The 230,686-nt window shown below is 37.3% G+C and carries 234 protein-coding genes, 1 other RNA gene and 3 riboswitches (1 of these 238 cut by a window edge); of the genes, 56 read left to right on the forward strand and 179 right to left on the reverse strand.

Annotated elements, in window-relative coordinates; all coding sequences use genetic code 11:
* Nucleotides 1-52 precede the first annotated feature (52 nt).
* The 38 genes from AC1VNJ_RS16410 to AC1VNJ_RS16595 all read right to left on the reverse strand — a co-directional run bounded on the left by AC1VNJ_RS16410 (nucleotide 53) and on the right by AC1VNJ_RS16595 (nucleotide 39,564).
* The gene (locus tag AC1VNJ_RS16410) at nucleotides 53-979 is read right to left on the reverse strand and encodes a metallophosphoesterase (RefSeq protein ID WP_482641163.1); all 927 of its coding nucleotides are present in this window, start codon (nucleotides 977-979) and stop codon (nucleotides 53-55) included.
* Between the two features lie 87 nt (nucleotides 980-1,066).
* The gene (locus AC1VNJ_RS16415; protein WP_482641055.1) at nucleotides 1,067-2,170 is read right to left on the reverse strand and encodes a nucleotidyltransferase domain-containing protein; all 1,104 of its coding nucleotides are present in this window, start codon (nucleotides 2,168-2,170) and stop codon (nucleotides 1,067-1,069) included.
* Between the two features lie 18 nt (nucleotides 2,171-2,188).
* Nucleotides 2,189-4,000 (reverse strand): ABC transporter ATP-binding protein, encoded by a 1,812-nt coding sequence (locus tag AC1VNJ_RS16420; protein WP_482641056.1) that lies wholly within the window; start codon nucleotides 3,998-4,000, stop codon nucleotides 2,189-2,191.
* A gap of 15 nt (nucleotides 4,001-4,015) precedes the next feature.
* A complete protein-coding gene (locus AC1VNJ_RS16425; protein WP_482641057.1) occupies nucleotides 4,016-4,435 on the reverse strand; it encodes a signal peptidase I in 420 nt (139 codons plus the stop codon).
* A 28-nt stretch (nucleotides 4,436-4,463) separates the two neighbouring features.
* Entirely contained in the window at nucleotides 4,464-4,733 is a 270-nt protein-coding gene (locus AC1VNJ_RS16430) for a PqqD family protein (RefSeq protein ID WP_115653802.1), read from the reverse strand.
* Nucleotides 4,730-5,515, reverse strand: coding sequence for a hypothetical protein (locus tag AC1VNJ_RS16435; protein ID WP_482641058.1), 786 nt, complete (start codon nucleotides 5,513-5,515; stop codon nucleotides 4,730-4,732). The genes AC1VNJ_RS16430 and AC1VNJ_RS16435 overlap by 4 nt, the downstream gene beginning before the upstream one ends.
* 109 nt (nucleotides 5,516-5,624) lie before the next feature.
* The gene (locus tag AC1VNJ_RS16440) at nucleotides 5,625-5,828 is read right to left on the reverse strand and encodes a hypothetical protein (protein WP_221840487.1); all 204 of its coding nucleotides are present in this window, start codon (nucleotides 5,826-5,828) and stop codon (nucleotides 5,625-5,627) included.
* Between the two features lie 79 nt (nucleotides 5,829-5,907).
* Nucleotides 5,908-7,701 (reverse strand): ABC transporter ATP-binding protein, encoded by a 1,794-nt coding sequence (locus AC1VNJ_RS16445; RefSeq protein WP_482641059.1) that lies wholly within the window; start codon nucleotides 7,699-7,701, stop codon nucleotides 5,908-5,910.
* A complete protein-coding gene (locus tag AC1VNJ_RS16450) occupies nucleotides 7,701-8,900 on the reverse strand; it encodes a nucleotidyltransferase domain-containing protein (protein WP_482641060.1) in 1,200 nt (399 codons plus the stop codon). Before AC1VNJ_RS16450 ends, AC1VNJ_RS16445 begins: the two co-directional genes overlap by 1 nt.
* 25 nt (nucleotides 8,901-8,925) lie before the next feature.
* Nucleotides 8,926-9,375, reverse strand: a complete 450-nt coding sequence (locus AC1VNJ_RS16455) for a lasso peptide biosynthesis B2 protein (protein WP_098626847.1) — start codon at nucleotides 9,373-9,375, stop codon at nucleotides 8,926-8,928.
* Between the two features lie 28 nt (nucleotides 9,376-9,403).
* Nucleotides 9,404-9,703, reverse strand: a complete 300-nt coding sequence (locus tag AC1VNJ_RS16460) for a lasso peptide biosynthesis PqqD family chaperone (RefSeq protein ID WP_482641061.1) — start codon at nucleotides 9,701-9,703, stop codon at nucleotides 9,404-9,406.
* Nucleotides 9,696-10,634: an aldolase gene (locus tag AC1VNJ_RS16465; protein WP_482641062.1), complete on the reverse strand. Its 939-nt coding sequence runs from the start codon at nucleotides 10,632-10,634 to the stop codon at nucleotides 9,696-9,698. Before AC1VNJ_RS16465 ends, AC1VNJ_RS16460 begins: the two co-directional genes overlap by 8 nt.
* A 447-nt stretch (nucleotides 10,635-11,081) precedes the next feature.
* A complete protein-coding gene (locus tag AC1VNJ_RS16470) occupies nucleotides 11,082-11,213 on the reverse strand; it encodes a paeninodin family lasso peptide (protein WP_115653796.1) in 132 nt (43 codons plus the stop codon).
* Between the two features lie 14 nt (nucleotides 11,214-11,227).
* Nucleotides 11,228-13,168, reverse strand: coding sequence for a lasso peptide isopeptide bond-forming cyclase (locus AC1VNJ_RS16475; RefSeq protein WP_482641063.1), 1,941 nt, complete (start codon nucleotides 13,166-13,168; stop codon nucleotides 11,228-11,230).
* Between the two features lie 587 nt (nucleotides 13,169-13,755).
* Complete coding sequence (locus tag AC1VNJ_RS16480; RefSeq protein WP_482641064.1) at nucleotides 13,756-14,610, reverse strand: acyltransferase family protein; 855 nt, start codon at nucleotides 14,608-14,610, stop codon at nucleotides 13,756-13,758.
* A gap of 266 nt (nucleotides 14,611-14,876) precedes the next feature.
* Complete coding sequence (locus AC1VNJ_RS16485) at nucleotides 14,877-16,436, reverse strand: lipopolysaccharide biosynthesis protein (RefSeq protein WP_482641065.1); 1,560 nt, start codon at nucleotides 16,434-16,436, stop codon at nucleotides 14,877-14,879.
* A 4-nt stretch (nucleotides 16,437-16,440) separates the two neighbouring features.
* Complete coding sequence (locus tag AC1VNJ_RS16490) at nucleotides 16,441-17,466, reverse strand: glycosyltransferase (protein ID WP_430247736.1); 1,026 nt, start codon at nucleotides 17,464-17,466, stop codon at nucleotides 16,441-16,443.
* Nucleotides 17,467-17,661: 195 nt separating this feature from the next.
* Complete coding sequence (locus AC1VNJ_RS16495; protein WP_482641066.1) at nucleotides 17,662-18,849, reverse strand: glycosyltransferase; 1,188 nt, start codon at nucleotides 18,847-18,849, stop codon at nucleotides 17,662-17,664.
* A complete protein-coding gene (locus AC1VNJ_RS16500) occupies nucleotides 18,846-19,967 on the reverse strand; it encodes a polysaccharide pyruvyl transferase family protein (protein ID WP_482641067.1) in 1,122 nt (373 codons plus the stop codon). The genes AC1VNJ_RS16495 and AC1VNJ_RS16500 overlap by 4 nt, the downstream gene beginning before the upstream one ends.
* 17 nt (nucleotides 19,968-19,984) lie before the next feature.
* Nucleotides 19,985-21,169: a glycosyltransferase gene (locus AC1VNJ_RS16505; RefSeq protein ID WP_430247740.1), complete on the reverse strand. Its 1,185-nt coding sequence runs from the start codon at nucleotides 21,167-21,169 to the stop codon at nucleotides 19,985-19,987.
* An 8-nt stretch (nucleotides 21,170-21,177) separates the two neighbouring features.
* Nucleotides 21,178-22,203: a glycosyltransferase family 2 protein gene (locus AC1VNJ_RS16510; protein ID WP_430247741.1), complete on the reverse strand. Its 1,026-nt coding sequence runs from the start codon at nucleotides 22,201-22,203 to the stop codon at nucleotides 21,178-21,180.
* A gap of 54 nt (nucleotides 22,204-22,257) precedes the next feature.
* Complete coding sequence (locus AC1VNJ_RS16515) at nucleotides 22,258-23,451, reverse strand: glycosyltransferase (RefSeq protein ID WP_099330926.1); 1,194 nt, start codon at nucleotides 23,449-23,451, stop codon at nucleotides 22,258-22,260.
* Nucleotides 23,452-23,460: 9 nt separating this feature from the next.
* On the reverse strand, nucleotides 23,461-24,201 hold the full coding sequence (locus AC1VNJ_RS16520; RefSeq protein ID WP_099330925.1) for a glycosyltransferase family 32 protein: 741 nt from the start codon (nucleotides 24,199-24,201) through the stop codon (nucleotides 23,461-23,463).
* Between the two features lie 41 nt (nucleotides 24,202-24,242).
* The gene (locus tag AC1VNJ_RS16525) at nucleotides 24,243-24,587 is read right to left on the reverse strand and encodes a helix-turn-helix domain-containing protein (RefSeq protein WP_482641068.1); all 345 of its coding nucleotides are present in this window, start codon (nucleotides 24,585-24,587) and stop codon (nucleotides 24,243-24,245) included.
* 20 nt (nucleotides 24,588-24,607) lie between these two features.
* The gene (locus tag AC1VNJ_RS16530; RefSeq protein ID WP_430247743.1) at nucleotides 24,608-25,783 is read right to left on the reverse strand and encodes a DegT/DnrJ/EryC1/StrS family aminotransferase; all 1,176 of its coding nucleotides are present in this window, start codon (nucleotides 25,781-25,783) and stop codon (nucleotides 24,608-24,610) included.
* Between the two features lie 31 nt (nucleotides 25,784-25,814).
* Nucleotides 25,815-26,438, reverse strand: a complete 624-nt coding sequence (locus AC1VNJ_RS16535; protein ID WP_482641069.1) for an acetyltransferase — start codon at nucleotides 26,436-26,438, stop codon at nucleotides 25,815-25,817.
* Between the two features lies 1 nt (nucleotide 26,439).
* A complete protein-coding gene (locus tag AC1VNJ_RS16540) occupies nucleotides 26,440-27,039 on the reverse strand; it encodes a sugar transferase (protein WP_430248567.1) in 600 nt (199 codons plus the stop codon).
* 55 nt (nucleotides 27,040-27,094) lie between these two features.
* Nucleotides 27,095-27,244 carry a YwzD family small protein gene (locus AC1VNJ_RS16545; protein WP_482641070.1) on the reverse strand — a complete coding sequence of 50 codons (150 nt, stop codon included), beginning with the start codon at nucleotides 27,242-27,244 and terminating at the stop codon, nucleotides 27,095-27,097.
* A gap of 12 nt (nucleotides 27,245-27,256) precedes the next feature.
* Nucleotides 27,257-28,339, reverse strand: a complete 1,083-nt coding sequence (gene galE / locus AC1VNJ_RS16550; protein ID WP_430247746.1) for a UDP-glucose 4-epimerase GalE — start codon at nucleotides 28,337-28,339, stop codon at nucleotides 27,257-27,259.
* Nucleotides 28,340-28,358: 19 nt separating this feature from the next.
* Nucleotides 28,359-29,438, reverse strand: a complete 1,080-nt coding sequence (locus tag AC1VNJ_RS16555) for an EpsG family protein (protein WP_482641071.1) — start codon at nucleotides 29,436-29,438, stop codon at nucleotides 28,359-28,361.
* Between the two features lie 50 nt (nucleotides 29,439-29,488).
* On the reverse strand, nucleotides 29,489-30,373 hold the full coding sequence (locus AC1VNJ_RS16560; protein ID WP_430247748.1) for a glycosyltransferase family 2 protein: 885 nt from the start codon (nucleotides 30,371-30,373) through the stop codon (nucleotides 29,489-29,491).
* Nucleotides 30,370-31,449, reverse strand: a complete 1,080-nt coding sequence (locus AC1VNJ_RS16565; RefSeq protein ID WP_482641164.1) for a glycosyltransferase family 1 protein — start codon at nucleotides 31,447-31,449, stop codon at nucleotides 30,370-30,372. The genes AC1VNJ_RS16560 and AC1VNJ_RS16565 overlap by 4 nt, the downstream gene beginning before the upstream one ends.
* A 23-nt stretch (nucleotides 31,450-31,472) precedes the next feature.
* Entirely contained in the window at nucleotides 31,473-32,627 is a 1,155-nt protein-coding gene (locus tag AC1VNJ_RS16570) for a glycosyltransferase family 4 protein (protein ID WP_482641072.1), read from the reverse strand.
* A 34-nt stretch (nucleotides 32,628-32,661) separates the two neighbouring features.
* A complete protein-coding gene (locus AC1VNJ_RS16575) occupies nucleotides 32,662-34,494 on the reverse strand; it encodes a polysaccharide biosynthesis protein (RefSeq protein ID WP_430247751.1) in 1,833 nt (610 codons plus the stop codon).
* 16 nt (nucleotides 34,495-34,510) lie between these two features.
* On the reverse strand, nucleotides 34,511-34,675 hold the full coding sequence (locus tag AC1VNJ_RS16580) for a hypothetical protein (protein ID WP_430247752.1): 165 nt from the start codon (nucleotides 34,673-34,675) through the stop codon (nucleotides 34,511-34,513).
* 283 nt (nucleotides 34,676-34,958) lie between these two features.
* Nucleotides 34,959-35,618, reverse strand: a complete 660-nt coding sequence (locus AC1VNJ_RS16585; RefSeq protein WP_482641073.1) for a CpsD/CapB family tyrosine-protein kinase — start codon at nucleotides 35,616-35,618, stop codon at nucleotides 34,959-34,961.
* Entirely contained in the window at nucleotides 35,605-36,333 is a 729-nt protein-coding gene (locus AC1VNJ_RS16590; RefSeq protein WP_482641074.1) for a YveK family protein, read from the reverse strand. The genes AC1VNJ_RS16585 and AC1VNJ_RS16590 overlap by 14 nt, the downstream gene beginning before the upstream one ends.
* A gap of 591 nt (nucleotides 36,334-36,924) precedes the next feature.
* Nucleotides 36,925-39,564, reverse strand: coding sequence for a right-handed parallel beta-helix repeat-containing protein (locus AC1VNJ_RS16595; protein WP_482641075.1), 2,640 nt, complete (start codon nucleotides 39,562-39,564; stop codon nucleotides 36,925-36,927).
* 335 nt (nucleotides 39,565-39,899) lie between these two features.
* Nucleotides 39,900-39,999: riboswitch (cyclic di-GMP riboswitch) on the forward strand.
* A gap of 24 nt (nucleotides 40,000-40,023) precedes the next feature.
* On the opposite strand from AC1VNJ_RS16595, the gene AC1VNJ_RS16600 reads away from it, so the two are divergent.
* Nucleotides 40,024-40,170, forward strand: coding sequence for an anti-repressor SinI family protein (locus tag AC1VNJ_RS16600; RefSeq protein WP_482641076.1), 147 nt, complete (start codon nucleotides 40,024-40,026; stop codon nucleotides 40,168-40,170).
* Between the two features lie 338 nt (nucleotides 40,171-40,508).
* Here the strand turns inward: AC1VNJ_RS16600 and AC1VNJ_RS16605 are convergent, their stop codons facing one another.
* Nucleotides 40,509-40,841 carry a helix-turn-helix domain-containing protein gene (locus tag AC1VNJ_RS16605; RefSeq protein WP_098626821.1) on the reverse strand — a complete coding sequence of 111 codons (333 nt, stop codon included), beginning with the start codon at nucleotides 40,839-40,841 and terminating at the stop codon, nucleotides 40,509-40,511.
* Between the two features lie 324 nt (nucleotides 40,842-41,165).
* On the reverse strand, nucleotides 41,166-41,309 hold the full coding sequence (locus AC1VNJ_RS16610) for an anti-repressor SinI family protein (protein ID WP_221840638.1): 144 nt from the start codon (nucleotides 41,307-41,309) through the stop codon (nucleotides 41,166-41,168).
* Nucleotides 41,310-41,532: 223 nt separating this feature from the next.
* Here AC1VNJ_RS16610 and AC1VNJ_RS16615 point away from each other — a divergent pair, with 223 nt between their 5' ends.
* Both AC1VNJ_RS16615 and AC1VNJ_RS16620 read left to right on the forward strand, forming a co-directional pair.
* On the forward strand, nucleotides 41,533-43,086 hold the full coding sequence (locus tag AC1VNJ_RS16615) for an alpha/beta hydrolase (RefSeq protein ID WP_482641077.1): 1,554 nt from the start codon (nucleotides 41,533-41,535) through the stop codon (nucleotides 43,084-43,086).
* A gap of 15 nt (nucleotides 43,087-43,101) precedes the next feature.
* Nucleotides 43,102-43,323, forward strand: coding sequence for a hypothetical protein (locus AC1VNJ_RS16620; RefSeq protein ID WP_482641078.1), 222 nt, complete (start codon nucleotides 43,102-43,104; stop codon nucleotides 43,321-43,323).
* 545 nt (nucleotides 43,324-43,868) lie between these two features.
* Here the strand turns inward: AC1VNJ_RS16620 and AC1VNJ_RS16625 are convergent.
* The 4 genes from AC1VNJ_RS16625 to AC1VNJ_RS16640 form a co-directional block, all read right to left on the reverse strand.
* Nucleotides 43,869-44,711, reverse strand: coding sequence for a hypothetical protein (locus AC1VNJ_RS16625; protein ID WP_482641079.1), 843 nt, complete (start codon nucleotides 44,709-44,711; stop codon nucleotides 43,869-43,871).
* Nucleotides 44,712-45,087: 376 nt separating this feature from the next.
* On the reverse strand, nucleotides 45,088-45,285 hold the full coding sequence (locus AC1VNJ_RS16630; RefSeq protein ID WP_482641080.1) for a hypothetical protein: 198 nt from the start codon (nucleotides 45,283-45,285) through the stop codon (nucleotides 45,088-45,090).
* A gap of 115 nt (nucleotides 45,286-45,400) precedes the next feature.
* A complete protein-coding gene (fosB, locus tag AC1VNJ_RS16635) occupies nucleotides 45,401-45,829 on the reverse strand; it encodes a metallothiol transferase FosB (protein ID WP_482641081.1) in 429 nt (142 codons plus the stop codon).
* A gap of 58 nt (nucleotides 45,830-45,887) precedes the next feature.
* Entirely contained in the window at nucleotides 45,888-46,499 is a 612-nt protein-coding gene (locus tag AC1VNJ_RS16640) for a LysE/ArgO family amino acid transporter (protein WP_482641082.1), read from the reverse strand.
* A gap of 103 nt (nucleotides 46,500-46,602) precedes the next feature.
* On the opposite strand from AC1VNJ_RS16640, the gene AC1VNJ_RS16645 reads away from it, so the two are divergent.
* Nucleotides 46,603-48,045: an aminotransferase-like domain-containing protein gene (locus AC1VNJ_RS16645; RefSeq protein ID WP_482641083.1), complete on the forward strand. Its 1,443-nt coding sequence runs from the start codon at nucleotides 46,603-46,605 to the stop codon at nucleotides 48,043-48,045.
* Here the strand turns inward: AC1VNJ_RS16645 and AC1VNJ_RS16650 are convergent.
* The 5 genes from AC1VNJ_RS16650 to AC1VNJ_RS16670 form a co-directional block, all read right to left on the reverse strand.
* The gene (locus AC1VNJ_RS16650) at nucleotides 48,036-49,112 is read right to left on the reverse strand and encodes a HAMP domain-containing sensor histidine kinase (protein ID WP_482641084.1); all 1,077 of its coding nucleotides are present in this window, start codon (nucleotides 49,110-49,112) and stop codon (nucleotides 48,036-48,038) included. The genes AC1VNJ_RS16645 and AC1VNJ_RS16650 overlap by 10 nt on opposite strands.
* Nucleotides 49,109-49,789 carry a response regulator transcription factor gene (locus tag AC1VNJ_RS16655; protein ID WP_033578875.1) on the reverse strand — a complete coding sequence of 227 codons (681 nt, stop codon included), beginning with the start codon at nucleotides 49,787-49,789 and terminating at the stop codon, nucleotides 49,109-49,111. Before AC1VNJ_RS16655 ends, AC1VNJ_RS16650 begins: the two co-directional genes overlap by 4 nt.
* 11 nt (nucleotides 49,790-49,800) lie before the next feature.
* Complete coding sequence (locus AC1VNJ_RS16660; protein ID WP_033578874.1) at nucleotides 49,801-50,364, reverse strand: class I SAM-dependent methyltransferase; 564 nt, start codon at nucleotides 50,362-50,364, stop codon at nucleotides 49,801-49,803.
* Nucleotides 50,365-50,491: 127 nt separating this feature from the next.
* Nucleotides 50,492-50,671, reverse strand: a complete 180-nt coding sequence (locus AC1VNJ_RS16665; protein WP_482641085.1) for a hypothetical protein — start codon at nucleotides 50,669-50,671, stop codon at nucleotides 50,492-50,494.
* Between the two features lie 139 nt (nucleotides 50,672-50,810).
* Nucleotides 50,811-51,530, reverse strand: a complete 720-nt coding sequence (locus tag AC1VNJ_RS16670) for an SDR family NAD(P)-dependent oxidoreductase (RefSeq protein WP_482641086.1) — start codon at nucleotides 51,528-51,530, stop codon at nucleotides 50,811-50,813.
* A 198-nt stretch (nucleotides 51,531-51,728) separates the two neighbouring features.
* On the opposite strand from AC1VNJ_RS16670, the gene AC1VNJ_RS16675 reads away from it, so the two are divergent.
* The gene (locus tag AC1VNJ_RS16675) at nucleotides 51,729-52,355 is read left to right on the forward strand and encodes an FMN-dependent NADH-azoreductase (protein WP_013056890.1); all 627 of its coding nucleotides are present in this window, start codon (nucleotides 51,729-51,731) and stop codon (nucleotides 52,353-52,355) included.
* A gap of 66 nt (nucleotides 52,356-52,421) precedes the next feature.
* Nucleotides 52,422-52,634, forward strand: a complete 213-nt coding sequence (locus AC1VNJ_RS16680; RefSeq protein ID WP_482641087.1) for a hypothetical protein — start codon at nucleotides 52,422-52,424, stop codon at nucleotides 52,632-52,634.
* Between the two features lie 79 nt (nucleotides 52,635-52,713).
* Here AC1VNJ_RS16680 and AC1VNJ_RS16685 read toward each other — a convergent pair whose 3' ends face one another.
* Nucleotides 52,714-53,481: a TrmB family transcriptional regulator gene (locus tag AC1VNJ_RS16685; protein WP_482641088.1), complete on the reverse strand. Its 768-nt coding sequence runs from the start codon at nucleotides 53,479-53,481 to the stop codon at nucleotides 52,714-52,716.
* Nucleotides 53,482-53,607: 126 nt separating this feature from the next.
* Between AC1VNJ_RS16685 and AC1VNJ_RS16690 the strand changes: the two genes are divergently transcribed.
* Nucleotides 53,608-54,381 carry a sulfite exporter TauE/SafE family protein gene (locus AC1VNJ_RS16690; protein WP_013056888.1) on the forward strand — a complete coding sequence of 258 codons (774 nt, stop codon included), beginning with the start codon at nucleotides 53,608-53,610 and terminating at the stop codon, nucleotides 54,379-54,381.
* A gap of 163 nt (nucleotides 54,382-54,544) precedes the next feature.
* Nucleotides 54,545-55,210, forward strand: a complete 666-nt coding sequence (locus tag AC1VNJ_RS16695) for a hypothetical protein (RefSeq protein ID WP_223260154.1) — start codon at nucleotides 54,545-54,547, stop codon at nucleotides 55,208-55,210.
* A gap of 67 nt (nucleotides 55,211-55,277) precedes the next feature.
* On the opposite strand, the gene AC1VNJ_RS16700 is transcribed toward AC1VNJ_RS16695, so the two are convergent.
* The 3 genes from AC1VNJ_RS16700 to AC1VNJ_RS16710 all read right to left on the reverse strand — a co-directional run bounded on the left by AC1VNJ_RS16700 (nucleotide 55,278) and on the right by AC1VNJ_RS16710 (nucleotide 58,224).
* Nucleotides 55,278-55,556, reverse strand: coding sequence for a hypothetical protein (locus AC1VNJ_RS16700; protein WP_223260155.1), 279 nt, complete (start codon nucleotides 55,554-55,556; stop codon nucleotides 55,278-55,280).
* Between the two features lie 113 nt (nucleotides 55,557-55,669).
* Nucleotides 55,670-57,172 carry an NAD(P)H-hydrate dehydratase gene (locus AC1VNJ_RS16705; RefSeq protein WP_482641089.1) on the reverse strand — a complete coding sequence of 501 codons (1,503 nt, stop codon included), beginning with the start codon at nucleotides 57,170-57,172 and terminating at the stop codon, nucleotides 55,670-55,672.
* An 11-nt stretch (nucleotides 57,173-57,183) separates the two neighbouring features.
* Complete coding sequence (locus tag AC1VNJ_RS16710) at nucleotides 57,184-58,224, reverse strand: C45 family autoproteolytic acyltransferase/hydrolase (RefSeq protein ID WP_482641090.1); 1,041 nt, start codon at nucleotides 58,222-58,224, stop codon at nucleotides 57,184-57,186.
* A gap of 142 nt (nucleotides 58,225-58,366) precedes the next feature.
* Here AC1VNJ_RS16710 and AC1VNJ_RS16715 point away from each other — a divergent pair, with 142 nt between their 5' ends.
* The 3 genes from AC1VNJ_RS16715 to AC1VNJ_RS16725 all read left to right on the forward strand — a co-directional run bounded on the left by AC1VNJ_RS16715 (nucleotide 58,367) and on the right by AC1VNJ_RS16725 (nucleotide 61,430).
* Nucleotides 58,367-60,244, forward strand: a complete 1,878-nt coding sequence (locus AC1VNJ_RS16715) for a terpene cyclase/mutase family protein (RefSeq protein WP_482641091.1) — start codon at nucleotides 58,367-58,369, stop codon at nucleotides 60,242-60,244.
* Nucleotides 60,245-60,591: 347 nt separating this feature from the next.
* Entirely contained in the window at nucleotides 60,592-61,134 is a 543-nt protein-coding gene (locus AC1VNJ_RS16720; RefSeq protein WP_482641092.1) for a GNAT family N-acetyltransferase, read from the forward strand.
* A 101-nt stretch (nucleotides 61,135-61,235) separates the two neighbouring features.
* Nucleotides 61,236-61,430 carry a hypothetical protein gene (locus AC1VNJ_RS16725; RefSeq protein ID WP_013056879.1) on the forward strand — a complete coding sequence of 65 codons (195 nt, stop codon included), beginning with the start codon at nucleotides 61,236-61,238 and terminating at the stop codon, nucleotides 61,428-61,430.
* A 1-nt stretch (nucleotide 61,431) separates the two neighbouring features.
* Here AC1VNJ_RS16725 and AC1VNJ_RS16730 read toward each other — a convergent pair whose 3' ends face one another.
* The 4 genes from AC1VNJ_RS16730 to AC1VNJ_RS16745 all read right to left on the reverse strand — a co-directional run bounded on the left by AC1VNJ_RS16730 (nucleotide 61,432) and on the right by AC1VNJ_RS16745 (nucleotide 64,318).
* A complete protein-coding gene (locus AC1VNJ_RS16730; RefSeq protein ID WP_033578865.1) occupies nucleotides 61,432-62,217 on the reverse strand; it encodes an ABC transporter ATP-binding protein in 786 nt (261 codons plus the stop codon).
* 18 nt (nucleotides 62,218-62,235) lie between these two features.
* A complete protein-coding gene (locus AC1VNJ_RS16735) occupies nucleotides 62,236-62,718 on the reverse strand; it encodes a GNAT family N-acetyltransferase (RefSeq protein WP_482641093.1) in 483 nt (160 codons plus the stop codon).
* 157 nt (nucleotides 62,719-62,875) lie between these two features.
* Nucleotides 62,876-63,352 carry a site-2 protease family protein gene (locus tag AC1VNJ_RS16740; protein WP_028413498.1) on the reverse strand — a complete coding sequence of 159 codons (477 nt, stop codon included), beginning with the start codon at nucleotides 63,350-63,352 and terminating at the stop codon, nucleotides 62,876-62,878.
* Between the two features lie 147 nt (nucleotides 63,353-63,499).
* Entirely contained in the window at nucleotides 63,500-64,318 is an 819-nt protein-coding gene (locus AC1VNJ_RS16745) for an AraC family transcriptional regulator (RefSeq protein ID WP_224980575.1), read from the reverse strand.
* Nucleotides 64,319-64,456: 138 nt separating this feature from the next.
* Between AC1VNJ_RS16745 and lacZ the strand changes: the two genes are divergently transcribed.
* Nucleotides 64,457-67,561 (forward strand): beta-galactosidase, LacZ type, encoded by a 3,105-nt coding sequence (gene lacZ / locus AC1VNJ_RS16750; RefSeq protein WP_482641094.1) that lies wholly within the window; start codon nucleotides 64,457-64,459, stop codon nucleotides 67,559-67,561.
* A 36-nt stretch (nucleotides 67,562-67,597) separates the two neighbouring features.
* Here lacZ and AC1VNJ_RS16755 read toward each other — a convergent pair whose 3' ends face one another.
* The 4 genes from AC1VNJ_RS16755 to AC1VNJ_RS16770 all read right to left on the reverse strand — a co-directional run bounded on the left by AC1VNJ_RS16755 (nucleotide 67,598) and on the right by AC1VNJ_RS16770 (nucleotide 71,813).
* Nucleotides 67,598-68,509 carry an EamA family transporter gene (locus AC1VNJ_RS16755; protein WP_482641095.1) on the reverse strand — a complete coding sequence of 304 codons (912 nt, stop codon included), beginning with the start codon at nucleotides 68,507-68,509 and terminating at the stop codon, nucleotides 67,598-67,600.
* A 98-nt stretch (nucleotides 68,510-68,607) separates the two neighbouring features.
* Complete coding sequence (locus tag AC1VNJ_RS16760; RefSeq protein WP_034265743.1) at nucleotides 68,608-70,524, reverse strand: vWA domain-containing protein; 1,917 nt, start codon at nucleotides 70,522-70,524, stop codon at nucleotides 68,608-68,610.
* 11 nt (nucleotides 70,525-70,535) lie between these two features.
* A complete protein-coding gene (locus AC1VNJ_RS16765) occupies nucleotides 70,536-71,426 on the reverse strand; it encodes an ATP-binding protein (RefSeq protein WP_014460283.1) in 891 nt (296 codons plus the stop codon).
* 156 nt (nucleotides 71,427-71,582) lie between these two features.
* Complete coding sequence (locus tag AC1VNJ_RS16770; protein WP_013056869.1) at nucleotides 71,583-71,813, reverse strand: YkvS family protein; 231 nt, start codon at nucleotides 71,811-71,813, stop codon at nucleotides 71,583-71,585.
* Nucleotides 71,814-72,234: 421 nt separating this feature from the next.
* Between AC1VNJ_RS16770 and AC1VNJ_RS16775 the strand changes: the two genes are divergently transcribed.
* Nucleotides 72,235-72,729 carry an RNA polymerase sigma factor gene (locus AC1VNJ_RS16775; RefSeq protein ID WP_013056868.1) on the forward strand — a complete coding sequence of 165 codons (495 nt, stop codon included), beginning with the start codon at nucleotides 72,235-72,237 and terminating at the stop codon, nucleotides 72,727-72,729.
* On the forward strand, nucleotides 72,726-73,916 hold the full coding sequence (locus AC1VNJ_RS16780) for an anti-sigma factor (protein WP_165635974.1): 1,191 nt from the start codon (nucleotides 72,726-72,728) through the stop codon (nucleotides 73,914-73,916). The genes AC1VNJ_RS16775 and AC1VNJ_RS16780 overlap by 4 nt, the downstream gene beginning before the upstream one ends.
* 27 nt (nucleotides 73,917-73,943) lie before the next feature.
* On the opposite strand, the gene AC1VNJ_RS16785 is transcribed toward AC1VNJ_RS16780, so the two are convergent.
* On the reverse strand, nucleotides 73,944-74,396 hold the full coding sequence (locus tag AC1VNJ_RS16785) for a helix-turn-helix transcriptional regulator (protein WP_014460286.1): 453 nt from the start codon (nucleotides 74,394-74,396) through the stop codon (nucleotides 73,944-73,946).
* Nucleotides 74,397-74,549: 153 nt separating this feature from the next.
* Here AC1VNJ_RS16785 and AC1VNJ_RS16790 point away from each other — a divergent pair, with 153 nt between their 5' ends.
* The 3 genes from AC1VNJ_RS16790 to AC1VNJ_RS16800 all read left to right on the forward strand — a co-directional run bounded on the left by AC1VNJ_RS16790 (nucleotide 74,550) and on the right by AC1VNJ_RS16800 (nucleotide 76,032).
* Nucleotides 74,550-75,170, forward strand: coding sequence for a hypothetical protein (locus tag AC1VNJ_RS16790; RefSeq protein WP_182420651.1), 621 nt, complete (start codon nucleotides 74,550-74,552; stop codon nucleotides 75,168-75,170).
* A 109-nt stretch (nucleotides 75,171-75,279) separates the two neighbouring features.
* Nucleotides 75,280-75,457, forward strand: a non-coding RNA gene (gene ssrS, locus AC1VNJ_RS16795) — 6S RNA.
* 146 nt (nucleotides 75,458-75,603) lie between these two features.
* Nucleotides 75,604-76,032 (forward strand): pyridoxamine 5'-phosphate oxidase family protein, encoded by a 429-nt coding sequence (locus AC1VNJ_RS16800; RefSeq protein WP_013082985.1) that lies wholly within the window; start codon nucleotides 75,604-75,606, stop codon nucleotides 76,030-76,032.
* Between the two features lie 28 nt (nucleotides 76,033-76,060).
* Here AC1VNJ_RS16800 and thiE read toward each other — a convergent pair whose 3' ends face one another.
* The 5 genes from thiE to AC1VNJ_RS16825 all read right to left on the reverse strand — a co-directional run bounded on the left by thiE (nucleotide 76,061) and on the right by AC1VNJ_RS16825 (nucleotide 80,536).
* Complete coding sequence (gene thiE / locus AC1VNJ_RS16805) at nucleotides 76,061-76,705, reverse strand: thiamine phosphate synthase (RefSeq protein ID WP_482641096.1); 645 nt, start codon at nucleotides 76,703-76,705, stop codon at nucleotides 76,061-76,063.
* Nucleotides 76,706-76,718: 13 nt separating this feature from the next.
* Nucleotides 76,719-77,525 (reverse strand): hydroxyethylthiazole kinase, encoded by an 807-nt coding sequence (gene thiM, locus AC1VNJ_RS16810; RefSeq protein ID WP_014460290.1) that lies wholly within the window; start codon nucleotides 77,523-77,525, stop codon nucleotides 76,719-76,721.
* A gap of 74 nt (nucleotides 77,526-77,599) precedes the next feature.
* Nucleotides 77,600-77,708, reverse strand: a riboswitch (TPP riboswitch).
* Nucleotides 77,709-77,899: 191 nt separating this feature from the next.
* Nucleotides 77,900-79,117, reverse strand: coding sequence for an MFS transporter (locus AC1VNJ_RS16815; protein ID WP_028413509.1), 1,218 nt, complete (start codon nucleotides 79,115-79,117; stop codon nucleotides 77,900-77,902).
* 96 nt (nucleotides 79,118-79,213) lie between these two features.
* Nucleotides 79,214-79,813, reverse strand: coding sequence for a TetR/AcrR family transcriptional regulator (locus AC1VNJ_RS16820; RefSeq protein WP_028413510.1), 600 nt, complete (start codon nucleotides 79,811-79,813; stop codon nucleotides 79,214-79,216).
* Nucleotides 79,814-80,074: 261 nt separating this feature from the next.
* Nucleotides 80,075-80,536, reverse strand: a complete 462-nt coding sequence (locus AC1VNJ_RS16825; RefSeq protein ID WP_223546665.1) for a GNAT family N-acetyltransferase — start codon at nucleotides 80,534-80,536, stop codon at nucleotides 80,075-80,077.
* A 173-nt stretch (nucleotides 80,537-80,709) separates the two neighbouring features.
* Between AC1VNJ_RS16825 and AC1VNJ_RS16830 the strand changes: the two genes are divergently transcribed.
* Nucleotides 80,710-81,216: a hypothetical protein gene (locus AC1VNJ_RS16830; protein WP_013082979.1), complete on the forward strand. Its 507-nt coding sequence runs from the start codon at nucleotides 80,710-80,712 to the stop codon at nucleotides 81,214-81,216.
* A gap of 93 nt (nucleotides 81,217-81,309) precedes the next feature.
* On the opposite strand, the gene AC1VNJ_RS16835 is transcribed toward AC1VNJ_RS16830, so the two are convergent.
* On the reverse strand, nucleotides 81,310-82,809 hold the full coding sequence (locus AC1VNJ_RS16835) for a UDP-N-acetylmuramoyl-L-alanyl-D-glutamate--2,6-diaminopimelate ligase (RefSeq protein ID WP_482641097.1): 1,500 nt from the start codon (nucleotides 82,807-82,809) through the stop codon (nucleotides 81,310-81,312).
* Between the two features lie 463 nt (nucleotides 82,810-83,272).
* Here AC1VNJ_RS16835 and AC1VNJ_RS16840 point away from each other — a divergent pair, with 463 nt between their 5' ends.
* A complete protein-coding gene (locus tag AC1VNJ_RS16840) occupies nucleotides 83,273-83,881 on the forward strand; it encodes a DNA-3-methyladenine glycosylase (protein ID WP_115653758.1) in 609 nt (202 codons plus the stop codon).
* A 67-nt stretch (nucleotides 83,882-83,948) separates the two neighbouring features.
* Here the strand turns inward: AC1VNJ_RS16840 and AC1VNJ_RS16845 are convergent, their stop codons facing one another.
* The 5 genes from AC1VNJ_RS16845 to AC1VNJ_RS16865 form a co-directional block, all read right to left on the reverse strand.
* Nucleotides 83,949-84,917, reverse strand: coding sequence for a sugar phosphate isomerase/epimerase family protein (locus AC1VNJ_RS16845; RefSeq protein ID WP_165635971.1), 969 nt, complete (start codon nucleotides 84,915-84,917; stop codon nucleotides 83,949-83,951).
* Between the two features lies 1 nt (nucleotide 84,918).
* Nucleotides 84,919-85,923: a Gfo/Idh/MocA family protein gene (locus AC1VNJ_RS16850; RefSeq protein WP_165635970.1), complete on the reverse strand. Its 1,005-nt coding sequence runs from the start codon at nucleotides 85,921-85,923 to the stop codon at nucleotides 84,919-84,921.
* A 12-nt stretch (nucleotides 85,924-85,935) separates the two neighbouring features.
* Complete coding sequence (locus AC1VNJ_RS16855) at nucleotides 85,936-86,961, reverse strand: Gfo/Idh/MocA family protein (protein ID WP_033578851.1); 1,026 nt, start codon at nucleotides 86,959-86,961, stop codon at nucleotides 85,936-85,938.
* A 32-nt stretch (nucleotides 86,962-86,993) separates the two neighbouring features.
* Entirely contained in the window at nucleotides 86,994-87,719 is a 726-nt protein-coding gene (locus AC1VNJ_RS16860) for a ThuA domain-containing protein (RefSeq protein WP_028413517.1), read from the reverse strand.
* An 89-nt stretch (nucleotides 87,720-87,808) separates the two neighbouring features.
* Nucleotides 87,809-88,840, reverse strand: coding sequence for a LacI family DNA-binding transcriptional regulator (locus AC1VNJ_RS16865; protein WP_482641098.1), 1,032 nt, complete (start codon nucleotides 88,838-88,840; stop codon nucleotides 87,809-87,811).
* Nucleotides 88,841-89,090: 250 nt separating this feature from the next.
* Here AC1VNJ_RS16865 and AC1VNJ_RS16870 point away from each other — a divergent pair, with 250 nt between their 5' ends.
* Nucleotides 89,091-89,666 carry a cell wall hydrolase gene (locus AC1VNJ_RS16870; protein ID WP_028408694.1) on the forward strand — a complete coding sequence of 192 codons (576 nt, stop codon included), beginning with the start codon at nucleotides 89,091-89,093 and terminating at the stop codon, nucleotides 89,664-89,666.
* 29 nt (nucleotides 89,667-89,695) lie between these two features.
* Here AC1VNJ_RS16870 and AC1VNJ_RS16875 read toward each other — a convergent pair whose 3' ends face one another.
* The 3 genes from AC1VNJ_RS16875 to AC1VNJ_RS16885 all read right to left on the reverse strand — a co-directional run bounded on the left by AC1VNJ_RS16875 (nucleotide 89,696) and on the right by AC1VNJ_RS16885 (nucleotide 92,437).
* Nucleotides 89,696-91,030 (reverse strand): sodium-dependent transporter, encoded by a 1,335-nt coding sequence (locus tag AC1VNJ_RS16875; protein WP_028413519.1) that lies wholly within the window; start codon nucleotides 91,028-91,030, stop codon nucleotides 89,696-89,698.
* A gap of 176 nt (nucleotides 91,031-91,206) precedes the next feature.
* Nucleotides 91,207-91,389, reverse strand: a complete 183-nt coding sequence (locus tag AC1VNJ_RS16880; RefSeq protein WP_013056847.1) for a hypothetical protein — start codon at nucleotides 91,387-91,389, stop codon at nucleotides 91,207-91,209.
* 301 nt (nucleotides 91,390-91,690) lie between these two features.
* The gene (locus AC1VNJ_RS16885; protein WP_482641099.1) at nucleotides 91,691-92,437 is read right to left on the reverse strand and encodes a TspO/MBR family protein; all 747 of its coding nucleotides are present in this window, start codon (nucleotides 92,435-92,437) and stop codon (nucleotides 91,691-91,693) included.
* Nucleotides 92,438-92,663: 226 nt separating this feature from the next.
* Nucleotides 92,664-92,762: riboswitch (TPP riboswitch) on the forward strand.
* 95 nt (nucleotides 92,763-92,857) lie between these two features.
* Between AC1VNJ_RS16885 and tenA the strand changes: the two genes are divergently transcribed.
* Complete coding sequence (gene tenA, locus AC1VNJ_RS16890) at nucleotides 92,858-93,547, forward strand: thiaminase II (RefSeq protein ID WP_028413521.1); 690 nt, start codon at nucleotides 92,858-92,860, stop codon at nucleotides 93,545-93,547.
* Nucleotides 93,548-93,574: 27 nt separating this feature from the next.
* On the opposite strand, the gene AC1VNJ_RS16895 is transcribed toward tenA, so the two are convergent.
* Genes AC1VNJ_RS16895 through AC1VNJ_RS16905 form a run of 3 tightly spaced genes read right to left on the reverse strand, consistent with a single transcriptional unit; the run spans nucleotide 93,575 to nucleotide 96,083 of the window.
* Nucleotides 93,575-94,975 carry an aldehyde dehydrogenase gene (locus AC1VNJ_RS16895; RefSeq protein WP_048021156.1) on the reverse strand — a complete coding sequence of 467 codons (1,401 nt, stop codon included), beginning with the start codon at nucleotides 94,973-94,975 and terminating at the stop codon, nucleotides 93,575-93,577.
* A 13-nt stretch (nucleotides 94,976-94,988) separates the two neighbouring features.
* Nucleotides 94,989-95,291, reverse strand: coding sequence for an ArsR/SmtB family transcription factor (locus AC1VNJ_RS16900; protein ID WP_033578848.1), 303 nt, complete (start codon nucleotides 95,289-95,291; stop codon nucleotides 94,989-94,991).
* Between the two features lie 12 nt (nucleotides 95,292-95,303).
* Nucleotides 95,304-96,083, reverse strand: coding sequence for an SDR family NAD(P)-dependent oxidoreductase (locus AC1VNJ_RS16905; protein ID WP_482641100.1), 780 nt, complete (start codon nucleotides 96,081-96,083; stop codon nucleotides 95,304-95,306).
* A gap of 308 nt (nucleotides 96,084-96,391) precedes the next feature.
* On the opposite strand from AC1VNJ_RS16905, the gene AC1VNJ_RS16910 reads away from it, so the two are divergent.
* Complete coding sequence (locus AC1VNJ_RS16910) at nucleotides 96,392-97,624, forward strand: helix-turn-helix domain-containing protein (protein WP_028413525.1); 1,233 nt, start codon at nucleotides 96,392-96,394, stop codon at nucleotides 97,622-97,624.
* Between the two features lie 74 nt (nucleotides 97,625-97,698).
* On the opposite strand, the gene AC1VNJ_RS16915 is transcribed toward AC1VNJ_RS16910, so the two are convergent.
* The 9 genes from AC1VNJ_RS16915 to AC1VNJ_RS16955 all read right to left on the reverse strand — a co-directional run bounded on the left by AC1VNJ_RS16915 (nucleotide 97,699) and on the right by AC1VNJ_RS16955 (nucleotide 106,807).
* Nucleotides 97,699-99,186 carry an FAD-dependent oxidoreductase gene (locus AC1VNJ_RS16915; protein ID WP_328174262.1) on the reverse strand — a complete coding sequence of 496 codons (1,488 nt, stop codon included), beginning with the start codon at nucleotides 99,184-99,186 and terminating at the stop codon, nucleotides 97,699-97,701.
* Between the two features lie 116 nt (nucleotides 99,187-99,302).
* Nucleotides 99,303-99,893: a superoxide dismutase family protein gene (locus tag AC1VNJ_RS16920; RefSeq protein WP_028413527.1), complete on the reverse strand. Its 591-nt coding sequence runs from the start codon at nucleotides 99,891-99,893 to the stop codon at nucleotides 99,303-99,305.
* Between the two features lie 188 nt (nucleotides 99,894-100,081).
* Complete coding sequence (locus AC1VNJ_RS16925; RefSeq protein WP_028413528.1) at nucleotides 100,082-100,567, reverse strand: YusW family protein; 486 nt, start codon at nucleotides 100,565-100,567, stop codon at nucleotides 100,082-100,084.
* A gap of 116 nt (nucleotides 100,568-100,683) precedes the next feature.
* On the reverse strand, nucleotides 100,684-102,066 hold the full coding sequence (locus AC1VNJ_RS16930) for an aspartate kinase (RefSeq protein ID WP_028413529.1): 1,383 nt from the start codon (nucleotides 102,064-102,066) through the stop codon (nucleotides 100,684-100,686).
* Between the two features lie 195 nt (nucleotides 102,067-102,261).
* A complete protein-coding gene (locus tag AC1VNJ_RS16935; protein ID WP_482641101.1) occupies nucleotides 102,262-104,133 on the reverse strand; it encodes a PTS fructose transporter subunit IIABC in 1,872 nt (623 codons plus the stop codon).
* A gap of 12 nt (nucleotides 104,134-104,145) precedes the next feature.
* Entirely contained in the window at nucleotides 104,146-105,060 is a 915-nt protein-coding gene (pfkB, locus tag AC1VNJ_RS16940; protein WP_028413531.1) for a 1-phosphofructokinase, read from the reverse strand.
* A complete protein-coding gene (locus AC1VNJ_RS16945; RefSeq protein WP_243494581.1) occupies nucleotides 105,057-105,809 on the reverse strand; it encodes a DeoR/GlpR family DNA-binding transcription regulator in 753 nt (250 codons plus the stop codon). The genes pfkB and AC1VNJ_RS16945 overlap by 4 nt, the downstream gene beginning before the upstream one ends.
* Before the next feature lie 382 nt (nucleotides 105,810-106,191).
* The gene (locus tag AC1VNJ_RS16950; RefSeq protein ID WP_013056833.1) at nucleotides 106,192-106,332 is read right to left on the reverse strand and encodes a hypothetical protein; all 141 of its coding nucleotides are present in this window, start codon (nucleotides 106,330-106,332) and stop codon (nucleotides 106,192-106,194) included.
* Nucleotides 106,333-106,453: 121 nt separating this feature from the next.
* A complete protein-coding gene (locus AC1VNJ_RS16955) occupies nucleotides 106,454-106,807 on the reverse strand; it encodes a YolD-like family protein (protein WP_033578844.1) in 354 nt (117 codons plus the stop codon).
* 248 nt (nucleotides 106,808-107,055) lie between these two features.
* Between AC1VNJ_RS16955 and AC1VNJ_RS16960 the strand changes: the two genes are divergently transcribed.
* The gene (locus tag AC1VNJ_RS16960; protein WP_028413534.1) at nucleotides 107,056-107,895 is read left to right on the forward strand and encodes a YitT family protein; all 840 of its coding nucleotides are present in this window, start codon (nucleotides 107,056-107,058) and stop codon (nucleotides 107,893-107,895) included.
* 150 nt (nucleotides 107,896-108,045) lie between these two features.
* On the opposite strand, the gene AC1VNJ_RS16965 is transcribed toward AC1VNJ_RS16960, so the two are convergent.
* The 9 genes from AC1VNJ_RS16965 to AC1VNJ_RS17005 all read right to left on the reverse strand — a co-directional run bounded on the left by AC1VNJ_RS16965 (nucleotide 108,046) and on the right by AC1VNJ_RS17005 (nucleotide 116,898).
* On the reverse strand, nucleotides 108,046-109,041 hold the full coding sequence (locus AC1VNJ_RS16965; RefSeq protein WP_482641102.1) for a beta-ketoacyl-ACP synthase 3: 996 nt from the start codon (nucleotides 109,039-109,041) through the stop codon (nucleotides 108,046-108,048).
* A 132-nt stretch (nucleotides 109,042-109,173) separates the two neighbouring features.
* Nucleotides 109,174-109,326 (reverse strand): Fur-regulated basic protein FbpA, encoded by a 153-nt coding sequence (locus tag AC1VNJ_RS16970; protein WP_482641103.1) that lies wholly within the window; start codon nucleotides 109,324-109,326, stop codon nucleotides 109,174-109,176.
* A gap of 292 nt (nucleotides 109,327-109,618) precedes the next feature.
* Nucleotides 109,619-109,783 (reverse strand): YezD family protein, encoded by a 165-nt coding sequence (locus AC1VNJ_RS16975; RefSeq protein ID WP_013056824.1) that lies wholly within the window; start codon nucleotides 109,781-109,783, stop codon nucleotides 109,619-109,621.
* A 372-nt stretch (nucleotides 109,784-110,155) separates the two neighbouring features.
* Complete coding sequence (locus AC1VNJ_RS16980; protein WP_482641104.1) at nucleotides 110,156-111,535, reverse strand: sensor histidine kinase; 1,380 nt, start codon at nucleotides 111,533-111,535, stop codon at nucleotides 110,156-110,158.
* 1 nt (nucleotide 111,536) lies between these two features.
* A complete protein-coding gene (locus AC1VNJ_RS16985) occupies nucleotides 111,537-112,211 on the reverse strand; it encodes a response regulator transcription factor (RefSeq protein ID WP_013056822.1) in 675 nt (224 codons plus the stop codon).
* A 144-nt stretch (nucleotides 112,212-112,355) separates the two neighbouring features.
* Entirely contained in the window at nucleotides 112,356-113,243 is an 888-nt protein-coding gene (gene galU, locus AC1VNJ_RS16990) for a UTP--glucose-1-phosphate uridylyltransferase GalU (RefSeq protein WP_482641105.1), read from the reverse strand.
* Complete coding sequence (locus AC1VNJ_RS16995) at nucleotides 113,240-113,644, reverse strand: GtrA family protein (RefSeq protein WP_423145542.1); 405 nt, start codon at nucleotides 113,642-113,644, stop codon at nucleotides 113,240-113,242. The genes galU and AC1VNJ_RS16995 overlap by 4 nt, the downstream gene beginning before the upstream one ends.
* Complete coding sequence (locus AC1VNJ_RS17000) at nucleotides 113,637-114,602, reverse strand: glycosyltransferase family 2 protein (protein WP_028413548.1); 966 nt, start codon at nucleotides 114,600-114,602, stop codon at nucleotides 113,637-113,639. Before AC1VNJ_RS17000 ends, AC1VNJ_RS16995 begins: the two co-directional genes overlap by 8 nt.
* A 13-nt stretch (nucleotides 114,603-114,615) precedes the next feature.
* A complete protein-coding gene (locus AC1VNJ_RS17005) occupies nucleotides 114,616-116,898 on the reverse strand; it encodes an ArnT family glycosyltransferase (protein WP_049164300.1) in 2,283 nt (760 codons plus the stop codon).
* Between the two features lie 241 nt (nucleotides 116,899-117,139).
* Here AC1VNJ_RS17005 and AC1VNJ_RS17010 point away from each other — a divergent pair, with 241 nt between their 5' ends.
* A complete protein-coding gene (locus tag AC1VNJ_RS17010) occupies nucleotides 117,140-117,712 on the forward strand; it encodes a GNAT family N-acetyltransferase (protein WP_014460341.1) in 573 nt (190 codons plus the stop codon).
* 336 nt (nucleotides 117,713-118,048) lie between these two features.
* Here the strand turns inward: AC1VNJ_RS17010 and AC1VNJ_RS17015 are convergent, their stop codons facing one another.
* The 3 genes from AC1VNJ_RS17015 to AC1VNJ_RS17025 all read right to left on the reverse strand — a co-directional run bounded on the left by AC1VNJ_RS17015 (nucleotide 118,049) and on the right by AC1VNJ_RS17025 (nucleotide 120,381).
* The gene (locus AC1VNJ_RS17015) at nucleotides 118,049-118,921 is read right to left on the reverse strand and encodes an STAS domain-containing protein (protein ID WP_028413551.1); all 873 of its coding nucleotides are present in this window, start codon (nucleotides 118,919-118,921) and stop codon (nucleotides 118,049-118,051) included.
* Between the two features lie 393 nt (nucleotides 118,922-119,314).
* The gene (locus tag AC1VNJ_RS17020; RefSeq protein ID WP_028413552.1) at nucleotides 119,315-120,007 is read right to left on the reverse strand and encodes an LrgB family protein; all 693 of its coding nucleotides are present in this window, start codon (nucleotides 120,005-120,007) and stop codon (nucleotides 119,315-119,317) included.
* Nucleotides 119,977-120,381, reverse strand: coding sequence for a CidA/LrgA family protein (locus AC1VNJ_RS17025; protein WP_482641106.1), 405 nt, complete (start codon nucleotides 120,379-120,381; stop codon nucleotides 119,977-119,979). Before AC1VNJ_RS17025 ends, AC1VNJ_RS17020 begins: the two co-directional genes overlap by 31 nt.
* A gap of 190 nt (nucleotides 120,382-120,571) precedes the next feature.
* Between AC1VNJ_RS17025 and AC1VNJ_RS17030 the strand changes: the two genes are divergently transcribed.
* Entirely contained in the window at nucleotides 120,572-121,003 is a 432-nt protein-coding gene (locus AC1VNJ_RS17030; RefSeq protein ID WP_048021189.1) for a MarR family winged helix-turn-helix transcriptional regulator, read from the forward strand.
* 105 nt (nucleotides 121,004-121,108) lie between these two features.
* Nucleotides 121,109-121,390 carry a hypothetical protein gene (locus AC1VNJ_RS17035; RefSeq protein ID WP_080754416.1) on the forward strand — a complete coding sequence of 94 codons (282 nt, stop codon included), beginning with the start codon at nucleotides 121,109-121,111 and terminating at the stop codon, nucleotides 121,388-121,390.
* Between the two features lie 36 nt (nucleotides 121,391-121,426).
* On the opposite strand, the gene AC1VNJ_RS17040 is transcribed toward AC1VNJ_RS17035, so the two are convergent.
* Together AC1VNJ_RS17040 and AC1VNJ_RS17045 are read right to left on the reverse strand one after the other, a co-directional pair.
* A complete protein-coding gene (locus AC1VNJ_RS17040) occupies nucleotides 121,427-121,906 on the reverse strand; it encodes a GNAT family N-acetyltransferase (RefSeq protein ID WP_048021498.1) in 480 nt (159 codons plus the stop codon).
* A gap of 217 nt (nucleotides 121,907-122,123) precedes the next feature.
* On the reverse strand, nucleotides 122,124-123,548 hold the full coding sequence (locus AC1VNJ_RS17045) for a phospholipase D-like domain-containing protein (protein WP_482641107.1): 1,425 nt from the start codon (nucleotides 123,546-123,548) through the stop codon (nucleotides 122,124-122,126).
* A gap of 172 nt (nucleotides 123,549-123,720) precedes the next feature.
* Here AC1VNJ_RS17045 and AC1VNJ_RS17050 point away from each other — a divergent pair, with 172 nt between their 5' ends.
* A complete protein-coding gene (locus AC1VNJ_RS17050; RefSeq protein WP_028413557.1) occupies nucleotides 123,721-123,987 on the forward strand; it encodes a hypothetical protein in 267 nt (88 codons plus the stop codon).
* 2 nt (nucleotides 123,988-123,989) lie between these two features.
* Here AC1VNJ_RS17050 and AC1VNJ_RS17055 read toward each other — a convergent pair whose 3' ends face one another.
* The 3 genes from AC1VNJ_RS17055 to AC1VNJ_RS17065 all read right to left on the reverse strand — a co-directional run bounded on the left by AC1VNJ_RS17055 (nucleotide 123,990) and on the right by AC1VNJ_RS17065 (nucleotide 127,203).
* Nucleotides 123,990-124,589 carry a DUF3298 and DUF4163 domain-containing protein gene (locus tag AC1VNJ_RS17055; RefSeq protein WP_033578833.1) on the reverse strand — a complete coding sequence of 200 codons (600 nt, stop codon included), beginning with the start codon at nucleotides 124,587-124,589 and terminating at the stop codon, nucleotides 123,990-123,992.
* A gap of 110 nt (nucleotides 124,590-124,699) precedes the next feature.
* Nucleotides 124,700-125,554 (reverse strand): bifunctional methylenetetrahydrofolate dehydrogenase/methenyltetrahydrofolate cyclohydrolase FolD, encoded by an 855-nt coding sequence (gene folD / locus AC1VNJ_RS17060; RefSeq protein ID WP_028408722.1) that lies wholly within the window; start codon nucleotides 125,552-125,554, stop codon nucleotides 124,700-124,702.
* 248 nt (nucleotides 125,555-125,802) lie between these two features.
* Entirely contained in the window at nucleotides 125,803-127,203 is a 1,401-nt protein-coding gene (locus AC1VNJ_RS17065; protein WP_098112545.1) for a tannase/feruloyl esterase family alpha/beta hydrolase, read from the reverse strand.
* A 202-nt stretch (nucleotides 127,204-127,405) separates the two neighbouring features.
* Between AC1VNJ_RS17065 and AC1VNJ_RS17070 the strand changes: the two genes are divergently transcribed.
* Together AC1VNJ_RS17070 and AC1VNJ_RS17075 are read left to right on the forward strand one after the other, a co-directional pair.
* On the forward strand, nucleotides 127,406-127,876 hold the full coding sequence (locus AC1VNJ_RS17070) for a staygreen family protein (RefSeq protein ID WP_028413560.1): 471 nt from the start codon (nucleotides 127,406-127,408) through the stop codon (nucleotides 127,874-127,876).
* A 52-nt stretch (nucleotides 127,877-127,928) separates the two neighbouring features.
* On the forward strand, nucleotides 127,929-128,408 hold the full coding sequence (locus AC1VNJ_RS17075) for a hypothetical protein (protein ID WP_028413561.1): 480 nt from the start codon (nucleotides 127,929-127,931) through the stop codon (nucleotides 128,406-128,408).
* Between the two features lie 33 nt (nucleotides 128,409-128,441).
* Here the strand turns inward: AC1VNJ_RS17075 and gltD are convergent, their stop codons facing one another.
* Together gltD and gltB are read right to left on the reverse strand one after the other, a co-directional pair.
* On the reverse strand, nucleotides 128,442-129,923 hold the full coding sequence (gltD, locus tag AC1VNJ_RS17080; protein WP_013082931.1) for a glutamate synthase small subunit: 1,482 nt from the start codon (nucleotides 129,921-129,923) through the stop codon (nucleotides 128,442-128,444).
* A gap of 16 nt (nucleotides 129,924-129,939) precedes the next feature.
* Nucleotides 129,940-134,493: a glutamate synthase large subunit gene (gene gltB, locus AC1VNJ_RS17085; RefSeq protein WP_028413562.1), complete on the reverse strand. Its 4,554-nt coding sequence runs from the start codon at nucleotides 134,491-134,493 to the stop codon at nucleotides 129,940-129,942.
* A gap of 134 nt (nucleotides 134,494-134,627) precedes the next feature.
* Between gltB and gltC the strand changes: the two genes are divergently transcribed.
* Nucleotides 134,628-135,530, forward strand: coding sequence for a glutamate biosynthesis transcriptional regulator GltC (gene gltC, locus AC1VNJ_RS17090; RefSeq protein ID WP_013056801.1), 903 nt, complete (start codon nucleotides 134,628-134,630; stop codon nucleotides 135,528-135,530).
* Between the two features lie 160 nt (nucleotides 135,531-135,690).
* The gene (locus tag AC1VNJ_RS17095) at nucleotides 135,691-136,761 is read left to right on the forward strand and encodes a DUF3900 domain-containing protein (protein WP_033578829.1); all 1,071 of its coding nucleotides are present in this window, start codon (nucleotides 135,691-135,693) and stop codon (nucleotides 136,759-136,761) included.
* Between the two features lie 72 nt (nucleotides 136,762-136,833).
* Here the strand turns inward: AC1VNJ_RS17095 and AC1VNJ_RS17100 are convergent, their stop codons facing one another.
* Nucleotides 136,834-137,013, reverse strand: coding sequence for a small acid-soluble spore protein H (locus tag AC1VNJ_RS17100; RefSeq protein ID WP_028413564.1), 180 nt, complete (start codon nucleotides 137,011-137,013; stop codon nucleotides 136,834-136,836).
* Nucleotides 137,014-137,090: 77 nt separating this feature from the next.
* Entirely contained in the window at nucleotides 137,091-137,450 is a 360-nt protein-coding gene (locus tag AC1VNJ_RS17105) for a hypothetical protein (RefSeq protein ID WP_251440521.1), read from the reverse strand.
* Nucleotides 137,451-137,671: 221 nt separating this feature from the next.
* Here AC1VNJ_RS17105 and AC1VNJ_RS17110 point away from each other — a divergent pair, with 221 nt between their 5' ends.
* The 3 genes from AC1VNJ_RS17110 to AC1VNJ_RS17120 all read left to right on the forward strand — a co-directional run bounded on the left by AC1VNJ_RS17110 (nucleotide 137,672) and on the right by AC1VNJ_RS17120 (nucleotide 138,610).
* Nucleotides 137,672-137,980, forward strand: a complete 309-nt coding sequence (locus AC1VNJ_RS17110; protein ID WP_013056797.1) for a flagellar hook-associated protein FlgK — start codon at nucleotides 137,672-137,674, stop codon at nucleotides 137,978-137,980.
* 141 nt (nucleotides 137,981-138,121) lie between these two features.
* The gene (locus tag AC1VNJ_RS17115) at nucleotides 138,122-138,268 is read left to right on the forward strand and encodes a hypothetical protein (protein WP_098626789.1); all 147 of its coding nucleotides are present in this window, start codon (nucleotides 138,122-138,124) and stop codon (nucleotides 138,266-138,268) included.
* Nucleotides 138,269-138,397: 129 nt separating this feature from the next.
* Nucleotides 138,398-138,610, forward strand: coding sequence for a hypothetical protein (locus AC1VNJ_RS17120; RefSeq protein ID WP_028413567.1), 213 nt, complete (start codon nucleotides 138,398-138,400; stop codon nucleotides 138,608-138,610).
* A gap of 60 nt (nucleotides 138,611-138,670) precedes the next feature.
* Here the strand turns inward: AC1VNJ_RS17120 and AC1VNJ_RS17125 are convergent, their stop codons facing one another.
* The 4 genes from AC1VNJ_RS17125 to AC1VNJ_RS17140 all read right to left on the reverse strand — a co-directional run bounded on the left by AC1VNJ_RS17125 (nucleotide 138,671) and on the right by AC1VNJ_RS17140 (nucleotide 141,193).
* On the reverse strand, nucleotides 138,671-139,105 hold the full coding sequence (locus AC1VNJ_RS17125) for a MerR family transcriptional regulator (protein ID WP_033578828.1): 435 nt from the start codon (nucleotides 139,103-139,105) through the stop codon (nucleotides 138,671-138,673).
* Between the two features lie 524 nt (nucleotides 139,106-139,629).
* Entirely contained in the window at nucleotides 139,630-140,238 is a 609-nt protein-coding gene (locus AC1VNJ_RS17130; protein ID WP_028413569.1) for a methyltransferase, read from the reverse strand.
* A 68-nt stretch (nucleotides 140,239-140,306) separates the two neighbouring features.
* Entirely contained in the window at nucleotides 140,307-140,483 is a 177-nt protein-coding gene (locus AC1VNJ_RS17135; protein WP_165573411.1) for a hypothetical protein, read from the reverse strand.
* A 95-nt stretch (nucleotides 140,484-140,578) separates the two neighbouring features.
* Nucleotides 140,579-141,193 (reverse strand): poly-gamma-glutamate hydrolase family protein, encoded by a 615-nt coding sequence (locus AC1VNJ_RS17140; protein ID WP_223546553.1) that lies wholly within the window; start codon nucleotides 141,191-141,193, stop codon nucleotides 140,579-140,581.
* Between the two features lie 391 nt (nucleotides 141,194-141,584).
* Between AC1VNJ_RS17140 and cyoE the strand changes: the two genes are divergently transcribed.
* On the forward strand, nucleotides 141,585-142,502 hold the full coding sequence (gene cyoE / locus AC1VNJ_RS17145) for a heme o synthase (protein ID WP_013056789.1): 918 nt from the start codon (nucleotides 141,585-141,587) through the stop codon (nucleotides 142,500-142,502).
* 24 nt (nucleotides 142,503-142,526) lie between these two features.
* Here cyoE and AC1VNJ_RS17150 read toward each other — a convergent pair whose 3' ends face one another.
* Together AC1VNJ_RS17150 and AC1VNJ_RS17155 are read right to left on the reverse strand one after the other, a co-directional pair.
* Nucleotides 142,527-143,465, reverse strand: a complete 939-nt coding sequence (locus AC1VNJ_RS17150; RefSeq protein WP_328153065.1) for a carbohydrate kinase family protein — start codon at nucleotides 143,463-143,465, stop codon at nucleotides 142,527-142,529.
* Nucleotide 143,466: 1 nt separating this feature from the next.
* Nucleotides 143,467-143,676 (reverse strand): cysteine-rich CWC family protein, encoded by a 210-nt coding sequence (locus AC1VNJ_RS17155; protein ID WP_028413572.1) that lies wholly within the window; start codon nucleotides 143,674-143,676, stop codon nucleotides 143,467-143,469.
* Nucleotides 143,677-143,838: 162 nt separating this feature from the next.
* Here AC1VNJ_RS17155 and AC1VNJ_RS17160 point away from each other — a divergent pair, with 162 nt between their 5' ends.
* Nucleotides 143,839-145,197 carry a D-serine ammonia-lyase gene (locus AC1VNJ_RS17160; protein WP_051418572.1) on the forward strand — a complete coding sequence of 453 codons (1,359 nt, stop codon included), beginning with the start codon at nucleotides 143,839-143,841 and terminating at the stop codon, nucleotides 145,195-145,197.
* 31 nt (nucleotides 145,198-145,228) lie between these two features.
* On the opposite strand, the gene AC1VNJ_RS17165 is transcribed toward AC1VNJ_RS17160, so the two are convergent.
* The 3 genes from AC1VNJ_RS17165 to AC1VNJ_RS17175 form a co-directional block, all read right to left on the reverse strand.
* Entirely contained in the window at nucleotides 145,229-146,611 is a 1,383-nt protein-coding gene (locus AC1VNJ_RS17165; RefSeq protein ID WP_223546552.1) for a PH domain-containing protein, read from the reverse strand.
* Nucleotides 146,604-147,086, reverse strand: a complete 483-nt coding sequence (locus tag AC1VNJ_RS17170; protein ID WP_033578823.1) for a PH domain-containing protein — start codon at nucleotides 147,084-147,086, stop codon at nucleotides 146,604-146,606. The genes AC1VNJ_RS17165 and AC1VNJ_RS17170 overlap by 8 nt, the downstream gene beginning before the upstream one ends.
* A 142-nt stretch (nucleotides 147,087-147,228) precedes the next feature.
* Nucleotides 147,229-148,560, reverse strand: coding sequence for an NAD-dependent malic enzyme (locus tag AC1VNJ_RS17175; RefSeq protein ID WP_482641108.1), 1,332 nt, complete (start codon nucleotides 148,558-148,560; stop codon nucleotides 147,229-147,231).
* Between the two features lie 308 nt (nucleotides 148,561-148,868).
* Between AC1VNJ_RS17175 and AC1VNJ_RS17180 the strand changes: the two genes are divergently transcribed.
* Entirely contained in the window at nucleotides 148,869-149,447 is a 579-nt protein-coding gene (locus AC1VNJ_RS17180) for an LOG family protein (RefSeq protein ID WP_028413576.1), read from the forward strand.
* 29 nt (nucleotides 149,448-149,476) lie between these two features.
* Here the strand turns inward: AC1VNJ_RS17180 and AC1VNJ_RS17185 are convergent, their stop codons facing one another.
* Nucleotides 149,477-150,688 carry a cytochrome P450 gene (locus AC1VNJ_RS17185; protein WP_482641109.1) on the reverse strand — a complete coding sequence of 404 codons (1,212 nt, stop codon included), beginning with the start codon at nucleotides 150,686-150,688 and terminating at the stop codon, nucleotides 149,477-149,479.
* 285 nt (nucleotides 150,689-150,973) lie between these two features.
* Between AC1VNJ_RS17185 and AC1VNJ_RS17190 the strand changes: the two genes are divergently transcribed.
* A complete protein-coding gene (locus AC1VNJ_RS17190; RefSeq protein WP_028413578.1) occupies nucleotides 150,974-151,705 on the forward strand; it encodes a ZIP family metal transporter in 732 nt (243 codons plus the stop codon).
* 83 nt (nucleotides 151,706-151,788) lie between these two features.
* The gene (locus tag AC1VNJ_RS17195; RefSeq protein WP_033578820.1) at nucleotides 151,789-152,334 is read left to right on the forward strand and encodes a DUF4825 domain-containing protein; all 546 of its coding nucleotides are present in this window, start codon (nucleotides 151,789-151,791) and stop codon (nucleotides 152,332-152,334) included.
* A gap of 20 nt (nucleotides 152,335-152,354) precedes the next feature.
* Here the strand turns inward: AC1VNJ_RS17195 and AC1VNJ_RS17200 are convergent, their stop codons facing one another.
* From AC1VNJ_RS17200 to AC1VNJ_RS17250, 11 genes are all read right to left on the reverse strand, one after another.
* Nucleotides 152,355-153,257: a GNAT family N-acetyltransferase gene (locus AC1VNJ_RS17200; RefSeq protein WP_033578819.1), complete on the reverse strand. Its 903-nt coding sequence runs from the start codon at nucleotides 153,255-153,257 to the stop codon at nucleotides 152,355-152,357.
* A 148-nt stretch (nucleotides 153,258-153,405) separates the two neighbouring features.
* A complete protein-coding gene (gene fucP / locus AC1VNJ_RS17205; RefSeq protein ID WP_033578818.1) occupies nucleotides 153,406-154,755 on the reverse strand; it encodes an L-fucose:H+ symporter permease in 1,350 nt (449 codons plus the stop codon).
* Between the two features lie 88 nt (nucleotides 154,756-154,843).
* Complete coding sequence (gene nagB, locus AC1VNJ_RS17210; protein ID WP_033578817.1) at nucleotides 154,844-155,569, reverse strand: glucosamine-6-phosphate deaminase; 726 nt, start codon at nucleotides 155,567-155,569, stop codon at nucleotides 154,844-154,846.
* A gap of 107 nt (nucleotides 155,570-155,676) precedes the next feature.
* A complete protein-coding gene (locus AC1VNJ_RS17215) occupies nucleotides 155,677-156,636 on the reverse strand; it encodes a shikimate dehydrogenase family protein (protein WP_482641110.1) in 960 nt (319 codons plus the stop codon).
* 19 nt (nucleotides 156,637-156,655) lie between these two features.
* Entirely contained in the window at nucleotides 156,656-157,609 is a 954-nt protein-coding gene (locus tag AC1VNJ_RS17220) for a phosphotriesterase family protein (RefSeq protein ID WP_047751096.1), read from the reverse strand.
* Complete coding sequence (locus AC1VNJ_RS17225) at nucleotides 157,609-158,271, reverse strand: bifunctional 4-hydroxy-2-oxoglutarate aldolase/2-dehydro-3-deoxy-phosphogluconate aldolase (RefSeq protein ID WP_033578814.1); 663 nt, start codon at nucleotides 158,269-158,271, stop codon at nucleotides 157,609-157,611. The genes AC1VNJ_RS17220 and AC1VNJ_RS17225 overlap by 1 nt, the downstream gene beginning before the upstream one ends.
* Nucleotides 158,255-159,220 (reverse strand): phosphoglycerate dehydrogenase, encoded by a 966-nt coding sequence (locus AC1VNJ_RS17230; RefSeq protein WP_311265284.1) that lies wholly within the window; start codon nucleotides 159,218-159,220, stop codon nucleotides 158,255-158,257. The genes AC1VNJ_RS17225 and AC1VNJ_RS17230 overlap by 17 nt, the downstream gene beginning before the upstream one ends.
* Before the next feature lie 19 nt (nucleotides 159,221-159,239).
* Entirely contained in the window at nucleotides 159,240-159,824 is a 585-nt protein-coding gene (locus AC1VNJ_RS17235) for a glucose-6-phosphate isomerase family protein (RefSeq protein WP_033578812.1), read from the reverse strand.
* A 22-nt stretch (nucleotides 159,825-159,846) separates the two neighbouring features.
* On the reverse strand, nucleotides 159,847-161,355 hold the full coding sequence (gene xylB / locus AC1VNJ_RS17240) for a xylulokinase (protein WP_176344151.1): 1,509 nt from the start codon (nucleotides 161,353-161,355) through the stop codon (nucleotides 159,847-159,849).
* A gap of 107 nt (nucleotides 161,356-161,462) precedes the next feature.
* Nucleotides 161,463-162,221 carry a GntR family transcriptional regulator gene (locus AC1VNJ_RS17245; RefSeq protein WP_049164277.1) on the reverse strand — a complete coding sequence of 253 codons (759 nt, stop codon included), beginning with the start codon at nucleotides 162,219-162,221 and terminating at the stop codon, nucleotides 161,463-161,465.
* Between the two features lie 234 nt (nucleotides 162,222-162,455).
* Nucleotides 162,456-164,315: an N-acetylmuramoyl-L-alanine amidase gene (locus AC1VNJ_RS17250; RefSeq protein WP_165635951.1), complete on the reverse strand. Its 1,860-nt coding sequence runs from the start codon at nucleotides 164,313-164,315 to the stop codon at nucleotides 162,456-162,458.
* Between the two features lie 471 nt (nucleotides 164,316-164,786).
* Here AC1VNJ_RS17250 and AC1VNJ_RS17255 point away from each other — a divergent pair, with 471 nt between their 5' ends.
* Complete coding sequence (locus AC1VNJ_RS17255; RefSeq protein WP_028413582.1) at nucleotides 164,787-165,167, forward strand: plasmid mobilization protein; 381 nt, start codon at nucleotides 164,787-164,789, stop codon at nucleotides 165,165-165,167.
* A gap of 56 nt (nucleotides 165,168-165,223) precedes the next feature.
* Here the strand turns inward: AC1VNJ_RS17255 and AC1VNJ_RS17260 are convergent, their stop codons facing one another.
* The 12 genes from AC1VNJ_RS17260 to AC1VNJ_RS17315 all read right to left on the reverse strand — a co-directional run bounded on the left by AC1VNJ_RS17260 (nucleotide 165,224) and on the right by AC1VNJ_RS17315 (nucleotide 174,014).
* Nucleotides 165,224-165,403 (reverse strand): DUF8096 family protein, encoded by a 180-nt coding sequence (locus AC1VNJ_RS17260; protein WP_025752091.1) that lies wholly within the window; start codon nucleotides 165,401-165,403, stop codon nucleotides 165,224-165,226.
* 97 nt (nucleotides 165,404-165,500) lie between these two features.
* Nucleotides 165,501-166,502 carry an N-acetylmuramoyl-L-alanine amidase family protein gene (locus tag AC1VNJ_RS17265; RefSeq protein WP_165635950.1) on the reverse strand — a complete coding sequence of 334 codons (1,002 nt, stop codon included), beginning with the start codon at nucleotides 166,500-166,502 and terminating at the stop codon, nucleotides 165,501-165,503.
* Between the two features lie 96 nt (nucleotides 166,503-166,598).
* Nucleotides 166,599-167,102 (reverse strand): hypothetical protein, encoded by a 504-nt coding sequence (locus AC1VNJ_RS17270; RefSeq protein WP_482641111.1) that lies wholly within the window; start codon nucleotides 167,100-167,102, stop codon nucleotides 166,599-166,601.
* Nucleotides 167,103-167,271: 169 nt separating this feature from the next.
* Nucleotides 167,272-168,594 (reverse strand): LLM class flavin-dependent oxidoreductase, encoded by a 1,323-nt coding sequence (locus AC1VNJ_RS17275; protein WP_108674639.1) that lies wholly within the window; start codon nucleotides 168,592-168,594, stop codon nucleotides 167,272-167,274.
* Between the two features lies 1 nt (nucleotide 168,595).
* Entirely contained in the window at nucleotides 168,596-169,318 is a 723-nt protein-coding gene (locus tag AC1VNJ_RS17280; protein WP_034327933.1) for a riboflavin kinase, read from the reverse strand.
* Nucleotides 169,319-169,483: 165 nt separating this feature from the next.
* On the reverse strand, nucleotides 169,484-170,257 hold the full coding sequence (locus AC1VNJ_RS17285) for an amino acid ABC transporter ATP-binding protein (RefSeq protein ID WP_028413587.1): 774 nt from the start codon (nucleotides 170,255-170,257) through the stop codon (nucleotides 169,484-169,486).
* Nucleotides 170,254-170,964 carry an amino acid ABC transporter permease gene (locus tag AC1VNJ_RS17290; protein WP_014460395.1) on the reverse strand — a complete coding sequence of 237 codons (711 nt, stop codon included), beginning with the start codon at nucleotides 170,962-170,964 and terminating at the stop codon, nucleotides 170,254-170,256. The genes AC1VNJ_RS17285 and AC1VNJ_RS17290 overlap by 4 nt, the downstream gene beginning before the upstream one ends.
* Before the next feature lie 27 nt (nucleotides 170,965-170,991).
* Entirely contained in the window at nucleotides 170,992-171,690 is a 699-nt protein-coding gene (locus AC1VNJ_RS17295; protein ID WP_033578804.1) for an amino acid ABC transporter permease, read from the reverse strand.
* A 74-nt stretch (nucleotides 171,691-171,764) separates the two neighbouring features.
* Nucleotides 171,765-172,586 carry an amino acid ABC transporter substrate-binding protein gene (locus tag AC1VNJ_RS17300; protein WP_482641112.1) on the reverse strand — a complete coding sequence of 274 codons (822 nt, stop codon included), beginning with the start codon at nucleotides 172,584-172,586 and terminating at the stop codon, nucleotides 171,765-171,767.
* 69 nt (nucleotides 172,587-172,655) lie between these two features.
* The gene (locus AC1VNJ_RS17305) at nucleotides 172,656-172,922 is read right to left on the reverse strand and encodes a glutaredoxin family protein (RefSeq protein WP_028413591.1); all 267 of its coding nucleotides are present in this window, start codon (nucleotides 172,920-172,922) and stop codon (nucleotides 172,656-172,658) included.
* Between the two features lie 26 nt (nucleotides 172,923-172,948).
* Entirely contained in the window at nucleotides 172,949-173,473 is a 525-nt protein-coding gene (locus AC1VNJ_RS17310) for a GNAT family N-acetyltransferase (RefSeq protein ID WP_028413592.1), read from the reverse strand.
* Nucleotides 173,474-173,483: 10 nt separating this feature from the next.
* Nucleotides 173,484-174,014: a hypothetical protein gene (locus AC1VNJ_RS17315; protein ID WP_028413593.1), complete on the reverse strand. Its 531-nt coding sequence runs from the start codon at nucleotides 174,012-174,014 to the stop codon at nucleotides 173,484-173,486.
* Between the two features lie 327 nt (nucleotides 174,015-174,341).
* Between AC1VNJ_RS17315 and AC1VNJ_RS17320 the strand changes: the two genes are divergently transcribed.
* Both AC1VNJ_RS17320 and AC1VNJ_RS17325 read left to right on the forward strand, forming a co-directional pair.
* Nucleotides 174,342-175,367 (forward strand): LLM class flavin-dependent oxidoreductase, encoded by a 1,026-nt coding sequence (locus AC1VNJ_RS17320; RefSeq protein ID WP_482641113.1) that lies wholly within the window; start codon nucleotides 174,342-174,344, stop codon nucleotides 175,365-175,367.
* A 355-nt stretch (nucleotides 175,368-175,722) separates the two neighbouring features.
* Nucleotides 175,723-176,544, forward strand: coding sequence for a Cof-type HAD-IIB family hydrolase (locus AC1VNJ_RS17325; protein WP_013082899.1), 822 nt, complete (start codon nucleotides 175,723-175,725; stop codon nucleotides 176,542-176,544).
* Between the two features lie 48 nt (nucleotides 176,545-176,592).
* Here the strand turns inward: AC1VNJ_RS17325 and AC1VNJ_RS17330 are convergent, their stop codons facing one another.
* A complete protein-coding gene (locus AC1VNJ_RS17330) occupies nucleotides 176,593-177,936 on the reverse strand; it encodes a 2-hydroxycarboxylate transporter family protein (RefSeq protein WP_028413595.1) in 1,344 nt (447 codons plus the stop codon).
* A gap of 143 nt (nucleotides 177,937-178,079) precedes the next feature.
* Nucleotides 178,080-179,789, reverse strand: a complete 1,710-nt coding sequence (locus AC1VNJ_RS17335; RefSeq protein WP_482641114.1) for an NAD-dependent malic enzyme — start codon at nucleotides 179,787-179,789, stop codon at nucleotides 178,080-178,082.
* A gap of 498 nt (nucleotides 179,790-180,287) precedes the next feature.
* Between AC1VNJ_RS17335 and AC1VNJ_RS17340 the strand changes: the two genes are divergently transcribed.
* The gene (locus tag AC1VNJ_RS17340) at nucleotides 180,288-180,692 is read left to right on the forward strand and encodes a hypothetical protein (protein WP_028413597.1); all 405 of its coding nucleotides are present in this window, start codon (nucleotides 180,288-180,290) and stop codon (nucleotides 180,690-180,692) included.
* Between the two features lie 28 nt (nucleotides 180,693-180,720).
* Here AC1VNJ_RS17340 and AC1VNJ_RS17345 read toward each other — a convergent pair whose 3' ends face one another.
* The 8 genes from AC1VNJ_RS17345 to AC1VNJ_RS17380 all read right to left on the reverse strand — a co-directional run bounded on the left by AC1VNJ_RS17345 (nucleotide 180,721) and on the right by AC1VNJ_RS17380 (nucleotide 190,552).
* Nucleotides 180,721-182,211, reverse strand: coding sequence for a peptide MFS transporter (locus AC1VNJ_RS17345; RefSeq protein WP_221814937.1), 1,491 nt, complete (start codon nucleotides 182,209-182,211; stop codon nucleotides 180,721-180,723).
* 528 nt (nucleotides 182,212-182,739) lie between these two features.
* Complete coding sequence (locus tag AC1VNJ_RS17350; protein ID WP_063247284.1) at nucleotides 182,740-184,104, reverse strand: allantoinase; 1,365 nt, start codon at nucleotides 184,102-184,104, stop codon at nucleotides 182,740-182,742.
* A gap of 376 nt (nucleotides 184,105-184,480) precedes the next feature.
* Complete coding sequence (locus tag AC1VNJ_RS17355) at nucleotides 184,481-185,908, reverse strand: sensor histidine kinase (protein ID WP_028413600.1); 1,428 nt, start codon at nucleotides 185,906-185,908, stop codon at nucleotides 184,481-184,483.
* Nucleotides 185,898-186,572, reverse strand: coding sequence for a response regulator transcription factor (locus AC1VNJ_RS17360; protein ID WP_028413601.1), 675 nt, complete (start codon nucleotides 186,570-186,572; stop codon nucleotides 185,898-185,900). The genes AC1VNJ_RS17355 and AC1VNJ_RS17360 overlap by 11 nt, the downstream gene beginning before the upstream one ends.
* 178 nt (nucleotides 186,573-186,750) lie before the next feature.
* On the reverse strand, nucleotides 186,751-186,909 hold the full coding sequence (locus AC1VNJ_RS17365; protein WP_155017217.1) for a hypothetical protein: 159 nt from the start codon (nucleotides 186,907-186,909) through the stop codon (nucleotides 186,751-186,753).
* A 30-nt stretch (nucleotides 186,910-186,939) separates the two neighbouring features.
* Nucleotides 186,940-187,815, reverse strand: a complete 876-nt coding sequence (locus AC1VNJ_RS17370; RefSeq protein WP_033578796.1) for a peptidylprolyl isomerase — start codon at nucleotides 187,813-187,815, stop codon at nucleotides 186,940-186,942.
* 25 nt (nucleotides 187,816-187,840) lie between these two features.
* Complete coding sequence (locus AC1VNJ_RS17375) at nucleotides 187,841-188,842, reverse strand: acyltransferase family protein (RefSeq protein WP_033578795.1); 1,002 nt, start codon at nucleotides 188,840-188,842, stop codon at nucleotides 187,841-187,843.
* Between the two features lie 297 nt (nucleotides 188,843-189,139).
* Nucleotides 189,140-190,552 carry an amino acid permease gene (locus tag AC1VNJ_RS17380; protein WP_033578794.1) on the reverse strand — a complete coding sequence of 471 codons (1,413 nt, stop codon included), beginning with the start codon at nucleotides 190,550-190,552 and terminating at the stop codon, nucleotides 189,140-189,142.
* Between the two features lie 364 nt (nucleotides 190,553-190,916).
* Here AC1VNJ_RS17380 and AC1VNJ_RS17385 point away from each other — a divergent pair, with 364 nt between their 5' ends.
* On the forward strand, nucleotides 190,917-191,570 hold the full coding sequence (locus AC1VNJ_RS17385) for a GntR family transcriptional regulator (RefSeq protein ID WP_033578793.1): 654 nt from the start codon (nucleotides 190,917-190,919) through the stop codon (nucleotides 191,568-191,570).
* A gap of 179 nt (nucleotides 191,571-191,749) precedes the next feature.
* Here the strand turns inward: AC1VNJ_RS17385 and nhaC are convergent, their stop codons facing one another.
* Entirely contained in the window at nucleotides 191,750-193,156 is a 1,407-nt protein-coding gene (nhaC, locus tag AC1VNJ_RS17390) for a Na+/H+ antiporter NhaC (RefSeq protein WP_028413606.1), read from the reverse strand.
* 323 nt (nucleotides 193,157-193,479) lie between these two features.
* Between nhaC and msrA the strand changes: the two genes are divergently transcribed.
* Nucleotides 193,480-194,385 (forward strand): peptide-methionine (S)-S-oxide reductase MsrA, encoded by a 906-nt coding sequence (gene msrA / locus AC1VNJ_RS17395; protein ID WP_155008172.1) that lies wholly within the window; start codon nucleotides 193,480-193,482, stop codon nucleotides 194,383-194,385.
* Between the two features lie 3 nt (nucleotides 194,386-194,388).
* On the opposite strand, the gene AC1VNJ_RS17400 is transcribed toward msrA, so the two are convergent.
* Entirely contained in the window at nucleotides 194,389-195,084 is a 696-nt protein-coding gene (locus tag AC1VNJ_RS17400; RefSeq protein WP_155008173.1) for a YqjF family protein, read from the reverse strand.
* 19 nt (nucleotides 195,085-195,103) lie between these two features.
* Nucleotides 195,104-196,057 (reverse strand): NAD(P)/FAD-dependent oxidoreductase, encoded by a 954-nt coding sequence (locus AC1VNJ_RS17405; RefSeq protein WP_328174238.1) that lies wholly within the window; start codon nucleotides 196,055-196,057, stop codon nucleotides 195,104-195,106.
* Nucleotides 196,058-196,256: 199 nt separating this feature from the next.
* Between AC1VNJ_RS17405 and AC1VNJ_RS17410 the strand changes: the two genes are divergently transcribed.
* Complete coding sequence (locus AC1VNJ_RS17410; protein WP_043982072.1) at nucleotides 196,257-196,589, forward strand: hypothetical protein; 333 nt, start codon at nucleotides 196,257-196,259, stop codon at nucleotides 196,587-196,589.
* Nucleotides 196,590-196,624: 35 nt separating this feature from the next.
* Here AC1VNJ_RS17410 and motB read toward each other — a convergent pair whose 3' ends face one another.
* From motB to AC1VNJ_RS17425, 3 genes are all read right to left on the reverse strand, one after another.
* The gene (motB, locus tag AC1VNJ_RS17415; RefSeq protein ID WP_014460419.1) at nucleotides 196,625-197,458 is read right to left on the reverse strand and encodes a flagellar motor protein MotB; all 834 of its coding nucleotides are present in this window, start codon (nucleotides 197,456-197,458) and stop codon (nucleotides 196,625-196,627) included.
* Complete coding sequence (gene motA, locus AC1VNJ_RS17420; RefSeq protein WP_014460420.1) at nucleotides 197,451-198,245, reverse strand: flagellar motor stator protein MotA; 795 nt, start codon at nucleotides 198,243-198,245, stop codon at nucleotides 197,451-197,453. Before motA ends, motB begins: the two co-directional genes overlap by 8 nt.
* Before the next feature lie 129 nt (nucleotides 198,246-198,374).
* Entirely contained in the window at nucleotides 198,375-198,518 is a 144-nt protein-coding gene (locus tag AC1VNJ_RS17425) for a hypothetical protein (protein WP_014460421.1), read from the reverse strand.
* Between the two features lie 140 nt (nucleotides 198,519-198,658).
* Here AC1VNJ_RS17425 and AC1VNJ_RS17430 point away from each other — a divergent pair, with 140 nt between their 5' ends.
* On the forward strand, nucleotides 198,659-198,937 hold the full coding sequence (locus AC1VNJ_RS17430) for a hypothetical protein (RefSeq protein ID WP_014460422.1): 279 nt from the start codon (nucleotides 198,659-198,661) through the stop codon (nucleotides 198,935-198,937).
* A 13-nt stretch (nucleotides 198,938-198,950) separates the two neighbouring features.
* Here the strand turns inward: AC1VNJ_RS17430 and AC1VNJ_RS17435 are convergent, their stop codons facing one another.
* From AC1VNJ_RS17435 to AC1VNJ_RS17465, 7 genes are all read right to left on the reverse strand, one after another.
* Nucleotides 198,951-199,610 (reverse strand): serine/threonine protein kinase, encoded by a 660-nt coding sequence (locus AC1VNJ_RS17435; RefSeq protein ID WP_328174237.1) that lies wholly within the window; start codon nucleotides 199,608-199,610, stop codon nucleotides 198,951-198,953.
* Nucleotides 199,611-199,729: 119 nt separating this feature from the next.
* Nucleotides 199,730-201,016, reverse strand: coding sequence for a cytochrome P450 (locus tag AC1VNJ_RS17440; protein WP_080963438.1), 1,287 nt, complete (start codon nucleotides 201,014-201,016; stop codon nucleotides 199,730-199,732).
* Between the two features lie 107 nt (nucleotides 201,017-201,123).
* Nucleotides 201,124-202,617, reverse strand: coding sequence for an aldehyde dehydrogenase family protein (locus tag AC1VNJ_RS17445; protein ID WP_013082880.1), 1,494 nt, complete (start codon nucleotides 202,615-202,617; stop codon nucleotides 201,124-201,126).
* Between the two features lie 128 nt (nucleotides 202,618-202,745).
* Nucleotides 202,746-205,631: a type I pullulanase gene (gene pulA, locus AC1VNJ_RS17450; RefSeq protein WP_482641165.1), complete on the reverse strand. Its 2,886-nt coding sequence runs from the start codon at nucleotides 205,629-205,631 to the stop codon at nucleotides 202,746-202,748.
* Nucleotides 205,632-205,806: 175 nt separating this feature from the next.
* Nucleotides 205,807-207,201, reverse strand: coding sequence for an L-cystine transporter (locus AC1VNJ_RS17455; RefSeq protein WP_034269283.1), 1,395 nt, complete (start codon nucleotides 207,199-207,201; stop codon nucleotides 205,807-205,809).
* A gap of 251 nt (nucleotides 207,202-207,452) precedes the next feature.
* Complete coding sequence (locus AC1VNJ_RS17460; protein WP_013056739.1) at nucleotides 207,453-207,821, reverse strand: hypothetical protein; 369 nt, start codon at nucleotides 207,819-207,821, stop codon at nucleotides 207,453-207,455.
* Nucleotides 207,822-207,925: 104 nt separating this feature from the next.
* Nucleotides 207,926-209,209 (reverse strand): ATP-binding protein, encoded by a 1,284-nt coding sequence (locus tag AC1VNJ_RS17465; RefSeq protein WP_033578786.1) that lies wholly within the window; start codon nucleotides 209,207-209,209, stop codon nucleotides 207,926-207,928.
* A 325-nt stretch (nucleotides 209,210-209,534) separates the two neighbouring features.
* Between AC1VNJ_RS17465 and AC1VNJ_RS17470 the strand changes: the two genes are divergently transcribed.
* Together AC1VNJ_RS17470 and AC1VNJ_RS17475 are read left to right on the forward strand one after the other, a co-directional pair.
* Nucleotides 209,535-210,911 (forward strand): M28 family peptidase, encoded by a 1,377-nt coding sequence (locus tag AC1VNJ_RS17470; protein WP_033578785.1) that lies wholly within the window; start codon nucleotides 209,535-209,537, stop codon nucleotides 210,909-210,911.
* A 164-nt stretch (nucleotides 210,912-211,075) separates the two neighbouring features.
* Nucleotides 211,076-212,554 carry a potassium/proton antiporter gene (locus tag AC1VNJ_RS17475; protein WP_033578784.1) on the forward strand — a complete coding sequence of 493 codons (1,479 nt, stop codon included), beginning with the start codon at nucleotides 211,076-211,078 and terminating at the stop codon, nucleotides 212,552-212,554.
* A gap of 39 nt (nucleotides 212,555-212,593) precedes the next feature.
* On the opposite strand, the gene AC1VNJ_RS17480 is transcribed toward AC1VNJ_RS17475, so the two are convergent.
* Entirely contained in the window at nucleotides 212,594-213,361 is a 768-nt protein-coding gene (locus AC1VNJ_RS17480) for a polysaccharide deacetylase family protein (protein ID WP_033578783.1), read from the reverse strand.
* A complete protein-coding gene (locus tag AC1VNJ_RS17485) occupies nucleotides 213,362-213,505 on the reverse strand; it encodes a hypothetical protein (RefSeq protein WP_013056734.1) in 144 nt (47 codons plus the stop codon). It abuts the gene before it with no gap.
* Between the two features lie 139 nt (nucleotides 213,506-213,644).
* On the opposite strand from AC1VNJ_RS17485, the gene AC1VNJ_RS17490 reads away from it, so the two are divergent.
* Both AC1VNJ_RS17490 and AC1VNJ_RS17495 read left to right on the forward strand, forming a co-directional pair.
* On the forward strand, nucleotides 213,645-214,154 hold the full coding sequence (locus AC1VNJ_RS17490) for a hypothetical protein (protein WP_033578782.1): 510 nt from the start codon (nucleotides 213,645-213,647) through the stop codon (nucleotides 214,152-214,154).
* A 21-nt stretch (nucleotides 214,155-214,175) separates the two neighbouring features.
* Nucleotides 214,176-214,751, forward strand: coding sequence for a hypothetical protein (locus tag AC1VNJ_RS17495; protein ID WP_033578781.1), 576 nt, complete (start codon nucleotides 214,176-214,178; stop codon nucleotides 214,749-214,751).
* Between the two features lie 46 nt (nucleotides 214,752-214,797).
* Here AC1VNJ_RS17495 and AC1VNJ_RS17500 read toward each other — a convergent pair whose 3' ends face one another.
* The 3 genes from AC1VNJ_RS17500 to ltaS form a co-directional block, all read right to left on the reverse strand.
* Nucleotides 214,798-215,946, reverse strand: a complete 1,149-nt coding sequence (locus AC1VNJ_RS17500; protein ID WP_482641115.1) for a toxic anion resistance protein — start codon at nucleotides 215,944-215,946, stop codon at nucleotides 214,798-214,800.
* A 24-nt stretch (nucleotides 215,947-215,970) separates the two neighbouring features.
* Nucleotides 215,971-216,615, reverse strand: coding sequence for a 5-bromo-4-chloroindolyl phosphate hydrolysis family protein (locus AC1VNJ_RS17505; RefSeq protein WP_033578779.1), 645 nt, complete (start codon nucleotides 216,613-216,615; stop codon nucleotides 215,971-215,973).
* 165 nt (nucleotides 216,616-216,780) lie between these two features.
* Entirely contained in the window at nucleotides 216,781-218,718 is a 1,938-nt protein-coding gene (gene ltaS, locus AC1VNJ_RS17510) for a lipoteichoic acid synthase (protein WP_013056729.1), read from the reverse strand.
* Nucleotides 218,719-219,387: 669 nt separating this feature from the next.
* On the opposite strand from ltaS, the gene AC1VNJ_RS17515 reads away from it, so the two are divergent.
* Nucleotides 219,388-219,840: a hypothetical protein gene (locus AC1VNJ_RS17515; RefSeq protein WP_013056728.1), complete on the forward strand. Its 453-nt coding sequence runs from the start codon at nucleotides 219,388-219,390 to the stop codon at nucleotides 219,838-219,840.
* On the opposite strand, the gene AC1VNJ_RS17520 is transcribed toward AC1VNJ_RS17515, so the two are convergent.
* The gene (locus AC1VNJ_RS17520; protein WP_228307693.1) at nucleotides 219,837-220,355 is read right to left on the reverse strand and encodes a glycosyl-4,4'-diaponeurosporenoate acyltransferase CrtO family protein; all 519 of its coding nucleotides are present in this window, start codon (nucleotides 220,353-220,355) and stop codon (nucleotides 219,837-219,839) included. The genes AC1VNJ_RS17515 and AC1VNJ_RS17520 overlap by 4 nt on opposite strands.
* On the reverse strand, nucleotides 220,298-221,401 hold the full coding sequence (locus tag AC1VNJ_RS17525) for a glycosyltransferase family 2 protein (RefSeq protein WP_033578778.1): 1,104 nt from the start codon (nucleotides 221,399-221,401) through the stop codon (nucleotides 220,298-220,300). The genes AC1VNJ_RS17520 and AC1VNJ_RS17525 overlap by 58 nt, the downstream gene beginning before the upstream one ends.
* A 136-nt stretch (nucleotides 221,402-221,537) precedes the next feature.
* Between AC1VNJ_RS17525 and AC1VNJ_RS17530 the strand changes: the two genes are divergently transcribed.
* Complete coding sequence (locus AC1VNJ_RS17530; RefSeq protein WP_033578777.1) at nucleotides 221,538-223,049, forward strand: phytoene desaturase family protein; 1,512 nt, start codon at nucleotides 221,538-221,540, stop codon at nucleotides 223,047-223,049.
* A 31-nt stretch (nucleotides 223,050-223,080) separates the two neighbouring features.
* On the opposite strand, the gene AC1VNJ_RS17535 is transcribed toward AC1VNJ_RS17530, so the two are convergent.
* Nucleotides 223,081-223,833 carry an SDR family NAD(P)-dependent oxidoreductase gene (locus AC1VNJ_RS17535; RefSeq protein WP_033578776.1) on the reverse strand — a complete coding sequence of 251 codons (753 nt, stop codon included), beginning with the start codon at nucleotides 223,831-223,833 and terminating at the stop codon, nucleotides 223,081-223,083.
* Between the two features lie 219 nt (nucleotides 223,834-224,052).
* Between AC1VNJ_RS17535 and AC1VNJ_RS17540 the strand changes: the two genes are divergently transcribed.
* Nucleotides 224,053-225,426, forward strand: coding sequence for an MATE family efflux transporter (locus tag AC1VNJ_RS17540; protein ID WP_028413627.1), 1,374 nt, complete (start codon nucleotides 224,053-224,055; stop codon nucleotides 225,424-225,426).
* Nucleotides 225,427-225,512: 86 nt separating this feature from the next.
* Here AC1VNJ_RS17540 and AC1VNJ_RS17545 read toward each other — a convergent pair whose 3' ends face one another.
* Nucleotides 225,513-225,791 (reverse strand): AbrB/MazE/SpoVT family DNA-binding domain-containing protein, encoded by a 279-nt coding sequence (locus AC1VNJ_RS17545; protein WP_025752053.1) that lies wholly within the window; start codon nucleotides 225,789-225,791, stop codon nucleotides 225,513-225,515.
* Between the two features lie 374 nt (nucleotides 225,792-226,165).
* Complete coding sequence (locus AC1VNJ_RS17550; RefSeq protein ID WP_013056721.1) at nucleotides 226,166-226,546, reverse strand: replication termination protein; 381 nt, start codon at nucleotides 226,544-226,546, stop codon at nucleotides 226,166-226,168.
* 229 nt (nucleotides 226,547-226,775) lie between these two features.
* On the opposite strand from AC1VNJ_RS17550, the gene AC1VNJ_RS17555 reads away from it, so the two are divergent.
* Nucleotides 226,776-227,210, forward strand: coding sequence for an Hsp20/alpha crystallin family protein (locus tag AC1VNJ_RS17555; RefSeq protein ID WP_013082862.1), 435 nt, complete (start codon nucleotides 226,776-226,778; stop codon nucleotides 227,208-227,210).
* Between the two features lie 42 nt (nucleotides 227,211-227,252).
* Here the strand turns inward: AC1VNJ_RS17555 and AC1VNJ_RS17560 are convergent, their stop codons facing one another.
* Both AC1VNJ_RS17560 and AC1VNJ_RS17565 read right to left on the reverse strand, forming a co-directional pair.
* Nucleotides 227,253-228,014 (reverse strand): anti-sigma factor, encoded by a 762-nt coding sequence (locus AC1VNJ_RS17560; RefSeq protein WP_482641116.1) that lies wholly within the window; start codon nucleotides 228,012-228,014, stop codon nucleotides 227,253-227,255.
* Nucleotides 228,011-228,577, reverse strand: a complete 567-nt coding sequence (locus tag AC1VNJ_RS17565) for an RNA polymerase sigma factor (protein WP_482641117.1) — start codon at nucleotides 228,575-228,577, stop codon at nucleotides 228,011-228,013. Before AC1VNJ_RS17565 ends, AC1VNJ_RS17560 begins: the two co-directional genes overlap by 4 nt.
* 149 nt (nucleotides 228,578-228,726) lie before the next feature.
* Between AC1VNJ_RS17565 and AC1VNJ_RS17570 the strand changes: the two genes are divergently transcribed.
* Nucleotides 228,727-229,125, forward strand: a complete 399-nt coding sequence (locus AC1VNJ_RS17570; RefSeq protein ID WP_028413630.1) for a thiol-disulfide oxidoreductase DCC family protein — start codon at nucleotides 228,727-228,729, stop codon at nucleotides 229,123-229,125.
* A gap of 159 nt (nucleotides 229,126-229,284) precedes the next feature.
* On the opposite strand, the gene proC is transcribed toward AC1VNJ_RS17570, so the two are convergent.
* Together proC and bshB2 are read right to left on the reverse strand one after the other, a co-directional pair.
* On the reverse strand, nucleotides 229,285-230,088 hold the full coding sequence (gene proC / locus AC1VNJ_RS17575; protein ID WP_028413631.1) for a pyrroline-5-carboxylate reductase: 804 nt from the start codon (nucleotides 230,086-230,088) through the stop codon (nucleotides 229,285-229,287).
* Nucleotides 230,089-230,091: 3 nt separating this feature from the next.
* Nucleotides 230,092-230,686 carry the 3' portion of a bacillithiol biosynthesis deacetylase BshB2 gene (bshB2, locus tag AC1VNJ_RS17580; RefSeq protein ID WP_013056715.1) on the reverse strand. The gene runs 68 nt beyond the window's last position, so only the last 595 of its 663 coding nucleotides appear in the window; its start codon lies beyond the right edge, outside the window — the gene reads right to left on this strand; its stop codon occupies nucleotides 230,092-230,094.

A 230,686-nucleotide genomic window follows, 5' to 3' on the forward strand; every position in this document is an offset into this window, starting at 1 on the left:
TTGTCGAGCGTAGCTTTATTAATAAATCTTATCATATATAAGCAGATTTTTTTCATTCAGCTTTCCCACTTTTAAATGTTAGTACGTTAATTTCAGGTGAGTCAAAAAGCCGAAAATTCAAAAATGGGATGGGACCGTTGCTTCCTAATCCTGCACTAATATATTGCTTAATATGTTTGTATTCCCACAGTCCTTTAACTCGATCTTGAGGAGGAAACAGGCCACTCTTTTCATACCATGCTTCCGGGACAAAAAGTGCGCCGAAAAATGGAATACGAAATTGCCCTCCGTGATAATGCCCAGCCATAATTAAATCGTAATACCTAAAGGTAACGCTGGGATCTGCAAGAAGAGCATCGATGTGAGAATCAACTACTGGAAAGTGATTCAACCCAATAATAAGATTTGTGGTTTCCTTTTTCGGATAATCTTTGTTTTTCAACAAATTATTTCTGTTTTTTTCTAATTTATTCTCTGTCTTCAACGACCAGTCAAAGTTAACAAACTGAGCATAGGCATTTCCTCGCTCTACTGTATACGTGGAATCAAGAAGCTTAACGCCCTTTTTTTCCATATGCTTAACAAATTCACTTTTCTCAAGATGATTTGAAGAAGTACGATAGCTTTTAGGATCTGTATTTCCCGGTACAAATAAAGCATGTCGTTTATTTTCAATACCTTCTATTAACGTGTAAAACGGCACGGCGTTTGTGCTATTATTTTTCATCATGTCACCAGTAAAAACAATAGCATCATAATGAATTGAATTAATAGCATTTATTAGTCTTTCTTGATTTTCCCCAAATTCTTTTTCATGCAAATCTGTAATTTGAACAATAGAAAATCCTTCAAGCTCTTTAGGTAGGTGCTCAATTACAATGTCTTGCTTAGCTATAGTAATTCGTTGATTATCCCAAACTGTATATCCAACTACTACAGCTATTAAAAAGAAAGAGGCTGCTATCACTTTTCCTTTCATCTTTCTCACTAGCATCCCCTCCTATGTATGAAGATTAAAAAGTGGTACAGACTTCTTTATAAGTTAAACTCTCTATAAATTCGAATCCTAAGACCCTAGAACTTTCACCACACTATTACATCTCTGCTTATATAACATAAGTAAACTATAAAAATACGAACGTTGTTTTGACGTCTCTTTTAACTGAGAAGTTACTTCAAACCTATTCGGTAATAACCAGCTGCGCATTTCACTTAAACTATGCCAAACAGAATCATAGCTAAAAAATTGATAATCCATAAAGGCAAAATATTTTTTAATTCCTTTCTTTTCTTGTTCCAATGTTGAATACATACAACCCTTAAATTGATTTTCTATAGAACTTAATTTCTTTATTTCGTTCAATATGCTGTACTGACTGTACACGATGGACAATGTTCGAACCATCCTCTTATATGTTTGATGGCGTTTTGCATCCTTAAAGAGAGTTTCATAGCTTATCCTATCTTTTACAACATCAATTATTTGAATAATATCTAAAAAGTGCTTAGGCGAATCTAAATTGTGCCTCCAACCGTGAAGACATATCATATAAAACGTGTGATAGTCGGATAAAGTCTTTACAAACTGAAAGCCTTCTAACCTTACTGCTTCACCCCAAAACTCTTGGATATTGAAATTAGCAGTTTTTTCTTTCAATATATCCCAATGAATTTCAACTGTTAGCGGGATAGCCGATCCAGGAATTTCTCTACTAAAACTAATGTGAAAGTGAGAAGGAATAAATTCTTCTTCAATTTCAAAATTCATGGATTTTACTGCTTCTTTTGCTTTATTGATGTCTTTTCTCTTAACTAAGATATCGATATCTGAAGTCCCTCTGGCACCTATGTGACCAAAATATTTTTCAGCAAAGTAGACTCCTTTAAGAGGTATCACTTCTATCTGTTCTTCTTCAAATTTCTGAATAATACGATCCGTTTGATTTTTAATAAATAAATTTTGATATAGTGTTTCTTGATATTTTTGCTTGAGTCTTGTTTGAAAGAATAAAGGAGTATTGCCTAGCTTTCCTTTTTCTTTCAATAAGGAGTAGACTTGTGGGGAAATGAAATACAATTCAATCTCTTTTATTGCTTCATAATAAAATTCATCATTACTTGGTAGATTAGCGTTAGAATCGTAAAGGTATGTTATGAGTTTATCGAGCAAAGTACTTCTTCCCTCCTATTATTTAGCTTTCAGCATGATTGGATTCTGTTCACTGATTTCTTGTGCGTTATTTAATCTGCGGTACATTCCACTTTGTCTCATTAACTCTTCATGGGTGCCCTTTTGAACAACTTCTCCTTGATCCATTACCACAATGAGATCTGCATGTTGAATAGTAGACAATCGATGGGCAATCATGATAGTTGTACGATTGACCATTAAACGGTCCAATGCTTCTTTTACCAAATGTTCTGTTTCACTGTCTAGTGCTGAAGTTGCTTCGTCTAATAGAAGAATAGGCGCATCTTTTAAAATGGCTCTTGCGATGGCTAATCGCTGTCTTTGACCTCCTGACAGCTTAGCTCCTCGTTCCCCGACTTCTGTTTCATAGCCGTTAGGCAGTGTCATAATATGATCATGAATATTTGCATGAACAGCAGCGTTAATCATTTCTTCTTCCGTAGCCAAAGGTCTTGCTATCATTAGATTATCTTTTATTGTACCGCTAAAAAGAAATGTCTCTTGAGGAACGTATGCAATTGAACTTCTTAGTTCTGAAATGGTTAACTCATCAATTGAACGTCCATCGATCGAAATGGTGCCAAAGTGAGGTTCATAAAAATGTTGAATCAAATTAAAAAGCGTTGATTTTCCGGCACCGCTTGGACCAACTAGCGCTACTGCTTTACCAGCAGGAATGTATAAGTTGAAATCCTTAAACACAGTCGCGCTTTCATCATAGCTAAATGTAAGATTTCTAACGTGTATATCCTTTTGAACAAGCATTGCGGAAGTATAGTGAGGCAGCGCCTTCGCTTGAGTTGGATAATTAAGTAGTTTAGTAATTCTTTCTAACGCTGACACAGACCGCTGATAACCAGCCCACTGTCCAGCTAGTCCTGTCAAGGGAGAAATCAACTGGTTCACAAGGTTAATAAATGTTAATAATGCACCAATCGTAATAATATTGTCTGTTACAAAAAATGCACCTATAATTAAGCTAATAAGAAACGCAATGGCTCCAATTGCTTCGCTTCCAGCGTAAAACCAGCCTCTTAACTTTGCCTCTCTCATTTCCAATGAATAAAGCTGTTCATTCTTTTGTGCATACTCTTTATAAAACAGCTTTTCCAATGTAAAAGATCGAATTACAGTAAATCCGTGAAACGTATCATTCAGTTTTTTAATAATATTGCTAATTAATTCATTCATGATACGGCTATTATTTCGAAGTAAAATCCCAAATATAGCTCCACCAGCAATCGCAATAGGAGCTACGAGCACAATTGATAACGATAATTTCCAATTAATTTGAACTAAATAAATAAAGGAAGCTATAGAAATAATTGGAAATCTAACTAAATTAATTAAACCTCGTCCAATTACACCTTCAACATTATGTATATCGTTAGTGAAATGAGACAACAATTCACCAGAATGTAAATTTGAAACGTCTCGTTCTCGTAAAAGTAAAATATGTTTATATAAATCCAAATTCAAGTCTCGCTTGACGGCATTGACCGCAATTGTTTCAAGATATGTATCAATAAAATTAGCTGTAATACTTGTTACTGACAACCCTACACCAATAGCTACTAGCCACTTAAGCCGTTCAAAATTACCATGAACAGCAGCATCGGTAATGTTTCCGATAAACCATGCAGATACTAAAGTAAGGGTAATTTCAACAAACAACAAAATAAACAGTCCAATATAAGCACCTTTATGCTTCATTACGTATGGCCAGAGCCACTGAACCATGCTTTTTGTCTCTTTGATAGAAATATATTCGCGGATGTCGAATTGCTTTATCTTTTTAAAACTAATCATAACGACATCCTCCTTTCAATCTGCTTTTTTCCATTCTTGATAGTTTATATACCTTCGTAACAGCACTGACAGGAGAGGAAAAGCAAGAATGAGCTTTCCCCATAAAACAGCAGCTACATTTTTTTCTTGAATCGCCACTGATTTTTTTTGAATAACAACAAGTTTTCCGATAATCTTTTCTCGGGTAACCAGATCATCCACCCCGTAGTTCGTATCACCTTTAAAAATATAATATTCTTCTTCTTGAACGTAGGAACAGTTTAAAAGTCGATGAGCAATGAGTTTATTAGCTGGACTTTCAAATAAAACAATGTCTCCTCTTTTTAGCGGAGAATGCTTTATTGAAGTAAACCGGCAAATATCTCCTTGTTTAATAAGAGGATACATACTCGTTCCTTCAGCAGGAAGTTCAAGCAATCCATTCCGATCAATCAAAGCTTTTAATAGATGCCCCTGCTTATTATTAGCTTGCATACTTTTCAACAAGGCCGCAATCAATTAACTTATTTAAAAAATGCTGTATATCTCCTTCAACCATTTCAGCTTCAGTATTGTAATAAGCTGCAACAGCTTTAATAATTTCCGCAAGCGTTTTTTTGTTTTCTATTACCTTCCAACAGTAGCCTCCTACTTCGTTTAAAGTAGTCACTGTATAGGCATGCGAATTTAAAATCACCCACTCTGAGTCTACTTCCATTACTTCATAACCGCCTTTTTGAATATAACTTGTCACGATGACATCAACTCCCAAAATGTATTGTTTTTTTGAAAATGAAGCTCATACACAGGCACTTGTTTAACTAACAATTGTAACAGGCTCATGATTGTTTTCGTTTCTTCAGGTTTATAAGACCAGTAAAACACTTTATCTATCAGCTTCATCAACGCTTCTATTCTCCTTACCTCTATCCGTTGATTAGATAGTGACTGATGCAGTAGCTGAATACTTTCTAAAAGTGTTTTTTTTTCACTTCCCTTGGCTTTTAACTCACTTCTAAACGGTGAGTTAAAAACTGTTACACTCTTTTCTGTAATTTTTAAAATTGTAGCTTCATCAGAAAGAAGTTCCCTTGGCATTGATAACTTTGCTGCAGTCGACTTTCCGGCTCCTGAGTGCCCTGTAAAAATATGCGCCTTGCCGCTGTTAATAACACACGATGAATGGAGAAGAATCCCCCAGTTATGATGAACAATGAACGAACTGTATAAGTTCATAAGAGCATGTTTTAAAGCCAATTCATCGTGGATAGCTAAGTTAGCCAGTTTATACTCTGAATCTACTTCAATTAAATAGTCTGCTCTTTTAAAAGTAATTGTATTGAGTTTTTCTTCTATAGCGACTTCATAATCTTGAAACGAAACACCATAGCCATTTGTGATTGTAACCGTCATATCCGGCTGGTTTCCCGCTATACTAACACATAAAAAATATTGTTTGATTATTTTCCATACGTCATCAAATTCTGTTTTAATATCAATATAGTGATCCCCTATTTTTGTATGCAGCGTCTTCATTATTCGTCTCCTCAATCAATTTCTCTTAAAACAGCAGTCAATGGAACACCATTGACTTTCTGCTTTATATATTGCTGTATGAAGTAAATAAAATAGCTAAAACAATATTTTATTTATTTTTCCCTTTTCCTTTTCCTGGAGCACCTGCACCACCTGGAGTAGGATTTGGATTCGTAGACGGCCAGTTGGAACCATTGTTTCCTTTTCCAGGATGATCTAAGTTTCCTTTTCCAGGATTCCAGCTTTGAGCGGTTTCAAAACGGATTGGCTGATGATTTAACACTTCTGGAGCGCTATAGATCTTCTTTTGCATATGATCACCTCCTTTCAATTAGTTCTTTATTAAGAACGATTAATTTGAAAAATTTAACTCACTGCTGTTTAGTAAAGGTCTAATGAGCAGCTTCCATTTGTTTTCCTAGTAATTGACTAAATGTATTACTCTTTTCTTCGGCAAGTTGAGTAAAGCCACCTTGTTGAATAATTTCACCTTGCTCCAGCACGATAACCTGATCAGCATTGCGGATTGTAGACAGACGATGAGCAATAACAATAATCGTCATTTTCCCTTTTAATCGTTCCAATGCTTCTTGAATTTTCGCTTCATTTTCCGTGTCAAGCGCGCTCGTTGCTTCGTCCAAGACGAGAATAGATGGATTGCGTAAAATAGCGCGGGCGAGCACAAGCCGCTGCCTTTCTCCTCCTGAAAGCTTAATTCCTCGGTCTCCGATTAATGAATCAAGTCCTTGCGGAAGCCTTCTTACAAATTCTGCAGCCGATGAAAACTCAAGCGCTTTCCACATTTGCTTTTCGCTTGCGCTAGGTTCCACCAACAATAAATTTTCTCTTATACTCGCATTAAACAAAAAAGGATCTTGTGGAACATAGCTGATAGCTCGCCTTAACGATAATAAATTATCTTTTGATAACGGAATTCCATCGATTAAAACCTGACCTTTTTCAGGCTGATTAAGCCCCATCAACAAATCTATCAGCGTGCTTTTCCCAGCACCGGACCGACCTACAAAAGCAGTCATTTGGTTAGAAGGAATGCTTAAATTAATATGCTGCAAAGCGTAAGACGCACCTTGGTTATAGCGAAAATAAACATTTCTGCACTGAATGTCTTTTTTAAATTGAACTGGTTCGACACTTTGATTAGCTTCTTTTTCAAATTCTCTTGCATTTTTGCATTCATCTTGCAAGGCTTTCACAGCTTTAAATGCTGGTAGAGTTGTCGCAATCTGTTCCATAGAGGCTTGAATACCGGCAACCTTTGGCCATAATCTTGAAAAAATTAGAATAATAAGCATTAACTGACTTGCCTCAGCATGAAACAACTTCACTGCAGCATATATAAAGGCCGCAACTAATACAGCAGATGAGATTTTATAATAAGATTGTGACGTTGTTTTTAATTTAGTATATTCAACCTGCTCATTTTTCATTTCTTCTGTAATCGATCGGTACCAGCTCATTCTCGATTCTTCTAAAGTATTACTTTTAATATCTTTAATTCCGTTAATTTGATCTGTTATCCCTGCGAGGTAGCTTTTTCCCAGCTCAAAGTTTCTATTGCCCAATGCCAGCGATCGTTTGAGAAATTTACGGTTCAAAAAGATAATCACTACACCGCAAAGTAATACAAAAAGGGTTATTTTAGGTGAAAGCCAAAATGCCAGCCCAATTTGTATGCACGTAAATATAAGAGAAGCTATAAACTGTAAAAACGAGGTTGTGCCCGCACCAGCACGAGTAACCTCTGCTGTTAATAAATTTATTAAATCAGATTTTCTTTTCTTGATAAAAAAATTCCAATCTGCATGAAGTAGAACTCTGTAGGTTTCTAAACGCATATATCTTAGAAAACTAAGCTGAATAACGGTATTTTGAACAGTTACCTGCCTTTGTAATATATTTTGAACAGTAACTATTAACACATAACTACCCAAAATTAGAAGCAAGCTTATAGCATCAGGAAGATCTCGAAAAAATGAAAATGCCCTTAAAATTGATGATTCTCCTGTCCCAAAGTTCACGATACCACTTAGACTAACCATTGGAATTAATAGTAAAATTCCAACACCTTCAAGTAAACTCATAAATACCGTTGCTAAGAGGTTAATATAGAGCCTTTTGCCAGCAAACGAATGAATTTGCTTCAAGAAGTATACAAGCTGCTTCATTATGTTCTCCCCTTACGTAACTCATCTTTTCTAGTCTTCCTCCAAGCCCATAAAACAGGACGCAAAGGAAAATATAGAAAATGAAGTTTTTCTGGTAATGGCAATGTCTCTGCATCTTCAGGATAAGGATATAAAAAGCTCACAATAAAGGCTAATTTTTGTGGAGTAGACATTAATGAGAATAAATGACGGCTGTGATATTTAGCCACATTTTCAGGAACAGGTTCGTTATGTAAATTTATCATGTTTTCGAGATAAAACATTGCTTCTTGAGCTAACTCTCTTGGACGTTTATTTGCAACCAAAGAATGCATTTCTTCGGCTATTTTTGTATGAAATAACTGGGATGCTAGAATGATACTCTGTCCTCCTATAGGAAGATAATGATAACAATTCAGTAAGCCATAAACCTTTTGCCAGTCCACCTCTTGATTCATCATTTGATGAATGTCAAACAGCCACCGAAGACGAGACCATCCATGACGGGCTCCATGTGAGATAAGAAACATAAATAAGTCTTCTTTTCCAAGTAAATAGAGGGGATAACTAATCAGTTCACTTTTACTTTTCCTTTCCCATAATTCATTAAAGCTAGGCTCTTTTCCTGGACCTGGATTTAATCTCCAATGGATTTCAATTTTAATCAGTTTTCTAGGATGAATATACGTAACATGATGATGCCTCCATTTCCAGTCGTTTAAGACCGTTTGAATATAATCATCTTTTTCGTATCCTATGCTTGTGAGAATTTCATCTGCTTGTTCGAGTTTTTCAATAGGAATTAAGACATCTAAATCACCAGAGGTTCGAAGAGAGATATCACCATATAATTCATGAGCGAGTACCGGACCTTTTAAGCATAGAAGCTGTATTTGAGCTTCTGTAAATAATTTAGCCACTCTCTCCATTTCAGCACTTAAATGAAGCATGTGAAATGTGTTTCTTTTATATGCTTGACGTAAACTTTGAATAACGTAAGTAGGAATAATATGTTCATCCGTTGTTTTTAACTTTGAGTAGAGTATTGGATAAATACGATGGTGTTCCGCTTGATTAACAAAAAGATCCCAATCAATTCCTCTGCATACTTCCAATTTGTTAGTTAGCGTATCACCGGTAGCACTACTTTTTAGCAATTCAATGATTAAATTTAATTCATTAGGGATGCCAGATACATTCAGACAGAATTGATTATCCATTGAGTTCTCCTTCAATCGTTTAGTATCAGAGCTTTTTAGCAAACTTACTCACTACGGTGAACCTTTCCATTACTTCTGCTCCCGTAATATAAAAAGGGCCGCTTCGAAGCCACGCATGCGCTACTAACTCTCCATTTTCTTCTCTAGCAGTACCTAAATAAAGAGTACTTTCAATCTGGCGTTTCTCTAGCATTTTCATTGCAGCAATGGCTTTTACAAGACACTGACTTTCCCAAAATGTATAGCGACTCATAATATGAATAGCTTGCGCTACACTGGCTAATACCTCTTTATTTGATGAACTAAGAGTAAAAGATGTCTCTTCCATATGATTACCTAAAGTAGGCGCCACTTTTGAAAAAGGAACACTCTTTAAATAACGAGACCACCCTAAATAAAGGTAAGACTCCAATAACAAACTTTTTGTCTTCCAATCAAATAATAAGAAAGCTTTTAGTTTTTTTATAAGTGCCATATGACTATTCCTTTCAAAATAATAAAAACTACGATGCCTTTTCGCCTTCAACTTTTACTAGATCTTCATCAATTAGCAAGGTTAAAAACGAAATGACTTGCTCCTTGCACGTATCTAGTTCTACATCGTACTCAGCAACTAGTTCGTCTACTAAGTTTTGAATGGAAACGGGCTCTTTTATCTTCTCCCATATTTCACCTCCGAGCTCCCCGAGGTTATAGTACTTACCGTTGTGAATACTTAACATCACTTTTTCTCCATCCATATCACTTACAATGTTTCCTTCCCCTTGGCTAACAAATTGACTTATTGAAATACTTTTAATCATCTAATACCTCTCCTTTGTTTAATGTAGCTAAAATTAAATCTGGTAAATCATGAGCCGTAAAACGAGACGTAGGTCGACGAAGCTGATAAAGCTCAATTTTGTTAATAATTTTTGCTAAAGTACTAAAATGCCATTCCATCAAGCCTGCCTTTTGCACAAAAAAATTGCGGTAAGTATGAGTATACAGAGTATAAAACCGTTCTAGTTTTTGAATACAGTGTAGTTCTATTTCGTCCCCATCTGTTTTAACTAGTTCAAATACACCTGCAAGAGGCAGCGGTTGATTTGCAAATTGAGATTGAACAGGAATAACAAACTTTGTTTCTCTGTCAATAATAGGCCGGTAATTACTTGATTCCATCTTAAATTCATTTAAACTTTCCATCCATAATTTTTGCTGTGGATAAGCAGGTATGACTACAGGCATGTTCTCGTCAGTAACAGTTACCGCTATAACGTCGTCACTCAGAAGTTGATAGCCTCTTTTTAAAAAAGCTGAAGCAAGAGTTGATTTCCCAGCACCAGATTCTCCTACTATTGCATACACTTTGTTATCTATAGCAATCGCACTGCCATGCAAAGGGAGAATATTTCTTTGTAACAGCACAGTCCCCATACAAGTACCAAGAATATAGAGACGCAGTTCATCTTCATGAGCACCTTCCATTGGGGAGAAAAGAATTTCATTTCCGTTTTCGACCAAAAAGAAAGCTGTTTCGGGAATATGAAACATAACTGAATTTTCTTGAATAACAAAATCATCATCTGGAACAGATCTTTCAGACCATAATCCGAAAAGATCGGCCTCTTTAATCACAACATCTACTTCACCTTCATCTACGCCCGCTTGCAGCAGTTCTGGCAGAGAAAGCTCACTTGAAACGGTTAATCCAAACGCCTTGTAAGCAGTCCTATTTACAGTGTCTATCATTTAACACGTCCCCATTCCTCATGTACTTCTCCTTATATCCACTTAGCTATAAGAGCTAAATTCAGTGAGGAGGCAGTCACCTGTTTTAAAACCGATATAATCAAATAAGTTCTATATATAGAACAATTAAATCAAAAAAATAATTCTATATCAACGTATATTAATATTATTAAGAAAAACTCTATACTAGATAAATAGTTCTTAATTAAGAACAACTACTTAATATATAGCATTTTCCAATTGTCTTGTCAATAGAACAAAGAACTGTTTTATTTGTGAAATAATTTACTTTAAAAAAGAATAAGTGACTTTTTTAAATAGTTAAAAGCCCCTATATGTTTTTTTAAATATAAGGGCTTTTAACTTTTGAATCTTACAAACCTGCACTGCAAAATTTCATATGTACGAAATCCACGCAGATTTGGATGAATAGCTCTGTCCGATCATTTAGCTAAAAGTTAATTTACCTTTAGGTGTGTTTTGAGGAAAAGCAGCATCAGTATAATCTCCATCTTTTCCAAGCATTGTCATTTTCACATCAAGTACTTCTAATACGGGTGTTTGCCATTCTTTTTTCATGTTATCACCTCCTTTCAAGTAAATTTTTTAATATATCGATATATAATTAAACTGCGCATTAAAACCTTATAATCGGGATCAGTGGCATGTTCTGGCTGCGCTCCCTGTTTGACTTTTAACAGAGCCTTCTTAATTACTTGACCGTCTAAAAACCTTAAAACTCTTTCATCTGCACTAAGCTGCTCCACTTCATCCACAAATGCATCCCAATGGGGAATCATTCGATGAACCCAATCAGCTCCTTGAACTCCCCGAATACGTTGGTTTAACCTAACTTCATCAGGAAGGAAGTTCTCTGTTGCTCTTCGAATAAGAGAGCGATCTACTCCATTTTGAACGTATTGTTCTTCAGGAACCGATAAACAAAAACGCACTACACGCAAATCATTGGTTGGATCGCGCTTCCATACGGCATAGCGTAAAGACAGTTTGGCGGCAAGTGTATTACCCGCATTCCAATGGAAAACATCTTCAAAATGCCTTTTTCTTTCTTCAAATATATTTGCATCAGGAAACCATCCTGTTTGGTCTATGCCGTACCCTTTAAGTTTATTAAAAACACCTGTGCTCTCTGCAAATTCCTGATTAAGAAGTTTAGGAAGCTGATACGATATACCTTCTGGAAAAATTTTATCAATTATAGGAAAACCCACTCTAGCAACAACTGGGAGCATACGTAATCTAGCCCCGCCTGTGTTTTGACTATATTGATTCAATTCGTAGAACAGCTGAAGCCATTTTAACTTCTTTAAAAGAATTGCGTAATAATCTAGAGCAAACCCCCAAGATATCGAAAAATTACCTCTATCGCCACTTAATAATACTCCTACTCCTTCATGATGAGCTTTCTCAAACATCCCCTTCAACCAAAAAGAATTTTCAAAAAACTTATACGGCATCTCCATTGTTTCCAGTAAACTATCAATTTCTAAGTAAGAATTTCTATCAGCAAAATCTAAATAGTGATCTTGGATACCTCCTACATATTGTACAGTTGATTGGATAAAAGGTCTTTCATCAGGCAGCAATTGTTTAGGCGTAAAATCTACAAAGTCCTTTGGCGGAATATAACTAAATGTATGTAATTTTTTGTTATTCTCTTGGGTACCTTTTGCGGCAAAGCTAACCACTGCCCCTGAATCCAAACCTCCACTTAGCTGTGCTCCGACATTCAAGTGTGTACGCAACCTTGAAGTTACTGCCTTTTGAAACACCTCTTGAAATGCTTCTACATACTCTTCGTTTGACTTTAGGTTTAGTTTCTTTTCTGAAATCAAATGACAATACCTTGTAAGGTTTAGTTTCTTTTTAGTTATCGAGATACAGTGAGATGGAGGTACTTGTTGTATCTTTTTATAGGGTGTCATAGAAGCATCTGCCGCATCAATCATTCCAGCTATGGCCAAATATTCAGCTAGCCACTGTTCATTCAGCTGTTTTTCAATATAAGGTAAGGTAAGAAGTGGCTCTATTGTCGTACAAAAGGCAAGTTGCTGCTGCGTATGATAGTAATAGAGAGTTCGAGCCCCAGAGAAATCTCTTGCTCCAAATAGCTTACATTTTTTCTCATCCCAAATCATAAAAGCAAAATCACCTATTAAATACTTAGGTGTTTCTTCTCCCCATTTTTGATAAGCAAGTAAAATTAATTGGCTATCTGGCAGCATTTTTCTTCGCGATCGTTCAACTTGCAGCTGGTCAAATAGTTCATCCCGATTATCAATAATAGCATCTGCCGTAATGGCTAGCTGTCTTTCATAGTCGTAATAAGGCAGCTGCTCTCCAACTGATTCTGGTGTGATCCACTGCGCATGACATCCAAAAAAGATATTTTCCTTATGCCATACCTTAATATCGTTAGCAGGGTATTTTTGTAAGGACCCCATAATTCCTCCTACATGCTCTATAGGTACAGGTTCATTATTAGAATGATAGATGCCAGCGATTGCGCTCATTGTTTTTCTCTCCGATTCAAAAGATTTACGTTTATATTATTTAACACTAATCATAAATCTATTATTCTTTAAAACCACTCAATAAATTCTTAATAAAGAACAAAAAGATTTTATGAAGTGATAGAGCGAATTTTGACTAAATAAATTTCAAGTTTGTTAAAAAATAAGCTTTCATTCTAAATCACTACTTTTAAATTACATAGGATGGATAAATAATTACATCGTTCTTTATAAAGAACGATACTATATTTTTATTAATAATGCAATACTAAATTCCAATTTATAAATTTGTAATTTACCCCATAAAATTAAGTGCAAGATAATGTGCCACCCTGGCTTTATAGCAACCTACCCACTTATTTTACTTTCAGCAGTTTTGTCAGACTGTATGCCAACCATTAGAGTCTTTTTATCAATTATTTTTATAATTGGATAGTAAATAGCATTAATAACAAATGAGGATAAAAGACATAATAACACAAGCCATAGAAAGATTAGAATTGGATACCTAGGTGTGAAAGTTAGCTTTGGGAAAATTGACATATAGAAAAACATGTGAGTTAGCCACAAATTTGTTGAATGATTACCTAAAAAGTCAGTAATTTCTGCACGAAAACACTTTTATTCATCAGGTTGAAAAGACATATAAATGTAATTGCCGTAAAAGGAGCAATGATCATAGATTCATAAAAGGCATGCGTGACTACTAACATCAGTATACCGAGGAGACACAATATATTTTTAAATTTTATATTATGAAATTTATTATAAAGCTTAGAATAGATTCCTTCTTTTGCAAAAATAATTCCTACAACAAAAGCAAGTTGCGAGGTGCCAACTAACACTACAGCATTTACTAACATAACAACTACAGTATTATCGCCCAAATCAAGTACATGTTTTATACGTTCTACATAGCTAACTAAATAAATGATCCCTGAAATTACTAACATGATGATAGAATTATATTTCTTAATTAACTTGATTAGTAAAGGTGCTAAAAAGACAAGAATAACATAGGTTTGCAAGTACCACCATGCACCGTTATAAGAGTTAGACAACAAAAAGAAGTTAAGCAAACACTGGTCAAAACCACCTGAAAAGGCTTCAGGCTTTCCTGCTACAAAGGCAGTACTCATAAACATCAACAATATGATCCAAAAATTTATCAGTAGTTTTAGAATACGGAGAAAATTTTTCTTTACTGGTGGTGTAGCATTCTTTCCTAAACTAAAAAAAAGGCCATAACCGCTCGCAAACAAATAAATTGGAACACATGCGTCTCCAAATAACCCCAAGTAATAAACAAGTGGTACTTCATTTATAACTGGAAAAGTTTCATATAAACCATTAATTTCTTTTCTAGCAAACAGATGAAGGGATAGCATAAATAAAATAGCTACCCCTTGAAGAATTTTCATATCCTTTTTTGAAAACTCCATGGTTTCCTCCTTATAGAACTAAATTAATCTAATCTGTTGAAAACAAGAATCCCTGTACCTACTTATTAGTAACCTCTAACAATGTATTTTTTCACTCATATAAGGATTATTTTAAAAAAATCATAAACTAAGAACTTCAACAAAACTATCTTAATTAATAACTTTTTGATGATATATTTTATTATTACGTGAACTTTAACAAAAAGGTATTATATTCTAAAGAACATAATGCTTCTGCACAGCTTCGGGTAATAAAATAGATTATATTAAATGACTTTTCTATGACCTCTTTTTACTTTTCCTATTATACCTCCAAATAAATTACCTACAATTTTATTTATATACTGAAATTCCTGACTTCTATAAAATATCGTTAAGTATAACACATTCGGTATAAATATACATAAAATTCCTTTTGCCACTAAAGATAATAAGGTATCTCCAACTACAAGGAAGTTGCATGTACTTACTGTAATAAAACACGTGAAAATTGTTAATACCATATATAAAAGATATTTAATAAAATATGACCAAACTGAAACCTGAAATACATGTTTATAAACTAAACGAGGCACGTTCCAAAAGACTATACTAAGAGTGCTTATCGTGGTTCCAAGAAAAATTCCAGCCAACCCTATGTATTGAACCAAGATTAATGATACACCTAAATTAATAATTGCTTCTACTAGGGGAACGTACTGATCTTGAACAAAAATTCCAGCTTTTGTTTTAAAAGTTAAAATAGATCCTCTCATTCCTGTAATATAAAAATTAAACAATATCACTATAAATGTAAGAGAGTCTAATAAATATCCCTGACCAAGCCACCAATTAATGAAGGGCTCTAATAATACATACAAAAATATCACGCAAACAGAATATACCCAAAAGTTAATTAAATAAACAGTTTTAAAGATCGAGTAACTTTTAACCTTACTTTCTTTAGCAATCAAATTGCCTATACTAGATCCAATTCCATCCAAAACAGGGGATAAAAATGAACCTAATTGTCCGATTATCATTGTATAATTAGAATAAAATCCAACTGTTACGACACTTATAAAAGATGCTATCAAGATATTATCTGTCCCAAATACACAAAATGTGCCAATGTTATGAAAAAATAATGCCTTTACGTTTTTAATTAAACTCGTTTTTTCTTCTTCACTAATATTATATTTCTCTTTTGTTTTAATATAAGGATATCTTCTTTCCACAATCCATCCATTATAGATTGTTTGTATTAAAAATACCAAAAGCTCTATAATTAAATACAGAATAAAATTTGTAGTATAAATTAAGATTATTATTTTGGATAGAGTAGTAAACACTTGAAAACCAATATTTACCCTAGTTAAAATATATTGTTTTTGGTCAGCATTTATTAAAGATATCTTATAAGCGTTTAAGTAAGAAATCATGTTCTTGCACACAAATAGAAAATACGCTATTGTGAGAATATTATGTGATATACCACCATTATTTTCCAATATTTTGTTTAAAAAAGGGTATAGTAAAATACTAAGAATAAAAATTAATAGTGCTAAAATCCTATATGCTTTTTTATATAATTGTATGAAAGCAATGATTTTAGGTTTATCATTATCAGCTAATGGTTTGTAAAGGTGATATATGATGCTAGCTCCTATCCCACCTTCTATTAAAGCAATCATAGACAAGACATTAGTCAGTAAACCGTTAATCCCAAGATATTCAACACCTAAACTATCTAGAAAAACCTTTCTAGAAATAAATCCCAGTACCGTAATAACAAGAGCACTTAATATTCCGATAGACATATTTTTTATGGAATTTGTTGTTCTCATATTTTCACCTCGTTAATAAGATTTGAAAATTTTTCTTAAATCTTATTAGGTAGAAAAGTAATTTTTCATTTTTAGTAAAACATACATATTTTAAAAATTTATAATAAACGGTAGAGCTCTTGTATTCTAATATGTCTTCAATAAAGTCTTTATCATTGAGAATATTTGATATTATTTTGTATTTATTACGAGTTGATAGGTCCGCAAATACGACTTGCTGCATAAACCCTAATGTAACAGCAGTATAATGGTTCCTTACAGTATCTATATGTTTTTCTAAATTATATTTTTTGCAAAGTTCTATCATAAATTTTTTATTATCGACTGCGTATTCATATAAATTTTCTCTAAATATCTGTGTTAATGAATCTCTTTTTCTTACATAATAGTTATATAAAGGTTGCTCAATAAATACTATGTTTTCTATAAACGTTAGTAATACAAAATTTAGCCTTACATCTTCACTATGATGTTTTTGTTCATCAAACCTTATCTTTAGCTTGTCAAAAAGAGATTTCCTATATAGTTTGTTCACACTTGATACTAAACTATATGTTTCACCGCATATAATAGCTGGTATAATTTCATTCTGTATTACTTCTTTATTCACTATAACATTTATATCCTTCCAGACAGAAGAAACATAGGTATTTCCACTAATTAAATGAATAGTTTTAATTGGACAAACGACAATATCTGTTCTATAAGTTAAAGCAGCTTTTATAAGTATTTCATACATATTGGATTCAATTGTATCATCCGGATCAATAAATGCTAAATACTCTCCTTTTGCAACGTTAATGCCTGTATTACGAGCAGAAGATACCCCCTCATTTTTTTTATGAATTACTTTAATTCGTTTATCTTTTGCTGCATAATAATCGCAAATTTCGCCACATTTATCTGGTGAACCATCATTAATAAGTATTAGTTCGAAATCTTCAAATGTTTGTTCTAGTATTGAATTTATACAATCATGTAAATATTGCTCAACATTATATATTGGCATAATTATACTAATTAACGGCATAGATCAATCCTCCTTAATAAGCAAAAATTAGTGAATACTTTTTGTTTACAACTTTAATTCATGTCTTAAGAAAATGTATAAAAATTAGATTTAATATCACTGCTTTTTTAACTCCCTATTATTACTCTTTAATTAACATTTATATTTTTTGAAAAAACTTCTAATTTCTTAACCAAACCAATTATTAATATAAATTTAGAAAACATTAAATAATTTTTTCATTTCAATAGCAGAATTGAAATTTTCATTAGATAGGTTACTTGAAAACTTGTTTCTCAATTCCTTACTGTTTATTAATTTTTCAACTGCTTTGTAAATTTCATTTTCATCAATACCTACAATTAGTCCATTCTCTTCATTTACTATTTGTTCTCTTGCCCCATTAACGTCTGTTGTTACAATAGGTTTCTTTAAACATCTGGCCTCCATAATTGTTATGCAGTATCCTTCATACCTAGATGGTTGTACATATATATCACATTGATTAATATAGGGATACGGATTCGGATCTGCTCCTAAAAAAATAAAATGTTCATGGAGGTTGTACCTTTCAACTAGCTTTTCATATTTTCCTTTTGAATTCCCTTCACCTATACAGTACCATTTAACTTTATAACCATGCTTAATTAACTTTGATAGTGCCTGAATAGCTAGATCTTGTCCTTTTTCTATTGTTAACCTTCCAACAGTTAAGATTCTTAACCCATCAAAACTGTCCTTAAATCCTTTTCCTTCTTTTGATTGATTATGAATTATGTTTGGAGATACTATGTTTAAAAAAACTTCCGATTTCTCTTTTAATTGAGGAACCATTTTAACAAATTTACTCCTTGCTTCTTCTGACACCACAAATATCTTATCGAATTTATTATATATTTTAGATGCAAATTGTTTATTAAATCCGATTTTTGTTATATCAAAATGAACCCATTGAATTTTCTTTTTAGCTCTTATATTATTTACAATAAAATAACTTATAAAGTCCATTGGACCCGCATAAGCTACTGCCATATCATATTCACCTTTTAATACAGGATATTTTTTTAGTACATGCTGAAAGAAAATACTTCTATCTTTTGTAATTTTGGATAGTAGATGCACTATTGATAATTTAAATGCCTCGAGTACTTTACCTTTTTTAAACAAATTTAATGAGGTAATATGTGGAGGATTGTTAAGTACATCTTTTATTTTTTTGTACTCATTTAAATATTCAACATTAACTTCCCTAGGAATAGAGTTCAAAAATCCCCCATACTCTTCTAACATTAAAATAGTAATATCATACTTATCTTTTGGAATTTCCGATATCATATTTAACAACGCTTTTTCAGTTCCACCTACATTCATATTAATAATCATAAAGACAATTTTCTTTTTCATACTATCCCTCGATAAACATCTTTCATGTTAATAAACTCCCCCAATTTTTTAAACTGGTTAGCAGCACCTAAAGATATAGAGTCTAAATTTGTTTTATTATGAAACGATTTATTAATAATATTTTCATCATACTGTAAATGAAGGTTCTTCATATCTACAAGAATTTCATCGAGATTAATATCTTTAAGCATGTTTGTGGTTTTTGGACTATAAATGATAGGCATAATACCCACCTCAAGTAGTAACCCAATGATGTTTGCATGAAATCTTGCTGAAACAAACAATTTAAAAGAAGCTATTAATTTAATAGCTTCTTTTAAATTTCCTTTATAATCATACATTGATATTTTTTTGATTATATTGGGAGAAAGCTTTGACATTATTGTCTTGATTAAGTCTAAATCTCCTTCTTGTTCACAAAAAGACATTAGACAGCACTCATAGCCTTTACCTGCTAATAATTCTATTGATCTTACTGTACTATTTATATATTCATTGTAATAATTTAACAGTCCTTCCTTATGTCTAACGTCTATGATTGAAAATCCGACTTTATTTTCACTTGATACGGTTTTGTATTCATTTACATCCATTTGAAAAACTATATCTGGTGAATATCTAACTTGCGGCAGATTCTTAAATAGCCTATATGAATACAAGTCCCTAAAACAAACATCATCACATAATTTAAAGAACTGTTTATAATCGTTAATAAATTCTTCTGTCTCAAATGGTCCAAAGTTTGCACCCAATATAAAGATTGGTTTATCTCTTTTTTTAAACTCTCTAACCATTTTCATTCTACCTTGATACAACGAATGATGATAATCTTCTTCTCTAAAAATAGAACCCCCTATAAAAACCATTGCATCATGTTCTTCCGCTACCTTGTCATAGTTAGTGATAGTGTCTGCTATTTTAAGACGCTGTGCAATTTTGTTAAATGCTGTGTACTTTCTTCTATTAACATTGTTATATTGAGAGATAAATTTGTCATAATTTTTACTTATATGATTAACTGTAAACTTACAGCTAGGATATTTCTTTGCAAGAACGTCTAAAAATAAATCATCTCCTAGGTTGAATGCTAAATAAATATCTACAAAAATCTTCTTCACTAGATTATCACCTCACATTAATTTTCTACTAATTTATAAAATTTTTCTAACTGGTCTACCGAACTATAAGGTTCTATAGAGTTTAGCTCTTTAATAACCTTTTTTTTAAAGGAAATGTCATCTAGATATTTTTTTATTCCGTTATATATACTATCTATATTATGATCTACTATTAAGCCGTCTACTTCATTATTGATTATTTCTTTTGCTGTAGGAAAGCTGGTACATACAATAGGTCTTTGTAATATCTTAGCTTCACTTACAGTGAGGCCAAATCCTTCTTTTATAGACGTTTGTACATATATATCACAGTTTTTCATATAGGGATATGGGTTTATCTTCTTTCCAAGCATTATAAAATAATCATTTAAATCATATCTATCTATTAACTCTTGTAATTTTTTTCTTTCTGGACCATCTCCAACTCCGAACCATCTAAATTTATAACCTGACTCTTTTAACAATTTAGATACTTTAATAGCTCTGTCATAAGCTTTCTGTCCAGCTAGCCTACCTACTGTAACTATATTAGTTACGGAATTATCAAATTCGTTAACTTCGAATTCATCGGCCATCTTACGAATCATCTTTGGATTTACTATATCCAAAATCATATTAACTTTATGTGAATACTCATCTCTCATTTTGGATACTGATTTTTTGGTATACTCTGAAACTGTGACTATTTTGTCTATATTTTTATAAGACTCGTAGTCTAAATCCTTGTCATATAGTGTAGTTATATAGTCGATGTTAATCCATGCTAATTTTTTAGACGCTTTAACTTTATTTGCAACAAAATATGTAGGCATCCCTTGGCTATATGCTATAGCCACATCGTACTCTTTTTCAATGTAATCAAGTATTCTTTTTATACTATTAAAAACAACTTGTTCACTGTGTAAAGTATTTTTCTTATAATTATTAAGTCTTAAATTTAAAGAAGTTTTCAACCTATAATTTAGGTATTTAATATTTCTATTGATGAAAAAGTTTCTTTCATTTAAAAATAAGAAATATTTTGGTAGTGGTAAAACATTTACATATTCAGGAATATATCTTTCAAAGTCTCCTCCTTTCTTAAACATCATTAAATCTATTTCGTATTTTGTAGAATCGATCATATTCAACAAAGATACTAAGCTTTTTTCTGCCCCACCAATGGTTAGTGAATCAATAACAAATAATAGTTTTTTTCTCATGGATACACCTATTTTCTCCTTGTTAATATTTTTTTAAACGATCTTAATACATTTAAATATATTCCGTAAACAATGCTCATTTTTACAAATTTAATTTTCATAAAAAATATATAAGGCTTGTAAAGATAATTGTCAGTTGAAAAATTACCTTGATAGGCCTTAATATAAGGTATCTCTAAAATTTCTCCTACCTTGTAACTAGCATTTTTCATTCCTAGTTCCCTTATATTTCTACTTTGCTCCTCTATTAATGTTATCATCACTTCTTGAATTCTTTTTCCAATCAATTCACTCGTTTTTTGTCGATCTTTATTAACAGAAATAACTATCTTCTCTATGGCTTTCCAAACATGAATAAAGTTTTGTACGTAATCAATTGAAATATTAGAGCTAATACTGTTTTGATTAAGTCTATTATAATGGTATAAATAGTCATTGATTGCACTAAATGATTTACATTGGGAAACGTACTGTAGAACAAAAACTAGATCCTCACACATAAAAATTCGTTTATCCATTTTTAAACTGTGCTTAAGAATAATTTCCTTTTTAAATATTTTGCTCCAGAGAACTCCTCCTGTTCCTTGACAAACCATATCTGTAACAGACTGTAGTGACATACTATTTCCAATATTAAAATCTGTATAATCCACTATTCCGTATCCAGAAATATCCTTATATCCACAGCATACCAAGTCAGATTTTGAATTTACCATTTCATTTATTAAAAGTTCAACATACTTTTGATCAACTGTATCATCAGAGTCTATAAAAATTAAATATTCACTCGTTGAATTTAAAATGCCCTTATTTCGAGCTTCGGAAGGTCCCCTATTAGCTTGATAGTAATACATAATTCGATTATCTTTTTCTTTATAATTATTAATTATCTTTTCAGTATTATCAGTTGAACCATCATTTATTATTATTACCTCAATATTTCGATAAGTTTGATTTAGTACGCTTTCTAAACACTTACTAATATACTTTTCACAATTGTAAACCGGTATAACAATACTTACTTTTGGAGTCATTCTTGCCTCCCTTGTACTCTTTTATGTTTTATTCATTTTTGAGTACGTTGATTTCTAATTAATCACCTTATATAATTTTTCCAATTCATTACAATTACTGTAATCTGTGCTCTTACAATTATTAGTCAACTCGTTTCGTTGCTGTGGGTTCTTGAATAGCTTTTCTATTCCAATGGCTATACCTTCAATGGACATTTCACATATATATCCATCAATTCCGTTTTGAACTTGACTTTGTGCAGTAGTATAGTTAGTTACCAGGACCGGTTTAGAAAGAATTTGAGCTTCGCCTACTGTAACAGCTTTTCCCTCATATCTAGACGGCTGGACATAAAGGTCCGCCTCCTTTATAAATGGATACGGATTTGTTTGTTTACCCAGCAGAATAAAGCTATCTTCTAAATCATGCTTAGATATTAATTCTTTGATTATAGCTTCGTCTCCACCATATCCAACTACATACCAAGAAATATTATTGTACCCTCTATCTCTTAATAGCTTTAACGCTTTAACGGCATTATCAATTCCTTTTGCATGCGATAATCTTGCTACTGTTACAATTTTAAACCGATTATCCTTAATCATTGGATTTTCCAGTTCCTCATTTGCCATTTTTTCAGCAAAATCAGGAGAGGTAATATTTTCTATAACCAAAACTTTATTTTCTAATTCACTATATTTTTTTAAAAATGAGTTCTTGCATGCTTCTGAAACTGCGATTATATAATCGAATTGGTGCCACATTTTCAAATCCATCTTTTTATCGGGTTCAATTGTGGAGTAGTCTGTATGAATCCAAGCAATTTTTTTCTTGGCTTTTACTTTTTCAGCGATAAAGTAATGAGGCCATAGATAACTAATTGCTATATCATACTCTTTTTCCATTTTAGGAAGAAAGGGTAATGCATATTGCCACATGAGTTGCATTTGATAATAACCTGGTTCTGTAATTCCTTTCATTTTTCCTTTGAGATCAGCATTTATCTTAGAAAAAATTCTTGATATTCCAATGGAATAATGTCTATCTTTTATCGTTTCCCCTATAGATTTTCTGAATGTTGTATATTGAGGAACTTCCTCCAATAAGCTAATTTTATCTGACAGTAACCCCAAGAAATCACCTTGATGTTTATACAGCATCAGATCGACTGCATAATTTGTGTAATCAAAATTTTCAAGCATACTGATTAGACTTCTTTCGACTCCTCCAACTTCCATATCAAAAGAGGCTATTAATATGTTATTCATCTTAACCCCCTATGTTCTAGAAACTACCTTTCTGATTCTTGCTATATTATCTCCACCTATTATTTTAGCAGTTAAAGCTTTGAGGTTACTTTTAAACCTAACCTTGGGTGGCAACCAACTTTTATAAAAGTGGTGCATAGCATATGTGTCTTTCGTAATTAATTTCCTGCAATTTATATAGTCGTAAGGAGAAAAATATGTTTGAGGATAAAAAGTTCCTAGGTCATGGATTTCTTGATATTCTCCGTTCTTTTTAAGTCCAATATTCTCTAAAATATTGGTTACGATTGCTACATTCGTTAATTGATCAATTTTCCCATCCTTTTTCAGAAAGCTTTTTTCTTGATATGAATCCAAAAATACCTTTATTATTTCATTTTTTTTAGCTGCTCCAATTGTACTAGTAGCTATAAAATTCTCTTGTTCAAACCCCCAAAATGAGTCATGATATAATAGATTATTGAAAGACTTGAAAACTTCAACATCAGTATCTAAGTAAATGCCGCCAAGATTATATAAAGCATGTATCCTTGCGTAATCACTAACAAAAGCAAATTTTTTAGAGTCATACGCCTCTTTTACATAAGAATTACAATTTATATCAAAGTTCTTTTCATTCCACTCTATTATTTCGTAGTCTGATAAATGTTTCCCCCAGGTATCTATACATCTTTTTACTATGTCTGGCTTTTCTTTTCCTCCAAACCAGCAATAATGAATAATTTTTGGTATTTTAATATTCTTGCTCACCTTCTATGCCTCTTTTCAAAAGATATTAATTGCACTATTTTCTATCTTTTATTCTCTACCTTCTCATTCTGCCATTTTATAAATTCAATAATAGCTTTATACTCTGGGAGCTGTTCTTTTCGAATCCCTGATTTTTTTAATTCATTTACAAAATGAAGCCATTCATTCTCTAAAAAATGTGAAGGTTCATGTTTGATTTCAATAAGTGTATGTAAATCTACATTTAAAACAGCCGCAATTCTTTCGACTACTTGTATAGAAGGGTTATCATTTAGATTACGCTCGATATTACTTAAATAGGACTTGGACATATTGGCTCTTTCGGCCAGTTCAGATAATGTCAGTCCCTTTTTTTTGCGGATTTCATGGATTTTTTCTCCAATCATTCATCAATACCTCATATTTTCTAATATTGGACGATCCCTTCCTCATTTAAGACTCTATTTAACGCTTTTTTAAGACATTTAATCACTCTGTTTTGTTCATCTTCCGTCATATTTGAACCTGATGGGAGACAGATTCCTGTGTTAAACAACTGCTGAGCTACGTCTTTACTTTCATCATGGGAATAGTAACGTACTCCTTCAAAAAGAGGCTGCATATGGAGCGGTTTCCATACGGGACGTGCTTCAATGTTTTGCTCAGTGAACGCTTGTACTAACTCTGCTGCAGATATTCCCGCTTCTTTTTCATTAATAGTTAAAACGGTAAGCCAGCGATTTGTTTTTGTGTTTGATAGCTCCGGCATAAATGTAATACCTGTGAAGCCGGCCAACTCTTGATAATAACGTTCAAAAATCTGTCTTCTTGCCTCTACTCGGTTCTCTAATACTTGCAATTGCGCTCTTCCGACTCCCGCCAGAATATTACTCATTCGATAATTGTATCCAAGCTGGCTGTGCTGATAGTGAGGTGCTGAATCACGTGCTTGAGTTGCTAAAAAGCGGGCTTGTTGTAAAGCAGCCACATCATTCGAAACAAGCATCCCTCCACCGGATGTCGTAATAATTTTATTTCCATTAAAAGAATACACGCCGAACTTGCCAAAAGTACCGCTTGCTTTTCCTTTATAGGTAGACCCAAGTGATTCAGCTGCGTCTTCAATGACAGGGATATTATATTGATTACATAGCGAAAGAATCTCGTCCATTTTTGCGCTTTGACCATATAAATTTACGACAATCACTGCTTTGGGAAGCTTTCCTTGTATAAAAGCATCCTGTAACGCTCTTTTTAATGCCTCGGGTGACATATTCCATGTCTCTGGCTCTGAATCAATGAATACAGGATCCGCACCTTGGTAAATAACGGGATTTGCACTTGCTACAAAGGTCAGAGTCGAACAAAATACGATATCTCCTTTTGTCACTTCCAATAAAGAAAGAGCCAAATGAATCGCTGCAGTTCCTGAACTTACTGCAACCGCTTCACTAACCCCTACATAAGAAGCAAGTTCTTTTTCAAAAGCATCTACATTTGTCCCTAGTGGCGCAATCCAATTAGTTTCAAATGCTTCATCTATATATCTTTTCTCATCTCCGCTCATATGAGGAGGGGAAAGATATATTTTGGAATTAGTCATTAAAAGTCATCACCTTTTCTACTTATTCTGTTTAATCGCTATAAATAACTCTAGCTGGAGATCCTACCGCTTTGCAACTAGAAGAAATATGATGGATGACAGTTGAACCGGCTCCAATCACCGACCACTGACCAATTTCTATTCCTGGAATAACAGTAGCGGATGCTCCTATATGCACACCTTCACCTAGCGAAACATTTCCTGTTAAGGTAGCGTTAGGCGAGATGTGGACATAATTTGCAAGTTTATTTTCATGTTCAACAATGGCTCCGGTGTTAATAATGGAATGCTCTCCAATTTCCGCATCTGCATTAATCACCGCATTCGGCATTACAACAGTTCCATTTCCAATTATAGCTGTTGAACTTACAACTGCCGTTGAATGGATAACCGATAAATACTGGTCTGTTCGTAAATTTAATGTTTCCACTAGCCTTTTTCTTACTGTATTGCTGCCGATTGCAATCACAACTTTTACATCTGTATCAAGTAGCTTATTTAGAAACGAAAAAGGCGCATACGTAATTCCATTTCTTTCTTTTTTTTCTTTATATTTATCATCTAAGATAGCGATAATTTCGTAATTGCGTAAAGAAGAGATCATTTCTTGAATGACCTTACTATGTCCGCCATTACCTATTACGATAACTTTCAAGTTAGATCACGTCTTTCGTTCCTTTGAATTTTTCTATTGTTACATGTCCTTGCTGAGTAATACCTTCTTTTTTCACCACTTTAAGAACCGTTAGAATCAAGATCTTAAAATCGAGAAAGATGCTTTGGTTCCTTACGTACCAAGTATCCATATTGAATTTTTCTTCCCAAGTAATCGTATTTCTGCCGTTTACTTGAGCCCAACCGGTAATTCCTGGTCTCACATTATGTCTAAGCATTTGTTCTTCTGTATAAAGAGGCAAATATTCCATCAACAATGGTCTTGGCCCGACTAAACTCATGTCTCCTTTTACTACATTAATAAGCTGTGGAAGTTCGTCTAAGCTATACTTTCTAAGAAACTGTCCCGCTGTTGTTAAACGTGCTTGATCAGATAGCAGGTTTCCTTGCTTGTCTTTCAAATTAGCCATTGTACGAAATTTATAAAGGTGAAATGGATTACTACCTTTTCCAGGACGCTGCTGTTTAAACAAAACAGGCGCACCCATCTTTAATCTAACCAATATGGCAGTGAACAATATAACAGGAGACAATAATATTAATAGAGTCAATGAAATGACTAAATCCATTATTCGTTTCATCATGCATACCTTCTATTTCTTTTTTTACTTTTTATTTCTTGCTTTGCTTATTTAGCTAATCAGAAGAGTCAGCAGTTAAAATCATTTGTTTAATTTCATTTACAATATCGGTTGGTTTAATATCAAGAGATTGATTGCCTTTTTCATAAAAACTAACTAGAATTTCCTGCAACTTTTTTTCAGTAAGGATATTAGATATATTCATCGGGATTTCCCCTTAATTAGACACTAAAAAACCCGCTGCGGAAGTACGCACCGGAAAATTATGTTCAATTAAGTTGTCATGATCTTCAACATATCCACCTGGGTTATTTTTCTGCCACCTCCAGGTATCCTGGCACATTTCATTAATTCCTTTAGCGGCAACCCAGCCAAGCTCATTTTTTGCTTTTGAAACATCTGCAAAACAAATGGCTGCATCTCCTGAGCGTCGGTCCGTAAAGGTATAAGAAACTTTTTTCCCAGAAGCCGCTTCAAATGCTTTAACCATTTCCAATACACTATAGCCTTTACCTGTTCCAAGGTTGTAAGTATTCACACCTTTTGATGACCGCACTTTCTCTAAAGCTTTTAAGTGCCCTTTTGCTAAATCAATCACGTGAATGTAGTCTCTAACTCCTGTCCCATCTTTTGTTGAATAATCACTTCCAAATATATTAAGGCTCTGTAGTTTACCGACTGCTACTTGCGAAATATATGGCATTAAGTTGTTTGGAATGCCATTTGGATCTTCTCCAATCAACCCGCTTTCATGAGCCCCAATGGGATTAAAATATCGTAAAAGAGTAATACTCCATGCTTCATCGGATATATATAAATCTCTTAATATCTCTTCTATCATCTGCTTCGTTTTTCCGTATGGATTCACAGCTCCTATTGGAGCGTCTTCAGATATAGGAACTTGATCCGTTGATCCATATACGGTTGCTGAAGAACTAAATACTAGTTTTTTCACTCCGTATTTTTTCATCAGGTCACACAATACAAACGTACCCGTAAGGTTATTATGATAGTACCAAAGAGGAAAAGATACAGATTCCCCTACAGCCTTAAGCCCTGCAAAGTGAATAACTGACTCAATCGTATTTTCAGAAAATACTCTTTCAAGCCCTTCTTGATTGAGTAAATCCACGTTATACGTTTTAAATGTTTTTCCCGTTATGTCAGATACGCGTTTTAATGATTCAAGTTTGCTGTTGAAAAAGTTATCTACAACCACGACTTCATGACCTGCATTTAATAGCTCTACGCACGTATGACTTCCAATATAACCTGCTCCTCCTGTAACAAGAACCGCCATTCATTCATTCCTCCAATTTTTAGGGGATTAAATTCAAATAATCACTTTTATAAAATATTCCTAAGCTAATTACATTTTCGTAATAGTAATAGATAAAGTAAAGAACCAAGATGGCATAGTAGATAAGTTTTTCATCTTTTTCTCGAAATAGCTTTACAATCCATGAAATCACAATTAATTGATATAAATTAAAATAAATCCAAAACCTTGCAAAAATCCAATTTTGAGTAGAAATTAACATAAACACGCAGCCAATCAAAGCCATATTGATAATAGGATCGCTGTTAGGAAATATTCTTCTTAATTTATCTCGTCCTAAAAAAGCAATAAATAAAGGCCCTGCATTTACTGCTACTCTTATAATATTAGCCCCACCTTCTTTGAAATTTTGATATTCACTATATTGCGTATCTTGAATAGCGGAAAATAACAGTGTTGAAAATTGATTAAATTCTAAAACAATTATAATGGCTAAAGCTATGAGAGCAGCTGTAGCTTTAGACCATGCCTTACTTCTAACAATAAAGTAAATTGGAATTAATATAAGGGCACTTTGATGAAAAAAGGATGCTAAAATAACAACTAAGAAATACCTTTTCCAACTTCCTTCTATCAAAAATTTTGTTGCTGTAAATATAATCGCTGCCGCTAAAGTTTGTCTAATTCCGTTCATTGTAACTAAAAACAACCCACCGGTTATATAAACATAAACACTTAACTCAAAAATCCTTGAATACTTATACAAAACCAAAATAATAAATATGTTTGTAATCAAAGCAGTAGTAAATATCAGTATCTGAGGATCCTCTGATATTTTTTTTAATTGCCTCTGAAGAATTCCAAACCCAATATCTTTGTTGTTTAAAATATACTCCCATGTAAAATCATTGGAAGTATATATGTTTATATAGTTAAATGTATCACCTATATTGGATCTAAGACCTGCAACAGCTATCAACGTAGATGCTGCCCCAAACATTAAAATTTTATTAGGCTTTATTAAAATCGTAAAATCATTGCTAATGGAAGTGGTTGCAAAATATCTAGCAAAAAATGCTAAAATAAATGCTAAAATAAGATTAATCCAAAGAAAAGTCATACGATAAATCCTTTCAAATCAAAAACCGGGATCATCATAGTATTTTAACTTTAAACAATCCTTGTTCTTGTTATAATGTAAAAATATAAAGCTATTCCTAGAGGCATTGCCAATAAGGTCAAACCTTTACTAGGTGTATCTTGTAAAAAGCTCCTGTTTTTACCTATTAAACTACTTGATACATAGTGGATAGCTTGTCTGAACTTAAATGAACGACTTGCAAAAGGAAGCTTCATCATTTCTTTACGATAAAAAGCAAAACCTCTTGGATTTTTACGATACTGATTTAACATGTTTCGCGATGATCCGTCTTCTAGGTATTCTACACAACATATTATTTCATTCATTAGTAACATTTTGTATTGTTTATCAATCATATGATATTTATAAGCTAACCCAACATACCTTTCATTTTCAAATAAAGGATATGGATACTTTTTTGTTAATGACGTTCGATAAACCAGCTTTTTATCCCCTGTTACACTGTACTTGTTATATAAATCGAACAATGTGGAACATGTAATATGTTCTGGCAATCGTGTACCAATGATGTCATTGTTATGGTTAGCATCAAGACCGATGATTCCACCAATTTCATTACTTCCATACTTCTTCCACATGTCTATAATTTTTTCCACTGCATCATCTAGCATATAGTCATCAGAATCAATGCAAACGTTTAGCTCTGTATCAATAAGTTCATAAGCTGTGTTATGTGCACCATGCATTCCTTGGTTATTTTGCCAATGGTATTTTATTTTAATGATATTTTCATTAATCCAGCCATCAACAATCTCTTTTGTATTATCTGTTGAGCCGTCATCAATGATTAGCCATATAAAATCGGTGCAAGTTTGTCTTTTTAAGCTCTCGTAACATTGATGAATGCAGTATGCTCGATTATAGGTTGGAGTAAAAACTGTTAATGTTTTCAACTAACTGTTCCTCCCATCTCCATATACGATTTTTGAATAAATTCCGTTGTTTTACGTACGTTGTATCCTTTCTGACTTAAACGTTCTTCTGATACTTTCCTAGATGAACTGCTACTCGTTACCTTTAAAATAGTTTTAACCCACTCATTTTTATCATTTAAAGGCAGATATTGAACTAGCCCAACCCCCATATCTACTTCTTTTGTTATTACGTCAGAAATAATGCAAGGCAACCCTGCTCCTTGAGCCTCTATTAAAGTTACCGGAAGCCCTTCATGGAAAGATGGAAAAACAAATGCATCAAAAGCTTGAAGCAGTAAATGAATGTCTTCTCTTACCCCTAAAATACTTACTTTTTCTTCTAAGTGTAGCTCCTTTATTTTTTCTTCAATATTAGACTGTAATATACCGCCACCTGCTAGCAAAAGCTTAGCATTTGGAATAATTTTCGTTAGTTGAGAAAATACCTCTAGTAAAAACAAATGATTTTTTTGATGGTTGAATCTTCCTACGTGACCAATAATAAATGAATTATTATCAAGTTTCAATTCTTCGCGAATTTTGTTTCGAACATTTGATGAAAATTTAAATTTATTACATTCAATTCCATTTTTCAGAATGAATGTTTCATTGGATTGCTTTTTAAATAACCACTGGGCAGCAACTTTTGAACAGGCAAACAAGTGAGTAGCAGAGCTTTTAATATTGGTACCTACATACCATTTATAAACTTTCGATGCCAATCCTCCTTCACTTTGAGTATTATGACTATGGGCAATTCTTACTGAAATGTTTGCTTTTTCTGCTGCACGAAGAACTAACCCACTCATTTTATCCATGTGAGAATGAACAATCTTATAGTCGGCATTTTCTTGGAAAAATTGATTCAGCTGTTTCACGTAAGCAGCGTGACCTACTTCTGTTATATAAGGAATTCTATGAATTTGCCCTCCCATTTCCATTATTTCTGAGTCAAAAACCCCTTCTTTACATGTCAAAAAGTCAAATTGAACTTTAGAGCGATCGATATTCCGATATAGATTCATAATTAGTGTTTCAGCGCCGCCTCGATTCATATTGACTACAACATGTAATACCCTTAATGGACCTTCCACTTGATATCCTCCGTTTCTTGCATATAAGATCTATAAATCTTCTTTTTTTCTATTAGAACTTTATTAATACTATATTTCTTCAAAATAATATCCCTTCCATTTTTACCAAGTTTGCACTTTAAGGTTTTAATTCTAGCAAGCATTTCTATTTTATCTGCAAATACAGTAATGTGATCACTATCGTCAATAATCCAACCATTTTTATTGTTCTGAATAAGCTCTCTATGACCTCTATTATTGAGAGCTACTATCGGTAGTTCACAAGCCATGGCTTCCATGATATTCACAGGCAGCCCTTCACGAAAACTTGATGCCACTGCCACGTCACACATTGGAACAATTTGATGAAGATCGTTTCGATAACCTAAAAAGTCCACCATATGAGAAATTTCTAAGTTTGATGCTAGTTCTTGGCATTTTTCCAGCAAAGGACCTTTTCCTGCTAAAAGAAGTTTTGCCTGCGGAATTTTATCTTTTATAAGTGCTAGCGACTGAATAAGAAGCCGCTGGTTTTTATTTTTATTAAACTCCGCTGCGTAAAATAGTAAAAAGTCATTTGGCTGATACCCAAATGACTTTTTAAGCTGAATTTTTTCTTTTTCGTTTGCAGGCTTAAAATTGTCTGTGTTGATTCCCACTCCATGAACATGTTCAATATGTTTCGTTTTAAAACGCTTCGTTGCCAATTGGTAATCTTCTTGATTGATTGTAATTAAGCAGTCTGTATAACGAGCGAGTATTTTTTCTATCGGATAATAAAGAAGCCAATTCACAAAAGATGCCCCTTTGCAAAAGTGAAAACCGTGAGCAGTATAAATAACGGCCGTTCCTTTTTTTCTTGCTTGTCGTGCCGCTAAACGCGCTAGCGCTCCCCCCATTGGAGTATGACAATGAATAAGGTTGTATTTATTATGATTAATCACCGTTTTTAATTCTTTGTAAGCTTTCAAGTTGTCTTGGTGCAAGGGTGATCTTTGAATCGAAAGGTTATATTTTTTATCAACATAAGGAAGCTCCATATTTCCGCTTGCTGCTACGTGAACCTCCCATCCTTGTTCCTTAAACCATTCCATATAAGGCAGATGAAACGCTTTAAAATGAAAATCTACAGTTGCACAAAATAATACTTTTTTAGTCACTCATATCACCTATCTGCATAATGTTTCAACCTCTTCAGCTTGAAACAGAAACAATTTGTTTAGAAGCCGAAGTTAGATTATTATTTGCCAAATTTAATAACGTTTCCCTTAAAAATTCTTTATCCATCGTCTCATATGTTGCAATGATCTCATTAATTTCTTCTACATATAGTTTTGCCGTTTTGCCCACATAGATTTTTGGATATACTTGCTGTTCATGAATTTCATCTTCTTTCAACAATTCTTCAAAAAGCTTTTCACCTGGCCTCATACCTGTAAATTCTAAGCCAATTTCATCGATGGAATTTCCAGATAGCTTTATTAAGTTTTTAGCAAGATCTACTATTTTTACGGGTTCTCCCATATCTAAAACAAAAATTTCTCCTCCACCGGCTAACGCTCCAGCTTGAATAACAAGTCTTGATGCTTCTGGAATTGTCATAAAGTAGCGAACCATATCTGGGTGAGTTACGGTTACAGGTCCTCCTTTTTCAATTTGTTTTTTAAATAACGGAATAACACTTCCTCGACTTCCCAATACATTCCCAAATCGGACTGCAACAAATTTTGTAGCGCTATGTGCATCCATTCCTTGAATAATCATTTCTGCCATTCTTTTCGTTGCCCCCATCACACTTGTCGGATTCACTGCTTTATCACTAGAAATCATGACAAAAGTTCCTACGCCGTGCCAGCTCGCTGCCTTTGCCACATTCATCGTGCCAATTACGTTATTTTTAACAGCTTCTTCTGGATTACGCTCCATTAGCGGTACGTGCTTATGAGCTGCAGCGTGATATACAACGTCTGGACTATGTATATTCATTACCGACATCATTCTCTTAGCATCTTGTAAATCGGCAATCTCTGTTGTAAATTCAATGCTTGTCTCTTTAAACATATTTTTTAGTTCCATTTCAATTGAATGAATACTGTTTTCACCGTGACCAAGTAGAATAAGCTTTTTGGGACTGAACTTTGAGATTTGTCTGGAAATTTCAGAGCCAATTGACCCGCCGGCACCCGTCACTAAAACTACTTTATTCGTAACATAACCGGAGATACTTTCAACATCCATTTCAACAGGGTCTCTTCCTAAAAGGTCCTCTACTTGCACATCTCGAAACTGATTTACTGAAATTTTCCCTGTAACAAGATGCTCAAGCATGGGCAGTGTTTGCGTTCTCGCTTTTGTCTTCGCACATTCTTGAAAAATAGTATTTAATTCCTTTTTACTAAGAGAAGGAATTGCAATAATAATATTTTCAATGGTGAATCCTTTAACAGTTTCTTCTATTTTATTTGCTCCACCTAGTACAGGAAGACCTAAGATATCAAGATGATGCTTTTTTACGTTGTCATCGATAAAACCGATAGGAAGAAGGTTGCTTTCATTTTTCTTTAAAAGCTGCCTGGCTACCATAGCACCCGCAGATCCAGCGCCAATAATTAACGTTCTTTGTTTATTGCTTGATTTATTTATAATAGAATCCCGATACATTCTCCACACAAATCGTGACCCGCCCATTAATAACATATGAAGCAACCATGTCACAGTTAGCAGTCTGAAAAATGTTTCTTTAAAAATCAGTTGCTGAATGATGGCAGCACAGAGAATAGAATAAGAAACAACTTTAAAAATAATGACTAGTTCTCCAATACTTGCATATTCCCAAGATTTTTTATAAAGTTTAAACCTAATTGAGAAAAAATGATGACTAAACAAAAACGTAAGTGAACTTACAACGACAGGAAAAGTAATGACGTAAATACTTGCGTCTACAAGAAAACGGCTCATAAAAATAGCTAGCATCACAATACAAGAATCGACTACAATAAATAAAGACAACCTTTGGCGATAAGTCATACACGTTCTCCTTTCTTTAACTGATAATTTTTTGGTTGTCTAATTCAAGAGCCTTTATCCTTTTTTGAATCGTATTATTCAAAAACTTTCTAATTTCCATCAGCTGCTCTTTAGATGCGTCTTGTTTGATGTATCTAACAGCTTTTTTAATAGATTTTGGATGATTATCAAAACTCCCCATTTCACTTTACATCTCCTTCACTATAAAAATAATAAAGCTTTTATGTATACGTTTTTTTGTAAAACCGTATACATAAAAGCTTTATAAACATTAAAATGGGCATCTAACCCATCCTCACACCATACTTTCGACGACTTGCGTCTAAGGTTTCTTTCAACCCACAGCATGATCGAGTGCCTGCGTTGATAACGGCAAGTAGGCATCGCCAAACTATTTTATTGAACAACTTTTTAAAGAACTCAATTGTTCTTAATTAAGAACAACTGTACAAAAAATTATATCTTTATTTTTCATGCATAACCACACCTACTAATTTAGCTCCTGCAATATCCAACACTTTTTTTGTTTCCTCTATCTTCTTTACCGTTGTTTTGTCTCTCTTCAAAGTTAATATTACTCCGTCACAGTATGCTGATAATACTCGTGTTTCAGGAGATGTTAACAGAGAAGAAGAATCGATTAGTATAGCATCATAAAAAGCAGACAATTTAGTAAGTAAATTTTGCATCGTGTTAGTACCTAATAATTCTACAAAATGAGACAAAGAAGAACCGCTCGTTAAGATATCTAAATTCTCTATTCTCGTTTGATGTACAGCTCTTTCGAAAGATCCTTCAGTTTTTAGTATATCTATTAACCCTTCATTATTGGGAACGTTAAAAATATCTTGAATTGCTGGATCTCTTAAATTTGCATCAATTAATAGAATTTTACCTTCTTGCTGAGCCATGGAAACAGCTAGGTTAGCTGCCGTAGTTGATTTCCCTTCTCCCTTTTCAGGAGAAGTAATAAGAATAAGCTTGCACGTTTTTTCCTTTGTTAAAAAGTGAAGGTTTGCTCTAATCGCACGAAATTGATCAGAAATAACAGAATTAGGATGAGAGTAGGTAAAAAGCATTGGTGTGTTCAATGTTTTTACTTGAGAATTTTTACTTGCTGACAATGGTCTCACTCCTTAATTCTACATCTGTTTTAGCAGATGACTTTAATTTTTTTTTGTTCATGCTCGAAATCGTTCCTATTACCGGTACACCTAATAATTGTTCCACTTCACTGTCTTTTTTTACTCTGCCATCTAAAGAATCTAATAAAAAAGTAAGCCCAAGTCCTATTACAATTCCTGCAATCAAAGCAAGCATAATGGTACGGTTTTCATTTCCGTCAATAGGAGAAGAATTCTTTGCCGGAGATAATAATTGGACTTCTTTAATACCTAAAATATTCCCTACTTCTTCTTTGAATACTTTGGCTGTGGTATTGGCAATTTTAACAGCAGTTGTTGGATCCGCACTTGTTGCAGAAAGACTAATGATTTGTGATCCATCAAGGCTCGCCGCCTGCACTTGACCTGCTGTGGCTTCTGCGGGCTGATTCAAATTTAACTGTTTTGTTACTTTTCCCATCACTATAGGATCTTTAACCATTACTAGAAGCGTACTCATCTTCTGAGTATCTACATCTACAACTACTCTAGTGGAGGCTTGATAATATACTGTAGTATTATTCTGATGACTGTAAAAAAAGCCAGCCAGCGTAGTAAAGATAGTGATGACAATGATAAGCCAAATACGTTTTTTAATAACTTCATAGTATTCTTTTAAATTAATGTCTTTCCCCTTTGGTTGGTGGAGAAAATTTTTTTGTTCCATTGTGCTCATTAGAACCACCTTTACTTCAATTTTTAAGTATTCTTAATACTAACGATTATAATTCTTTATAACGAACAAAAAGACCCTTTCACTTGACCTCGTGCTTTCTTATGCGCTACAAGCTTTAGTTATTAGGTTCTACCTAATTTTAATTCTTTATAAAGAACAAGTCAATATTAATTTAGTTTTTGATATTCAAATGTATATCTATTTCACCTCTTATTTTCTATACAATTATAAAGAATTGTTATGACTATAAAGAATAATCTTATAATAATATATTGTTTTTTATAAAGAACATTTCTGTTATACATAACCAAATTATTTAGAAACATTTTATAATATATACATTTGAACAGTACAACAAAAATCCTTAGTATAGAACCTTTTAACTAATTTATTGGCAAGCGTATGAAGCCCTAACCATATTCACCAAATTCAATGCGTTACGGTTCAATTTTGCTCGAACATAGAATTTAGTACATTTATAACCACGAAAAATTATTTAAAGAAAGACCTGTATCCTATCAAATTAGCCTATATTTATTGTTTACAACAAATAAAAACTAGCTCCTTTGAGTCATGAGCTAGCCTTCTCAATTATTGCTGTATAGGCCCAAATTGTTTAAATGTCGCTAGTAAGCCAATTTCTTTCCACCCTATATTATTATCCAGAATTATTCCACCAGAGACTTTAGGAAAATTAGGAGCATCTGTGTTTGAAGTTCCATTGTTCTGAGCTTGATAAACATGTCCTTGGTAGTAAATAATAGTACCTTTAACATAATCAGTGGAAGGCGCCCATGGTCTGTTAGTAGCACGCCCTGCTGTTATACAGACCCACCCTAGATATCCTCCTGCTACAGGAGTTGAATTATATATTAACTCACCTAATTGATAAGTTCCAGAAGTTGGTTGAGATGATGCAAAGGACGCCAAAGGAGTATTTCCGCTCAATTTTTCCAATTGATTATTTAAGTTAGCAGTAAATAGAATATCGGAGTTAATTCCGGTATTATTTTGACTGATTATTGTTGTTTTAGGTCTAGATACAGATGTACCTGACCTATATGCATAATCAAGTGTAATGGTTCCGTTAGTATTGCTACCTGAAGTTTTAATCGTAACAATTGTGTTGTTAAGAAAAGTTAAATGGTTTTCCACAAATATGCGCATGTTATATAGAGATCCAAGAGAAACATTTTGATCAATTATTTCAAGTCTATTGTTTGATACTTCCACTCTTGGTATTAACCCTATTCCTATACCTGGTCCTGAAAGTTCATGTACGTAAGTAGTACTACTTCTCGTCCAAATAATTTTGTTGTTTTTAAAATAGTGAGTAATGTATCCTTTGTCTACTGCAAGTATATTATTAAAATAGTCTCCACCTACAATACGAAAAGAATGATCTTTAAAGGTGTTACGTTCAATTCTCATCTGCTCTGTTGCATAAACTCTAGTGTAGTTTACTTTAGCACCTGTATGAATAAATTCGCTATCTTTTATTATTACTTCTTTAAAAGAACCTAGTATACCGCCTGCCGTTTCTCCCGTAAAAAACTGAGAATTAGATATCAATAGATAATCATTAGGTGCTAAAAATCCTCCGTATGCATTTCCGCCTCTAATATCAAATAAACTACCATGTATCTCTACATTTTTTCCTGATAATGTCAAAGCTGATATGGTTGTACCTTCTTGTTCATACGTAAGCTTACAATTGATAACTTTTACTGTTTCTCCTGATAATTGCAACGCAGTTTTCGTAAATACACAGTTTTCAAGAGTAGTATTTCCTCCATCCAGGCCAACTTGTGTTCCAAAAACACTGTCGTTTTTAAATGTACAAAACGTACCGTCTTTTTCAATACCATTGGTTATAGACTTACCCCTAATCGGACCGTGATATAAGTTCCCTTGAGACAAGTAGTCATCACCTTGCCCATTAAAATAAACTAATTTTTCAAACTTATTATTTTCTAATGTTACCCCACGCGTACTAACACAGATAAAATCTCCTGCTCTATTATCATGAAAATTACAGCTTCTAACAAGAATCCTTTGATTATTCATATATCCATCTTCAACATCTATCCCATATCCAGGATTACACCCTTTAGAAACAATTAGCTTGTTACTATTATTGTGAATTTCACAATTCTCGTAAGTTATGAACCTTCCTCCCATAACAGAAGCACCTAGTCTTCTATTTTTGTGAGTGTTACATCCCCTGAAAGTAATATATTGAGGCGTCTTTGCACAAGAGATATAATGTAAATTACCATCCATTGCATCAAAATTACCTAAGAAAGAAAACCTTACAAATTTTGTACCTAGTGGCATAGCATCAGTATAGATGTATTCATAAGTTCTATAAGACCTGTTACCTAAATAAATTTGATTTGAATCATAGAAATGAACTTTTATAGGAACTTTATTTAAATTCAGGCCTGGTCCGTATCCACCATATCCATCTCCTGAGTAAAAAATGTATCCTACCTCTTTTGCTAAAGGCGTTGTGATGTCAAAAAATTTATTTACTGCAACATATGAAATCTTCGTATTATCAACATTTCCGTTAGCATCAATATCCCCTTTAGAAAAATGACCTCCATTTGTTTTATTATGTTGAGCACCACCCAGTGCGGAAAAATCTGCGCTAATGGCAAGTCCATCACCTGTACATTCAAAAGATTCGCAATTTATAATCGATATATTATAACATAAGTTTTTTATTAAAATTCCATATCCCCACTCATGAGTGCTATTTATGGAATAATCGTGAGTTTCTCTCTCTCCCTTTACAGTAGCTCCTTCTATAACCGTATTTTTAATACCGTTACATGTCAATATTTCATACCCTGTCAAGTTATTCGATTCTTTAATAAATAAACATCCGTATAGTTTATAATGGGTATTACTTAAAAATTTTATAGATGAGTTTTTATCTATAAGATAAGATCCTTCCGGCAAAATCACTTCCCTATAATTATTTTCCTTAGCCCATAGGAATGCATTATTTATTCCAACAGTAGTTTTTAAAGGCTCTGTTCCATCATTTTTAATTCCCCATCTATCTAACTCAATTACGTATGAGGATGCACAGCTAGGGTTGTCTGACTTTTCAAGACTTTTAGGTACCCATTTTGACAATGTACTATCATACGCTAGTACATCTTTATTAGCTGGAACGTTCGTTGTTAAATCTACGTCTCCTAAATTCTCAAGATTGCTCATTGTTTTACTCACCACTTCTCTAATAATACTTTATAATATTCAATAGAAAAATAAGTGAATAGGCGCATTAATTAAGTATGAAAAGTTTTCATTCACAAAATATATGTCATCAATATTTAACAAAAATTTATTTATACACAATTCGAAAAATATTTTATATAGATTCTATTCTTAAAATATCGCTTTTTCTAAATCTCTCCATGCTCACTCTAATAAATTGAACTTCATCCTCAGCTATAAAACTTAACCAAATTTTCATTCTACTTATTATAAAACCGACAAATTATGACACATTCAGGTATTTTCTTGTAGTAAAATGTTCGTAATACAAATGATTCAGAAAAGAGCAAACTGTTTGAAAGAGCAGGACGCAAAGCTACGGGTCTAAAGTCGTAAAATAAAATATAAAAGACTATGATAGCCGGGGTTACCTGAGAGAGAGAAGCTGGAGGTAGAATAATGCTGAATCGTACTAACGTTATGGAAGAAAACAAAAAGGAAGAGAACCTAGACGAAGAATGGGTAGAACTTATGCTCAGGGCATATAAAATGGGAATTTCTATTGAAGAAGTAAAAAGATTTATTGCTTATAACAAACCTAGTTAAAAATAAAAAGGAAGACGTAAAGAATTTAATTCACACAGGGGTTAGATTCTTTTTTTGGAACTAAGAGTCATTAAAGAGTAGATTTGTTTGTAGATATTACACTTTAAGGATTGTTTACAGCTATTGAAATAAAAAGATAAATTTGTGGCATACAGTTAGACTGAAAAGGAAGGGAAATCAATGAAGCTAAAAGAAGTTGCTCTTATTATATTCGGCTAAACGAAGGAATTAATTTAAAATTTCTTACTTATAACTTTCTTTACTGACCATGCCGGAACCTTTAGGGGCAGTTGCAAGTAATCAGTTTCTACTGCCCTTTAAACCAAATGCTTTTGAATTTACTGATTTGAACGCTGCCACTTTTGGAATTCAAGAAACTGTTTGAACTGCTCTTTGCTAATACCAGATTCAGCCGCTTCTTTTGCTAAATCTAACCATTCACTGTCTATTGAGATTGAACTATCACTCTCGGAAGAATCATGAATTAACTTATCCACACTAACATGTAAAGAAGTTGAAATCTTATTTAAAAATTGAATAGAGGGGTTTAATTGAATATCTCTTTCCACAGAGGAGATGTAAGACTTAGCTACTCCAGCACGGTTAGCAAGCTCAGTTAATGATATTCCTTGTTTCTTTCGAAGTTCTCGGATACGTTGACCAATTGTCATATTTATCACCCTTAATAAATGCTTATAAGGGTAATTGTACCACAGTTCCATGCTAAATCCTATAACAAATTAAATTATCGTCGAGCTATGAAAAACTGCTTAAACGGATTGAAATAACCTTATGATGCATTCGAAATAAGATATTACTTACCTGTTTTGTACAAGCAATCCGTTAAAGCCATTGTAATTATATAGTAGATTTTTTCACTCGTTGTACTTTTCAGAAAAAATAATCATTCATCACCTGCGCTCAAATAATAAAAAAGGGAGCTGTATTGAATTATCTTTCTTATACTAGCTTCTTTATTCTTTCACAAAAGTTTCTCATTTATCATATTCTTTTTTATTAAATTGGTTTGGGTTAGAGATAAATTCCTTGACGTCTTGTATGCTGATTCCTTGACCTTGGGCTTCTAGCATTAAATGAACCCACTCCAAATCAATAGTACTTTTATCATTCGCGCTCATCATTCCAGTCCCCTTCATCGTAAATTTGATAACGCTTCCTAAAAATATGATTAAATAAAAATACCTATTTTTCCCTGTTTTTTTACAGTATAATAGATATTACAAGATCATTAGACATTTTTCATTACTAAAAGCACTATTTTTTGAATTTTTTGTCTATTATTATCATAATAATTTCACCGTTACACAAACGCTACAGTTAGACACTAGGAGGATTGTTTTTATGCCTTTTCTGCATACGGCGACAGAAAAAATTTACTATGAAGTTCATTCGCCCGCGTTCACTGACCAGACAGACACCATTGTGATGATTCATTCTGTTATCACTGATCATACGCTTTTTGATTCTATTACTGCAGAATTAACCCAACATTATTGTGTTATTCAATACGATTTGAGAGAGACAGGAAACAGCGCCTCCGCTACAGGGGAAATATCGTTTGAGACTCATATTGAAGATCTTTTCCACTTATTACATACGTTGCATATAAAGAAATGTTACTTAGTTGGCGTGGGATTTGGAGGACAAATCGCTGTTAAATTTGCTGCTCGCTATGAATTTTTTATTGAGGGACTGATACTATTGTCTCTTCCTTTTTATTCCGATAGCACCCTTCAAAAGATTAAGAGATGTTACAACGAAGAAAGTAAAAACCAAATACCGGTAGATAAAATTTTCGAATTAGGCAAACTAGAGAGTTTGGAACCTACAAACATACAACAGATAATTGAAAGACTAAAAAAAATGGATCCCAGGGTATATTTCCGCTTTCTTAAACTATCCATTACAGACGATCTATTTCAAGAGTTGACTAGTATTTCACTTCCTGTACTCACTTTATCTGGCCAAAATGATTTGCTGTTTTCATCTCAGTATCTGATTTCAAAAACGATGTTTTTAAAAAACTACAGTCATATGACCATACCTAACGCACACTCTTTATTTCTAGTAAAAGAAAAAACAGCTTTAATCAGAGAAATCATCATAGATTTTATTAAAAGTAATACACAACAACTGCCTTATTTAAAGAACGATCCTATGAAAATACTTAAGAACTGGGAAAGTGACACAGCTATAGATATACAAAAAGATTTTCATGCACATACATCCTCTCTTAAAGTAGATTTTTTGTACTCTTTTTCCGTCTATGTAAATGGCCAGCTTATTACAGAAGGCTGGAATAAGCGCTTTGCTCAAGAAATCTTACTATATCTTATTTTTCATCATTCTATTAGCAGAGAACAGCTATGCGAAGCGCTGTGGCCTGACGTACCTTTAAGCAACGCCAAAAAGAATTTACGCGTCTATTTGTCTCATTTAAAAAAGCTATTGAACGCAGAAAAGGAAGAGCCGGTTTTACTTGTTAACAGGCAGCTCATTTCTTTAAACGCCGATGTGTCAAGCGATGGACTAGACTTACTAACTGACCTTCAGTGGATTACCGAACAGTCTGATCCGGCGTTGAAATTCAAGGAAGCTGAACAGAGACTGCACCAATTAGTTCCTCATTATTTAACAACGATTTATGACGATTGGTTCCTTGATATCCGAGTAAAAATAGAAATTATTCTTCTTGACTTATTAATCTGGATGAAAGAATGGCTTTGTGAGAATGGAAAAGTTTCAAAAGCCGTATTTTTACTCATTAAATTTATTGATTTAGTAGAAGAAAAGGAATTCATTTATGATGAAATTGTCGATTGCTATATCAAGCTCGATAACAATGAAAAATCAGAGTACTGGCTCGATCAAAAAATGCGGTATTTAGTTGAATAAAAAGGATGTGAATATATGAATTCGTACTGTGAGACGGTATTTAATCAAATAAACGTTAACATCCATTCCCTAACCGCAATTATTAATGACGTTACAGAAGAAGAGCTTGCTTATCGTCCCCTTCCTCACAAGCGGTCTATTCAAGAGCTGCTGCAGCATTTATGTCTCATTTGCAGTGCAGACTATTATATTTCCTTAGGCTACTCTGCAGATAAAATGAATGACTTTTATCTGTAGCATCCAGCTTATACAAAGCTTGAACTCAAAGCAGCTTTAGTAGAGGGCTTCAATCAGCTAAAAGCAGTTTACTCTTCTTTTGACGAACAACAGCTATTTTCACTGCAGACATCCTATTGGGGATGCACGTATACACGTTTTGAGTGGCTGCTTGAAATTCAGTCTCATTTATACCATCACTGTGCAGAACTGTATACGCTTCTAACCTGTTACCGCAGAAACGGATTGGATGTAGTGCTTTTTGAGTGATATAATTTTTTACTCTCTATATTTTCATTTTCGTATACTTTAGACGAAGTTTGGAACTAAGTATAAAACAAAAAGGCTTATCCCTAATGCAAGTAGCAGCGGATAGACCTTTTATTTATAATTTCTATTATAGATGACGATGCATTCTTATTTGCTACGCTATTGGCTCTAATTGCACTATTACTCTCTTTCTTCTTACGTACACCTAAGATTAATAGAGAAAAATAAAAAAGTCGTTTCTTTGTATAAGAAACGGCTTTTTATTCTAATAAACAATTGTATTTAAAGCATATATTTTACATTTGGATATCATATTTAGATTCAAATGCAGACACTTTTTCTTTAGCATCTAAAAATTGTGTTTCAGCAGCTTTTGTGTTTTCTTCTAAAGTTGATTTATCCTTGCCACTTTCTTTTTGTAGAACTTCTAGCATTTCAACTTGTTTATTTAATGACGAAGATATGCCAGTGACTGCGGAATACAATTGATCATATTCTTCAGTACTAAAACTAGCTTTATATTTCTCCAACTCTTCCTTAATAAGCTTTATTCTTTTCATAGGCATTCCTTGTATGGACTTAATAGCCTCAGTTGCGTCTGCATCAATTTTTTCATAATCATAGCTGTCTGCATTAAAATCTTTGTCTAACTCAATCGTGTTCACCGCATTAAAGTGCTGAGTAATATCGGCTTTAGTTAATACATAATGTAAGTGGGTACCTATTGCAGCCTCGTACACATCTACTGCTGAACCATAACGCTTTTGAGCTTTTATTGCTTGATCATTACTTAAATTGTCTATCTCAGTTTTTAAGTCTTTTAAGTGTTTTTCTATTTCACCATCATCGCCTTGAAGAATATTCTTGCTTTCAATTGACTTTGCAAGTATGTTAAAGTCTGCTTCAAAAACAAGATAATCATCAGATTCCATATATCCTTTTTCTTTTGTATAGTCTTTATACTCGCTCTCTAATTTAGAGATTTTTTGTTCAAGTTTTTTCTGCTCTTTCCCCATTTGTTTCTGCTCTTGCTTAGCAGATTCTTGTTTTTGTTCTTCTTTTGTTGACCCACAAGCTACTAAACTAATAGATAGCAGTGATGCTACAAGTCCTAGGCCGATTTTTCTTAAATTCTTCATTTCTTTCTCCTTTTTTTGGTATGTAGTTTTTTCACCCAACAATGATAGCATATATTATGTACTCCAAAAGAACGATTTTAGCAAAAATATCAAGTTTTTAACAAATAAACCATTAAGAGCAACAATATTTTATCTGTTAGTAGCAGCTTTAATAACCGTTTCACTGTTTAGAAAACGGTTATTTACTTTAATAATTCTATACTTAGAGTTAATTCGATATTTCAATCCCCTATTGCTGATTCAAAATAATAAATTCACAATTTTTTTAGCGCGTTAACTTGTTTTTCTAAAATAGAAATTAACTGTTTTTCTCACAAAAATAGTACTATTTTCAAAAGGAATCTTTTATTTCTCCTGAGAATAGTACTACACTATATTAGATAACCTTTATTTTTGTTTTAATTGTATAATATGTATCTGCTATGAGTCCTACTGCAAGTCCGCTAATCATCCCGTACGGTAATACACCTGGTACATTTTGATAAAAAGTGCCGATTAACATTGCAGCTAGGATGCCGAAAAGTAAGCCTATCACAATATGCGAACCAAACTTCACCTGTTTTGCGGTATACATTCTTCCTCCTCCTCACTTTTTTTCCATTATATCACAACAGAATCGTTTATTTAATGATAACTGAGCGAGGAATGCGAATGTAATAAAACTGTAACCTTATATAACTATTTTAGTACTACTCTTTTGGCGAATAAAATGTCATATGAGGCTTTTCTTCTTGGTAATACGCTAAACGGTCTTGGAGCGTACCAGTGTGAAATTCAAATTTATGACCGTCAGGATCCGTAAAATAAATAGATTTTTTGTCTCTCTCGTCGCGGTTTCTTCCAGATAAGATGGTTACATTATGCTGTTTTAACAGCTCTCTTGCTTCGTCAAAGTTTTCAATAGAAATAGAAAACGCTAAATGAGTATACGAATACTGAATGTCTGATCTAGGAATATTTTTTTCTTCATTTAACGCCAGCCACAGTCCCTTCAGACTAAAGTAAGCGGTGGACTTTCCTTTCACTAAAAGTTCCGCTCCTAGCACTTTCTGATAAAATGTGATAGATTGTTCTAAATTTGACACAGAAAAGCACATATGATTAATTCCTTGAATCACCTTTACCCCTCGCTTTCTAGAAAAAAAGTATTACATAACTTTCCTTTTAGCGCCTATTTTACTGAAAAAACATACTTTTTGCCATGTAAAGAGCTACTCCCCAAATCATACATGCAGAAGCCTTATTGATCCAAATCATTATTTTTCCATTTGAATCCATTTTCCCTACTGCTTTTCCTGCAAATGCTAAGGATAAAAACCATATCCACGAAACGCATATCGTAACCAGCGTAAAAACCCATTTTTCTTTTCCGCTGTACAGTAGAGAATTTGTTCCGATTACGCCCATAATATCCATCAGCGCGTGGGGATTTAGCAGAGATACAGAAGCAGCAAATAAAATTTGTGCTTTTACCGTCATCCCTTCCTTTACTGACGTTTTTGACGGTTCGCTCTTCCACATCACAAAGCCCATATACGCTAAAAAAAGAAAACCTATTCCAAAAATAAGCGCTTGAAAAAATGAAAAAGTAGCGGCTACTGCTGAAACTCCCAGCACTGCTACTAGAATTAAAATCGTATCACAAACAGAAGCCGTTACCACTACAGGAAGCGCCTGTTTGATGGTTCGTTGATTTGCTCCTTGGTTAAAAACAAACACATTTTGTACTCCTAAAGGTAAAATCAAACCGAATGCTAACAATAAAGCATGTATAACCACTGTAAACATGTTGTTCTCTCCTTTCTCTTTTATCCTACAATTGACATCCCTTGTTGTCTCCATCCAAATTTTGATTTATAATACCAACCAAATTATAAAAAGGTGGTCTCACATGAACTGGACTCCAAATCCGGCTGATAAAAAGCCAATGCACAAACAAATTCAAGAGTATATGAAAGAGAAAATCATAAATGGAGAGTGGCCTATTGGAACGAAAATTCCTTCTCAGCGCCATTTAGCTGCTAGCTTTTCTGTAAATAGAAGCACGGTGGTGACGGCAACCGAAAACTTAATTGCTGAAGGACTGCTCAGCGGAAACAAAGGAGGCGGCACCAAGGTCATCAACAATACGTGGAGCTTACTAGCATCAGGTTCTCACATGAACTGGAATTCGTATGTAGAAGCAGGAATATACCAACCAAATTCTCCGACTATCCGCCATATTAACGAAGCTGAATTTCAACCGGGCATTATTCGTTTAGGAACTGGAGAGTTAGCACCTGACCTGCTTCCTTCCCATCATCTTGCGGAACTATTTAGCGGAACTAACCATAGAAGCGTACACTTGGGCTACGAGCACCCAAGAGGAAATGATGAGCTCCGACAAGAGTTAGTGAAGCATGTAAAAAAACGCGGCATTGAAACGTCTCCTTCATCTATTTTAATTGTATCCGGTTCACTTCAAGCCCTTCAGTTAATTTCAATCGGCCTGCTGCCTCCAGGTGCCAATATATTAGCTGAAAAGCCTTCTTATCTTTATTCTCTACCGTTATTTCAGTCCGCACAAATGAAACTAACGGGCGTTTCATTAGACGAAGAAGGAATGCATTTAACTTCATTAAAAGACCAGCACGAAAAAGAAAAAGGCACAGCTTTATATACAATACCGAACTTTCATAACCCTACCAATGTAACGATGAGTGAACAAAGGCGCCAAGAGCTGCTTCGCCAGTGTGAAAGAATGAATTTGCCGATTATTGAAGATGATGCTTACGGAGAGCTTTGGTTCCATTCACCGCCTCCACTTTCATTAAAAGCTCGAGATAAAAATGGAGTGGTTCTTTATTTAGGAACGTTCTCTAAAACATTTAGTCCGGGATTTCGAATTGGATGGATTGTAGGGCCTGAACATGTAATTGAGCGATTGGCCGACCTTAAAATGCAAGTTGACTACGGAGCCAGTTCCTTATCTCAATGGGCCGCTGCTGAAGCTCTAAAAACCGGAATTTATGACAAGCACGTTGCCAGCGTACGCTATAAATTAAAAGAAAAATCTCAGCAAACGCAGGCTATTTTAGAGAAGTATTTAAAAAGTCTTGCTGCGTGGAATACTCCGAGCGGAGGTTTTTATTTTTGGCTGACGCTGCATAAGCCTGTTTCGATGCGGAAATTATTTAAGCACTGTCTCGACGAAGGAGTTCTTTTAAATCCAGGCGCATTGTATGACCATGAAACGTCACAGCATATCAGAATATCCTTTTCTTATGCGACGCTTGCAGAATTTGAATACGGCATTAAAATAGTCGCAAAAAGCCTTAAGAATCTTTACAAGTGATTCTTAAGGCTTTCTTGTGTTAACGGCAGCTTTATCAAAAAAGTGAGCTTATTATGCTGACGCTCTGCTCGTATCTTCCCTTGATGCAGCTGAATGATTTGTTTTGCAATAGCCAGTCCTAAACCTGAACCATTTGCGTCCGTTCTTGATTCATCACCTCGATAAAATCGATCAAATAACTTTTCCACCTCAATTTTTTCACTGATGTTAATGCTGTTCCTAAAGGAAATTACCAACGAATCCTCATCAATTTCCTGATTCACCTCTAATACGGAAGGCTTTTTGCTGTACTTCTTGGCATTTTCGAGCAAGTTTTGAAAGACTCTTACCATTTTTTCTACATCAATAAATGCATGCCACTCACAAGCAAAGTTAGTCTGAACGTCAATGCCTTCTCTTTTTAACATCGGCTCGTACTCTCCTATTACCTGCTGAAGCAAACGTTTCATGTCAATTTCATTTCGCTGAAGCTGAAAATCCGGACTCGTTAATTTTGTATAGTCAAACAACTCGTCTATTAAATCCGTTAAATAATTTGCTTTTGAATCAACAATATATAAATAGCTATCTAATGTTTCATCGTCCATATTTTCTCTTTTTTTGATTAAATCGAGGTACCCCACAATGGACGTTAAAGGCGTACGCAAATCGTGAGACACGCTGGATATTAGCTCATTTTTTGCTTGTTCGATTTCTCGTTCCCGATCAAACTTTGTACGAAGCTGTGCAGACATTTTGTTAATATTTTGACTCAATTCAGCCAGTTCATCTTTTCCTCGCACATGGATGGTTGCGCCTAAATCTCCATTTGATATTTTTTGAACCTGTTCGGAAATTTCTTTCAGGTAACGAATATGGGAACGAATAAGTACTAAAAAAACAAAAATAAAGACCACAACCGCCATAGAAATAAGCCCAAACGCCAATAGATTATATGCAGAAACATTCATTTTCTCTTCTTGTATATACCTGCTTAAAACAAGCCTAGCAATTAAAATAAAAGTTAAATTGGTGACCAAAAAGCTTATAATCACAGCGAAAAGAAGCTTTACACTTATTCTTCTCATATCCTGTATCCTACGCCCCATATGGTTTTAATATAAATAGGCTTTTTCGGATCATCCTCAATTTTTTCACGAATCTTTGTGATATGAACCATTACGGTACTATCCGATTTAAACGCGTCTGCTTGCCACACGGCTTCATATATTTTCCCCATGCTCATTACCGTTCCTTTGTTGCGTGCCAGCAGCTCTAAAATATCAAACTCTTTTGGTGTTAAACGAATCTCTTGACCGCGCACAAAGACAAGGCGAGTACTGCGGTTAATTTCCAAATCGCCAATTTGAATAACGTCACGCTCAGCGCGTTCATTGTATTTTTTATAGCGTCTAATTTGTGATTTCACTCGTGCGATGAGTTCGAGTGGGTTAAATGGTTTTGTTAAGTAATCATCTGCTCCTGCTGTTAGACCAGAAATTTTGTCCATATCTTCTGACTTAGCCGAAAGCATAATAATGGGCATATTTTTTTCTTCACGTATTTTAAAAGCAGCGTCGATTCCATTCATCTGCGGCATCATAATATCTAATATAATTAAATCTACTTCTTGTTCCTCTAAAAGCGCTAAGCCAGATACAGCATTAGAAACTTTCAGCGTTTCAAATCCTTCATTTTCTAAGTAAATAGCAATTAAATTACGAATTTGCTCATCGTCATCTATAATTAAAATTCTGTCTTTCATTTACAAACTCCTTATACCTCATTCTTTTCGCATGAAAAAATGTATGCGGGAGGCACGTTTCTCCACTCTTTTTCAACTTTAATGTGGGGGAAAAACGTGCGGATCAACTCTTTTTTTAAATTCGTATACTGAAACGTAATAAATTTCCCTTCATCAGCTAATACGCTTCGCGTGTTTTGCAAAATACAATCTGACACCTCAGCTGCTAAAGAAGCAAAAGGAAGACCTGATAGTACGTAATCTACTTTTGAAATATCATACTGTATCAAGTACTTTTGAACATGTTCAGCCGAGCCGTGTATCACATACACATTTTTTTCATCTCTTACTTGTTCCTTTACTTTTTCGTAAAAATGCCGATTGTATTCGATAAGAAGCAAAGTTGTACAAGCGCTTCGTCTTCTTATTAATTCACGGGTAAAAACTCCGGTTCCTGGCCCGTACTCTACTATACAGGCTGCATGTTCAAAATCAATCCCTTTCACCATTTTTTTCGCTAAGTGCGTAGAGCTTGGCAAAAGCGCTCCTACCGTTCGCGGCTGGTGAAAATATTGATACATAAAAGCTAAATTCATTTTCTATTCCTTCTTTCTACTCTTTCTTTCTAGAATAGAAAAAAAATCTAAAGAAACGTTAAGTAAATTTCTTAAGAATTCTTAAGAAAACAAAAAGGAGGATGGGACATAACGGAATTAACCCAATCTAAAGACGAGCAAATTGGATTAATAAACTCATATGGATTGCTCTTGACACCGCTGTTGATTTCCGTGCAAGACTTCGCTTTCCGCGGGCGGCCGATGAGCCTCCTCGTCGCTTACGCGCCTGTGGGGTCTCATCTGTTCCGCTTTTCCCGCAGGATTCTTCACCTTGCCCTCCAATCAACAGCTAGAAGCGGTGAAACCAACGTTTATAATAACAGTAAAAAATCCGAATGGTCAGTCAATAATACCGATTGATCATTCGAATTTATCCTTAACTAAAATATTTTTGTCCAGCCTCGATTACTCGTTTAAAAGATAATTTATCGTAAATAACATCCGCTATTTAAATCAAAGGTAGCTCCTGTATAATGTTTTGCTTGAGGACTCAGTAAAAAAAGAACGGTATCTGCCACGTCTTGAGGCGTAACAAAGCTTGGAATCAGCTGATGATCGATGTATTCATTTTTGCGCCACTCTGGAATATTTTTCATCATATCGGTATTTACCATTGTAGGTGCTACGGCATTCACACGGATATAAGGAGAAAAATTCATTGCACAGCTTTTGGTTAATCCTAATATCGCTGCTTTAGACATTCCATATATAGCATCGGAGCTTCCTTCCATTCCTGATACGGACGATATATTAATAATTGCTCCTTCTGTTTCCTTTTCCATTAATAATTCACCAAAGTATTTGGAGAAATAAATATATCCTTTAATATTAGTGTCCATCACAAAATCTATTTCCTTTTCTTCATAATCCAATAAATTTTTCCCTAAATACACGCCCGCATTATTAACTAATCCATATAAATTTTTATCTTTTATTTGATAAAAAAGATTTTTTACGGCCTTCCCTTCTTTAACATCTACTACATACGTTTCAATATGGCCCTTTGTATCTTCAGCTAGCTGTTTCAAAGCTCCTTCATTACTATCACAAGCAATAACTAAATAGCACTTCGACACACATTCTTTTACAATTTCTTTTCCAATTCCAGCACCTGCACCCGTGACGATTACCCATTTTTCTTTCATCTCGACACCTCTTATCTACTTTCTGTTACACATACTTGTTATGTAAATATTCAAACATTTATTATACCATTATTTTCTATATAGACGTCCATTTCTTGCGCTCTTTTTTAGCTTACCTGACAAAGCGCGTATAGTTTTTTATGGGAGTGATAACGATAAGACAGTACATTATTTCAAACAAGAAAGAGATGATAAGACGTGGCAAAAGTACTTTATATTACAGCTCATCCTCACGATGAGTCTCAATCATTCAGTATGGCAACTGGAAAAGCATTTATCGATGCTTACAAAGAGCACAATTCAAGTGACGAAGTTGTACATATTGACCTTTATAAAGAAAATATCCCTCATATTGATGCAGATGTATTTAGCGGCTGGGGCAAACTTCAGTCTGGCTCGGAACTCTCTTCTCATGAACAGGAAAAGGTCAATCGCCTTGCAGAATTGAGCGAACAGTTTGTAACAGCGGACAAATATGTTTTTGTAACTCCTATGTGGAACTTTTCGTTTCCACCGGTTATGAAAGCTTATTTAGACTCTGTAGCCGTAGCAGGTAAGTCATTTAAATACACGGCCGAAGGTCCGGTTGGACTGTTAACGGATAAAAAAGCGCTTCATATTCAAGCACGCGGAGGCATTTATTCTGAAGGTCCTGCAGCTGATATGGAAATGGGGCATCGCTATATTGGAATTATGATGAATTTCTTTGGAGTCCCTTCGTTAGACGGCATTTTTGTGGAAGGGCATAATGCAATGCCAGATAAAGCCCAAGAAATTAAAGAAAAAGGAATAGCAGAAGCAAAAAAACTTGCCCAAACTTTTTAATATAAAGAGGCTGTAACAAAAATATTTTGATTGAAGGAAGATCCGAACGAGGACTTGAGACTCTTAATGGAGCATCAACTTTGTTCGGATTTTTCTGTTGGTAAAGTGAACGTAGCTTTCATGCATGGTGGCTGCTTCCAGCAGTTAATTGGAGGGCAAGGCGCAGACTCCTGCGGGAAAGGCGGAACAGATGAGACCCCACAGGCGCGTAAGCGACGAGGAGGCTCGTCGTCCGCCCGCGGAAAGCGAAGCCTTGCACGGAAATTAACTGCGATGTAACAAGCCATTCATACTGGATCATTTATCCCGTTTGTTCGTCTTTCGATGGAAGTGATTTCGTTATGTCTAAGTCTCTTTTCTACGCAAAAAAGCTTTCTCTTTCCCTTTCGATCCACCTGTCCATTTCTCGATCACTTTTTTCTACAAGTCTGTTAACGAGGATATCATGCCAAATATAGTTTTCAAGTAAATTAATGTTAACTCCGTTATTGGTATAGTAAGCCATTTCTTTATGACCATAAATCATTTCACTGCTGTCAACAGATATAATAAACCAGTTTTGATTCCCAATATTTTCGGTATAGCTTGTATGGCGGTGCCGGTCAAATTCCTCCATCGCTTCATCTTGTTCAAACACAATTCCTTTTAGTGTGACACTCTCCCTTAGCTGTAATAAAAGAGGCTTCAACTCATTATAAATATCAGGCCAAAGCGAGATGACAACTTTATTTTTTGCTTTTAGCAGCAGCGACTCACAAAAAGCAAGAATGGCTGTTTCTCCTTTCATCGTCATAACCCGGCTTTCTTCTATAGACTCTGCAGCTTCAAGACGTTTAAGCGTTTCGCTAACGTCTTCATACGTTTCGTTCCATTTTTTCTGCAGCGAATGCAAAAAAGCATCGATGGGCAGCGACGTGTACTGGGTGCCATCATTACTCTCTTCTTTTAACACCATGCCTTTTTCCTCTAGTGTTTGTAAAATATCGTATACACGCGCTCTTGGCACACCTGAATGTTTACTAATGCTATAAGCAGTGGAAGATCCTTTTTTGACAAGCGTCACGTATACTTTTGATTCATACTGATTAAATCCAAGCGACTGCAGCTGCTGAATAATATTTTCCATAAAGGAAACCTCCCTGTTTTTTAAGTTATCTAAAATTTTCATCATTTACATATTTACAACTGCTTTTTATATAGTTACTATTTAAGTAGTCACTATATATATATTATGACATGAGGAAGGTGCTTTATGGAAGAATTAAGTTTACAGATTGTTCTTTTGCTTTTACTCTTTGGTTTTTTAGCTGCATTCATTGACTCCGTAGTGGGCGGAGGCGGTTTAATTTCTACACCCGCTCTTTTATTTTTAGGCCTGCCGCCCGCTGCTGCCTTAGCTACAAATAAATTAGCTGGAACGATGGGCGTATTAACGAGTACCATTCGATTTGTCAAATCCGGAAAAGTCGATTTTCGCGTTGTGGGTAAATGGTTTCCTTTTGTATTTATTGGCTCTTTGGGAGGTTCAATCACCGTTCATTTTCTATCCTCTGCTTTTTTGAAACCTGTTATTTTGATTCTCCTTGTTTTAGTTGCTATTTATACAATCTTCAAAAAAAACTGGGGCACCACGTCCACGTATAAGCCGCTGTCTATTAAGAAACTTATTTTCTTTACTGCACTTATTTTTATCATTGGCTTTTACGATGGATTTTTAGGAGCAGGCACAGGTTCATTTATTTTATTTGCTTTTTTATTTATGGGATTTGATTTCCTGCAGTCAGCAGGCAGCGCAAAATTTTTAAATTTCGGCAGTAATTTAGGTGCTTTGCTTGTATTTTTGTATTTTGATTCTGTTGTATTTTCTTACGGATTAATTATGGGGTTTGCGATGATCGTGGGTTCTTTCGTTGGATCAAACGTCGCTTTATCAAAAGGCGTGACGTACGTCCGAACGCTTTTTATTCTTGTCACTTTAAGCCTTATTAGCAAAAACATATTCGACTATGTAAATCAGTACAAATAGATCAATGGTTTCTTTCGAACTATAACAATGAACCTATATATCTATTAGATTAATAAAACCACCTCTTACTATTTTCTTATTTTTGGGTAAATGTGTAAAAAGACACTAAAATTGTTGTATACTGATCGATGTTGTTTTACATAATTAGAAATATTATACAGAGGTGAACGTTTTGTTTAAGAAATTTAGGTTTTTATGGTTTATTTTGCTGATCTTTGCACTTATTTTTGTCAAAAATACGTTCTTTTCTTCTTCAGAGAACGCCGCTGAGACGCTAGCAACGTCCGATGTTCCACAGGCCGCAGCTACTTTCAAAGAGGGAAACAATCAGCAGGACGGAGTCATTATTCAAAAATATCGCAAACAGCTAGATGCAGCACAGAAAAAAAATGACGAAAAAGCTACTAAAGAAATACAAGAAAAAATTTATGAAGACGGAAGACAGGCGGCACTAAACTTTTTACCGCGCAATAAATTTCAAAGAGCTTTTTCTCAGCCTTCAAAAAAATCGGCCGATGACATTTATAACTTTCTAATTGCCCAAGTAGGGTTTGGAGGATATGATTCTCTTTATCAAGAAGCAATAGCCGCAAAAAAAGAAGCAGCTTCTTCTACTGATGAATTAAATATGAGTGGCATTCAAGCTAAAACCGCTGCACTTACATACGGCACACTCGCACAAAGAGAGCAGCTGCTTGTTACAAGTCTTGCCTATGACTTAAGCAGCGTAGGCGTCATTTCTTCCGATACAGCTAAAGGTATTGATAAAAAAGCTACTCATATGCTAGAAGTTAGAAAAGAAGGAATAAATGCCGCGATGCAAGAATAAGCGAAACAGCTCTTTTCTTCTTCCTAATAAAAACGTGTCCGCCTGTTTGGCGAACACGTTTTTTTGTTTAATAAATAATAGCCTGTACGCTCATTATTGTAACGGTTAAAATAAGAATCACGTTCCCTATAATTAACCACGGCTTTGCGCTTCCTCTTCTACCTTTAATAGCCGTGATTAGTCCAGCAATGGGCAATAAAGCCATAATGATGACCCAAATTTTACGAAGAATGCTGGAATCCAAATAAAAACCAAACTGCATCATCGCAAATAACACGACTGTAATAAGGAAGAAAAGTGTAGGCACAGCTAAATGAATGCCTCTTGGTCTCATTGAGTAGTACACAACATCACTTTCTTTCTATGTAAAATCTTACGTAAAATAACGTTATCATTTACACAGAGTTTTGACAACTTTTTGAAGGATTTTGTCAACAAATTTTAATAATCCAGAAGAAATCACTTCTCATTCAGCTGCCCGAAGACTGCCGGAAGTGCAGAAATAACGTCACTTGCTAACATATCTATCATTGTATGCCCCTGATCGAGCAGCACATCCGCTGCTTTTCCATGAACATATACCGCATTGCTGATTGCTTCTTGAAGAGAATCATGCTGCATAATAAAAGCGAGGATGATTCCGGTTAACGTGTCACCCGTTCCACCTTTTGCGAGTCCTGCGTTTCCAGTGGTATTTACGTATTGTTTTCCATCCGGCGTTGTAACGATCGTGTTTGGGCCTTTTAATACAAGATACACACCATTTTCCACTGCGTATTGGCTAGATATCGAAAATCGATTTGCTTCTACTTCTGCGATTGTTGTATCCACGAGTCTAGCCATTTCTCCGGGATGAGGTGTTAAAATCGTTGCGTGTTCTCTTTCTTTTACTTCTTTCATCAAATCCGGCAGATGATAAAGAGCATCTGCGTCGATTACAACAGAAACGGGCTGTTGAAGTACTTGTTCGACAACTTTCTTCGTTTCTTCCGTTCTCCCAAGCCCTGGTCCAACTGCAATTGCATCGTACTTTGCTTCTTCTAAAGGAATCTCGCCTGCAAAAAAGCCATCTTTGCTTGGGCATGGCTTATACATCACTTCTAACATGTGAGCAGCTGCAATCGCATGAATATCATTCGGAAGCGCAAGCGTTAAAAGCCCTGCTCCGCTTGTGAGTGCTGCTTTTGACGTTAGCATCGGCGCTCCGGGTGTTTGAAGTGAACCTCCTATTACGATTCCTTTTCCATGTGTACCTTTATTGGACGAAGCATTCCGAATGGGAAAAGATTTCTTAATATGCTGAGTTGACCATACCTCTTTAAGAGATGAGCTTTTTTCAATTGCTAGCGGTGGGATACCGATATCTACTACAATCAATTCACCATAGCTTTCTTTGCTCGGGTATGTAAATGCCGTGATCTTTGGCTGCTGAAGCGTAATCGTAGCATCTGCACGTACCGTAAGCTCTTGCTTCTGTTCCATTACTCCACTTGGGACATCGATGCTGTATATGTAAGCCTTAGAGTCGTTTATTTTTTTTATAATGTTATCATAAGGAGATTTGATGCTGCCTTTTACGCCTATACCTAATAAACAATCAATAAGGACCGTATACTTTTTCACAGAGAAGTTGTCTCCCGCCGATTGCCACGCGAATCCAGCATTTTCATAGATGCTCATGGCTTTTTTAGCTGCGCCTTTTATTTTCTCCCGTGCAGGAACTACCCAGACGTCAACTTCATAGCCTTTTGACTTCAAAGCACGAGCAATAACAAAGCCGTCTCCTCCGTTGTTTCCCGTTCCTATAAGCAGCCCTATTTTTTCATATTTTTCGATTCGCTCACTCAGCGCGTTTGCAGCAGCCTGCCCGGCATTTTCCATAAGGGACTCTTCACTCATCCCAATTGTATTCATCATATAATCATCTACTTGATACATCTCTTGATTCGTTACAATTCTCATTATGCTGCTCCTTACTGAAACGGAAATGGTTCGTCTGTATTTACCGTTCCTTTTATTTTCGTTATAGTTAATTGTTCTCCTTTCACCCAATCCTCAAACGAGAAAGTAAGAGGTTTTGCTTTTCGTCCAATCCCCACAATGACTTGCAGCGTCTCCGGTACATATGCCACTGTATGAAGCGTTCCAGCAGAATTCCGGTAATCTTCTTTAAAAATACCGTATTCATCTTCATTAAATAAAGAAAAAGCTTCAAGAGGCGATAGCTTTTTTTCAATATGATCTCGAATATGATCGAGCCTTTCCTTTGACTCTACCAAATGATGACGATTTTCTTCGACCAGCTGATTAAAATGGTTCGTACACCCCATCATCGTTCCTCTTTGTACATGAACGCCTCGTCCAGATGCTTCGACTACTGCTCCCTGTCCGCTGCGGTCGTAAATGGAATAATTAAACGCATGACGGTGCGGTGCCCTTTCTAAAATAGCAACAGCCTCTTCTGTCGTTTCACATGTTTCTAAAATAAACCGAGCAAGCGTACAGCAAATAAATCCGTTCGTTTGACGGCGGCGATTAACAAAATGATAGCCAATTGCTAATCCTTTTTCGTTCATTCCATCCATTCGCCCAATCATTCTTGTTCCAAACCCGACGCTTGCATATCCTTCATTTGGCTGAAAAAGCAAAAATCGACCTTCGTACGTTTTCGGATGATAATCGTAGTTCCGCACATACACACCGTGCTGCATAAGAGCAGAACACCCCGTTTTCTTCCACTCTTGCTGATATCCGCTGTACTCATGTATAACGTCTTCAAGAGGCCAATCTAAGCCTTCTGCTAAGCCCAATAGCTCATCCCACAGTCCGGGAGCAAATAAGTCGTAATAATGACGAGCTTCTTTTGCTATCGTTTGATAGCTTCGTAATGAACGTTTTCTTCTTTTTTGATGATTTTCAAACAGCTTTGTTCCTTTATGTAATTCCCCTTGCATTTTACCAAGCTCTCGGTAAGAGCCTCGCCCTTGAATAACTTCTACCTGTATTTCTTTCACTTCTATCACTCCAATTTTCCAGTACCTTTATTGTGCAGCAAGCGCTCTATTCTTTGCAACTTTCTCCTCTCATAGAACGCTCTTCCTTTGAATACAGTTATAAAGAAACAGGTCGAAAGATTGAAAAGCATTATCATAAGAGGTGATCATATTGCTAAAGGAAGTTCAGCTAGAGATTCAGCGAAGAATCGCCTATCTGCGCCCAACACAAAAAAATGACGGGTCATTTCGCTACTGTTTTGAAACAGGCGTTATGCCTGATGCGTTTTTAATTATGCTTCTTCGCACCTTTGATTTAGATAAAGAAGTGTTGATTAAACAATTAACCGAACGGATCGTTTCCCTTCAAAATGAAGATGGTCTTTGGACGTTGTTTGACGATGAAGAACATAACTTATCCGCTACTATTCAAGCTTATACAGCTCTTTTATATTCAGGCTATTACCAAAAAGATGACCGGATTTTGCGAAAAGCAGAAAGATATATTATAGATTCAGGAGGCATTTCTCGCGCTCATTTTCTCACAAGATGGATGCTTTGTGTTAACGGCTTATACGAGTGGCCAAAGCTATTTTACCTCCCGCTTTCTCTTTTGCTCGTGCCTACCTATGTACCGCTTAACTTTTATGAACTAAGCACCTATGCCAGAATTCACTTCGTCCCGATGATGGTAGCTGGAAACAAAAAATTTTCACTTACTTCTAGACATACACCTTCTCTTTCTCATTTAGATGTAAGAGAGCAGAAACAGGAAGCGGATGAAGCTGCTCAAGAATCACGCGCTTCTATTTTTTTAGTCGACCATTTAAAACAGCTGGCTTCTTTACCTTCTTACATCCACAAGCTTGGTTATCAAGCAGCCGAGCGTTACATGCTAGAAAGACTTGAAAAAGATGGAACACTCTACAGCTACGCAACCTCTACTTTTTTTATGATTTACGGTCTTTTGGCTCTTGGCTATAAAAAAGATTCGTTTGTGGTTCAAAAAGCAATTGACGGTATTTGTTCACTACTTAGTACATGCAGCGGCCACGTGCACGTAGAAAACTCCACGTCAACCGTTTGGGATACCGCCCTGCTATCTTACGCTCTACAAGAAGCAGGTGTACCGCAGCAAGATCCCATGATTAAAGGCACAACTCGTTACTTAAAGAAAAGACAGCATACAAAGCTTGGAGACTGGCAGTTTCATAACCCCAATACAGCGCCTGGAGGCTGGGGATTTTCCGATATTAATACGAATAACCCTGACTTAGACGATACGTCTGCTGCTATTAGAGCTCTTTCTAGAAGAGCGCAAACCGATACAGATTATTTGGAGTCTTGGCAAAGGGGCATTAACTGGCTGTTGTCCATGCAAAACAAAGACGGGGGTTTTGCTGCATTTGAAAAAAATACCGATTCTATTTTATTTACTTATCTGCCGCTTGAAAACGCAAAAGACGCAGCAACGGATCCGGCTACTGCCGATTTAACCGGTCGAGTGCTTGAGTGCCTCGGAAACTTTGCCGGTATGAATAAATCCCACCCTTCGATTAAAGCTGCAGTAAAATGGCTGTTTGATCATCAATTGGATAACGGAAGCTGGTACGGCCGGTGGGGTGTTTGCTACATTTACGGAACGTGGGCCGCTATTACTGGACTCTGTGCTGTAGGAATTTCTGCTTCTGATCCGCGTATCATCAAAGCCATCAATTGGCTCAAAAGCATTCAACAAGAAGACGGCGGATTCGGAGAATCATGCTATAGCGCTTCTTTAAAAAAATATGTGCCTTTACCCTTTAGCACTCCTTCGCAAACGGCTTGGGCTCTCGATGCTTTAATGACAATATGTCCGTTAAAAGATCGAGCCGTTGAAAAAGGAATTAAATTTTTACTGAATCCAAATCTTACCGAGCAGCAAATTCATTATCCCACGGGAATTGGTCTTCCTGGACAATTTTATATTCAGTACCACAGCTATAATGATATTTTTCCTCTTCTTGCACTTGCCCACTACGCAAAAAAACATTCTTCATAAAGGGGTTGAGACATGACGAAATGAATCCAATCTAAAGACGAACATATAGGATACATGAGCTCCTATGGATCGCTTGTGAAACCGCAGTTGATTTCCGTGCAAGGCTTCGCTTTCCGCGGGAGTCTTCGCCTTGCCCTCCAATCAACTGCTAGAAAGACTTACACACATGAAACCTATGTTTACCCTAACAAAAAAAACGAACCACGAATCAAACATCTTGATCAATGGTTCGTTTTTCACTTTGTCTAAAATCCTTTTATTCCAGCCTCTTTTTGTACATAAAAGCAGGTTTTTTTAGGAGACAAGTGGAATACCTTTTTAATGTTGGGAAAGAAAGGATGCATCAAATGAATAATGTTTCACCACTTTTAAAAGGAAAAAACGTGATACTAAGAAAACCAAAAGACAGCGATGTACATGACTATCTAGCGTGCAAGCAAACAAAAGAGCTTATTCGTATGTACGGAGGCGATACCCGAAACTTAAAACCTCTTACATTACAAGATGCCAAGCAGCACGTCGAGTACATAAAGTCTCAAAAGCTGAATTGGTGTGTTGAATATCAGCAGCAGTTTGTTGGAGAAGCCCGGCTGACCGTTAACGAGTACGACCGGCGCGCACGGTATGCTATTGGTTTATTCGATTCTTCCGTTTGGAATCAAGGGCTCGGCACTGAAGTTACAAAATTGGTGCTGGCCTACGCATTTGAACACCTTCACTTGCACAGAGTCGATTTACGAGTGCTCGAATACAACCATAGAGCCATTGCTTGTTATGAAAAATGCGGTTTTGTAAAAGAAGGAATAGAGCGTGAAGGTGCTTTTATTGAAGAAGCATTTCAGACAGATATTATCATGAGTATACTCGAACAAGAGTATTATCAGCTTTAGAGGAGAGAATCAGCTGTCATCATCGTACTTCTTTAAAAGTTCGTATAGCCCAAGCCTTTTGTGAATAAAGTAACATAACGATATAACCAAAGGAGCCAACGATGACAGCTTATGATTCCTCTTCTTTTGTATTTGTAACCATTGATAAACATGACATTGCTGCTTTTTTACTCATTGATATTATTTGCAGCACCACTATTTATGTAGCATGTAAACATTATCTCCACAATGAGCTTGTTTCCATTGCAAGCAGCGCTCTTTTTCCCATGGTATGTAAGAAGGTTTCTCGACGCTAGCTCAGCTTTTTACCGGTTCTTTTAATGACAGCCAAGTGCGTTCCTTCTGCTGCTGAATCTCTACGGAGTGATTAAAAAATTTAGAAAGATGCGGCTCAGTGAGCTGGTCTTTCGTTTTTCCAGAAGAAAACACTTCTCCTTGGCGCATACAAAGCGTATGGGTAAAGCAAGGCAAAATTTCTTCTACATGGTGAGTAACATAAATAAGCGTAGGAGCATTTGGCTGCTCTGCCATTTTTGCAATCAGCTGAAGAAGCTGTTCTCGGGCCATTATATCTAGACCTGTACATGGCTCATCAAGTATTAAAAGCTTTGGTGAAGCCATAAGAGCTCGAGCAATTAGCACTCGCTGGCGCTCTCCTTGAGAAAGTGTTCCGTAGGCCTGATTTTGTAAATCTTCGCAATTTAGCAGCTTCATTAATTCTATGGCTTGGTTCATATCTTTTTGCTCCACTTGTTCATATAACCCAATAGATGCAAATTTTCCGCTTAAAATCATTTCTACAACCGTATCGTCATCTCGAAACCGCTGTTGAAGCGAAGAGCTTACCCATCCAATTTCTTTTCTGAGCTCAGACAGATTTGTTTCTCCAAATTTCCTTGAAAGAACTTCTACTTCCCCTTTTGTAGGCCAGATATATCCGTTGATGATATTTAAAAGCGTCGTTTTTCCGGAACCATTTAACCCAAGCAAACACCAATGTTCCCCTTTTTCCACTGACCACGACACGCTTTTTAAAATTTCTTTTTCTCCTCGTTTTACCGAAACGTTGTTAATGTTGATCATGCTAACACTCCTTTACTCTCATTTTTCATTATATATACTATAAAAGAATAATGATTTATCCCATTTGTTAACTTGCTTTTCTTTTTTCATGCCAATTCTTTCAGCCACTTTAATCGATGGATAATTGTGAGGATCTATCAATGATATAATCTTCTGAAATTTCAGCGTATGAAGGCCATAATCTAAACAAGCTTTTGCTGCTTCACTCGCATAGCCTTTTCTCCAGCGGCTGCGTAAAAATAAATAGCCAAGCTCCGGGTCTACCTTGCCGTCTACTTTTTGAAGAACCATGCCGCACTGCCCTAGAAACTCTCGATTCTGTTTATCTTCAGCGATCCACATGCTAATGCCATATGTTTGATAATGCTGCTTCATCCATTGAATCCAGCGATATGTGTCTTGTTCATTTTTAGTAGAAGAATAATACTTCATTGCTTCAGCATCTTCAAATATTTTCATTAAATTGCCTGCATCGCTTTCAGCCATAGCTCGCAGCGTCATTCGCTCTGTCTCAATAATCGTATAAATCCTCTCCTTTCTTCCATTCCAACATCTACTATCTTTATTATCCGCTACTATTTTCTTTTCGTAAAGTTTTCCTTTTTTTATTTAAATGAAACAGAAAAAGGCACCAAAAAAGGCTGCTACACACAGCCCTTTAATCTGGATCACACGTTTTCCCGTACCGTAATACGTTATATATAGCACGTCCATCACTTGCAGATGTTTCTGTATATTGAATTGGCAGCAGTGAAAAAATAACATAATAGACTGAAAAATAAACAAATTGATAGCAAAATATATCTTCAGGCAGAATATTAGCCATAATTAATCCATTTATTATAAAAATAGTAAGTAAATTAAACAGTACACCGCCCGCATACACCACTGCATGGGAAAAGCGACTGTCGTTCTTAAGATTTTCATATTTACAAAACGAGTCTAGAAAATAGACTGACTTAATTTTAAACTTCCCCATTTTAAGAATCGTTTTCCCCCGCCCAATAGTAAAATCGACCTTCCCTCCGAAAATAATTGCCATGACGGAATGCCCCAGCTGATGAACAAATGATACAAGTGGCAATACAAGACAGAATGACCACACAAACTTTGGAAGATCATTTAACCCAAACACGTTTATCCCTCCTTTTTGTTTCTTCTCTCTACTTTTCCTCCCCGTTTTTACTTAAAACTACATTTAAATTCTTTTTTTAAAACTCATACGAAATAACTAGCATCCACATCATTTCTTATAACCTAGATAAAACCCAATGTATGTAACTTATGAAAAATACATTTTCCGAAAAACAGTTGGAGTCACGTTTTCTTGTTCTTTGAAGCGCTTGATAAAATAGCTTGGATGTTCATACCCTACTTGTCTTGCTATATCTTGTACAGAGATTTGGTTGTTTTTAAGCAGCAGTTTCTTTGCTTTTTGAATTCGGACGCGCGTTACGTATTCAAACGGCCGGATACCAAGAGATTGTTGAAAAAGCAAACACGTATACTGCTCTGTTACGTTGAGCTGCTTCGCCAGTACTTCTAGCGTTAACGGCTGATGATAATATTCCTCAATATAGCGAAGGACTGGGTTTAGCTGAGTAATTTGCTGCAGGCGACTTTTGCTTTCTATATATACGCTGTCTTGGCGCAGTTTCAAAATGACGCTATATAGTAGTTCAGAGCACTTCATGGTGCTAGAGGTATGATTTTCTTCTAACAAATTCATTAGCTCTTGCAGCATCCTATAAAGGCTTTCAGCATGTGTAAGGACGATTTTTCCGGAATTAATAAATTGAAGAGAAAGCATGATATCATCAATTACACTTCCATTAAAAGAAACCCAGCATACTTGCCATTCGCTTGTAATGGGGTAGTATTCGTGCGGAACATGCGGCGTCAGAAACATCCCTTCATTTTCTTTTATAATATAAACCTCGTCGTTTACACGAAGCTCGCCTCTTCCTTTTATACATTGAATCCATTGATAATCAGGAAACTCTCCCTGACGTTTAATATGCGTTTGATGTCTCCAGCTTCCAGCGCTTGTAACATAGAATGGCAGTTTCATATCTTCATCTGAAAGAGCCGGAAAGTACATACGGTCCACATTACTTCCTCCTTTTTATGTGAATATAGTTATATTATCATGAAAATAATTAGATTGATAAGGTTTTCAGAAAACGTTATCATTTTCATATAAACTAATAACCTAGTAATCTAGAAATGAGGGATCGACATGTTAAAAACCGGCAAAAAATTTAATTATACAGCACCTGCAAACGGATACCCTGAATGGAATAACAACCCTGAAATTTTTCAATTGAACCGTTCGAAAGCACACGCTTTACTAATGCCTTATCAAACGGTCGAAGAGGCCTTAAAAAATGATAGAAAATCTTCTGTTTACTACCAAAGCTTAAATGGAAGCTGGTACTTTCATTTTGCTGAAAATGCGGATGGCCGCGTCAAAAACTTTTTCGCTCCTGAATTTTCATATAAGAAATGGGACTCTATTTCAGTTCCTTCACACTGGCAGCTGCAAGGATATGACTATCCTCAATATACAAACGTGACATACCCTTGGGTTGAAAACGAAAACCTCGAACCTCCTTTTGCACCGACTAAATATAACCCTGTCGGTCAGTACGTCCGTACTTTTACACCTAAATCAGAATGGGAAAATCAGCCGGTGTACGTCAGCTTCCAAGGCGTCGAATCTGCTTTTTACGTCTGGGTTAACGGTGAGTTTGTTGGATACAGCGAAGACAGCTTTACTCCAGCTGAATTTGATATAACTTCTTATCTTCAAGATGGTGAAAATACGATAGCAGTAGAAGTATATCGCTGGAGTGACGCAAGCTGGCTTGAAGACCAAGATTTTTGGCGAATGAGCGGCATCTTCCGAGATGTGTATCTGTACTCGACTCCACCGGTTCACATCTATGACTTTAGCGTTCGTTCGTCGCTTGATAACAACTACGAAGATGGTGAACTTAGCGTTTCAGCTGATATTTTAAACTACTTTGAGCACGATACTCAAGATCTAACATTTGAAGTCATGCTGTATGACGCGAATGGCCAAGAAGTACTACAAGCTCCGCTGCAAACAAATGTAAGTGTGAGCGATCAATATACAGCGTCCTTACGTACACACATTAAAAGCCCTGCAAAATGGAGCGCAGAAAGTCCTAATTTGTATACCCTTGTACTCAGCTTAAAGAATGCTGCTGGTTCTATTATCGAAACGGAAAGCTGTAAAGTCGGCTTCCGTACGTTTGAACTAAAGAATGGCCTTATGACAATCAACGGCAAGCGTATTGTACTTCGAGGAGTAAATCGCCACGAATTTGATTCAGTAAAAGGCCGTGCAGGCATCACACGCAAAGACATGATTCACGATATTTTGCTGATGAAACAGCATAATATTAACGCGGTGCGTACATCCCATTACCCTAACGATTCAGTATGGTATGAGCTGTGTGATGAATACGGACTGTACGTGATTGATGAAACCAATTTAGAAACGCACGGAACGTGGACTTATTTACAAGAAGGCGAACAAAAAGCCGTTCCAGGAAGCAAGCCAGAATGGAAAGAAAACGTACTAGATCGCTGTCGTTCGATGTACGAACGTGACAAAAACCACCCTTCTATTATTATTTGGTCGCTTGGCAATGAATCATTTGGCGGAGAAAACTTTCAGCATATGTATACTTTTTTTAAAGAGAAAGATTCCACGAGACTTGTTCATTATGAAGGAATCTTCCATCACCGCGACTATGATGCTTCTGATATAGAAAGCACGATGTACATTAAGCCAGCAGATGTAGAGCGCTATGCTTTAATGAATCCGAAAAAACCTTATATTCTGTGTGAATACAGTCATGCGATGGGTAATTCTTGCGGAAATCTATACAAATACTGGGAGCTGTTCGATCAATATCCAATCTTGCAAGGCGGTTTTATATGGGACTGGAAAGATCAAGCTCTTCAAACAACAGCAGTAGACGGTACTTCTTACTTAGCTTACGGCGGAGATTTTGGTGATACGCCTAACGACGGCAACTTCTGCGGAAACGGCTTAATCTTTGCTGATGGGACAGCTAGCCCGAAAATTGCAGAAGTAAAAAAATGCTATCAGCCTGTAAAGTGGACAGCAGTAGACGCTTCTAAAGGAAAATTTGCCGTTCAAAACAAACACCTGTTTACAAACTTGAACGCCTATGATTTTGCTTGGACTGTTGAAAAAAACGGTGAACTACTTGAAAAACATGCGTCTCTTTTAAATGTAGCTCCTGATAGTACAGACGAACTGACGCTTTCTTATCCTCTTTACGAGCAAGAAAACGAAACTGATGAATTTGTTTTAACTCTTTCTATCAGATTATCCAAAGATACAGCCTGGGCTTCAGCTGGATATGAAGTGGCGTACGAACAGTTTGTACTGCCTGCCAAAACCGCTGTACCTTCAGTAAAAGCTGTTTATCCTGCTTTATCAGTTGACCAAAACGAACAAACGCTGACGGTTACAGGAACTAACTTCACGGCTATTTTTGACAAGCAAAAAGGGCAGTTTGTCTCTTACAACTATGAGCATACCGAGCTGCTTGCATCGGGTTTCCGTCCGAACTTTTGGCGCGCAATCACCGATAATGACCTCGGCAATAAATTGCATGAAAGATGTCAAACGTGGCGTCAAGCAAGTTTAGAGCAGCACGTAAAAAAAGTAAGTGTTCAACCGCAAATTGACTTTGTTATCATTTCGGTTGAGCTAGCTTTAGACATCTCTCTTGCTTCTTGCTATGTAACGTATACGCTATATAACGATGGTGAAATGAAGATTGAACAATCTTTAGCACCTTCTCAGTCAATGCCTGAAATTCCTGAAATTGGGATGCTGTTTACGATGGATGCGGCTTTTGATTCTTTAACATGGTACGGCAGAGGCCCTCATGAAAATTATTGGGATCGTAAAACTGGCGCTAAGCTTGGCCTTCATAAAGGCAGTGTAAAAGAGCAAGTTACACCGTATTTACGCCCTCAAGAATGCGGAAACAAAACGGACGTTAGATGGGCAACTATTACAAACGATCAAGGACGCGGCTTTTTACTAAAAGGTTTGCCAACAGTCGAGCTGAATGCTTTACCTTACTCACCTTTTGAACTGGAGGCTTACGATCATTTTTACAAATTGCCGTTAAGCGATTCCGTAACCGTGCGGGTTAACTACAAGCAAATGGGCGTTGGCGGAGACGACAGCTGGGGAGCTAAAACACATCCTGATTACACACTATACGCCAACCGCTCGTATACAAACACGTTTACGCTAAAACCTCTATAAAAATAAAAAGGACTTTCAAATGAAAGTCCTTTTTACTTATGATGTCACCTCTGGCTTTCGCTGAGAAAGCAAAAATACCGTAGCGATAATAAGAATTGTACCTAGCCACTCCGTCCACCCAAAAGTCACATTGAGCCATAGAACAGAGAGCGCCGCTGCTGACAAAGGCTCTGCTGACGCAAGAACAATGGCTTCAGAAGCGCTAATGTGCTTCAAACTTTCCAAGTAGCAATAAAAGGCAATGAGCGTTCCAAAGATAATCACAAATAGCACCGCACACAGCGACAATAGCGACCACTCACCGGCTATATGCCACGGCGGATGAATAAATGAAAAACTTACGCCGCCTATTACCATTCCCCAGCCTACTACTTCAACTGAGCTCCATTTTGCAAGAAGACGTTTAGGCTGAAGCGTATAAAAAGCAGACGTCACAGCTGCTCCAATCCCCCAAAACAACCCCCATCCTGTAATAGACAGCTCGTTAAAGTTTCCGCTTGTTGCAAGAAAAAATGTCCCCGTTATGACGAGCGCAACAGAAATCATTTCTACTTTCACCGGCCACTTTCTTGCTTGCACGGCTAAATAGCCAATAATAAATATTGGCGACGTATATTGAAGCACTGTAGCTGTAGCAGCGTTTCCTGCTTCAATAGCTGCAAAGTATGTATACTGCACGCCGAGCATACCGATTACACCAAACAAAAGCAGCGAAGTCCTCTCTTCTTTTGTTTTCCAAATTGCAAAAATATTGCGCTGCTTAGAGGCTATTGCCAAAAGCAGCAATCCAGATACTAACATACGAACGACGACCAGCCACTCTGCGTTAAAACTCTTATGCTGAAATAAATATTGAGCTACCGTGCCAGACACTCCCCACATCGTGGCACCAATGATTACAAGCAGCAGCCCCCACGCTCTTTTAGATGAAGTTTGAACTCCTTCCACTTACCATTCCTTCTCTCTTTTTCATATATATTTAACTTACCTCCCTCCGCATTAACGGTCAATAGCAAAAAAAGTCGAAGCAATATGCTTCGACTTTTTTAAATGCTTTTATGAAGTAGTTTCTTGAGTAAAGGAAATAGCACATCGGGAAGTTCTTCGATGTTTGGTACTAGAATACTATATTTCCCGTACATATTTTGAATGGTTTTCTTCTGTCCTTCATCAATTTCCCCGTTGGATAAAAAGACGTTGATGACTTCAATTCCGTGCTTGCGTGCTTCTAATACCGCTTCGTGCGTATCTACAATACCATTTTGTTCATATCCCATAGCGGCTGGTTCACCGTCTGAAAACACAAGTAAAAACTTTTGCTGCTCAGAACGCTGAAGCAAGCGACGTGTCATATGACGAATGGCAAATCCATCACGGTTGTCTTCTTCAGGCTCAAGCTGCATAATTTCAGGACCGCTTTTACGCTTTAATGATGCTTGAAAGTCCATCACCGTCTGCAGGTAGTTAGGCTGGCTTGTTTCAGTAGCATCATTTGTATCTTCCCAAAATCCAACAATTTGATGAGGCACCATAACAGACTTTAACGCTTCATGAAATAGCGTAATCCCGAGCTTCGTTTCATCCATTTTGTCGTACATCGATGCCGAACAGTCAACTAGAAGAGAAAACACAGCATCAATTTGGGCAGAATCTTCATCTTTTTTATAAAACAAACGAGGATTATCATCCGTCCATAGTTTTAGAAGTTTTTTATTTAATCGGCCAAAGTGCAGCTCGCTTCTAGGGAGCGTTTTTTTATGTTCAAGCGTTTTTTCAATCATTTGCTTTAATTTTTTTTGATACGATGCAATGATTTTTTTATTCTCATCATACTGAACAACGTGATCGTCGCTTGGAAGTTTAGAATCTACAAACACAGCATAGGCATGCTTATTTTCTTTCCCATACTCATAATCCGCTTCCCCGTCTTTTTCCGGATGCGTTTGCTCCATGGCTTCGATTTGAGAATAATCGTTCCGTGATGTTTTTTGAGAAGATCCTTGCACCATGCCCATTGCTTGATCTCCATCGTCGCCTTCACGAACACCATCGCCTAACATATCTGTTTTTGAACCTTGATCCATATCAAACTGTAGAAAACTTTGCGTCGCTTCGCTTGTCTCTCGATGCCACATTTCCATTTTCTCTTCGTGAATGTCTTCATCTCCGTCTTTTTCATGCTCTAAAATATCATCGTTCACTAATGAATCTTTGCGTTTTAAATCTTCAAATGTTAACCCTTCTTCTAACTGATCATACTGAAGTTCAGCCAAGAAGAAATAAGTATTAAGCATATCTTTTTCGATAATATCATCAAAAACATCTACGAGTTCAAGGCAGATGCGCGATACGTCTTTTGTTGTTTTCGCTTCATATACATTTGTTAGCTGTCTGCGAATAAAAGGCATCGCTAAGTTAATCGATTCACTCATTGAAGGAATTTCTTCAAACGGATTTTCAGCCGTTAATAGCAAGTAAATGCCGTTAAAAAGTGCATCCGTGTACACGCTTTTTGTTAAATTTGCACTCATTTGTGTAGCAAAATATTTTCTATAGAGCTGCCTTCTGAGGGCGAAGGCTTTTTTCGTTCCAGGACGTTCGCGTTTGCATACTTCTTCTAAACGAATATCTTCAAACAGCATAAACAGCTGCTTAGCTAAGCTAGGTACCGACGTTTTATTTATTTTCTTTAAATATGCATTAATTTCTTTGAAGTTTGAATGCTTATAGCTTCCAATACTTCTTAAAAATACATCACTTTTTAAGCCGTACACTTTGTCTTCTTCTGGACGGTTATCCCAAAAGTGACTGAGATAAATAATGCCGTGTACAGGATCATAATAAGATGAAACGCGATACTCTACTTCAATTTCATCATTTTTTGTTAATGTTTTCGTTAAATCTGCCAGCTCCATATAGAGAAAGGAATCTACATTTTTGTCGTTAAATTTAATAAATCGCATAGCGCCACTCCTTACTCAAATAATGTTTCAGCAATATTTTGAATGGCGGCTTTTTCCCTTTCATCTTCTAGCTTTTCAATAATACCGCGTTTAATCGCGCGAAGAGGCGGCATATAAAGAGCTAAATCACACGTATCAATAAGCGCACGAATAGACGCAGCTTCTTCTGATACATGGCCGCTTTGAACTTGAGTAATTAAATCTGCAGAGAGCGTGACAAATTTATCAATTAATTTTTCGTCTTTTAACTGAGACTGAGACATTAAAACTTGCTTTAAGCTGCTCCCTTGAATATATGGCACTTCAATGACAACAAAACGATTTTTTAACGCTTCGTTTAATGGAACAGTCCCAACATACCCTTCGTTAATAGCCGCTACTACGCCGAATGTTTGCTGACCGCGCACTACATCTCCAGTGAATGGGTTTGTAATCATTTTCCGGTAGTCAAGTACCCCGTTTAAAATAGGAAGCGTTTCAGGTTTCGCCATGTTAATTTCATCAATATATAATAAATGGCCTTTTTTCATTGCCTGAATAACAGGTCCTTCTACAAACTCGATACCTGTTTTCCCTTCTTGTTCAGAAATTGTTTTAAAGCCAAGCAGCGCTTCTGCATCTAAATCCACCGAGCAGTTAACGCTATGCATCGGCTGAGAAAATAAATGCGACAGCGTTTCAGCAAGCTTTGTTTTACCTGAACCTGTTGGCCCTTTTAAAAGTACGTTTTTCCCTAGTGATAAGGCAATAATGGCATCTTCTAAAATATCTGCTTCTTCTGCTGTATAGCCGCCTTTTCCGATTAATAGCTGATCAGCATGAGACAGATTTTCATATTTACGATTCGCTAAAAGCGAAAGAACCTCTTTTGGTAATGATAATTGTGATAATTGAATTGACATAACAAAAAATCCTTTCTTTCTACATACTTTCTATAGTTTACTAAAAAACATTCTTCTTCTCAAAGAATTGCTTTACCAATGCGTTTCTCTAAAGTTTCCGGTAGAAAAATCGCCGTCTTTAAACATATATTCAGTAAAAAAAAGTAGGTTATTCACCTACTTTTTTACGATTTTATAGTTTTTATGATTAACGACTGTTTTCATGGATTCGCCTGTTTCAGCATCTTTTCCAAAATCTACGATAACCGAATTGTCTCGCACTACCATAACAATTCCTTTAAATCCTTTATAGTCGCCTTTTTTAGGCTGAATCGTATCGCCAACTTTAGCTGCCTTGACTTTAGGTGCTTGTTCTTCTGTACCTTGTGTATTTTCTACGTCCATCATGACCCCACCTTTTCCAATTTACCGTGTTTTTTATAAGTGAAAACACAATTTAATTTACTTTTTGTTGAAAATACTTAGTTTATTTTCCCACAAACATCCATGGTTAAACACCATATGTTTGTCCATTTTCATTCTGCAAACAAACGCTGTATTTTTTATTATGTATGTAGCTGTTTTTTGTAAGAGCACATCCTTGTTCTATCATAACATTTTCTGTTTCCTTCGAACACCAATTACCCTTTAGTTTTTTAAAAAAATGACAAATTACACGGAATTATGTCGAATTTCATATGATTTTCTTTTTAGTATGATAAGCTATATATCGTATTTTAAGCATGTTTTATCTATTACATACGATTTTTGATAAAAAAACCGAAACTTTTATCCACAAATTGCGTTGATTAAATGAAAGGGGGAGAAAATGGCACAACAGCATAACTTTGAACACATTTATAAACAGCACATGCATGATTTGCTGCGCTATCTTCTCTCTCTTACTCGCAGGAAAGAATCAGCGGAAGATTTAATGCAGGAGACCTTTTACCGGGCACTTTTACACTTAGAAACGTATAAAGGCGAGGAAGTAAAGCCTTGGCTGTTCAAAATTGCTTATCACGCCTTTATTGACTGGTATCGAAAAGAAAAAAAACGCCCTACTGTCGAAATAGAAGAATGGCACTTTACTCCTCAGCCAAGTGCTGAAGAACAAGTGATGATTCAAAGTGAAATCGACGGCTGGCTTTCTGATGTATCTGCTTTGCCTCCGGCTAAGCAGAATATTGTACTGTTACGAGATTATCATGGCTTCACATATGAAGAGATTGCAGAAATGACTGGCTTTACTCTGTCAAAAGTGAAAATGGACTTGTATCGTGGTCGTCAACAATTGAAAAAAAGAAAGGAAGAGGACGGATGAGCTGTCAAGATATGAAGCATCAATGGGAAAAATATAAAAACGGCACTTTGACAGACAAAGAAGCAGAAACACTTGAACAACATACAGAAAATTGTGAAGCATGCTCAGCTCATTTAGAGCACTTGCTAATCGAAGATGAACCGTTATCGCCCACTCCATCAACTACTTCACTAAGTGACGATACGATGTTGGATAATAAAAAAGTTAAAAAGTCCATTTATATCGCCAAATGGAAGCAGCGCCTTTCAAATGTGACAACTGTCATTAGCTCTGTGGTTCTGCTATGGATTATCGGCAGCTTTTTATCCATTGTATATTATCATCAATCAAAAACCGAATACATAAACAGCGTCAATCAAGCGGCTATCGAATCTGCTTTTCCGAACGTTCATATACGTGAAACCACTTCTGATACACAGTCCTTTTTCCGAATGCAGTCGCAAATGGAAGCTTATAAGCAAATTGGACGTGAAGAGCAGGCCATTGGGACGTTTACATTTCATCAGCTGTTTGATAAAACGAGCGGTGTAGAAAAAGAATTTTCCGGCGGTAAATACGATCTTAACCTTTCCTTTGTCTATCCTGATCCAAAAAAACTAAAGCTACATGCAAAAGAGTATAAGGAATGGACGAATGAAACATGGAATGCATTAGAAAACCTACCTAAAGGAACGGTAAGTGAAGTGGCTATTTCTTTTGATGATACGTATTCGCTAAAAGAAGTTCAGCAAAAAATGAACGCCATCGACAGCCGTGATTTTTCTACCTCTTGGTACGCGCTTAATACAGGGAACGAACAAAAAACAAGCACAAAAGATGAGCCATTAATTGACTTAACATCAACATTTGGCTTTCCAGAGTTTTTAGACTTGCCTTACGAGCACAAAGAAAATCAAACGCACTCTACTAGCAAGTCGAACGTTTTAGGTATGATGAAACTATTAGCCGATAATGAAGAAACGGTCCAAAAAGTTCGTCAGCTAGACCATTCCGATTTGTTGCTAAAGCAGCGATATTCTTATGTAAAAAAACATGGAGTCGGTGTGTACGGCGTTGTGATTACAGGACCTACCAAAAAGCTTCTGAAATTAAAAAATGATCCGTCTATCACCTATGCGTCACTTGGAGATGTAGAGCTATGGAATTGGTTCAACCGTCCTTCATCCGGCACGTTAATGAATCAGTAACAAGCACTTGAAAGCAAGTGCTTGTTTTTATTTCTTTGTTAATTCTTCAAATCTTTCTACAGCTTCGCTTTTATCAAATGAACTAAACCATCGATAGTCTTGGTCATCTAAAATACGATAGTGCTGACTAATCATATTTTGCTGCAGACGAAAAGAACCTTCTTTTTGAATCTCTTTCCACCATACTCTTCCTCCGAGCGTTTTATCTTTTGGAGAAGATACGCCGTTATGAGCAATGATTTCTACTACTTCTAAGGGGACGTCTCCTAAAACCGATTGAAGGATTTCACTGTCACCAAACAAACCGCATACTGCAACAGTAGTCGTCCACCCTGCTTCCGTGCGCCCTTTTTCAATTTGAACCAATGTTTTTTTGGAAATACCAATGACTTCAGCCATTCTATCTTGTGAATAGTTTCTTTCTAAACGAATTAATCGTATTTTATCCGATACTGATTTAATCACTTCTTGTTTATTCATTTTTACAGCCCTTTCTTTCTATACACGCACATGTCTTTAGTGTAATATTACACCTAATTAAAGAAGAGTTTCAAGCGTTTCCCTTCATCACAAGACGGGGAAATATACTAAAATTGTTTTTGTATACTAAAACAATTAAAAGGAGTTGAGAATATGTATATCATTGTATGGGCTATGCTTGTACTATACGCCTTGCTGCTAGCTCCGGGAGCAAGCGCCGCTAATGATTTGCTGTTTAAAAATCTTATCACAGGAAATTTTCAACAGGTAGATCCGCTCGTGGTTATGGTATTCTCTTTTTTAGGACTTTTCCCAATATTGTTCCTGGTAATGATTTGTAAAAAAGATACGTACAAACTGCCTGGATGGCCATTTTCTCTTCTATCATTTGGGCTTGGAGCTTTTTCTCTTTTGTTCTATTATCATTGGAAAGGACAAAAAGTTCGAACACGTTCGCGTATTTCTTCACGTTTCATTGCCATCATTTCTTCTCGTCTATGGATTGGACTATGCTTAGCGCTCACGATTGCAGGTTACGTATACGGACTATCCATAGGTTCAATAAGAGCTTATGGAGATGCTTTTATGCAGTCACAGCTTGTTAGCGTGATGACCGCTGATTTTTTTGTTTTAACGTGGCTTTCTTATTCCGTTATGACAAAAGAAAGGATAGCATCCCGACCTTACCTTCTCTTATGTTTCATTCCAGTTGCGGGCCCTTTTTTTATTTTGTTACTGCATAACCGCCAAAATATTAGAGAAGAAAAACTTTAAATAAAAGTCTTGCGTTCCATTCATTATTCCGTTATAATCATTTCTTGTACGATGAAAGTTGATTAATTAGAAAACATTTATATATCGGCATTTTATTTACATTTGTTATACATACCTGCGCTGTGCGTATACTCATGTTGTCTTAAACCTTTGAGTGTTAAAAGGGAGCTCAAAATTTAGCTGCAGATAGCACGCCCTTCTTGGGACGCTAAACCCGGCTATGAGGGCACCCACCTAGTAGATCTGGGTATTTAAGACACTTAGGGTTACGGCAGTGCGGGCTTATTTTTTAGTTAGCTGTAGCTAGCTTTTTTATTTTTTAATTTATTAGTTTACATAATTATTTTATTGTTAACTTATATTTTTTTTAGACATGTATGTTTTATTTATCTTCGATTGAGGAACATAAAAAGTAATAAAGGAGATGGATAAAATGAATGAACAAAAAATTGCTAAAAAAGTAAATGAAGTATTAGAAGGAAATCGTGTAGGAACATTAGCCACAGTTGTAAACAACAAACCCCACTCTCGCTATATGACATTTTTCAGCGATGAAGATGGTATCGCTCTTTACACACCAACAAATATCAATACACATAAGGCAGAAGAAATCGAAGCCAATCCGAACGTGCACGTACTATTGGGCTACAGTGGCGAAGGATATGGCGATCAATACTTAGAATTATCTGGGACAGCTGTTCTTCGTACCGGTGATCAACTAAAAGGACGTATATGGAACGATCACATGAAAGAATGGTTTGACGGTCCAAATGACCCTGAGTATGTTGTTCTTGAAATTACGCCAAACGAAATTCGCTTTATGAATGAAGGCGAAGAAACTCCCCAAACTGTTCAGCTATAATAAAAAAAGCGCACACTGTGCGCTTTTTTTATTTTCCTACCGCTTCTTTCAATTGAGCTGCTTTTTCTTTTGGAGACGCTGCTAAGCTAATCGCGGTAATAATAGAAACGCCATCTGCACCTGCTTCTACTACTTGTTTGGCATTTTCAGGCGTGATGCCACCGATTCCTACAATTGGAAAGTCAATATTCTGGTTTCGCACTTCTTCAATTAATTTTGTACCTTGCACTGCTTTTGCGTCTTTTTTTGTAGAAGTAGGAAAAACGGGTCCCATTCCTACATAATCCGCCCCGTCTTTTATCGCTTGCTGCAGCTCTTGTACATTATGAACAGAGACGCCCACAATTCCTTTTCCTATTTTTTCTCGAACAATATGAGCTTTTTCATCTTCTTGTCCAATATGAACGCCATCTGCTTGTAAGCGGATCGCTAAGTCAAGATCATCATTCACAACAAAAGGAACGCTGTGCTGCTGACAAATTTGCTGAAGTTCTTTCGCCAGCTGATATTTCGCTTCTCCTTTTAGGGCACCCTCGCCTTTTTCACGAAATTGAAACACGGTAACGCCGCCTTCAATTGCTTCTTTCAACACTTCTTTCGGATCTTTTGTACAGTTATTGCTGCCCATTATAAAATAAACTTTCAGCAGCTTTTTGATTTCTTCGTTTGTCATTTTCCGGCTCCTTTTAACGTTGATGTACTCTTGCATATGATTCAATATCCTGCCCAGATAAAAGATGAAGCTGGTTTAAGAGCTCAATTTGAAAGCTTCCCGGCCCTTCTTCACCTTTTTTCGCTGCGGCGATTTCACCTGCCACTCCGTAAAAACTTAAAGCAGCAACGCTTGCCTCGACATATTCTTTTTCTACAGCAGCGAAAGCTCCTATAATTGATGTCAACAGACATCCAGTCCCCGTCACTTTCGTAAATAACGGGTGACCGTTGTCTACTGTATACGTTGTGTTTCCATCGGTGATCACATCTTGTTTACCCGTAATAACAATCACTGTATCTAATTTGTTCGCCGCTTTCTCAGCAAGTTCAATGACGTCTCCTTGCCCTTCTAATGAATCAACGCCTTTAATGAGCCATGACTCGCCTACTACATTCGCAACTTCAGCAGCGTTACCACGAATAACTGCAATATTTAATTCTTCTACAAGCTGACGTGCTACTTCTGTACGAAACGGTGTCGCTCCGGCTCCTACAGGATCGAAAATAACCGGCACGCCGTTTTCATTTGCTGATTTTCCTGCTATTCTCATTGCTTCTACTTCTTGAGCCGTCAGTGTACCCATATTTAAGACAAGCGCTCCGGCGATTCGAGCCATATCAGCCACTTCTTCCTTCGCATAAGCCATAACAGGTGACGCTCCTAGGGCAAGCAGTCCATTTGCTGTAAAATTGGTTACCACAACATTCGTAATATTATGAATAAGCGGACTTAAGTCTCTTACTTTTTCTAATTGAGCTGAAATTTTACTAATATCCATGTTCTCTCACTCTTTTCATTTAGTTTTAACACTGCAAAAAAAGACAAAAAAGCACCTTGCATGCGCAAAGTGCTTTGGTATGTACTCACATTCCCTGCGCTGGCATTATCCAACAGGTTCAAATGGTCAACAGGCGCCCCTGTACTCTCAGCCTGCCCCGCGCAAGCTCCCATACTATTCTTGTTACGTTTAAAGTTTACTATTAACCCTTTTTATTTGCAACCATTTCACTGTTTTGCCGATAAAATAAAGCTTCGCTATAGGCTGAGTGGTGTTGTAAATCTTACAGCTTTACTAAAAGCATCATTAAAAGACCTCCAGTAAGCTACTGGAGGTCTTCTATCCCCTAAAAATTCTATCATTTTTCCTTCTCGTTATTTCTCTTGAATCGCTTGATTTCTCACAGCTGTTTTTCGATCCTTCCCTGCTCTTAAAGATAAAAGAAAACAAAGCAGCAGTACAAGTGCAGCTGATACGTACGGATAATTAATGTTTATATCAAAGAGAAAGCCTGCGACAACGGGTCCAATAATATTCCCAAGACTTGTATAAGCAGAATTTAGTCCGGCTACATACCCTTGGTCGTCTTGTGCCATCATCGACATTTGCGTGCTGATTGCCGGACGTAAAATATCTGTTGCTAAAAAGACGATAAATGTTACAACAATAATAAGCCAGTACGTGTGCACAAATAGCGTAAGTAAAATAAAAAGTCCCGTCATCATCAAGCAAAACGAAATCACTCTTTTTTCACCGAACTTATTTAAAATCCAGCCAAAAATCGTAACCTGCACAACAGCCCCTGCAATAGAGCCAAACGTAATAACAAACGCAATATCTTTTGGCGTAAAGCTAAATTTATGATCAACAAATAGTGAAAAGATCGTTTCATAATTGGATAATCCAAACGATGTCACAAAAACGATAATTAAACTTAAAAAATAAGGTTCTTTGTAGGAATTCATAAGCTGCAGCAGCAGCCGATCTTCTTTTGGATTCTCATTGTTTGAAACAGCATGACCTTGTACAGGACGAGACTCCGGCAAAACAAAAAGCGTAATCACTGCAGCCAAGCCTCCTGCTACTGCGGCCATGTAAAATGGCACGCGCATGCCGTATTCAGCTAAAAAGCCTCCAATACCGGGCCCGATAATAAATCCTGTTGTAATCGCTGCCGTCACATAGCCCATTCCTTTAGCGCGTTCTTTAGCAGACGTCACGTCCGCTGTATAGGCCATAACAGCAGGCATAATAAGCGCGGCTCCGACCCCACCTAGCATTCTGGATACAAATAATAAAAGAGGTGTACTCACTGAACCAAAGAACCATTCAGACAGGGCAAAAACAATCATTCCCGCTACAATAATTTTCTTTCTCCCTAACGAATCGGATAATCGCCCCGCTAAAGGCGAAAACAGAAATTGAGTTAGTGAAAACACGGCTACTAAAAGCCCCATCACGCTGCCGTTGATATGAAGCTCCGTCATATAGGTTGGCATAATTGGAATAACGAGACCGATTCCCGTAAAGATAATAAAAATATTTAGCATGAGCAGCAAAATCGCCGCCCGATTTCTTAACAATAATGACATATAAACCTCCTGATTACAAAAATACTGAACGTTCGGTCTATAAAAATACAAAATAATGAGGGATTACTCATTGCCGCAATAAGCATCCCCGCTTATTTAAGAAGACCTTGCTATAATTCCGTTTAAAAATACATCGATTGCTGAATGGTAAAGCTGCAGGGCATTTTCCGTACTCGTTTTTCGAGACATGCGGCTCATTCCAACAAACAACCCTTCTAAAATTACTGCAAGTTGCTCTGCATTTTTATGAGAAAACTCGCCTTCATCGATGCCCTGTTGCAAAAGTTCCCGGTTAAACTCCACGTGTCGTTTCACCATCTCATCAATTCGCTCTTCGATGTCGCTGCCCTTCTCCTCGTTGTTAAAAAACTCATCCGCAGCTTTCGTAAGAGGATGATTCAAATCATCTAAAATGATTTGCTCCGCTATTCCAAAAAGCTTATCTCTTGTTGTTTTGTAAAGAGACTCTCTTTCTTTCCAGTTTCGTTCCCACTCAAGATCCCATTCGTCTATTAAATAAAGAAAAAGCCCTTCTTTACTTTTAAAGTGATAATAAATATTCCCTTTACTGCTTCCCGTAGCTTCTACAATTTCCTCAATAGATGTAGCTTTATAGCCTTTTTGAGAAAACAATGCTTTAGCGGCATCTGCCACTTTTCTTTTGGTTTGTTCACTTTGAAGCTTTTTTTTATTCAAGCTATTTCCACCGCCCCGTACATTTATTATTTATACTGAACATTCGTTTTGTATTATCTGACACCTATACTACATAGGAAAAACCTTTTTGTCTAGTGAGAAAACCTAGTTTATACCTTTTTATATGAATCATGACCAAAACAAAGCCTCCTAAAAAGGCTTTGCCTAAAAAGCTTACTTGCTAACAGGATAAATGACAGCTGCTTGCGCGCACAGTTTGCATACAAATAAACAAATCATCTGCGCCTTCTTTCCTGTCTTTTACTCATTCAATTTCTTTGTCATAAACACACTGTATGGATCTTCTTTGTAGGTAGAAAACGGTTCGCACTCGTAAAATCCAAAACTGGCGTATAGCTTTCTAGCCGGTTCAAAAGCAGGTGCGGATCCTGTTTCTAAGCTTAAGCGTCGGTACCCTCGTTTTTGCGCTTCATTTATTATGTACTGCAGCAGCTCTCTAGCAATTCCTTTCCGCAAATGAGCGGTAGCTGTTCGCATCGATTTAATTTCTCCGTGGTGCTCATCTAACTCTTTTACAGCTCCGCACCCTGCTAGCTGACTTCCTTCCCACACGCTCCAAAACGTAATATGACGTTGTTTTAAACTTTCAATATCTAGAGCATGAATACTTTCAGGGGGGGAATGTAAGTTCATTCCTTGAAGGTGAGAACTTACTAGCTCAATAACTTCATTGTTCGTTAAGTGGTCTCTTTTTATTTTAATCATCTTCTCTTCCTTCCTGCTACTAAAGGGTGGTCAACTACAAACCAACTTATGAATACATTCACTGTCGACCTTTAAAAATCCTTTTATACACTCCCTTCTTTTTCTCCAGTTATTAAAACAGACTTTGCCAAGCAGATGTTTCATACATTGTTAAACGGAGGTGAAATTCGTTGAAGAAAGTTTTATTTTGTCTTGTCCCTCTTTTGTTTTTATTATCCGCCTGCTTTAGTGATCCTGTTCAAGATGATTTAATCGATTATAACAATCAAGATTTAAAGAAAGCGGCTCAGCTTGAAAAAGAGGCGATTGACGCATACGATTCCGTTACAGGCGCTAACTACACAAGTGACGCTGTTATGTACGATACGATGACGAGTGAAGTCATTCCTACCTATCGTAAATTTGTTGACGAACTGGAAAACATCGATGTAGAAACCGACGATCTTCGAAAGGTTCATGAAGGCTATATAAAGGCTGCCAATACCCAGTATAATGCTTTTATTAAAATTGTCAGTGCTTTGGAAAAGCAGGACCGCAACCTTATTGCTGAGGCAAACGCTATGCTTGATGAAGCACGAAAAGGTATACGCGATTACAATGCAGCTATTAAAAAGCTGGCTAAAGAACATGATGTAAAAATTGAAGAACCAAAAACACAGCGCGAAAACAGCCTATAGTTTTGATGCAAAAAGAAGGTCTCTAAAAATAGTAAGAGACCTTCTTTCGTATGGTGTTTCACTTTTTCTACGTTCAATAAATAAAGATGAGTGTTAAGAAATATTGCTTAAAGACGCATAATAAGAGGCAATAATTTCTTCGTCTGAATGCGGAATTTCCTTTCCTTTTACAAGCTGAGCGCCGTTAATACAGCCGCTTGTAAGTAAAATAATATCATTCGGCTTTCCTAAAGAAAGCGACTTTAATACGCCTTCCGTTCGAGTAGGGGCGCGGTGAATATTGCTTGCGCTCGGATTCGAAAAACCTGTCATCACTTGATCTACGATTACATTCGGATCATGATGACCTGGATGATCAACCGTTACGATAATTTCATCAGCTTTTCCTTCAATGGTGCGCGCCATTTTAGGCATTTTGTTAAAATCTCGAATGCCGATCCCTGCAATCATGACAATCAGCTGGTTGTACTCCATTTTTTTTACTTCTTCTACCAAACGAGTAAGAGCAACAGGCGTATGGGCATAGTCTAAGATCACTTTTTGGTTATTTGGACCTTCTATCACCTGAAATCGCCCTTCTGGACTTTCCAATTTAGGAAGTACGCTAATAATATCTTCAATGTGGTATTCAAAGTGAAGAGCTGTACCAATGGCCGCTAGCACGTTGGCAATGTTGTAATCGCCATATACAGGCACTGCTACTTTGTATGACTGTCCTTTATAAAGTAAATCAAAGAAAGAGCCTCCTTCTTTGACAATAATGTTTTTTGCTTGCAGAGTTGCTTCCGCATTATTTAATAAACTATACGTGACTTTAGGTCCTTCAAATACCCTGCTTAAGTCTTTACCCATGTCCTGATCATCTATATTAATAACGGCATGTTTGGCCTGTTGAAATAATTTCATCTTGCATTTTTTATAGTGCTCAAACGTTTTATGATACTCTAAATGCTCTTCCGATAAGTTTGTGTGAATGGCTACATCAAAATAAATATTTTCTACTCGCTGCTGATCTATCGCAATTGAAGATACTTCCATCACTGCCGCTTCATCGCCTCTTGTATACAAATCATAAAAAATTTTATGCAAGTCTACCGACTCCGGCGTTGTAGGCGTACTTTTTTTATAAACTAACTTTTGCTTTGATGACCAAATGCCGGTCGTTCCAATCGACCCTGTCGGCAATTTTAAAAGAGTTAAAAGCGACCTTACGTAAGCTGCTACGGTTGTTTTGCCATTTGTACCTGTAACGCCAATTGTCTCAATTTTTTCATCCGTATAATCAAAATACATTTTAGAAAAAGACGCCATTACTTTGCGAACGTCGTCAACAGCTAAAAACGTACAGTGAGCATACTGAGTGCTTAAAAGACGAAGCTGCTCAACGCTTGTCCCAAATACTGCTACGGCTCCTCTAGCTATAGCTTCTTTAATATATTGATGTCCATCTTCATTTTCACCTTTTATACTAAAAAATACGGATCCGTCGTGAACTTGTTTTGAATGATATGTGAGATGGGTGATTGTTTGAGATGCAGGCCCAAAAATATGTTTAATTGATAAATTCGTTAATGTATCAAAGTGGATGTTCATAGCTATTCCTCACAGTGTATAAATTTTATTTTTAATATGTTCTAAAATCCCTTAAATACTCTTTGAAGGATATTTTTTCTTTATCTCCATTTATAAAGAACTTTCTACAATTCAATCTTTTTATTTTGCTTTCATGTGTAGAACGAAAATAAAGAAAAGACGGATCACTATTTTTTAAAACTAAAAGCATGTAAAATATGGATGAAATGTGTATATCATACCAACAGCAAAAGCAAAGTATTGTAGTAAAATATTTCCCCTACACGCGCAAAACGAAACCATTCTTTAAAATAAAATGATTTCATAGAGTAAGTTGAATCATGATAAATACTTGAAAAGGGGGGAAGAAAGATTACTTGTATTAACCAGTCCCTCCCTTTGCAAAATCATAAAGAAAACATCATAATAAAAGATGCGCATAACAGCGTGAACAACTCTGCTTTGAAAGGATGGACTACAGCAAATGACGCGTTCTCTTTTAGCGATTGAACCACTTCCTCTTTCGGTTTATCAACAGCCTACGCTTGAACTAGCTCAGTCGCTGTTAGGGTGTCTTCTTATTCATGAAACGCCAGAAGGAACTGCATCTGGTTTTATTGTAGAAACCGAGGCTTATAAAGGACCTTTCGACCGAGCAGCTCATAGCTTTAATAACCGGCGCACAAAAAGAACAGAGGTAATGTTCGGTCCTCCTGGTCATGCCTATACGCATACAATGCATACACATTGTTTACTCAATGTTGTAAGCAGCGACATCGATTGTCCAGAAGGCGTCCTCATTCGAGCTATTGAGCCATTTAGCGGAAAAGATTTGATGAAAACTAGACGTCGAGGGATGGAAAATGAAATAAATTGGACAAACGGTCCTGGGAAACTAACAAAAGCACTAGGGGTTTCAATGGATTTGTACGGTCATGATTTAACCACCCCTCCTCTTTATATTGCTCGTGGCTTCACTCCTTCAGCGATTTCCGCCGGACCTCGCGTTGGCATTGATAATTCTGGTGAAGCGAAGGATTACCCTTGGCGCTTTTGGGTTACCAATCACCCGTTTGTATCGAAATTCAGGTGAACAAAAGGCAAATAATTTATCATCGAAAATAAAAGAAGCACCTCTTTTTAGAGATGCTTCTTTTTGCTTACGCCCACCACATTTGTGACGGAGTTTCTTCAATTAATACACTTTGTAAGTTTGTAACCGCGCGTTTAAATCCTTCTTCAATCGACATGATTGGATCTTCATGCTCAATGCTGACTACATAATCGTATCCGTATGTGCGAAGGGCACTCATCATATCAGACCACTCTTTTACATCATGTCCGCATCCTACGGATCTAAACGTCCATGCACGCGTTTGGACTTCTCCGTATGGCTGCATATCCGTCAGTCCATACATGTTAATATTATCCTGGTCCAAGTACGTATCCTTTGCATGGAAATGATGAATCGCATTTTCTTTTGCTAAAATTTTAATAGCTCCTACCGGATCAATTCCTTGCCACCATAAATGACTTGGATCAAGGTTAGCGCCAATCGCTGGACTTGTTTTTTCGCGAAGCTTTAGGAGCGTATACGGAGTATGAACTAAAAATCCACCGTGAAGTTCTAAACCAATTTTTACGTTATGCTCCTCCGCTAGTTCTCCAATTTCTTTCCAATAAGGAACAAGCTTATTTTCCCACTGCCAATTCAATACGTCTCCATACTCGTTAGGCCAAGGAGTAACAGGCCAGTTTGGGTACTTCGCTTCTTCGTGATCTCCTGCTGTTCCAGAAAAGCAGTTAACCACTGGAACATCTACTAATGATGCTAGTTGGATGGTCTTGCGAAGCGTTTCGTCAGATTCTTTTGCAAAACTTGCCTCAGGTGAAATAGGATTGCCGTGGCAGCTAAATGCGCTGATTGTAAGTCCGCGGTCTTTTATCTGCTTCATATATGCTTCTCTTTTTTCTTCATCTTCAAGCAGCTCATCTAGCGGACAATGGCTGTTTCCCGGATAACCTCCCGTTCCGATTTCAACAGCATGAAGACCTGCTGATTTTACTTTATCTAACATCTCTTCAAAAGAAAGATCCGCAAATAAGACCGTAAATACTCCAAGTTTCATTTTAATTTCCCCCTGTGCGATATATTTCATCAATAATAGCTGAGACTTGAAGCGCTTCTTGTGGCTTTACTACTAATTCAGCATTTCCTTTACACGCTTCAACGAAATTTTTAGCCTGACTTAAGCTGTAATCATCTTCTCCATCTATCCAAGATGAAGTACTGTTCATAAGCATACCGTTTTTGGACGTGTATAGTTCAAACGGAAACACGCTTAAACCGCCCTCTACCCCTGATATGCTTACGTGCTCTTCATCATCTTCGATATTAGCAGCCCAAGAAGTTTCTAAAAGAAGCGACGCTCCATTTTCAAATTTAATATAGGCCGTTACATGATCATCCACACCGAATGTTTCATGATCAAATGCTCCCCATTGATTTAATTGGTTAGGCGTTTTACTCAGGTCATTATATGTACTTCCCAGTACTTCAGTATGCTTTGGGTTTCCCATTAGCCAAAGCGTTAAATCAAGCAAATGGCAGCCGTAATCAATTAAGCTGCCTCCTCCTTGAAGATCTTTGTTCGTGAATACTCCCCAACCGGGAACCTTACGGCGACGCATTGCTCTGACACGTGCAACTAATGGACGCCCTACCTCTGTCATCATTTTTTTCGCAGCCTGCGCTTCTTTCATGAATCGGTAGTGATACGCAATCGCTAACTGCTTACCCGATTCTCTAGCAGCAGCAAGCATTTCTTCACCTTGCTCTTTAGACATCGCCATCGGCTTTTCACATAGAACGTGAACGCCTGCTTTTAGCGCTTCTACTGCAAACTCGGCGTGAAATTTATTCGGTGTACAAATACATACAGCATCCACTTCTTTAAACATATCTTTGTAATCAACAAATACGTGAGGGATATTATGTTCATTGGCTACCTCTGTGGCTCTTTCACTATTAATATCGCTAAGCCCCCAAATCACACATTCATCACCCAGTTGTTTGAATGCTGGGATATGCCTGCTTACAGCAATCCCTCCTGCTCCGATTATGCCAATTCTCACGTTTTTCACCTCTTACACGCGCGTAATTTGTTTCGTTTGACTTGATTTTAAAGCTGCTAAAATAACAGCAAGTGATTTTAATCCTTCTTCACCAGGAACCGGAGATTCTTTATCTTCTGCAACTGCATCTACAAATTGTTCAATGACGTGAGAATTACTTTGTCCGCCTTCATCGTTCGACTGGATTTTTCCTAATTCATAGTTCACCACTTCACCCGTTGCATATTGTGCAACTAATGAATACGTCGGATCGTCCTCTAAACGAAGAATCCCTTTCTCGCCGTAAACAATCGTGGAGTTATCTTCTTTTCCATTGTAAGCCCAGCTTGCCGCAAGCGTCCCGATAATCCCGCTTTCCGTTTTTAATACGCACACAGCATTGTCGTCTACATTTGCAAAGTCTTTTGCATTGCTTTCCACGAATGCACCGACTTCTACAATTTCTTCATTTAATATGTAGCGGAGCATATCGGTTTTATGAACGCCTAAATCCCCCATAGCACCAATAAACGCTTCGTCTTTTTTGAAGAACCAGCTTTCTTTTCCGTCCACGCTCCAGCCTTCAGGACCACCGTGGCCAAAAGCCGTACGGAAACTATAAATTTTACCGATTTCCCCTTTTTCAATAAGTTCACGAGCTTTTTGATGAGAAGCTACAAAGCGCTGATTATGTCCGATCATTAGTTTTTTACCGTTTGTTTTTGCTGCTTCAATCATCGCTTTCGCTTCTTCTTCTGATGTTGCCATCGGCTTTTCACACAGAACATGAACTCCGCTGTTTAACGCTGCAACCGAAATAGGCGCATGAAGATAATTGGGCGTACATACGCTCACTGCTTCCACTGTACCGCTTGCTAAAAGTTCTTCATAGTTTGTGTACGCTTTTACACCGTACTGCTGTGCTACGCTGTTTGCACGTTCTGTGTTTATATCGCAAACGGCTACTAATTCTACTTGTTCATTCATCTTATATTCTGGTAAGTGACGGTGTTGCGCAATGCTTCCGCACCCAATAACGCCAATTTTTACTTTTGCCATCTTTCCTATCCCCTTTGCTTAAGCATTATTCATTAGTTTTTAACAGCGATTGATTCAAGCGGTTGCGCATTGCCGTAAACAGGACGTTTTCTCTCTGCCGGCTTCGCCCATTTAATAGCATTCATAATGACACGCTGAATGTCTTTGTTATGGTATGTTGGATATGTTTCATGTCCAGGTCTGAAATAAAATACTTTTCCGTTTCCGCGTTTGTACGTGCAGCCGCTTCTGAAAATTTCTCCGCCTTCAAACCAGCTCGTGAAAATCAGTTCATCAGGTGCTGGAATATCAAAGTGCTCTCCGTACATTTCTTCGCGCTCAAGCTCGATAAATTCACCAATACCTTCCACAATCGGATGGCTCGGTTCTACTACCCACAAGCGCTCTTTTTCATCTGCTTCACGCCATTTTAAGTCGCAGCTTGTGCCCATTAACGTTTTAAAAATTTTAGAAAAGTGACCTGAGTGTAAAACAATAAGCCCCATACCGTCTAGCACGCGCTGCTTTACTTTCTCAACGATGTCATCTTTCACTTCGTCATGTGCTAAATGACCCCACCATACTAAAACATCCGTTTGATTTAATACTTCTTCAGTCAACCCGTGTTCTACTTCGTCTAATGTTGCGGTGTGTGTACGAAACCCTCCTTCTTCTAAAAAAGAAGCGATGGCACCGTGAATGCCTTCAGAGTAAATTTCTCTTACAACCGGATTTTTCTGTTCATGACGATTTTCGTTCCATACTGTAACATTAATCATTTTCATATCCCCTTTTTTTGTGAATGCTAACTTATATCCCCTTTTTTTATCAATGCTAAACTTTGGTTAACCGGTTAACTTACTGTGGTTCACTCGCGCTTAGCAGTCGAATCTCGAATAACAAGTTCAACCGATAATTTTACATGCTGCAGCGTGCTGAAACGGTGTTCGATTGCTTGAATAACAGACGTCGCGGCGACGACTCCTTTGTTAAATACATCTTGACGAATGGTTGTTAGACTTGGAGATGAATAGCTGCTAAACGTAATGTCGTCAAACCCTACGATTGAATAGTCTTGCGGAATTCTTTTCCCCTTTTCTTGCAGTGCTTTCATAATTCCAAGCGCCAGCGTATCAGAGGATGCAAAAACCGCCCGAATATCCTTATGCTCTTGCAGCAGCTTGCTCCCTAAATTGTAACCGTTATCAAAGGAACTTTCGTTCACTTCAAAAACAAACGTCTTTGATGGTGTAATGCCCGCTTCTTTTAATGCTTTCTCGTAGCCTATATACCTCTTTTTATCCACTGGACTATTGACGAGGTGATGAGCAACAAAGGCAATTTCTTTATGCCCCAAACTCACTAAATGTGTTGTAGCGAGATATCCTCCATACTCATCGTCTACCGAAATATGATGATAATCACGTTCGTACCTTTCGTATGTATCAACTAGCACAATCGGATTCGATAACGCTTTCATTTTCTCATACAATCGATGCGGGAAGGCTCCTAAAAACAGAAGACCATCAACATTTCTCGTTCGAATCCATTTTAGGCAATCAGCTGGGCTACTCACTCCAGATATGACTAGATCATAACCATGCTTACGGATTACATATTCAATTCCACTAATCATTTCACTGTAATAATGGTTATCTTTAAATATAGTAGAAAGTGAATCATCTGTAAGCGGGAACATCACGCCAATCATATTTGACTTTTGTTTCGAAAGACTAACGGCGGTTAAATTTGGTTCGTAGTTTAATTCTTTTACCGCTGTTAAAATTCGCTCTTTTGTTTCATCGGATACTTTGTTAATTCCGTTTAAGACGTAAGATACTGAAGCTGCAGACACCCCTGCATGCTTTGCTACATCACGAATCGTTATCTTTTCTCCCATAAAATCTCTCCAGTTAAACGGTTAACTATTTACTCGTTCATTATAATTCACTCCTTTATTATCAGTCAACGTATTTTTCAAATTATCTGTTAACTATTATAATATCTTCCTAGATTGGTATGTTTTAAGCAGTGACAAGATGTATTGACACCTGTTAATCTTTGAAACGTACATATAAAGTTCGGTGCACAGCACGCACCGATCCGTGATAAAAGGGGCGTTCAAAAGGATTTCAGGAGGTACTTACTTTATGTTTAAGAAACTAGCAATTATTGGAGCGCTAGCAGTTCCTATGTTCGGCATGAGTCACGGGGCAAATGCCGCTGAAACAACCCATCGCGTAAAAGCCGGAGAGACTCTTTACAAGATTGGCGCTGAATACGGCGTTACGGTTAAACAGTTAAAAGAAGCGAATCACAAATCTACCGACTCTATTAATGCAAATGAAACATTAACAATCCCTAACTCTATTAGCGAAAGCGATAAAGAATTGTTAGCTCGCCTTGTACAAGCTGAAGCAAAAGGTGAACCTTACGCTGGCAAAGTGGCTGTAGCAACAGTCGTTTTAAACCGCGTAGATAGCGATTCTTTCCCAAACTCTATTCATGATGTCATTTATCAAGGTACACAGTTTACACCTGTACAAAACGGTGAAATTAATAAAGCAGCGGATGCTGAAGCAAAAAAAGCTGTAAATGAAGCACTAGCGTTTAGAGGTCAAGGAAAAGGTTCGTTATTCTTCTTTAACCCAGATAAAACAAGCGATCAATGGCTTCGTCAAAAACAGGTTACGATTACAATCGGAAATCACGTTTTTGCAAAATAAACAAAAAAGCACTCAGATGAGTGCTTTTTTTAATATGCAACAAGTAAGCTTAACAGAACAGCTATAATAATAATAGGTAATACATATTTAACTAGAAAGAACCATGCGTTGAATAATTTAGCGCCTTTTGTACTTCCTGAAATAAACTCTTCATACACGGCTTCTTTTTTCATTTTAAATGTCACAAAAATTGCAATGGCTAAACTTCCAAGAGGCAGCATTAAATTGCTCACAAAAAAGTCAGCTACGTCAAATATACTTCTGCCAAAAAGTGAGACATGTTTTAGTACACCAAACGAAAGCGCTGATGGGATACCTACTACAAACACAAGAATCCCTGCTAAAGAAGCGTAGCGAGTTCGTTTTGTCTGATCGTCTTTGGTTAAAGCAGCTACGATAATTTCCAGCAGTGAAAAAGCAGACGTAAGCGTAGCAAATAGAAATAAAATTAAAAACAGTGCTAAAAAGACGGTGCCAAACGGCATTTTCTCAAATACTGTTGGCAAGACCACAAACAAAAGTCCAGGTCCTTCGGTTGGCTTTAATCCGAATGAAAAAACAGCTGGAAAAATAGCCAAGCCTGCAAGCAGCGAAACAAACAAGTTCAAAATAGCAATGGTGCCAGCTGAACGCGTCAAGCTTACTTTTTTCCCTAAATAAGAGCTATATGTCACCATGCAGGATAATCCTACGCAAAGCGAGAAAAACGACTGACCGAGCGCATAGAGAACAGATGACCCTGTAATGGCTGAAAAATCCGGTTTTAAAAAGAACTTTACTCCGTCCATAGCTCCGTCTAATGTTAAAGAGCGAACCACAATGATAATAAAACAGATAAATAACAGCGGCATCATGTATTTATTAGCACGCTCTATGCCTTTTTGTACGCCTTTTGAAATAACAAACACTGTAATTAATAAAAACAGCGCCTGTGCACCTAATACCACATAAGGTTGGCTAATGACGGCATTGAACAACGGACCGTACTCTTTTCCGCTTAGCATACCGGTTACGCTCATAATCGTATATAAAATCACCCAGCCGCCAACGACGCTGTAAAAGGAAAGCAAAACGACACAGCTGAGTACTCCCAGCCTGCCAATCCATACCCAAGCGGACTTTGGAGCAATTGCTTTATAAGCACTAATCGCTTCTTTTCCCGTATGTCTTCCAATGATAAATTCTGCCAACAGAAGCGGCAATCCAATAAAAATTGTAAATAAAATAAACAACGCAAAAAATGCTCCACCGCCACTGGTTCCGGTTACGTATGGAAATTTCCATATCGCTCCTAGACCAATTGCTGCCCCAGCAGATGCTAAAATAAAACCGAGGCGTGAAGACCACTGATTTCCTTTACTCATATAATGTTACTCTCTCCTCTTCTAAACTCAAAACTCACCTGATTAGTACTGTACCATAAATGCAGAAGAAAATCATTCCCGTTTTACTTTTTTCTATAAAACGATATCTATATAGAATAGAAAAAATGAAGAAGCAGCTGCCTCTTCATTTTGAGTTTGATGTTTCTATTCAAAAATTATTCTCTGTACGATGATTCGTCTCCACGGTAGGCTTCTTGATTTGATATTTCTTCAATATGCATATGCCCTTCTCTCTCTAAACGAAGAACTGTACGCTCTGCATCTTCATAACTCTCGCACGTCACTTGTTTATATTCCATATCGTCTTTATCTGTGTAAGCCACTAAATATGTTTCCATTTTAACTCCTCCTATATAAACTATATGTAACGTATGTTGCCTTTTTCGTTTATTTCTAAACATATAGGCTCCAAACATAATGCCTAGCATACTATAATAGCGGAACTTCAATTTAAAAAGTTGAATTTTTCATTATGCACCGATGCAACATGGAGGTTACGCTTATGACATTTATTTTATCATTCGTACCAATTGTTGTTCCTTTTGGTATTTTAATTAGCTTAATTGCTTTTACAGCTGCTTTTTTACAATCAAAAGAGCATCATAAAAAGCTCTAGCTTACAAAAGCTAGAGCTTCTTTTTAAAAACGTCTATAGCGTTTAATCAGTCCCACAATAATAGCAATTGCTAATAAAACAATCGAGATGATAACAGTAATGACAATTGGCTGATTTCCACTTTGTTTCACCGCAATGGCAATATAAGCCCAAATAAAAACAAGCGGATAAACAGCGTCTCGGTTTTTTAATGTAAACATAATGCCCAGCGCAGCCCCTACCAGCAGCATAATAATCGTCCATGCTAACTCATTTAGGCCAAGCAAGTGCGGTATTCCATTTGCTTGAAATACGACAAATACATTAACAATAGTCGCAACAGAAATCCATCCAAGATAAAGCGAAATCGGCAGACGCATAAACCATGTCGTCATCCGAGAATGCTGAATAATGGAATATACAATCATTAATGTGCCTAAAATAAAGAGCATAACTAAAAGGGATAACTTATAGTAATCGTTTTGGAAAATAAAGATCCACGCACTATTTAACAAACAGTTTAGAAAAAACCAAATGCCGATACGTGCATATATTTCCTTTTGATCTTCTCTTGCAAAAAATTGGCGTATAACCCAAATGGTTAATAACAAATAAATAACGCCCCAGATAGCAAAGGCATAACCGGCTGGTGTAAACAACGTAGGAACTTGCGCAGAAGCCTCTGCCGTTGTTTTGCCTCCTATTGGAATCGCATTTGCTAAATAATTCACAAGAAGTGTAATAGCCAAGCCTACTGTATTTAATACAGCATACAAACGAAATTTTGCCATTTTGTTCTCTCCTTTCTTCTATTTATATGGGAATGTTTCGGAGACGAAAACGGCTCTTCCCTTCATTAATACCTCTTCTTCCCTAAAAATATGCATTTTTAAACAAAAATGATTAAAAATAGCTTCAAGAAGCTACCTCTTTAAGAGATAAAAACCGTTAGGGAACAATTTTCCGTAACGCTTTCTATTTTTCAGAATATATGGTAAGTTAAACATAGACTAATAGGAAGTCCACTAGGGGTGCCGACCGGCTGAGACAAGTTTTCTTGATCCCTTTGAACCTGATCTGGCTCATACCAGCGTAGGAAAGTGGCAATGTTCAGTTTTGTACTGTCCTTTGCCACTCCGTTTATAAACGGAGTGTTTTTTATTTCCTTTATGTGCTTGTTTGTGACTTCCTCATATTAAAGGAGGATTTTGATGTCATTTTCATCTCAATTAAGACAAGAAGCAAACTATATTTACGAAGCCATTTTTAACCACCCTTTTATTAAAGGAATTGCTGAAGGAGACGTGCCAAAAGAAGCGCTTATTCACTACGTTTCTCAAGACTACGAATACTTAACAGCATTTGTCCGCATTTACGGCGCTGCTTTAACAAAATGCCGCACGCGTACCGAAATGGAAGCCTTTAATGCCGGCATTTCTACGGTATTACATAGTGAAGTACACCCTCATAATAATTTTTGTGAAGTAGCAGGCGTACGCTATGAAGACCTCCACACTGAGGCTCTTTCACCAACGGCCAGCCACTATATTAACCATATGACAAGCGTTGCGCATACAGGCAGCTTAGCGGAAATCATTGCTGTGCTTCTTCCATGTCCGTGGACGTACGTTGAAATTGGCCAGCGCATTACAGAACAAGTAAATCCATCTCCTTCTCATCCTTTTTATGAATGGATTCAGTTTTATAATAATGAAGAAATGAATGGCACAACACAATGGTTTTGTAACAAGCTTGATGAACTCGCCGAACAAGCGACTGAAGAAGAACGTAATCGTATGAAAGATCACTTTATCAAAAGCTGTGAGCTGGAGTATTTATTTTGGGAAATGGCGTATACACAAGAAAAATGGCCGCTTTCTCAGCTTTCACTTTCAAAATAACGAAAAAGCCTCCTATCAGGAGGCTTTTTATTTCAATAATTTTTTAATCATTTTCAAGTTTTGTTTCTCTGAAGGATAGCGGAATGACAAATCAAACTTGGTTGTTTGAGACAGCATGCTTTTAAAATGAGAAAATGTCTGAAAGCTGTCTTTTCCATGATATTGGCCCGTACCGCTTTCTCCAACTCCGCCAAAGGGTAAATATGGCGTAGCGATATGCATAAGCGTATCATTTATACAGCCTCCTCCAAATGAAAGACGCTCCGTTATGACATTTTGTACATTTGCACTTTCCGTAAACAAGTAAAGAGCTAACGGCTTAGCTTTTTCTTGAACTTTATGAATAACTTCGTCTAGCGTTTCGTATTCAATCATAGGAAGAATAGGCCCAAAAATTTCTTCTTGCATAACGTCTGATGTCCAGCTTACTTCACTTAACACCGTAGGTTCTATTGTGAGCGTACTTTTATTATACCCGCCTCCAACTATAGCGTTTCCGTCTTTTAAAAACTCAACTAGCCGAATAAAATGGCGCTCACTGACAATACGGCCGTAGCGCTCACTTTCAAGCGGATTACTACCGTAAAATTGATAAATCGCTTCGCGAAGTTTCTCCACTAGCTGCGCTTTTACCTTTTTATGCACGAGCAAATAATCGGGAGCAACGCACGTTTGGCCTGCATTCATTCCTTTGCCAAACATAATTCGCTTCGCTGCAAGATCTAGGTTTGCATCTTCATGTACAATGCACGGACTTTTTCCTCCTAGCTCCAGCGTGACGGGAATAAGCTGCTTTCCTGCTTCTTGCATAATAATTTTCCCTACATTTACACTTCCCGTAAAGAAAATATAATCGAGGGGCTGTTTTAAAAGCATGCTCGTCGTGTCTACAGCGCCTTCAATCACCGTCACAAATGCGGGATCAAAAGCCTCAGCTAGTAATTCTTGTATAACCCGAGATACGCTAGGCGTTAATTCAGAAGGCTTTATAATCGCCGTGTTTCCAGCGGCAATCGCTCCTACTAAAGGAGACAGCGCTAATTGAAACGGATAGTTCCACGGAGCAATAATTAACGCGACTCCATACGGTTCAGGCACAATTTTCCCTTTAGAGCCCACGTGTGTTAAAGCGGTTTTTACTTTTTTAGGCTTCATCCATTTTGCTAAATGCTTAAGCGTAAACCGAATTTCCTCTAGTAAAATCCCAATTTCCGACGTGTACGCCTCTACTTCAGATTTATTCAAGTCTTGTTTTAAAGCATCCATAATTCTCTGCTCGTTTTGTTTGACTGCGTCTCTGAGCTTATTCAGCGCTTGAATGCGGCTGCTGATGCTCTTTGTCTTTTGTGCATAGAAATACTGCTTTTGTGTAGAGACAATATGTTCAATGACCGTTTCATCTGTGATATAGAATTGCTCGTGGTTCATCTCTTTCATCTCCCTATAAACATTCAGCTTCAACTGTAGCAAGCAAGCTTTTTAATAGCTCAACTGCCTCGTTTAAAGCCAATGAATAATATCTCTGCGTTCCTTTTTGCTCAATTTGCACAAGCTTTTGATCACGTAAAATTTTTAAATGATGAGAAATTGCCGGTCGTGATAAAGTAGACTCGTTTGCAATTTCATTAACGGTTAAAGGCTCTTTTTCCGCGAGCAGCAAAATAATATCTTGTCTTGCTGAATCACTTAGAGCCTGAAAAATAGGAATGCTGGCACGAAATAACTCCACTGCTTTTTCACTCATAAATATTCTCCTTTATTTAATTTCTTGTGTTCTGCGGACAACGGATGAAAGCCACTTTCTTGGTACAAAGCGCGGGATGAAGGTGGCGAGACGAAACTGTACTCCTGGTACGATAACCGTCTGCCCTTTCATAAATTTTTTATAGCCCGCTTTAGCAACTGCTTCTACATCCATTGCACCGCTTTGAAAAAGCTTGGAATTGCTCAGCTGAGCCCGGTCGCTAAAACCCGTTTTAGTTGGACCCGGGCATAGAGCACTTACCGTTACATTGGTACCTCTTAATTCATTTTCAAGGGCCTCTGTGAAAGATAATACGTACGCTTTTGTTGCGTAATACACTGTCATAAGCGGACCCGGCATAAATGCAGCAACGGACGCAATGTTTAAAATTTCCCCGTGATTTCTTTTGACCATATCGGGTAAAAATAATTTTGTTAAATGAGTTAATGCTCGGATATTTAAGTCAATCATGTTTAACTCTTCATCTAAAGCTGTTTCAATAAATTTACCGTATAGTCCAAAACCTGCATTGTTCACTAAATAATCAACGTGCATTTCTTTATTTTTAAGTTCTTCATACAGTGACTGTATCTCTTCTTCTCTTGATAAATCCTTTACAACCGTTATCACGTCAATATTATAAGTAGATTTTAAATTCTCTCTAATCGCTGTTAGTTTATCAGCACTTCTGGCAACTAAAATTAAAGAATGGCCATCCTTTGCGAATTGATAAGCTAACTCTTTACCTATTCCTCCGGACGCACCGGTGATGAGCGCATAATGCTGTGACATAGTGTTCACTCCTTATGTTTATATGTTCAAGAACTTAAACATTTAAACTTATCTTATAGGATTCATTTTTTCCCGTCAACTGTTTTCTATACTCTCCTTTTCTTTTATGTTTTCCATTTTTGCCATTTGCGCATTTCTGTACATTTTTTTACAAAATATGCGTTTTCTTTACATAGAAGGCTAATGTCGTCTAGTTTTGACAACCTTTGTCACCTAGCAGGAAAACAAGTGAAGATATGGTGAATACAACATACAACAAATAATCCATTACATAGTTGGATGAAAATAGATAAGGGAGGAAATGAAAAATGATGGAGACGTATACAATTAAAAAAGTAAGTGATCAATTAGAGGTAGAAAAGAAAACGTTAAAACAATGGGAAAAATTATTGGGCAGCTATTTAACAATTGAACGAGTAGATGGGGCCCGTGTCTATACAGAGGAACAAATTGAATTATTTAATGATATTAAACAGCTGTTTGATGAACAATGTACGTTAGATGAAGTCAAAGAATACGTTCAGCTGCTAATAAAGGAACAAGAAGAGCAGGAGCATTTAGTGATGGAATCAGAGGCAGCGGTTTCAAAAGAAGAAGAACCAGCAAAGTTGAAAACTGCTAAAAAAGAAAACGTCATTGATTTTCAAGAACACTCCAATAAACAAATGAAGCAAGAAAAGAAAAAAGCTGCTGAAAAGCAGGAAAGCATTTCAGAGAATAAGCAAGAGAAGACCCCTCCTATACCTGAAGCACGATTAGCTACTGAAGAAGAAAAGCAGGCTATTTCTGCTTCTATTGAAGAACCAAAACCAAACGACCTTGTCGTGAATGAAAAAGAGCTGCTTCAAGGGGAACTAGTAGAAGCTGTTCGCCGCTATGAAGATGTGTTTGAAGTACTTGATACGTTTAAAGCTGATTTGTTAAAAGAAATGCGAGAAGGAATGCGAAATGAAGTTCGGGAAGAAATTGTCGGAGAAGTAAAAAAAGAGCTTGAAAAAAGTGCTACTCAAACTGTAGAAATGGTGGAGTCGGTCGGGGCATATATCTCTGAGTCTTCAGAACGCAGCGCAAGAGATGTAGAAAATATGTCTAAAAAAATTATCCGTTCTAACGAAAAATCGTTTGATGAAGTCACTTCTTTGATTGAAGATTATTCAACAATTGCGGAAGAAAAAACAGAGGATATGCGCCTGTTCATGAAAGATGTCATGGAGAATGCGGATGAATCCTCTAAAGAAATGCAGTATTTATTAGACCGATTCTCAAGCAATTCTACCGTTGCAATGAATCAAGTAAAATTTATGGTTGAAAAATTAAATAATTCTTCAACTAATACGACAGAAGAGCTTCGTGATTTAATTGATTCGATGAATGAAGAACGAGTCTATTATTTGAAAGAAATGGAGAAAGAGCGTAAGCTTCATCGTCAAAGCGTAGCTGAACGCGAAGAAATGTTTAGTGATTTTGTCCAAACCTTTAGACAAACCGCCGCTGCTGATATGAAGCGAAAACGGAAGTGGTGGAAGCTGTTTCTCTCCTGAAAACACCGGCCCTATGATAATAGGGCCGGTGTTTTTTGATGGTATAAGCACTAGTAGTTTGTCCGGACGAAACGTTAAGGTAACCTATGCTGATGAGACGTTATACTTTGAAAAGCATGATAGCCGCTTACCGATACGCCTATAGTTCCCGCTCCCGGAAACACTGTATCTCCGCATAACCACAGCCCTTGTAAGCCAGATCGATGCGAAATGCTGTTGAACAAAGCATGATCTAACGTTTGCGGAAAGCCACCCACTCCGCCGTTTGGGCGAGAAGTGAACCTTTCCCATGCTTTAGGAGCTCCTGAAATTTGATGCTCTGCTTCTTCAATGTTAGGAATGATGGTTTTAATTCCTGCTATCATTTTTTTCTCAAGAACTTGTTTTTGAACATCATAGGTTTCCTTGTTACTCCACTTGCTAAGCTCAATGTGAGTAGATGCTGTAATTGTACGTTTGCCTTCCGGCGCACGAAAACGATCGTCAGGATGAGACACGGAGATAAATAAATGATTTCCTTCCGTCATCTCGCCTTGTTCGGATTGAAGCACTTGCTGAAACAACTCTACCTTCTGCGGAAGATCTCTTTCATCAATCGCAACATACATCGAAAACGTTCCCCACTGCGGAAGCTCGCTTTTTTCTTTGGCCCTCTTATGGATATGTTGGTAATCTTCATCATGCAGTAAAGACTTTAAGCTTTGAATTGGCGCGTTGCATACAACGTCTGAAGCGCGGTAGCGGTTACCTCTATGATCATGCACGATCCACTCGTCGTTATCACGCTCTATCTTTACTACTTTCCTTCCTAGAGTCGTTTTTCCTCCGTTGGCTTTAATAGATTTTTGCAGGGCTTCTGCGACTTTGTATAAGCCACCGTTCACATAGAAAGCTCCTTCGTGATAAATATCCAACGCTAGACATCCGATAAGCATTGAACAGTTCTCACTCGTTGTCTGCATGCTGTCTATTAATTGACCATCAATAAAATGAATAAAGTCCGTTTCGTCTAGCAACCTGTGTTTTTTTAGTAAATGACTAAACGATCGATGAAAATAAGGTAATAACTTCACAGACCCAAGATTTAACGAACTTACCAGCCTACTCCACTCACCGATTGTGAGAGGAGGAAGAACCGGCAGCGGCCGCATGAGCTTGCGAATTTCTTTTGCAACTCTAAAAATACTTTCATAGAAGCTCCTAATATTCTTCGCTTTATGAGGAAATTGTTTTTGAAGATACGAAATATGCTGATACCGGTCTTGATAATAAATTAGTGTACGATGTGGAAGATGAACTTTCATGATTTTCTCAAGAGAAATATTTTCAATTTCTAGGCCCAGGTATGTGCTGATTCGCTCATGGATCCCTCCGCGCTCAAATCCCATTCCAAGCGTCGCTCCGACAGGAAATGTATAGAGATGGCGCTGGAATTTCCCGGCACAGCCTCCCCACTCTCGAGAAGCTTCTAAAACCGTCACTTCATAGCCATGTTTAGCTAAAAGCGCTCCCGCTGTTAACCCACCTATTCCTCCACCTATTACAACAACTTGCTTATGCATGTTTTCACCTTCTTTAACTCTTTCTTCTATTGTGCAAAAAAAAGAAGCTCACCGCAATTTAGAAGCGGCTCGTTACGGCAATAAAAAAGCTGTGAATGATCTCACAGCTTTTTGGCTTATTTCGTAATCACTCCACAAACAATTCGATCTCCTGAGTTTCCTGAAGGATCTGTTGTGTAATCGTCTACTTTATCATGTATCACTAATGCCGACCCATCCATATCTATAAGAGAATTCGGCTTTCCTTCTTGCAACGTCACAAGAGAAGCAAAAATTTCGGTATCTACTTTTCCATTTGGCGCAACTTCTAAGTTGGGCAAGTCACCCGCATGCGGGCCTTTTGTATTTTTAAAGCCGTGTTCACGTTTAAAAGGATTAAAATGGGCCCCTGCTGTTTTGAAATCCGGCACCTCACATTTTCCTATTTCATGAATATGAAATCCATGTCTCCCGGGTGAAAGACCTTGAGCAGTTAATTTAATTTGCACACCGTTCTTTGCTTCTGTCAGCGTAGCCTCTCCTACTTTTTTGCCTGACGTATTCGTTAAATCTACTTTAACAGGTCCTACCGATACCTCGCTCGTTTCTTTCGCTTCCTCGGTTTTCAGGTGGTTTTCATGAGCGTTATTTTGCTCTTTTACCATGCTGCATGCTCCTAACAATAACAGAACAAAGACTACGCATCCGTTCATTATCAACTTTTGCATCCGTGATTCCTCCTTTTGCTTATTTATCACCATCCTTTCACTATTTTCCTTTTTTTAGACATCAAAAATAAGATTGAGACATACGTTCACCTTACCAAAGAAAAAATCCGAACGAGTTGGATTCTTAATAAAGAACCTCAATTCATCGTTCGGATTTTCCTTCAACTAAAATACTTTGTTTTAACGTCTTACTTTTGTTTAAAGTTGTATTCTTTTTCCGTTCCGTTTGAAAAACGAACTTCTAATTCAAACGACTGAAAATCTTTTTTTAGGCCAAACGCATCGATTACTTCCTTTTTTACATCTTCATCGGGGGTGCGCTGATCAAAATTTAACTTTTTAAATGTTGAAGATAATTTATTAAACGCTTTGTCTCCGTTCAAGTGCTCATCGTTAATATTATCATCCACTTTGGCTTCTATCTCATCGTTTTCATTTTCATAGTCAGCTTCATAATCATTATTAAGTCCCTTGTAGTCTACTTCTAAATCAAATTTTGAAAAGTTAAAAGATGTGTTTTCACTTTGATTATCATAGCTCATCGGCGTTCCGCCATTTGTCACGCCTTGTTTATTTTGAGCTTCTCTCGCGGGTGCTGCATCATCATTGTGACATGCTGAAAGTACGCTCATACCTATAAGGGAAAAGAATATGAAAAAGGGTCTTTTCTTCACTGTATTTCCTCCTTCGACTTCACTCTTCTTTCCCTTTATGTCCACAAATTCAATTTATATACGCCTTCACTAGAAAACCCCGCTCTCTAAAAAGAAAGCGGGGTTTTTCGTCTTGTTTATTTTACATTAGAATAAGAAATACTGTACATGCTGTTAAAATACGTATTATAAAGAGCTTGAACAGCACGGTCTAAAGCGTCTGCTTTCACACCAAACATCATGCTTACCTCAGAAGAACCTTGGTTAATCATTTCAAGATTCACTTCAGCACGAGCAAAAGCTTCTGTAGCTTTCGCAGCAATTCCTACTGTGCTATTCATTCCCTCTCCTACTACCATAACCATAGCAAGATCACGTTCAATAAAGATTTCATCTACTTCAAGTTCTTTTTCAATTCGAGCAAATACGCGTTTTTCCACATCTGGCGTAAGCTGATGCTCGCGCATGATGACAGAGATATTATCAATTCCTGAAGGAGTATGTTCGTATGAAATACCTTCATCTTCTAAAATTTCAAGCAATCTTCTGCCAAAACCAATTTCACGGTTTAATAAGTATTTGCTCACATGAATATTGCAAAAACCTTTGTCACCAGCGATTCCAACTACTGGCGTATCGCCGTGAGGACGCTCAGCTACAATGAATGTACCTTTTGCTTCAGGATTATTTGTATTCTTAACACATACAGGAATGCCTAGTTTATAAACCGGCTCTAGCGCTTCATCATGGAAGACAGAAAAACCTGCATAGGATAGTTCACGCATTTCTCTGTATGTGACTTCTTTCATTTCATGAGGCTTTTCCACAAGTCTTGGATCTACGCTGTAAATAGCATCTACGTCAGTAAAGTTTTCATACAAGTCAGCTTTTACTCCTGCTGCTACAATTGAACCTGTAATATCTGACCCACCGCGCGAGAACGTAACCATGTTCCCTTCTTCAGAGTAGCCAAAAAATCCTGGAATCACCAAAATGCCCGAACGCTCTCTTAGCTGCGGCAGTTTTTCATAAGACAGTGGAAGCACTCTTGCTCTTCCTGGTTCATCAGAAACAAAAATACCTGCTTCTTTTGGATTTACATAATGAGCTTCAAACCCTAAATGGTTTAAATAAGCAGCCATTACCTTTGCGTTATTATCTTCTCCACTTGCTTTGAGACAATCTAATAAGCGAAACGGATCGTTTTTATGTAAATCAATAAGTGATTGTAAATTCGCAATAATATCAGTAATAATCGTTTCTGGCATAGACAAGTCAACCACGATTTCACGATAGCGATCGATTACTTGCCCAAACTCATCGACGTAATCTTCTCCAAGCTGTATTTTGGCAGAAAGTGCGATTAACAAATCTGTCATTTTTGTATCTTCTCCGTATCGCTTGCCCGGAGCTGATACAACTACCAGCTTTCTCTCTTTATCAGACGTTACAATATGCGCAACCTGTTTAAATTTCTCTGCGCTTGCAACTGAACTCCCGCCAAACTTCGCAACCTTCATGTTTGAGACACTTCCTTACTTTGTTTTTAATATTCGATTATTGTACCATATTTTATCAAGTAGAAAAGCTTATCTATCTAACTTTTCTAAAAATTAAAGGAATACTACCGTAATTGTACTCTCATAAAGAACAAATGTCTACCACAAAAACACAAAAAGACTGATTTTACATGATGTAAAATCAGTCTTTATTTGTTATTCTGCTTTTGGTTTTTTTAATACACCTACAAGGACCGCTGTCACAATGGCACCAATTAAAATTGCTAGTGCATATAAAAGAGGATTTCCTTGTACAATTCCGATAACGAATACACCGCCGTGTGGTGCTGGTAAACCGATGTGGAACATCATTGTTAAAGCACCTGCTACTGCAGCACCGATAACCGATGCGGGAATAACACGGCCTGGGTCAGCTGCTGCGAATGGAATCGCACCTTCTGTGATAAATGAAAGACCCATTACATAACACGTTTTACCTGTTTCACGCTCTTGGCGAGTAAATTTGTTTTTGAACAAAGTTGTCGCAATAGCCATACCTAGTGGCGGAACCATACCGCCTGCCATAATCGCTGCGTGTGGAGCATAGTTTCCAGCATCAATCATTGCGATACCAAATGTAAAGGCTGCCTTATTAATAGGACCACCCATATCAATAGCCATCATACCGCCTAAGATAATACCTAATAATACTAAGTTACCCGTGCCAAATCCACTTAACCAGTGCGTTAACCCTTTGTTAATTGCACTAACTGGCTCATTTACAACATAAAGCATAATCAATCCTGAGATAAAAATCCCAAATAGCGGATAAAGAAGAACTGGCTTAATTCCATCAAGAGCTTGCGGCAGGACGCTGAACAATTTCTTTAATCCCACTACTACATAACCCGCTAAGAAACCAGCGATTAAACCACCTAAGAAACCGCCTCCGCCAGAAGCTGCTAAAAGACCTGCAACCATACCAGGAGCTAAACCAGGACGATCAGCAATACTCATTGCAATGAACCCTGCTAGTACCGGTACTAGTAAAAAGAATGCATTATCTCCGCCAATTGTTTTTAGCGCCGCTGCAAACGCATTGTACGTTGGATCTTTCGGTTCTGCTGAGTGAATACCAAACATAAATGAAATGGCGATTAAGATCCCGCCCCCTACAACAAACGGAAGCATTGCTGATACACCGCTCATTAGGTGTTTGTAAAACCCTGTACGCTCTGATCCTTTACTTTCTCCGCCTTCTTTGCTGCCACCGCCGCCGCTGTATACAGGAGCGTCTCCTTTTAACGCGCGGTTAATTAATTCTTCGGGCTTACGAATTCCTTCAGCTACTGGAACTTGAATAACTTTTTTACCTGCAAAACGTTCCATTTCTACTTGCTTGTCCGCTGCAACAATAATAGCGGTAGCGTTTTCAATTTCTTCCTTCGTCAACGCGTTTTTAACACCGCTGGAACCATTCGTTTCAACTTTGAGCGTCACGTTCATGTCTTTCGCTTTTGCTTTTAGGCTATCCGCTGCCATATACGTGTGGGCAATTCCCGTTGGACAAGCCGTTACAGCAAGCACTAATTGATCTGAAGCTGTATCCACTTCTTCTTCCGGCGCTTCATTTTCAGTTTCTTTATCATCAATTGCTTTAATGACTTCATCAATTGATGATGCTGTTAGCAACGTTTTTCGGAACGATTCGTCCATTAATAACGTAGACAAACGAGATAATGTTTCTAAGTGAGCATTATTCGCGCCTTCACTCGCTGCAATCATGAAGAATAAATGTGCAGGCTGTCCGTCTAATGATTCATAATCAATACCTTCTGTTGTGCGTCCAAATGCAATGGCCGGTGTTTTTACCGAGCTTGTTTTTGCATGCGGAATGGCAATGCCTTCCCCAATTCCCGTTGTACTTTGAGATTCACGATTTAAAATTGCTTCTTTATAGCCAGCTCGGTCGCTTAAGCGACCAGCTTCGTCTAATTTTCCAACTAACTCATCAATAACATCAGCTTTTGACGTGCTTTTTAAATCAAGAATGATTGTATCTTTTTTTAATAGTTCTGTAATTCTCATTCTCGGTTCCCCCTACTCTACCTTTGTGATTGACACTTGTTCACGAAGCGTCTTTACATCTTCTGCTGTACATAATTCAAGTGAGAATGCTGTGGCACTTCCTGAAGCAACTCCTGTTTGAAAGGCTTCTAATAAATCCCCTTGCTTTACATAAGAAGCAATAAATCCAGCTACAAGTGAATCGCCAGCTCCAACAGAATTTTTCACTGTTCCTTTAGGGACTGTGGCACTGTAGACACCGCTTTCGTTAATAAGAAGTGCTCCATCGCCTGCCATGGATACAACGACGTTTTGCGCTCCTTGTTCCACAAGCTTTTTACCGTATACTAGCGCATCTTCTGCACTGTTTACTTCTACATCAAACAATTCTGCAAGTTCATGATGATTTGGTTTGATAAAAAACGGCTTGTGAGACACGACGTCTAGCAAGGTTTTTCCACTTGCATCTACTACTACTTTTACTCCGTTCGCTGCTGCTAGTTCCGTTAACGTTTCATACACAGAACTTGGAAGCGTTTTCGGTATACTTCCTGCTAATACGAAGATATCGCCTTCAGTCATTTGCTTTACTTGAGTCAATAAAGACTGAAGCGCTTCGTCTGTAATAGCAGGCCCTTGACCGTTAATTTCTGTTTCTTTTTCCGTTTTTAACTTTACGTTAATGCGGGTATCTCCATCAACTCTTGTAAAAGCTGTTTCAATATTCTCCGCTTTTAAGTAGTCTTCGATATAGGTTCCTGTAAAGCCGGCTACAAAACCGAGAGCTTTATTATCAACATCTAATCGCTTTAAAACGCGAGAGACGTTAATGCCTTTCCCTCCTGGAAACTTGGCTTCATTCGTTGTGCGGTTAAGTCCGCCTTCTTCGAATGCTGAAACATGTACTACGTAATCAACGGATGGGTTCAACGTACATGTATAAATCATGATTTCACAACCTTTATGTCTGTTTTGTTTGCATACTGTATAAGTACATCACTAGGTACGTCATTTGTTATAATTTTTGCTTCATGTAAATCGGCTATTTTCGCAAAACTTGTTTCAAAAAACTTAGTAGAATCTGATAAAATATAAGATTCTCTAGAAAGCTTGATTGCCGTTTGCTTGATCAATGCTTCTTCTGGATCAGGAGTTGTATATCCATATTGATGATGAATCCCATTCGCTCCCATAAAGCACTTATCAAAACGATACTGCTCAAGACTTAAAAGAGCTCCATTGCCAATTAAAGCGCCCGTTTTATGTTTAACAGATCCTCCAATCAAATAGAGGGTGATACCTTGTTCTAGCATCGGGTTTAAATGCATTAAACCATTTGTCACGACAACTACATCTTTTTGCTTCAAAAAAGGAATCATTTCATACGTTGTAGTTCCTGCATCTAAAAAAATACAGTCACCTTCATTTATAATGGAAGCCGCATACTCTGCAATGTTTCGTTTATCTTGAATATTTTTAGCAGATTTTTCGATAACGCTCAGTTCGATTCGTTTACTGCGAATAAGCGAAGCGCCACCGTGAACACGTTTGAGCATTTGCTCTTCTTCTAGTTGACTTAAGTCTCTTCTAATTGTGGATTCCGAAGCGCCTGTAACTTCGATAAACTCTTGCACTTTTACAAGTTCTTTCTCTTTTAAAAGTTTTAAGATTAGTTGATGTCTCTCCGGCGTTAACATGTTCTAGCTCCTTTTTCAAAAAAGCGTTTTCATTTATTTCATGTACTTACTTTATCACGGTTTACATTCAAAATCAATCATAAAAAATCAAAAACATTCATTTTTTTAATTACAAAATAAAGTTTTTTGAACGAACAATTAGATTTGCATTTGTTTTGATACTAGTTTATACAAAAGGAAATAAGCTGGTAATTCAAGAATTTGTCTACTTTTCTCATTATATGTAAAGGTTTTCTTACAACTAATTAGCTATGACTGTTTTTGACTATTTCTTGACCGATTTAATTTCTCTTGACTGAATTATGTTTAGCTTGTCCTGTTTTAATGAGAGCCTATACATCAAAAAAGTTGTCCACCTTTTTGGACAACTCAAAGTGACCCATCATTTAAATAAAAACAGAAGCATATATAATATAGAAGCAAGGGCAGAAGAAATAGCCAAACTTGAGATAAAACGAACGAGTCTTTTCTTAATGAACTGCGTTAATTCAATTTCTCTTACTTGAGTTTTTTCATTTTGCATACAATATCCCTTCTTTAATCAAAATTTCCTAGTAGCTAAAAGTGACTACTCGCAGAATATGCTTTTATGTATTGTATGCAAGCGTTAAAAAAAAGATACAAATTCAACAAAAAAGCTACTCTTAGCTAGAGTAGCTTTCATCTTTCCATACATCTGCTTCAATTACTGCATCCGCTCGAATCGAATATGTATAACAAGGCCCTGTCACCATCAGCGTATTCGACTGCAGAGAAACTTTATCGATTGTCACTCGTTCATATCTTTGAATATGTCCTGCTTCATAGACGTGAAGGGTTACTGGATGATGCTCCGAGTAACTGTTCATAATGACATTTTCAATATGCTCAATCTTTTCTTTTTTCAACCCTAAAGACTGCTTATGCGCCTCGGGACTGTACATTTTCTTCATTTTCTCTAAATGCTCAGGCATTACTAACTTCGCATACTGTTTTAATTCATCTTGATACACGTTCATTCTCCCCCTTGACTCTTGCTTCTATTTTACCGAACGAACATTCTCATTGCAAAACTTTTTAATCAAAATAAAAGCAAACAATTCATTTTTTCATACTCCATAAAAACTGTCAAAAGATTTTATGTTGATAGCAGAAATTGATTTTTTGAAAAATAATAATATCCCATCTTTAATTCAGCCTCTAGAGTTGGTATAATACATTGTCATGACTGTGTTTTCGGAGTTTTTGATGATTGGAGGTAACGTTCATGATCAATAAAATAAAAGAAATTATCCTCATTATTCTAGGAAGCCTCATTTTCGCACTGGCCATTAATTATTTTGCTATTCCAAATGAATTAGCAGAAGGCGGCGTAACCGGTGTAACAATGATTACCTATTATGTACTAGGCTGGTCTCCTGGTATCACAAACTTTATATTAAACGGTTTGCTGGTACTGATCGGATACAAATTGCTTCACAAACGTGTGATTGCTTACACAATTATATGTATTATTTTCACATCTCTATTCCTACATATAACTGAAGGACTGGGAAATCCTCTTGACGATACGCTACTGGGGGCTATTTTTGCTGGTATTTTAGCCGGTGTAGGACTCGGGCTTGTGTTTAGAGGTGGCGGAACTTCCGGAGGCTCGGCAGTTATCGCCCGCTTAGCTAATCAATATCTAGACTGGAATATTAGCAAAACGATGCTAGCAATTGATTTATTAGTTGTAGCAAGCGCCTATTTTGTCATCGGTGGAGAAAAGACGATGTACACGGTTATTTCTCTTTATATCGGAACAAAGGTGCTTGATTATATTATTGAAGGACTTAACCCCCGCAAAGCAATCACTATTATTTCACACCGTTCAGCTGAAGTAGCCGAACAAGTTAACAAAAAGATGCAGCGAGGCGTCACTGTCTTTTCTGCTCATGGAAGCTATACAAAAGAAGCAAAAGACGTATTGTACGTAGTTGTGAACAAACAAGAACTATTAGAGTTAAAGCGCATTATTCATAAAGTCGATGAACAGGCTTTTGTGGTTGTCCACGATGTGCGAGACGTCTTTGGAGTAGGTTTTACTATTCCAAAAGCCAGCTAAAAACCCGCTGTAAAAAAGCGGGTTTTTTCTATTATATATGTTTGCGCTGAAAATACAGTAAACCTGCTGTTATAAAAAGAAAAAACTTTCTTGTAACGATAATAAAAAAGCGCTTCAATGAAAGCCTAAAAAGCTAAAAGGCGATGCCTTTTAGCTTTTTTCTTTACACGTCCATTTAATTAACAAGCCGCAGTGCGTTAATCCTCCCCCAAACCCATAGAGAATAAGGAGGTCATTATCCTGTACTTTTCCTGTCATTATTCCTTCGTTTAAAGCAAGCGGAATAGAAGCTGAAGATGTATTTCCGCAGTATTGCACACTCGTTAACGTTTTATCCATTGAAACACCTGTTTTAGCACAAATAGCTTCAATCATCCGAAGGTTTGCACTGTGCGGAATAAACCAATTTACATCAGAAAGAGAAATGGAAGTACCCTTTAACAATGCTTCTACTCCTTTTGGAATCGTTCGGACAGCAAAGCGGTATACTTCACGCCCATTTTGAACTAAATTTCCACTGGAGTTAATTTCTTTTCCTAAAAGAGTGTCAGATAAATTGGAACGGTATAAATTTATACCTCCGCTCCCATCCGTTCCATAATGACATCCTAAGAAACTTGGGTTATGCTCGTCGTACTCTACAAGCATCGCTCCCGCTCCATCACCAAACAGTACACATGTTGCCCGGTCCGTATAATCTGTAATTTTTGACATGACTTCCGCACCAATAACTAAAATTTTTTTATGCAATCCCGACGTCACTAAGCCGTTCGCCATGTGAAGTCCATATGTAAAACCGGCGCATGCGGCACTTAAATCAAATGCAGCAGCTTGATTAATATGAAAGTAATCTTGAACCTGACATGCTACGCTAGGAAAAAAGTGATCCGGCGTTGTTGTCGAAACAATAATTGCATCTACATCTTCTATTTCTACAGCATATCGGTTGAGCAAATTTTCAACTGCTCGAATGGCAAGCGTAGACGTGTATTCGCCTTCACCAGCAATTCGTCGTTCTTTCATTCCCGTGCGCTGTACAATCCATTCGTCACTTGTATCAACCATTTCTTTTAAATGGTCGTTCGTTAATTTTTGCTTTGGTGTATATATCCCCATTCCTGTGATTCTAGCTTTTGATTGCATCATTTCTCCACCTCAAATCAGTTGATACTTAATTATAACACCTACTTTTAATATCTGGTACTAATTTATTAATAGATAAAAAGCGCAAAGGTATACCCTTCACGCTTTTTTATTGGATATAAATTTTTCTATGCCTTATCTAATGCGTGCCTGATACTCTTTTTCTAAGTCAGAGAGTGTGAGTTCAAAAAGATGATGATTTTCTTTTTTATAAATCCCTTTTTTCAGTAACTCTTCAATGAGGTATTGTTTTCTTTGGCGCACCGCTGCTCGTAATAAATTTTCCATCTTTTCTCCTCCTATTATATTAATTTAAGAATAAAAAAAAGACTCCTAACACAGGTCAGAAGCCTTCGGTAATCCGATCAGCACAGGAATGAAACTGTCAGATCTTCATAATTTTAAAACTTATAACTCAATTCTGATTCTAAAAATTCTAAATCTTCTAACGAAAAGAAAGTCAATTCTTCTTCGAATGCGCACGTTTTCTATATTTAATACAGTACTTGCTTGCCCCGCCGTCAAGCGTTCGCTATCTAGACAGGCCCTTCAGTTTCTCTAAATACGTATTGAAATAGGCTTATTTGTGGCTTGCTACTTTGCTTTTAGCTAAAAAGCGGTTTTTTTCCGTGCTGTCCACTTGAGTAATTTGTCCGTCGTGAAGAGTAATTAGTACAGATCCATAGTTGATTTCAGTTAGTAATTTAACAATATAATCTAATTTTTCTTGTGTAATTGAAGCCATTTTATCATTCTCCTATTCATAGATAAATTTATATTTTAGTTGCAGTTGAATAAACAAAGCGAACAACATCTATAAGTACTTGTATAATGTGCAGAAGATAAATACATCGTAATCCTCCCCATATGTTCAGTTGAAGATTGAGATTTTAATGACCACAACCAATGTACAGAAAAGGCCCACACCAGTAGCGAACAAGTATGAGCCTTCGGTTGACCGATCAGCTTCTTTAGCATCCCAATTTTTTCAAAAGATTTATACTATCTATATTATTTACACTTTACCTATATGTCAAGTAGGGATTAAAAAAATAAATAGATATTATTAATTTTTTTTATATCTTTGACCTAATAAAAAAGACTCATCTGCATGAGCTTACACAGACGAGTCTTTTTTATTCCTATTTTTTTGGATAGGCAAAGTTACCGTAAAGATGCTTCCTTGTTCTTTTTTGCTTTCAACACGTATTGCGCCCTCATGCAGTCGCACAATTTTTTTTGTAATAGCTAGACCGAGCCCGCTTCCTTTTAACGTTCTGGATTTATCTACTTTATAAAAGCTTTCAAAAATATATTTTTGATCTTCTTCGATAATACCAATTCCATTATCCTTTATTTTCACGTCTATTTCTTCGTTTTTTTGATGAATGGATATTTTCACAAATCCATTTTCAGGCGTATATTTAACAGCATTTGTTACTAAATTTAGCCAAACTTGCTCTAACAAATCTTTATCTGCTTCTATTTGAACATTGGATAAATCAAGGTCAATTTCTATATTCTTTTTTATCCACTGAGGTTCTAAAGCCATGACCACATGCCTGATTTGTTCATCTAACCGGTATTGCTGCAGCATTAGCGTTTGATGTTCAGAGTCAAGAGAAGCAAGCTTTAGCAAATTGGAACTAAGCTGAGATAGTCTTGTACTTTCTTTTTCGATAATCGTTAAATATTGTATCTTTTTATCTTCACTGACGATATCATCTTTAAGTGCCGCTGAAAAACCGCGAATAGAGGTCAGCGGTGATTGAATTTCATGCGAAACGCTAGCAATAAACTCTTGCCTCATCGTTTCTATTTTGTTTAATTCTTTAGTCATTTGATTAAAGTTTTTAGTTAACAGACCAATTTCATCATTCGCTGCGTGCTCGACTTGCACATTGTATTCGCCTTGTCCGACAACTTTCATCGCTGTACTGAGACGCTTAATCGGTTTAATAATAATCGTTGAAACATATGCAAACAATACAATACCTACTAATAAAATCGTAATAAGCTGGATATTTTGAACATCTTGAATAACTGAAAATTGCCGCTGTGGATGAGACTGAATAAATAGAGCATACGACCGTCCATTTTCTTTAAAAGGAAGACCCACTACGTTTGGCTGTGGACGATCACCTTTTTCCTCGTTTAAATTAGAATAACGCTTCCCATCTAATACTTGATCTACTTCTTTCGGTGTAATTGGAATAGGAGGTCCCGGCTGTCCTAATACTTTCTCTTTATACTGATCATCAATAATAACAAACGAAAAATGAATGAATGATGAATTAGATAAAAACCTTGCAGCTTTATCGGAGTCTTCTGCTCCGTACAAATCGATAAAATCTTCTCCCATCTTCACCATATCCTGACCTAATCGCATTTCGAGCTTCTGCTTGCTAAGAAATGTCGTGACGACAACGGTAATCACAACGCTCAATAAAATTGTAATGATGAACGACAGAACCAGCTTTACATAAATTGATTTCACGTTAACACCCTTCTGCTCTATAGCCTAGTCCACGAATTGTTTTGATTTCCATACCGACGTTTTTCATATGATTAAGCCTCTCTCGCAGACGTTTTATGTGAACGTCTACCGTGCGCTCATCACCTTCATAATCATATCCCCAAATTAATTGAATAAGCTGATCACGAGTAAAAATCTTTCCTGGAGAACTAACTAATGTGAACAGTAATTCAAACTCTTTTAACGGTAGCTGTTCGCTTGTTTCTCCTGCACTCATCTCTAATTTGGTACGGTCCAATTTTATATTCCCCATATAAATTACATTGTTAGCTTCTACTCGGTACCTGCGTAAAAGGGCCTTTACACGAGCAACCATTTCCTGAGGATCAAAAGGCTTCACGACATAGTCGTCTGTTCCGATATCAAATCCTTTTAGTTTATCATGCGATTCGCCTCTAGCTGTTACCATCAAAACCGGTATATCAAAATACTCCTTAATTTCCTTTGTTAGTTCCCATCCGTCTTTAAATGGCATCATGATATCAACGACCGCTAGATCAATTCGAAACTCTTCCATTTTCGCCCACGCTTCTTCACCATCTGCTGCTTTTATAATTTTAAATCCTTGATTTTCTAAATATAATGATATCAGCTCTCGAATGTGTTGATCATCATCTGCAACTAATATTTGAATCATACATGTCTCTCCCTATTCCTAAGTTTGTCCAGCTTTTACGCACAGTAAGCTCTCTGTTTATACAAAACAGAGAGCCACATAAGATCATATAATGATTTTATACTTCAAATATGAACTGAATATGAACAAACTGATTAACTCTTATTAGCTGAAGTTGTTTGCTCGTTCTTTTTCTACAATTCCTTCCAAATACGATAAAAACGTTTGACGTAAATCTTTACGCTTTAACCCCACTTCTACCATTGCTTTCATATAGCCTACCTTATCTCCAATGTCAAAGCGCTGCCCTTCAAGTTCAAGAGCAAACAGCCTCTCTTTTTCACATACTACACGCAGTGCATCTGTTAATTGTAATTCATTTCCTACCCCTCTTTCAATCGTTTTTAGATAAGAAAAAATAGAAGGGTTTAAAATGTAGCGGCCCATAACGGCAATAGTTGACGGAGCTTGTTCTATCGATGGTTTTTCAACCAAGTCATTCACTTCATGAAGGCTGCCGGATTTATTTTTTGGCTGAATGATGCCGTATTTCGATACCTCTTCAACATCCACTTTTTGAACTCCGATAACTGATTGATTAGTCGTTTCATACGCTTGGATCATCTGTTTAAGGGCAGGTTCTTCAGAAGTCATAATATCGTCTCCAAGAAGAACGGCAAACGGCTCATCTCCAATAAACTGCTCGGCGCAAAGAATAGCATGACCAAGTCCTAACGGCTCTTTTTGACGAATATAGTGAATGCTGGCCATTGATGAAATCGTTTGTACTTCTTTTAACATTTCGTACTTGTGCTTTTCTTCAAGCATTTGCTCTAATTCAATTGATTTATCAAAATGGTCTTCAATTGATTTTTTATTTCGGCCTGTAATAAAAATAATACTTTCAATACCTGATTTCACAGCTTCTTCTACAATATATTGTACAGCAGGCTTATCAACAATTGGCAGCATTTCTTTCGGCTGTGCTTTTGTCGCTGGCAAAAATCGAGTTCCTAAACCGCCTACTGGAATAACTGCTTTTTTTATCGTCATATATGAATCCCTCTTTCTTTTTTGGTAGTAAATACAAATAATTTGGTGCCAATAAAATTGATACCGACACTTACGATTGTAATTAAAAGTTTACTGATTAGCAGTGGTATACCCCATTTACTATATAGAACAGTCAACAGAAAAGATGTTAGGGATAAAGTGATTAAATTCACGACCACGAATGAAATCACTTCACGCTTACTGCTTTTTTCTTTTTTCTTAAACGTCCACTTACGATTCATGACATAACTGTTTAAAATCCCCGCGCTGTATGAAATCCACTGCGCTAGTATGTAGTTAACACCGATTGTTGTTAAAAGTGCGTATACTACAAAATCAATCAGTGTATTCACAACTCCTACTATCGCAAATTTAATCAAAGGTAGCCATTTGTTAGTCACGAAGAGATACTTCCTTGCGTGTTTCAAACTGATATTTTTCACGGACGATATAAAGCGGACGATTTTTTGTTTCATCGTAGATGCGTCCAATATATTCTCCGATCATACCAAGAATGATTAAAATGATGCCGCTAAAGAATAGCTGAATGACAATTAATGACGACCACCCTGTGATGGTGCTGTCTGTAAATAACTTCAAATACAGCACCACTAAAAGATAAATAAAACCAACACCTGATAGCGTTACACCAGCATAGCTAGCTAGCTTCAGCGGTTTATAGGAGAAAGACGTAATGCCATCCATTGAAAGCTTCAGCATCTTTTTCAAAGGATATTTTGACTCCCCGGCCAAACGCTCGTCTCGCTCATATTCTACTGCTATTTGCTTAAAGCCAACCCAGCTTACTAATCCGCGAACAAAGCGATTTTTTTCTTGAATGCTATTCATTTGATTGCACACTTTACGATCTAGCAAACGAAAATCCCCTGTATCGAGCGGAATATCAATATCGGTCATCGCACGTAAGAAACGATAAAACATAGCCGCTGTTTGCTTTTTAAAATATGTTTCTCCTTTTCGCTTTGTACGCTTAGCGTATACAACGTCAAATCCTTGCTTCCATTTTTCAATCATCTCTAAAATTAATTCGGGCGGGTCTTGCAAATCAGCATCAATCACAACGACCGCCTCTCCTCGTGCATAATCCATACCAGCTGTAATAGCAATTTGATGACCAAAGTTACGGGCAAAATCTAATAAAACAACCGCTGGGTCTTGCTCACTGTACTCTTTAATAATTTCTGCCGTTCGGTCTCTACTGCCGTCGTTCACGAAAAGAAGCTCGTAAGCTTCTTTCGTTGAACGCATCACTTCTGTTAGACGGCGATAGGTTTCATGAATCACTTCTTCTTCGTTGTAGACAGGAACAACAATAGAATATTTAATAATTGAACTCATGTTCATGTCCTCCTTATTTAAGCGTTATTTCGTATAATGTTCCGTTTCCGGATGGTCCTTGCTGAGAACTTGATGAAGTAGACTGCCATTTGGAAGAAGGGATCTCCTTACTATTTTCTTTAATCCACGTGATAACGTCAGATTGGCCTCCCTTACCCATTCCAGACAGGTAGAAATATTTCACTTCACCTTTTTTAATCATAGATTTTAATTTACTCACCGTTAGAATTGGATCTGAACCGCTAAATCCTCCCATTGCCATGACTGGCTTGCCCGTTTTGATAATGTAAGGCGCAGCTGAAGTTGAATCCGTTGTGGCAAATAAATATTTTTCGCCTGTATTATTTTTTGTTAAATAGTTTAGTAGCTTTGTGTTTACTTCTGCGTTCATCCCTCCACTTTTTCGTTTTGAAGATGATAATTTGCTTGAAGAGCTACTTGGCATTTGCATTTGACCATTATTTTTGGACGAGCCTCCTGGCATTTGAACGCTGTTTGACGATCCGCTTGGCGGCTGCATTTGACCATTATTGGACGAACCGCCCGGCATTTGCATTTGACCGCCGTTCGATGAACCGCTTGGCGGCTGCATTTGATTGTTTGAAGATGAATTGCTGCCAGAGCTTCCTGGAGGCTGCATGCCGTTAAAGCCAGACTGTTTGCTATTTGTAGCTGTGCTTGGAGGTCCTCCCATACCGCTTGAAGAATCAGGACCTGCTGCTGGAAGCATGCTATTTCCACCATAAATAATTGGTGTCATCGCCCAGTACGCCGGCATTGCAAGCAAGACAACCATTGCTGCTACTCCTAAATAATTCGTTACAGAATTTTTACGCTCTTTACGAATAGCTAAAACAAGAGCTAGAATGACGCCCAGTGCCCCTACACCTGCAATTGGCGCTACGCCGATTGAGCTGACATAAGGAGACATGATATATACTTGAAGCGCTGCTGTTGTTAAAATACCACTCGGCAGCAGCCATGATTTCCAGCCATTATGCTGTTTGTACATACTCCATAAAGCTACTGCTCCCGCTCCTGCAAATGCTGCGATTGGAGGTGCCAGCATAATTAAATAATACTGATGGAAAAATCCTGCGATACTAAAGAAAACAGCTACCGGCAGCAGCCAAGCTAACCAAAATAAACTTTCTTTTTGTTTTGCCGTGTAAGGCCCTTTAAATTTCACTCCAGCAAATAGACCCACGATTGAAAAGATTACAAATGGTAATAACCAGCTGATTTGATCTGATAACCCTTTTTGGAACAGTCGGAATGGACCAGGGTTCCCCGTGTTGAACATTCCGTTTTGATTTCCTCCATCTGGAGCCTGCATCTTTTGAGAAGAGCTGCTCTTGCTTTGATTTGAGCTTTGTGAAGACTCAGCATTTGAATTACTCGTTTGTTTTGTTTCACTGCTTGCTGTTTGCTGCTGAGCTTGAGCAGGCTGTTTATGACTGCTTCCCGTCACGCTTGTATTTCCAGTTAAACGATTGATACCGTTATATCCAAAAGCAAGCTCTAGAACTGAATTTGTTTGACTGCTTCCCATATAAGGACGCTTATCAGCCGAAGTTGAATCTACTACGACTGCCCATGAGACAGAAACAGCAAGCATCAGTGCAGTTGCTGTTGTTAAAAAAGCAATTTTCTTTTTCCACGTAATTTTGGTTGCCACTACATAGAAAACATAGAATGCTGGTAAAACCATGTATGCTTGAAGCATTTTCATGTTAAATGCAACACCAATCATCGCAAAAGCCGCTAACACCCAGCCAAATTTAGCTGTACGCACAGCACGAAACAACATCCACGTTGCTACTAATAATGTAAACACAAGCATACTATCAATATTATTTGTTCGGCTTACCGCGGGCACAATTGGCGTCAGAGCCATCGCAAGAGCAGCAAACCTCCCAGCCCATACGCCAAACGTACGTTTCACGAGTACGTATAGTAAAAGAACTGAACCGATGCCTGCTAATGCTTGCGGTAAAATGACGCTCCACCCGTGAAATCCAAATATTTTGGCGCTAATTGTCTGAATCCAAAACACAACCGGCGGCTTATCAATGGTTACATAGCCTCCTGGATCAAAAGATGCGTAAAAGAAATTATGAAAACTTTGAAGCATACTTTTGACAGCTGCCGTGTAATAAGCGTTGGCGTATTCATCTGTCCAAATTTTAAATAAGTTCAAAAACGCTGCAATTAAAACAATTGGAACTAAAAATAAGTCTATTCTTTTTTTGTTTGAAGTCCGTTCTTCTTTCACTTCACTGTTCATGTGTTTCATTTCACTCCTTCGTAATTTCTGACTTTAGTCTAACAAGCTTATGTGAACTGATTATGAACAGTGAAAATAATGTTTTTATTTTTTAAAAAGCTATTTGACCTCTTACGCTCAGCAATGAAATATTTTACAATTAAAGAATCAAGTACATGAAATGAAAAGGATCTTTCTTGGATGCTGCAGCTTCTATGAAACATTCTTATCAACACTTCATCCACTTCTTGCTGAGAAAGGAGACAACTTTATGATTCAAGTAAAAGATATATACGGAAATTTACCCACACTAGAAACAGAAAGACTCCGCTTGCGGAAAGTTACCAAAAAAGATGTGCGTGACATGTTTGAATATGCCTCAAATGAAAAGGTAAGCAGATATGTAAATTGGGAAAAGCACCGAAAGCTTCAAGATACAAAAGAGTTTGTTTCCTTCGTTTTAAAGCAGTACAGCAACCAATCCATTTCTCCTTGGGCTATGGAAATCAAAGCCCTGAAAAAATGTATTGGCACCATTGACTTTGTCACTTGGAACCCTACTCATCGCATTGCGGAAATTGGCTATGCGATTTCTGAAGCATATTGGAATAAGGGATTTGTTACGGAAGCAGCTGAAAAAGTAATTGCGTTTGGATTTGAAGAAATGGATTTAGTGCGCATTCAGGCGAGGTGCTTTGTTGAAAATGCCGCTTCTGAGAAAGTGATGAAAAAAATCGGTATGTCTTATGAAGGAACAATTCGAAAAGCCATGTTTATTAAAGGAGCTCATCAAGACTTAAAGTTATATTCAATCTTGCGAGAAGAATACACGCGTAACGCGTAGAAAATGTATAGAATACTTTCCATAACACAGGCTAACTTGAACACTAACTCTTCCTTTTGAGGTGAACAATGTTGGAGCAAGCAATTCAGCATTTAGACTTATCTGCACACGGTTTGTGGTTTCCGATTACCGTTAGTTTATGCTTATTTATTCTTGCCCTTGTTTTATTTAAACGGCTGGTTTTTTATCTATTCAATAGCGGTATACTTCCTCGTTTATGCTTTTGTGCTGCCATGGCATATCGCATTTATTAAGTAAAAAAGCGGATGTTGATTAACATCCGCTTTTTTACTATGCACTTACTTTCTACATGCTGAAATCCATATTTATGGCCGGTCATTTTATGCGCCGCGATGACACATGCGTGCGGCTATGCTCTTCAGGACGTGTAAACCCAATTTTTAAAAGCGCCGCTTCTAAATTTGCTTCTGTTTTAATTTGATTAAAATCAATTCCTAGTTTCACTACCGTTTGGGCAATTTCCGGTCGTATCCCCGTTATAATAGCTTCCACTCCCACCAATTTAAGCGATCGATGAATTTTAAAAAGATTGTCTGCTACCATTGTATCAATAATCACGACACCTGAAATATCTAAAATAAGATAAGATAATTGAAGGCTTGTCCCTTTTTTCAAGCAGGTTTCCATAATAACTTGTGAGCGGTGGGTATCAATTTCTCCAATAATCGGCATAATAGCAATCCCTTTTGTGACAGGTACGAGTGGAACTGAAAGTTCTTCTAGTGACGTATAAGCTAAATTCATCATATATCGATTATGCTCGTCATAAATTTGACCAAAAACACATGTTACCGTATCTAAAAGTGGATCAATTCGTTCACTGACATGCAGCATGGTAATTGCCGCAAACTGATGCTCCTCTAGTTCTCTTGTAAATACATCCCAAATAACGCTGCGATAGATTGGAAGGATACCTAGTGCTTTTTCTAAAGGAATATTTTTTTCCACTGCATATTTACCCGTATCAAGTGCCCATTCTTTAACAAGTTTAAGTACAGCCTCCTGTTCTTCAAATAGAGATCTCCCAAAGTATTCCATAATTGACACTCGCCACTTCAGAATTTTCTTTTCTTTCAATTCCTCTAGACTTAGTGTATGTGTAGCATCTAAACGTTCGGCTAATTTTTCTGACAAGCTATATTTATGTTCAAGAATCTTTTTTCCTATATACACGAGCTCCTCTTTCATAAAATACGTTCAGCTCCTCTTTTCTGCTATTTTTACTGCGTATATAACCTTGACTAAGCCTACTTATCCATCCGAAAATTGACTAGCCTTCCTAAAAATAACAAAAAAGCGGTTATTTTATGAATTTTCTTTCTTTTTATTATAGTACCAGAGTAAGAGCCGCACAACTTAAAATTTGCTTCGGAAAAAATTTATGCTTTTATATAAAAAGCGAGATGGGGGCATAACGAAATCAACAGTTAGAAGCCAGTACATACATTAAATCTACGTTTACGATGAGCATAAAAAAACACGAACTATCCATCACCTTTCAATAGATCGTTCGTGTTCAACTTTAACTAACATACTTTTGTCTCAGCCTCGTTTTTTATATTCACTTTCTTTTATCTCGCCTTACACTTGGAATAGCCAGACAACAATTGGCCCAAAAACGGATCCTAATACAGCGCTTAACGTCATTGATACTGAACTCATCGATACCGTTAGCTCACCGTATTCAAATGCTTTAGAAGTTCCTAGCGCATGAGAAGCACTGCCTAATGCAATTCCTTTTCCTAAAGAACTCTTGATCCGAATCCATTTTAAAAGTAGCGGTCCAAGGATTACTCCAGAAAAACCTGCGATCATAACAAATACCACGGTCATCGATGGAACGCCCCCTAGCCCTGTGGCGATCTGAATCGCTACAGGAGTAGTAATAGACTTAGGAATAATGGATAAAATCAGGCTTCGATCAACGCCAAATACTTCAGCAAACACAAGTCCGCTGATCATGCCTGCGAATAATCCTACAAATACCCCTCCAATAATAGGAACGCTGTATTTTACTAGCATCTCACGCTGTTTATAGAGTGGATACGCTAATGCAACAACCGCTGGTCCTAGAAGTGAATTAATCCATTTGCCTCCAATCATATACTCATCATAGGAAACATGAAAAGCAAGCAAAAGAAGAATAACGAATATGGTTGTAGTTAAAACAGGAATAAGAATCGGATAGGAGAACCGCACGTATACTTTTGCCATGACTAGATACAAAGCAACTGTAGCTACGATTATAAAGACCGCGATAAAGAATTCTTGCACTGTTGTTTCTCCTTTCGTTTGCTCGCTTTCTTTTCCAAAAGTTGGCTGGCAGTCCCTGCAGCGGCCATCGTAACAATCGTACTAAGCACAATAATTAAAAATAAAACCGCTCCGCTGCTTGAAAGAAGCGAAGGATAATTCATCACACCTGCCATAGCTGGTATGAATAATAGCGGTAAAAAAGATAACAAGAAACCTGCTCCGTCTTCAATTATTTTGATGGGAACAACTTTGCACGTTAAGCAAATGAGCATTAAAATTAAGCCTATAATACTGCCTGGAATAGGTAGATGAAGCATATGGTGAACAGCTTCGCCAATCATAGAAAAAGCATAAAGAATCGCAATTTGTAAAATGATTCGTATCACTTTCATTATAGGTCACTGTCCTATAAATAAAGAACAGCTGCCCTCCTCTCTTTATTTTGTCATGTTGTCTAACATTTAACTATATAAACACCTTTACTTTACCTACTTTTACTTGTACTATACAACTATATATACATTTGTATTATACAAGTATATATTTCTTTGTCAATGAATGATTTTGTAAGGGGCGATTATAATGCAAGAAAAGAATTCAATTGAATTGATTGAATATGAACTTACTACCTTTATTAGACGAGCGGTCTATCTTGATAATTCCGAAAATAAAATAGGAAACCTAGAAAGATCAGCTTATTTATTGCTGCGGCAATTAGATGAATTTGGACCAGCTCGTGTAAAAGAACTGGCAGAAGCATTTAAACTCGACATTTCAACTCTTTCTAGACAGGCTGCTGCTTTAGAAAATAAAAAGCTTATTTCTCGCTCCTCTGATCCTTCGGATGGACGAGTCAGCCTATTTGACATCACAACACACGGGAAACAAATGCTGCAAACTGATAAGCAAATGCGCCTTGAACGCTATCATAGTATGTTAAAAAAATGGTCAAGTGAAGAAAAGGAGCTATTTGGCAAACTATTAATGCGGATGAATGACGCATTTATCGATTAAATAGAAATTCATGAAAATTAGGCTACTGCTGCAAGGTGTTTGTCCCTTTCTCTTTTCTCTTTTTTGCATTTAATGTAAAGAGACTATTGAAAAGGATGTATGATTATGTCTGTTCCGAATAAACGGAAAGCCACGCCCTGCCTCTTCCCCGGCTATAAATGGTGTGGCCCCGGATGCAGTGGTCCGGGATGTCCTGTAAATGATGTAGACTGCTGCTGTAAATACCATGATTTATGCTATGAAGATTACGGATCATGCCGCTCATGTGATGAGCAATTTCTTGAGTGTCTTTGCTCCAAAGCAAATCCTTACAGTTTAAAAGGAAGACAGGCATACGCTATGTATACCTATATGCGGCTGAAGTTAGCTTTAAAACAATATGACTAAGCAGAAAAGAGGTGAATTAAAAAATTCATCTCTTTTTTATGCCATTTTATCCGTATGAATCCAAAAGCGTTGAACAATAGCCCCGTCCTCTTCTATATAATCCTCGTCTTGTATACCACCGTTTGCCAGAATAGTTCGACGAGAAGCAGTGTTCCAATCATCACACACAACTAATGCCCGTTGAACTCCCAGCTTTTTAATCTCTTGAAGAGATAACCTCAGTAGCAGCTTGGCATATCCTTTTTGTCTTTCACTTGGCCGAATACCATACCCTATATGTCCTCCGCTGTTTCGAAGTATTTCACTTAGCTCATGGCGGATATTAACTACGCCTATTACTCTTTCGTGATGCATTAGCCAGTAGGTGGAATCGGGTACAAATCCTTTTTTTAATCCGATCCCTTTTTCTGCATCTAATAACTCTTGAACCATTTTTTCAAAGTAAGCAGGATCTTTAGCAATGACCCACGGAATCATTTTTTCTCCGCTTGCTTTCCATTCATGATAAAAGCTCATATAAGCCTTTTTATAAGCTGCATCTGGTTTAATTAAAACAGCGGCTTCCACGTACCTTCCTCCTTTTTGTTTATTATGTTTATACTACCTAATTCTCCTAATAAATAAAAGAGGATAATTTACGTGATGTGATCGTTGTATGAGCTTATTTATAAAGTATGTAACAAAAAGTACTCAATAAATGTTCATTGAGTACTTTTTTTCTACTGCCGGTTGTTTAAATAAACTCCTTAAAAAACCTCGTTACTTTTGCAAGGGTATACAGTAAGGTACGCTTCATAACAGGCTCTTCTTTCTTTTGGATTTCAGGAGGTTTAACCCAGCGCTTGTGATTGGCAATAAGAATACTTTTATCCATTTTGTTTTCCATCGCCATCGTCAACTCTTTTGCAAATTTTTGACTATCGATAATGACCATTGATTCGTTATTCAAAAATGTAGAACGGGAATCTAAATTAAAAGAGCCTACGGCGCTAAGTCTTTGATCATAAATCACAGACTTTGCATGGATCGAATAAGGTCCTTGGTATTCGTAAAGCTTTGCACCTGTCTTCATAATCGTATCACGCATACTAATATATCCGGAAAAAGCCAACACATTGGGCGTAGATGTAACTGAATTTGTGAGTAGCGTCCATTGAACGTCTGGGTTCTTTTTCATGGCTGTATACTTTCTCATCGCATTGGTGGGCACCACATAAGGACTTTGAATAAGAACAGAGCGGTTAGCTTCTTCTGCTAGGTTAATAAACGTTTTCCACATAAAAGGTCGTTTATTAAAGCGTTCAATTGGATTATGAATAAAAGAAACACGCTTTGTAGAAACGGTGGAAGCATTCCAATTAATCTTGGGGGTCGCAAACGTTTCTCCTACTTGCTTAGCTTTATCATATTGCTGCAGCAGCAAAGCTTTCATCCTCTTCCCCTGATCAACCTGGTACTGTGTGAGATGATGAAAAGCTTTTTTAGTGTAGGGATGAGCCCATAATTCATTTATATAATTTTGCATTTGAGTGATGACGCTATCTTGTTTATGTTTACTGTTTGTAATAAAGACATCACGATCATAGACGAAGTCTGGAGGAGGCTTTTTAGCCAAATATTTGTCCCCTATATTCCGTCCCCCTATTATGCCTAGCTGTCCGTCTACAACCATTATTTTGTCATGCATACGATTTTGCCACGCCCAAGGTTTAAACAATTGAAACGGTTCGTAATACTTCACTTCAATATTAGGATGTGAAGCTAATGCATAGAGCACGCCCCTTCGGTTTCCCCGTAAGCCGTTAGCTATCCCATCCAAAAGAACGCGAGTATGGACGCCTCGATCAGCTGCTTTAAAAAGAGCGGCCATAATTAAATCAGTTGACTCTCCTTTTCCTATTGAGTAATAAGCAATATCAATCGATTTCTCAGCTTGTTGAATCATTTGAATACGAACTCTTCCTGCCTCATAACCATCTTCAAGAAGTCTCACTCGGTCCGTAGACTCACTGTGACCAAAAAAGCTAGCCGGTTTAATTGAGGTCGTTTCCTCTCCTATTTTTAAAGGTACATAAAAGAGAACCACCGCCGTTATAACCACATACAGAATATATAAAGATAAAATAATAAGTAATCCTTTGAATACTATTTTTATCATCGCAACTCCAGCTTTTTGTCTTTTTCTGTTATCGTTCACAAATAATGATCATTACATGCAAGAAACTGCTTCCTTGATTACTTTGCGCTTTGTTCTTTTGACACATTTATTTTTTCTGATTCACTATTTGTATAGTATGCTAGTACATATCATAGAAAAAAGGATGATGGTGATGGAGGAATATTCTTTTCGTTTTCATATTACAGATTCTTACCCTTTGCAAAATGAAAACGATAAAATAGAAGCTGTTGTACGCACCAAAATCAAGCATGCGGAGCGAGGATGCTTGTACGAGGGTTATCTTCGCGTTCATATCACTAAAATCGGGGTGTTTCCTGTAGCAAAAGATATTGCTGAAGCGATTGGCGTTCGTTCGCTTCGTCAGCAGTTAGCGGCCGAATTAAAAAGATACGTACGGCCGCACCGCAATTTTTTATAACTTTATCCAAACATTTGTCCAAGTGGACTTTCATCTGCAATAATATCTTGAATAGCATAGATAGAAATTGGAAAGTAAGGAATTCCATATGCGTAAGGAGCCAGGTCATACAGCTGATAAAATAGTACAAGTGATTTATCGGCGATATAAAAATCCTGATCTGGTTTAATTCCTTTATATTCTCCAAGAACCATAATATCGCGCTCTTTTATTTGCGCTCCTACTATTTTAGAAAGAACACTTACGTAATTACTGTCTTTTTTAAACAAATCTTTTAGTTGATACGTTTTTCCAGTCAGCACATTAAACGTTAACGGAACTACCACGGTCAATCCGTGCGCTCCCCCGGAATAAGCAAAATTGACAAGCGTTAAGCTGAGCACATTTCGCTCGTTTGTTTTCAACTCATAATAACCCGTTTCTTCTGTATCCGGATTTTCTCCATATCCCTGCTGACGAATTAATTCATTCGTACGCTGCAAGATCTTACTGTTAATGCTGTGCTGAACAGCTGGATTAGTCAAATGAACAGCTGGATAATAAACGTTTAACTTTTTCTTCACTATTTGTTGAGAATATACCGTTGCAGGTAACGTAACCATCGCTTCCTCCTCTTTCTATACAGAATGTTACATTCTATTCTTTTAGCTTTCATTCCATTACTGAAGCAAAAAAATCCCGTGCATATACGCACGGGATTTTTAACTTTCTATTATTTTACGTTGTTAATTGTTTTAGCAGCGTCTACCGTATTTTTTAATAGCATTGTGATGGTCATCGGACCAACGCCGCCTGGTACTGGTGTGATATAACCTGCAACTTCTAAAGCCGCTTCGTAATCAACATCACCAACGAGTTTACCATTTTCCATTGTGTTACCTACATCAATTACAATGGCACCCGGCTTAATATCATCTGCTTTGATAAGTCTAGGTTGTCCTACAGCTGACACAAGAATATCAGCTTGTTTTGTTAAAGCAGATAAATCTTTTGTGCGAGAGTGAGCAATTGTTACCGTTGCACTTTCTTGAAGTAACAGCATGGATACTGGTTTACCAACAATATTGCTTCGTCCAATTACTACCGCATGTTTACCTGAAATTTCTTCACCTGAACGTTTAATTAACTCAACGATACCGTGTGGTGTACATGGTAAATAGCACTCATCGCCAATGACCATATTCCCTACGCTTACTGGGTGGAAGCCATCTACATCTTTTTTAGGAGATACAGCATTTAATACTGCTTTTTCATCAATATGTTTTGGTAATGGAAGTTGAATAAGAATACCATGAACAGATGGATTTCCATTCAAGTGATGGATTTCGTTTAAAAGCTCTTCTTCCGTAATCGTTACGTCACGTTTGATAATTTCAGACGCAACACCGATTTCTTCACAAGCCTTTGCTTTTGCTTTTACATATGATTGGGAAGCAGGATTTTCTCCTACTAAAATTACGGTTAAACCAGGAACGATACCTTTTGTTTTTAATTGAGCTACCTCTTCTTTTAATGCGGCGCGCAGTTCTTGCGCTACTTCTTTTCCTTTAATTACTTTCGCTGTCATGATGTTTTTTGCTCCTTTCAACTGTAGCCATTTAATAAATGTACGAATTATAGTTATTAATCTAACACAAAAGTTCGGTTTTGTTCAATGTTTTTATTATTTTTATTTTAAATAGATAAAAATAAATAACAAATAACGTATATTCCATTCTTATCGCACTATAATATTTTGTATTCATAGAAGCTGTTTTTATTCAAATGTTGCTTTTCTAAATTAAAAACCGCGCCTTCGGCACGGTTTTCGACGATTTATTTTTTTGTTGATATGCTTTTCTTTGTAGTCAACGGCAGCACGTCTTCCTCTGTTTTTAGATCCTTTACATGCATTTCCTTGAGAGGCACACTTATTTTCTTATTTTTCGGAGGTTCTTCAAAATTCTCCACCCAATCACATAGCAGTTCAAATCCTTGATACACATAAGGAAGGAGAGGCTGAAGCTTTCGATCTGGATCAATTTGATGATTCCATACTAAGCTATCAATATGGTTTCCATTTTCAATTACGTAGTGACGATGAAGGTGCTGCTTACCAGAATCTTTTACCAGTTGTTCATAAGGATAAGCATGAATATCCGGAAAAATAAGAGCATCTAACGACCCTGTAATGCTTATCAACGGAACGGAAATATCACCTGTATTTTCAATTTCACGAACTTTTTGCTTAACATCTTGTGGTCTTTCTTGATAATCATACTTTTTAAAAATAGAATCTAACGAACGATCTCTAACTCCGTTTTCAAAAAGCGTCAAGTATTTTTGCCACGGAATGCTTCCAGGTGCTTGACTGTCAAACTCATCTCTATATATATTAAGCGTTAAAAACCAATAATACTGGTCATGATATGGCCATAAAAACTCAGATCCTTTTGGCAACCCTGCTTGATACAACCGGTGCAAAGCTTCTTTTTGCGATTCACCTACCGTATACAGTGCTTCTTCGGCATGATTTACAACAGGTGTTAGGGAAGTGATCAAGTTATCGTGATCAGCTCGCCACATAACCCCTTCCCATTCAACCCCTCCATTAAAAAGCTGAGGCTCTCCATTTTTCCCATCGTTTTCTAAAGCATAGCGAACAACATAACCCCCATTAGAAATACCTAAAGCATACGTTTTTATATCAAAATATTCTGTCACTTCTTTCTGGAGTTTGTGACGATAATTTTCAAACAAAAATCTCTGAGCAATTTTTGTCACTTCTCGGTATTGAATATGCCATTTTCTAATGGAGTCTTCTTCTTTGACTAGAGCGTTTTTTGCTTTAGCAAATGGATCATCTCTCACTTCTTCTCCCTGTGTCCCTTTATCAGAAGCAGCAAACGCAAACCCTTTTGCCAACACATAGTCGCTGAACAGTAAATCCGTTGATTTCTCATCTCTGGTAGCTGGAACTCCCGACATAACTAACTTTCCATTCCAGTCATCAGGAATTCGAATGAGAAATTTACCACCATCAACTTCACTTTCTACTTGAACGCCCGTTATTTCTTCAGGCTGATACATGTAATACCATCCATTTTTTTCTTCTTTTGTTCCCCAATAGATAGGAGCCAGCCCAATGTTCCCATAGGCAGTCGCTGCTTGAAATTGAAGAGGGTTTTTAGTCGTTAACCAGTTTCCATACTTACCGTCAAACGTTGTGATATTCAAGTGATAACCTCCATTCACATTTGCTTTTGAAGACAATCTTCGGGGACTGTACACGCATAATTTTAGTTAAATATTACCATTCATTTCTCAAAAAGTACATCAAAACGCCTTTGTTGCAGAAAGAAAGTAGACATTTATCACATCTGAGCCCATAGCGCCGTATAATATTGAAATTTATTCAAAAAAAGGAGTGTAAATGACTATGAGTTCGTTTAATTCTTCAAAACTCTCTACGACTCTCATTCCCCCTGCTACTTCCTCCTATCCGGTTTCTGGAAGAAAATATACTCTTACTCATTCTGATACAACCGGTCAGCTTTTTTTAAGCATCGGATGCTCATATAACAACAAGGCGATAGATAAAAATATGCGTGATGAAGTACTAGCTGCTCTTCACGTAACAGATCGACAAGCAGTTATTCAAGGCGAAGTTTTTGTTAGCGGAGGTGAGTTCAGCCGCGAGCAAGCACAGCTTCGTTATCACATTTTCCGCCGGGAGCTTCCGCTTGCTTTAGAAGCAATATTTTACGGAGACCAAGCGTTTTTTCAACATTATCCAGACTTGCTAAATACACCGATTTACATTTATTTTGTATCGACTTATCAAGAATTTAGAGGGTGGTCCTATTATCAAACCCCTAAATTTTATTTAAAACAAACATGCAGCAGCTAGCACGCTAGTGCATAAACTAATGGAAAATGAACGAGGAAGGTGTGAATGTCTCATGTACAGTCAATGGGTTTACCCCTATATGCCGCGCTACTACCATCCAGTGGTTCCTACTACGAATGAAAATTATTTAGAACCTTATAGATACAATGAAGACTTATTTTCTTATATCCTGCATGAAGAAGAAGAAGTTAGATCTACACGCGATGTAGACAGAGTGATGAAAATTTTAAAACGCCAGTATCAGTCCATCTACAGAGATGCTCAACGAGGTGGGATGGATAGCAAACTAACAGAATACTTATTTCGTTCCATTGTAAGATTTGTTGATGATAACTATAACAATTACAGCGGATCTATTAACGAACGCGTCGAAAAAGCCGCGCGACAGCTGAAAAAACGTGATCCCTGGACATTTGAACTTTTTAACTTATACAGCGTTTCCCCTGTTTCACAAGTTCGAATTACTAACACGATTTTAACCGTTTCATTTGAAAATTTACGTAGAGGAAATGAAGTGCCAAATCCTAGATAAACAAAAAACCGCCACAATTGTGACGGTTTTTTGTTATGGTAATACAGTTGCTCCCATTAGATGGCTATCAACTTGTTTAGCTACTTCACGACCTTCATGAATAGCCCATACGATTAAACTTTGCCCACGACGAGCATCACCAGCAGCAAAAACACCTTCAACATTTGTTTTGTAATTTCCATACGCTGCATCTACGCGACGATTTTTCGTTTCAACACCAAACGCTGATAGAACCGGATGCTCTGGACCTTCAAACCCAATCGCAATAAAGACAAGCTGAGCTGGCCATACTTTTTCTGTTCCTGGAATTTCGGTAAAGATGTACTGTCCATTTTCACCTTTTACTTTTTCCATTTGAACCGTATGAAGTTCTTTTAGATTACCTTGCTCATCTGCCACGATTTTTTTCGTTTGAATTGAATATTCACGTGGATCGTCCCCAAATTTCGCCTGTGCTTCTTCATAAGCATATTCAAGATTAAATACATGTGGATATTCAGGCCACATATTATCTGCCGTACGCTCAGCAGGAAGCTGAGGATGTTTACCAAACTGAACAACGCTGCGGCATTTTTGACGAAGAGCAGTAGCTACACAGTCAGCTCCCGTGTCTCCGCCTCCAATAACAATAACGTCTTTTCCTTCAGCATCAATAAATTGACCATCTTTGAAGTTAGAATCTAAAAGGCTTTTTGTTGAAGTTGTTAAGTAGTCCATTGCAAAGTGAACTCCTTTTGCTTCACGGCCTTCTAATACTAGATCTCTTTGCTTCTGAGCTCCTGTACACAAAATGACAGCATCATATTGTTCTTTTAACTCTTCAGCAGTAATGTCTTTTCCAACTTCCGTATTCGTTACAAAATCAATACCTTCTTGTGTCAATAAGCGAACACGTCTTTCCACTACTTCTTTATCTAGCTTCATATTTGGAATTCCATATGTTAATAAACCACCGGCACGATCTGCTCTTTCATATACCGTTACTGAATGACCCGCTTGATTCAGCTGATCTGCGCTCGCTAAGCCTGCTGGCCCAGAGCCAATAACAGCAATTTTTTTGCCTGTTCTTTTCTCCGGAATACGCGGAGTAATCCACCCATTCTCAAAGCCTTTATCAATAATAGCGCGTTCGATATTCTTGATCGAAACCGCTGGATCTGAAATAGCAAGCGTACAGGAACCTTCACACGGAGCAGGACAAACGCGTCCTGTAAACTCCGGGAAGTTGTTCGTTTTCATTAAACGCTCTAAAGCTTCTTTCCAGCGTCCTTTATAAACTAAATCATTCCACTCTGGAATTAAGTTATAGATTGGACATCCAGAAGTAAAAGCATTAATATCCATTCCCATGTGGCAAAAAGGTGTGCCACAATCCATACATCGTGCTCCTTGACGGCTTAGCGCTTCATCAGATAAAGGAGCAGCATACTCTTTCCAATCACCTAAACGTTTTAACGGGTCACGTTCCTTCCCTTTTTCACGTTTGATTTCCATAAATCCTGTTGGTTTTCCCATCGTACTCTCCCCTTTCTTACTGAGCTACCGCTTCTTGTTGTTTTGCCGATGCTTTCTTTTCTTGTTTTGCATTTTCCTCAAACGCACTCATAGCTGCTTCTTCTTCCGTTAACCCAGCTGCTTTTTGCTCTTCAATGCGATTCATCATGCGTTTATAATCATTCGGAATCACTTTTACAAATTTCGAAAGCGATTCTTCCCAATTTTCTAATACAAATGCTGCTTTATGACTGTCAGTATATTTTAGGTGATTTGCAATCATCTCTTTTACTTCTTCTGCTTCTTCGCCTTTTAAGCTCTCAAACCCAATCATGTCTTTATTACAAAGGTTTTTGAATGCTTCTTGATCATCAGCAAATACGTAAGCAATACCGCCAGACATTCCCGCACCGAAGTTTTTACCTACATCACCTAATACGACAACGCGTCCGCCAGTCATATATTCACAGCCATGATCGCCAATTCCTTCAACCACTACGTTCACACCGCTGTTACGAACCGCAAAACGTTCTCCTGCTAGCCCGCTAACATAAGCTTCACCGCTTGTTGCACCGTAAAATGCCACGTTCCCGACGATAACATTTTCACCTGACACAGCTGTTGTTTCCTTAGGTGGAGCAACGATGATTTTACCTCCTGATAACCCTTTTCCGATATAATCATTTGCATCTCCAGTTAGATACATAGACATTCCTTTTGGAACAAATGCACCAAAACTTTGTCCTGCAGAGCCAGTGAATCGAAGAGTAATCGTATCTTCTGGCAGACCTTTCTCACCGTAACGTTTTGTAACTTCACTTCCTACAATTGTTCCAGCTACACGGTTAATATTAGAAATTGGCAGTTCTAACTCGACTTGATACTTATGCTCGATTGCTTGCTGTACCGCTGGCAAGATTTTTTGCATATCAAGAGATTCGTCAATTTTATGGTTTTGAGGTGTTTTAAAAGTACGTACACCTTCAGCTTGATATAAAAGAGTTGTTAAGTCTAAGTGCTGCGCCTTCCAGTGATTTTTTGCACGTTCGCTAACGCTTAATACGTCTGTACGTCCAACCATTTCATCTACTGTTTTAAATCCAAGTTCAGCCATAATTTCGCGTACTTCTTGTGCAACAAATTTCATATAGTTAACGATGTGATCCGCTTCTCCTAGGAACTTTTTACGAAGCTCTGGGTTTTGCGTCGCCACTCCAACTGGACATGTATCTAAGTGACACGCACGCATCATGATACAGCCTAAAACAATTAAAGGCGCCGTAGCAAAACCAAACTCTTCTGCTCCTAAAAGTGCTGCCATGACTACATCTTTACCCGTCATTAATTTCCCGTCTGTTTCAAGCACTACCTTTTCGCGAAGACCGTTTAACATAAGCGTTTGATGAGCTTCCGCTAAGCCCAGTTCCCACGGTAGTCCCGTATGTTTAATACTTGTTTTTGGAGATGCTCCCGTACCTCCGTCGTAGCCGCTAATAACGATAACGTCCGCTACTCCTTTTGCTACTCCGGCAGCAATCGTTCCTACTCCTGCTTTTGAAACGAGTTTGACGCTGATTCGTGCATCACGGTTTATATTTTTTAAGTCATGAATAAGCTGTGCTAAATCTTCAATCGAGTAAATATCGTGGTGTGGAGGAGGTGAAATTAAGCCTACTCCTGGCGTTGATCCACGCACATCTGCTACCCATGGATATACTTTGTTTCCTGGAAGCTGACCGCCTTCTCCGGGTTTTGCACCTTGTGCCATTTTAATTTGAAGCTCATCCGCATTCACAAGGTAATGACTTTTCACTCCAAAACGGCCAGAAGCAATCTGTTTAATCGCACTGCGGCGATTATCTCCATTTTCATCCACAGTGTAGCGGCTAGGGTGCTCGCCACCTTCTCCACTGTTACTGCGTGCGCCTAAACGGTTCATCGCAATCGCTAATGTTTCATGAGCTTCTTGACTTAAAGATCCAAACGACATAGCACCTGATTTAAAACGTTTTACAATCGAATCAACTGATTCCACTTCATCAATGGAGATAGATGAACGCGTTCCATTAAACGAGAATAGGTTGCGCAAGAAACCGATGCGTTCTTCATTAGCCGATTCAGAGAATTTTTTAAATAAGCTGTAATCTCCCTTACGGCAAGCCCACTGCAGCGTGTGAATTGTTTTTGGATTAAACGCATGATGCTCGCCCGTGTGTCTCCACTGGAAGTCGCTTCCTGACTCTAACGTTTGCTCAATTGTTTCAACATAAGCATTGTCGTGACGCGTTTTCGCTTCTTTTGCAATAACATCTAAACCGATACCGCCAAGTTGCGAGGCAGTACCTGTAAAATATTGCTCGATAACCTCTGCACTGATTCCAACTGCTTCAAAAATTTGTGCGCCCCGATAACTTTGCACCGTTGAAATGCCCATTTTAGACATTACTTTTACAACACCTTCAGTAACGGCTTTTACATATTTCTCAACAGCATAGTCATACGATACGTTCAACGTACCTGCGTTAATTTCATTTTGATATGTTGCAAAAGTAAGATATGGATTAATTGCGTCTGCTCCGTAACCAATCAGTGCTGCAAAATGGTGCACTTCGCGCGCTTCTCCTGTTTCCACTACAATGCTCGCCTTTGTACGGTTTCCTTTTCGCACTAGGTGCTGGTGCAGACCACTGACCGCTAATAAAGCTGGAATGGCTACAGAGTGAGCTCCCGCTTCACGGTCTGTCAGAACAAGAATGCTAGCGCCTGCGTTAATTGCCGCTTCAGCTTCAGCAAATACGCGATCAAGATCTTCTTTTAAATCATTTGTGAACACCGCAGAAATAACAGCACTTTTGAAATCTGGATGAATGGCAGACTTCAGCTGATGAGTTTGATTGTTTGTTAAAACCGGCGTCTCAAGCTGAATTCGATGAATGTTTTCTTTGGTTGGATGCAGTAAATTCCCTTCTGCACCAAGCAACGTCATTGTTGATGTAACCAACTGTTCACGAATAGCGTCAATCGGTGGGTTCGTTACTTGAGCAAACAGCTGCTTAAAGTAATTGAACAGCGATTGAGGACGATCAGACAACACGGCTAATGGAGTATCATTACCCATTGAACCAAGCGGATCTTTTCCTTCTGTAATAACTGGAACTAAATATTTATGAATATCTTCATACGTGTAGCCAAATGACTTCTGGCGAATGACCAAATCATCGAAGTATTCAGATTTTTCTTCCTGCACTTCTGGCAACGTTACCAGCTGTTCATCTAACCATTCTTGATAAGGCTCAGCCTGTGCCATTTCAGATTTAATTTCTTCATCTGAAATAATTCGGCCTTCTTCTAAATCGATTAGAAGCATTTTACCTGGGCTTAAACGATCTTTATATAACACATTTTCATCTTCAACATCAATGACGCCTACTTCTGATGAAAGTATGATGTAATCATCTTTTGTAACATAATAGCGAGCTGGACGTAAACCGTTACGGTCTAAAATAGCACCGATTTGCTTTCCATCCGTAAACGAAATAGCAGTCGGACCATCCCATGGCTCCATTAATGCGCTATGATACTCATAGAAAGCACGTTTTTCTTTTGACATGTGCGGATTCTCAGACCAAGGCTCTGGAATAAGCATCATCGCTGCATGGGCTGGCTTGCGGCCGGCCAATACAAAGAACTCTAGCGCATTATCTAACATGGATGAGTCGCTTCCTTCAGCATCTAAAATTGGAAGAACCTTCGGCAAATCCTTACCAAATGCGTCCGAAACAAACTGCTGTTCACGCGCTCTCATCCAGTTTTGATTACCGCGAAGCGTATTGATTTCACCGTTGTGAATTAAATAACGGTTTGGATGTGCTCTTTCCCAGCTTGGGAACGTGTTTGTGCTAAAGCGAGAATGCACTAAAGCAAACGCTGAAGTAAAGTCTTCATCTTGTAGGTCAAGATAAAAAGCATCCACTTGTTCAGGTGTTAACAACCCTTTGTACACAATTGTTCTGCTTGAAAGACTTGTAAAATAAAAACGGTTTTGACGTGCCTGCGCCCAATTTTCCGCTTGCTTACGAATAACATATAGCTTGCGCTCAAACGCTAAGTCATCTTGAATACTGTCATTTGCCCCAATAAATACTTGTCGTACGTATGGACAGCTTTCTTTTGCAACTTTTCCGATTTTTCCGACATTTACAGGCACAGTTCTCCAACCTAATAACGTTTGTCCCTCTTCTTCAATTAATTTATTAATATAAGCTTCAATTTCTCGACGCTCGTCTTCATTATTTGAGAAAAAGATCATTCCAACTCCATAACGACCGTTTTCTGGCAAGTTCAGTTCAACGCATGTCTTTTTAAAGAACGCGTGTGGAATTTGTACCATTAATCCAGCTCCATCTCCTGTTAGCGGATCACTTCCCTGTCCGCCTCGATGGTCAAGCTGGCAAAGCATGTTTAGTCCTTTTTTAACGATATCATGTGACGCTACGCCTTTCAATTGAGCGTATAGTCCGATTCCACATGCATCGTGCTCAAATTCAGGACGGTAGAGACCTTGAGCTTTTGGCATTTGATTGTATGTCATCTTCTTCTCCCCCGTTCGTTTTCTTTATCTTTTTAAGATCACCTGTTTACATTGTAAGTTTTCAAATCAATATAAACAATATATAATTTAGATAAAACCAATCTAATTTTGATATATATAGATGGAGGATGCTTATGGAACTGCGTCAATTACGCTATTTTATGGAAGTTGCAAAAAGAGAACACGTATCTGAGGCGGCAGAATATCTGCATGTAGCTCAATCAGCAATCAGCCGTCAAATTGCGAACCTGGAATCTGAGCTAGGTGTTAGTTTATTCAAACGTGAAGGAAGAAATGTCAAGTTAACAGCAATAGGAAAAGTCTTTCTTGAGCATACGGAGACGGCTATGAAAGCTATTGACTATGCGAAAGAACAAATTGATGAATACTTGGATCCCGAAAGAGGAACGATTAAAATCGGATTTCCAACAAGTCTTGCTAGTCACCTTCTTCCTACTATTATATCAGCCTTTAAAGAAGAACACCCAAATGTTGCTTTTCATCTTAGACAAGGTTCGTACAAATTTTTAATTGAATCGGTTAAAAAAAGAGATATCAATATCGCTTTTTTAGGCCCTGTACCTGTAGAAGATCAGAGTATTGAAGGGCATATTCTATTCACTGAAAATCTTTTAGCCCTTGTTCCTTCTCATCACCCGCTCGCTGAACGGGATAACATTCGGCTGCGGGATTTAAGAAATGAAGATTTTGTGCTATTTCCAAAAGGATTCATTTTACATAAAATGGCCTTTGACGCTTGCAAACAAGCAGGATTCATGCCCAATATTTCATCTGAAGGAGAAGATTTAGATGCGATTAAAGGTCTTGTATCTGCAGGAATTGGCGTGACACTTCTTCCTGAAAGTACAGTGTCTGAAACGACTCCTCGTTTTACGACTAAACTTCCTATTCATACGCCGCAGCTTCAGCGGACAGTCGGAATGATTATTCCTAGAAATCGTGATTTAGCACCTTCTGATAAAATTTTTTATAAGTTTGTCAAAACCTTTTTTGAACGTTTGGAACAGTATAAATAAGAGAGGCCCCCTGCCTCTCCTATTCTTTGCTTTACACACTATTCCTCAGCTGATCAATTGTATAAATAGATCTTTTTCCCCTAAAGCTAACAGGCATTGACGCTTACCAGACTCTTTCTTATACTGAAGTAACTGACTAAAAAGAAACAAGGTGACTGCTATGGATTTTAAAATTAATTTTTTATCATTTTACGTAATACAAGTAGAAGGAAAAGAAGAACAGGCCTCTAAACAATATAAGCATTTTCAAACGCTTGATACGGAAGAATATGAAGAAAGTTCCATTAAAGATTTTTTAGACGGTGAATTTAAAAAAATTGTAAAGCGCAAAGTAGAGCGACACCCCAAAGCAGAACAAGTGCCTACAAAGCTCGGGTATTTTATAGTTGAACCGGGACACGCTCTCGACTCAAACCCTAATTATAATTTATTTCACCGCACTCGTTTTGCCACAACCAAAGAAGAATTTGAAGAAAACAGCGAACAGTTTATCAATGCGTACCTTGATACTGCAGCCGTTCGAGGAGGAGCATTTTTAGTGGTATCTGCTGTTCCAAGAAAATATTTTGATCATGCTTTTGTGTTTATTTTAAAATGTGACTTCGAACCAAAAGTGGCTTCAATTTCAGATGAATCAACCCTTATTCGTCACGTAGAAATGGCGATTACTACTAAAAACATGAAATCCATTCAATACCCATACATGCCTGAAGAAGGCATGGTCGAAGAAAGCGAACTCGTTATCCACCAAGCGTCTCACGCTCGTTATTTTGAAGACTTTTTGAAATTCATTGATTACAACGAGCCGATGCCTGAGATTATGAAAACACAAGTGATGGATATGGTGCGTGAACACGTCAGTGAAACGTTTGAAGCAGAAAGCGTAGAGCTTGAACAGTTTGAATCGGACATGGAACTGTGGGCAACAAGTGAAAAACGTGAGCTTCAAGAACGTTTGGATACCCATCAAGTCATGGAAGCTGCTGCTCATATCGTCGAGCATACCCCTGATGCCGAGCTTAAAATGAAGCTTGGCGAAACAGAGATTAAAGGACTGTTAGCTGATTTTGGGGAAAATATTCACTTAGCGAAAGTAAACGGACGCTACGTGGCGTTAATTGAAGCGGAATCGATTCTGTTTGAAAAAGGCGCGTCTCCGATTGAGTTTCATAAGCCAGGTGATTTGCACGGGATTATTGAGAAAATCAACAGTAAGAAATGGGAAGAATAAATAAAAGGAAGAGAGCTGTGTATCTGCTCTCTTCCTTTTATTTAACTGAACTAGTAGCTCTATTTATCCACCTTAATTCTCTACTAATTGACTCACCGCAACATTTTGTTCATTTTCCGGCTGACCTAGCGGATAAATTCTTGCCGTATCATTTTCTTCGCTTACATGTTGAATATAAACGGCCGTATCGTTATACGTAACGTTAGCCATAACGGGTGAATCAGCAATTTGTTTTGCTCGCTGCTTGTCCACGTTTCTTCCCCCCTCTATGCTGATATACATATAAGGTTTACTTAAAGAATGGATGATATTCGCCGTTTAGAATCGTTCTAGCGCTTTTTAGCGGTGCGGTAGCCAAGGTAAAAGATGAAAGAAGTATAGATAATAAATGCAGCTCCAGCTAGCAAGATCATTTTGTGATGATGCCAAAGGTCTACGTATGTTTTGATGAAGACCCCTTTTGTAAGTAAAATATATTGATACACAATAAAACCAACCGCGAAAGCAAGAAACAGCACGCGAAACAAACGAATGAAATCAATGTTAGATAAAATGGAAGCAGCTTTTACCCAGGGCGATGTAGGAGGCGGAGCTTTTTTGGTGCTGCGGCTCTTCGGCTTTTGTTTCTTTGCAGGCGGAGCTTTTGATTCTTCTATTTTAGGTGCTGGTTTTTGTTTCCCTTGAGCCATCGGTCACTTTCCCTCTTTCTTAAATAAAGTGTCTAAAAAAGAAGCTTTTCTATTTTGCATATTCAAGAAAGGGTTTGCTATCTCCTTTTTCCTCTTAAAAATATTTTCCTTTTTTAAAATACAGAATGTCTTTAGGTATGTGCCTATAGCATTTTTCTTATCTTCGCATACGTTATATCGTGTTTGATTTGAAGTTACTATTTAAAAGGAGCGGTGCCCTAATGAACCCTTATTATTTCAACCCTGGATATATTCCTCAGCAAGTTGATTACTCAGTTCAACAATACTATCCCCCTTACGTACCACAGCATGAAGAATACGATGAAAGACAGCAACTTCAAAATCTTGGAGGATTTGAACGAAGAATTCGTGCTCTTGAGAGACAAAATGAGGAGCAAGTCAGAGAAATTACTCGCTTAAATCGAGTTGTGGAGCGACATACTGACCGTATAAACAGATTAAATCAGCGCTTACGCAATGTAGAAAGAAGACTTAACATTCCATTTACAGCAAGCCAGGACGGATTTTAAACTTACCTTAAGCATTCCCGTTTCTTTTGAGCGAGAATGCTTTTTTACATATCTTCCGTCGTTTTTGATAGCACGAAGGATATTTGATTAAACTTTACATAAAATAAAATTCGACTATAAAAAAGAAAAGGAGAAAATCACATGAAATCCCCTGTTGTTATTTGTCCTAACTGTCATTCTCAAAAAGAGCTCGCTACCGTTTTAACTGCTCAGTCCAATCAAAACGTTATCTATATATGCTCAGCTTGCGGCTATAAGCTGACAAACATTAAAACAAGCAAAGGATAACCAGTATCTCTCCCCTCACTTAGTACCTATACTTAATACGTTCTTCTGTCCACATACAAAAATTAACGTTTACGTAAATGTTATTAATTTTGTATACTGATAGTATTATGGGAAAGGGAGTTGAAGAAGTTGAAGTTTAAAATGAAGGAACGCGGGCAGCTGCATTTGAGTCCGGAAGGAAAACAATTGATTTTAGACTTATACGAATCAAATATGATGGAATCTGTAAATGAAGCTTTGGATGCTGAAACAAGAAGCTTTCACAGCGGAAAAGCCGACGGGATACAGGCTATTCTACTTCTTTTAGGGGTACAGCTAGAAGAAAACTCTTCACAATCATAAATAAATTCCCTATAAAACACATAAAAGCAGACGCACTCTTCTGGTGAATGCGCCTGCTTTTTATGATTCTTCCTGCTCGAATTTTACAATTGCAGCCTTAGCACGATCTCTCAGTGACAGAAGGTCAGACTCTACTTTTAAGATGTTTTTCTTTTTCTGTTCAATCAGCTTGAGCTGCTCTTCTACCGTATGTAACACTTGCTCTAACTTTTCTTTTTGTTGACTTGTTCCTTTCACTTGCCTATAATCCATCTTTTGTATTTCAAGAGTATCACTTAAAGCAAGAAATTCCTGTAATTCTTGAAGTGAAAAACCCATAACTTCTTTGGCATTCGTAATTTTCTTTAAAAATTCTACATGTTCTTCCGTGTACAGACGAAATCCACCTTCACTTCTTGGAGGTGCTGGCATCAGTCCAATTTGTTCATAATAACGAATCGTACGTTTTGTTAAACCGCTTTGCTTCGCTACATCATCTATTTTTAGTTCACTCATTTTTAAATCCCCTTTAATCAATTAACAATGTCAACTTTTCGTACTTTTTACTATTATACACTAACGCTAGATATCTCAAAACAAATCTGAACAGCTGTGCACTTATTTAAAAATAAATAAGCAATTTCTTTACCCTTTTTTAGAGTAAAAAAATTGCTTATACAGTATACGCTGGGTTCTTTTCTCTAAAACCTTATCATAAATGCCGTTTCTGTTAATTTACGATTTAGCATACAAATTAATAAATTTGTTTTTGAGACTTCTTATTTCTATCGACTAAATGTTTATTAACTTGTATGTAGCCTTCTCTTTCTGTACTAGCCCCGCCTGCGCTGAGTACACCGATAGCCACGCATGCTATCCAACCTAGTTTCATTATAACAGAAAGCGCTTACATAATAAAGTGTTATGCTTTAATTTCTAAAAAGTTATAAATAAAATCAGCAGGTCTTTTTCTAGCCCCTGCTGATTTGTTAAATAGAACTAGCGACGATACACCTTTATGGAATAGTAAATAAGTCGTCTTAATAAGCTACTTTATAAATCAAAAACCGTTCATATGGATTTTTACGATTCAACTCTGGCAGCATTACCTCTTCTTTTAAAATGAAAGAAGGGTGTTTTTCGAGATGATGAAGATAATCCTCTGAACTATAATACAAAATTAAATCAATCTCGCGCTTATTCTCTTCCCACGAAAGCAAAATATTGTTCACTACTTGGATAAAAATTTGAACTGAAAAAGGATTAAAAAAATAAAAGCAGTTGTCTAGTGGGTGAATCTTATATTCCTGGGCTAAACAACACTGAAAATAAATATGACTTTTTCGGCCCTTGGCTTTTTTTAAATAGCGCCTCTGATTATCTATGGCCTGCTCATAGAAGTGCTCATTCATTTCTATCCCTACAGCGGTGGCATTACATAGGTAGTTCACATAAAAATTCAGCCTTCCTTTCCCACACCCGAAGTCGACAATTCTATCGCTGCTTGTTAGCTCATACTGACTGAAAAGTGCTTCTAATGCACTATAAGGCGTGGGTTCATAACGATGGTAATGAAATGAATCATTAAATCCCTTTTGTTCTCCCGTTGTTTTTATATTTAATAAAGCGTCATAATATTGTTCATTCATGGCCAATCTCCTGTTTATAGTTGTCGAAAAAGAGAAAGAAGGACAGATGTCCTTCTTTCTCTTTTTACTCACTCTACTTTTACGCGCATTTCTGATATTTTAAGACCAATCTCTTCGATTAACTGCACAGCTTCCGCTCGTTTTTGATCATCTAATGTGCTGATTTCTGGTATGTCTATGCTTTTTAAATATCGATAAGAGGCTTTAAGTCGTTCTAGGGTATCTTCTTGGTCAAACTTTTTCATGATTATCTCCTCCAGTTTATGTAGTTACTATATGTATACCACAAACATGTCCGTAATAAATCTAACCTGTTTAATAAATACTAAACGTATCTGATTTATCTAAGAGGAAATGCACTTCTAATAGCTGATATATACTCAAAAAATTCCTGGGTTTTCGAATTTTTACGTTCATTTCTCGTGTTAGTTGAAAAAAAAGCTTCTCTTTGCCCTTTACTTATCTCAATTTGCACACCCATCCGCCTAGCTGTTTTATTGGTTATATTTCTAGGGCTGGTACCGGAAACAGGATCTTGATCTGATAAAATTTCTGTACTAAAGCCTTTAGAAACAAGCGCTTCATGTACTTTGGACCTTAACGCTTTGTCAGCACCGCCGATTTTAGTATGCTTTTCACTTTTGTCGTTGTATCCATGAAAAGATACTGCATAGTCTTCTTTTGATATAATCGTTAACGCATGAGGTTCATCAAAATGAGTGGATGTGATATGAAGATCGGCATTTCCTGATTTCTTTAACCCTTCAAATATATAGTACGAGTATTCGTTGCCCGCTAGGCCAACAGCAAGTTCGGATGTTCCAGTTTCGATACCTCCGCCGTGTATCGCGAGCATAATAATGTTAGAAGGTCTGATTTCAAATTGAATTTTGTAGTCTTGGTTGTATACTTCATAAGAGGCAAGTTCAGAGAAGCTAGCATATTTATCTGGCATCATATATCCTCCTTGTGAATAAGACATAGTAAATAAACTTATTAGTTCTTTCTTTAATGTACCACATCTTTTCTTTCATCACATACTATGTGATTGCAATTACCAATAAATATGGTACGATTAAGTTCGAGTTTCTTGCTCGTTAAAAGTTCACCAGATAGTCAAAATTTTCGTTTTTAAGCATTCCATTTTTATCTTATAATAAAGGATGTACTTATTTTCAGTCGGAAATTCGACATTTTTCTTTGTTTTTTAAAAAAGTTCAAGGAATGTTAACAAATTTTACGAGCAACCTTGATGTAATTACGATATTTTTTTGTTAAAATAGTTTAGTTGATTAATAAAGATTAGGTTTATTCATGTAAGAATAAGCTCAAAAAGGAGAATTGCTGTGAAAAATACCGAAGTTATCACAAAGGAATCACTTCCTATCAATCAGTATTTTTCCCGGGAAGTAATCAGTGCTATTATAAAAACTGGGATTATTAAATCGAACTCACTAGGAATGGTTGCTGGGCTTTGTCTCGCAATTGCTGTTAATGACTTAAGCTTTGTGACACAAATTCCTATCATTATTTTGGCTTTAATTGGGACATCCTTTGTCGTAGGAGGAGCTGGGGCAGTTAATAACTTCTATGACCGTGATATCGATGCAATCATGAAACGTACAAAAGACAGACCGACGGTAACAGGAGCGGTCAACCCTAAATTTGCTCTATGGTTAGGACTGGCTTTATTTGTTATTGGTGTAGGTATTTTATTTTTAGTTTCTAACATGGCCGCCATTATGGGTATTTTAGGATTTTTCTTTTATGTAGTGCCTTATACTATGCTTACAAAACGTACAACCATTTATAATACCGAAGTCGGAAGTATTTCTGGAGCTATGCCTCCAATCATTGGCTGGGCCGCTATTTCACCAGACTTATTTCATCCGGTAGCAATTGGATTGTTTGTATTTATGTTTTTATGGCAGCCTCCTCACTTCTACGCTATTGCGATTAGAAGACTTGAGGAATATAAAGCCGCAGGTGTACCAATGCTTCCTGTAGTAAAAGGTATCCGTCGTTCCAAAGTCCAAACGCTTGTATACCTAGTTATTTTACTAGCGGCATCGTTCTTATTTTTATCGTTTAGTAAAATTATCGCATTTACAATGTTCGGTTTAACACTCGTGTGGATGCTTCTTGGAATTGTTGGATTTAAAAAATTAGAAGATACAAAATGGGCTACTTTAATGTTTGTGTTCTCATTGAACCATCTTACGATTATTTTTGCCCTTATGATTATACTGTCATTTTTTAAATAATAAATGCTCAAAAGCAGGTAGCTATCAGCTACCTGCTTTTATATTAGATACATCTTTTGCTTTAAGCGAAATCATTCCTCCGTATCTCGCCGAAACTGCTCCACCTAACGCGTTGGCAAACATTGTGTACTGCTTACATGACTCCTCACTTTCAGGCAAACCTTTTTCATGAATACACCAGAGAATTCCTGCCATAAATGCATCACCCGCTCCTGTTGTATCTATCGCCTGTACTTTCTTTGCACTCACATGAAGCATTTGATTTGCAGTAACGGCTACTGCGCCCTTTTCTCCTTGAGTGACCCATACGAACGGAATATGATACGCTCTCAGTTTTTCTAGGCTTTCTGCCAGATCTGTTGAATTCATCAAAAATAGGAGCTCATCTTGAGAGATTTTCAAAATATCTGTTTCGTACAAAAACGATGTTACAATATTTCTACATGCTGCTTCACTTTCCCATCTTTTCATTCGAATATTCGGATCAAAAGCTACCAGCATACGATATTTTTTTGCGAGCCTCACAGCTTCTCTTGTAGTTTCCTGGGAAATCGGATGAAACAAAGTGCCTGATCCAAAATAAAAAATCGCTGCCTTCTCAAATAGAGCTTCCTGCAGCTCATATTTATACACTTGCTCATGAGGGGTAGAATCTATGTAGGAATGAAAGTAACGATCTCCTTCTTTACTTTTATGTACATACACTTCACAAACTTTTTTCGTCACCGAAGTTACACAGCCGCTTTGGTTTACTCCTTCAATTAAAAGCTTCTTTCTTACAAAATCACTTGTTTCATCACTCCCTAACTTGCAGATATAAGATGCTTTTGCTCCTAACTTCTGAACTCCAACTGCTACATTAACGGTTGTGCCTCCTAAAAAAGGGTCAAAGTCAGTGTTAGATTCATTTTTAGCGATAAAATCAATAAATGCCTCACCGTATGAAATAATTCCTTTTTTCACGTTAATCCCCACCTTCTTCCTTCTGTCTCGCAACGCATTTGACGCATACACACGCTTTCCCTCTGCTTTCCAAAGGAATTTGTTTAAACAAATCAGGAGTAAAAACTTTCTGCATGCACCAACACTTTTCTATTTCTCTGCCTTGTACAGAAGCACAGTTATTTTTCTCTTCGCAGATAGGACATCTGCTATCATCGCCTGAAAATGCCATAAATTCCTCTCCTTTTTTCTATGCAGTTGTATAAGTTATCTTTATTAGTATACAAGAGGCAGTTAAAATGCGCTTTCTGCTTTTTGATATTTTCGTTTTCAACTTCTTCTATTCTTGATACTATACATATAAAGGAAATAACATATTGAGAAAGGAGCCTTTATGACGATACATTTATTTCACCAAAAACCCCTTGCTACATGGATGCGTGAATATCCTTTATTAACACCTTTAATCAATAAACAGGAAATACTTTGGATAAATCCTTATTTAAAACCTGCTCAAGAAGCACTTTCGTCTCTTTCTTTACATACCAAAGATATAAAAGATGCAAAAGAGCGACTTTCTCGCTTTTCTTCTTTTCTTCAAATCGCTTTTCCGGAGCTAAAAGCATCAAAAGGAATCATTGAATCACCTCTTCAAGAAATTGCATACATGAAAGACTATTTAAATCAACAAATGAATAACGAGCTGCAAGGAAAATTATTGATGAAATGCGATCACGATCTTCCTATATCAGGTTCTATTAAAGCAAGAGGCGGCATTTATGAAGTATTAAAATTTGCTGAAAGTCTTGCTATCAAAGAAGGGCTGCTTACCGAAGAAGACAGCTATGCTCTTCTAGCTGAAGAACGATGTAAAAAGTTATTTTCTTCTTATTCTATTGCAGTAGGATCTACCGGTAATTTAGGTTTAAGCATTGGTATTATAAGCGCCGCTCTCGGCTTTAACGTCACCGTCCATATGTCAGCCGATGCGAAGAAATGGAAAAAAGATTTGCTTCGTTCGAAAGGCGTAACCGTTATTGAATATCAGTCTGACTACGGAAAAGCCGTGGAAGAAGGACGAAAGCAAGCCGAAGCAGACCCCGCCTGTCATTTTATTGACGATGAGCAGTCTAGAGATTTATTTCTTGGTTATTCCGTCGCTGCCTTACGCTTGGAAAAGCAGCTAGCCGAGCTGCAAATTCAAGTAGACGCTGAACATCCTTTATTTGTCTATTTACCTTGCGGAGTAGGGGGAGGTCCTGGCGGTATTACGTTTGGATTAAAAGCAATATACGGTGATCATGTTCACTGCTTTTTTGCTGAACCTACTCACTCTCCTTGCATGCTGCTTGGATTAATGACCGAGCTGCATGATGGCATTTCCGTTACCGATATTGGACTTGATAACATAACAGCTGCCGATGGACTAGCTGTAGGAAGGCCATCTAGCTTTGTAGGCGAAACGATAAAATCGCTTATTAGCGGAATTTATACTGTAGAAGATGATCAGCTTTTCCGATTTATTTATGAGCTAGCCAATCGTGAAAATATGTATATAGAACCTTCAGCAGCGGCTGGTTTACAAGGGCCTCTTCACCTGATGGAAAGCGGGTCTTCCTATATACAAGCGCAAGCACTAGAAAACGATATGTCAAAAGCTACTCACCTTGTATGGTCAACTGGAGGCAGTATGGTGCCCGCTGACGTGATGAATAGCTATTACGAGCAAGGAAAAAATTTAATGAATAGATAACGTCAAAAGGCATGAAGAACAATGATGTTCTTCATGCCTTTTTAGAAGAAGTAGCTTGCAGAAAGATAGGATGCCAAATTTCAAATGGAAAATATCCCGATTTATAGCTGCCGCTTGTACCCATAGTTGAAATTTTTATTTTCCTGTATCCTTTTTTCCATAAAAAGGTTCCTGCAAACACCTCAATTTGCTCCACTTTCTTCCTTCTAATAATCGTTGTTTTTCGTGTTAAAAACTGTGAGCGAATAGCGACAAATACCTCGTTCATCATTAAGCCGCCTTGGCGATAGCCCAACCAGTGAATAAGTACATATGCAAGGCATAGCACAGCAATAACCCACACGAACATTGATTTCCAAAAGCTGATGCCAATCCCTGCCGCTACAAATAACAAGAGCGGTAATAGTAATGGGTACCATGCATATTGAATAGCTGTATTTCTTGGACACTTTATATATTCGTAGTGCGGGACATATACGTTCATTAACGATGAAATCTCTTTTTGCTGGATAAACGGGTGTAAATAGACCTTTTCTTTTAAATCAGAGGTTACGACATTTAACGAAACGGAAGACCATCCAAATAAGCGTCGAACCAACCCTTCCTCTATCGTAACAGCCTGTATTTTATGAAAAGGAATCGTAAGGGATTTCTTATTTAATAGTCCGTATTTAATATGTAGATAATGATCGTAGCGTTCCACTGTAAAACCGCCAAATCGTATCACATATAAAACGATAGACAGCAAATAAGCAAGCACCACAATTGCAGCGACTAATACAAATAAACCAAGCATCGATTGATGAATCACTTCTTCGTAAGCTGTCTTCACCCAGCGGTTGATATACGTATCAATATACTGATAGAGAAAACCAAGAGCAGCAAATATATAGCCAAAATTCCCGGAAAACGCAGCAGCTAACGCCAGCTGTTTCACCGACACTTTCATCATACGTTCAGGACTTTTTTCTGTTATTTCCGGCTGACTCCCTGACAGCTTTAACGTATCTTTAAGATGGTGCGCTTCTTTTAGTGAAATACCAGATAAATCAATTTCAGCATCCGTACCGCTGCTGGCCGTGTCAATACGAAGCCGGGCTAAGCGAAGAATTCTAAAGACAAACGGCTGATCTAACTGAATCGATTGAATGCGATTTCGTTGAATAAATCGTTTTTCTTTTTTAAAAATCCCTTTATACAGACGCACTTCCGTTTCCGTTACTTCATAACGAAATTCCCTCCAGGTAAAAAAAGCAAATAAAGCGACTACGCCTCCCGCTAATAGCGTTGCCCACCAATATGTAAACAACAGGTGCCGATTGACGATAAATACAAACACAAAAGGCAGGATATTATTTTTTATATGTTCAATAAATGCTATTGCAATATATAGCGGATGCAGCCGCTTACTCATCTTCATCATCTACCTCTGCTAGTCTAGCAATATACTCTCGCAGTGCTTCAGCATCTCTTTGTACGAGTGCAGGAATTTCGACGCTTCCAGCTGCTGTGATGATTTTAACAGATGCCAAGTCAAATTTTCGAAAAATCGGCCCTGTCAACGTTTCAACGTGCTGTACTTTCACAAGGGGAATTTTCGTATGATACCAGATGAAGAGCCCTCTTTGCACATCAATTTGAGTATCTGTTACTTCATATGAATATACATTCATATATACATTTGGAGCTATAATTGTATATACGATAAAGCTCACGACTAATAGTCCAGCTGATATCCATCCAATAATTGACCACCAATCAAAAAAATGAACGAGTAGAAAATAACCCGCTGTTGCCAGAAGCCACAGGCTATGCGTAAAAATGGATTGCCAGCGCATCGCTTTTTTAGCCTCGAGGGGCAATTTGCCCTTTAAATGCTCAAACTCCATAAAAACTCCTTTCTCTACCTTTTTTACTATTTCTATTACTATATTACGTTAAAAAAGGAAAAAAGTTTCATCGTTTACTATTTTCTTATTATTTTTTGATAAAAAACAAACAAGGCTGCCTATTTCGAGGCAGCCTTGTTTGTTATCGATAAACGCCGTCTTTCTCTCCGTGTGCAACAGCCGTTCTTTCAACTGCTTCAGATACTGCTTCGTGTACAGCTAGATTAAGAGGGTGAGGAACTAAATCGCCTGGACGCGTTGAATTTGCAATGGCTTCAGCTGCAGCTACAAGCATCGTATGCGTAATATCACGCACTCCCGCATTTAATACTCCTCTGAAAATACCTGGGAATCCAAGCACATTATTCACTGACCTTCCGTCAGTAGCATAAATAGCTCCTGCTTCAAGAGCATCTTCAGGTTCAATTTCTGGTTTTGGATTAGAAAGTGCTAAAATGATTTGCCCTTTTCGAATCCATTCTTTCTGTATTAAGCCAGGTACACCTGTTGTCGCAATAACAATATCACAGTTCTCCATAAGCTCTTCTAATGAATCCGCTACTTTTCCACCGTAGCTGACCAAGCGCTCATTCGCTTCAGGAGACTTATCAGCTCCTATCACTTGTTTGACACCGTAAGCCATGAACATTCTGCAAGTAGCGATACCAGCAGCTCCTAAACCAATCTGCCCTACTTTTGCTTCTTTCAAATTCACACCTGTGCTGCGACAAGCTGAGATAGCTGCTGCTAGCGTCACAACTGCTGTTCCGTGTTGATCATCATGCATAACTGGAATATCTAGCTCTTCTTTTAAACGTTCTTCAATTTCAAAGCAGTGAGGCGACCCTATATCTTCTAGTAAAATACCGCCAAATCCTGGTGAAATATTTTTAACCGTTTGAATGATTTCTTCCGGCTCATTTACATTCAACAAAATAGGGATAGCGTTTACACTGGCAAGCTGATCAAATAACGCAGCTTTTCCTTCCATAACAGGCATTCCTGCAACTGGACCAATATTCCCTAGTCCTAGTATAGCGGTACCATCCGTTACAATCGCAACCGTGTTTCCAATGCTCGTATAAATTTTAGCTTTGTCGGGCTGTTCTTGAATAGCACGGCAAACGTTTGCTACACCTGGTGTATATACTCTTCTTAAGTCAGCGATCGACTCAATTTTCATTTTGCTTTTCATTTGAATTTTACCGCCTTCATGCGCATGAAGAACTTCATCTGATACTGTATGTAAAGTAATGCCTTCTAAACTGCGAACCGCTTCAAGCAATTCCTCAAGCTGGTCTTCACTTTCTACTTGAACCGTAATACTTCTCATCGTGTAGTTATGTCCTACTTTAACGGTTTCAACCTCGCCAATGTCTCCTCCAACATTTCCAATGGCTGTTGCTACTCTTCCTAAGTTTCCTGGTACAGTCGGTGTTTGTACCATTAATGTGCGTATTAAATTATTCATCATATCCCCATATCCCCCTTGTCCTAATCCTGCAAGTACGTATACTTACTAATGAAGCGTTTAAAACGGTCCAATCTCCCATAAGTTCATATTATCTACTTATCTTACAAGTAGATCTATGCGTACTCTCTTTTTCATCAAAAGAAAAGAAATAGATAACGCTTTCAAACAGATGTTTCGCTTTGATTATAAGCAAAGTTTTTAGAATAATCAAGCGATGACATTGTGAAAATTCATAAATTATTAAGAAGGATTTTGTTGTTCATAAACAGAAAAGACTTATATAGAGAAGAAACAAAGGAGTGAAGAAATTGAAATCAATTTGTGTGTTTGCAGGATCAAGCGCAGGAATAAAAACAGAATATAAAGAGGCCGCCGTCTCGCTAGGACGCTACATGGCCCAAGAAAACTACCGGCTGATTTACGGAGGCTCACGAATGGGCCTGATGGGAGAAGTCGCAAATGAAATGCTTGAACATGGGGGCGAAGTCATTGGTATTATGCCCCGCGGTTTGTTTAGCGGTGAAATTGTTCATACCGCGCTGACAGAACTCATCGAAGTAGAGAGCATGCACGAGCGAAAAGCAACTATGCACGAGTTAGCAGATGCTTATATTGCCCTTCCTGGAGGTTTCGGGACATTTGAAGAGCTGTTTGAAGCTCTTTGCTGGGCTCAAATTGGCATACATAAAAAACCAGTGGGGTTATTAAATGTAAACGGCTACTACAACCCCCTTATGCAAATGGTTCAGCATGCAGTAGATGAAGGATTTTCTACGGATTCTGCTATTCGTCTCATCAATATTTCTGATACTCCCGAACAGCTTATCTCTTCAATGGACACCTATACGTCTCCTTCAGAGGACCAAAAATGGAAGACTGAACGCTAAAAAGCAAGCGCATCATTTGCGCTCGCTTTTCAGGCGTTGTCAAAAGTAATTTCATATTTTTTTACCCCAAAAACAAAAGGGCTATCTATTGGCTTTAAAGACTGATTCTGAACTTTGGAAAATTCCCCTTTTTCTAGTAATTTAGCAAAGGCAATTTTCCCTTCCATTCTTGCTAGCGGTGCTCCTAAGCAAAAATGGATGCCAAAACCAAAGCTTACGTGAGGATTCGTTTTACGACGCACGACAAAAGTGTTAGACCGTTCAAACTTAGCTGAATCTCTATTTGCACTTGCTGCCCAGCTAATTACCTGCTGCCCTTTTTTAATTTTACACTCTCCAAGTTCTACATCTTCAGCGGCTACGCGTCCAATCGCTTGAATAGGAGGATAATAGCGGAGCGTTTCTTCCACGAGATTCGGAACTAGGGATATGTCTTGACGAACTTCATTCTGTATGCCTACGTCTTCTGTCATATACCGGACTCCGTTCGTAATTAAGTTTGTTGTTGTTTCATTGCCCGCTACTAGCAATAGAATACAAAACCCTAGTACTTCCTCTTCTGTTAAATGTTCGCCGTCAATTTCTGCTTCTAAAAGCAGCGAAATCAGATCTTCTTGTTTCTTTCTCTGACGCTCAGCGATAATTTCTTTAAAATACCCTTGTAAAAAAAGCACCCCTTCATTACGCTTTTGCATCATTTTCGCAAAAGCTTCGTCTGAATTATTTTCAGCACCGCTCACTAAGTCATCGGAGTACTTTTTAAACAGTGCTCGATCTTGTATAGGTACTCCTAGCACCTCTGCTATTACAATAATCGGCAGTGGTCCAGCAAAATCTTCTACTATATCAAACTTTTTTTTGCTGCTTACTTCATCTAATAAATAATCTGCAATCTCTTCAATATGACCCTCCAAGTGCTGAATAGCTCTTGGTGTAAAAGCTTTATTCACTAAGTTTCGTAATTTTGTGTGTTTTGGAGGATCCATCATTAAGATACTTTCTTGGCGTTCTTCCATTGCTCGTTTGGATGAAAAAAGCGACGGGTTTTTTAAAATATACTTTACTGTTTCATAATCAAATACATCCCAGCAGTTTCGGCTTTCATCGTAACGAATAGGTGCTTCTTGACGCAGACTGTTATAAATATCAAATGGGTAAAGCTGCTGTTCAACGGATTTAATTTCTTGCATAGGAATTAAGTTAGCATAACGATTTTCTCTTTTCACTGCTTTTGGATTCATCTCGTCTTCCTTCTTTCGTTTAAAAGTGACCTCATTAAGTTTTTTGACCTTCTACAGATGAAAGAATTTTTTTCCATCTTTATATCTTTTGATCAGACTATCACAAGGTTTTTTCACTTTCAACGGACATAATCAGAAAATTTTGTCAATTATACAGAAGACTTATTTTATTTAAGGTCTAAATCAGTGATTCTTTTCCATTTTTTTAGTTCTTTTATCTTGTTTCATAATAATCACATAGATGGTTACACTACAAATAAGTACGCAAGAAAGTAGGGATCTCATGTGATAGATGCCCTTATGTGGGGTGGTGTCTCAGGCTCAGCTGTATTAATTGGAGCTATTATAGCTATTTTTGTACCTTTAAAAAAACAGTTGACTGCTTATATTATGGCTTTTGGCACGGGCGTTTTGTTAGGAGCTGCTGCTTACGAGCTCATTCAAGATTCGGTAAAAGAAGCGGGAATTATTGCTTCTTCTTTAGGCTTCTTGACAGGCGCAGCACTTTTTACTCTTCTTGATATGTCTTTAGCTAAAAAAGGTGCTCACAAAAGAAAACGTTCAAACCACCTTGTCCCAGCTAGCTCAGGACTAGCCATTTTTATTGGTACCATTATGGATGCTATACCTGAATCACTGATGATTGGCGCAAGTTTGATTGAACAGCACCACGTTAGCTGGCTGCTTGTTGTTTCTATTTTTATCAGCAATATACCGGAAGGAATCTCCGGGACAAGCGGACTACTAAAAAGCCAATATAAGCGAAAGAAAATTTTTTCATTATGGCTTTCGGTCTTCTTTATATCAGCTCTTTGCTCTTGGATTGGATATCTATTTCTTCAAGACGCTACCCCAAACATGATGGGCTTTATTGCCTCATTTGCCGGTGGTGGAATTGTGGCCATGGTTGCTTCTACGATGTTGCCGGAAGCTTTTGAAGAAGGTGGTCCTGTTATTGGTTTTATTGCTTCATTAGGGTTATTAACTTCTATTATTTTGGATTATCTGTCTTTTTAATGAATAAATTTATATTTTGTATGAAACAAAAAGTGTAGGTCTTTCGTCTTTACAAGTAGATATAAACAAAAGGAGTTACCATTATGAAAAAAATAGATGCTTCTCTTACACTTTGTATAGTGCTCACTTGCCTATCAGGGTGTGCCTATGCACCTCATAATAATCTGTCTGCTGAAAGAGTCTCTGCTTCTTCTATTCATCATACTTCTTCTTTAGAACGTGGTACTTCAATAGAAGAAATAACAAATAAACTTCCAGGACACGTTTATTTAAAAGGTATAACTTTTCAAAATGCTCAAAAACCTTACTACTTAGCAATTAACTACGCTGCAACAGATAATCAGCATGCGTTTGAAAAAAGCTGGACGTCTGTTAAAACTAAACGTACACTTTTACATAACGCAACCATTTTACTTTCTGCCGTACAAAATGTTGACAGCGTTCACTTTACTATTAACACGACTGTTCCTCAGACAATCACGATTACTCGAAAAGAGTTAACCGACTTCTACGGAACAGATCTGCGCAATTATAAGGACGGGACTCAAGCCTGGAAAGCAAAATACGAAGGGCAGCAAGAAAAAATCGAGGAATTTTATGATGCACATCCAATTACGGAAATGCAGTAAAAGCGGCCCATGGCCGCTTTTTAAAGTTGTTTTTTCATATACACCTGCTCAAGTTTGATTCCTTCATCTGTATATAAATCTTGAAAACCAAATGATTTTAACATTTTCACGAGTAAGCTATTTCCTTTTTCAGGTACATTATATGTATTGTAAGCAATTGGTCCATACATATTAAAAATGGTTGCTAATAAAAAGCCCAGAACGTCCTCTGAATTTGAGATATGTTCCTTAACGCTTCCTTGATAAAAAGTAACGGAATTCACGATGCCTATGGAAGAAAAATTCTTTTGAAATAATAGATAGCCAACTTCTTCGTTTCTTTCATTCAACGCAATAAACGATTCTCCATCACAAATGCAGTCAAATTGATTTTTCCACGGAACGTCGTATGTATAAAAGGGTAGGTTCTGAATATCTTTTGCAAGCCTTCGCTTTAACGAATACGCAAGCTGATTCTTCTTTTTAAGTAAAGAAGCGGGAAAACTACCTCTATGCTTTAGAAAGAAAAGCGTATCTACAATTTCATATCCATATTTCTCATAAAGGTGAATGGCTTTTTTATTGACTGTAAATGCTTCCAGACTGGCTTCCACTACTCCTTGCTGCTGATATTTCTCAAGTGTAGCTTTTAGTAAGGCTTCACCAATTCCCATTTTTCGGTAAAGGAATGCTACACTTGTACCTCCATTCCAAGCATGTTTCTTTCCTTTGACTTTTTTTAATCCATTTAACATAATTCCAGCTGGTGTGTCATTATAAAAAGCGACAAAAGAATGCTCGACAGATAAACGATCCACACCAAACCTACAAATGAATTGATCTAGTGACATCTCAACCGGAATGTAATAATCTTCAAAACCCTTATTAAATGCTTCTAGCGCATCAGAAAAAGAACACTGACTTAAAGGCTTAATTATAATCACAGGACATTCCTTCCTTTTTTAAAAAGATAATAATAAATAATTAAAGTAAAAAAGAAAACTGCTTCCAAAGCAGTTTTCTTTTTTACTTAAGGCAATTTACATTGTATTCGATGAAAAACGTAAAATTCCTTGTTTATAAAATCAATTTCTATTTAGCTGAATTAACTTGGTCTTCATTCATTAGTTTTTTTACTTTTTCACGTTTGTTTACACCACTATAAAAATAGTATCCTACATAGATAAAACATGCCGTCGGAACTAAAAAAGCGAGTTGAAGCGACCCAGTTAAGTCTGATACAAGTCCTTGAACGGCGGGAATAACAGCTCCTCCTACAATAGCCATAACTAGAATAGCTCCCGCGACTTCCGTATGCTGTTTTTCTTCTACTATTTCTAACGTTTCACTATAGATTGTTGCCCAACATGGACCAAAAAGCATGCTTACAGCAACAGCTGCATATACAGCCATCGTACTGGATGCAAACGACGTATACGCAAGTAAAAGCGTACCAATAATTGAATAGATAACTAACACTTTTTTGGCTGAAAAACGTGTCATCAATAGATTAGCTACAAATTTCCCAACAAAAAAAGCAATAAAACTATAAATCATGAAATTTGATGCGCTTCGCTCATTAATTTCAGAATTAAGATCTAAGGCCAATCTGATGGTAAATGACCATACAGCTACCTGCATCCCTACATATAGAAATTGGGCTATGATACCTTTACGAAAACGCGAATTCCCCCCTAAATACTTTAGCGTTTTTATTAATTCGCTTTTTTGCCCTACCTCGTTCTTCTCTATTTGAGCTTTACATGAAGGATATTTCGTTATAAGAAAAAGTACCAGTACGGCAATAAGAACTAAAATCATATATTTATAAGGCTGCAGCGTATGCTGTAACATTTTAAGGCCAAAGATATGTGCTTCTTCCGAGCTCATTTTAGCAAGCTGATTATCAAGGCTTTCCCCTTCTTGGAAGATTAAATACTTACCAAGTACAATTCCTAAAAGAGATCCGATAGGTGTAAACGTCTGACTGATATTAAGGCGTAGCACTGCGGATTCCCTAGGTCCCATCATGGAGCTATACGTATTAGCTGATGTTTCAAGAAAACCTAAACCAATGGCGATTGCAAAAATTGCGCATAAAAACATAGAATAGGTAGCCATATGAGAAGCAGGAAAAAACAGTGAACAACCTATAATATAGAAGATTAGTCCCGTAATAACAGCAAGCTTATAATTTGTTTTTTTAATAATTAACGAAGCTGGAATAGCAATTAAAAAGTATCCCCCGTAGAAAGCACTTTGCACAAAAGCCGTTGCAAAGTCGCTAAGAGTAAATACACTTTTAAACTGAGCAATTAAAATATCATTTAAACTCGCGGCTGCTCCCCAAAGTGGGAAAAGAATAGAAAGTAAAATAAATTGAAAGATAGGCGTTCGATTAAGATACCCATTAGGCATTTGAACTAAATTTTTATGTTTCATTGTAAAGCCTCCCTATTATCACTCATCATTTCTTTACAAATCCACTTGCTTCCGTGTTCACCTATGCTGTTAAAATACTCCTTGACATCTAAAGTAACGAGGCTGCTTCTTTGTCTACAATAACTGTGACGTTAGGATGTAACTGAAGAAGAGAAGAGGGACATCTTGTTGTAATATGTCCATGTAACGTTTGATAAACAGCCTCTGCTTTTTCATTACCACTGGCGATAAAGATAATGTGTCTTGCTTTTAAAATGTCTCCTACTCCCATTGCTATTGCTTTTTCAGGGACATCTTCTATATTTGAAAAAAACCTAGCGTTGTCTCGTATCGTTTCTTTGGTTAACTTAGCAATATGCGTAGCCCCCTGCAAGTAATCTTGAGGCTCGTTGAAACCAATGTGACCATTCCTTCCAACTCCCAATATCTGTACGTCAATTCCGTTGGCTTTCATTAATTTCTCATTGTATTCTTTCACTGCTTGATCTTCGTTCTCAAATATACCTAAAGGAATATGCACCTGCTCTGCTTTGATATTTACGTATTTTAAAAAATTTTCCCATGTATAGTACGCGTAACTTTGGAAATGCTCTGGCTCCAAACCGATGTATTCATCTAAATTGAATGTTGTTACATTTGAAAAATCTACTTTTCCTTCCTTGTATAACTGAATTAAATTTTTATACGTACCTAGAGGCGTTCCTCCGGTCGAAAGACCCAATACTAACTCTGGATTTCCCTTTATACATTTAGCCGTTTCAACAGCTGCCATGTAACTCATTTCCTCATAATTTTCTGTGCTTATAATCTTCATAAGAGGCACATCCTTCACCTTTTTGTAGTCTTTTTTGTTGACGCTTTCACTTTTAGTTATCTCTGTTTTATGTAAGTGAAGAGGAGAAACATTTTCTCCTCACTCCCTTATTTCCCACTTACTTTTGATTGATTAAACTCACTTGAAATTCTTTCAATTTCAGTAAATTGCTCATTGCTTAGTTGAATTTGGAACACTTCTGATATTACCTGAGTCCACCCATGTATGAAATAAATCCATCCGTCTTCAACATATAATGACTGCGTCTCTTTTTGCGACAGCGCTTGGTGCATAAACAACAAATCCCCTCGATAATTCAGTTCCCACACAAGACTATTGTGAGGAAATAGCGCCTCGTTGCTTAGCGGAGAGCCTGGTCGATCTTTTCCAAGCCCTGTTGCATTAATAACTAGAGAATAGGGCTTCAGTTTAGATAACACTTTATCATTTTTAGATGGCTCGTCTACTGTAAGATACTGAATAGGTACATCCGTAGACATTTCCGAGATAATTTTCTGCATTGAATCTAACCTCGGTTGACTTCGGTTTGTCACATAGATAGCAGATGGCATGCCATTACGTTTTGCATCGTGGATCAAGTTTGAAGCAATGGCAATGGCACTTCCGCCAGCTCCCATAATAAGGACATCCCCCTTATGTTTGTTCCAATAACCTTTTGGAAGGAAACCCTCCATGGCTAATCCGCTAGAGATATGATCCTTAGCATGTCCAATCAGCTTTCCGTCTCTTTTGGAAATACTTGATAACTCTCCAAATAACAGCGCATAAGGATCAAGCTCATCGAACAAGTCTTTTGCCGCATGATATAGATCAATTTTGTGTGTTGTGACCAATGCCCCCATCGACAGAGGATCATTCTTTAAAAAAGTTACCACTTCACGGTACACTTCACGGCTTGCATGAATATCAATATCAATTCCTTTAATCTCCGCATCGATACAAAGAGATTTAGCCCATAAAGGAAATAGCTTCATGATAGAGGATTGTCCTGTTGTAACGCCAATAAAATAAAAGGTTGGTTTGGTTGCATTTACTAGATTTAACATAGTGTCCTCCTTGATTTTTCTAAACGCTTAAAGCTGCGAGCGGATTATCCAGAACTAAGGTACTAATGGTTTTATCTGAAATCCCACTTACTTTCAACTTTGGAATAAAGGTTTTAGTTAAGTAATCAATTCCTATTTCTCCCCCATATGCTTGCAGCCTCGCTCTAGTTGTATCCAGGCTAATTAAAAGAGATTCTTGAAAGCCGCTATTCAACATGTGGTGAATTAACTCAATTTCTTTATCATCGCTGTGATATTTAAACCGTCCAATCGTATCGTACTCAAGGTAGACACCCGTTGCCGCTACTTCTTTATGCAATCCGTAGTCATGATGAGTACGATCGAGATGACAAAGAATTATTTTTTTAGCTGCTACCTGTTTATCCGTCAAAAATTGAATAATTTCAAACGGATCGGATTCTTTTTCAATATGAACCATAATAGGGACGTTTGTTAAAAGTGACGCTTCGGCAGCTGCCTCAAACTTCATTTGATAATAGGGAGTTAACCCCTTTTTATCGACGGCTGTTTTAATTAGCCCTGCCTTTGCATTAACTTTTTTAGTGGGCCTCTCTATTCCATTACCTACATACATTCCTTTTTGAATTTCAGAAACAAAAAGCGCTGTAAGGACCTCTGCTGATTCATTATGGATCCAATGATCTCGCCAATAGAACATGGATTTATGGAACCCTGTTGAAGCAACAATATGAACATCTGTTCGCTTGGAGACTCGTATCAGGTCCATTGCCATGCGCCCCGCGCCGATCGGCTGTGCGTCCACTACAAGAGAGCGCGCAGACAGTTTCTTTACTTCACTTACTGTAACATCGACATTATCAATGCATAAATCTGAATTAGTACTCGCTGCATGACCTTTTTCAAGCATAAGGTGCTCATGCGGCTGAACATGTACGATTTCGTTTGAATCCACAAGGCCTAAAACAGTTTGTATACGACTTGAATTTTTCATTATCTAATACCGCTAAGCGTCAATTTAGCCTGCTGCGCTTTACGTATCAACAAAGAGGCATATTCACGAATTTTTTGGGAGTCAAGCGAATCCCCACCTGCTTTTGTTAAATTAGACCCTACCCCTACAGCAATTGCTCCTGCTTGAATCCAGTGCTCAATATTTGTTTCATTGACGCCTCCAGTAGGCATAATATTAGCTTGAGGCAAAGGCCCTTTTACATTTTTAATATGAGCCGTTCCTGCTAAGTCTGCTGGGAATAATTTAAGAATTTCGCACCCTGCTTTAAGCGCAGTAACCATTTCTGTCATTGTAAAAGTTCCGGGCATAACAAGAGCTTGATATTGATGGCTTACCGCAATAATGTCCATGTCCAAGTGAGGAGTCACAACAAAATCTGCTCCTGCTTGAAGGGCACTAACCGCCGAATGAACGTCCATGACGGTACCCATTCCTATGTAAACGGACTGAGAGGCACATTCACTTTTTAATTGACGTAATATGTCAATTGCATTTGGAACCGTCATCGTTAGTTCGATTGCCTGTATTCCGCCATCAATTGCAGCTCTAGCTGTCGTTAACACTTCCGCTTCTGTACCTCGTAAAACTGCCACAACACTACTTTTGCAAATACCATTCATAACTTCACGTTTGCGTGACATGCTGGTTCCCTCCTTGCCCTTTTGAAATTCCTTGCTGAAAAAATTTAATGACGCTATGCGTTGACTGTAATGTCATACGCTCGATTGCCTCTTTACTGGCCGCTGCATTATGAGGGGTTAAAACAGCATTATCTAACTCTAGCAAAGGAGAATCTGTAGGCGGCTCAACGGAAAATACATCAATTCCCGCTCCTAGTATTTTTTCTTCTTTTAAAATATGAAAAAGATCGGTTTCATTTATGATTCCGCCTCTTGCGGTATTAATGAGAATTGCCTCTTTCTTCATCTTCTTCATCATTTGATAGTTTAGAAGGTTTGTTGTTTCAGGCACAAGAGGCATATGAACAGATACAACATCGCTTTTTGTTAACAATTCATTTATGTGGACGTAGGTTGCACCATATTCAGCAGCTGCCTGCTCATCTTGAAAAACGTCATAAACGAGGATGTTCATTTGAAATCCTTTAGCACGGCGGGCAACAGCTTTTCCTATTGCACCGAACCCTAGAATCCCTAGCGTTTTCCCATAAAGTTCAACACCTACGTTTTTTGTCCACTGCCCTTTTCTGAGCCTTTGAGAAGATAGTGAAATTTGTCTGGCTACAGACAGCATTAAACCAAACGCGTAGTCTGCAACAGCTTCATGATTCACACCGGGAGTATTCACGACCACAATTCCTTTTTGGATTGCATATTCTTTAGGAATATTATCAGTACCTGCTCCATATTTTGCTATAATTTTAAGCTCCGAAGCGTGGTTTAAAACTTCTTTGCTAAGATGGTCAGTTCCTATGATTAAGGCTTGTACATTTTGTATGAGCTCTATAAACCTGGACTCAGAAATAGGGCCGACCTCTCTTATCACCTCAAACCCCTCTTCGCGCCATTTATTCATAATGTCTTCTGTAAACATCCCATATGACCGAGGGGTAATTAATACTTTAAGCATGTGGTTTTCTCCTTTTTTGTTATTTTACCGCTTGTATATAGCGAGGGTTTTCAATATATGTTGGCTTGTCATTTTGTTCAACTAACGCCTTTACAAATCCTTCTGTTTCAATACCTCCGTAATCATGGCCTGCATCTCCCGGGTAAGCTGCAAAAAACACAAAAGGTTCTTCCCCCGTATTAACAGTGCGATGAGCCCATTCTGGTGCCACATATGCCACTGTTCCCGGCACCATTTCTAGGCTAGAAAACTCTCCGTCTTTTGTTTGCATTAGCAGCTCACCTTTTCCTTTAAGGCAAAAATAAATTTCAGCTCTATCTAATACTTCGTGATAATGTCCCTTGGTCATAAAATACTCTTTTCCTACTTTTCCTGGATGCAAAATAGTTACGCAATGCTGAATGTGAGGCATTGTCTCTGGAACTACTACGTTATAAACCTCGTAAATAAGCGGGTTGTTCTTAAGTTGATTTTCAAATTCTCCCTCGTCTAAGTACATGCCTTCCATATCCGATAAATGTCGAATAATGACTTTTCCTTCTGGATTTAATTTACCTGTTTCAAAATCTAATTGTGTAGCAAAAGGTTGAAATAATGTACTCATTTATCATGCATCTCCTCTATTTTTAATTAAAAACTTTTAGCTTTTGGTAAACTGGTTTTAGCTGTTCATACGTTTCATTAAATACCGAAAAAAACTCTTGATACTGTTCTTGAATATCTGGCTGAGGATGGTGAATACCTACTCTCTTCACCCATTTTTTAGCCTCTTTAAAATTATCTACTATCCCTACTCCAACGGCTCCAGCCATCGCTGCCCCCATAGATGTTGCTTCATCTAAATAGTTAGGCACATACACATCAAGCCCGTAAATATCTGCTAGAATTTGACGCCATAAAGTGCTTTTTGCTCCGCCGCCTAATACCCACATCCGGTCAATTGGTGCTCCTTCTTTTTGAAAAGTATCAAGTACAATTTTCAAGTTATATGCCACTCCTTCCATGACGGAACGTGCAATGTCTCCTCTTGTGTGAGTAATGGACAAACCAGCAAAAGCTCCCCTAGCATCCGGATTCCATCTGGGTGAGCGTTCTCCCATTAAGTAAGGTAAATAAATTAGCCCTTTTGACGTAGGGGACGATTGCTCGGCTTCACTATTCATAAGTTCATAGCTTTTGTTGGAATTTTGATAAAGTAACTCTGTGATCCATTGCATAGATCCCCCACCGCACTGCATTGTTCCATTAGGGGAATATTTAGTAGAATCAAGGTGAACCCATGTATACGTTTTCATTTCAGGGTCAAAAATAGGCTTGTTTGATGCCGTTGCAATCCATGAAGAAGAGCCAATGTAATTAAAAGCTTCTCCTTCATCCATAACGCCCACGCCGGCAGCTGCACACACTCCATCACCTCCCCCTATTACCACAGGAGTTCCTTGAAGTAAGCCTGTTTCGTCTGATGCCTTAGCTGTTACTGATCCTACTACATCAGTAGAAGCATACAAATCTGGAAAAAGCTCCGGCTCAATTCTCCATGTATTTAAAATGTCACGAGACCATACTTTATTTACTAAATCAAAACAGTTAGTTCCGCATGCATCTGAATAATCGGTTGCAAATATACCTGTTAGTTTATACACAAGGTAATCTTTCGCTTGTAAGATTTTATATGCTTTTTTAAAGCGTTCCGGCTCATTTTCCTTGACCCATTTAATCTTTGCTCCAGAATATGATGAGCTAATGCGGTGTCCCGTGATTTCATAAACATTTTTCATACCTATTTCATTCTCAAACCGCCGAGCCTGATCGGCCGCCCGCATATCTGCCCATATAATGGAATTACCAAGAGGAGTTCCATCTCGATCTACAAGCAAGCAGCCGAGCATTTGCCCGCTGAAACTCACAGCAGAAATTTCTTCGCGTTTCACTCCACTTTGCTCAAGCAAAATTTTTGTTGTTTCACAAACGGCTTCCCACCAGTCTGATGGATTTTGTTCAGCCCATCCAGCTTTAGGATAGAAGGTTTTATATTTATAGAGCGTACTATTAACCAACGTTCCGTCAGCCTTGTATAAAGTTGCTTTATTTCCCGTTGTTCCGATATCATGAGCAATAATATACCCATTACTCATACCCATCCCTCCTTCAATAGCTCATAGACTAACTCTTTCATCTTGTAATGACGTAATTACCAGTTAGTGCAGAGAAATGAACAAGTTAAAAAACTCGTTCAGCTTTCTTATATTCTTTCGTATTTTACCTCTACTGTAAACTTGTTTAAATCTCCACGGTAACGCCCTATAGAATACTCAAAAGGCTGAGAATCTTTTTGAAAAGCCGTTGTTTTTGTAATTTGAACAGCAGACATCGGAGGAATATTTAAAGCGCCAGCGTCCTCACTCGTAGCATTAACAGCTTCTATTACACGCTTAGCATGACTGATATGAAATCCATATTTTAATTCAAGCGTCTTGTACAAAGACTGAACCTCTAAATCTTCATCAAGCAGACCCGATGCAAGAGATGCTGGAATATAGGTCGTTACAAGGACGTATGGATCTTCCTCAATATACCTTAGTCGATCAATTCGGTAAAAAAACTGATATTTATCTCCAAAGATTTCTTGAAGAGTGGACGTTTTTTCAACAATCTCTTTATTTAACACTTTTGTTTCAAAGGAAAGTCCTTTACGCTCCATTTCATCTCCAAAACTACTCAAACTTTCCAAAAACATTTGGTCAATCTTCTTTGGTGCAACGAAGGTTCCTCTACCGTGCTCTCTTCTCAAAAAACCTTCAGCCACTAGTTCATTTAAAGCCTGCCTTACAGGTGTTCTACTTATCCCATAAGTATCAATTAGTTCTCGTTCAGAAGGAATCAATTCATCCGGCTTATAAATTCCTTTTTCAATTTTTTCTTTAAGTACTTCTTTCAGCTGAAAGTATAGAGGCAAAGGTCTATTTTTTTCTACCACTATTTTATTTGTATTGTCTATCACAATGCACCTCTTCTAAAATTTATTTCTTTTCTCCATTGTAAGACAAATGAATTAAAAAATAAATTTTATTTACACTTACAACTCATAATGATGTAATTACCAGTTGAATAATCTTATTAAATCACTATAAGGCAATACTGTCAATAAAATTCTGAATTTTTCATAACATTTTGTTAAAAGGAAGAGACAAACCCATTATACACCCTGTCTCTTCCTTTCTTTTAACACTCTATTCTATTGTTTTTTAATCTCTACATCCGAAGCTTTCACAAACGCATAGCGGTGATTAAAATAAATCTGATAATATTCATCTTTTCCCACAATCATTTTGTGATCGTTTGGATTTGTTGTAAAAGTGGGTGCATAGTAATAGTCACTCTTTACTTTTTCTATCCCTACGTACACCTGATCCGGAGAGATTGTATACTGAAGTGGGACCATGTCTTTAACCGGGATATCAGAAGGATAGGCTGAAGCTTCCGGGAAAGCTCCTCCGTACACTTGAATGCTTTCTTTTCCTGCTTTTGGCGTTAATAATATGCCCGTACCTTTACTCGTATTTTGATTATGTGGATTATAAAACCACGCTTTTTGTCCTCCGTACCAAATCGCTGTCCATTCTCCTTTTGTCTCAGCCACTGCGTACGTTTGGCCCGTTACAGCTTTGCTTCCCCAGTCTAACGTTTGTTTCGTTCCTGGCCCTGAAGCTGCAGGCTCATTCAGTAGCGGTGAATCATTGCTAGGAGCTTGATGCAAATACACAAAGTTGGCCGGCTGCTTTGGTGCATCTGATACCTCTGGCTGATTGTTTTCAAAGACGGGATTAATTGTAACGGCTAGTTTGCTTGTATGCTGGCGCTCGACTGGGCTTCCTACTAAATCCATATAGTGCCCCCAATCCCAAAACGGCCCGGGATCCGAATGCATACCTGATTGAGCCTTAGGAGACAAACCCGGTACCTCGTCATGACCGATAATATGAGCTCGGTCTAATGGAATATGATATTCTTTGGCAAGGTGGCGTACGAGTCTTGCTGAAGAACGGTACATTTCTTCTGTAAACCACGTGGATCCTTCAAGGGCGAACCCTTCATGTTCGATTCCAATACTGTGCGTATTAAAATACCAGTTTCCTGCATGCCATGCTACATCTTTGTTATCAATCATCTGTGCAATGTGTCCATCACTTGAACGTATGACATAGTTTGCAGCTGCTCTGTTAGGGTTAGCAAACAAATCAATGGTTCCGTCATAACTTACTTCTGTATCGTGAATAACAATATAGCGAACATCTGATTTTTGACGATTTGCAATATCATAGTTTCCGTAATCTGAAGGACTTTCGCTGAATTTCCCGTAAAAAGCAGGAATGTATTCACATTTTAAAGATCCCGGACAATCCGCTTTATTCGTATTGGAATTTTCAGCACGAGGAATCGACATATCTATATGTTGAGGAGAAATTTTAAGATGCTGTCCATCTGATGTTGTACGCTCTGCCCCTTTTTCCAGCGTTTCATATACATCATCGGCAAATACTTGAGCGTTTTCTTTATCTTGAGAAGAACTGTAAGCGGCGACTGCGTCGTACCATTTCTGATCAGTAGACGGTACGTTTCCATTTTTGTCTTTTGCAATAAAAGCTAGTACAGCAGCGCCACCACGAATATTTTGCACAGGGTCATTTTTTAATCTTTCTTTATCTGACTTAAGCAGCTTAGCAGCTAAGGAGAGCGTTTGCTGTTTGTCATATGCTGGTTGTGAAGACGCAGTTCCGTTTCCTTTTCCATCTTCTAAAAAAGGGATGTCTGTTAAATGCATGAGGCCGTATCCCCCGGCTGCGCTAGGTTTCCCATTATGACTTTCCCAGCGCGACTTGTTGTAGGAAATTGCTTTTAAAAGCGAAGCTGGCACACCAAATTCTTTAGATGCTTGTGCAAATGCTAGCTCCAAAGAGTCCGACTGATTCTCTGCAGCCTGAGCGACTAGAGGCGCTTGTAGCATATGAATAGGCGTATAACCTGTACATATAACCCCAGCCGCAAGCATGGCTGCCCCTATCTTGTTTAGTTTTAATCGTTTTTTTAGTTTCAAACGTATTCCTCCCCCGTAAAGTATGTAAATGAGGTAAATAAAGACATAATATGACTTTACCTCGTTCTCAACCATTTCGTCTTCTTTCTTTCTATTCCCTTGAGACAATAGTCTAGAAGATTCGACAGAGTTACTAGGAGGAAAGATGTGGTAGGAGAAAAAAACGATAAAAACCATCTCTCTTCTTTAAAACTGCGCTTTCAAAAATGGTGAGTACAAAGGCGGTATATTCATCCCTTTGGCTGCCTTTTTAATAAAGCAGCAATATTGTAGATAATGACATTACTTCTATAATTCAACTATTACTAAACCAAATTTCTTAATTTACCAGTTTTTTAACAGACTGTACGTTCGACATTTTAGTAACTTTTCACCATAGTTAACCATGGAAAAGGTTGCTATTATTAAAGACAAGAGAATGTTTACATATGATTGAACGCAGCAAGAACTGCTCTTGAAAGGAGATACCTTATGAGAGGACACAGCATTCCAGCAATTAAGTTGAATGAAGAAGAAAAAGAAAAATTAGAGGAACTTATTGAACACTATAATTTAAAACGAACGTCTCTCATTCGAAAATTTATTATGGACGGAAAAGTTAAGCCGCCTTTAATCGGCAAAGAAGCAGGTGTGGAACTATTAGTTAACCTGCGAAAAATTGAGTCTGAGCTAAGCCGGCTAAGCAATAATATGCATCAAATCGCAAAGTATTTACATAAACCAAAAGATAAGCAAAATCATTCACAGAACCTTGAACAAATCCTGTTAGAAATGATGAAAAAACAAAAACATGTGCAAGAAGATGTAGAAACTATTTCAGAGCAGCTTAGCGATCATTTATACGTTAAATAGAGAAAAAACGCTCTTTTCATTTTAGAAAAGAGCGTTTTTTATAAAGAAGTAGGGATTTAAATACTTTTTTTCATGCCGCACTTTGCGCATGTACGGATAAAAATAAAGTCTTTTACTAAGCTTTTAAATTTCACATGTCCACAGTTATCGCATCTGCCTGCAACTTTATCCGGAAACTCCTCATATACATATACTTTTGTTAAATCAATCGCTTCTTGTTGTTCTTCCATTTCCATCACACCTTTATGCATCTTTACGATTCAGCTCTTTATATTCTATCAAAAATAAGTAAAATTACTAGGGTGAAAGCTTCAAAAAAACAAGCAGGTTTCTTCACGATGTTTTTATCCGTTCAGCTTTGTACCACCATTTTTCTCTATCTAAAAATGCTTTTACATTCAATATTTTTTTATCGTGAAGTGTAAAGATGGCTACCGCAGCTCCTTCTTCAGAAAAGGTTACCGCTGTTTCTAACTTTTCTTTCGTCACAAACACTTTTAATGTTTCCATATTCTCTTTTGTTAATTCCGCAGTTGTGATAGTTTCTCCTTCAATGATTGTATCTTTTTTTTCAATAAAATGTTCTCCATCAATTATCCAGGCTGCATGCGTTTCACTATAAACTTGAAAGAGGGTATTCTTTTTTAAATAACCTGTTCTCTCTGACATATTGGTATACTTATATGTCTCTGTATCCTCGGTTGTTTTTATCCATAAAGGTTTATATAAAAAAGTAGGCTTTAGAAACCCTTCCTCGTCAGGATCTCCCACAGAATTTGTAGATTTAGGCTCCACGTTTAAAAACTGCGCAATCCCTTTTGCATATGCCACCCCCATATCTTTTAGAAATTGAGGATTTTTTAAGAGCTTTGCATCGTGTTCTGTATCAATAAACCCAATTTCAGTTAATACAGACGGCATATATGAACGCCTTAACACACTATAATTAGCTAATTTCCTGCCTCGGTTAGAGTGATTGTATTTAGCGAGAACAAATTTCACATGATCGTGAATATCGTTTCGTAACACAATGGTTTGGTTATTTATATTTTTGCTATAAATAAAATCTTCATATCCCGTTTCGCCACCTGAATTTATATGAATAGATAAGTATACATCAGCCCCCCACGCATTGGCTTTGTTAGCCCGTTCATTTAATGACAGAAACACATCGGTTGTACGCGTTGTACAAAGAGAAAATCCTTGATAGTGAGCAGAAAGAAAAGAGATGATGTGCTGTTGAACAGCTAACACTACGTCTTTTTCATATAACCCGTTGGCTACAGCCCCTAGATCTGCCCCTCCGTGACCTGCATCTAAATAAATTTTTTTCATATAACCTGTCTCCTCCTTATTCCTAGCATATGCATAAATAAGCGAAGATGTTTGTTATACAAAACTACTTTTATGTATAAAGCTTTTTGCTATAGCTCATTTAGAAGTCTTTACAACTGATTTACCATAGCTGGTAACATTAAAATATGTATTTGATCCATCATCTTCATTGATCACAACATCTAAGTCATGAAAATAACGATGAAGTTCTTTTAACAGTGCTTGATCTTTCGTCTGCTCTAGCTGTCCAGCAAGCTTCTCCATATGCTGAAAGTCTTTCTTTAAAACAGAATCTTTTACTTCAATCGTGCCAATGGTATTTTTAATGGCTGCCCCTTCTTCTTGTACGGCAGGCCAGTCTGGGTGCTCAATGGCACTCCACCCCGTCAAATCATTTAGTACGTCATGATGTTCAGCTATAAAATCTTTTGCCTGCTGATCGCTGCTTTCCAGGTTATCAACTTTTTGTTGATTCACCTTAATGGCACTTGCCTTTATACTTTGCTGTGATAAAAAAGGAATTTTTCCGTTTTGGTACAATATCCATCCTGTCGCTCCTCCTCCGACTAAAAGAACGGATAAAGATATCGAAATGATCATACGCTTCTTCTTACTTTTATGTCTTTTTTCCATTTGACTCCTTTCCGGGTATTCAAAACCCTTTAGGCCTTATGAACTGAAACGAATAACCTACAAAAATAATTTTACCATATTTTTAATATTAAAAATATTAAAAAAAGAGACTCCTTCGAGTCTCTTTTAATCCACTTCAGTTAACTTTCACCTGTGTGTAACGATTTTTAGGAACATTCAATTGCAAGTTACTTCTTAACGTACTCCCTTCGTATTCTGTACGATACAGGCCTCTTTCTTGCAGTATCGGTACGACGTGTTCAACAAAGTCATCTAAGCCATGCGGAACGCTTGAATGAATAATAAAGCCGTCAGCTCCTTTTTCTTCAAACCACTGTTGCATCAAATTAGCGATATGCTCTGGCGTCCCAATAAATTGTGTTTTAGGTGTAGCAATTCGCAGCGCCACTTCTCGCAGTGTCCACTTATGTTTTTTAGCGTTTTCTTTGATTTTATCAGTTGTACTGCGGAAACTATTACTTCCGATATCCCCTAAATCAGGAAACGCCTCATCTAATGGAAACTGTGAAAAATCAAAATGATCGAAAAAACGTCCTAAATAGTTGAGCGCATGTTCAATTGTTACCAATTGAGCAAGTTCTTCATATTTTCTTTCGGCTTCTTCGGTTGTACTGCCAATGATAGGACCTATTCCCGGGAAAATTAAAAGTTCGTTTTCATTGCGTCCTTGCGCTACGGCTCTTGATTTTACATCTTGGTAAAAAGCTTTCGCTTCTTCTAAATTATCTTGTCCCGTAAACACTGCGTCAGCCGTTTTCGCTGCTAAATCTTTTCCGCTTTCAGAGGAGCCTGCTTGAAACACTACGGGCTGCCCCTGAGCTGAGCGGCCAATGTTTAACGGACCTTCTACAGAAAAAAATTCCCCTTTGTGGTGCAAGCGATGCAGCTTTTTCTCTTCAAAAAATTGTCCGGTTTCTTTATTTCGAATAAATGCATCATCTTCCCAAGAATCCCATAATCCCTTCGTTACCTCTAGAAACTCTTCAGCTATTCTATAACGTTTATCATGAGTGGGGTGCTCTTTTCCATAGTTAAGCGCAGATCCTTCCAATGGAGATGTTACAACATTCCACCCTGCTCGGCCGCTGCTAATATGATCAAGTGAAGCAAATTGTCTAGCCACCGTAAACGGCTCGCTATACGAAGTCGATAGAGTGCCAACTAAACCAATATGAGAAGTGACAGAAGCAAGTGCTGATAGAATAGTGAGAGGTTCAAAACGATTCAAAAAATGCGGAAGCGATTTTTCATTAATATATAACCCATCGGCAATGAACACTAAATCAAATTTTCCTTCTTCCGCTTTTTGAGCCTGCTGCTTGTAAAAACCGAAATTAACGCTGGCATCTGACAAAATTTCAGGGTGTCTCCATGCCCCCATGTTTCCTCCCACTCCATGAATAATAGCCCCTATCTTTAATTGTCTTTTTATTGTCATATTACCATTCTCCTTTTTCATATCCATTCATAAATTCTCGTAATTGATTGGTCAAACCACCTGCTCCAAAGCGAAGGACTCCTTCTTTTTCGGTCTTTCTTTCATTTCCTTCCTGTGCAAATTGCAAAAAAGCAATAACGTGAACTCTTCTAGGGTGAATATTTTCAATTCCTGCGTCATAAAACCATTGATCAATTGTATTGTAAATCCCTTTATTGACTCTGAATTGACTGTGGCACCAATTAAAAAACTGTAGATCAGGAAGATTTAAATATCTCGCTTGCCCTAGCTTGGAAGCTGTATGTTCACTAGATACATAGCCCATATGTTGAAATCTTTGCTTAACTTGCAGCGTATCCGCTTTAATTTGATGCTTTAAAAACTCAATAGAAGGGAACTTTTTCTCTCCTCGCACCCGAAAGATCACGTCGCATTGAACTGTCTCTCCATAAATAACGTCGTTAAAATCCAAAATATGAACCTCAAATGTTTTAGATAGTTCCGATCCAAATGTCGGCTTAACGCCTACATTCATAACTCCTATATGATCAAGTCCCCGCAGATGAACGAGGACACCATACACGCCATTTTTTAATTCCTCATGCTGAGTATCTATATTAGCTGTTGGAAAACCCAAATGTCTTCCTTGCTGCCGTCCAGGTACAACCAGGCCTTTTATAATAAGTTTTTTGCTTGTTTTAGCTTTTAATGCTCCTCTATTCACTACGTTCACCCTTCTTCCCTTAAGTCTAGTTAAAAATAAAAGGTTCTTTGCACAATGCGTGACATTGTGCAAAGAACCTCTAGTGATCTAGTCGGTTTGTTTAATTTGATGATTTTATCATATACTTATTATTCCTATAAGTCAAGTGGGTTTTAAATTAAAATATTAGATTGTTTTTTCATAAACATAAGAGTAAGGCGAATGCGTTGGGTTAATACGCTTGAAAAATTGCTTTGTTCGATCTTCTTTTGGGTTTAAAAATATTTCTTCAGGATGACCTTGTTCGACAATCTTTCCTCCGTCCATAAACACCACGTGATTAGAGACTTCACGGGCAAAACTCATTTCGTGCGTAACAATAATCATCGTAATTCCTTCTTCAGCAATTTTACGAATAACAGACAGTACTTCACCCACCAGTTCAGGGTCCAAAGCAGACGTTGGCTCATCAAATAAAATGACTTCAGGATTTAAAGCAAGCGCTCTAGCGATACCCACTCGCTGCTGTTGACCTCCTGATAACTGACTTGGATACGCATTTGCTTTTTCAGCAAGCCCAACTTTTTCAAGGACGTCTAAACTTCGTTGTTTTGCTTCTTCCTTTGGCAGCTTTTGAACAATAACTAGCCCCTCCATAATATTTTCAATAACGGTTTTGTGTTTAAACAAATTGTATTGCTGAAAAACCATCGTTGTTTTTTGGCGAAGAGTTAAAATATCTTTGCGGTTTGGCTTTTGGCACTGCACCGTAAATTGATCGATCGAAACTTCTCCTTCATCTGCTTTTTCTAAGAAATTAATGCAGCGTAAAAACGTAGTCTTTCCAGAGCCACTCGGCCCTAAAATGGTCACAACGTCCCCTTTTTTAACAACTAAATCAATACCGTCCAATACTGTATGTTGACCAAATGTTTTTTTAATATTTGTTAATGTAATCATACAACCCCTCCTCGATTATAAACCGTTAATTTTCGTTCAAGCAGCGCTGTTATTCCTTCTATTAACATCGTCAGCATCCAATAAATAAGGGCAGCAGCAATATAGGCTTCTAAAAACTTAAGATTATTTGAAGCTACGATATTAGCTGCACCGTTTAACTCTTTTTGTGAGACGATGAATGCGATAGAAGACGTATGCAAAAAGCCAATGAAGATATTGCATAAATTTGGTAAAGATAAAGCAAACGCCTGAGGGAAAACAATTCGTTTCATCGATTGAAAACGATTCATTCCAATGGAATACGCAGCCTCAATTTGTCCTTTTTCTACCGCTAACAAACCAGAGCGAATGATCTCTGACATATAAGCTCCCGCTGTAAAAGACAAAGCGATTAATACAAATACGACAATAGGAATGCTGTTTGCATTGAAGCCCCACCCATAGTAGCTTGATAGTTTATTAATCAATAGCGGGAACCCTAGATAAATAACCATAATATGAAGAATGGCAGGCGTTCCTCGAAAAAATGATACGTATACGTTGGCAATAGGCGTTATTATTTTTACTGAATTAATTCTCACAGCCGCAACAGCAATACCAATAAGCAATCCGCCTAGTAATGGACCGATGGTAATAAGGAGTGTTAAAGGTAATGCCTTCAAAATTTCTACAAATGCTGTCCATATAAACGGTACGTCAATAATCATGTTTACACCTCTTTTAGTAAGCTCGTTTTATACATGAACAGGCTGATCGTGTTTTTGCAGCTTCTGTTCGGATTTCATAAAAAATTTCTCTAATATAATGGCTACCAAATAATAAATAATGGCAAGTGCAATATATACTTCAACTGCATGAGCCGTTGCTGCGATAATGGTATCTCCTCTTCCCATCATATCCATGACACCAATGGTAAAGGCTAAAGACGTATCTTTTAAGGAACCAATCACAAGGTTTCCAAAGTTAGGAAATGCTACAACGAGAGCTTGCGGCAGCACAATTCGAGTGAACGTTTGTTTTCCGGTCATTCCTACACTATACGCTGCTTCAGTTTGCCCTTTATCTACACTATTAATGGCACCGCGCATCATTTCAGAAAAAGACGCCGCCGTGCTCAGTGAATATGTGATAATCACAAATACGAGCGGAGCCATTCTAGAAACGTCAATATGAATCAATTGTAAGAGGGCAGGTACCCCGTAAAAAACTAAAAATAATTGAATTAAAATAGGCGTCCCCCTCATAAAAGAAATATAAACTGCTGCTAATTGACTTAACACCGGTACTTTATAAATACGAGGCAGGGCAATAAACAATCCCAAGGTACTGCCAATCAAAAGTGAAGCAACCAAAATCCAAATTGTAATATGCAAATAAGATAATAATTGAGGAATAGAGGTGAAAATCAGCTCTATATCAAATGCTTTTCCCATCTTTTTCTCTCCTTTGTTTCCCTCTACAGGTAGCGAAAGGACCCAAGTTCAAGGCTTGGGTCACAGTAAGTGATTTAGTTATTTCCAGCTGCTTTTGTATAATCTTCTCCTAGCCATTTTTTGCTTAATTTTGTCAATGTTCCGTCTTCTTTTATTTCTTTTAGCGCTTTATCAACATCTTTTTGTAAACCTGTTTCATTTTTTCGAAGCATAAAATATACTTTTGAATTTGAAATAGCAGGTCCCACAACTTTTTGCTCTGCGTCCGCTTGCTTATTGACAAAGTCAACTGCAAACGGCGTACTAATTGTAGCGTCCGCACGTCCTGTTTTTAGCTGCGTTTTTGTATCATCAGATCCTTGACCTGAATAAACGATATCAATTTTATTTCCATGTTCTTTGTTGTACTTATCGATTAAGTTAGCAGAGTTACTCGTTGCTCCTACAATTACCTTTTTACCGCTCAAATCTTTAATTGATTTAATTGACGTATTTTTTTCATTTACAACTACATGTAGCGGAAAGACATTATAAGGTTCTTTATTAAACAGGAACTTTTGTTTTCTTTCTTCATTCACTTCCATCTGATGGGCGACTAAATCAATTTTGTTGGATTCCAAGCTCAAAAGTAAATTAGAAAAATCCATCGTTTTGAATTCAAACTTATAGTTTGGAAGACGTTTGTCTATTTCTTTAACAAGCTCTACGTCATACCCCGTTAGATTTCCTTTATTGTCAAGAAAGCAAATGTTGGGAAATTGCGTACCCGTTCCTACAATAATTTTTTGCACTTTGTCTTTGCTTGCGTTAGCTGCTGTTTCTTTATTGGGTGTTCCGCAAGCGGCTAATAATAAAAGAAGTGATAAAAAGATAGCTGTCAGCTGTAGTTTTTTCATGTGTTTGGTCCCTCACTATGTCTCAAAATAATTTATTGTTTTAACGAGTTAATAAAATGGATGTTGCAGCTATTTAACGATTGGTGAATAGTCTTCAATCAACTTTTCTATTTGTTCATAATCTTTTTCAATAACTCCTTTAAACTGCCCCTTATCTCCAATTTCAACGACCGGTACATGACGAATACCGTATTTAATTTCAAGTAGATCTCGCAAATAATCTTTTCCTTCTACATCGATACTTTCATATTGATGGCCTTTTTCATGAAAATATGCTTTTAGTTCTTCGCAATGATGACAACCTTTTCGATTCCATAATAAAATTTTTACTGACATGGTTTCTCCTCTTTTCTTTTAAATGATTAATTAGCTTGTTGTAACTCCTTGTGTTTTTCTAACTCATATCTTTCGGGATGTAAGATCTTCCTTAAGAATACGCCTTTTCCTTCTTCTCCTTGATCGACTTCAAAAAAGCGTTCATACCCTTTTCTTTCATACATAGGAATCAGCCATGGGTGTCGATCAGAAGTAGCTAATGTAACAGCAGGAGCCCCCAGTTGATCTCTAATAACCGTTTCTTCAACCCACGTTAAGAGTTTAGAACCTACTCCTTTCTTTTTAAGCAAAGGATCTACCGCAAACCACCATAAGAAAGGCCAGTTCGTTATTTCTTTATACGTTCTTGCTGTAATCGTAGCTACGATTTTTTCATCACTTTCCAGCACGTAGCAGCGGCTGTTTTGAATGTTTTCTTTTACAAGTTGAATCGTTGCCGTCGCAGCAGGAAATTTAATTCCTAGCTTTCGAATCGGCTCATATGCTCGAAGCGTTAAATCCAACAGTTCTTCAGCATCTTCTACGGTAGCTAATCGAAATAATTCACTCATTTTCTTCACCTCATTTTATAAATGTTTGAAGGGATAGATTACCTTTGTAAATCAGCTCATCCACCGCTTCCTTTAAACGACTTTTGGCATTCGCATTGTTAATACCTGTAAAAGAGACGTATTCATGCAGTAGAAAAAGACTGCTGAGCCAGTAAGGTCTACCTAAAAAAGACGCTAAAAGTTTTAAATCATACTTAGCTTTTAGTAAAGAATTCACATTTTCACCAATAAGAATTGGCAGAAGTATTTTTTTATACAATAAATCTTCTGGCAATATTTTTGTTAGCCGTTCAAAAGATTCTACGTATGTTTCATTTACTCCCGATAACAGAACGACAATGCTTTTAGCTTGGTTCATTTTCGAAATAAATGCCTTTACTTCTTTCTGCGCTTCCTGCTTCAAAGCGTGTACATCATGATACGAGATAGCTTCGGCGTGCACTCCTTTTGAGGTTAAGCAAGCTTCTAGCTCATCTTTCACTGAGGCTATTTGTTGATAATTATGAGAGCTTCCGTTATATAAAATACATACATCGCTCACCTTTTCCCCCTCCTTTTTACAGCAAAAAGGCTCCTAGAGTTTCCTCAGGAGCCTTTGGTAGACCAATCAGCTTTAACTGTTTTTTTGATAAAACCGGAGAATGAAGTGAAGTGTCTTTGAAACATACTCACTCAATTCTTATTTATCCAAGTTGTTTTATCGGCTTTTCTATTTGATGATTCAACTATATAGCCTCAAAATGGCAAAGTCAACTTATTTTTCAAAAAATATTTTTCTTTAAAAAAACTCTTTTCATCTGGAAAATCCTTTGCTAAAATTAATCCCAATTATTCTTACCTTTTTTATCAACTTTAAGGAGTGTTTTCAGTGAAATTAAGTATTTTAGATCAAAGCCCGCGTTATGAAGGTGAGCGTGCTGAAGATGCATTTCAGCATACCATTCAATTAGCTCAGCTAGCAGAAGAACTTGGCTACCACCGTTTTTGGGTAGCGGAGCATCATGACTCTGAACATGTTGTAGGATCATCACCCGAAGTGTTAATTTCTCACCTGCTCGCCAAAACACATCATATCCGTATCGGCTCAGGCGGTGTTATGCTTCAACACTACAGCCCTTATAAAGTAGCAGAAAATTTTAACGTTTTAGCCTCATTATCTCCAAATCGCATCGATCTTGGAATCGGCAGAGCACCAGGAGGACTACCTCATTCTACTCAAGCCTTGCAACAAAACTCTCAGCCCACTAAGTCCTTAACAGACAAACTGATAGAACTTAAACAATACCTAAACGATACGCTGCCGGAAGATCACCCTCTTTACGGTTTAAAAGCCTATCCAAGGCCCCAAAAAGCAGCAGATATGTTTTTACTGGGAGCAAGTGTTTCAAGCGCAGAGCTAGCGGCATCTCTAAATCTTCCTTATGTATTTGCTCAATTCATTAATGGTGATCAAAAAGTGCTAGAAGAAGCGATTTCCGTCTATAATCAGCACGTTTCATCCCATGCACGCTCGCTTGTCGTTGCCCTTTCCGTCATCGTAGCGGATACCGTAGAAGAAGCAAAAGCATTAGCATCCAGCACAAAAATATTTAAAGTATACTTACAAAATGGGAAATCCGCTACATTAGGCTCCAAAGAAAAAGCGGAAGAATTTGGTCAGCAGTCTAAAGAAAGCTATCGAATTGAAGAAAAAGAAGCAAACGTCATATACGGTACAAAAGAAACCGTTCGTCAAAGGCTCCAAGCTTTGAAACAGGCATTTTCTATTGATGAATTTATTATTCTTACTGCTCTTCAAGATTTTGAACAAAAAAAGCGGTCTTATACGCTCTTAAAAGAAGCTTTCAGTGAAGGAGATACTCAGAAAACGAATCAAACTCTAGCAGCTTACTAATCAAGAGGCTGAAATAAAAGAATTTTAGTCGAAGTAAAATACGAAGTAATAATCAAAATGATTGATTATTACTTCGTATTTTTTCGTTGTCATGGTAAACGTAGCTTTCATGTGTTTAATTGCTTTTAGCTATTGATTGGGCTGTTTTAGCTATGTCTCAAGTTCTTTGTTTTAGCTATGTCTCAAGTTCTTTGTTTTAGCTATGTCTCAAGTTCTTTGTTTCATCTACTTACGAGGCGTTCAAATAAAGTATACGCATGCTTCTTGTTTTCAAAAAATCATTAAATTGAATCAAACGTTTTTTTATAGTACCATATGAAGATATGAGTCTAGTAGAAGAAGGGAATTTAAAATTATGCCTTACAAAATGATTGTTTTAGATTTGGATGATACACTATTATGCGATGATCACACTATTTCTCCGCGCACAAAAGAAGCATTAATGAAGGCGCAAGAATCGGGAGTAAAAGTTGTACTTGCTTCTGGCCGACCAACTTACGGAATGGTTCACATCGCCAAAGAACTGGAGTTAGAAAAGTACGGAAGCTTTATTTTATCGTTTAACGGGGCGAAAATTATTAATTGCTTAACAAATGAAGAGCTATTTAGCAGCACATTATCTCCGAGAACCGTTGCACGTCTCGACGATATTAGCCGCGAAGAAGGAGTTTTAATTCATACGTACGTTGGAGATGAAATTATAACAGAAGTAGAAAATAAATTTACGGATATTGAAAGTGACATTACAGGTCTGCCGATCCGTGTTGTTTCATCTTTTACTGATGCCGTTACAGAACCTGTTGTAAAAGTACTCATGCTTGCAGAACCGGAAATGCTGGTTCACGTTGAAAAGAAACTTCAAAAGCAGCTTCAAGGAGAGCTAAGCGTAATGCGCTCTAAACCATACTTCCTTGAATTCACAGAAGAAGGTGTCACAAAAGGGACAAGCTTACATTTATTAATTCAGCAGCTTGGCATTACACGCGATGAAGTGATTGCTATTGGCGACAGTTATAATGATCTTGCCATGATTGAATTTGCTGGACTTGGCGTAGCAATGGGAAATGCTCCTGAAGATATTAAAGAAAAAGCCAACCACGTAACAGATACAAACATGAACGACGGTGTGGCAAAAGTTGTGGAAGAATTCATCTTAAAACCTGTTAGTGTTTCATAAGACAAAAAAAGCAGCTCGTACGAACCGAGCTGCTTTTTTATTTTGATTTTATACTCCTAAAAGTTTCATAAGAAGCGTAGCTAAAATAACAGTGGAAGCGCCTCCAAGTCTTGTTGCTACTTGAGCAAATGGCATAAGTGACATACGGTTGGAAGCTGATAAAATCGCTACGTCTCCCGTACCTCCTAAACCGCTGTGACAGCCGGTTACAATTGCTGCATCCACCGGATGCATTTTCATCATTTTACCTACAAAATAACCGGTTGCTACCATAGCCATAACAACTGCTGCACATACGACTACATAACCTGGTGTCACAATTTTCACTACATCTTCAAGAGGAATATACAAAATTCCTAGGCCTACCATTAACGGCCATGTCAAGCTCGTAGAAATGAATTTGTACATATGGTAAGCACCTTGCTCCATCTTAGCAGGCATTACTTGTAAACATTTGACTAGCGTTGCCGCTACGATCATTAAAACTGGACCTGGAATTCCTAAAAACTTATGTGCTAAGCCTCCGAAAATAAAGAAACTACATGCAATTAAAAGACCTGCGCCCATTAACGAAAAATCTACTGGTTTCTTGATATTTGTATCTTCTGAGATGCCATCTCCGCCTTTTGTCTTCACAAGAACTCCATTACCTGTTAATTCTGGCTTTTTCTCTCCTAGACGTTTCATTAAGCCAGCACATACGATAGCAACGATGTTTCCAATAACAGCAGCTGGAATCATTTGCGACACAAAAGATTCTGCTGAACTACCTAAAATTTGAGAATAAGCAAGTGAAAGCGGTAAAATACCTTCACCAATTCCTCCTCCAATGATTGGTACAACAATATAGAAAAATGTATGTTTTGCTCCGTAACCAAATAACATCCCAACGGCTACGCCTGCAGCTACAGCGGCTAGCGTACCTAACACAAGCGGTACGAACATACGTGTAAAGCCTTGAATTAAAACTTTACGGTTCATGCCCAGAATACTTCCGGCTACTAAACAAGAAATATAAAGGTATAAAAAGTTTGATGTTTTCATCAAAGTTGTTACCGCTTCCATAGACGCGGGATTTAAAACATTATAAAAAACTAATACGGAAGGTACAAGCAGTGATAAAATAGCTGGTCCGCCAATATCTTTTAAAATCGGAATTTTTAATCCTAAATCACCAAGCAGCATTCCCATTACCATAATAATCGCAAATCCGCCAATCATATCTGGAGGAAGTTCGTTGTAAACGGCCGCGCCATATACAATTAATGCAAGTAAAACGTATAGCGGTAGAGGAATAACTCCTACTTTAATATTGTTGATTCGGTTCCAAAAACCCTTATTTTCAGGCTGTGAATCTTGAGTAAACGTTTCCAATTTACGTGCTGTATTCATCTCATAACCCCCTGTGGTTCTAATATAGAGAATCATACACAAGTTTAAAAAAACTATATACGTTATGTAACTTAAGAATTCTTTTTGTAACTAAAAAAAGCACAGCTTCTGAAAAAAGAAGCTGTGCTTTTTCTATCTAAAAATTAAGCATTTACTGTTTCTAAAGCTTTAATTTCTTTGTATGTTGGTTCCCACATTGCTGCTTTTACTGCCGCTTTTACATCTGTTGGAACTTCTTTTGCAACGCCATCTTTAATTGCTGCGTTAGCAACCGCTAAAGCAACGTTATATGATACTTCACGTAATTCTTCTACGCGTGGTAGTAATGAAGCTCCTGGTTTGCTGCTGTCTACCATTTGAGCTACAGCGTGTGCACATGCTGCGAACATGCTGTCTGTAATAACTTCTGCTTTTACCACGATTGATCCAAGACCAAGACCAGGGAAAACAAAAGCATTATTAGATTGACCAATTTCATATTCCACACCGTCGTAGTTAACTGGTTCAAACGGACTTCCAGTTGCTACAAGTGCTTTTCCTTCTGTCCAATTTAATAGGTTTTCAGGAGTAGCTTCCGCAAGCGGAGTTGGATTTGACATTGGTAAAATAGCTGGGCGTTCTACATGCTTCGCCATTTCTTTTACGATTTCTTCTGAGAATGCGCCCGCTACACCAGACGTACCAATTAAGATTGTTGGCTTAACTTGTCTGACAACTTCTAAAAGAGAAATTTTGTCTTCTTCACGGTTCCAGTCCTTCACTTCTTCTGCTTTTCGTGCATAAGGCGTTTGGAAACCTAATAAGTCGTCCATGTCATCTGTTAAAAGGCCTCGGAAATCGACTGCCCAGAAGTTTTTGTATGCTTCATCTTCTGTGATCCCGTCTAATACCATTGCATCACGTACTTGATCTGCAATACCGATACCTGCTGTACCTGGTCCAAAGATTAAAACACGGTGGTCACGAAGTGGCATTTTAGACACTTGAACTGCTGAGAAAATAGCGGCAAGCGTTACGGCACCTGTGCCTTGAATATCATCATTAAACGTTAGAATTTCTTTTCCGTACTTGTTAATAATATTACGAGCATTTACATTACCGAAATCTTCCCAGTGTAACAGTGCATTAGGGAATATTTCAAGAGATTTTGAAATAAATTGATCTACGAAATGATCATAGCGCTCACCGCGGATACGTTCATGGCGGTTTCCGATATATAAAGGATCATTTAATAATTTTTCATTGTTTGTTCCTACATCAAGAACAACTGGAAGTACTCTGCTTGGATCGATTCCTGCTGCAGCTGTGTACACGGCTAATTTACCGATAGCAATATTAATACCACCAACGCCCCAGTCACCAATTCCTAAAATACTTTCTGAATCTGTAATAACCATTAAATCAATGTCTTCACTATTTGCATCGATATTTTTAAGAGCTTCTTCAATGCCTTCTACATTATCGATTGACAAGTATACGCCACCCGGACGGCGATATTCGTGGCTGTATTCTTGGATTGCTTGTCCAACTGTTGGTGTATAAACAACCGGAAGCATTTCTTTTAAGTGATCTTGCAATAAACGATAAAATAATACAGCATTACGGTTCTGTAAATCGTTTAAATACACATTCTTACCAAGGTTATCTGCCTGAGCTAAAAATTGCTCATATGCACGTTTTGCCTGCTCATCTAAACTTAAAGTCATTGGAGGAAGTAAACCTTCTAATCCTAACGTTTTACGCTCTTCTTTTGTAAAAGCTACTCCTTTGTTTAACACTGGAGCTCCTAAAATTTCTTTCCCACGTAAAGTCGTTTCAATTGTTTCATTATCTGTAAAAAATACGTTGCGCATACGACTATCTTCCTTTCTGTAGACTTGTATGACAAGCATACAAGTTGGTTAGATTTAAGTAATTGATACCTTATATGGATATTACTCATATTATTCAAATGTCCGTTAACTTTTTATGAATAGCTTGCTAATTCATTTGACAATAGTATATTTTATGCCTATCTATTTCTGCTGTCAACTATTTTAGTAGAGCAATTTTTTAGTTATAAAGAGGTAGAAATTTCTGAATTTAATATCTTTTATCAATTTTCTTTTTATATAGGTACTAAGAACCCTCTTTATTCTATTCATCTCTTTTGGAAAGTCAAAATAATCCTTTAATATGGAAAAAATGTTTAATTATAAAAAATTTATTTTGAAATAATTTTAGTTTGCCTATAAAAGAATATTTTTTATTTTTTTGTCTATGCTGATTAGTGAATTACTATGAATATTTCTTCCTTTCTATCTATACATATAAACTACATAGTTCTTTTTTATAATAATGGAGGTTATTATATGTTAAAACCAGATACAGCTATTATTTTTGGATTTCTTATCGAAGAAGCGGCCAGTCGATTAGACGATCAAGAGATTAAAGAAATTGCGGCTAAAGAGCTAGAGAATGGAGAATTGGTGTTTGAAGAAGCCAGTTATTTTTATAAACGCTTTTTTATCCCTGCTTCCTCTGAATTAAGACAAGCTCTTCGCCGAGAGGTCTTATCGCTTCATTTAACATTAAATCAAATTAAAAATGCTTATGGCAACGGATCCATGTCCAAGATTGCTCATATGCATCAAATTATTGCAGAAACTGAAAAATCAACAAACGAACTTAACAGACTTTTAAATCTTGCGTTCTATGAGGGTGAGGACGATCAGACATACGCCTCCTTCATGAATATTTTTTCAAATAAATCATAAAAAAAACCGCCCTTAAGGACGGTTTTTTTTATTGAACACCTTTCATTAAACGCTGAATTTTTGGCGAAATCATTAGTACAATTACACCTAAAATGACCGACACTCCGCCCAATGCAGCAAAATAAACAACTTGCGAAATGTTTTCATAGTATTGAACAAGCTGAGCATTGATTGCCTGCGCCGCTGCGCTTGTTAAGAACCATAAACTCATTGTCTGAGCAGAAAACGCTGCAGGTGCTAGTTTTGTTGTAGTTGATAGCCCTACTGGTGATAAACAAAGCTCTCCAACTACAACTAAGAAGAAGCTTAATACTAGCCATAGCGGGCTCGCTAACGTTTCGTTTCCATGAATACTAGCCGGGATAACCATGACAAGGAAAGAAAGCCCTGCAAATAAAAGTCCTAATGAAAACTTCTTTGGTGTAGAAGGCTGTCTGTTTCCTAATTTCACCCAAAGTGCTGCAAAAACTGGGGCAAATATAATAATAAATAACGGATTTAACGATTGGAACCAGCCAACTGGAATTTTAAAGCCGCCATACGTTAGCTGTGTATGATCTTTTGCATACGTTGCTAAAATTGTTGACCCCTGCTCTTGAATTGCCCAGAACATTACTCCAGAAATAAAAAGAGGGATATAAGCTAATACGCGTGAACGCTCATCAGCTGTTGTCTTGGGACTCTTATACATAACCACAAAGTAAATAATAGGAATAACAATCGCTAAAATACTTACAAATAAAATAACGCCTTCAACTGTTAAAATACCTGCTAAAGAAGTCAGTACAATAAAGATAGCAAGTACAACTACAGCAAGTGCAATAGTACCAAAAACTTTTTTGCGCTCTTCTGGTTTTAAAGGGTTTGGAACTTGTCTGCCTGCACGACCTAAGGTTTTACCTCGTGTAGCCATAAATACAATTAGACCTAAAAGCATTCCTACTGCTGCGATTCCAAAACCTAAGTGATAATTATATTTTTCACCTACTGTTGAAACAACTAGCGGTGCGATAAATGCCCCTGCATTTACACCCATGTAGAAGATACTAAATCCAGCATCTCGACGGTTGTCAGTAGGGCTATACATATCACCTACAACGCTTGAAACGTTTGGTTTTAATAAACCTGTTCCAATGATAATCAGGAACATCGAAATAAACAGCGCCGTTACACCTGCTGGCAACGCAAGCACTAGATGTCCGAGCATAATAAATATACCGCCGTAAAACACCGTATTAGACGTACCTAAAATGCGGTCTGCGATCCAACCGCCAATAATTCCAGACATATAAACAAGAGAACCATAAATAGAAAAGATCGCTAAAGCGGTTCCTTGTTCCATTCCTAATCCACCGTTTGCAATTGTATCGTACATGTACAATACAAGTAGCGCACGCATTCCATAGTATGAAAAACGCTCCCAGAATTCTGTAAAGAACAAGGTAAATAAACCTTTAGGATGTCCGAAGAATCCTTTTTGAGGAACTGTTTCATACACTTTTTCTCTCTCTACCGACATATTCCTTAACCTCTCTTTCAACCGTAAACCACCATAGACAAAACTATCAAAAAATTATGATGATATAAAAAAATAGAAACAAGAAAATTTTATTCTTATAAAATGATTCTGTCAATATCAGAATTTTACAATGAGTGCATAATATACGGTTTTTCATTATAAAATTGCACCTATAAAAAGCTTTAAATCAAGATTTCCTTTCTTAAAATATCTTTTTGAAAATTTTTTTATACAAAACCCTTGATTACAAAGCATCTGATTATCTACTTTTCATACAACCAGATAATATTTTTCTTTTTGGGAAATTTTTCTTTATATTTAAAAAGAAGCTTTATTCTTTTTAAATTATGCTTCCCTCAATCAAAAATATACTTTTTTAAAATAATAAAACCTTCTTTAAAAATGTCTCTTTTGTTATAGTAGATACTCTTTTTTCACCTATGTAATACTTTTAATATAAGTCATCCTCATTTTTTTATGTAAAAAAAGAGATAAAAGGTTTATTTTTCATCTCTTTTTTCGCTGTGCCTACAATTTTACGTATTCACCATTTACCATTTGTCCTTTGTGAAGAGGAAACACACCTTCTTCTTTAGTGTATACAATCGTTCCTCTATTAATGGTAGTTAAAATAACGCTATTAAATACCGTTCCTTCATATATACTGTGCTTATGTTTGAAAACCATTCCTTCTTTTGTCACTTTTTCAGTTTGATCCAGATCAACGATAACCAAATCCGCATCGGCTCCTAGCAAAATGCTTCCTTTTTTGGGATATAAGCCGAATCGTTTAGCTGGATTGGTTGATACAAGCTTTGAAATGTGAGAAAGAGAAATCCCTCTAGTGATCGCTCCTTCACTAATCATTGCCTGCAAAGAGTACTGACCGCCTGATATTCCACCCCAAACTTTAAATAAATCATTCTGATGAGCTGTTTTTAACTCAATCGGGCAAGGAGAATGATCCGAAGAAATCATATCTACTTCTTCTGATTGAATACATGCCCATAATTTTTCTTTTTGACTCCTGCTGCGAAGAGGAGGTGCACACTTAGCCGTTACGCCAATTTCTTCAAAGTCTTCCTCTGTAAAAAGTAAATAATGCGGACAAGTTTCCAGCGTAACGTTCATTCCATTCTTCTTTGCTTCCGTAATAAGCTGCACTGCTTCATAGCTGCTAATGTGTACAAAGTGAAGCGGACATCCCGTTTCTTCACCGTACTCAAGCGCTTGCTTTACTGCGTTTACTTCTGCTACAACCGGTCGCGTTTCTAAATAATCTTTAATAGCCGTTTGCTTTTGCTTCTGTTTAGCCTGTTCAAGCTTTTGTATTAAGTCATTTCTTTCAGCATGCAGGGCAAGCACTTTATTTAGTTTTGCAATCTCTTTCATTCCTTCGTATAATGTGAGGTCATCTGAGAAATCAAATTCAGAACCTGCTTCTGACATAAATGCTTTAAAACCTATTACACCCGAATGAGCCATTTTGGCTAATTCTTCTTTATTACCAGGAACCAACCCTCCCCATAGACCGTAATCTACTACTGACTTTTGATCAGCCAGTTTTTTCTTTTCCCACAGCGCTGCTTCTGTTACGGTAGGAGGAACGCCGTTTAAAGGCATATCAAAATATGTAGTGCAGCCTCCTGCGGCCATAGATGCTGAACCGTAGTCAAACCCTTCCCAATGGTCTCGGCTCGGTTCATCAAAATGCACGTGAATATCAATCATTCCAGGCAGAACATATTTGCCTTTAGCATCTACGTATTTTTTTGCTGGTATGCTAACACCTTGCGCTATTTCTGCAATCTTTCCTTTTTTAACACCTATGTCCGCTTTTACTATTTCGTCTTCTAATACGACCGAACCATCCCGAATAATTAAATCGTACATATTATCAAACTCCCCTTTACTTACTTCATCTTTTTGTTAAACGAAGTAGTCTGCTATTGTTCTATCATGCACTGTTTCCTTTAAAAAGTCTTTATCATTGTAAAGAACCCTGACACACAGACTGATTATTACGTCAGTTAATATAACTGAATTATCCGATTTTTTCATTCGCCATTTTGTCTAAACTTTTCTTTTTCATTTGGTCACTTTCACTAACTGAAAAGAGATGCAGACATAACTAAATCAACGGACGAACAAATTGGATAAATGAAACCTACCTCCACTCTAACCATAAAAAAATCCGAACGAGTTTAATTCTCCATCAAGAATCAAACTCGGTCGGATCTTCCTTCAACTAATTTTGTCACAGTCTCTTTTAACTCTTTTTTACTTTTTGTGACATTGGCAACCTTACTGTAAATGTACTTCCTTTTTCTTGTTCACTTTCTACATCAATTTTGCCTTTATGTGTTTCTACGATCCATTTAGCGATTGCTAGGCCTAGCCCGTGACCTCCCATTTGACGGGATCGGGATTTATCAGCACGATAAAAGCGGTCGAAGATTCGATCCTTTTCGTCGGGATGAATTCCAACCCCTGTATCACGTACTTTTAATGTACATTCACTCCCGTGCTGAACCACTTGAATGTTTACACTTCCATGAGGAGTCGTATATTTAATCGCATTGTCTAACAAGATGTAAATCAGCTGAGTGAGACGCTCTTGATCTCCAGTTACAACTAATTTTTCAGGCGTATCCAGCTGCAAATCAATATGTTTAGAAATCGCTAGAGTTTCAACCGATTCCATTACCTTTTGTACCGCATCTGTAATATCAAATGGCATCATTGCTTTTTCTACTTTATTAGAGTCTGAGCGTGCAAGCGTAAGTAAATCACTGACGAGACTCGTCATCCGCTTCACTTCAGCTTTCATATTATTAATTAATTTTTTAGAGAAGGGATCTTCTGTTACTTCCTCCTGCATTTCTAAAGCGTTGATAGAAGAAAGCATAACGCTAAGCGGTGTCCTTAGCTCATGGGATGCATCCGCCACAAATTCTTTTTGCTTTTGGAAAGCTGTTTCAATTGGGACCATGGCACGTTTTGACATTAAGCGGCTGATATAAATGGCTACTCCTACAAACAGTACCGTAAGGCTCAGCATAATAATGAGGAGCCACTTTAACAGCTGATAAAGAAACGAAACGTCTTTTCCAATATAAAGCATCCCTAAAAATTGGCCTTTATAAAAAATAGGTTCCCCCGCCATCATTAAATCAATGTCTATTTTGCCTTCCCCGTTTTGCCCTTTTACTCCTTCGATGTGCTCAAAACTAGGACGCGGGGCTTTTATTCGTTCTTTTCGCACTTCGTTTTCAATAGGGATCCATCCATCAATTAAATCTAACAAGTTAGAGCGAAGACGCTCACTCGCTTCGTTGCCCATAATAAGGTCCCCTTCAGGACTGATGACATAATAAAAAAACTGGTCTTCACCGGCTACGACAATGTTTTTATACTCTTCTTTCGACTGTTGATTCGAACTGTTTACCGCTTGTTTAATTAAGATGCTTTGGACAATTCGAGACTCTTGTTTTAACATGCTATTTAAGTTTTGCTGCTGACTATTGGATACAACCACATACACCAATGCATAAACAATAAATACGAATAAAAGCAGAAACAGCATTAGCAATGCGCTGTATCGGAATGTTAAACGATTTTGCGTCTGGCTGAATAAATCTTGCTTTACTTTTTGTTTTACTTTCTGTTTAGCCCTCGTAAGAAGTTTAGCTTTCAATTTTGTAGCCTACTCCGCGAATGCTTTGAATAAGATCTTGTTTGTTAAATTTCTCTAGTTTTTTTCGCAAAAGTTTAACCGTCGCATCAATCGTTTTAATCGAAACATCTGATTCATATCCCCATACCCTGTCTAAAATAATATCTCGGGAAAGAACTTGTCCTTTGTTTTTTACTAAAAAATCTAGCAGTTGAAATTCACGAGGACTTAATTGAATAAACTCCTCGTCAAACTGCACGGTTTGACTTGCTCTTTTTAATATCATGCTGGCAATCTCTACTTCTTCTTCTAAAATTGGTGCATAATTACGACGAGCCAAAGCGCGAAGCCTTGCAAGCAGCTCGTCAATTTCAAATGGCTTAATAACGTAATCATCCGCTCCCGCATCTAAGCCTTGTATACGATCTTGAACCGCATCTTTTGCTGTTAACATAAGAATGGCCCCGGCGTACCCTTCTTTTCTTAGACGTTTACATACATCGATTCCGTCTCCATTGGGCATCATCCAGTCAAGAATTAACACATCATAATGTGCTTCAGATGCATAGTCATATGCATCATTCCCTTCCGTCACCCATTCGACGTTATAGCCTCCTTTTTTCTTCAGCATATAACTAACTAATTCACCTAGCTGCAAATCATCTTCTGCTAGCAGTACGTTCATTCTGCGTAACTCCTTCCTTCGTTTGATACATTTCCCTGCATCCTTTTGTTTACTTTATTATACAAAAAGAATCAGCAGAAACAAGCTGCCTCTACTGATCTCTTTTCATTTTAATTTTCCCTACCTGTATTAAGAACGAGAGCAAACTGCTGTTCAGCCGTTCGCGTCTTTTGTACTTTTATGAATGACTAACGATTTGATTTGAATATGAAGGATTTGATCCATTAACAGTTTCTGTGACCTTTACAACACGCCGGCATATTTCAGCTCGTACACCTCTGTGCTTCAATTGTTCGACGATTTTTTCTAATTTGCTATAAGACGCTGTTTGTTTCATATCCATCCCCTCATTTCGTTAAGGTATTATTTATGAATCAAGTTTGTTTGTAATATCATACTTTTTCTTTAGCTTTTGTAACCATGTTGGATACTCTGTTTGGTATTTTTGATCAAGCAGCGTTTGCTTGATTTTTGCTTTGCTGTTTTCATATGTTGCTTTTTGCGCTTCTTTTTTGCCTGTTACTTTAATAATATGGTAACCGTATTCTGTTTTAACAGGATCACTTACTTCATTTACCTTCATTGAAAATGCTTTGTTGGCAAAAGCTTCGACCATATCGCCTTTTTTGAAGTATCCAAGGTTTCCGCCATCTGATTTAGAAGCTGTATCCGTTGAATATTCTTTTGCTAGCTTTGCAAAATCTTCTCCTTTATCAAGCTTTGCCTTTACTTCTTTTGCTGTTTTTTCGTCTGCTACTAAGATATGACTAGCTTTTACCTGTGCTTCTGTAGCTAGTGAATCTTTATTTTGATTAAAGTACGATTTCATTTCACTATCTTTAATATTAATAGTCGACTCGACCATTTTTTTTGCTTCAATATTCGTCTTTAAATCTTTTTTCAGCTCTGACAATTTTACACCGCTAGATGCTAATGCTTGATTTAGTGCATCTTCTCCACCGTACTGACTTTTAAGGTTTTCTAATTCAGCATTAATTTCTTTATCGGTTACTTTAATATTTTGTTTAGCTGCTTCTTTTGAAATGACTTTTTGTTCGATTAGTGAATCAAGGACGCTTGATCCTCCTTGAGCAAGAAGAGCATCATACAGCTGATCTTTTGTGATTTTTTCATCACCAACGGTAGCAACTACCTTTGATTTATTCATTGCTACGGCACCAATAGCTACTGCAGCAATAATGACAACGGCTGCGATAATCATAATTATTTTGTTTTTAGACATCATTAAACTCCTTTTCCATTTCTCACTACTTACCTAAACTTAAACTTTTGCGCGTTGGTAACGGTTTAAGCTCAATTAAAGGCCTTGCAATCGTAGATACGTATTTACTCGACAACAGCCACGCCACTCCACAAGCTCCAATCAAAAGAATGCTGTATCCTTGTACACTTTCTATCCAGTCTCCAAAAGAAGATAAGCGAATATATTTAATCAGAAATCCATGTAGCAAATACACATAAAAGGTTTGAGCACCTCGAGATGTAAAAGACATCGTCTGTGTAGGGATCAAAGCTAAAAAGGAAACCGTCATTGCTAAGCTGATGCTATAAAATAGTGTACGAATGATCATTCCCTCTACTTGATTTACACCTAAGGAGGCATAGGATTTTGAACCAAATAGCCACTCCTTCTCAAAATCCGGTGCTACGTACTGGATCCACAGAGCAATAATGAGCAATGTGCCTCCAGCTATTTTCTTACAAGAAACAGACGTCAACTTTTTAAAATGTTCTTTTTTCATATAAAACCCTGCTAAGAAGAAGGGGAAGAATACAAATGTTCTAGAAAGACTTAACGTTGTTTCTAGCGGTTCACATAAGCCAATCATAATTCCTAAAACTGCCGCGACGGCTAAAGGATATTTGATCTTTGTAAAAATGAACAGCATCGCATTCCAACAAAATAAACTTAGTAAAAACCACAGTGACCAAGCTGGCTGAAATACTGAAACTTCAAATGACGATTCATCATACAGTTTATAATCATATACCGCATAGATAAGTTGAAAGATAATATAAGGAAGTAATACTTTCTTCGCCATCTTCCACATATATCCTTTCTTTCGGTATCCCTTTGCAAAATATCCGCTTATTAAAATAAACGCTGGCATATGAAAAGTATAAATAAATATGTAGAGTGTTCGTAACCACTGTTCATCATTAATGAAGGGAGTTAACAAATGGCCAAACACTACCAGTACAATTAAGATAAATTTCACGTTATCAAAATACGCATCCCGCTTAGCCATTTGACTTCCTCCTTTCTTTTACGTTCTATGGATTTGTACGACGTGCTGCTGCGAATATCTTTTCTTTACATCCCTTACTATACATAGTGAAAATGAAAAAACAGTGAAAACTTTTCTTTTTTCTATTTTTAAATAAGGCGCCGCTAAATAAGTTTGACAAATGGCGCCTCTTTCTCTACTATATAGATACGCACCCTATCCAATTCAATTTCGCTTGTTGCGGGACACTTAACCAGTACGGATGGATAGGGTGTTTTTGTATGCAAAAAAAAGCAGAAGACCTAGGTCTTCTGCTTTTTATTTTGCTATAGGCTGACTGTCATCTTTTCCGTTTTCTTTTTTACTTTTTAAATAATAAAACAGATAACACAGAAGGACAAATGGGATACCGCAGTATAATGCGATACGCTGACTCTTATCAAAAGCAAGTCCTACACAAGCAGCAAAGCATAAAACGAATGCTAAGATAGGAACGAGAGGATATAAAGGAGCTTTGTAAACAAGCTTTGATACATCATTTCCTTCTTTAATATAGCGTCTTCTGAACATAAAATGAGAAGCTGCAATAGCCATCCATACAGCTACCACCGCAAATCCAGAAATAGAAACTAATACTAAGTAAACAGTAGTTGGTGCAACCACGCTTGACAGCAAGGACAGACAAGCCACTCCCATGCTGATAAGCAACGAATTAAATGGAACTCCTTTAGACGTTACTTTCCCTAACCAGCTGCTAACCATTTTTTGATCGGATAATGACCAGAGCATTCTCGAGCATGCATATAAGCCTGCATTAGCGTTTGATAGTAAAGCTGTTAAAATAACCAAGTTCATAATATCTGCTGCATAAGGAATACCTATTTGATCAAACACCGTCACAAAAGGACTTTCTAACACTCCTGCTTGTTTCCATGAGATCAACCCAGATAGTACAAACATGGCGCCGATAAAGAAGAAGAATGTACGCCAAATGATATTTTTAATGGCTCGAGGTATGTTCTTTTCTGGATCTTCTGTTTCTCCCGCCGTAATACCAATTAATTCTGTTCCTGAAAAAGCAAAACTTACGGAAACCATCGTAATTAATACAGGCATAAGTCCATTTGGAAATAAACCGCCCTCTCCTGTAAAATGAGAAAGCATCGGCGCTTTTTCATGACCGCTAAGGGGAATGAATCCAAACATCGCTGCTGCGCCTAAAATAATAAATACAATAATCGTTAATACTTTAATACTTGAAAACCAAAATTCTGTTTCGCCGAAAAAACGTACAGATGTTGCATTTAAACCAAATAATAAAAGAGCAAACAGCGCGCTCCATATCCAAACCGAAACGTCAGGAAACCATCTTTGCATAAGCAGCCCAGACGCTGTAAACTCCGAACCGACAGATACTACCCAAGTCAGCCAGTAAAGCCAGCCCACCGCAAAACCAGTTCCCGGCCCTATAAACTTTGTAGCGTATACTTGAAATGATCCTGACACAGGCATTGCTACGCTTAGTTCCCCTAGACATATCATGACTAAATACATAATTAATCCACCGATTAAATAAGCAAGGAGCGTTCCCCCAGGACCTGCTGCATTAATTGTATAGCCAGAATTAAGAAACAACCCCGTACCGATAACACCGCCAAGGGAAATCATAAATAAATGACGGCTTTTCATTTTTCTTTGTAACTGATTCATAGATGTTGTATTCTCACCCATTATGTACCTCCTTTTTTATAGTAAACCCATCCAAAAACTTGGTTTTTTTACATATTCTCTATAGTCTCTTCTCTTCAGGAATAGGCTCTATTTCTTCGATATGTACGAATTTTGTATATTGTATACAATATACACTTCTTAAATCTTTTTACGATTATATCATTTTTCAGATTTTTTACAACAATGAATAGTAAAAAATATTTCAATAATTCTATTTTTTTATATTCTAACTAAGATTAAATGAAGTGATATGATATGATTATTTTTACACCTGTACGTTCTTTCTTGCTATTTTTATACTCTTTCATCACCATGACATGAAGAGAAAGAACAGCTGATGCGATATTTATTTTAGGGGGAAACAATGAACAAGGGGCCTATGATTTATCATTCATTAAAAGATCATGTATATAACTACATAGCAAGTCAAATTCAAGAAGGTACACTGCTGCCTAACGACAAAATAAATGAAGCCAGTATTTGTTCTCAGCTGAATGTCAGCCGAACGCCTGTAAGAGAAGCGCTTATTAAATTAGCTTCAGACAACCTATTAGAATACAGACCGCGCAGAGGGTTTACTGTAAAGGAAATTGATACACACAAAAAACTAGAAGTGTTTGAAATCGTCGGTGCTTTAGATGGTCTGGCAGCTGCCTTGTCGATTGATCACTTAACTGAAGAAGATTTTACGAAGATGGATGAGCTTATTAAAAAAATCGATGTTTCGATTGAATCAGAAAATTATCAGGATTATCAAAAATATCAAACGTATTTTCATCGAGTATATTTGAACCGATGCGATAATGTGACCTTAAAAGAACAGCTTATGTCTTTACAAGACGGATTCATCAGACAAACGTACTTTAGCGATGACACCAAAGAGCTATACGCCATTTTACGCGTAATGAATGAACATCACCGCCATATTCTAAAACTTCTGCAGCAGAAAAAAAAGGCCGATGTTCAGCTTTACCTTCAAAATGTTCACTGGAAAATCGAATACCCAGAAATGATTTGATCAAAAAGAACTCGAGACATGACTAAATCAATTCGATCAACAGCTAGAAGAAACGAAATACATGAAACCTACGTTTATCATACCAATGAAAAAATCCGAACGAAGTTGATTCTTCATTAAGAATCTCAATTCATCGTTCGGATTTTTCTTCAACTAAAACTCTTTTGTCCCAGCCTCTTTTATTTTGCTATAGCAGAACGCTGTTTTTCTTCTTTTACGTACCAAATGAATTTCCCTGTATATCCGTAAACAATCGCCAAAATAATAGAGACAAAACTGAGCCACATAAACGGCAGATAAGCGAATGTAGAGATCCCAAGCGTTGTAGCTAGAAATACACCGTTATCCGTCCACGGAACCATTCCAGAAGTTAAGGTTCCCCCTACTTCTGAGTTACGGGCAAGCACTAGACGCTGTATCCTTAACTTATCGTAACTTTTCTCCATAATTTTCGGTGTTAAAATTAATGAAACATACATCGCACAACCAAATATATTTCCTAATAATCCAACGAAAATAGTAGAAGCCGTAACGTTTCCTGAATTGACAAGAATTTTTTCAAATTTAGATAGCAGGACTTCTAAGACGCCGAGCTCATCTAATAACCCGCCAAATCCTAGTCCAAAAATAATGACAATAATAGAACCGACCATGCTTAAAATTCCGCCACGATTTAATAGCTCACTTAAAAATGTGTTGTCGGTATTAATTTTAAATCCTTCATAAGCCGTATTAAATGCGCTCGCCACATCCATATGTTGAAAGACAACTGCCCATATAATTCCTAATAATGAACCAACCGCAATTGCTGGAAGAGAAGGTTTCTTTAATGCTAAAAGGACAATGACAGCCAAAGCCGGAATCAGCATCCACCCGCTGATGTGAAATGTATCCAACAGCGAAGATTTTAATTCTTCTACCCGTCCAGCATCAAAATCTTTTCCCCCATACATAAACCCTGTTACCGTAAATAATACTGCCGTAATGAGATAAGCAGGAATATCCAATACTAACATTGCTTTTACGTGATCGATAACGTTCACTCGGGCCATTGACGCAGATAAAATGGTACTGTCAGAAAGAGGAGAAAGCTTGTCTCCAAAATAAGCTCCTGAAATCACGGCTCCAGCTACTAAAGGAAGCGGCATACCTAAGCCTTGTCCGATTCCCATCATCGCGATTCCGGCTGTACCAACCGTTCCCCAAGATGTTCCTGTTGAAATCGAGGTAATAGAGCAAATGATAAGTGTAGCAAGTAAAAAGAATGTTGGATTAATAAACTCTAATCCAAAATAAATAAGAGAAGGAACAACTCCTCCGGCAATCCATGTTCCAATTAACGTACCGACGGCTAATAAAATTAAAATAGCTTCTAAGCCGTTTGATATTCCTCTTGTAATGGCCCCTTGCAGCTGATTATACGTATACCCAAGTCGTACTCCTAGCGCCATAACAATAAACCATGAAATAAATAAAGCGAGCTGAATAGGTAAATCAAAAACAGTTGCAAACGAAATAACAACAGCTAAAAATAAAGCAAGCACAATCATTATTTCCCACATAGATGGTAAACGGGTTGTGTTCAAACTAGCTCCTCCTAAACTGGTATGTAGATTCTGGAATGTGGTATCGTTTAAGAGCAAAACGTCCTTATTTTTTAATTGTTCCTCTTACTGCTCCAACGTATGTATTTCTATGAGTACTTAAACAATAAACTGCATCTTTTTAAGAACATAAAATAAGGATACTCGCGTAAACAATAAGCCATCTTTCTTTTATCCAGTGGTCATAATACCATAAGAGTGTGCTTTCTTACAAGACTCGTTATAAAGCGCTTTCTGTTTGTTTATACATTTTAATATATAAATATATTTTCATTTATTTTATTCAACGAAAAGAGGAAAGTAACATGAAAGAATATGCAACGTTTGCAGGAGGATGCTTTTGGTGCATGGTCGCTCCTTTTGATCAGCTTACAGGAATCATTAGTATCCGCTCGGGCTACGCTAGAGATGAACAAATCGCTTCTGAAGCTAAACAGGAAAGCGAGTACGTAGAGGCCGTGCAAATTGTATGGGATCCTTCTCAAATTACGTTTGAAGAGCTGCTTAACCTGTATTGGCAGCAAATTGACCCTACGGATTCCGCCGGACAGTTTTCAGACCGCGGACCATCGTATCGAGCCATTATTTTTTATCATAACGAAAAGCAAAAAGAAGCGGCTCTCGATTCTAAAAGAAAGCTCGCCCAAAGCGGACGTTTTAAGAACCCTATCGTCACACCTATTTTACCTTTTTCTTCTTTTTACGAAGCAGAAGAACAGCAGCAGGATTATTATCGAAAAAATGCATTTCACTATAAATTATACAAAGAAGGCTCGGGGCGAACTGATTTTCTGACGCAGCATTGGCCCAAGGACCGCTCTTACCTTAAAAAGTTCCTAACGCCTATGCAATATTTTGTTACGCAGGAAAACGGAACCGAACCCCCTTTTACAAATTTATATTGGAATAACAAAAAAAAAGGAATTTACGTTGACCTTCTAACTGGAGAAGCACTGTTCAAAACGTCAGATCAGCTTCCTTCTCATACAGGCTGGCCCATTTTTAAGCGTCCTATCTTATACGGAAACATAAAAAAAGTGCCGGCTCAGCATTCAACAGCGCTAAAAAGCAAAGAAGGAGATAACTATCTTGGTTTACTTTTAACAGAAGAAAACAGCGAATACTATCAAGTAAATTCTGCGGCTCTTCGCTTTATTCCAAAAGAGAAGCTTAAAGAAGAAGGCTATGAAGATTTTTTAATTTTATTTTGATGCCTATACTTTCTTAAACGGGTAAAAATAAGCAGTTACTTTCTTTGCGTAGTGTACAGTTAAATTATGATAGTCCGCCGGACGCAAAAAAGGCTGAGTGATAGAATCATCTCTTATTTCACACTCTCCTTTTTGCAGCTCCCAAGGATCATGATAAAGGTCTCCTCTGTAGACATTTCCTTGGTGAGTGGTAAATAAGCAATAGCGCTCTGTAAGCCAATGAGCTAATTCTCCTTTTCTACTGCGATAGGACGGAGAAGTACCTCTATATGTAAGCTTTACTCGCTCTTTTTTTGAGTCTCTGTGCGTTCGAACTGACTGAAAAGAAATATGGTTCTGAGTTTTGTTGAATGTCATAGCAGCGTGGTAATAAGGCAAGTGAAAAAACTGACGAGCAATCCATACTCCTAGTGGATTGCTTGCGTCTAAACTAAAAAAATAAACGCCTTTTTCCCCTTTATATGTAACATAGGTACGCACATTTAGCTCATATAGCCGTGAAAAGATGGGCACGGCGGGCGTTCCTTTGAATCGAATGTCTGTCATCGTAAAAGGCACAAGCGCAATCCACGCTTGACCATTATAGGTGTCAGGCTCTAACTGACTCGGCAATAAAGAAGCCAAAAATGCCGGATCTACAGGCCAATGAATAAACAGTAAATCTTTCCACGTTTGTTTCATTATCCAATTATTTTTCACTTCTTGGTCCCTCCTTTTTCTAGATGTTCTTTTCCATTAATTCAGCGGCTGCCGATTTGCCTGACAAATATGCGCTCTCTAACCGTGAGTGATTCGTCTCGTCTTCCCTTCTTAAAAAAGCATCTCCTGCCACCAGTAGCGACGGCATAATTTTAGCAAAGGGCTGATGAAGAACTTGTTCAACCTCTGCATAGCGCCATTTCTTTATCTGGATGCTTTTAATATGATTTGCACCTATCCATTCTTTTATTTCATTTTTTATCATCGGCAGCAACTCACGTTCATGTTCATCAAAATGTTTTTCTGACCAGTCTTTATTCATATATATGCTAAGAACGGGCGTCTTTGATATTCCTTTTTGCTCATGATTAATGATTCTTTGGATTGTGCCAGATGGATTCGTGAGTTGACCATGATCACCAAACAGCGTCTCTGTGTAAAGCTCCACGATAGCAACCAAGCAAGGACTGAATTTCAGTGTTTTAAGAATAGATTGGTCCACCTGTAACCTGCTGTTATTAAGCATCTCAATAACCTGAGGAGACGGAGGTGTAAGAATGATATCAGTAGCTTCAAAAATCTCATTTTCTTCTGTATATAACTGATACCTTCCGTTTTGAAAATCAATGGCTTGAACTTTTCGATTTACATATACGCGTATATCTTCAGCTAAATATTTAGCTAGCGCATTCATGCCATTCGGACTTTGATACCGAGGGTGATGGTCACCAAACCACTTCTTAACCTTTCTATCACCTATCCATTTATTTACGTCTTGTTGAAATTCATCGGATCTCACGGTAAAAAATTGAGCTCCGTGATCTGCTTTTCCATCCCCTACTCTTCGTGTAGCCATTCGTCCCCCTACACTTTTACTCTTATCAAGAAGAAAGACCTCTATTCCCTCTTTTTGTAATTCAGCCGCCGCTGTAAGGCCGGTCATTCCTGCACCTACTATGCCTACTCGTTTCATTTTTTCCTCCTTATTTAACTCATTTACTTACAGTATAAAAAAAGCGGAATGATTGAGCTAATTTAAACTGTCTTTTTCATTTACCTTTGCTCCTGGTTGTCTCAAAAAAATAGTCTACGATTCCTTTCAGCTTAATATACTTGTTGTATACAAATATATTTTTACCCGCTAGCACGTCTATAGATAGGAGGACCGTCACATGATGCTCTATGATATTAAGCACAAAGTATATTACGAAGTATTTAATACAGCTCGCCCTAAAATGAAGGACTCTCACCAAGGACGAAGCTGGGGATATGTTTATAAAAATCTCAATGGACAACCTACAAAGTTCTGGATTGACTTTACACACGGTCGTTTTATGTACTTTCAAGTTGAAGACAAGTGGTATCGCGTGCAATATTTGCAGTCCAATGATAAGAAAAAAACAGCCGATGTCTTTAAAGGCGCTCTCATTGATTTGATTTTAGATGGAATGGATCTCAAATTAGTACGAGGAAACTTTGAGAAGAGAAGACTCTTAGCTTTATAACACATAGAAAAACAGCCGTAAAAGCAGTCCTGCTTTTACGGCTGTTTAATTGTACGAGGAGTAATCAATATTTCAACCCTTCTATTTTTCGCTTGCCCCTCTGCTGTATTGTTAGATGTCACGGGTTTGAACTCTCCAAACCCTTTTGCACTGAACATGCTTGGATTAAGCTTATCGTTTTTTAAGATAACTTTCATAAAGTTAACTGCTCTCATCACGCTTAACTCCCAGTTGGATTCAAAACCAGCGTTCCGAATAGGTACGTTATCGGTGTGACCGCTAATAATAATGTTACGAGGAGGATCAATCACCAAAAGCTCTGAAATATCATTTGCGATTTTTGTATCTTCACTCCGAACTTGTGCTCTTCCCGAATCAAACAATACATTGTCTCGAATGGAAATTAAGAGACCTTCATCTGTTAGCGAAGTCTGCAATTGATTTGTTAAGTTTTTCTTTTGAATATACGCATTAATTTTAGATTGAATTTGCTGAAGCTCTTCTTGGTCAGCTTCTCGTATGGTTTGCTCCTTTTGTTCGCTCGTTAACGATTGTGAAGAAGCAGGAGACTGATTGGGGGCTGTCTCCACTTCATTTGTTTTTTCCGTACTTTTAGCTGCAGGAGTATTTGAAGGCTGAACCGCTTCTTCAGATTCCTGCAGAGATTGAAATTCCATCACGCCCGTTCCTCCAACGAATGCTTCATTAAATGCGCGAGAAAGGTTCTTAAATTTTTGCGCATCCACTGAGCTCATTGCAAACAATACAATGAATAAAGCAAGTAAAAGTGTAAGCAAATCTGAGTAAGGAAGCAGCCAGCTTTCGTCAACATGGTCCTCCTCGTGCTTTCGTTTTCTGCGTCTACTCATTTATGCCCACTTCACTTTCTTGAAGAAGCTTTTTACGTTCCGCTGTTGGCAAATAAGAAGCCAGCTTTTGCTCAATCACTTTTGGTGTTTCTCCTTCTAGAAGTGAAAGCACTCCTTCGATCATCATATACTTTACCTTTACTTCATGTTTCGATTTACGCTTTAGTTTATTTGCAAACGGATGCCATAGTACATACCCAGTAAAAATACCAAGAAGCGTAGCAACAAAAGCCGCGCTGATCGCATGTCCTAGCGTATCTGTATCTTCCATGTTCCCAAGCGCAGCAATTAACCCTATAACAGCTCCAAGTACACCCAGAGTTGGAGCATATGTACCTGCTAAAGCGAAAATACTTGCACCCGTTTGATGTCTTTCTTCCATAGCATCAATTTCTTCAGACAACACGTCTCGTATATAATCCGCACTTTGACCATCAATAGCTAAATTCAAACCATTTTTTAAGAAAGGGTCATCTACATCAACAATTTGGGCTTCAAGTGATAGTAACCCTTCTTTTCGAACAACTTGTCCCCATTCTGAAAACATGGATACTAAATCAACGGGCTGCAGCATTTTTTGTTCTTTAAACAGGACACCAAACAGTTTTGGGACTCTTTTGATTTCATTTGAAGGAAATGCAATCACTACTGCTCCAACGGTTCCGACAATAATAATTAAAATAGCAGCCGGATTTCCTAACACAGATGGATTAACCCCTTTGAAAAACATGCCTACAATAAGAGAGGCTATTCCTAAAATCAGTCCAATAAAAGATGTTTTATCCATATGTAATTCTCCTATCCTTAACTTCCTGTTCTTTCTTTTTGTGTATTTTATCCTCATCTTTTATTTCGACTATTTCATAGAATTTTTAAGCTTTTTATGAATCATATTTACAATTACATCTTTTCTCTATTATAAAAACACTTTTTTCAACTTTTCATACAGAATATCTGAAGGTCCAGCTATAATCGCTACAATTTGATTTTCCACATAAATAGCAGCCGTCATCTTATTATCAATATCAGCTAAAATTGCAAACCCGACGTTAATATTCAACTTTACTCACCTCTGTAACGTTGTTGTTTATTCAACATATAAAAAGAGCAGTCTTACCATTTATTTTTCCGTGTTTTATTGACATTTGTAAATTTTATATTAAGATTATGTAAATGAGTTGACAAAATGGAGGTGATATTATGCTACTAGAAAAATACTGTAAAGACACTGATTTAATGATTATCCAGTTTACAATCGAACTAACAAAAGATATTCACGCTAAAATCTCCGCACGTACTTTATTTTATGAAGAACAGGTGATACGTTATGCTGAAAAAAGAATACGTTCTTTCTTACATCCTCTTTCCCTTAAACATACGCTGAAATTTGTCTATCAATCTGAAATACTACAAACCATTCTATTCAAATTAAAACCAACTTTTGAACAGCAGCACGTACTGCGCTGTATTTCATCTTAAAAAGGAGTTCCCTTTAGCGGAAACTCCTTTTTGATTTGATTCTACGATATAGACGATATGCTCTTCTGATAACGTTTAAAAGCGGGTACGGCAAGCGGATATGGTATTTATCAATAAACGGATAAAAGGTGTAATAAGCTTTTACAAGGTCTGTCCATTTTTTATCAATACCCTCCTTATAAAAGTCAGAAATATCCACCACATATCCTCTTCCATCTTTCATCATGACATTTTTGCCATGCACATCATACGGGTTTAACCCCTGGCTTCTTGCATAGTCCAAAGCTTTGTTCACATCTTTTATGACTTGTTCTGGAATCTTTATTCCCCGCTGTACAGCATCATACAAAGTAACACCTGTAAGTCTTTTTAAAACCAAGTACGTCTTTCCCTCATGAAAAAGTTGAGAATAAGCTGGGTGAACGCCCAGCTTTCTATACACTTGCGCTTCTTTTTTTACACCATAAACGTCTCTTCCGTATACTTTTACGACAAATTCAGGATAATTCTCGTGCGTAAACACACCGGCATAGTTTCCTTTACCAATAAGTACCCACTCTTTTGTTTTGTTCGTAACTTCAACTGGATCATAGTCACTTTCACTTTGAATCTTAACTTGCGTTAGTAATGATGTTTCAACTAGCGACACTAACTGTTTAATTGTTTTATCCATAGTCCCCTCTAAAAATCCTTCAGTAATCTCTATCAAATATTATCCTATGATAAATCTCAATGCAGGATGTGTCAATAAATTGACAGCCTGATATAAAGAGGGAAAGGATTCCCGTTCATTCAAGACTGCGTGTGAACTTTGTGAACATTCACATCCAGTTCTTCTTTCATATTCAGCATAACGCCCGCCATCGGAGCAATAGGCTCGGGCTTAGTCAGTTGAAATAAAAAGCGCTTTGTCATTTCTGACAGAAAAATAGTTACTATTTCAGTGATATAGTCCATGCCTCTTTCCGCTTGATGCTCAATCCCAAGCGGCATATACATATAGCTTGGGACATCAATGGACCCTCCTTTTTCAAAACGGTCAGGTAAAAATTCACTTGGCTCTAAAAAGTAATCTTCATGGCGATGCATCATATAAGGGCTAATTAACATAATCTCCCCTTTTTTAATGCTGTAACCATCTATTTGTATATCTTCACGTGCTTGACGCCCAAATAGCCAAAGAGGCGGATACAGCCTCATGCTTTCAGCAATTATTTTGCGCATATAGGTCAAATTTTTGGTTGAAAGTGATTCACCGCTAGCATAGGCTTGAATTTCTTTATGCAGCTGAAGGTGCTCCCTAATATTTTGAGACAGTAAATGAATAGACCAGCTGCATACGTGCGTAATCATTTCATACATCGAAAGGAATATAGAATTTAGCTGTTCGTATATTTCTCTTTCATCGATGTCTTCCCCGTGAGAATTTAATACACACTGCAGTAAGTCATTTCCTTCGGTTTTGTTTTGAACACGCATTTGAACGCGTTCAAAAAGGAGTTGTTCTAGCTGCTCATCTGAGTCAGGCTGGTGCAAGGGTAGACGAATATAAATTTTGCCTAACTTTTCTTTTTTTCTCATAAGCGCTTGAACATAGTGAATTTTGTCTTTATCCTCAATCGAAATGCCAAATACAAGTTGAAGGAGTACAGCTACGACTATCTGTCTTATGTCTTTTACTATCGTTCGAAGCTGCCCTTCTTCCCACGTTTCCGTATGCTTTTCAATTATTTTTGCGATTGCTTCCTTATTATAAGTTAGATGTTGTTTAAGTTGTGAGGGTTGAATGGGGCTCATGTATAATGCTTCATCTGTCCATAACATTTCTTCACCCAGCAGCGTTTTAAACATATGCGTTAGTTTAATTTTTTGAAACGCCTTGCTGTTTGTAATGACTACATCTTTAATAAGTTGAGGGTCTCTCGTTACATAAAAGCGTTTGTGCGCAACTCTAAATGTTGCAATTTCTCCATACTGAGTCAAGTTTTCCAAAAAACCCAATGGGTTCTCTCTAAACTTTTGCAGGTGACCGGTAAGCTTATACGACGAGGGGCCCTGTATAACCGGCAATGTTATCACTCCTTTTCTAAAAATGCGGGACTTAAACAAATAAAAGAGTAGTCCACTAAAGACTACTCTTTTTCACACAAAGATATGCTATTGATTTTCACAAAAAATCTTACTTATTATTCCATATTGATCCATACGCTTTTCACTTCAGTGTAATTATCAAGCGCATAGCTTCCCATTTCACGACCAATTCCCGACTGCTTATAACCTCCAAACGGGCTTGCTGCATCAAATACGTTGTAACAGTTCACCCAAACTGTACCCGCTTTAATACCATGAGCAATATAGTGTGCTTTCTTTAAATCCTGTGTCCAAACGCCTGCTGCTAGACCATATGCTGTATCATTTGCTTTGGCAATCAAATCATCAAGATCGTCAAACGGCATAGCAGCTACAACCGGACCAAAGATTTCTTCACGAGCAATCGTCATCGAATGATCGACATCTGCAAAGATAGTCGGTTCTACGAAATAGCCTTGATCAAACGGTATGTTTCCTCCTGCGAGTACTTCCGCTCCTTCTTCAATTCCTTTATCAATATAGGTTTTCACTCGTTTTTGCTGCTGCGCAGATACAAGCGGACCCATTGTTGTCTCATCAGCTAATCCATTTCCTTGTTTAATAGATTTCGTTTGAGAAACTAAATCAGCTACGACATTATCATATAAGCTTTTTTGGACATACAGACGACTTCCAGCACAACATACTTGTCCCTGGTTAAACATAATACCTGAAAGCGCACCAGGAACAGCTTTTGTTAAGTCTGCATCCGGGAGGATAATGTTTGGTGATTTTCCTCCAAGCTCTAACGTCACACGCTTTAAAGAGTCGCTAGCTTGTTTCATAATTGCTTTTCCGACAGCAGTAGATCCTGTAAAAGCAATTTTATCGACAAGATCATGATGAACGAGCGGTTCACCTGCTGTTTTCCCGTAGCCTGGCACAATGTTTAGCACGCCTTTTGGGAATCCTGCTTCATCGGCTAGTCGAGCTAAGTAAAGTGCAGAAAGAGGCGTTTGCTCGGCTGGCTTGAGCACAATTGTACATCCAGTTGCCAAAGCGGCTCCGAGCTTCCAAGCGGCCATTAAAAGCGGGAAGTTCCACGGAATAATTTGGCCAACAACTCCTACTGGTTCATATCTCGTATAGTTAAAATACGCTCCTTGCACAGGAATAGTTTGTCCAACCATTTTAGTTGACCACCCTGCAAAGTAGCGGAAATGTTCGATGGCTAATGGAATGTCTGCATTTGATGTTTCACGAATTGGTTTTCCGTTATCAAGCGTTTCAAGCTGCGCAAGTTCCAATTGATGTGTTTCCATTAAATCAGCTAATTTATAAATAAGTCGACTTCTTTCAGCTGCTGACATCTTTGTCCAAGGTCCATGATCAAAGGCTTCTCTAGCCGCTCTGACGGCGCGATCAATATCCTCTGGATTTGCTTCAGCTACATCTGCCAACTTTTCACCCGTTGCTGGATTTACTGTTTCAAACGTTTTTCCTGAAACAGAGTCTACCCATTCGCCATTAATGTATAGCTGTTTAACTCCTTTTAAAAACTCCACTACTTTCGGACTCATTTCAACTTTTTTCGCTCCAAGATTTTGCATCAAATACATACCTCCCCACGAATTTTGAAAACGCTAACAATGAATATTTTACCATGTTATCTAGTAAAATCAACAATTTCGCATACAATATTCTGAATTTTTCTACATGCATTCTAGCTATCTAAAACTTATCTTACTAGTACAAATGTCGAAAGAGGCGAAACGTTTATTGTATTTCCTTTCACCGTACGGAGCGTTTTTGTTCCGGCCCGCTCGCCGTCAACAAGTAATCTCCACGTTCTGTTAGAAGGCAAATGAACCGTTTGAGCTTGTTTATTTGCATTATGAATCACCATTATTTCTTTTGCTTTATCTTTATTAGCTTTAGCATTTAACGTATAACCTACTACGTTTGCTGGTGCATCAACAAAGCGTAAATTTTGATGAATAGCCTGTGCACTCGTCATTCTAAATGACGAATATTGCTTTCGAAGCGCAATAAGTCCCTTCATGTAATTTACTTCTTGTCTGAAAGCTGCTCGGCGCTTCCAATCTAGCTGATTGACAGAATCGGGTGACTGATAGCTGTTATGGTCTCCGCCTTTTGTTCTCATAAACTCTTGACCTGCATGTATAAAGTTCATTCCTTGAGATGTTAAAATAATAGAAGAAGCAAGCTTGTGCATTTGCTTTTTCGTTTGCTCGGTGTCAGCAGGGTTCGTCAGCTGAAGCTTATCCCATAACGTATGGTTATCGTGCGCTTCTACATACGTAACAACTTGATCTGGATCTTCATACGTGGCAGTTGAACGATCATAATCAATTCCAGCTGCTATACTTTGCTGTATGAGCTTTTCTTGTCCTTGCTTTCCATTCACAAATCCGTTGTCATGATCAAAAAATACGCTGCCTTTAAGACCATCCCGCATACCGTCATTAAAGTGAGCGATGCGCTTCATATCCTGAGCGTTTTTCTGGTTAGCTTTGAGCTTAGCGTCAAGCTCGGTTCCTAGATCCCAGCCCTCTCCTAAGACGATAATGGAAGGATCAAGTTCATCTAACTTCTTTCTCACTTCATTCATTGTCTTTGTATCGTGAATCCCCATTAAATCAAACCGAAACCCGTCAATGTGGTACTCTTTTGCCCAATACGCAACAGAATCTACGATAAACTTCCGAACCATTTTCCGTTCAGACGCCGTGTCGTTTCCAACACCTGTTCCGTTGGATAGAGTTCCATCTTCTTTATAACGGAAGTAGTAGCCTGGAACTAGTTTATCAAAGCTATGCTCACTCACTGCATACACGTGATTATAAACAACGTCCATTACCATGCGAAGCTGCTTGTCATGAAGCGTTTGAATCATTTGTTTGAGCTCAATAATTCTAGTCTTAGGATTATATGGGTTTGTTGAATAGGAGCCTTCTGGGACGTTATAATTTTTCGGATCATATCCCCAGTTAAACTGCGGCTCGTTTAATTTCGTTTCATCCACCGTACGATAATCGTAAATAGGCAGGAACTGGACGTGCGTTACACCTAAATCTTTAATATGACTGAGTCCTGTTTTTACTCCATTTGGTCCTTTCGTATTCCACTCCGCTACGCCTAAATATTTTCCTTTGTTTTTGATACCGCTCTCTTTTTGAGACGATAAATCTCGTACGTGCAGTTCATAGATAATGGCATCTTCTGGATTTTTAAATTTCGGCTTATTTGTACTCCACTTTTTCGGATTTGTTTTAGCCAAATCTACGACGACTCCGCGATCTCCATTGACCGTTGTTGCTCGTACATATGGATCAACCGCTTCATTCCAGACGTTCCCAATTTTTACTTTGTACGTATAAATTAGTTCATCTTGATTTCCTTTTAACTCCGCTTTCCACGTTCCTTTTTCACTTTTAGTCATAGAAATTTCTTTTAAAGCTTTCGAGTTCCATGACGAATAAGTCACTAGCTTGGCTTCGCTTGCAGTTGGAGCCCATACGCGAAAATTTGTTTGTTTCTTAGAATATGTGTTTCCTAAATCGTTTCCGCTATATGCATACTTTTCGTCAAATTCTTTCGTACGCACGACATTTCCATTGACTACATCAGCTGATCCGTATCCTTTTTGCTTAACTCTATACGTTTGTGTAACGTCCAAAGGCCGTTTTGTTATGATTTTAATTTTAGTAGTAACAGCGTCTCCTCCCTCTTTATAAGGTGTCACTTTCTCAATTTGAGCTCCGTCAATTTCAATGTCTCCTAAACTCTTAGAAGAGTCAAACGGCACGTTTGTTTCTAAGGTGATTTGATTAAATGTATCCATCGTCGCCTTCATGATTTTCCGAGTGAGATCTACTCCAGCTCTATCGTAATAAATTCGATTTTGCCCTTGAACAATCCATACTTCTACATTCCCATCTTTACCAACCTTGGTAATAAAGCGGTTTCCTCCGTCTTTATTTTCCCAATCGCTGTCACTAGTAGAATGGCGTACAATAAAACCAATTTTGTCAAATAAATTACCACTTCCACTGTTAATTGTGTAAGTTGCTTTCTTCCCAAAATTCGTGTCTTCCGTAAATTCGATTTGCTTGCCTTCTTTTTCATCACCTGGCCATGTCCAAATGTTCCACCCGCTATAATCTCCATCGTACCGATGATAGTTTAAGGTAACGTTTACTTTATCAAATTCCGGTAAATCTCGATATTCACCGTCAGGAGGAGACGTATATGTATGTTCATCTCCACTTTTTACCCATACTTCTCCTTCACCGTTCTCCACTGAAACGAAGCGGTCTCCTCCATCTTTTTCCCACGACTCTGTTCGTACAATAAAACCTACTTTGTCATAAGTACCGGGTAGTTCAACTTCCGCTACTTTTCCAAATTGATCTTCCCCTGTAAATGCGTAAGGCTTCCCTTCTCCTCCTTCAGGAAAAACCCATAATCCCCATTCTTTTGTATCGTTTGAAGCAGGCTGATAGTGAATCGTGAGTTTTGTGGTATCCGCTGCAGATGCAAACGATTGCATAAACGGGCTAAAAAAAGAGCTTACTAGTAAGAGTAAAGCCGTCAGTACCATTGCATATTTAGTCCAACTACGTTTCAATTAAAACCCTCCCGTAAAATAAAGTACGTACACATTTTTCACTATAACCTTTTTTGAAAGCGTTATCATAAGTATTTTTTCCTATTTTATGCGGATAAAGAAAAAAAATCCATAGTTAACAATGTTAACTATGGATACCGTATCTCTTTTACACTTCTGCTGTTTCAGGTGAGATGGTTTGATCGTTGTATACGTTTGTATCTAACTCTTTTGTTAGTTTACTAGTTACGACTCCGGCTGTCATGCTTCCACTTACATTAAGTGCCGTACGTCCCATATCAATCAGTGGTTCTACTGAAATTAATAAGCCTGCTAGCGCTACGGGCAAATTCATAGAAGATAATACAAGTAAAGCCGCAAATGTCGCTCCTCCGCCAACCCCTGCTACGCCAAACGAACTAATTGCTACAATGGCAATCAACGTGAAAATAAATGAAGGCGTTAAAGGATCAATACCTACCGTTGGTGCAATCATAACGGCTAACATAGCTGGATATATTCCAGCGCATCCGTTTTGACCGATTGTAAGACCAAATGAACCTGCAAAATTCGCAATTCCTTCTGGAACCCCTAACTGTCTTGTTTGTGTGTTAACATTCAAAGGCAATGCTCCAGCACTCGTACGAGAAGTAAAAGCAAACGCCAATACAGGAAATACTTTCTTAACATATGTGATCGGATTTACACCGATGATTGTTAGAATAACTAAGTGAACGATAAACATAGCTGCCAATGCGACATATGATGCTACAACAAATTTTCCAAGTTTAACAATTGCATCAATATCACTCGTTGCTACTGTTTTGGTCATAATTGCAAGTACCCCATAAGGAGTTAAACGAAGAATTAGCGTCACTACACGCATGACAATTGCATAAAGCGTATCAATAATTTTTGAAAATAACGCCGCTTCCTCAGCTTTTTTACGCTTCACGCCTAAATACGCAATTCCAACAAATGCGGCAAAGATGACAACGCCAATCGTGGAAGTTGATCGTGCACCTGTTAAATCAAGAAACGGGTTAGCAGGTAATAATTCTACTACTTGCTGCGGAATTGTTTTTGCTTCTAAACTAGATAAATTGTTTTCCAAGTCCTCTCCGCGCTGAAGTTCCGCTTCCCCTTTTGTGATTTGGACAGATTCTAAATTAAAGCTCGTTGTTGTAAAAATACCAATTGCAGCTGCTATCGCTGTTGTGACAAGCAAAATCCCAATAATTAAACTACTAATCTTTCCAATATTGCTCGTCAATTTCAAACGAGTGAATGCCGCTACAATCGATACAAATACAAGCGGCATGACAATCATTTGAAGAAACTTCACATATCCGCTTCCTACAATGCTAAACCAATCGGCGGTCGCTATCGTTACTTCATGAGTCGGACCATACACCCACTGAAGAGCAAAGCCAAAAATAATCCCTAGGCCAAGCGCCGTGAACACACGCTTTGAAAATGATACATGTTTTTTCTGCATCATAAACAGCCCCGCAAGCAGTGCCAGCATAATAAGGATGTTTAGAATGACTAATAAGTTATTCATAGATGTTCCCCCTGTAATTTTTCCATAATTTATGTCTCTATTACTTATAATACAACAATACCAATAAGTCAACTAGGTTTTATGTTTTTCCTAAAGACAGTTTTTTTGAATAATTTTGACAAAACAAAAAAGCTAAGGATTTTCCTTAGCTTTCTATTTTACGCTTGTATGTACTTCAGTGGTCTTTTGCTCCGTTACCAGAGATGGCCTTTCTTTCATCAGACCGGATGTACTACAATTCATATATAGGATTACATTTCATATAATTCATTTAGCCATTTTACAAACAAATGTCTGGGTAATTCTAGTTCGTGAAGCTCGACATATTGAATATCAGATAGCGTCGTTCCTCTAGCCATATAAAAGTACCACTGCCAGCCAATATCTTTAGCAATGGCATAGGATTTAGCTAGATCTTGCCTATTATCTGTCTGCTGCATATCATTCATCCACTGCGTTTCATCCGCTTCATACTCATAATAATGGAGAGTATATTTATCACACCAATACGCAAGGTCTTGATGGGAAAACGGATTTTCTCCGTCACATACTTGAAGCAATAGCATTCTTAAATTTTCCGGTGTATACGGTAATATAATTTTTTGATCTGCACGTCTCATTTTGCTACCTTCCTGACATGTTCGTTTCTTTTATTACATCATGTACAGCTGCGTTTAGCAATAAGAAATGGATGACGTTTTCATTACTTTTCGTTTACAACATTTCATTTGCTTGCAAAAACCGCCGTATCTTCGACATACAGAGGCAGTCGGATTTTAACAATCGTCCCTTTTTTCTGTTCACTCTCAATCTGCAGGGTACCGTGATGATCATGAATAATTTTAGAGCTGATTGTTAATCCAAGCCCCATTCCTTTTTCTTTTAAAGTAAAAAACGGTTCTCCTATATGTTCTAGACGGTCTTTAGAAATTCCTACTCCTTCATCTCTAACTTCTATAAAAATATGGTCATCCTGCGCTGTTTTGATTGTGATATAAATATTTCCAGGCTTATCCATGGCTTCAATTGCGTTTTTAAAAACATTAAGTAATACTTGGATAAGGTGATTTTTATTTCCATATACACTAGCGTTATTTGTTTGTTCATCGTATAAGAAGTCAATATTTTTCAATAAAGCTTCATGGGAAGTTAGACTCATTACATACTTAACCGCTTCTGTAAGAGAAAACACGCGAAAATGTTCACTTTCAGGTTTTGACAACAGGAGCATTTCACTAACAATACCATTAATTCGTTCCAGCTCATCAAGCATGATATTAGCATACCCTACCGCGGATCGGTCTGTTTCTTTCATGAGCTGAACAAACCCTTTAATACTCGTAAGCGGATTTCTAATTTCATGGGCAATTCCAGCAGCTAATTCGCCTACTACAGAAAGCTTTTCCTTTTTTATCAGAAGCGCTTCTGCAAGCTTTTGCTGAGTGATATCTCGTCCAATCGTAATAAGAGCTTTTCTTGAGCCATCATCAAAAAACACAGGTACTTTAATGACGTCAAATGTTTTGACCTCGCCGTTTGGTATTTCAAATGCTTCTTCCATGCGTACCTTTTCCTTTTTTCTCCAAGCTTCTTCATCCGATGAAATACAGTGTAAGAAAGCCGCTTGAAAGAAAGGCACAAGCTCCCCAAGCTCTGCATCGGTTTTACCCCTGTAATCAATACCCTTTAAATGATAAAGTTCTCTTCCAAAATCGTTCACCGCCACCCATTTGCCAGCTCCATCTTTAAAACAAATAAAATCTGGCATTGAGTTTATTAATGTAGCAAGCTGATACTGTTCATCAGACACCTGGGTATAAACCGAACGCTTATGAAGTAAATAAAACGTGCCAGCCGTTATGCCCACTAGTAAACTATCTTTTATCAAACTGCTAAGAGCATATGCTCCTTTAAAAAATGCCATTGTTTGAAAGACGGTGTACACCCCTAAAAGCAGAAGACCCGTTACCGCCGCTGCTTTTCGTACACCCTCCCTATTTTTTATCAATATTTCCCACCAGCCTTTGTTTTTTATGTGAATACTCTCTATGTTTCATCAATTAAGTTCTGAATATTCTTCTTACTTTTAAACTAGTTTACCTTATTTTTTTATTCTTATCTAATACCTTTTCTTATTACTTTTGACGCAGTTTCTTTTATCCTCTTTATTTGTTTCCGCATTTTCATTTTATTTGAATTATTTTCTCTATTAAAATAGGAATTTAGATACGGAATATCCTGGAACATTTAGGTAATAATACTCTTTTTTGTATTTTCTTAATATTGTAAATTCGAATAGTACCAACTACATCGATAAATTTAGGGGGATTTTAATGAAAAAAACCGTGATTTCTTTGGCTGTAGCCACAAGTTTGACTTTATCTTTTACAAGTGTACAAGCTTCTACTTCTGCAAATGCTTCTCACCATCAAAGTTCTGAACAAAAAGTATTAAAAAAAATCAATGCTGAGAAAATTTATCAAGACATTGCGTATCTCTCAAAAAAATCTCGTGTGGCAGGAACTGAAGCTGAACGCGAAGCTGCTACATTTGTTCAAAAGCGTTTGTCTAAACTAGGCTATGAGAGCGAAGTGGAACCTTTTACCTTTACCGGTTACACACCAGCAGCTAGTTTTTCACTAAGTGTAAACGGTACCGGCTACTCTCCAACAACTTTTACTTATAGCACCAATGGAAATGTCACAGCTGAAATTGTCGATGGAGGGCTGGGTACAAAAGATAATTTAGCAAACAAAGATGTGACAGGTAAAATTGTATTAGTTCAGCGAGGCACTATTACTTTTGGTGAAAAAGTATTAAATGCTGCTGAAAAAGGGGCTGCAGCCGTCATTATTTTTAATAATACAGACGGTGAGCTAAACGGAACGCTTGGCGGCGCTAATGATAACTACATTCCGTCTCTTGCTGTTACCAAAGAAGAAGGTGAAAAGATTCTTACTTCTATTCAAAAAGGCGAAAAGCCTTCAGGTACAGTAAAAATTGAAGGAGCTGTCGTAAGTGAGCGAACATCTTATAATGTAACCGCTGCTAAACCTTCTACTTTTAAGAAAAAAGGAACAAATGATATTATTGTAGTAGGTGCTCATCATGATTCTGTGGCCGGAGCACCTGGGGCAAATGACGATGCTTCTGGAACAGCAATGGTGCTTGAATTAGCTCGCGTATTTAAAACTCTTCCTACCGATACAGAACTGCGATTTGTTACATTCGGGGCTGAAGAAGTAGGCTTACTAGGATCCGAGCATTATGTTAGTGAGCTATCTGAAAATGAGAAAAATCGTATTGTTGGAATGTTTAATTTAGACATGGTAGGAAGTCGAGATGCGGGAGATTTGGTGATGAATACAGCTGATGGAACACCAAATCTTGTCACAGAATTAGCTCAAGCTTCAAGTACAAGATTAAATGGATCACCTACGCCATTCCAAGCTGGCGGCCGCAGTGATCACGTTCCTTTTGCAGAGGCAGGAATACCGGCTGCTCTATTTATTCACAGTCCGTCTGAACCTTGGTATCATACGCCTGAAGATACCCTTGATAAAATAAGCAAAGAAAAACTTCAAGATGTGGCTGAGATTGTTGGAACAGCTATTTACGATCGTTCCCGTCCAGACCAACAAGGTTCTTCCGTTAAAAAGAAAGCAACATTTAAAGCTCCTCATCTTTATCACGAGCAAGATGTTAAATAAGAATCTATCCCTGTTATTCATACATGACCAAAAAAGAGATGTTTATGCATCTCTTTTTTTGATAAGCAGATTTCTCAAGGTTTTAAATCCATTATGCTACAATTATTATAGAGGAACCTCACTTATTGCTTACATAAAAATTTTGAACAAAAGAGGTGTATTTTTTGGATTTTACGGTAGACCATTCAATTCTCTTATTATCCATTCTCCTTGTCATAGGGGTACTTACTGCAAAGTTCTCTACTCGCCTTGGGGTCCCTTCGCTTGTACTCTTTATTATTGTAGGAATGGTTGTTAGCCACTACATCTACTTTGACAATGCTCTTTTAACACAAGGATTCGGAATATTAGCGCTTATCATTATTCTTTTTGATGGAGGCGTGCAGACCAAATGGAAAGATGTTAAACGCGTTGTTCGCCCTTCCGTTTCATTAGCTACTTTCGGAGTCCTCATTACGACAGTTTTAACGGGTGTACTTGCCAAATATATTTTAGGTGTTACTTGGCTTGAAGGCTTTTTATTTGGGGCAATCGTTGGCTCTACAGATGCCGCAGCCGTGTTCTCTGTACTAGGGACACAGAACATCCGCCAAAAACTAAACTCCACGCTAGAAGCAGAATCTGGTTCCAACGATCCGATGGCCATTTTCTTAACCGTTTCTATTATTGAATTAATTCAACATCCAGACTCTCCTATCCTCTCATTAATCTTTAATTTCTTTTGGCAAATGGGAATCGGGCTGGTACTTGGTTTAGTACTTGGAAAAGCATCCGTTTGGATTATTAATCGAATTAATTTAGATTCTTCTGGGCTTTACCCTGTGCTTACATTGTCATTGGCCGCCTTAACCTATGGAATTTCCACATTTGTAGAGGCAAGCGGTCTACTTGCTGTATACGTAATGGCAGTGGTAGTAGGAAATGCAGATCTAACTTATCGTCACACAATTGTCCGCTTTAACGAAGGTTTTGCATGGATGATGCAAATTTTAATGTTTATTTTACTCGGCCTTCTTGTCTTTCCTAATCAACTGCTAGATATCATTTGGCAGGGTATACTGTTATCTCTTTTACTTATGTTTGTCGCTCGTCCACTCGGCGTATTTCTTTCGATGATGTTTGCTAAATACTCATCCAAAGAAAAACTGTTTATTTCTTGGGCCGGTTTAAAAGGAGCTGTTCCAATTGTATTGGCTACTTATCCTATGATGGCAGGTTTGGAGAACAGCACGCTCATTTTTAACGTCGTTTTCTTTGTGGTCTTAACTTCCGCTCTTCTTCAAGGAGCAACAATCGCTCCTTTAGCCAAATTTCTAAACCTTTCTCAAGGTGAAAAAGAGACGGTTCCTCACAGTCTCGAGCTTGTTTCGATGGGCAAAACCAAAAATGAAATGATTGAGTTGAAGCTCGTGGAACATGCAGATATATCAGGTAAATCGCTTGAAGAACTTCACCTCCCTGAAGACATTTTAGTGACTGCTGTTATTCGAGATGATAAATTACTTACACCTAGAGGAAATACACAAATTTTTGCAGGTGATACATTATATATTCTTATTTCGAAGAAAAAACGAGATAAAGTAAAAGCATTTTTCCAAAAAAATACGTCTGATGGGGACGAAAGAGAAGGAAAAACCAGTTAAAAGATTAGCTAAAGCTTTTACTAGAAAAACAGCACCCGCTTATTGAACGGAGTGCTGTTTTTGCTGTTGCATCAAATAAAGAGATTTATAATTGGGATGATGTTTTAAAAGTTCTGAGACCGTTACAAATTTATACCCCTCTTCTTTTAACTTCGGTAAAATTTGTTTTAATGCTTCAATGGTTTGAGTTCGATCTCCTCCCGTATCATGAAACAATACAATATCTCCTGACCTGGCATGGTTAAGCACTTGACTTACAATTTTACCGACGCCTGGATTTCTCCAATCAAATGTATCTTGATGCCAAGACCAAAGAATAATCGTATACTGCTGATTTTTAGCAGCTTTTACTACCCGATCGTCATAATAACCAGTAGGTGGACGAAACAGGTAAGGTTTTATTCCTGTAATAGCTTGTATACGTTCATCCGCTTTTTCAATTTCTTGTTCAATTCTCTCTACTTCCTGGCCCCTTACTTTCAAATGGCTATATGTATGATTAGCAAGTTCATGACCTTCACGAACTTCTCTTTGAGCAAGCTTGGGAAATGACGTTATTCGATCGCCGACTACAAAAAAAGTTGCTTTGGCACCGTATTTTTGCAATAAATTTAAAATAGTCGGCGTATATTTAGGATCTGGTCCATCATCAAATGTAAGCGCAATTAACTTCTCATCTTTCATGGGAACTTCCCACACGATATCTCCTTTTCTTTCATAATAAAATCTGCTCTTCTTTGCAGCATCCACCTGAATACCGTAGAAATTAATGGAAACAATAATAATAATTGACAAGCACCATTTCACTCAATGACCTCCTTTTTTGTCTAGGTGTGATTCATGCGTATTGTCAATAAACGCTTTAATACCAACTGCAAATAATCGTTCATCACCCAAACACACGCGCTGTTGACGGCGATTAGCTGCAGAAGTTGATTTACGGTTTTTCATAGTCTTCTCTCCATTACTAATTGATTGTGTTTTTAGCTTTACCAAAAAGTCAAAAATAAACCTACGGGTTCTAACATGGCGAAAACATTTTTATATAGTAATTACACGCTGTCTAGCGTTTTGAATAGGAGATATATACATGCGAAAATTTTATTTAGCGCTTCTGTTAATGATAAGCGGAACCATGGTTATACTGCCTTCTGTTAAAGCAATCAGTGAAAGCAACGAGAAACATCAGCAGCTCACCGTAAGCGAACAAGGATATTCTCTTTCATTGCCCGGTGAATATACGCTTCAAAAAGAAGAAGATGGAAAAGATATTCTTTTTTCAACCAAGACTCCCTATACGTGGATGCGAATTGAAGTCCTTTCCGGGAAAGAAAGTACAAGCACACCATATCTAGATCGTTCAAAAGAATTGTTTGATGACCAGTTTGGAAAATCGTTAAAAATTTCTTCTACATCCCCATTTATTCAACCCGTTGTGTTTGCATCTATGTCTGGGAGTAAAAAAGAAACGGCAAAACTATATGTATTAAGAGAAACAAAGGGGCACCCTGCTTTAAAAATCACGATGGTTACGGCTAAAAATTCCGATGATGAAAAAAAGTTAATTTCAATTGTTAACTCAGTAAAAACGCATGAATGAAAATAGATAAGGAAGCCAGCTATGAAAAAAAAGATATTTCTTGTTTGTTTTATATGTTTGATGAGTGGCTGTTCAACTGCTTTTCGCGAAGAGCTTATCAACACACAAAAAGAAATTCCAAGAGAACGCTTGCCACAGCAAAACTTCACCTATCCTTACAAAGGAAGCAGCAGAACAGATGTAGGTTATCTTAAAAGAAGCAGTAATCAAAACTATACGCTTTACGTACTAGAAGGATACGAGTTTACAGAAGAAGAGCCCCGAAAAGATGTCATTTACAATAAAAAAAATGATGCTTTGTGGATGCGGATTGAAGTGTTTCCCTCAAATAAAAGTGTAGAGGAGCTGAAGAAAGAAACAAAAGAAATTTTAAGAGCTGGCTTTTCGGAAGTGGCTTCCCTTGACACGCACCTCATTCAATCTAGCTTAGAGATAGAAGCTGCGTACAAAGCGTCCGATGATAAAAGTAATGCATACGGCTTTCTTGTTCGAAAGCAAAATCAACACCCTACTTTCCGATTAACGATCTTTGCTCCTAAATCCGAAAGGGATTTAACTCCGTTTTTGGAAATGGCGAAAACACTTCAAAATGCATAAAACAGAAAAAAAGTCGGTTTACAAAGTGTGTAAACCGACTTTTTCTTTATTTCATATCTAACAGTTTGGTTTTTAAATCTTTTTCCATTTGATACAGCTCTGATTCTGCCTCGGTACGCTTTGTACGCCCTTCTTCTTGTATCTTTAGTACTTCTTCTAACGTAGTAATCAAGTCGGACTGCGTTTTTTTCAATGTTTCGATATCGACAATCCCTGCCTCGTTTTCACGAGCTACTTCAATTGTATTCTGCTTGAGCAGCTCTGAATTTTTAGTAAGCAAGTCGTTTGTTGTCTTAGATACTTGTTTTTGGGCTTCCATTGCTTTCTTTTGGCGCAATAAAGTGGTTGCGATGACTACTTGATTTTTCCAAAGTGGAATAGCTGTTAAAATAGAGCTTTGAATTTTTTCCACAAGGGTCTGATTGACTTCTTGAATTAATCGAATCTGCGGTGCACTTTGAATGGCAATTTGACGGCTCAGCTTTAAATCGTGCACTCGTTTTTCTAGTCTATTGATAAATTGATTTAAATCATTGACCTCCTGAGCCATCAAGTAGTCATTTTTTTGAGAGGCTGTTTGCTGCAGCTGGGGCAGCGTTTCATTCTGCAGCCCCACTAACTTGTATTCTGCCGCTGCAATGTAAACGTTAAGCGCCTCATAAAACTGTTTATTTTTATCATATAAGCTATCTAACATTGTAATGTCTCGATACAGCATTTGTTTTGAGCGCTCTAACTTATCTGCAATTTTATCAATTTCAACATTAATGCTTTGATATTTTGTTAATAAATTTTGAATAGGCCTAGAGACTCCTGAAAACAATCGACCGATGACTCCTTTTTTCTTTGAAGAAAAGTCATCGGGATTTACTTGGCGAATCTTACTCATCAAATCTCCTATAACGGCTCCTACTGGTCCTGTATCTTTCGTTTGAACATGCTGTAGTACAGATTGGGAAAACTGAGATAGTTCTGACTGAGCTGCTACCCCGTACTGTAAGATAGCCTGCTGATTTTTATAATCAATTTGATTTGCAATTTTCTGTGCTTTTTCCTGATATTCCGGTGTCAAATCATCGTATGTGCTTCTTTTTGCAGCGCGAGTATCCGGTTGTTGTAACTGCGGGGTAGGCGAAGCAAAAGGATCATCAAGCAGCGCATCTAACGATTTATTTTGATCATATTCTTTCATCATAAAATCCCATCCTTTGCATTTACATTACTTTGTGCGATTAGTAGCTGTCGGTATATACGGCTGCTCTTCTTCAAATGCTTGCTTTAGCACTTTAAGCTCTACATCTAATGTCAGCTTATCTTGTGAAAGAGCATTTGTTAATAAATGCTCATACTTCCCTGATAACCCGCGCAGCATGTCTTCCGCTTCATGAAGACTTTCTTTTACTTCTATGCTTTTCGTTGGTTTTGATAATAAAAACATATACCTTTCAATGACGGTAACCGTTGATTGTAAGTAGTTCGTAAAAAAGGGCTGAACATCTTTATATCGTGCGGGCTCTTTTTCTACCATTTCAATGATGCTTTTGCCTACTTTGTATAGTTTAGAAAGTTCTGTCCACATATGAACAGACCGAATTTTAAAACGATAGCTTCCAATGGTTCTTAATTGCTTTCTTGCCTCTTTTACTTGATGACGCACGTATGCAATTTCTTCTCTATATGGATTTTGATAATGACGTCGAGCACTGCTCATAATAAAAAACAGGCTCATCACGACCATTACTCCTACACTAATGCCAACGGATTGAATCATCGTGGTACTGAATCCAAAATAGCTGACCGGAACGGCTACTGCTCCTGTTACCCAAATGGCAAGAATCTTTTTTATGATTCGAACGACTTTCATCGCTTTCACTCCTATCTTAAATGTGACCGAACTTTTAAACGTATACATATTATACCATTGTCTTCCCATCTCTTAAAACGATTACTGTTATAATTTATATACGGATAAATCCCTTAAAAGTTTCACAAAACAAAAAAACAGGCAGCTTTTATAGCTGCCTGTTTTTTATTGATCTTCGCGCTTGTTGTAATCATACTTCGAACGTTCAATTGGTTTGAACCCTTCTGGTGTATGAAAGCGGAGTAAGTCTCCGTAAACAAGTTTATCTGATAGTTCTAGCTTTTTCTTAACTAGTTCATCATACTTATCATACTGTTTCGCTTCCTTATCTGAAAGCTGCTTGCCCGTTGCGTTGTCATACACTTTCTGATCAACTTTTGTTACCTTCGGTGTAACAAAGTCACCGTTACGGAAAGGTACAACTTGCTGATGTTCTTTTGATAATAAGTCTGTACCAAAGTCAATATAGTCTTTTGTATCAAGACCTAATAAATGCATCACTGTTGGACGAACATCTACATCTCCACCATACGTATGATTTACGCCACCTTTAAGGCCTGGTGAAGTAATAAATAATGGTACGCGCTGCAGTTGAGCTTGTTCAAAATCATTGATGTTTTTACCCATTACTTTGCCCATTGCACGCTTATGGTTTTCAGAAATACCATAGTGGTCACCGTACATCACAACCATCGTATTGTCTGCTAAGCCAGAGGCCTGTAAGTCCTCAAAGAATTGCTTAATTGATTCATCTAAATAACGAGCCGTTTGGAAGTATTGGTCAACTGACTTATCTCCCGTATTATGAGGTCCAATCGTTTGGTCTTCCTTATCTAATGGATAAGGGAAGTGGTTTGATAACGTAATGAACTTCGCGCTAAATGGCTGCTTTAAGCCTTTTAGGTACGGCATTGATTCTTTAAAGAAAGGTTTATCTTTTAAACCATAGTTCAGCGTATCTTCGTCTGACATATTGTAATAAGCTGAATCAAAGAATTTTTCTACACCCATTGATTTATACATCTCATCACGGTTCCAGAACGATTTTCCATTTCCGTGGAACACAGATGTTGTATAGCCTTGCTGATCTAGAATACCAGATAGCGACTGATAGGTGTTATTTGCTTTTGTTGTAAATACAGAACCTTGAGGTAAGCCGAATAATGAGTTCTCCATCATGAATTCAGCATCTGACGTTTTACCTTGCCCTGTTTGATGGAAGAAGTTATCGAAATACATTGTGTTCTGATCTTTTAATAGTGAATTTAAGAATGGCGTTACTTCTTCACCATTTAACTTATAACCAATCATAAATGACTGAAGTGATTCTAATGAAATATAGATAACGTTTTTGCCTTTTGCTTGACCGAAATATTCTTTGTTCGGTTCAGCATACGTTGCTTTTGCATAGTTCTCTACCTCAGCCACATCACTGCTATCTGCTAGCGCGCGCTGTGCTGAAGATTTCGAGCTCTGGATGATGTCATAGATCGTATAGTTATACGTTCCTAAATATTTTACTAAATAGTTGCGGTCAAATGTTCTTGTTAATAGTTGAGGACGATCCATTTCCGCTAGTGCGATGTTGGCACTTAAGAATAAAATCCCTGATAAAAATACACCTGTCACAGTACGTCGACTAATTGTTGCTGGTAAGTCAACTTTTTTCCATAATACTAAAACTAAAAGAATAAAGAAATCTGTGAAGTATAAAATATCAGTTGGGCTAATTAAAGCCATAGCACTGCCGCCTAATTGACCAAAGTTGTTTGACTGAGTCAATACAGGAACAGTAATAAAATCATTAAAGAAGCGATAGTATACTACATTTGCGTACAGGATGAATGAAAGTAAAAAATTCATTCCAAGCAGTGCTCGTACTTTTCCGCGCCCTTTAAATAGTAATGCAATGGCAAAAAAGAAAATTGCCGAACCAATTGGGTTTATGAAAAGTAAGAACTTTTGCATAAAATTATCTAGCCCTAAGTTAAATTCGATACGATAAACGGTATACGTTTTAATCCAAAACAACAAAACTGCAATTAGAAATAACGGCAGTTGTTTCGAAAAAATATTTTTACCGTTTGTCATGAGCTGTTTCATATTCCCACCTCTGTCTCTATTGAAATTTAAGCTCACTTTTATTTTTATAGTAAATGTAAAAAGAAATCTCCCTTACAAAAAATGTAAGAGAGCTAATCTGTTCTTTCACATTTTAACTCTTTAAAAAAAATTGTCAACACCGCTACGTATAATTTTCACCAAACGTGAGAAAATAACTACTTTCTTATTCCCAGCTCTATCGGCTTACAAACACAAATATATCCTGCGCTTTTTTCTTCTCACTATTTAATACGGACAGCTTCTCTTTAGGTTTCACTATTTTATATTTATTTTTTATTTTGTCCACTATACATATAAATTTAACACTTGCCTTAGTTTTCCTTCTGCTTTACAAGAGAATGCATAAAAGCACTTGTGAATATTTGTTATATCAATGCCTCTTATTTTCTTTTCTTTCTACAGTAAACCACATATTCTGAGTTATTTCTTTCTTTAAATATGAAAAAAATGTGTCAGTTTGCATCGAAAATTTTTATTTTTTTACCTTTTTGTTTATAATATAAATTATAAATATTATTTGAAATTTCAGATCTCTTTAATATTTGATCTAGAAAGTGCATTTTTTATATAAAATTGGAATGAGTACGGGCTACGTATACTTGTATACCTAGAAGTTTAAACGTCTTACATTTTTATAAAGGAGAAAAAATGAAAGAATGTATTGTTTTCATTACAAATATTATTAATGTATTGCACGATGGATTAATTTATATTTTTTATTTACTAGGATTTTCTCTTTCAGATAAAGAACTTCACTTCTGGATTATTGGCATTATTGGACTGCTCACGTTTTTAAGCGTTTATATGATCTTTAAATTATTGTCAAAATGGAAATTTAGTATTACAGCTATTTCTTTTATCTACACTCTTACGGTTATGCTTGTCTTAGTTTTTGCTATTGAAATTCAGCAAGGAATTACCACTCGAGGCAACATGGAATTTGATGATGCCATAGCAGGCTTATGGGGATTTTTAGTGTTTTTTAGTATTTATATCGCCTTTGCTTCTTTTTTTCTTTTATCCAAGAAATTATTGTCTTCAAATAAGGAGAAAAAGATAAAAACCGAGGCCCCTACTCGGAGCCAAAGGCATGTTAATTAATTTCGTTTGAGTTTTAAAACGACTTGATGAATCCGTATTCGATTATATCGTTGAACCAAAATAAACGGTACGTTTGCAATAATCGCATAAATAACCATCCAAACACCTATAGAAGGAGAGTTCCATATAAAAAAAAGAATAGAAGGAAGTATGCTGATCCAGTGAGTTAACTCTGCTCGATTTGTTTCCATTAAAAAAAGCTGTGCATATTCCTTCGTTCTACTCTCCCATTTCTTTTTATAAAACCCTCGTTTAAATAGCTTTCCTGCATCAGGAAGCCACGTTTTCCATCGGTGTACCCCGAATTTTTTATATATTCCAACTGTTTCCCAGCTGTGAACCTTAAACAGCGCAAGGTCTTTTTTTAAATAAAAGGCAGAAATTTTTGTGCACCTGTAGGCGATGAACATGTGAATCACAAACCATGCCATGATATTAATTAAGAGCTGAGCGCCTGTCATTTTATCACTTTCTTCTTTTTTTCTTCTTCTATAGATATGCTGCGTTCTTTCCATTTAACTTGCTTTCTCACCGCTGTTTGGATGAAAGACCATACGAATAGGCCCAGAAAAAACAGCATGTGAATAGGAAATAAGCACAAAGAAAAAAAAGTAAACGAACCTATTTTTCTTAAGCTATTAAATAAGAGACTGACATAGCAAACATAACTGCTAATTGCCAAGCCTGCATGTTGATTCCATAGAGTAGGTAAAAAAAGAACATAATTAATCATGCTAGTAAGCCATAAACTTACTAGAAATAAATAAATGGCTTCCGTTTTCCCCGCACCTGAAGCAAAACTTTTACTCCACCCTCTTATCAGGCTTTTCATACCATCTGGATACATGCGCATGGAAAGAGCTCCTTGTCCACTCATACACGTAATAAATTCACCTTGTTTGCTCATTTTCTCAACCAGTGCCATATTTTCAACCACTTCTTTTTTTATCCCTTCGTGGCCTCCGCTTTGAAAGTAGGAGGCTGCGCTGCAAAGCAAGCACTGCCCGAAACCGACGGAAGGACTTTTCCAATTTTTAAAGGGGTGAAAAGCGCCAATCGATGCAAACGTAACATAGTGAAATAAAGCAGAAAACATTTCATAAGGCCTCTTAACAAGATGATAAGGATGAACCGACAGCACCCCCCCTTGCTGTTGATAGTAGAAAAATACTTTTTCAATTCCGTCTTTCTCTACTGTAAGATCAGCATCTAAAAACAAAAGCACCGAGCCTTTTGCTTCTCTTGCTCCATTCCAGCATGCCCATGACTTTCCTAACCATCCAGCTGGAAGTGTCCCCGGGTGCACTACTTTCACGCCAAATGCTTTGGCTACCCGCTCAGTATGATCTGTTGAGTTGTCATCTACAACAATCACTTCAAAGTCAGCGTTCTGTAACTGGAGTGACTGCAATAAAAAGGTAAGGTTTTTTTCTTCATTTCTAGCTGGAATAATAATGGACAAACATGACATATCGTTTCTTACTATTTTTACACGTTTAAATGTAGGGATAGTGATGACAAGCGTACCTGTCAAGACAAAAGCAACCAGTAAAAAAGACATCTCTTTCTCCTTTCCTTCACGTATGAAAATTAGCGAACTGGACAAAATAAAAAGTTGTAGACCTATTTTTATTTTGCGTGAAGTCATTTTATACACATTGTTGACAACTCGCTTTTGTTTTATAAGGAGGAAAAAGATGAAAAAGAAAGTAATTGTTGTAGGCGCAGGTTTAGGTGGTCTGTCAGCTGCTATTCGTCTGTCAGCTGATGGATATGATGTAACAGTCGTTGAAAAAAGCGAGCGAATTGGGGGTAAGTTAAATATTCGCAGCGGCAAAGGGTTTTCTTTCGATACGGGACCTTCTATTTTAACAATGCCGTGGGTGCTAGAGCAGCTGTTTGACAGTGCAGGCCGCAATATCCACGACTACTTGACAATAGAACGAATTGAGCCTCAGTGGAGAACTTTTTTCCAAGATGGAACACAAATTGATTTGACCAGTGACCTTCCTCGCATGCTTCAGCAGCTTCAAGAACTTGCTCCAGAAGACATTGAAGGTTTTTTTGACTATTTATCTTATGCAAATAAAATGTACGAATCGAACTTAAAAAGTTTTTATAAAAAAAGTTTATCTGGACTGCACGATTTACGAACGATGCACACGGTAAAAGAACTGCTTCAAATGGATCCAATGAGATCTATGGATGCTACTACACGCAAATATTTTTCAAACAAACATTTGCGTCAATTGTTTAATTTTTTAATTATGTACATCGGTTCTTCTCCTTATCATGCGCCAGCTGTATTAACGCAGCTTGCTCACGTTCAGCTAGGGTTAGGTATTTATTACGTAAAAGGCGGAATGTACAAAATTGCTGAAGCGATGGATAAGCTCCTTCAAGAACTTGGCGTCACTGTGCATCTAAATACGCCAGTAAAAGAAATCACAACAAGCGGAGCAAAGGCAACTGGAATTACACTAGAAAACGGTGAAAGCCTATCAGCAGATGTTGTGGTATCTAATCTAGAAGCCATTCCAACTTACCGCTATTTATTAAAAAATCATGCGCAAGCAGCTAAGCAAACTCAGCAGCTTGCAAAATTTGAACCTACTGTTTCTGGCCTTGTTCTTTTATTAGGGGTTAACAAACAGTACAAGCAGCTTCAACATCACAATTTCTTCTTCTCAAAGGATCAGAAAGAAGAGTTTGATACAATCTTTAACAAAGGGAAAATAGCGATGGATCCGACAATTTACATTGGCGTATCATCTAAATCAGATCCTACGCAAGCTCCTGAAGGAAAAGAAAACCTGTTCGTTCTTACTCATGTACCTCCTTTAAAAGAAGGCGACGACTGGGCTGCATTAAAAGACCGCTACCGTGATGTCGTACTAAAAAAGCTTGAGGCAATGGGATTAGAAGACTTACGTTCCAGCATTGAGTTTGAATATACGTTTACTCCTAACGATATCCAAGAGCTTTACGGCGCTAACGGCGGGTCCATTTATGGCGTAGCAACTGACCGTAAGAAAAATGGAGGGTTTAAAATTCCGGCAAGAAGTCAGCTTCTTTCTAACCTTTATTTTGTAGGAGGCTCTACACACCCTGGAGGCGGCGTGCCGATGGTGACATTATCAGGTCAGCTTACAGCGGACGCAATTAATGAAGATTTTCAGATTCCTCGTATGCAAAAAGATATTGGATAATGAAAAAGTGCAGGAAATTCCTGCACTTTTTTTAAAAGTTCATTTTTGACTGTCCACCATCTACGTTTAACGTCGCACCTACTATCCATGAAGCTTGAGAAGATGCTAAAAAAACAACGGCGTTTGCCACTTCTTCTGGCTCTCCAAAGCGGCCCGCTGGTATTTCATTTTCAACAAACTGCTTAATCTTTTCCGGATTTTCCTCCATTCTCTTTTTCCAATTACCCGTCTCGTGCAAAATGCTTCCCGGAGCAACACCGTTTACACGAATTCCTTTAGAAATCATTTCATCTGCAAATGACTTTGTAAAGCTGATAAGCGCTGCTTTTGCATTATTGTACGTAACTTTGCCTCCACTTTCTCTCCCAAAAATAGACGTAACATTAACGATTGCCGCATCTTTTGTCATACGAGCTGCTGCTAGCTTGCTCAAGTGGACAGCTGAAAAGTAGTTTAGCTCCATTGCTTCCTGAAAAAGAGATAAATCTGTTTCCATTGCCGTGCTTCCATTACTTCCTCCAGCGTTATTAATTAAAATATCAATACTCCCAAAGTCGTTAATGAATTTCTTAATTAACGCAACTCTATCCGCTTCGTTTGTTAGATCTGCTGTATATGTACGTACGTTTTCTAATTCTGACTGTGCATGCTGTAATGCTTCCTCTCCTCTTGCAGCAATTCCAACGTTTGCTCCTTCTTGAATAAACAAAGCAGCTATAGCTTTCCCAATCCCTTTTGATCCACCGGTAATGAGTACATTTTTACTTTGCAACTGTAAATCCACACGTATCCCTCCACGTTAAATGATAACTACTATACTTTCTATCATATCCCACCGCGTCTCAAAATTAAAATCATATACTACTTTACCTTTTACTTCCTTTCAAAGTGTGTTCTTTATGGATACATTCTTTGAATTTATTGTCAGAACTCTTAGCAAAAACAAGCCTTTGCGTGATATAATGCTTTTTGGTGTAAATGTTTTCAAATTGGGGGTTTTTTAATGCAACAAACGTTTTCAACGTCTCAAAAAGTTAAGCAGTTCGTTTTTATTTTATTTCCGATATTGGTCACCCAGTTTGGAATGTTTTCAATGACTTTCTTTGATACGATGATGTCAGGAAGAGTTAGTGCAGATGACTTGGCAGGGGTAGCAATTGGTTCGAGCTTATGGGTGCCTGTTTTTACAGGGCTAAGCGGAATTTTAATGTCTATTACGCCAATTGTTGCACAGCTGGTGGGAGCTAATCAAAAGAAAAAAGTTCCGTTCTCTGTCATTCAAGGGCTTTATGTCTCCATTTTAATGGCCGCTGTTATCATTTTAATCGGCTTTTTTGTTGTTAGTCCTATCTTAAAAGGAATGAATTTAGAAGCAAACGTGATGCGCATTGCCAAACAGTATTTAATCGCTTTATCTTTTGGTATTATTCCGCTTTTTATTTATACGGTTTTACGAAACTTTATTGATGCTTTAGGGCAAACTCGTACGTCTATGCTGGTCACCATTTTAGGGCTTCCGATTAATGTGGCTTTAAACTATGTATTAATCTTCGGTAAGCTGGGCTTCCCTCACTTGGGTGGCGTAGGCTCTGGTTATGCAACGGCCATCACATATTGGTGCATACTTGTCATATCGATTTTAATTATTCATAAAAAAGAGCCTTTTTCTAGCTTCGGTTTATTTAAAAAATTTCACCGTATCTCATTTTCTGCCTGGAAAGAAATATTAAAAATTGGTTTACCTATCGGTTTTTCCGTATTTTTCGAAACAAGTATTTTTTCAGCTGTCACGCTGTTTATGAGCTCATATAATACCATTACAATCGCTTCTCACCAAGCAGCTATTAATTTTGCCTCATTTCTCTATATGATTCCACTGAGTATTTCGATGGCTTTAACAATCGTTGTAGGATTTGAAGCGGGTGCTAAACGGAATCAGGATGCACGAAGCTATAGCAGAATTGGTATAACAATTGCTGTTGGCATGGCTTTTGTTTGCGCAGGTCTTTTATTTACTCTTCGAGAATCCGTAGCATCCTTATATACAAAAGACGCAGAGGTACTGGCATTAACTTCTCACTTTTTGATTTATGCAATTTTCTTTCAGCTTTCTGATGCTCTTCAAGCTCCTATTCAAGGTGCGCTGCGAGGATATAAGGATGTAAATGTAACCTTTTTAATGTCCTTGGTATCTTATTGGGTAATTGGTCTACCTTTAGGCATTGTGTTAGCAAAATACACCGATTTGCAGGCGTTTGGCTATTGGGTTGGACTAATTGCTGGGCTCGCTGCAGGAGCAACAGGACTTGCGTATCGTTTGATAAAAATACAAAAAAAGCAGCTGCTAGAGGAGGATAAATCTTCTCGAACGGCTTAAACCAAAAAAGAACGTTCTTAAAAGAACGTTCTTTTTTGGTTTAAAGATGGATGGATATTCTTCCTTATACTAAGACCTAAAACTTCTTATTTATTTAAGGTACGCTCTAACTCTTGTAAAAGCTGTTCCGCACCTTTTTTACTTAACACAACGTTTCCATTACCAAAGGTTAAGTTTTCACGCGTAATTTCCCCAGTTACTAAGCAAGCACCATACGGGCTATACTTTTGTAAAATAATAATATCTTCATCAACATATATTTCTACTGGATCACCTGTGTTGATATTTAAAATACGGCGCAATTCAATAGGAATTACTACGCGACCCAATTCATCTACTTTTCTTACAATTCCTGTAGACTTCATAAAATCCATTCCTTTCATAGTAAACAAATAATATCTTCTCGATACAAATCTAGTCAAATTCGTCAAAGTTGCTAAAACCAAAATGCTTCAATGATGGTCTGATAACGGTTTATAAGTTCTTAAAATATGGCAAATAACGCATTAAATAGATTTATATACACTTTGTATCATATCAATTCGTACACTATTTATGAATAGTGCATAATCTTTAAAATCGAATTCATCCATATATGTTAAAAGTGTGTATTTTATCCATAATATAACTATATATCCATCTTTTACACTACTTTGTACCCATTTTATAACTTTTATTCCGACATAAGACGACAAAATCAGCTATAGAAAAAACGTGTCTTTTCTAACTAAAGACACGTTCATTTGGACCCGAAGTTGTCACGAATAGCTTTTTGAATCATAGCTTCACACCGCTCCAGCTCTACTTTTAATTGTTTTTTATATAATTTAGCTTTCTCTTCTCCCTCATTTGTAAATGTATAATAAACCACTTCTTGAAGCTTCATTCCTTCTTTTTTACGCTTCACCTGTTTGAGGACACCGTCTTCAATCAAGTCATGAAGAGCTTTGTATACCTCAGAATGATTAGGTTTGAATCCAAAAGGTCGAAATTCATCTCTCAACACATCTAATAACCGAAGGCCATACAGACGCTCTTGCTCCGTCATTGTAATCATATATAATTTTAAGAAAGCACGTTGTTTTAATAGAAAACCACTGGATGTACGCTTTTCTCTCATCTCAACTTCCCCCTTCACATACTTGCTTTCATTTAGAATAATAGAAAGCTCTATACGTAATTATACTTTTTTTATTCTACATAATCCTTCTTTTTCACTCAAAATCTCTTTTTTTCCTCACATTTTTTCACTTATTTACGCATTTTTCTCATTCTTTGTAAGCAGGCATTGAATTTTCTTTTTTTCATATATATAGAAGGAATTTACGTGAATATAAGGAGGGGTTCCTTTGAGTAAAAAATATGAAGAGATTGATTGGGGTTCAATTCAGCATAAGGTAGAAGATATGCTTGGAAATCACTTTTGGAGCGATTTAAATCACATCTTGCCAAAGCGATTTCCAAACGTCGATTTATATGAAACCGATAAAGAAGGCATTATCGTCGTTGAAGTTCCTGGACTACATTCCACTAACGACATTCAAATTAAGTTGGACGCAAATATATTAACAGTTGAAGGGAACGTTCCTTATGCTTATGAAGCATCTAAACAAAAGCTAAAGCTGAACGAACGCCATACAGGCGTATTTTCTCGCACGGTCAAACTTCCTTTTCACTACACGGACGAACCAGTTCGCGCTAAGTACAAAAATGGTTTATTGGAAATTCGACTGAATAAGATAGAAAATGATCAAACCATTGCTATACAGTTTGAAGATGATTAACTGCACGTAACAAAAACCCTTCTGCTAGCAGAAGGGTTTTTGTTAGAGCGCTGAACTTAACACAACGTTTCCTTTTGGCGTCTTATTATTCGCGTTCGGTTCTAAAGTAATGGCCATAACATCCCACTTTTCACTCTGTTCTTTTCGGCTCATCGTATAGAACACTGTCCCATTTCCATTTTTATCTGTTACAAAAGCACCTGCCGGGTGAGGCTTATCACCTTTTATGAGCCATACCTGATAGACTTCATTCCCTTTTACATTTTTCAAGTTATTCGCTTGAATGACCACATTTAAATTTCCACCTTTTTTCGTCAGAGATGCTGTTGCTTCACCAGAAACATTCGGCTCTGCCTGCAGCTTCATCGTTTTCTCAGATGTAAGAGGTTCATTTTGAGGAGCAACCGAAACATTTGGTTCTTGTTTGCCTTTGTCTCCATCTTTCAACAGAAAGTAGCTGTTTCCTACAAGGGATAAAATAAGTGCCGCAGCTAATCCAATAATGACGGATTTTTTATTTGATTTCTTAGACGCAGCATATTGTTTTTCATTTTTAAAAGCTATTGATTCTCTCTTTGTCTCACCTTGATCTTCTTCGAATACATTTGCAAGTATTCGCTGTTTCATTTCTGGAGGAGGAGATTGCTCTGGTGTCAAATACGTTAGATCTCCAAGAACTTCCTCCAGTTCTTTTAGTTCATCCTGACAGCTTTGACAGTTTTTTAAGTGCATTTCAAACTCTTTTTTCTCATGGGAAGTCAACTGATCATTATAGTAATCAATTAGTTTATCGCACATACTCATGAATCAGCTCTCCCTTCTGCATCGGTACCTAAATATGTTTTTAATTTCCGCAACGCTAATCGCACCCTACCCTTTACTGTTCCTAATGGGATTTGCTGCTCTTCTGCTACTTTTTGCTGCGTTAATCCCTTAAAATAAACGGATTGAATAATCTTTTTTTGGTCTTCAGACAATTTTGATACAGCGTGCCGTACTCTCTGCTGTTCTTCTTTCCACTGAAGGTGCTCGTCAATCTGAGGATGATCATCTTCAATAAAATCAAAAATTTCTTCTGAGAAAATAGGATCGTTTTTTCTTTTTCTCACCATATCAATCGCGGTGTTTCTTGTAATCGTAAACAGCCATGATGAAAACTTCCCTTTTTCATCGCTGTAAACTCCCTTTCCTCTCCACAGCTTAATAAATACTTCTTGAACAGCTTCTTCAGCAATATCAGAGCTATTTGTTAACCGGTATACAAACGAATAAAGAATTCGCTCGTACTTGTCATACAGCAGTTCAAGGGCTTTTTTGTCTTGTTCTTTTATTCTATTGTATAAGACAACGTCTTTTTGCTCTTTCATACCCTTCTCCTTTAACTCTTATGAGTCCTTATTATATAATCGAATTACCTTTGCATTTGGATCACTTTCACATCTTTTAAACGTACCTTTATTTTTCAAAAATGACAAGTAATTATACTTTTTTTATGGAATAGGAGCGAAATTGTCCAATGAAACATTTGATTCTTTTTGATGGCATATGTAATTTATGTAACAGCAGTGTTCAATTTATTATTAAACATGATGAACAAGCTTTGTTTTCTTTCGCCTCTCTTCAATCAGATTTCGGAAAGCAGCAGCTCGCCTCTCACGGCTTACTTCCTGAGCAATTAGACAGCATTGTATATATCCATGGAAAACAAAGATATATAAAATCAACGGCTGCTTTAAAAATCGCCAAGCGCTTAGATGGACCCGTTAAATTTTTATATGCACTTATTATCATTCCTGCGCCTATTCGAGATATCGTATACAACTGGATCGCTCGCAACCGATATAAGTGGTTTGGCAAACAGCAGCACTGCATGCTCCCAACTTCTGATACAAAAAAGCGATTTGTCGATGACTAAAAAAGCTCGGCACATAGAGAAAAAACGATTCCAAAGAGGCATATTTTTATGTTAAGAAAGTCTATTCATAAAAAAATCCGAACTGATTCAACATTCTAATGAAAGAATGCTGAACTATAGTTCGGATTTTTTATCTAACATATGGTTGTATGAGCTTTTTTAGCTTCCACCCATTGCTTTTTTATTCGTTGCTTCAATTGCCTGCTTCATTGTTAAGAAAAAGTCTTGTTCTTTCATCACTTTTAATCCTTCGGCAGTAGCGCCGCCTGGAGTTGTTACTTGCTCTCTTAAAGACGCAGGATCTTTGGTTTCATGCAGCATTTGTACAGAGCCATACATCATTTGAATAACTAAATCTTTGGCTGTTTTTTCGTCCACACCGTAAGCAGTCGTTGCATCAATTAACGATTCTGCAAAATAATATAAAAACGCAGGTGCACTGCCAGTTACAGCCGTTAGCTCATGTACTTCTTTTTCTGAACACTCATGCGCTTCACCAATTCCTTTTAAAATCATTTGAAGCACTTCTTTATGCTCTTTTGTTGCAGAAGTTCCAAGTGTATACAGGGACATCGATTGCCCAATCATAGCAGCTGTATTTGGCATAATCCAAGCGACAGGCGTTTCCTGAGGAAGGTGGTTTTCTAAATAACTCGGACCAATTCCTGCAGCTAACGTTACAACAAATTGCTGATTTAAATGAGTCGAAAGTTCCTTGAGAACGGAAGGATGCGCCTCGGGAGGCATCGCTAAAATAATAACGTCCGAATTGTCAACTTCCTGGCGCCAATTTTGCGTCGTTTGTACGCCGTACGTTTTTTCAACTCGCTGTAACCGACCGATATCTCCGTTGTTTGACATCACCACTGCCTCAATACTATCAGCGCTGCTCGTAACCAAGCCAGCCGCTACGGCTTCAGCCATTCGTCCTGCTCCAATAAATAAAATTCGCTGTTTTTTCATCTGTTACTCCCAGTTATATGTCCAGAATTCTTCTCTTGTTAATAGACGTTCCATTTGCGGATAGTCAGATAAGCGATCGAAGTCAATTGCGTTCATCATTCCTTCTGTTTGAGAACGATGGGCTTTTAACGCTTCAATTTTTTTATCTTTCATCGCTGTTACATCAAAAATAACATCTGGTTCTCCAATATGTTCAATACGATCTTTTGAAAACGCATGACACCAAACAACCGGACGCTTTTCTTTTGGCATACGTTTTACCGCTTGGATCGTAGCTGCTCCCGTGGCATTGTGATCAGGGTGTACTGCAAAGCCAGGGTAATGCGTTAAAATGTGAGTCGGCTTTACATCGTTAATAATTTCTTCAATTTTATCTGCAAAAACATCAATATCAAGAAATTCTAGCGTTTTATCACGAAGCCCTAGCATACGCAAGTCTTGAATGTCTAAAACGTTTGCTAAATCTAAAAGTTCTTTTTTTCGGATTTGAGGTAGAGTTTCACGGTTAGCAAACAGGGGTCTACCCATGTTTCGTCCCATTTCACCTAGCGTAACACAAGCATATGTAACGGGCGTTCCTTTTTGTCTAGCTTGCGTG

This window comes from Priestia sp. 3CA3 (genome assembly GCF_056836725.1).

Coding starts and splice junctions, on each gene's coding strand:
- AC1VNJ_RS16410 (WP_482641163.1), bottom strand. CDS start 979: ATGAAAGGAAAAGTGATAGCAGCCTCTTTCTTTTTAATAGCTGTAGTA.
- AC1VNJ_RS16420 (WP_482641056.1), bottom strand. CDS start 4,000: ATGATTAGTTTTAAAAAGATAAAGCAATTCGACATCCGCGAATATATT.
- AC1VNJ_RS16435 (WP_482641058.1), bottom strand. CDS start 5,515: ATGAAGACGCTGCATACAAAAATAGGGGATCACTATATTGATATTAAA.
- AC1VNJ_RS16440 (WP_221840487.1), bottom strand. CDS start 5,828: ATGCAAAAGAAGATCTATAGCGCTCCAGAAGTGTTAAATCATCAGCCA.
- AC1VNJ_RS16445 (WP_482641059.1), bottom strand. CDS start 7,701: ATGAAGCAGCTTGTATACTTCTTGAAGCAAATTCATTCGTTTGCTGGC.
- AC1VNJ_RS16450 (WP_482641060.1), bottom strand. CDS start 8,900: ATGGATAATCAATTCTGTCTGAATGTATCTGGCATCCCTAATGAATTA.
- AC1VNJ_RS16455 (WP_098626847.1), bottom strand. CDS start 9,375: ATGGCACTTATAAAAAAACTAAAAGCTTTCTTATTATTTGATTGGAAG.
- AC1VNJ_RS16460 (WP_482641061.1), bottom strand. CDS start 9,703: ATGATTAAAAGTATTTCAATAAGTCAATTTGTTAGCCAAGGGGAAGGA.
- AC1VNJ_RS16465 (WP_482641062.1), bottom strand. CDS start 10,634: ATGATAGACACTGTAAATAGGACTGCTTACAAGGCGTTTGGATTAACC.
- AC1VNJ_RS16470 (WP_115653796.1), bottom strand. CDS start 11,213: ATGAAAAAAGAATGGCAAACACCCGTATTAGAAGTACTTGATGTGAAA.
- AC1VNJ_RS16475 (WP_482641063.1), bottom strand. CDS start 13,168: ATGAGCGCAATCGCTGGCATCTATCATTCTAATAATGAACCTGTACCT.
- AC1VNJ_RS16480 (WP_482641064.1), bottom strand. CDS start 14,610: ATGGAGTTTTCAAAAAAGGATATGAAAATTCTTCAAGGGGTAGCTATT.
- AC1VNJ_RS16485 (WP_482641065.1), bottom strand. CDS start 16,436: ATGAGAACAACAAATTCCATAAAAAATATGTCTATCGGAATATTAAGT.
- AC1VNJ_RS16490 (WP_430247736.1), bottom strand. CDS start 17,466: ATGCCGTTAATTAGTATAATTATGCCAATATATAATGTTGAGCAATAT.
- AC1VNJ_RS16495 (WP_482641066.1), bottom strand. CDS start 18,849: ATGAAAAAGAAAATTGTCTTTATGATTATTAATATGAATGTAGGTGGA.
- AC1VNJ_RS16505 (WP_430247740.1), bottom strand. CDS start 21,169: ATGAGAAAAAAACTATTATTTGTTATTGATTCACTAACCATTGGTGGG.
- AC1VNJ_RS16510 (WP_430247741.1), bottom strand. CDS start 22,203: ATGACTCCAAAAGTAAGTATTGTTATACCGGTTTACAATTGTGAAAAG.
- AC1VNJ_RS16515 (WP_099330926.1), bottom strand. CDS start 23,451: ATGAATAACATATTAATAGCCTCTTTTGATATGGAAGTTGGAGGAGTC.
- AC1VNJ_RS16525 (WP_482641068.1), bottom strand. CDS start 24,587: ATGATTGGAGAAAAAATCCATGAAATCCGCAAAAAAAAGGGACTGACA.
- AC1VNJ_RS16530 (WP_430247743.1), bottom strand. CDS start 25,783: ATGACTAATTCCAAAATATATCTTTCCCCTCCTCATATGAGCGGAGAT.
- AC1VNJ_RS16540 (WP_430248567.1), bottom strand. CDS start 27,039: ATGAAACGAATAATGGATTTAGTCATTTCATTGACTCTATTAATATTA.
- AC1VNJ_RS16545 (WP_482641070.1), bottom strand. CDS start 27,244: ATGAATATATCTAATATCCTTACTGAAAAAAAGTTGCAGGAAATTCTA.
- galE (WP_430247746.1), bottom strand. CDS start 28,339: ATGGCGGTTCTTGTTACAGGAGGAGCAGGTTATATTGGAAGTCATACG.
- AC1VNJ_RS16555 (WP_482641071.1), bottom strand. CDS start 29,438: ATGACTTTTCTTTGGATTAATCTTATTTTAGCATTTATTTTAGCATTT.
- AC1VNJ_RS16565 (WP_482641164.1), bottom strand. CDS start 31,449: ATGAATCGAGGCGGCGCTGAAACACTAATTATGAATCTATATCGGAAT.
- AC1VNJ_RS16575 (WP_430247751.1), bottom strand. CDS start 34,494: ATGACTTATCGCCAAAGGTTGTCTTTATTTATTGTAGTCGATTCTTGT.
- AC1VNJ_RS16580 (WP_430247752.1), bottom strand. CDS start 34,675: ATGGGGAGTTTTGATAATCATCCAAAATCTATTAAAAAAGCTGTTAGA.
- AC1VNJ_RS16590 (WP_482641074.1), bottom strand. CDS start 36,333: ATGAGCACAATGGAACAAAAAAATTTTCTCCACCAACCAAAGGGGAAA.
- AC1VNJ_RS16595 (WP_482641075.1), bottom strand. CDS start 39,564: ATGAGCAATCTTGAGAATTTAGGAGACGTAGATTTAACAACGAACGTT.
- AC1VNJ_RS16600 (WP_482641076.1), top strand. CDS start 40,024: ATGCTGAATCGTACTAACGTTATGGAAGAAAACAAAAAGGAAGAGAAC.
- AC1VNJ_RS16605 (WP_098626821.1), bottom strand. CDS start 40,841: ATGACAATTGGTCAACGTATCCGAGAACTTCGAAAGAAACAAGGAATA.
- AC1VNJ_RS16610 (WP_221840638.1), bottom strand. CDS start 41,309: ATGAGCGCGAATGATAAAAGTACTATTGATTTGGAGTGGGTTCATTTA.
- AC1VNJ_RS16615 (WP_482641077.1), top strand. CDS start 41,533: ATGCCTTTTCTGCATACGGCGACAGAAAAAATTTACTATGAAGTTCAT.
- AC1VNJ_RS16620 (WP_482641078.1), top strand. CDS start 43,102: ATGAATTCGTACTGTGAGACGGTATTTAATCAAATAAACGTTAACATC.
- AC1VNJ_RS16625 (WP_482641079.1), bottom strand. CDS start 44,711: ATGAAGAATTTAAGAAAAATCGGCCTAGGACTTGTAGCATCACTGCTA.
- AC1VNJ_RS16630 (WP_482641080.1), bottom strand. CDS start 45,285: ATGTATACCGCAAAACAGGTGAAGTTTGGTTCGCATATTGTGATAGGC.
- AC1VNJ_RS16640 (WP_482641082.1), bottom strand. CDS start 46,499: ATGTTTACAGTGGTTATACATGCTTTATTGTTAGCATTCGGTTTGATT.
- AC1VNJ_RS16645 (WP_482641083.1), top strand. CDS start 46,603: ATGAACTGGACTCCAAATCCGGCTGATAAAAAGCCAATGCACAAACAA.
- AC1VNJ_RS16650 (WP_482641084.1), bottom strand. CDS start 49,112: ATGAGAAGAATAAGTGTAAAGCTTCTTTTCGCTGTGATTATAAGCTTT.
- AC1VNJ_RS16655 (WP_033578875.1), bottom strand. CDS start 49,789: ATGAAAGACAGAATTTTAATTATAGATGACGATGAGCAAATTCGTAAT.
- AC1VNJ_RS16660 (WP_033578874.1), bottom strand. CDS start 50,364: ATGAATTTAGCTTTTATGTATCAATATTTTCACCAGCCGCGAACGGTA.
- AC1VNJ_RS16670 (WP_482641086.1), bottom strand. CDS start 51,530: ATGAAAGAAAAATGGGTAATCGTCACGGGTGCAGGTGCTGGAATTGGA.
- AC1VNJ_RS16680 (WP_482641087.1), top strand. CDS start 52,422: ATGGAGCATCAACTTTGTTCGGATTTTTCTGTTGGTAAAGTGAACGTA.
- AC1VNJ_RS16685 (WP_482641088.1), bottom strand. CDS start 53,481: ATGGAAAATATTATTCAGCAGCTGCAGTCGCTTGGATTTAATCAGTAT.
- AC1VNJ_RS16690 (WP_013056888.1), top strand. CDS start 53,608: ATGGAAGAATTAAGTTTACAGATTGTTCTTTTGCTTTTACTCTTTGGT.
- AC1VNJ_RS16705 (WP_482641089.1), bottom strand. CDS start 57,172: ATGAGAATTGTAACGAATCAAGAGATGTATCAAGTAGATGATTATATG.
- AC1VNJ_RS16720 (WP_482641092.1), top strand. CDS start 60,592: ATGAATAATGTTTCACCACTTTTAAAAGGAAAAAACGTGATACTAAGA.
- AC1VNJ_RS16725 (WP_013056879.1), top strand. CDS start 61,236: ATGACAGCTTATGATTCCTCTTCTTTTGTATTTGTAACCATTGATAAA.
- AC1VNJ_RS16730 (WP_033578865.1), bottom strand. CDS start 62,217: ATGATCAACATTAACAACGTTTCGGTAAAACGAGGAGAAAAAGAAATT.
- AC1VNJ_RS16735 (WP_482641093.1), bottom strand. CDS start 62,718: ATGACGCTGCGAGCTATGGCTGAAAGCGATGCAGGCAATTTAATGAAA.
- AC1VNJ_RS16745 (WP_224980575.1), bottom strand. CDS start 64,318: ATGTACTTTCCGGCTCTTTCAGATGAAGATATGAAACTGCCATTCTAT.
- lacZ (WP_482641094.1), top strand. CDS start 64,457: ATGTTAAAAACCGGCAAAAAATTTAATTATACAGCACCTGCAAACGGA.
- AC1VNJ_RS16760 (WP_034265743.1), bottom strand. CDS start 70,524: ATGCGATTTATTAAATTTAACGACAAAAATGTAGATTCCTTTCTCTAT.
- AC1VNJ_RS16765 (WP_014460283.1), bottom strand. CDS start 71,426: ATGTCAATTCAATTATCACAATTATCATTACCAAAAGAGGTTCTTTCG.
- AC1VNJ_RS16770 (WP_013056869.1), bottom strand. CDS start 71,813: ATGATGGACGTAGAAAATACACAAGGTACAGAAGAACAAGCACCTAAA.
- AC1VNJ_RS16775 (WP_013056868.1), top strand. CDS start 72,235: ATGGCACAACAGCATAACTTTGAACACATTTATAAACAGCACATGCAT.
- AC1VNJ_RS16780 (WP_165635974.1), top strand. CDS start 72,726: ATGAGCTGTCAAGATATGAAGCATCAATGGGAAAAATATAAAAACGGC.
- AC1VNJ_RS16785 (WP_014460286.1), bottom strand. CDS start 74,396: ATGAATAAACAAGAAGTGATTAAATCAGTATCGGATAAAATACGATTA.
- AC1VNJ_RS16790 (WP_182420651.1), top strand. CDS start 74,550: ATGTATATCATTGTATGGGCTATGCTTGTACTATACGCCTTGCTGCTA.
- AC1VNJ_RS16800 (WP_013082985.1), top strand. CDS start 75,604: ATGAATGAACAAAAAATTGCTAAAAAAGTAAATGAAGTATTAGAAGGA.
- thiE (WP_482641096.1), bottom strand. CDS start 76,705: ATGACAAACGAAGAAATCAAAAAGCTGCTGAAAGTTTATTTTATAATG.
- thiM (WP_014460290.1), bottom strand. CDS start 77,525: ATGGATATTAGTAAAATTTCAGCTCAATTAGAAAAAGTAAGAGACTTA.
- AC1VNJ_RS16815 (WP_028413509.1), bottom strand. CDS start 79,117: ATGTCATTATTGTTAAGAAATCGGGCGGCGATTTTGCTGCTCATGCTA.
- AC1VNJ_RS16835 (WP_482641097.1), bottom strand. CDS start 82,809: ATGAACATCCACTTTGATACATTAACGAATTTATCAATTAAACATATT.
- AC1VNJ_RS16840 (WP_115653758.1), top strand. CDS start 83,273: ATGACGCGTTCTCTTTTAGCGATTGAACCACTTCCTCTTTCGGTTTAT.
- AC1VNJ_RS16845 (WP_165635971.1), bottom strand. CDS start 84,917: ATGAAACTTGGAGTATTTACGGTCTTATTTGCGGATCTTTCTTTTGAA.
- AC1VNJ_RS16855 (WP_033578851.1), bottom strand. CDS start 86,961: ATGGCAAAAGTAAAAATTGGCGTTATTGGGTGCGGAAGCATTGCGCAA.
- AC1VNJ_RS16860 (WP_028413517.1), bottom strand. CDS start 87,719: ATGATTAATGTTACAGTATGGAACGAAAATCGTCATGAACAGAAAAAT.
- AC1VNJ_RS16865 (WP_482641098.1), bottom strand. CDS start 88,840: ATGGGAGAAAAGATAACGATTCGTGATGTAGCAAAGCATGCAGGGGTG.
- AC1VNJ_RS16870 (WP_028408694.1), top strand. CDS start 89,091: ATGTTTAAGAAACTAGCAATTATTGGAGCGCTAGCAGTTCCTATGTTC.
- AC1VNJ_RS16875 (WP_028413519.1), bottom strand. CDS start 91,030: ATGAGTAAAGGAAATCAGTGGTCTTCACGCCTCGGTTTTATTTTAGCA.
- AC1VNJ_RS16880 (WP_013056847.1), bottom strand. CDS start 91,389: ATGGAAACATATTTAGTGGCTTACACAGATAAAGACGATATGGAATAT.
- AC1VNJ_RS16885 (WP_482641099.1), bottom strand. CDS start 92,437: ATGGCAAAATTTCGTTTGTATGCTGTATTAAATACAGTAGGCTTGGCT.
- tenA (WP_028413521.1), top strand. CDS start 92,858: ATGTCATTTTCATCTCAATTAAGACAAGAAGCAAACTATATTTACGAA.
- AC1VNJ_RS16895 (WP_048021156.1), bottom strand. CDS start 94,975: ATGAACCACGAGCAATTCTATATCACAGATGAAACGGTCATTGAACAT.
- AC1VNJ_RS16900 (WP_033578848.1), bottom strand. CDS start 95,291: ATGAGTGAAAAAGCAGTGGAGTTATTTCGTGCCAGCATTCCTATTTTT.
- AC1VNJ_RS16905 (WP_482641100.1), bottom strand. CDS start 96,083: ATGTCACAGCATTATGCGCTCATCACCGGTGCGTCCGGAGGAATAGGT.
- AC1VNJ_RS16910 (WP_028413525.1), top strand. CDS start 96,392: ATGATGGAGACGTATACAATTAAAAAAGTAAGTGATCAATTAGAGGTA.
- AC1VNJ_RS16915 (WP_328174262.1), bottom strand. CDS start 99,186: ATGCATAAGCAAGTTGTTGTAATAGGTGGAGGAATAGGTGGGTTAACA.
- AC1VNJ_RS16920 (WP_028413527.1), bottom strand. CDS start 99,893: ATGCAAAAGTTGATAATGAACGGATGCGTAGTCTTTGTTCTGTTATTG.
- AC1VNJ_RS16930 (WP_028413529.1), bottom strand. CDS start 102,066: ATGAAGGTTGCGAAGTTTGGCGGGAGTTCAGTTGCAAGCGCAGAGAAA.
- AC1VNJ_RS16935 (WP_482641101.1), bottom strand. CDS start 104,133: ATGAGAATTACAGAACTATTAAAAAAAGATACAATCATTCTTGATTTA.
- pfkB (WP_028413531.1), bottom strand. CDS start 105,060: ATGATTTATACATGTACGTTGAACCCATCCGTTGATTACGTAGTACAT.
- AC1VNJ_RS16945 (WP_243494581.1), bottom strand. CDS start 105,809: ATGTTAACGCCGGAGAGACATCAACTAATCTTAAAACTTTTAAAAGAG.
- AC1VNJ_RS16950 (WP_013056833.1), bottom strand. CDS start 106,332: ATGCAAAATGAAAAAACTCAAGTAAGAGAAATTGAATTAACGCAGTTC.
- AC1VNJ_RS16955 (WP_033578844.1), bottom strand. CDS start 106,807: ATGAACGTGTATCAAGATGAATTAAAACAGTATGCGAAGTTAGTAATG.
- AC1VNJ_RS16960 (WP_028413534.1), top strand. CDS start 107,056: ATGATCAATAAAATAAAAGAAATTATCCTCATTATTCTAGGAAGCCTC.
- AC1VNJ_RS16965 (WP_482641102.1), bottom strand. CDS start 109,041: ATGATGCAATCAAAAGCTAGAATCACAGGAATGGGGATATATACACCA.
- AC1VNJ_RS16970 (WP_482641103.1), bottom strand. CDS start 109,326: ATGGAAAATTTATTACGAGCAGCGGTGCGCCAAAGAAAACAATACCTC.
- AC1VNJ_RS16975 (WP_013056824.1), bottom strand. CDS start 109,783: ATGGCTTCAATTACACAAGAAAAATTAGATTATATTGTTAAATTACTA.
- AC1VNJ_RS16985 (WP_013056822.1), bottom strand. CDS start 112,211: ATGATTCAAATATTAGTTGCAGATGATGATCAACACATTCGAGAGCTG.
- galU (WP_482641105.1), bottom strand. CDS start 113,243: ATGACGATAAAAAAAGCAGTTATTCCAGTAGGCGGTTTAGGAACTCGA.
- AC1VNJ_RS17000 (WP_028413548.1), bottom strand. CDS start 114,602: ATGAGTTCAATTATTAAATATTCTATTGTTGTTCCTGTCTACAACGAA.
- AC1VNJ_RS17005 (WP_049164300.1), bottom strand. CDS start 116,898: ATGAAACACATGAACAGTGAAGTGAAAGAAGAACGGACTTCAAACAAA.
- AC1VNJ_RS17010 (WP_014460341.1), top strand. CDS start 117,140: ATGATTCAAGTAAAAGATATATACGGAAATTTACCCACACTAGAAACA.
- AC1VNJ_RS17015 (WP_028413551.1), bottom strand. CDS start 118,921: ATGAAAGAGGAGCTCGTGTATATAGGAAAAAAGATTCTTGAACATAAA.
- AC1VNJ_RS17025 (WP_482641106.1), bottom strand. CDS start 120,381: ATGAAAGTGATACGAATCATTTTACAAATTGCGATTCTTTATGCTTTT.
- AC1VNJ_RS17030 (WP_048021189.1), top strand. CDS start 120,572: ATGCAAGAAAAGAATTCAATTGAATTGATTGAATATGAACTTACTACC.
- AC1VNJ_RS17035 (WP_080754416.1), top strand. CDS start 121,109: ATGTCTGTTCCGAATAAACGGAAAGCCACGCCCTGCCTCTTCCCCGGC.
- AC1VNJ_RS17040 (WP_048021498.1), bottom strand. CDS start 121,906: ATGAGCTTTTATCATGAATGGAAAGCAAGCGGAGAAAAAATGATTCCG.
- AC1VNJ_RS17045 (WP_482641107.1), bottom strand. CDS start 123,548: ATGATAAAAATAGTATTCAAAGGATTACTTATTATTTTATCTTTATAT.
- AC1VNJ_RS17050 (WP_028413557.1), top strand. CDS start 123,721: ATGGAGGAATATTCTTTTCGTTTTCATATTACAGATTCTTACCCTTTG.
- AC1VNJ_RS17055 (WP_033578833.1), bottom strand. CDS start 124,589: ATGGTTACGTTACCTGCAACGGTATATTCTCAACAAATAGTGAAGAAA.
- folD (WP_028408722.1), bottom strand. CDS start 125,554: ATGACAGCGAAAGTAATTAAAGGAAAAGAAGTAGCGCAAGAACTGCGC.
- AC1VNJ_RS17070 (WP_028413560.1), top strand. CDS start 127,406: ATGAGTTCGTTTAATTCTTCAAAACTCTCTACGACTCTCATTCCCCCT.
- AC1VNJ_RS17075 (WP_028413561.1), top strand. CDS start 127,929: ATGTACAGTCAATGGGTTTACCCCTATATGCCGCGCTACTACCATCCA.
- gltD (WP_013082931.1), bottom strand. CDS start 129,923: ATGGGAAAACCAACAGGATTTATGGAAATCAAACGTGAAAAAGGGAAG.
- gltB (WP_028413562.1), bottom strand. CDS start 134,493: ATGACATACAATCAAATGCCAAAAGCTCAAGGTCTCTACCGTCCTGAA.
- gltC (WP_013056801.1), top strand. CDS start 134,628: ATGGAACTGCGTCAATTACGCTATTTTATGGAAGTTGCAAAAAGAGAA.
- AC1VNJ_RS17095 (WP_033578829.1), top strand. CDS start 135,691: ATGGATTTTAAAATTAATTTTTTATCATTTTACGTAATACAAGTAGAA.
- AC1VNJ_RS17105 (WP_251440521.1), bottom strand. CDS start 137,450: ATGGCTCAAGGGAAACAAAAACCAGCACCTAAAATAGAAGAATCAAAA.
- AC1VNJ_RS17110 (WP_013056797.1), top strand. CDS start 137,672: ATGAACCCTTATTATTTCAACCCTGGATATATTCCTCAGCAAGTTGAT.
- AC1VNJ_RS17115 (WP_098626789.1), top strand. CDS start 138,122: ATGAAATCCCCTGTTGTTATTTGTCCTAACTGTCATTCTCAAAAAGAG.
- AC1VNJ_RS17125 (WP_033578828.1), bottom strand. CDS start 139,105: ATGAGTGAACTAAAAATAGATGATGTAGCGAAGCAAAGCGGTTTAACA.
- AC1VNJ_RS17130 (WP_028413569.1), bottom strand. CDS start 140,238: ATGAATGAACAATATTATGACGCTTTATTAAATATAAAAACAACGGGA.
- AC1VNJ_RS17135 (WP_165573411.1), bottom strand. CDS start 140,483: ATGAAAAAGTTTGACCAAGAAGATACCCTAGAACGACTTAAAGCCTCT.
- AC1VNJ_RS17140 (WP_223546553.1), bottom strand. CDS start 141,193: ATGCCAGATAAATATGCTAGCTTCTCTGAACTTGCCTCTTATGAAGTA.
- AC1VNJ_RS17155 (WP_028413572.1), bottom strand. CDS start 143,676: ATGGCATTTTCAGGCGATGATAGCAGATGTCCTATCTGCGAAGAGAAA.
- AC1VNJ_RS17160 (WP_051418572.1), top strand. CDS start 143,839: ATGACGATACATTTATTTCACCAAAAACCCCTTGCTACATGGATGCGT.
- AC1VNJ_RS17165 (WP_223546552.1), bottom strand. CDS start 146,611: ATGAGTAAGCGGCTGCATCCGCTATATATTGCAATAGCATTTATTGAA.
- AC1VNJ_RS17170 (WP_033578823.1), bottom strand. CDS start 147,086: ATGGAGTTTGAGCATTTAAAGGGCAAATTGCCCCTCGAGGCTAAAAAA.
- AC1VNJ_RS17175 (WP_482641108.1), bottom strand. CDS start 148,560: ATGATGAATAATTTAATACGCACATTAATGGTACAAACACCGACTGTA.
- AC1VNJ_RS17185 (WP_482641109.1), bottom strand. CDS start 150,688: ATGAATCCAAAAGCAGTGAAAAGAGAAAATCGTTATGCTAACTTAATT.
- AC1VNJ_RS17195 (WP_033578820.1), top strand. CDS start 151,789: ATGAAAAAAATAGATGCTTCTCTTACACTTTGTATAGTGCTCACTTGC.
- fucP (WP_033578818.1), bottom strand. CDS start 154,755: ATGAAACATAAAAATTTAGTTCAAATGCCTAATGGGTATCTTAATCGA.
- nagB (WP_033578817.1), bottom strand. CDS start 155,569: ATGAAGATTATAAGCACAGAAAATTATGAGGAAATGAGTTACATGGCA.
- AC1VNJ_RS17215 (WP_482641110.1), bottom strand. CDS start 156,636: ATGTTAAATCTAGTAAATGCAACCAAACCAACCTTTTATTTTATTGGC.
- AC1VNJ_RS17220 (WP_047751096.1), bottom strand. CDS start 157,609: ATGAAAAATTCAAGTCGTATACAAACTGTTTTAGGCCTTGTGGATTCA.
- AC1VNJ_RS17225 (WP_033578814.1), bottom strand. CDS start 158,271: ATGTCACGCAAACGTGAAGTTATGAATGGTATTTGCAAAAGTAGTGTT.
- AC1VNJ_RS17230 (WP_311265284.1), bottom strand. CDS start 159,220: ATGCTTAAAGTATTAATTACCCCTCGGTCATATGGGATGTTTACAGAA.
- AC1VNJ_RS17235 (WP_033578812.1), bottom strand. CDS start 159,824: ATGAGTACATTATTTCAACCTTTTGCTACACAATTAGATTTTGAAACA.
- xylB (WP_176344151.1), bottom strand. CDS start 161,355: ATGAGTAATGGGTATATTATTGCTCATGATATCGGAACAACGGGAAAT.
- AC1VNJ_RS17255 (WP_028413582.1), top strand. CDS start 164,787: ATGAGAGGACACAGCATTCCAGCAATTAAGTTGAATGAAGAAGAAAAA.
- AC1VNJ_RS17260 (WP_025752091.1), bottom strand. CDS start 165,403: ATGGAAATGGAAGAACAACAAGAAGCGATTGATTTAACAAAAGTATAT.
- AC1VNJ_RS17265 (WP_165635950.1), bottom strand. CDS start 166,502: ATGAAAAAAATTTATTTAGATGCAGGTCACGGAGGGGCAGATCTAGGG.
- AC1VNJ_RS17270 (WP_482641111.1), bottom strand. CDS start 167,102: ATGATCATTTCGATATCTTTATCCGTTCTTTTAGTCGGAGGAGGAGCG.
- AC1VNJ_RS17275 (WP_108674639.1), bottom strand. CDS start 168,594: ATGACAATAAAAAGACAATTAAAGATAGGGGCTATTATTCATGGAGTG.
- AC1VNJ_RS17285 (WP_028413587.1), bottom strand. CDS start 170,257: ATGATTACATTAACAAATATTAAAAAAACATTTGGTCAACATACAGTA.
- AC1VNJ_RS17290 (WP_014460395.1), bottom strand. CDS start 170,964: ATGATTATTGACGTACCGTTTATATGGACAGCATTTGTAGAAATTTTG.
- AC1VNJ_RS17295 (WP_033578804.1), bottom strand. CDS start 171,690: ATGGGAAAAGCATTTGATATAGAGCTGATTTTCACCTCTATTCCTCAA.
- AC1VNJ_RS17300 (WP_482641112.1), bottom strand. CDS start 172,586: ATGAAAAAACTACAGCTGACAGCTATCTTTTTATCACTTCTTTTATTA.
- AC1VNJ_RS17305 (WP_028413591.1), bottom strand. CDS start 172,922: ATGTCAGTAAAAATTTTATTATGGAATCGAAAAGGTTGTCATCATTGC.
- AC1VNJ_RS17310 (WP_028413592.1), bottom strand. CDS start 173,473: ATGAGTGAATTATTTCGATTAGCTACCGTAGAAGATGCTGAAGAACTG.
- AC1VNJ_RS17325 (WP_013082899.1), top strand. CDS start 175,723: ATGCCTTACAAAATGATTGTTTTAGATTTGGATGATACACTATTATGC.
- AC1VNJ_RS17330 (WP_028413595.1), bottom strand. CDS start 177,936: ATGAATACAGCACGTAAATTGGAAACGTTTACTCAAGATTCACAGCCT.
- AC1VNJ_RS17335 (WP_482641114.1), bottom strand. CDS start 179,789: ATGCGCAACGTATTTTTTACAGATAATGAAACAATTGAAACGACTTTA.
- AC1VNJ_RS17340 (WP_028413597.1), top strand. CDS start 180,288: ATGTTAAAACCAGATACAGCTATTATTTTTGGATTTCTTATCGAAGAA.
- AC1VNJ_RS17345 (WP_221814937.1), bottom strand. CDS start 182,211: ATGTCGGTAGAGAGAGAAAAAGTGTATGAAACAGTTCCTCAAAAAGGA.
- AC1VNJ_RS17350 (WP_063247284.1), bottom strand. CDS start 184,104: ATGTACGATTTAATTATTCGGGATGGTTCGGTCGTATTAGAAGACGAA.
- AC1VNJ_RS17360 (WP_028413601.1), bottom strand. CDS start 186,572: ATGAACGTACTGCTAGCAGAAGATGATTTGCAGCTAGGTGAATTAGTT.
- AC1VNJ_RS17365 (WP_155017217.1), bottom strand. CDS start 186,909: ATGAAACAAACAGCGTCTTATAGCAAATTAGAAAAAATCGTCGAACAA.
- AC1VNJ_RS17370 (WP_033578796.1), bottom strand. CDS start 187,815: ATGTCTAAAAACAAAATAATTATGATTATCGCAGCCGTTGTCATTATT.
- AC1VNJ_RS17375 (WP_033578795.1), bottom strand. CDS start 188,842: ATGGCTAAGCGGGATGCGTATTTTGATAACGTGAAATTTATCTTAATT.
- AC1VNJ_RS17380 (WP_033578794.1), bottom strand. CDS start 190,552: ATGGGTGAGAATACAACATCTATGAATCAGTTACAAAGAAAAATGAAA.
- AC1VNJ_RS17385 (WP_033578793.1), top strand. CDS start 190,917: ATGAACAAGGGGCCTATGATTTATCATTCATTAAAAGATCATGTATAT.
- msrA (WP_155008172.1), top strand. CDS start 193,480: ATGAAAGAATATGCAACGTTTGCAGGAGGATGCTTTTGGTGCATGGTC.
- AC1VNJ_RS17405 (WP_328174238.1), bottom strand. CDS start 196,057: ATGAAACGAGTAGGCATAGTAGGTGCAGGAATGACCGGCCTTACAGCG.
- AC1VNJ_RS17410 (WP_043982072.1), top strand. CDS start 196,257: ATGATGCTCTATGATATTAAGCACAAAGTATATTACGAAGTATTTAAT.
- motB (WP_014460419.1), bottom strand. CDS start 197,458: ATGAGTAGACGCAGAAAACGAAAGCACGAGGAGGACCATGTTGACGAA.
- motA (WP_014460420.1), bottom strand. CDS start 198,245: ATGGATAAAACATCTTTTATTGGACTGATTTTAGGAATAGCCTCTCTT.
- AC1VNJ_RS17430 (WP_014460422.1), top strand. CDS start 198,659: ATGCTACTAGAAAAATACTGTAAAGACACTGATTTAATGATTATCCAG.
- AC1VNJ_RS17435 (WP_328174237.1), bottom strand. CDS start 199,610: ATGGATAAAACAATTAAACAGTTAGTGTCGCTAGTTGAAACATCATTA.
- AC1VNJ_RS17445 (WP_013082880.1), bottom strand. CDS start 202,617: ATGCAAAATCTTGGAGCGAAAAAAGTTGAAATGAGTCCGAAAGTAGTG.
- pulA (WP_482641165.1), bottom strand. CDS start 205,631: ATGGTACTGACGGCTTTACTCTTACTAGTAAGCTCTTTTTTTAGCCCG.
- AC1VNJ_RS17455 (WP_034269283.1), bottom strand. CDS start 207,201: ATGAATAACTTATTAGTCATTCTAAACATCCTTATTATGCTGGCACTG.
- AC1VNJ_RS17460 (WP_013056739.1), bottom strand. CDS start 207,821: ATGAGACGTGCAGATCAAAAAATTATATTACCGTATACACCGGAAAAT.
- AC1VNJ_RS17470 (WP_033578785.1), top strand. CDS start 209,535: ATGAAAAAAACCGTGATTTCTTTGGCTGTAGCCACAAGTTTGACTTTA.
- AC1VNJ_RS17485 (WP_013056734.1), bottom strand. CDS start 213,505: ATGAAAAACCGTAAATCAACTTCTGCAGCTAATCGCCGTCAACAGCGC.
- AC1VNJ_RS17490 (WP_033578782.1), top strand. CDS start 213,645: ATGCGAAAATTTTATTTAGCGCTTCTGTTAATGATAAGCGGAACCATG.
- AC1VNJ_RS17495 (WP_033578781.1), top strand. CDS start 214,176: ATGAAAAAAAAGATATTTCTTGTTTGTTTTATATGTTTGATGAGTGGC.
- AC1VNJ_RS17500 (WP_482641115.1), bottom strand. CDS start 215,946: ATGATGAAAGAATATGATCAAAATAAATCGTTAGATGCGCTGCTTGAT.
- AC1VNJ_RS17505 (WP_033578779.1), bottom strand. CDS start 216,615: ATGAAAGTCGTTCGAATCATAAAAAAGATTCTTGCCATTTGGGTAACA.
- ltaS (WP_013056729.1), bottom strand. CDS start 218,718: ATGAAACAGCTCATGACAAACGGTAAAAATATTTTTTCGAAACAACTG.
- AC1VNJ_RS17515 (WP_013056728.1), top strand. CDS start 219,388: ATGAAAGAATGTATTGTTTTCATTACAAATATTATTAATGTATTGCAC.
- AC1VNJ_RS17520 (WP_228307693.1), bottom strand. CDS start 220,355: ATGGAAAGAACGCAGCATATCTATAGAAGAAGAAAAAAAGAAGAAAGT.
- AC1VNJ_RS17525 (WP_033578778.1), bottom strand. CDS start 221,401: ATGTCTTTTTTACTGGTTGCTTTTGTCTTGACAGGTACGCTTGTCATC.
- AC1VNJ_RS17530 (WP_033578777.1), top strand. CDS start 221,538: ATGAAAAAGAAAGTAATTGTTGTAGGCGCAGGTTTAGGTGGTCTGTCA.
- AC1VNJ_RS17540 (WP_028413627.1), top strand. CDS start 224,053: ATGCAACAAACGTTTTCAACGTCTCAAAAAGTTAAGCAGTTCGTTTTT.
- AC1VNJ_RS17545 (WP_025752053.1), bottom strand. CDS start 225,791: ATGAAGTCTACAGGAATTGTAAGAAAAGTAGATGAATTGGGTCGCGTA.
- AC1VNJ_RS17550 (WP_013056721.1), bottom strand. CDS start 226,546: ATGAGAGAAAAGCGTACATCCAGTGGTTTTCTATTAAAACAACGTGCT.
- AC1VNJ_RS17560 (WP_482641116.1), bottom strand. CDS start 228,014: ATGAGTATGTGCGATAAACTAATTGATTACTATAATGATCAGTTGACT.
- AC1VNJ_RS17565 (WP_482641117.1), bottom strand. CDS start 228,577: ATGAAAGAGCAAAAAGACGTTGTCTTATACAATAGAATAAAAGAACAA.
- AC1VNJ_RS17570 (WP_028413630.1), top strand. CDS start 228,727: ATGAAACATTTGATTCTTTTTGATGGCATATGTAATTTATGTAACAGC.
- proC (WP_028413631.1), bottom strand. CDS start 230,088: ATGAAAAAACAGCGAATTTTATTTATTGGAGCAGGACGAATGGCTGAA.